Below are 230,686 nucleotides of genomic sequence, written 5' to 3'. Positions count from 1 at the left end.
TGGCGGGCACGACCAAGCTGTGGGAGACCCACGCCCGCTATCTGGTGAGCTCCTACCTGGAGTTCGCCCGCGAGTGGGGGCCCGATCTGATCGTTTCGGAACAGATGGAGCTGGCGGGCCAGCTCGTCGCGGGCGCGCTCGGCATTCCGTCGGTGCAGCACCGCTGGGGCGTCGACCCGCTGAGCGGCCCCTCGCGCACCTCGGCGCGCAACTTCCTGTACGGCACCGCCGAGCGGCTCGGCCTCGACGGCCTGCCCGACCCGACCCTGCTGCTCGACCCCTGCCCGCCCGCGCTGCACCACCCGAGCGCGGCGCCGGGCGCGCCGATCGGCTACGTCCCGTTCAACGGCACCGGCACCGTGCCCGACTGGCTGCACCGGCCGGCCGCCGACGGGGTGCGCCGGGTCGTGGTCTGCCTCGGCCGCCAGACCCTGGTGCTCAACGGCACCGGCCTGTACCGCTCGATCATCGCGGCCTTCGAGGGCCTGGAGGACGTCGAGGCCGTGGTGACGGCGGACGGCGCCTTCCACGAGGGCTTCGGTCAAGTCCCGTCCAATGTACGGGTGGTGGAGCCGGTCCCGTTGAACCTGTTCCTGCGCGACTGCGACGCCGTCATCCACCACGGCGGCGCGAACACGACGCTCACCTCGTGCGCGTTCGGGCTCCCCCAGGTGGTGCTGCCGCAGATCGTCGACCAGTTCGCCTCGGCCGAGCTGCTCGCGGCGGCCGGCGCCGCCCGGGTCCTCGGCGAGGCGGCCCCGCAGAACGACCCCGGCCAGGTGCGCGAGGCGATCCGGGACGTTCTGGAGGACCCGCGCTACCTCAAGTGTGCGCGGGAGTTGCGGGCCGACATGGCGGAGATGCCGAGTCCGGCGCGGGTGGTGGGGGATCTGGAGCGACTGGCTGCCGCCTGATCCGCCCCGCGGCCCTTTGGGCCCCTGCCACACCGGCAGGGGCCCTTACCCATGCGCCCCGGGGCCGCTCGCGAGGTTCCCCGCGCCCCTGACCCCGTTTTCGTCCTCGGACCGTGCGTGGCTGGTCGCGCAGTTCCCCGCGCCCCCAACCCCGTTTCCGTCCGCGGACCGTGCGTGGTTGCTCGCGCAGTTCCCCGCGCCCCCTGGCAGTACTGGTGCTGGCCAGTGCAGGCATACCTAGCCCGTCCGGCGATTGAGGACGAGCGCCGTTCAGGCGCGAACGGGGGTGCAGGGGGCGGAGCCCCCGCCCGGGGTCTGGGGCGGAACCCCGGGGCTCCGCCGGTGCAACCCGCCGCACGCGGAAGGGGCCCGCCGACCGGCATGGTCGACGGGCCCCTCCGGGGCCGGCATCCGTACGGACTAGCCGCGGCGCTTCTTGAGCGCGTCCCCGCCGAACTTGACGACGAGGCAGACGACGACGGTGACGGCGAGACCGATGATGAGGTGGCTCATGGTGTCCTCCAAAGGACGTGTATGGGTGGGGGGTTGGATGGTTCGGCGGAAACTCGTGCGGCGGGTCAGGCGTGCGCGGCGGTGCGCTGCGCGGCGAGGACCGCCCACAGCGCACCCGGGGTCGCGAAGGTCGCGGCCGTGAGCTTGTCCTCGGGGATCTCCACGTCGTACTGGTCCTCCAGGCGGACCAGGAGCTCGATGGTGGCCATCGAGTCGAGGCCGACGGCCTTGAGGTCGAGCGCGGGGTCCAGCGGAGCGGTGACCCGTGGCAGGACCGAGGTCAGCAGCTGTGCGAAGCCGGCGTCCCACGAGACGTCAGTGGTGGTCATGGCTGAATCTCCTTACAGGATTGCGGAGTTGATGGCTCGGGGAGCCGGTCATTTCTGATCGCGGCGCAGGCGCTGCTTGTCGGTCTTGCCGTTCGGGGTGAGGGGAAGCGCGTCGAGCAGGTGACAGGCGGCGGGGACCTTGGCGGCCTCCAGGCGTTCCGTCAGCTGCGCGAGCACCTCGTCGGCCGTCAGGTCGGTGACGGCGTACAGCGTGAGGTCGTGGCCCTCGGCCGGGGCCAGGGCGGCGGCGGCCGTGACGCCCTCGATGTCCAGGGCGGCCGTCTCGATCTCCAGGGTGCCCATGCGGACGCCCTTGCGCTTGAACAGGTCGTCGCGGCGGCCCTCGAAGTAGAGGTGCCCGTCGGCGTCGAGGTGTCCGTAGTCGCCGGTGTGCAGGGTGACCTCGCCGGTGACGGGGTCGGGGCGGAACCGCAGCGCGGTCTGCTCGGGGGACTGCCAGTAGCCGGTCATGATGTGCGGTCCGCGCACACAGATCTCGCCGACGGTGCCGGCCGGCAGGAGCCGTCCGTCGTCGTCCAGGATCAGCACCTCGGTGCCGTCGAGGGCGCGGCCGACCGAGCCGGGGCGCGCGATGTCGCCGTCCGGTTCGAGCACGGTGATGCGCTTGCACTCGGTGGTGCCGAACATCGGGGAGACCTGGGCGTGCGGGAAGGCGTCCCGCAGCTGGGCGATGACGGGGCCGGTCAGGGCAGCGCCGGTGTTGGTGAAGAGCCGTACCGGGGGCGCCTCGCGGCGGTCCCGCCGGGCCAGCGTGAGCAGCATCTCGCCGAGCGAGGGCACCAGCGGAACGACGGTGACCCGGTGCTCGTGCAGGGTGCCGAGCAGCCGTACGTGGCGGTCCGGCGAGGTGAGCAGGACCTGGGCGCCCGCGATGACGGACAGCAGGATCTGGTAGAGCCCGTAGTCGAAGGAGACCGGCACCGCCACCAGGACGACGTCGTCCTCGCGGTAGTTCAGCCGGGCCTGGATGGCGCGGGCCGCGAAGACGATCGGGGCGTGGGTGCTCACCACGGCCTTGGGCGCCGAGGTGGAGCCCGAGGTGTAGATGAGCAGGCCCAGGTCGTCCGGGCCGGCGCCCGGCTCGTCGGCGGCGGGCGCGGTGGCGTCGAACAGCTCCTGCGCCCCGCGGCGCACCTCGTCGAGCTCGAAGACCGGCCGGTCCGTCAGCTCCCGCAGGATCGCGGTGTCTTCGGCGCCCTGTCCGATCACGAGGACGGGGTCGCAGTCCGGCACCACGGTGTTCAGGTGGAACCGCTTCATGGCCGGATTGACCGGCACGAAGGCGATGCCACGGCGGAGCGCGCCGAACATCAGGGCGGTGAATTCGCGGGTGTTGCCGACGCGGACCAGTATCCGGTCCGCGTGTCCCACACCCTGGGCGGTGAGCCAGTCGGCGTACGCCCGTGACCAGGCGTCCAGTTCCGCGTAGGTCCACACGCCCGAGGCGTCGCGCACGGCGGGGGCGTCGGGCCGGGCGGCCACGGCCGCCGCGAGCAGTCCGTGGACGGTGTCGGTGCCGGTGTCCGCGGCAACCAGCGTCTGAGTCGTCATCCAGCAACCTCGTGGTCATCGGAACGGATGGTGGTCACCCGAGCGTGAGGGGGTGGCCTCGACCTCGGATCGAGCGTCGGTGGAAGCCGGCCCTGCGGGCCGGGGACCCAGCACCCTGCGGGTTGTGCGGTGTTCGGCTGCGGACCGTCCGTGGCCGGGCGCGCAGTTCGTCGCGCTCCTGGGGCGCCGCTGTGCGGCTCCCTCGGATTTCGCTGGATACATCACAACGCCCGCTCCTTGTGCGGAACTTGAGCCGCGCTGGAGCGGTCGGCCTGCCCGGGACTCAAGTCCGGTGCGAGGAGGCCGTCCCATGGTGTCGCCGGGCAGCAAGCCCCCATGGTGACGACCCCGCCGCGACGACGTCCGACGGGGAAGGAGGCAGCGCTAAATGAACGCGGATTCCCGGCAGACCGGCAGCCAGGGTGCGGACGGCTCGGCAGGTGAGCGGCCGCTGGACTTCGGTGTCTTCTTCTTCGCCGCCGTCGGCGACCAGGCACAGGAGACCTACCGCCTGATGCTCGACGCGGCCCGCCGCGCCGACGAGCTGGGCTTCGGTTTCGTATCGACGCCCGAGCGGCACTTCCACCGCTTCGGCGGCGCCTTCCCCAACCCGGCGGTGACTTCGGCCGCGATCGCCGCGGTGACGACCCGCATCCAGATCCGGGCGGGCAGCGTCGTGACGCCGCTGCACCCGGCGGCCCGCATCGTCGAGGACTTCGCGATGGTGGACGGCATCTCGGGCGGCCGGGTCGCGATCTCGGTGGGCTCCGGCTGGAACGTCAACGACTTCGTGATCGCGCCGGAGAAGTACGAGACCCGGCGCGAACAGATGATCAAGGATGTCGGTGACATCAGGACCGCGTGGCGCACCGGCCACTGGACCGGCCCCAACCCGCTGGGCGTCGAGACGACGCTGCCCGTCTACCCGCGCCCGGTGCAGGACGACCTGTCGGTGTGGGTGACCGCGTCGCGCAGCGAGGGCACCTTCCGCGAGGCGGGCCGGCTCGGCTGCAACATCCTGACCCATCTGGAGAACCAGGACGTCGAGTCGCTCTCCGACAAGATCGCCCTGTACCGCGGCGCCCGCGCCGAGGCGGGCTGGGAGGGGCCGGGGAAGATCACCGTCATGATGCACACCTATGTCGCCGACGACGCGGCCGAGGCCCGTGCGACCGGCGGCGGCAGTCTGCGCGACTACCTGCTCTCCGCGATCGACCTGGAGGCCCTCGCGGTCGAGGCCGGCGGCCGGATGAGCGGCAACAAGCAGGGCCGCGAGGTCCTGTCGGCGGCGAAGGCCCAGCGCAAGCTGGCCGAGCTCGGCGTCAACCGCTACCTGTCCGGCAACTCCCTGATCGGCTCCGTCGAGGAGTGCACCGAGACCGCCCGCCGGGTGCGCGCCGCCGGGGTAGACGAGATCGCCTGCCTGGTGGACTTCGTCGCCGACCCGGCGCTGGTGCTCGCCTCCCTGGAGCGCGTCGCCGCGGTGCGCCGGGAGGCCGCCCGTTCCGCCGAGCCGGTACTGGCCGCCTGACCGGCGGCAGCACCCCGCACCAGAGCTTCTCCCGTTACGCGACTCATTCGATCAGGAGGTTGTCCATGCCGACGATCCTCGCCGTCTCCGGCAGTCCGTCGCCGGTCTCCAGCACCCACCAGGTACTCGGCCTCGCGGCGGACCGGCTCGCCGGGCGCGGGCACCGGGTGGAGACGCTCGCCGTACGCACCCTGCCCGCGGCCGAACTCCTGGGGGCGGACCTGAGCCATCCCCAACTCGCCGCTGCGGCAGCCCAGTTCGAGCGGGCCGATGCCGTGGTGCTCGCCACTCCGGTGTACAAGGCGGGCTGCTCGGGGCTGCTCAAGGCCTTCCTCGACGCACTGCCGCAGTTCGCCCTGGCGGGCAAGGTCGTCCTGCCGCTGGCCACCGGCGGCTCGCTCGCCCATGTGCTGGCCCTCGACTACGGCCTTCGCCCGGTGCTGATGTCGATGAAACCGCGGGCCGTCTCGGAGAGCTTCTTCGTGCACGCGGGCGGCATCCGCAAGGGACCGTGCGGCTTCGCCGGCCTCGAACCGGACACCCAGGCACTGCTGCACGAGGCCACCGACCACTTCGCCGACCTGGTGGAGAGCCTCACCGAAGCCGCCGTCCCGGCCGTACGGCTGGCCCCCGCCGCCTGACCGGCGCTTCCCCGGGCTGCCCGATGCCGCCCGACATCCCCTATTCATCAGCCCATTCATCCGCCTGTTGATGTGTCGATCACGACGTAACCACGACAGAAGAGGACCCCATGAAGGCTCTGGTTCTGAGCGGCGGTACGGGAAGCCGACTGCGCCCGTTCAGCTACTCCATGCCCAAGCAGCTCATCCCGATCGCCAACAAGCCCGTCCTTGAGCGGGTGCTCGACAACATCCGCGACCTCGGTGTCACCGAGATCGGCATCATCGTCGGCAACCACGTCGAGGAGATAGCCGAGGCGATCGGCGACGGCTCCCGGCTCGGCGTCGAGATCACCTACATCCCGCAGGAGAGCCCGCAGGGGCTCGCCCAGTGCGTGCAGCTCGCCCAGGACTTCCTCGGCGACGACGACTTCGTGATGTACCTCGGCGACAACATGCTCCCCGAGGGCATCGCCGAGGCCGCCGCCGAGTTCCACGCGCTGCGCCCGGCCGCCCAGGTCCTGGTCGCCCAGGTCGAGGACCCGCGCGCCTTCGGCGTGGCCGAGGTCGACGCCACCGGGATCGTGGAGCGGCTCGTCGAGAAGCCCCCGGTGCCGCGCTCCAACCTGGCGCTCATCGGCGTCTACTTCTTCACCCCGGCCATCCACCAGGCCGTCGACTCGATCGTGCCGAGCGCGCGCGGCGAGCTGGAGATCACCGACGCCATCCAGTGGCTGGTGACCAACGGCTCGACCGTCCGGGCCCAGGAGTACCGCGGGTACTGGAAGGACACCGGCCGCGTCGAGGACGTCCTCGAATGCAACCAGATGCTGCTCGACGGCATCGAGCGCCGCGTGGACGGCGACGTGGACGACCAGAGCGTGCTGATCGGCGCGGTCGTCGTCGAGGCCGGCGCGAAGATCACCCGGTCCTTCGTGGAGGGCCCCGTCGTGATCGGCGCGGGCACCGTCCTGGAGGACAGCCACGTGGGACCGCACACGTCCATCGGCCGGGACTGCGTCCTGTCCGGCACCCATCTCGACTACTCGATCGCCCTCGACGGTGCGACGATCTCCGCGGTGCGGGGCCTGCACGGCTCCCTGCTCGGCAGGTCCGCGGCCGTCACGGGGATCGACCTGGCAAGCCGCCACCACCGCCTGGTGGTCGGCGACCACACCCGCGTGGAGGTCGCGGCATGACGAACACCGGCACCGACAAGAGCGGCACGGAGAAGAGCGCCTTGAACAAGATCCTGGTCACCGGCGGCGCGGGCTTCATCGGCTCGCACTACGTGCGCACGCTCCTCGCGGGCGGCTACGAGGGCTACGAGAACGCCGAGGTCACCGTCCTCGACAAGCTCACCTACGCGGGCAACCGGGAGAACCTGCCCGCCGAGCACCCCCGGCTGACCTTCGTCGAGGGCGACATCTGCGATCTGCCGCTGCTCCTGGAGCTGTTCCCGGGCCACGACGCGATCGTGCACTTCGCGGCCGAGTCCCACGTGGACCGTTCGCTCGAGTCGGCCGCCGAGTTCATCGCCACCAACGTGGGCGGCACCCAGAACGTGATGGAGGCCGCGCTGCGGGCCGGCGTCCAGCGCGTGGTGCACGTCTCCACCGACGAGGTGTACGGCTCCATCGACGAGGGCTCCTGGACCGAGGAGTGGCCGCTCCTGCCCAACTCCCCGTACGCCGCCTCGAAGGCGGGCTCGGACCTGATCACCCGCGCCTACTGGCGCACCCACGGCCTGAACGTGTCGGTCACCCGCTGCTCCAACAACTACGGGCCCTACCAGCACCCCGAGAAGCTGATACCGCGCTTCGTCACCAACCTCCTGGAGGGCGAGACGGTCCCGCTGTACGGCGAGGGCGCCAACATCCGCGAGTGGCTGCACGTCGACGACCACTGCCGCGCCATCCAGCTGGTCCTCACCAAGGGCCGCGCGGGCGAGATCTACAACGTGGGCGGCGGCAACGAGCAGACCAACCGCCAGATCACCGAGCGCCTCCTGGAACTGACCGGCAACGACTGGTCGAAGGTGGTCCGGGTCGCCGACCGCAAGGGCCACGACCTGCGCTACTCGCTCAGCGAGGCGAAGATCGCCAAGGAGCTCGGCTACGCGCCGCGCATCTCCTTCGAGGACGGCCTCGCCGAGACCGCCGCCTGGTACCGCGACAACCCGGGCTGGTGGAAGGCGGTCAAGCACGCGCCGCAGGAGGGCCAGAAGTGACACTGCTCAACGAGACGGCGCCCGCACCCCAGGTGCTGGTCGTGGGCGCCGGTCCGGTCGGGCTCAGCGCCGCCCACGAGCTGGCCCGGCACGGTGCCCGGGTCCGGCTCGTGGACGCGGCGGCCGGCCCTGCCACCACCAGCCGGGCGCTGGCCACCCACGCCCGCACCCTTGAGACGTACGACCAGATGGGCATCCTGGACGAGCTGCTCCCGCGCGGCCAGCGGGTGGAGCACTTCACGCTCCACCAGAACGGCCGCCGCCTGATCCGCTTCGACACCGACTACAGCCGGCTGCCCACCCGCTTCCCGTTCACCTTGATGGTCGACCAGGTCATCACCGAGGAGGTGCTGCGCACCGCGACGGCCCGCCGGGGCGTCGAGGTCGAATGGGGCGTGCGGCTCACGCAGTTCGAGGACCTGGGCTCCGACGGCGTGCGGGCCCATCTCGTCCACACCGACGGCACGACCGAGACCGTGACGGCCGACTGGCTGGTCGGCACGGACGGCGGCCACAGCACCATCCGCAAGCAGCTCGGCCTGAAGCTCGAAGGGGAATCGAGCGAGACCTGGCTGATCGCGGACGCCACCGTCCACTGCGACCTGCCGAAGGACAGCATCCACTGGATGCGCACCCCGACCGGCACCGTGATGATGGTGCCGTTCCCCGAGCCCGGCAAGTGGCGCCTGCTCGACACCGCGGAGACGTCCTACGGCGGCGACGACGCGATGGTGGCCCGGCGCTTCGCGGCGAAGATCACCACGGGTACGGGCAAGCCCGCCGTGGTCGAATCGCCTTCCTGGGTCTCGGTGTTCACCATCCAGCAGCGCATGATCGGCCAGATGCGCAACGGCCGGGTGCTGCTCGCGGGCGACGCGGCCCACGTCCACAGCCCGGCCTCCGGGCAGGGCATGAACACCGGTGTCCAGGATGCGGTCAACCTGTCCTGGAAGCTCGCGACGATCCTGCGCGGCGAGGCCCCGGACTCCCTCCTGGACAGCTACAGCGACGAACGGGTCCCGGTGGGCGCGGAGTTGCTGCGCACCACCAAGATGGCGACGATGCTGGTCCAGCTCAAGAGCCGCAGGGCGGCAGCCGCGCTGCGCGCCGCGTTCACGGTGCTGCGCTCGCTGCCCCCGGTCAAGGGCCGCATCCAGCGCAAGATCATGGGCGGCATGTCGGCGCTCGGCCTCGGCTACGCGGCAGGCCCCCTGGCACACCCGTCGGCGCCCTCACCGGGCGTACGCCCCGGCGAACGCGTGGCCCGCGTCACGGCGCCGGACCTCGTCACCAGCCCCGGCTGGCAGGAAGTCATCGCCGAACTACAGCGCCCAGAATGGCTGTTGCTCACCTTCGGCACGGCCCCCGAGGACCGTTACGGCCCCTCGGTCCGCGTCCGCACGGTCAACACCCCCGGCCCGGACGCCCTGTCCGACCCGGCCGGCCACCTGTCCACCGCCCTGGGTGCCCCCGCGGGCACCTGGCTCCTGATCCGCCCCGACGGCTACCTGGCCGCGAGGGGCACAGCGAAGGAGTCCCCGTCGACCGCACTGACCTTTCTGGGAATCCACCCCGCCGAATCACGCCAACTCGCCTGACAGAAAAGCCGATTGGGCCCGCTCCGGACGCTGTCCGGTGGCGGGCCCAACTGGTGCCGGGGGAAGAGTCGGCCCCTCCGGCGGGTGAGGAGCAGGGGGTCCGGGGGGCAGCGCCCCCCGGGTACCTAGGCCGCGTGCCGCGCACCCTCCGAACCCCTCCCGTAGAGGGAAAGGCACTGCGCATACGTGGGAAGCAACCCGAGTTCCAGGGCCTCCGCGACGGTAGGAGCCCCCGCGTCCTTCTCGGACAGTACGGGGTCCCCCGTGAGCCACCGCGACCACGGCAGCCCCAGCTCCGGGTCGAACGCCCGCAGATCGAGCTGCGTTCCCGGCACGTACTCCGTGGAGCAGAGATAGCTGATGCACGTGTCGTCGGTCAGCGCCACGAACCCGTGCGCGAGCCCCTCCGCCACGAACATCGCCCGCCCGTCCCGCGCGTCGAGCACCGTGGTCACGTGCTCGCCGAACGTGGGCGAGCCCACGCGCACGTCGACGACGACGTCGAGGAGCGCCCCGCGCACGCAGCTGACCAGCTTGGCCTGGCCCGGCGGGATGGCCACGCCGTGCAGCCCGCGCACCGTGTTGCGCGAGGAGGCCGAGTAGTTGACCTGGCGCGGCACGAACTCGTGGCCGGTCTCGGCGGCGAGCAGGTCGTAGCGGTATGACTCGTGGAAACTGCCGCGGGGGTCCGTCAGCAGCTTCGGCATGATGCGGTACGCGTCCGGTACGGCGGTCTCTTCGATCCTCATGGTGGCGGACGGTAGGCGCCCCGACTCAAGTTCCGGTAGCGCCGCATGACCACCTGTCCAGCGGTCCCCGAGCGCCACCCGCCACAGTGCCGCTCAAACCGCGCATACAGGAGGTAGCCACGGTGTCGGTGAACGACCGAAGAGCAGGCGGCAGGGGCGGCGGCGCCGGATCGGTGGTGGTGCTCGGCGCCACGGGTTTCGTGGGCCGGCACGTCTGCGAGGTGTTCGACGCGGCGGGCTGGCGGGTGACGGGAGTCGCCCGCAGCGTACGGGGGCCCGCGACTTCCTACGAGAGCACGGCACTTGACGTCGTGAGCGCCGAGCCGGACCGCATCGCGGCGCTGCTCGACGAGCGCGCCGCCGACGTGGTGGTGAACGCCGCGGGCGCGGTGTGGCAGGCCACCGAGGACGACATGACGCGCGCCAACGCCGAGCTGGTGGAGCGCCTGATCGCCGCGACCGCCCCGCTGGCCGTGCGGCCCCGGCTCATCCAGCTCGGCTCCGTGCACGAGTACGGCCCGGTGCCGCGCACCGGGATCACCGAGGACACCCCGACCGCACCGGTCACCCCGTACGGCCGCTCGAAACTCGCCGGGGCCCGCGCGCTCCTGGAGGCGACGGCAGCGGGCACGGCCGAGGGACTGGTGCTGCGCGTGTCGAACGTGTCGGGGCCCGGCACCCACCGGGCCAGCCTGCTCGGCATGGTGGCCCACCATCTCGCCACCTCCGCCCCCGAGCCACTGCGGCTCGCCCCGCTGCTCGCCCACCGCGACTTCGTGGACGTACGCGACGTGGCGGACGCGGCGCTCGCCGCGGCCCGTTCCGAGGCCGGCGGGACGGTGCTCAACATCGGTGGCGGGCAGGCGACTTCGGTCCGCAGTCTGGTACTGCGCCTGACCGAGCTCGCGGGCGCGGCAGCCGAGATCGTGGAGGCGCCGAGCGCGGGCGGCAGGCCGCCGGAGGCCGAGTGGCAGCGCATGGACATCGGGCGCGCCGAGCGGCTCCTGGGCTGGTCACCGCGGCGCAGCCTGGACGACTCGCTGCGCGATCTGCTCGCCCACGCACGCTCCGCCGTCGAGCGCGTACCGTCGCCCGGCGACCCGGGCACCGAGTCCACCGCGCATCGCGAGCCGTTGTCCAGTGCCCTTCAAGTCGTCCCCACAAGTATGGCCGTGTCGGATCACCGCTGAGGGCTTCGTGCCGAACTGACGATCATGGAGGCAGCCAAGATGAGTGACACCAAGGCACGGATTCTCGATTCTGTGCGGGAGTACCACCTGGAGAAGGAGCCGTCCCGCGAGTTCGTGCCGGGGGTCAGCGAGATCTGGCCGTCCGGCGCGGTTCTGGAGCCCGCGGACCGGGTGGCTCTGGTGGAGGCGGCGCTCGACATGCGGATAGCCGCCGGCACCAGCTCCCGCAAGTTCGAGTCCCGCTTCGCCCGCTACATGAAGCGGCGCAAGGCCCACCTGGTGAACTCCGGTTCCTCGGCCAACCTGCTCGCCATGTCGGCGCTCACCTCGCCGCACCTGGAGGACCGCCGCCTCAAGCCCGGCGACGAGGTCATCACGGTGGCCGCGGGCTTCCCCACCACCGTCAACCCGATCCTGCAGAACGGTCTCATCCCGGTCTTCGTGGACGTCGAGCTGAAGACGTACAACACGACCGCCGAGCGCATCAAGGCGGCCGTCGGCCCCAAGACGCGGGCCATCATGGTCGCGCACGCGCTCGGCAACCCGTTCGAGGTGGCCGAGGTCGCGCAGATCGCCGAGGAGAACGACCTCTTCCTCGTCGAGGACAACTGCGACGCAGTCGGCTCGCTCTACAACGGTCAACTCACCGGCACCTTCGGCGACTTGACGACGGTGAGCTTCTACCCCGCGCACCACCTGACGATGGGCGAGGGCGGCTGCGTACTGACGTCGAACCTGGCGCTCGCCCGCATCGTGGAGTCGCTGCGCGACTGGGGCCGGGACTGCTGGTGCGAGCCCGGCGAGAGCGACCGCTGCTTCAAGCGCTTCCAGTACCAGCTGGGCACCCTGCCGGCCGGCTACGACCACAAGTACATCTACTCGCACATCGGCTACAACCTGAAGGCCACCGACCTGCAGGCCGCGCTAGGCCTGACGCAGCTCGACAAGGTCGACGACTTCACCGCCGCCCGCCGCCACAACTGGCAGCGCCTGCGGGAGGGCCTGGAGGGCGTCCCGCACCTGATCCTGCCGGAGGCCACCCTCGGCAGCGAGCCCAGCTGGTTCGGTTTCGTCATCACCGTCGACCCCGACGCGCCGTTCAAGCGCAAGGAGTTGGTGAACTTCCTGGAGGAGCGGAAGATCGGCACCCGCAACCTGTTCGCCGGCAACCTGACCCGCCAGCCCGCCTACGTGGACGCCCCGCACCGGATCGTGGGCGATCTGACCAACTCCGACATCATCACCGAGCAGACCTTCTGGATCGGCGTCTACCCCGGTCTCACCGACGAGCACACCGACTTCATGACGGCCTCGATCCGGGACTTCGTCGCCGGCTGGTGACGGACTCAGACACCCCTCAACCCGAGCACCCCTGACGAGGAGAGAGCGTACATGTCGTCGACACTTGCGGAGCTGACTGAGCTTCAGCCGGTGGTCCAGCCCCGTGAGCCGGTGTCGGTCGCCGACCGGATCGCGGCGTCCGCGGCCACCACCGGCGGGCGCCTGACCACCGGGGAGTTCCACCACTGGTTCGCCGAGCGCAGGAAGGCGGGCCGCTTCCACATCGAGCGCATACCGTTCTCCAAGCTGCGCGGCTGGTCCTTCGAGCCGGACACCGGCAACCTGGTGCACTCCAGCGGCCGTTTCTTCAGCGTCGAAGGGCTGCACGTCACCACCGACGACGGCCCGCACAAGGAGTGGTACCAGCCCATCATCAAGCAGCCCGAGGTCGGCATCCTGGGCATCCTGGTGAAGGAGTTCGACGGCGTACTGCACTTCCTGATGCAGGCCAAGATGGAGCCGGGCAACCGCAACCTGCTCCAGCTCTCCCCCACCGTGCAGGCCACCCGCAGCAACTACACCAAGGTCCACCAGGGTACGGACGTGAAGTACATCGAGTACTTCACGGGCAGCGGGCGGGGCCGCATCCTCGCCGACGTACTCCAGTCCGAGCACGGCTCGTGGTTCTACCACAAGAGCAACCGCAACATGATCGTCGAGGTGGACGGCGCCGTCCCGCTCGACGAGGACTTCTGCTGGCTGACGTTGGGTCAGATCTCCGAACTCCTGCACCAGGACAACCTGGTGAACATGGACTCGCGCACCGTCCTGGCCTGTCTGCCCGCCTACAGTGCGGGCGGCGTCCGCGGGGACGAGTTCAGTCAGTCCCTGGCCCGCTCGCGCGACCCGCGCGCCGGCGCCCTGCTCACCGACGTCGACCTGCTGTCCTGGTTCACCTCCGAGCGTTCGCGCTACGACGTGCAGGCCGACCGGATACCGCTGGACGACGTGCCGGGCTGGACCCGCGACGAGGCGCGCATCGGCAAGGACGACGGCCGCTGGTTCAACGTGGTCGCGGTCGAGGTGCAGGCCGGCAACCGCGAGGTCACCAGCTGGACGCAGCCCCTGATCGAGCCGTGCAGCCGGGGCATCGCCGCCTTCCTCGCCCGCTCCTTCGACGGTGTGCTGCACGTCCTGGCCAACGCCAAGGTCGAGGGCGGCTTCCTCGACACGGTCGAGCTGGCCCCCACCGTGCAGTGCTCCCCGGACAACTTCGAGGGCCTCCAGGTCCGCCCGCCGTTCCTGGACCTCGTCCTGGACGCGGACCCCGAGCGCATCCGTTACGACGCCATCCACTCGGAGGAGGGCGGCCGGTTCCTCTACGCGGAGAACCGCTACCTGGTCATCGAGGCCGACGAGCAGGAGGCCCCCATCGAACCGCCCACCGGGTACCAGTGGGTGACGGTCAGTCAGCTGACGGCGCTGATCAAGCACGGCCACTACGTCAATGTGCAGGCCAGGACCCTCCTCGCCTGCCTCAACGCCATGGGACATCTGACGGATGACTGAACGACCCCTGCGCATCGCCGTCCTCGGCACCGCCGACATCGCCCGCCGTCGGGTGCTGCCCGCCATGGCGGCCGACCCGGACATCGAGCTGACCGCGGTGGCGAGCCGGGACGGCGGCCGCGCTCGGGAGGTCGCGGAGCAGTTCGGCTGCGCGGCAGTCGAGTCCTACGACGCGGTCCTCACGCGGGACGACGTGGACGCGGTGTACGTGCCCCTGCCCATCTCCCTGCACGCCGAGTGGGCGGGCCGGGCGCTGCGCGCGGGCAAGCACGTCCTGGCCGAGAAGCCGCTCACCGCCGACCGGCCGACCACCGAGGCACTGCTCGGCCTGGCGCGCGCCTCGGGCCTGGTCCTGATGGAGAACGTCATGTTCGTCCATCACCCCCAGCACTCGGTCGTACGGGAGCTGGTGACGAGCGGCGCGATCGGCCAACTCCGCGCGTTCAGCGCCGCGTTCGCGATCCCGGCGCTCCCGGCCGGGAACATCCGGCACCGCCCCGAGCTGGGCGGCGGCGCCCTGCTCGACGTCGGCTACTACCCGGTGCGGGCCGCCCTGTACTTCCTCGGCGCGGGCCTGGAGATCGTCGGAGCCGCCCTGGAGCACGGGGACGGCTCGGCGGTGGAGACCTCGGGCGCGGTGCTCGTGCGCTCGCCCTCCGGGGTGCTCGGGCAGCTGGCGTTCGGCATGGAGCACGCCTACCGCTCGGCGTACGAACTGTGGGGCAGCGAGGGACGGATCCGCGTCGAGCCGGCGTTCACCCCGCCCGCCGACCACAAGCCGGCGGTGTGGATCACGGACGCGCACGGGCCGCGCGAGCTGACCCTGGCCCCGCACGACCAAGTGGCCGCCACCGTGCGGGCGTTCGTCCGCGCGGTGCGTTCCGGCGCCGTCGAGTCGCCGGACGCCGGGGAGTGCCTGGAGCAGGCGAGCCTGCTCGACGCGGTCCGCGCGCGAGCTACACACGAGCGGCCCGCGCATACGGGCTCGACGCCTTCCGCGTCGCCTTCTGTTTCGCCTTCCGCCTCGACTTCTGTTTCGCCTCCGGATGAGGAAAGGACCGACCGTGACCGTGACTGAGCAGCCGCCGCCGGTGACCGCGGCCGTGCGCGTCGCCGAACTCCACGTCCTGCGCGAGCAGGCGAGGCTCGGCCCGAGCGAGAAGGCCACCGAGGCCCAGCGCGCCAAGGGCAAGCTGACCGCCCGCGAGCGCATCGACCTGCTCCTGGACCCGGGTTCCTTCCAGGAGGTGGAGCAGCTGCGCCGGCACCGGGCGACGGGCTTCGGCCTGGAGGCGAAGAAGCCGTACACGGACGGTGTGATCACCGGCTGGGGCACGGTCGAGGGCCGCACGGTCTTCGTCTACGCGCACGACTTCCGCATCTTCGGCGGCGCGCTGGGCGAGGCCCATGCCACGAAGATCCACAAGATCATGGACATGGCCATCGCGGCCGGTGCCCCGCTGGTCTCCCTCAACGACGGCGCCGGCGCCCGTATCCAGGAGGGCGTCTCGGCGCTCGCCGGCTACGGCGGCATCTTCCAGCGCAACACCCGGGCCTCGGGCGTGATCCCGCAGATCAGCGTCATGCTCGGCCCGTGCGCGGGCGGCGCCGCCTACAGCCCGGCACTCACCGACTTCGTGTTCATGGTCCGCGAGACCTCGCAGATGTTCATCACCGGTCCGGACGTGGTGCAGGCGGTCACCGGCGAGGAGATCACCCAGAACGGCCTCGGCGGCGCCGACGTGCACGCCGGGGTGTCGGGCGTCTCCCACTTCGTCCACGACGACGAGGAGACCTGCCTGGCGGAGGTGCGCTACCTCATCTCGCTCCTCCCCTCGAACAACCGGGAGATGCCCCCGCCGCTGCCCCCGGGCGATGATCCGGCGGACCGCCGCACCGACGTGCTGCTCGACCTGGTCCCGGCGGACGGCAACCGTCCGTACGACATGCGCAAGGTCCTGGAGGAGATCGTCGACCACGGCGACCTGCTCGAAGTCCACGAGCACTGGGCACGGAACATCATCTGCGCGCTCGCCCGGATCGACGGCCGCGTGGTGGGCATCCTGGCGAATCAGCCGCAGTTCCTCGCGGGTGTCCTGGACATCGAGGCGAGCGAGAAGGCGGCCCGCTTCGTCCAGCTCTGCGACGCCTTCAACATCCCGCTGCTGACCCTGGTCGACGTGCCGGGCTTCCTGCCGGGCGTCTCGCAGGAGCACGGCGGCATCATCCGTCACGGAGCGAAGCTCCTGTACGCGTACTGCAACGCGACGGTCCCGCGCATCTCGCTGATCCTGCGCAAGGCCTACGGCGGCGCGTACATCGTCATGGACTCCCAGTCCATCGGCGCCGACCTCACCTACGCGTGGCCCACCAACGAGATCGCGGTGATGGGAGCGGAGGGTGCGGCGAACGTCATCTTCCGCCGGGAGATAGCGAGTTCGGACAACCCGGAGGCGGTACGCGCCGAGAAGATCGCGGCCTACAAGTCGGAACTGATGCACCCCTACTACGCGGCCGAGCGGGGCCTGGTCGACGACGTGATCGACCCCGCCGAGACGAGGAAGGTCCTCGCAGCGGCCCTGGCGATGCTCCGCACCAAGCACGCCGACCTGCCGTCCCGCAAACATGGCAACCCCCCGCAGTGAGGAGCGAGCGTGCCGAACGATTCGACTGAACCCCTGTTCCGCGTACTGAAAGGCACCCCGACGGACGCCGAGCTTGCCGCCCTGACGGTGGTCCTCCTCTCCCTGTCCGCAGAACCCACCACCGCCCTGGCCCCCGTAATCCCCCTGGCCGCCTGGCGCCGTCAGCCCTACGCACCCCCGGTGAGCTGGCGCCGAGCGGCATAAGTCCCCCGCGGGGGCCGGGCACAGCCCCGGCCCCTCCAGGGGCGCGGGGAACGGCGCGACCAGCCACGCACGGCCTGCGGACAGAGACGGGTTTCAGAGGCGCGGGGAACTGCGCGACCAGCCACACACGACCCGCACCCAACAAGCAAACGGGCCCCGGCAGTTGGGGGGCAGGGCGCAGCCCAAGCCCCACCAGGAGCGCGAGGAACTGCGCGACCAGCCACACACGACCCGAGGCCGACGAACAAGGGGGCGGGGGGCGAAGCCCCGCTCAAAGGGGCCCGGGGCGCAGCCACGGCGGAGCGGGCGGGACGCTAGCGCCCAGCCCGAGCCGCCCGGGCAATAGCGACGACGGCCTTCTCAAGGGCGTACTCAGGATCATCCCCCCCACCCTTCACCCCCGCATCCGCCTCGGCCACGGCCCGCAGGGCCAAGGAAACCCCCTCCGGCGTCCACCCCCGCATCTGCTGCCGCACCCGGTCGATCTTCCACGGCGGCATCCCGAGCTCCCGCGCGAGATCCGCCGGCCGCCCACCCCGCGCGGAGGACAGCTTCCCGATCGCCCGCACGCCCTGCGCGAGCGCGCTGGTGATCAGCACCGGCGCGACCCCCGTCGACAGCGACCACCGCAGCGCCTCCAGCGCCTCCGCCGCCCGCCCCTCCACCGCCCGGTCCGCGACGGTGAAGCTGGACGCCTCGGCCCGCCCCGTGTAGTAGCGCCCGACGACCGCCTCGTCGATCGTGCCCTCCACGTCCGCGCAGAGCTGCGACACCGCCGACGCCAGCTCCCGCAGATCGCTGCCGATGGAGTCGACCAGCGCCTGGCACGCCTCGGGCGTGGCCGAACGCCCCAGCGCCCGGAACTCCTGCCGTACGAACGTGAGCCGCTCGGCCGGCTTCGTCGTCTTGGGGCACCCGACCTCCCGCGCCCCCGCCTTCCGGGCCGCGTCAAGAAGCCCCTTGCCCTTGGCGCCGCCGGCATGAAGGAGCACCAGGGTGATCTCTTCGGCGGGCGCGTCGAGATACGCCTTCACGTCCTTGACCGTGTCCGCCGACAGGTCCTGCGCGTTGCGCACGACCACCACCTTCCGCTCGGCGAAGAGCGAGGGGCTGGTCAGCTCGGCCAGCGTGCCGGGCTGCAACTGGTCGGAGGTCAGGTCACGCACATCGGTGTCGGAGTCGGCGGCCCGGGCGGCCGCCACCACCTGCTGCACGGCGCGGTCGAGCAGCAGGTCCTCCTGGCCCACGGCGAGCGTGACGGGGGCGAGCGGATCGTCGGTGGAATTCTTCCTGGTGGCCATCGCCGTCCAGCATCCCACGGGCCACTGACAGTGCCTGTCCGCCCGCTCCCCCACCGCGCCCCGCCCCGCCGGGCATGTCGGAGAATGGCCAGGTGAACGATGTGACCCGACACGTACTGGTACTCCCCGACCGCGACGCCGCCGAGGAGGTGGCCACCGAGCTGACCGACCTGTTCGGCCTCGCCGAGGAGCCTCAGCTGGTCCGCGACGCCCTGGCCGGCGAGGACGACGCCGAGGACGCCCAGTGGCTCGTGGTCGTGGAGGACCCGAGCGCCCGACTGGACCCGAAGGCCCTGGACGCGCTGGCCGCCGAACACGACGGCTGGCTCGAATCCCCCTGACCCGTACAACCCGCCCGCGCGACCCGCGCAGCACGGCGAGCTATGGGCTACGGGGTACGGGCTTCGCGCGGATCAGGCCGCCTTCGGCACGACCTGAATGTCGAGGTCGATCGAGATCGACGACCCGATCGCCGCGATACCCCGCGCCAGCATGGTCTGCCAGGTGAGCGTGAAGTCCTCGCGGTGCAGTTCGGTGCTGGCCCGGCAGGCGCCCCTGGTCTCGCCCCCGAGCCCCGTCCCCAGTCCCAGGTACTGCGTGTCCAGCGTCACCGTACGGCTCACACCGTGCAGCGTGAGCCCGCCGATGATCGCCCACCGGCTGCCGCCGCGATGCACGAAGCGGTCGCTGTAGAACTCCATCGTCGGATAGCTCCCGACGTCGAGGAAGTCTCCCGACCGCAGGTGGTCGTCGCGCATCCCGACCCCGGTGTCGATGGACGCGGTGTCGATGATGACGTGCATCGCCGACCCTTCCATGCGCTCACCGATCCGGATGGCCCCGGCGAACGTGTTGAACCTGCCGTGGATCCGGGCCAGGCCGATGTGGCTCGCGGTGAAGCCGATCTGGGAGTGCGTCGGGTCGAGTTCCCACTCGCCCGGCTCCGGCAGCGTGGGCGGGGCGGCGACCTGGAGCGTGATGTCGCCGAGCGCGGCGAGCCCGCTCGCGGGGACACTGGCGTTGCCGTGGAAGGGCGTGTACCCCTCGGCCGTGACGGCCAGCCGGTATTCGCCGGCCGGAACAGTCGTGACCACCGTGCCGAACGGGTCGGTCTCCCCCGCCACCACCTTGCGGCCCGAGGCGTCGGTGACCACGAACTCGGCCCGCTGGACGGGCTCGCTGACGGGGTCGAGCACCCGACAGCTGAGCACGCCCGCGGTCGGCGGGACCGAGAGGCCGGCCAGGGGCCCGGAACGAAGCGGAGAACTGGTCGAGCTCTTGCCGAACCAGCGGCTGAACACTGTGCACGCACCCCCGTGCGAAGAAGTATCTGCCAGGCCGCGCAGGGGGCAGACATCTTCGTCCGTCCTCGCCACAGCAGGACTGCGGCCCCTTGACGAAGACGCATTCGATCACTGTTGTGCCGTTCGAGGCAAACGCGGAGCCTGGGCACTACTGAGGCACCTGTCACCAGAGGCCCGAATTGGCCATTCCGCTTGTGCGCGCCGAGTCGGCCGTCTTCCGGCCGTTCCCCGCTCCGACCTGGCCCGGAGGTCCTAGGTCCGGCGCCCGAGGCGCCCGCGCCCCAACGCCCGCTACCGTGACGGGACATGACGACACATGAGCCGCCGCGCACTCGCGAACAGCGCAAGCACGACGTCCTGACCCGCCTCGAAAAGGACGAGGACGCCTGGGTCGCGACCGCCTCCACCTCTGGTGAGCCCCACCTCATGCCTCTCTCCTTCGTCTGGGAGCACGGCTCGCTCCTGATGTGCACCCGGCGCACCAACCCCACCCTGCGCAACCTGGAGTCCGGCGACCGCCCGGTACAGGTGACGCTGGGCCACACCAGGGACGTCGTCCACATCACCGGCACCGCGACAGTCGTCCCGGCCGCCGAACTCCCCACCGCTTCGGCGGACGCCTTCGCCGCCAAACTCGTCTGGGACCCACGCGACAGCGGCCCCTCCTACACCTACTTCCGTGTCGTCCCCCAGCGCGTCCAGGCCTGGCGCGAGGTCAACGAGATCCCCGACCGCGACCTGATGAGCGAGGGCACCTGGCTCGTCTGACCCATCGGCCGACCCATCAGCCGACCCCCACCGGGCGATTCACCAGGCGACCCACCGGCTGACCCGTCAACTGGGCTCCTGCGCACGCCCTTTCACGGCCCGCGCCCCCGAGGTACGGCCCGCAGCGAGTCGCCCTCCCCCGCGACGGCGATCGCCCCGTCCGTGTCCGTACGCAGCACCGCCGCTCCCCATGCCCGCAGTACGGCGACCGTGCCGGGCGCGGGGTGGCCGTACCGGTTGCCCCGGCCGACCGAGATCAGCGCCAGCCTCGGGCGTACGGCCCTGAGCAGCGCGGGCTCCTGATGCGCCGAACCGTGATGGGCGACCTTGAGGACGTCCACCCGCCCGAGCCTCGGGTTCTCCCGCAACAGGCCGCGCTGGGAAGGCGGTTCGAGATCGCCGGGCAGCAGCAGGGTCAGCCCGGCGCCGGTGTGCACGAGCAGGGTGACGCTAGCGTCATTCGGCCCGTCCGGCGCCGGTGCCGGGACCGACGGCGAGCCCGGCCTGCCCGGCAGCGGCGGTGGCGGTGGCGGTGGCGGTGGCCACAGCACCTCCCAGGACAGCCCGCCCAACGCCCGCCGCTCGCCGTACGCGGCGGTCACCACAGGCACCCCGCCCGCAGCGGCGGTGCGCCGTACGAACGCGGCCTGATCGGGCGGCTCCGAGAACCCCGTCGTCTCGATCACCCCCACGGACCGGCCCCGCAACACCCCGGCGAGACCCCCTACGTGATCGGCATGGAAGTGGGTGAGCAGGAGCAACGGCACGCGGTGCACGCCGAGTTCGCGCAGGCATCGGTCGACCGCCAGGGGCTCCGGTCCCGCGTCAACCACCACCGCAGCCCCCGCCCCGGCGGCCAGCACCGTGGCATCCCCCTGCCCCACGTCGCACATGGCGTACGACCAGTCCGGCGGCGGCCACCCGGTGACGAGCCTGGCCAGTGGGGCGGGCCGCACCACGGCGAGCAGCACGAGGACTGCGAGCGAGGCCGCCGCCCAAGGGTGCCGGAGCAGTCTGCGTGCCATGAGCACCGCCACACCGGTCACGATCGCCAGCAGCAGTCCCCCACGCCAGCCGCCCGGCCACCCCGACTGCGCCCCTGGCAACGCCGCGCCGGTACGGGCCACCGATGCGATCCACCCGGCGGGCCAACCCCCGCACCAGGCAAGGCACTTGGCGACAACCATCGACACCGGCGCGGCGGCCAGCGCGGCGAAGCCCGCGATCGTCGCCAGTGCCACCGCGGGCTCGGCCAGCAGATTGCAGGGCACCGCGACCAAGCTGACCCGCGCCGCGAACACGGCCACCACCGGCGCGCACACGGCCTGCGCCGCCCCCGCAGCGGCCAGCACCTCCGCGATCCGGCCCGGCACCCCGCGTCTGCGCAGCGCCTCGGCCCAGCCCGGCGCGATCGTGAGCAGCGCCCCGGTCGCGAGGACCGAGAGCAGAAAGCCATAGCTGCGGGCCAGTTCGGGCGCGTACAGCACCAGGAGCAGTACGCCGGCGGCCAGCGCCGGGATCAGTGATCTGCGCCGCCCCGTGCCGATGGCGAGCAGGGTGACCAGCCCGCAGGCCGCGGCTCGCAGCACGCTCGGCTCCGGCCGGCACACCACGACGAAGGCGAGCGTGAGCGCTCCGCCGAGCAAGGCGGTCGCCCGCAGGGAGATCCCGAGCCTCGGGGCGAGGCCGCCCCGCTCGGCCAGCAGGGCTCGCCCCGGCGCTCCGATCAACAGCGCCAGCATGATCGCCAGGTTGCTTCCGGAGACGGCCATGAGGTGCGTGAGGTCGGTCGCCTCGAAGGCGGCCTTCAGCTCGGGCGTCACCCGCGAGGTGTCACCGACGACCAGGCCGGGCAGCAGCGCCCGCGCATCCGGCGGGAGCCCCTCGGCCGCCGCACGCAGTCCGGATCTCAGATCACCGGCCAAGCGCTGCACGGCAGTTGGCGGCCCGATGATGCGGGGCGGTCCGTTCGGCGCCTTCAATACCGCGGCGATTCCCCCGTCACCCGGCGCGAGCCGCCCGGTCACCCGCACCCGGGTCGACGGCAACAGGCCTTGCCAGGTCGCGGGCGCGATCACCAGGACCGGCGTATGGACCAGCTCGGCCCTGCCGCCCGGCTCCAGAACCCGTTCGACGTCCGCGTCCACCGCGAACGACGCCCCGCCCCAGCCCGGCGAACGGGTCGCCCGTGGATCGGCCCGCACCACCAACTCCACGGTCGCCTGCCGGAACTCGGCCGCGAGCCGGGGCACCGGCCCCCGCCGCGCCTCGGCCGCATGCAGCCCCCCGGCCACAATCCCGGCCGCCACACACACCAGAACTCCGGCCACCGCACCCCGATACCTCCAGCCCCCTTGCCCACCTCGACCACCTCGGTCACCTTCACGGCCCGGACCACCTCGGCCAACTCGGGCACCTTTACGGCCTGGACCACCTCGACCACCTCGACCACCTCCTGTGCCTCGACTGCCTCGATCCAGCTCGCGTTGTGCCCCCGGGGCCGCCCCCAGATCTGCCGCCGTATCCATGTCGGCGTCCACGCCGTCGTCCGCGCCTGCGCCCAGGTCCGCATCCGCTCCGACGTCCACGCCGTCATCCGCGCCTGCGTCCGCACCCCTCCGCACCCAGGTCCGCCACGCCGCCGGAGCCACCAGCACCCCCGCCACTGCTAGGCACAGACCAGCCCCCCAACCGGCGCTCAGAGCGGACGAGTTGGCTGCCACAGCCGTTCCACTCCAGGCTCCGAGCGCGGGGCCGACCAGGCGCAGGTCCGTCGGTCCCTCCCGGAAGGGGTTGGCCGCGCCCAGACGGTGGCCGGCCTCGGCATGGACCTCCTGGCGGTTCACAACCGCACCAGCGGTTGCAGGTCGTCGAACCGTCGCTCGCCGATCCCATTGACCTCGCGCAGTTCATCGACGGAGCGGAAGCCTCCGTGCTGGGCGCGGTAGTCCACGATTTTCTGCGCGAGCACCGGCCCGACTCCGGGCAGCCCGTCCAACTGCTCCACCGAGGCCGAGTTGAGACTGACCGGCCCGCTCGGCCCGCTCCGTCCGCTCGGCCCGCCGGCAGAGCCACCGCCCCCAGCGACGCCCCCCGGCCCGGCGGGAGCCGCGCCGGGCACCCCGGCCAGCACTTGCTCGCCGTCCGTGAGCGGCCGCGCCCGGTTGAGGCCCGTCAGGTCCGCGCCCTCCCGCACCCCGCCCGCCACGGCCAGGGCATCGGCGACCCGGGATCCGTTGGGCAGGCGGTAGATCCCCGGCCGCCGTACTTTTCCGCCCACGTCCACCACGAGCACTCCCGTCGGCGACGGCACCGCGTTCGCCACCGGTCGCGGCATCGCATCCGCGCCGGCGCCGCCACCCCCGGCACCGTGCCCCGCCCGCTTCCCAGCAGCCGAAGCCGCAGACCCCGGCGGCGACGCCGACGGCTCAGGCCCGTCGACCAGTTCGGGCGCGCGTACGGACTGCGGCCGCCCGGCCCAGAAGTGGTGGACGGCGAAACCCGCCACGGCCACCAGGACCACGCACAGCGCGGCGAAGCTGCGCGGCGCGAGGCCGCACCTCGACTGGGCCCACAGCGGAAGCCGTTCCCGCACCGCCGACCAGAGCCGCTCGCGTACCCCCGGAGCAGCGGGGGCGGCGGAGGCCGTGTCCGGTGAGAGGACGGCCGGCGTCCCAGGCGGGGTCGAAGCGGCCTCGGGACCCGCGAACCAGTCGGGCAGGACGCGGTCGGGCGCGAGCGCCGACTCCCCGAGGGCGCGGCCCGTCGGGGCAGCCGGTTCGCGCGGCGGGGCCGCCGTGCCCGGCGGGGGTGGGAGGAAGAGCGCGTCCGCGCGTCTGCGCGCGGTCAGGACGGATACGTCGGCCTGCGCGGCGCGGCCTCGGCGGCCGTGCCCCGGGCGGGCCCGGCCGTCCGAGCCGGGGGCCCGGCCCGGTCCGCTCGTGGCGGTGCGTGGTGATCGAAGTGCCATGTCACGAGACGTTAGGCACCCGGACCGAAGCCCGCTGAGCACCCTCAATTTCCGTGGATAACAGCCCAGTTGTGGATAACTCCGCCACCCGTAAGAGGGAGTTGAGGGGACTGGTCCGGGTGGTTCGGGGGTCCGGGCCAGGCACCCCGAGCGGGCCCCGAGTCGGGCCAGGCACACCGAGCGGCACCCGGGCCGAGCCGAGTCGGCCCAGGCACACCGAGCGGGACCCGGGGCCGGTCCGGGCTGGGCGGGCCGGCCCGCGCGGGCCCGTTCAGCGTGGCGAGACGATGGCCCCCAGCAGCCCCGGCCCCGTATGCGCGCCGATCACCGCTCCGACTTCGCTCATGTGCAGGTCGACCAGGCCCGGCACCCGTGCCCGCAGCCGTTCGGCCAGGGCGGCGGCGCGGTCCGGGGCCGCGAGATGGTGCACGGCGATGTCGACCGGGCTGCTCCCCGCCCGCTCGACCACGATCTCCTCGAGCCGCGCGATGGCCTTCGAGGCGGTGCGTACCTTCTCCAGCATGTCGATCCGGCCGCCGTCGAGCTGGAGCAGCGGCTTGACCGCGAGGGCCGAGCCGAGCAGGGCCTGCGCGGCCCCGATCCGGCCGCCGCGCCGCAGATAGTCCAGGGTGTCGACGTAGAAGAAGGCGGAGGTCGCGCCGGCCCGCTTCTCCGCGGCGGCCACCGCCTCGTCAAGCGTGCCGCCCGCCTCGGCGGCCTCGGCCGCGGACAGCGCGCAGAAGCCGAGGGCCATCGCGACCATCCCGGTGTCGACCACGCGCACCGGCACCGGTGCGTCCTTGGCTGCCAGCACGGCGGCGTCGTACGTGCCGGAGAACTCGGCCGACAGATGCAGCGAGACGATCGCGGTCGCCCCTGCCCCGGCGACCTTGCGGTAGGCGGCCGCGAATACCTCGGGGCTGGGCCGGGAAGTGGTGACGGGGCGTCGTTTCTGCAGGGCGAGCGCAAGGGACCGGGCCGAGATCTCCGTGCCCTCCTCCAGCGCCTGGTCCCCCAGGACGACGGTCAGTGGCACTGCGGTGATGCTGTGCCGCTCCATCGTCTGCGGCGGCAGATAGGCCGTTGAATCGGTGACGATCGCGACATGGCGGGACATGACCGGGAGGTTACCCGCCGGGGCCGCCGCGCGGCAGTCCGGCCCTGTGGGAATGATCAGTTCGGGTCAGCCCCCCGCGTCCTGTTCCAGCCCCTTGACCTGGCGTTCGCCCGCTCAGCTCGTCGCTTCGGGGCGGGGCGCCTTCTGCCACGGGTAGGTCACCGGCGGTTCGGCCGCGCGTATCGCCTGCGGCGCCTGGGCGGGCGGTGCCGGGTGGTCCGAAACGTCGTCCCAGGAAGGGCGTTCACCCGTCGTCGGACCCTTGACCGACCAGTCCCGCAGGGCGCCCGACTCCATCTCGATCTGCTGGCTGAGCGAGGCGAGGTCGTCGTCGGCGAACTGCCGTGCCCGGTCCCGGGCCGCCCAGCGCAGCGAGTCCGCGGAGTGCGTGATCCGCTCGGTGCGCTCGCGGAGCTCCGGCATCCGGTCCGCGATCTTGCGCTTGTCCGGCTCGCGCTCCAGGCGCCTCAGCTCGGCGTCCAGCTCATGGCCGTGCCCGCTGAGCCGCTCGAACAGGGCGAGCGACTCCTTCAGGGACTCGTCCTCGGCCAGCCGCGCGTGCAGCGCCTCCTGGGTCGCCCGCATCGAGGTGCGCAGCGAGAGGCGCAGCTGGGCGAGCTGCCCCGCGACACCGGGCTGGCCCACGCTCTTGGCCTTGAGCGTGGTGTCCTCCACCGTCCGCCGGGCCTGCGTGACCGTACGCTCCACTCCGCGCTTGGCGGCGCCGACCACCTTGACCGTCACGTACACGCCGAGCGCCACGAAGGCGACGAACAGCAGCGCCATGATCAGGATCGCGGCTTCCATGAACGTCCCCTCGGTCGGTCGGCATCGTCCCCTCCACCGTAAACGGAACGGGCAGGCCGTGGGTTCCCTTGGAACCCCCAACCTGCCCGTAGGGGAAAGTCCCCAGTACCGCTGCGGCCCCTACGCGGGGACGATGTTCACCAGCTTCGGCGCGCGCACGATGACCTTGCGGATGCCCGCGCCGTCCAGCGCCGCGACGACGCCCTCGTCGGCCAGCGCCAGCTTCTCCAGCTCGTCGTCGGAGATGCCGGGCGGCACCTCCAGGCGGGCCTTGACCTTGCCCTTGATCTGGACGACACAGGTCACGGCCTCGTCCACGACGTACGCCGGGTCGGCGACGGGGAAGTCGCGGTGCACCACGGAGTCGGTGTGGCCCAGCTTGCGCCACAGCTCCTCGGCGATGTGCGGGGCCAGCGGGGCGATCAGCAGCACCAGTTGTTCGGCGACCGGTCGCGCCAGCGGGCCGCCCGCCTTGGTCAGGTGGTTGTTCAGCTCGGTGATCTTGGCGATGGCGGTGTTGAAGCGCAGCCCCGCCAGGTCGCCGCCGGCACCGTCGATCGCCTTGTGCAGGGCGCGCAGCGTCGCCTCGTCGGGCTCGGCGTCGGTGACGGTGACCTCGCCGGTCGCCTCGTCGACGATGTTGCGCCACAGCCGCTGCAGCAGGCGGTACTGGCCGACCACCGCACGGGTGTCCCAGGGCCGCGAGACGTCCAGCGGACCCATCGCCATCTCGTACAGGCGCAGGGTGTCGGCGCCGTACTCGGTGCAGATCTCGTCCGGAGTGACCGCGTTCTTCAGGGACTTGCCCATCTTGCCCAGCTCGCGCTTGACGGGCTCGCCCGCGTAGAAGAACTTCCCGTCGCGCTCCTCGACCTCGGCGGCCGGCACCGGGAAGCCGCGGCTGTCCCGGTAGACGTACGCCTGGATCATGCCCTGGTTGTACAGCTTGTGGAACGGCTCGGCCGAGGAGATGTGGCCCAGGTCGAACAGGACCTTGGACCAGAAGCGCGCGTACAGCAGGTGCAGCACGGCGTGCTCGGCGCCGCCGACGTACAGGTCCACGCCGCCGGTGGGCATGCCCTCGCGGGGGCCCATCCAGTACTGCTCGATGGCCGGGTCGACCAGCTTGTCGCTGTTGTGCGGGTCCAGGTAGCGCAGCTCGTACCAGCACGAACCGGCCCAGTTGGGCATGGTGTTGGTCTCGCGGCGGTACTTCTTGACGCCGTCGCCCAGGTCCAGCTCGACGTTGACCCAGTCCTCGTTGCGGGACAGCGGGGTCTCCGGCGAGGTGTCGGCGTCATCGGGCTCGAAGGTGCGCGGCGAGTAGTCGTCGACCTCCGGCAGCTCCAGGGGCAGCATCGACTCGGGCAGCGAATGCGCGATGCCGTCCTCGTCGTAGACGATCGGGAAGGGCTCGCCCCAGTAGCGCTGGCGGCTGAACAGCCAGTCGCGCAGCCGGAAGTTGACGGTGCCCTCGCCGATGCCGCGCCCGGTCAGCCAGTCGGTCATCTTCGCCTTGGCCTCGACGACGCCCAGGCCGTCCACCGAGATCTCGGCGTTGGCGGAGTTGACCAGCTTCGCCTCGTAGGAGGCGAACGCCTCGTCCCACGTCGAGGTGTCGGTGCCGCGGTCGTCGTCGGGCTGCACGACGCAGCGCATGGGCAGCTCGAAGGCGCGCGCGAAGGCGAAGTCACGGGTGTCGTGCGCCGGGACGGCCATGATCGCGCCGGTGCCGTAGCCCATCAGTACGTAGTCGGCGATGAAGACGGGAACCTTTTCGCCGCTGACCGGGTTGGTGGCGAACGCGCCGGTGAAGACGCCGGTCTTCTCCTTGGCGTCGGCCTGGCGCTCCACGTCCGACTTGGCCGCGGCGAACGCGCGGTACTTGGCGACGGCCTCGGCCGGGGAGGCGTGCCCCCCGGTCCACACGTCGTGGGTGCCCTCGGGCCATGCGGCCGGGACGATGGTGTCGACCAGCTCGTGCTCGGGTGCCAGGACCATGTAGGTCGCGCCGAACAGGGTGTCCTGACGGGTCGTGAAGACGGTGATCGCGTCGGTGTCGGTGACCTTGAAGTCGACGCGGGCACCCTCGGAGCGGCCGATCCAGTTGCGCTGCTGCAGCTTGATCGCGTCCGGCCAGTCCAGTGCGTCCAGGTCGTCGATCAGGCGGTCCGCGTAGGCGGTGATCCGCATGTTCCACTGGCGCAGCTTGGACTTGAAGACGGGGAAGTTGCCGCGCTCGGAGCGGCCGTCGGCGGTGACCTCCTCGTTGGCCAGGACGGTGCCCAGGCCGGGGCACCAGTTGACGGGCGCGTCGGAGGCGTACGCCAGTCGGTACTCGCCCAGGACGTCGGCGCGCTCGGCCTCGCTCAGCGCGGCCCAGTCACGGCCGCCGGGGACCTCGCGGCTGCCGTCCTCGAAGGCGGCGACCAGCTCGGCGATCGGGCGGGCCTTCCGCGCGTCGGTGTCGTACCAGGAGTTGAAGATCTGCAGGAAGATCCACTGGGTCCACTTGTAGTACTCCGGGTCGATCGTCGCGATCGACCGGCGCTTGTCGTGGCCCAGGCCCAGCCGGCGCAGCTGGCGCTTCATGTTGTCCATAGCGGCCTCGGTCGACACCCGGGGGTGCGTCCCGGTGGCGACCGCGTGCTGCTCGGCGGGCAGGCCGAAGGCGTCGAAGCCCAGCGTGTGCAGCACGTTGTGGCCGGTCATGCGCTGGTGGCGGGCATAGACGTCGGTGGCGATGTAGCCCAGCGGGTGGCCGACGTGCAGGCCCGCACCCGAGGGGTACGGGAACATGTCCATGATGAACTTCTTGGGCCGCGCGGCGACCGCCGGGTCACCGGCCAGGTCGCCCGTAGGGTTCGGCGCCGCGTAGGTGCCGTCGGCGTCCCAGAAGTCCTGCCAGCGTGCCTCGATGTCGGCGGCCATGGCCGCCGTGTAGCGGTGCGGCGCGGCCGTCTCTGCGGCGGCAGCGGTGTTCGTCTCGCTCATGTCCTCAAAGCTCCATCGATCGTCTCTGCCAGCGGTTACGAGCGTTCGTCCGTCGATCCGCCATCGAATCGCCAAACGAAAAAACCCCTCGCACAGGAGGGGGCGCCGCGCCGAGTCCGACCGGATCTCTTCATCGGTCGGGAGTGTTCAGCGCGGCTCGCTAAGCAGAAGGCGTACGGCACGCATGGCGTCAGGGTACCGCAGGCCCCGCAAGGGCCGCACGGAGTACCCGTGGGGGGTGCCCGTGGGGGGTGCCCGCAGATGCCCCCGGGGGGTGCCGAGGGCGAGGTTACTCCGCGTACCGCCCTCTTCTGGGGCAACCGCTCAAACCCCGTACCGGCTGGTATGGGGCGACCTAGCATGCCGCCACGGGACCGCTTTGCCGAACCATTCGGAGTCGCCCCACCATGAAACCTCGCAATCCGCTCAACCCGCTCCGTCCGCGCCAGAACCCGGCCCGGGGCCGTCCGGCCCGCAGAGGCGGGCTCTCCGCCGCCGCACTGGGCGTCGTCGCCCTGCTCATACCGCCGCTGGCCCTCCTCTCCTCGGGTGCTCTGCGCGCCGCCCTGGACTTCACCTCCGGCGTCCTGTCACTGGTCTCCCTGACCGCCTCCGTCGCCTGGGGCCTGCTGGCAACCGACCGGCTCTTCCTCACCCCGCGTGACCGCCTCATGGCGCAGGCCGTCCACCGCGCGACCGCCGTCGCCTCGATCGGATTCCTGCTGCTGCACGTCACCGTCAAGATCGCCCTCGGCCATGTCGGCCTGCTCGGCGCCGTGGTCCCGTTCGGGCTCGGCATGACCGGCGCGTCCGGCCTCATCGGCTTCGGTTCGCTCGCCGGGATGCTGATGGTCCTCACGGCCGCCACGGGCGCGATGCGCAGCGCCTTCGCCACCCCGGGCCGCGTCGCGGGCCGCTGGCGCGCGGTGCACATGCTGGCCTATCCGGCCTGGTGCTCGGCGCTGGTGCACGGCTTGTACGCGGGCCGTCCGCCGGCCGGCTGGGTGGTCGCGATGTACGCCCTGAGCCTGGCGGGAGTGGCGGGCGCGCTGGCCGTACGCGCGCTCCCCCGCCCGGTCAAGCGCCGCATCGCCGCCCGGCTGGCCGCCTTCAGGCCGCACCCGGAGGGCGAGCGGGCCGAACCCGCCGTACCGCCGCGGCCTTCGACACCGCCCTCCTTCGAGACGTACGAGGCCCCGCCCTACGCGCCGCCGCCCTACGAGCCCTTGGGCGCGCCCTCTTATGAGGCGCAGCCGACGCAGCCACTGGGGGGCGCTCAGCCCCCGCACGAACTCCTCGGGGAAACACGGCAGTTCGAGCAGCCGCGCGCCCTGTACGAGCCCCCGCACGAAGCGCTGCCCCGCTATCGTCCGGCCGCCGCGCAGGAGGTCCGCGGCGATGCGGGCACCGGCATCTCGGCCGCCTACCGCGCGGTCTCGCTGGCTCCTTCCGCCCCTCCTGCCGCCCGCTGGCCCGCGCCCGCGCCGCGCCCTCCCGAGCCGCTGCCCGCCCCCGCACCGTCCACGCCCTATCAGCCGCCGGCCGCCGGCGAGCCCTGGCATTCGCAGCCGGGCTCCTCCGGAGAACGCCCGTGACGGCGCCCGCAACTGGAGTACGACCATGAACACGCCTCTCCCCGATGTTCCCGAGGTCCGCGTCGTCGGCCTGCCCCATCTGACGGCGGGCTTCGACCTCGTCGAGCGCCTGGCCCTGCCGATGCACCTCAAGGTGCACGGGCCGCTGAAGCCGGTCGACGGCGAACGGCTGGCCAAGCTCGCCGACGACATCGCCCTCAACGGCCGTGGCGGCGCCGGTTTCCCCTTCGGCCGCAAACTGCGCGCGGTGGCCTCCGCGGCGATCCGGCGCGGGATACGCCCGGTCGTCGTCGTCAACGCGAGCGAGGGAGAGCCCGCCTGCCGCAAGGACACCGTCCTGGTGTGCCGGGCTCCCCATCTCGTTCTGGACGGCGCCCTGCTGGCCGCCGAGGCGCTCGGCGCCCGCACTCTGGTCATCGCCGTCACGCGCGATTCCACGGAGGCCTCCGTGCGCGCCGCCCTCGACGAGCGTGGCCTCGCCGACAAGCGAAGCTCCCCACTGCGCGCCCGCGTGGTCCACACCCCCGAGCGCATGGTGTCCGGGGAGGCCTCCGCCGTGATCCGGGCCGTGGACGGCGGGCCCGCCCTGCCGCCCGGCCGCCGCGAGCGGGCCGCCGAGTCGGGTGTGGGCGGCGCCCCGACGCTGCTCTCCAACGCCGAGACCTTCGCCCAGCTCGCGGTGGCCGCCCGGCTGGGCCCGCGCCGCTTCTGCAACACCGGTGAGCCGAGCGAGCCCGGCACCGTACTACTGACGCTGTCCGGGGCGGTCGCCCGCCCGATGGTCGTCGAGGTCCCCACCGGAGTGCCGCTGCGTTACGTTCTCCAGCTGGCCGGGGCGCCCTCGCTGCCCCAGGGCGTGCTGACCGGCGGCTATCACGGCAGCTGGCTGAACTCGGTGGCCGCCCACGACGCGGCCGTCTCGCGCGCCTCGCTCTCGGCGCTCGGCGGGGCCCTCGGCGCCGGCGCCATCCTGCCGATCGGCCCGGGCACCTGCGCGCTCGGCGAGGCGCTGCGGGTGGCCAACTGGCTGGCGGCGGAGACGGCGGGCCAGTGCGGCCCGTGCAGGCTGGGGCTCCCGGCCGCCGCCGGCGGGCTCGCCGACGTGCTGAACGGCGGCGGACCGGCCGCCCTGGAGGCGCTGCGCGAGGTGACGGGGGCGGTGAAGGGCCGCGGCGCCTGCAAGCATCCGGACGGCTCGGCCCGCTTCCTCGCCTCGACGCTGGCCGCGTTCACGGACGACCTCGCGGCGCATGTGCTCGGCGGGGGCTGCGGCCGGCCCACGGTCGGCGTGCTGCCGCTGCCCGCGGCGGGTTACCAGGAGGAGGGCGTGCCCAGCGGCGAGAAGGTGCTGGTCGACTGGACACTGTGCGAGGGCCACGGGCTCTGCGCGGACATCGTGCCGGAGCTGATCCGGCTCGGCCCCGACGGCTACCCCCTGGTCGCGGACGCCACCGTGCCGATGCATCTGCGGGGGCGCGCCCAACGGGCCGTGCGCCGCTGCCCGGCGCTCGCGCTCCGGATCGAGCAGGCCCCGGCCGCGCTCCCCCAGGTCAGCCGCAAGGCCCTGGGCAGCGGCCGGAGTTGACCGTTTCTGATCATTACGCCGTCCTGTAGGGGACGCGCGCACTCTGGAGGGGAGGCCCCCGAAAGGGGGCCCAACAAGAAGGCGGGCCATCCGATTCGGATGGCCCGCCTTCTTCACTGTGGAGCTAAGGAGAATTGAACTCCTGACCTCCTGCATGCCATGCAGGCGCTCTACCAACTGAGCTATAGCCCCTTGCTTGCTTTGTTGTCGTCCGGTTTCCCGCGCCGACATCGAGAACATTACACGGTCACCCCGGTGCTTCACCAAATCGGTTTCCGTTCTGTACGAAGAAGGGCGGTAACGTCCAGCTTCGTGACCGTGAAGGTTCTGGCCCACACCGCTGCCCGCCTCCCCTCCGCCCGCCGTCCCGTGCCGCTCGCGGCCGCCGTCTGCCTGTTGTCCTTCGCGCTGTTCTGGGCCGCTCAGCGGGCCGCCGGGGTCTCGATGATCGACCTGATGGTCTACCGGGCGGAGGGCCAGACCGTGCGGGCCGGCGCCGACCTCTACGCGATGCGCGCGACCCGGGCGCAGCTGCCCACCACCTACCCGCCGTTCGCGGCCCTGCTGTTCACCCCGCTCACCCTCATCGGTGTCCCCGAACTGCGGGCCCTGGCGACCGTCGCGAACCTGGGGCTGCTGCTCGCCCTGGCCCACCTGTCGCTGCGGCTCGCGGGCCGGCGGCAGCCCGGGGCCGCGCTGTGGATCGCGGCGCTCGCCGTCTGGTGCGAGCCGGTGTGGACCACACTGCGCTACGGCCAGATCAATCTGCTGCTCGCCGTCGCGGTGCTCTGGGACCTCACGCGCGAGCGGGGCAACCGCTGGGCGGGAACCGGCATCGGCCTCGCCGCGGCCCTGAAGCTCACACCCGCCCTGTTCGGGCTCTTCCTGCTGATCACCGCCGTCATCCGGAAGAGGAGCGGCACCGGGAACTCTCCGCTCACCGTCACCATCAGGGCCGCCGCGGTGTTCTGCGCGGCCACGGCGGCGGCCGCGGCGGCGCTCCCGTACGACTCGTGGCGCTTCTGGACGTCGATGGTGTTCGAGGCGGGCCGGGTCGGTCATGCCGAGGACACCGCCAACCAGTCGCTGCGCGGGGTGCTGGCCCGGCTGCTGCACACCGGCGATCCGGGCCTGTGGTGGACGGCGGCCGCGGCCGTCACGGCCGCGTCGGGCCTCGCCGTCGCAGTACGCGCCGAGTTGCGTGGAGAGCGGGCCTGGGCGGCGATGGCCTGCGCGGTGACGGCGCTCCTGGTGAGCCCCGTCTCCTGGTCGCACCACTGGGTGTGGTGCGTGCCCGTGGTGGTGCTGCTCGCGTCCGAGAGGTCGCGCTGGGCACTGCTCGGGGCCGTCTTCTGCACATACGCGCTGTGGTGGGTCCCGCATGGCACGAGCCGGCCCGAACTGGCCCAGAGCGGCGGCCAGATGGCGCTCTCGGCGCTTTATCCACTGGCCGGGACGGGCTTCCTCGTCCTGGCCGCGCTCAGGCCGTGGCGAAGGAGTAGAAGCGCTTCAGCGTGCAGTGCGCCTCCAGGAGACGGCCGTAGATCGGCTCTCCCTCGAGTTCACGGTAGGTCTCGATCGGGTCGCCCTTTATGATCAGCGCCCGGGCGCATTCCTCGCACCAGTACTGATAGTCGGTGTTGACCGGATCCATGTCCCTGACGATGGGCGTACCACTGCCGCACCAGTCGCATTTCCGCCTGTGTGCACCCATGTTCAGCTCCAGCTGTGGCCGCAGGCCGTGCACACGTAGGACACTCCGCCGTTGTCGCCGAGCATCTGGGCGATGTGCGCGGAGCCACAGGACGGGCAGCTCAGGGGGGCGCTGGAAGCCGAGGCTCGCGGCCCGCCGGACGGTTGCGGGAATTCCTCGCGACTCGCGGGCATCACGCACTCCCTCCCGTTCGGTCCGTCGTCCCCCTCCGGCCGTCCCGATTCTGCCATGCCCTCGCAAGAGGGTCAGTGCTGTCACCGTACGAGACCGGACAGGCCGCCCAGGACGGACAGGACTGTCGGTGCGAAGGAGCGTCCTCGCGGCGCGCGGGCGGACGCGCGCGCCCCGTGTCCGCCGGAGGGGGCGGCTCCGGCCGGACAACAAGAAGATCCCGCCCCCACGAGGGGACGGGATCCGATTGTGGAGCTAAGGAGAATTGAACTCCTGACCTCCTGCATGCCATGCAGGCGCTCTACCAACTGAGCTATAGCCCCGCTGTCCGGCTTGTTTCCGCTTCTTCGGCGGTCCCTCGCTGCGAACAAGAAGAACTTTAGCTTGTGACCTGCCGGAAAGTGAAATCCGCCCGTCACCGCCTCTGAACAGCGGTTAGTCGTCGTCGCCGAGGACGGGCTCGGGCAGCGTGCCGGCGTTGTGTTCCAGCAGGCGCCAGCCGCGCGCGCCCTCGCCGAGAACGGACCAGCAGCAGTTGGTGAGGCCGCCGAGGCCTTCCCAGTGGTGCGCCTCCAGGCCGAGCAGCCGGCCGATGGTGGTGCGGATGGTGCCGCCGTGGCTGACGACGACGAGGGTGCCGCCGTCCGGCAGCTTGTCGGCATGGCGCAGCACGACCGGGGCGGCCCGGTCGGCGACCTCGGTCTCCAGCTCGCCGCCGCCCCGGCGCACCGGCTCGCCGCGCTTCCACGCGGCGTACTGCTCGCCGTACTGGCCGACGATCTCCTCGTGCGTGAGCCCCTGCCAGGCGCCCGCGTACGTCTCGCGCAGGCCCGAGTCGTGCTCGACCGGCAGACCGGTCACGGCCGCCAGCTCGGCGGCGGTGGCGGCGGCCCGCTGAAGGTCGGACGCCACGATCGCGTCCGGCTTCAGCGCGGCCAGCAGGCGCGCCGCGCGCTGCGCCTGGCCGATGCCCGTCTCGGTCAGCTCGATGTCCGTGGAGCCCTGGAAGCGACGCTCCAGGTTCCAGGCCGTCTGGCCGTGCCTCCACAGGACTATCCGGCGGCCCCGGCCGCCCTTGGTGCCGTTCAGCTCAGCTCACCGTCCGTCTCGTCTGCGCCGGTCAGCGCGGCGTGCTCGGCCGCCTTGCCGCGGGTCTTCATGGCGTCGTCCGGGAGCGGCAGCTCGGGGCAGTCCTTCCACAGGCGCTCCAGGGCGTAGAAGACACGCTCCTCGCTGTGCTGGACGTGCACGACGATGTCGACGTAGTCGAGCAGGATCCAGCGGGCGTCGCGGTCGCCCTCACGGCGCACCGGCTTGGCACCGAGCTCCTTGTTGAGCCGCTCCTCGATCTCGTCGACGATCGACTTGACCTGGCGGTCGTTGGGCGCGGAGGCGAGCAGGAAGGCGTCGGTGATCGACAGCACGTCGCTGACGTCGTACGCGATGATGTCGTGCGCGAGCCGGTCGGCAGCCGCCTGAGCGGCGGCGGTGATGAGCTCGATGGAACGGTCCGTGGCGGTCACAAGCAGGCTTTCGTCGGCGGTCAGATCGGATCAGATCGGATTCCAGGATCTCACGGACCGCCGACAGCCCCGAAAGAATTGCTCCGGGCCCCTCACTCCGGGGCCTCGCAGCCCTTGCCGCGCCGCCCGCGCAGTCCTTGCCGCGGCGCCGCGCAGTGCCTGCTTCAGGGCCTCGCAGTGCCTACTTCGGGGCCTTGTAGTCCTTTCCGATGACGACCGACACGTCGGCGTTGGCGGCCGCGCCGCCCTGCTTGACCGCGCTGTCCGGCAGGCCGAGCGTCTTGGCGACCTCCACGGCGTTGGCCTTCTTCGCCTCGTCGCCGTACAGGACCTGCGAGGCGGCCTGCGTACCGGCGCTCCCGGCGTCGATGAAGGTGTAGCCGCCGTTGACGAGGGCGATCCGGGCGGATTCGGCGGCCTTGCTGTTGCCGCTGGCGTTCTTCAGGCCGACCCGCAGCGAGGAGCCCTGGTCGGCGCCGCCGCCGAGCTTGCCGCCCAGGACGTCCTTGACCACGCTGTCGGCGGCCTGCTGGCTCAGCGTGCCGTCGGGCTGCACCGGAAGGAGCGCCGTCTTGTAGGCGCCGATCTTGGCGTGCTCGGCGAGCTTGGCCAGGGAGGCGCCCAGGTCGCTCTCGGGCAGCGAGGGGTCGAGGATCTGGGCGAGCGTCTGGACGGTGATGGTGGCCGCCTTCGGATCGTCGGAGATCTTGCGCAGCACGCCGTACATCACCGTGCCGAACCGCTGGAGCTGCTTGGTCTCGGCCTCGCCGGGCCCGCGGTAGGTCGCGTAGGCGACGGCCATCTGCCCGGTGAGCGTCTGCTCGTCGCCCTTCTTCACCAGCGGGTCGCCACCCTGCTTGGCGCCGGGGACGTCGGTGTCCGTATTGATGTCGATGTTCCCGACGAGGTCGACCAGGTTCTCCAGGTACGGGGTGTCGAGCCGCCAGGTGCCGGTGATCTTGGCGCCGAGGAGGTTGGAGAGCGAATCGCGGGTGCCCTGCGAGCCGTCGGAGTCGACCGACTTGCCCAACGTGGTGCGGTTGCCGTCGTCGTCGGTGATGGCGAGCGCGTTGGGCAGCAGCACGGTGGTGCCCTGCTTGGTGGTCACGTTGTTGACGAGGAGCGCCGTGGAGGTGCCGCCCGCCTTGGTGTTGTGCAGATGGACGGCGATGACATCGCGCTTCTGCGCCCCGACCGGGGTCGCGCCGTCCTTCTTCGCGTCCGAGGACGACGAGAGGCCGGGCAGTTTTCCGGCGGACCACAGATAGCCGACGCCGCCCACCACGACCAGGACGAGCGCCACGACGAGCGCCACGACGCGCTTGCGGCCGCGGCGCTTGGCCTCCTCGCGGCGTTCGCTGCGGCTCTCGGTGAACTTCAGCCAGTCGATGACGTCCTCGGAGTCCTCGTCGGGCTCCTCGGTGAACGCGAACTCCTCGGCGCCGGCGCCGCGTTCGCCGCCCGCGCCCTGCCCCTCCCGCCGCTGCTGGGGCACCACGGGCGCGCCCTGCGGCTCCGGGTCCGCCGCCACGGGCTCCTGGACGGCGGGCTGCCGTGCGGTGCCGTAGTCCTGTCCGTAGCCCTGCTGCGGAAACTGCTGGGTCTCCGTGAACTGCTGGTGCTGCTGGGCCTGTTGGGCGTGCTGGGCTTGCTGGTCCGGCTGTGACTGCTGCGGCGGCTGGGGCGGCGGCTGCTGCGCGTACGGATCGTACGTCGGCTGCTGCGGAACGTAGGTCTGGTCGTACCCATAACCCGGCTGCTGTTGTTGCTGCTGGGGTTCCTGGGGCTGGGCGTACGGGTCGTACGCCTGCTGCTGCGGCGGGACCTGCTGGTACACCGGCCGGCCGTACTCGTCGTATCCGACCAGCTGCACCTGGGGGGCATACGGGTCGTACTGGCGGTCGTTCACCGGTGGCCTTCTCTCACTCGCCGACGTACAGGCGGTACAGCTGGACTCACTCGCCGCGGTACAGCTGGCGCTTGTCGATGTAGCGGACCACACCGTCCGGAACCAGATACCAGACGGGGTCGCCCTGCGCGACCCGTGCACGGCAGTCCGTCGAGGAGATCGCCAGGGCGGGCACCTCCACCAGCGAGACGCCACCCTCGGGCAGCCCGTCGTCCGTCAGGACGTGACCGGGCCTGGTCACGCCGATGAAGTGGGCCAGCGAGAACAGTTCCTCGGCGTCGCGCCAGGTGAGGATCTGGCCGAGCGCGTCGGCGCCGGTGATGAAGAAGAGGTCCGCGTCGCTGTTGCGCTCGCGCAGGTCCCGCAGGGTGTCGATGGTGTACGTCGCCCCGCCGCGGTCGATGTCGATGCGGCTGACCGAGAACTGGGGGTTGGACGCGGTGGCGATGACCGTCATCAGATAGCGGTCCTCGGCCGGGGAGACCAGCTTGTGGCTCTTCTGCCACGGCTGGCCGGTCGGCACGAACACGACCTCGTCCAGGTGGAACTGCGAGGCCACCTCACTGGCGGCCACGAGGTGTCCGTGATGGATCGGATCGAACGTTCCGCCCATCACGCCGATGCGACGCTTCACCGGACCGGTAGGCACTTCCTGCTCTCCCATGCGTGCAGAGCCTACTGGCCCGGCTTTTCGGCCCCGACTCAGCGGTCGCGGTTGAAGCGGGTGGTGATCCAGAGCAGGAGGAGCAGGGCGAACAGCGCGCCGCCGCCCGTCAACCAGGGCTGCAGGCTTTCGTGGTTGCCACCGTGCTCGGCGCCTTCGGCGAGCGAGACCAGGTTGGCGGCGGTGCTGTGGAGGCTCATCTTCGGCAGGACCTATCCGGGAGTCGGGGCGGAGACTTCGTCCACATCGTATGCGGGCGGTCCGGGCACGCTCACGCCGACTCAGTCGTTGTTGTTGTCGTCGCCGCCGTTCGAGCGGTATCCGCGCAGCAGGAACCAGGCCAGGAGGCCCGCTCCGACCATCGAGGCAAGCAGCAGGATCCGCAGCAGCGCGCCCGGCCCCTGGCCGGTCGCGGAGGCGAGAGCAGTGACGACGTCCGGCATAGCGTCCGGCATGGCAGGTCTCCTCGAAGTTATCCACAGGCCCCCGGGTCACGGTATCGCCACCGCCTAGTGTGGATGTCGTCAGGGGGACGAGCCGACGACTCGAACGACAGGGGGCACCCATGACCGAGGACATCAACGACAACGTGCCGAGCAGGCAGCGGCGCAGGTTCCCCGGGATCTCCTCCCGGGCCTACGAACACCCCGCGGACCGCTCGGCGCTGGTCGCGCTGCGCAAGCTGACCGGCTTCGACACCGTCTTCAGGGCACTGAGCGGGCTGCTGCCCGAGCGCAGCCTGAGACTCCTGTTCCTCTCGGACTCGGTGCGGGTGAGCGACGCCCAGTTCGCCCACCTCAACTCCATGCTGCGGGACGCCTGTTACATCCTGGACCTGGAGAAGGTCCCCCCGATGTACGTCACGCAGAACCCGCAGCCCAACGCGATGTGCATCGGCCTGGACGAGCCGATCATCGTGGTGACGACGGGCCTGGTCGAGCTGCTCGACGAGGAGGAGATGCGCGCGGTCGTCGGCCACGAGGTGGGCCACGCCCTCTCCGGCCACTCCGTCTACCGCACGATCCTGCTCTTCCTCACCAGCCTCGCCCTCAAGGTCGCCTGGATTCCTCTGGGCAACGTCGCGATCATGGCGATCGTGACCGCGCTGCGCGAGTGGTTCCGCAAGTCCGAGCTGTCAGCGGACCGGGCGGGGCTGCTGGTGGGCCAGGACCTGCACGCCTCGATGCGGGGGCTGATGAAGATAGCGGGCGGCAACCACCTGCACGAGATGAACGTGGACGCGTTCCTGGAGCAGGCCGAGGAGTACGAGTCCGGGGGTGACCTGCGGGACTCCGTGCTGAAGATCCTCAACGTGCTGCCCCGCTCCCACCCGTTCACCACGGTGCGTGCGGCCGAGCTGAAGAAGTGGGCGGAGACCCGCGACTACCAGCGGATCATGGACGGCCACTACCCGCGGCGCGACGAGGACAAGGACACCTCGGTGACCGACTCCTTCCGCGAGTCGGCGACGTCTTACGCGGACGCGGTCAAGAGCAGCAAGGACCCGCTGATGAAGCTGGTCGGCGACATCGCCGGCGGCACGGCGGACCTGGGCGGCAAGCTGCGGGACAGGTTCACGGGTACGGCGACGCGGCCCTCGTCGTCGTCCTCGTCCTCGTCAGCGGACAAGGAGGCCGGTCCGGACGACGGCCCGACGGACGGAAAGCCGGAGCAGAACGGCAACGGGAGCGGAAGCGGGAAGGACTGAGGGGGGAGACCAGGGTGGGGCCCTGCGACGGGCGACCCCGCCCCGCCGGCACCTAGGGAAAGTCGGCACCGAAGGGGCCGGTCGGGTGGCAGCCGGTGGCGGGTGACGGCTGGACACCTGTCGAAAACGGCTCGGCGCCGGTCAGGTGACAGCAAGTGCCTGGTGGCAGCAGGTGCCGGGTGCCCGCTCGACGCCGGTCGCGTGACAGGTAGGCCGGGTGCCCACTCGGGGCCCGGCGGACGACAGGCAAGCCGGGTGGTGCCCACTCGGGACCCGGCGGACGACAGGCAAGCCGGGTGCCCACTCGGGACCCGGCGGGCGACAGGCCGTGCCGGTGTCAGCCGGTGGGAGGGGACGGCTGGGCGCCGTTGGCCAGGGTGCCGCAGAGGGCCTCGGGGGCGGGGCCGGTCGCGTACGGGTCGGTGCCGGCCGGGCCCTGCGCGCTCGCCCGTTCCCCCGCCAGGAGCGGCCGCAGCCGGCTCGCCACGTCGGCCGAGCAGGCCTGGGGACCGGCCTCGGCGGTGCTGGCCTGGATCTCCGTACGGTTCAGCCGCAGGTCCTCGCGGTCGAGCCGGAAGTGCAGCTCGCGGCGGACGGTGAACAGCGAGGCGTCCTTGGCGTGCGGCCCGTTCCCGGCGGGGCGCAGGGCGTACACGAAGACGTAGTCGGTGGCGACGACGAGGGCGTCCGAGCCGGACTCGGCGTAGCTCATCGAGCCCTGGACCCGGATCCGGGGATCGGCGAGGGCCACCTTGGCCGGATCGAAGCGGACCAGCCAGCCCGTGGCGGAGTGCCGGCCGTCGTCGGCGGGGGTGGCCAGGCTCTGGTCGAACTGGGCCATCAGATCGGGGTCGAGCAGCACCCGGATCTGGCGGTCCGGGCCACCGGCGAGGACGTCGGGGTCCAGGGACGACTTGACCAGGTAGTCCTTGGCGATGGAGAGGGCGTTCATCACCTCCGCCTCGGAGAAGTGCGTGGTCCTGGAGGCCGACGGCAGGTTGATCCCGGAGCCGCCGGTGCGGAACTGGGCGGCGGGGCTGCGGGCGAAGAGCTGCTCGGCGTCCCCGCCCGGCACGGCGTCCTGCGGGGCCAGCGGGATCACGGTCATCCGCAGCGGCTCGGGGTGGCTGGTCGGGGGCGCCTGGTACGGGTGCCGGACGCCCATGTAGATGGCGGTACTGAAGGCTATGAGGAGCAGCAGCACCAACGCGACGGCGGGTTTGGAGGAGGCCCGCAAGGACCAGCTCGGGCGGGAGCGCACGGCCCGCGCGTGTTCCCGCATCCGCTCCTGTGCGGAGTACTCCTGAAGGCGGGCGGCTCGGACGAACGATTCGTCGAAGACGACGGACCGGTACTCGTCGTCGCCACCGCCGGGGAGACCCTCCGGTGTTTCCTCGGGTGGCTCTCCAAGCCCTGCCATACCTTCAGGGTAGGTCTCGTGGGGGAAAGGTAAACGCGCTGCTGCGCGACAACTTCCGACGAGTTCCGCCGCGCTGGTGCGGGGGTTGCTCAGGGGGCGCTCAGCGCCTGCTCGAAGCCGATGCGGCCGGGGCGCCGAAATCGGCCGAGGCGGAGGCGGCGGCCGACGCGGCGGCGGCCGAGGCGGGAGCCGGCGCGGCGGCGGAGGCGGTCGGCGACGGGTCCGTCAGGCCCTCCGTGCCGGGTGCCGAGCCGATCACCGGTGGGTGGCCCCCGATGGCGGCGGGCGGGGTCTGGGCGGGCGCCGCCGCGTTCGTCGGGTTGTCGACGTTGCTCGTGGCGGGGGGCGGCGGGGCCTTGTCCTCGTGGTCGGACGAGGCGCCCCGGTAGACGGCGGAGAAGGCGAGGGCGACCATGCCGATGCCCATGATCACGGCGAGCAGCCAGGCGATGGGGCGGTGCCAGCGGGCCCGGCCCCGGTAGGGGCGCAGGACGCCGCCGAACCGGCCGTAGGGGCCCGCCTCGGCGCCGCCGGACAGGCCGGGGCCGCCGAAGTCGTCCGGGTCCCGGCCGGGGCGGTAGGGGTCGTAGCCGTCGTCGTAGAGCTCGTCGTCGGGGGCTCCGGCGCCCGCGCGGGCGCGGGCCGCCTCCGCCTCGGCGCGGGCCTGGGCGGCGGCGAGCAGACGCTCGACGGCACTGGGCTCATGGATGGCGGCGGCTCGTACGAAGTCCTCGTCGAACACCACGGAGGCGAAGTCATCGTCCGCGCCCCCGCGGTCGTCGTCGGGCTCCCCGCCGTCCGGGAACGGCCTGCCCCCTACGTCGTCCGGCACGCGTTCAGCGTAGCCCCGGGCGGTCCGTTTGGGCAGCCGGTGACCGAACTCGCCCACCCGAACGGAGAGTTACGAATGGCTACCGAATGTGACCGTCGCCGGTCACGATGTACTTCGTCGAGGTCAGCTCCGGCAGACCCATGGGGCCACGGGCGTGCAGCTTCTGGGTGGAGATGCCGATCTCGGCGCCGAAGCCGAACTGGCCGCCGTCGGTGAACCGGGTGGAGGCATTGACGGCGACGGTCGTGGAGTCGACCAATTGGGTGAAGCGGCGGGCCGCCGCCTGCGAGGTGGTGACGATGGCCTCGGTGTGCCCGGAGGTCCACAGCCGGATGTGGGCGACGGCGGCGTCGAGGGAGTCGACGACCGCGGCGGCGATGTCGTACGAGAGGTACTCGGTCTCCCAGTCCTCGACGGTGGCCTCCACGACGGTGGCCTTGGAGCCGTCGGCGTAGGCCCGTACGCGCTCGTCGGCGTGGACGGTGACCCCGGCCTCGGCCAGGGCGTCCAGGGCGCGCGGCAGGAAGGCGTCGGCGATGTCCTGGTGGACGAGGAGGGTCTCGGCGGAGTTGCAGACCGAGGGGCGCTGCGCCTTGGAGTTGATCAGGATGTCGACGGCCATGTCGAGGTCTGCCTCGGCGTCGACGTAGACGTGGCAGTTGCCGGTGCCGGTCTCGATGACGGGGACGGTGGATTCCTCGACGACGGTGCGGATCAGGGAGGCGCCGCCGCGCGGGATCAGGACGTCCACCAGGCCACGGGCGCGCATCAACTCCCTTACGGAGTCGCGGGATTCGCCGGGTACGAGCTGGACCGCGTCGGCGGGCAGGCCCGCGCCGCCGACCGCGTCGCGCAGGACGCGGACCAGGGCGGTGTTGGAGGCGTAGGCGGAGGACGAGCCGCGCAGCAGGACCGCGTTGCCGGACTTGAGGCAGAGGACGGCGGCGTCCACGGTCACGTTGGGCCGGGCCTCGTAGATGATGCCGACGACGCCGAGCGGGACGCGGACCTGGCGCAGGTCGATGCCGTTGGGCAGGGTGGAGCCGCGCACGACCTCGCCGACGGGGTCGGGCAGGGCGGCCACGTCGCGCACGTCGGAGGCAATGGCCCGGATCCGGTCGGGGGTGAGGGTGAGCCGGTCGATGACGGTTTCGCTGGTGCCGGACTCGCGGGCCTTGGCGACGTCGACGGCGTTGGCCTCGACGATCTCGGCGGTCCGCACTTCGAGGGCGTCCGCGATCGCGAGCAGCGCCTCGTCCTTGACCGCGCGCGGAAGTGGCGCGATCTCGGCGGCCGCGGCGCGCGCCCGGTAGGCGGTCTGGGTGACCGGGGACATGCCGTCGTACGGGGAGGGCGAGGAGTGCGAAGCCATGTCCGCAGACTAATGGGCGGCGGGCGGTCGTTTCGCCCCGGTTCCATTCCCCGAGACGCTGCCGGGGAGCGGGGTCAGAAAGGGTGGACTCCCACGGGCGCGGCCGGCGGCGGCCCGTAGCCCTCGGCGAGCCGCTGGTGGTAGGTGCCGCGGTCGATGACTTCGAGGCCGACGATCTCCCAGGGCGGGAGTTTGGCGGTGGAGCGGTGTTCGCCCCACAGGCGCAGCGCGACGGCGGCCGCGTCGTGCAGGTCGCGGGCCTCCTCCCAGTAGCGGATCTCGGCGTGGTCGTTGGCGTAGCGGCTGGTCAGCAGGAACGGGTGGTCGTGGGCGAGCTGTTCGAGGCCGCGGCGGACCTCTTTCAGCGGCGCCTCGGCTCCCGAGACGCTGAGCGTGATGTGCCACAGCCTGGGGATGTCCCCGGGCTCCTCGACTGCCTCGCTCCGTTCGACGTCGGCCCCCGTCCCCACACTGGTCAGGGTCCGCTCAGCCGTCGTCCCTCGGGGCGCCGCCCCGGGGCGCGCTCGTCTCACCGGCGGCCTCCTGTGCTGCTGTGTGCGATGCGGTGCGGTACTGCGCGAATTGCCGGTCCGCGTGTACCCCGCTTCAAAGTTGACCAGCCCGAGGCCGGGCGCGGGGCGGTTTTCCTGAAGGTGTCTGTCTTATGGCTGGACTTTCAGCCGTTTCAGGGGTGCAGGACGACCAGATCGTCCCTGTGTACGACTTCGCGCTCGTAGCCAGGGCCGAGTTCGCGCGCGAGGTCACGGGTGGAGCGGCCGAGGAGCTGGGGGATCTCCTTGGCGTCGAAGTTGACGAGGCCACGGGCGATGGCGCGGCCCTGCGGGTCGCGCAGTTCGACGGGGTCGCCGGCGGCGAACTCGCCCTCGACGGCGGCGATTCCGGCGGGGAGCAGCGATTTGTGGCCCTCGACGACGGCGCGTACGGCTCCGTCGTCGAGGATCAGGGCGCCCTGGGGAGTGGAGGCGTGGGCCAGCCACAGCAGGCGGTCGGCGGAGCGGCGTCCGGTGCGGTGGAAGTGGGTGCCGGTGGCGCGTCCGGCGAGCGCGTCGGCGGCCTGGCTCGCGGAGGTGAGGACGACGGGGATGCCGGCGGCGGCCGCGATGCGGGCGGCCTCGACCTTGGTGACCATGCCGCCGGTGCCGACTCCGGCCTTGCCCGCGCTGCCGATCTGGACGTGGGCGATGTCGTCGGGGCCGTGGACCTCGTCTATGCGCGAGGTGCCGGGCTTGGCCGGGTCGCCGTCGTAGAGGCCGTCGACGTCGGAGAGCAGGACGAGCAGGTCGGCGCGGACGAGATGGGCCACGAGGGCGGCGAGGCGGTCGTTGTCGCCGAAGCGGATCTCGTCGGTGGCGACCGTGTCGTTCTCGTTGACGACGGGGAGCGCGCCCATGGCGAGGAGCTGGTCCAGGGTGCGGTAGGCGTTGCGGTAGTGGGCGCGGCGGCTGGTGTCGTCGGTCGTGAGCAGGACCTGTCCGACGCGTACGCCGTAGCGGGCGAAGGAGGCGGTGTAGCGGGCGACGAGGAGGCCCTGGCCGACGCTGGCGGCGGCCTGTTGGCGGGCGAGGTCCTTGGGGCGGCGGCGCAGGCCGAGTGGGGCGAGGCCGGCGGCGATGGCGCCGGAGGAGACCAGGACGATGTCCTTCTCGCCGCCGCCGCGCGCCTTGGCCAGGACGTCGACGAGTGCGTCGACCCGGTCCGCGTCGAGGCCGCCGGAGGCGGTGGTGAGGGAGGACGAACCGATCTTGACTACAATTCTGCGGGCCTGCGCCACCTGCTGCCTTGCCACTGTCACACGGTGAAATCTATGTCAGGACGGGCTGTGGGCGCTTGGAAGTTCCAATCGGCGGACAGCCTCACCGGGGCCGGTCAGAGGGCCTTTAAGCTCGAAAAAGTGTGAAAACTGGGGAAGTCGTGGGCCGATGGGGTGCTGAAGGCCACACATCCGTACCGTGCGGCTTTACACCGGCCAGGCAAATTTAGCGTCAGAAGTGAAACCTCAGGAGCTGGTACGCCCTCCCTCCTGATGACTGTTCGAACAACTCCATGGCGGACGCCCGGGGGACTCGGGGCGCATGGATGCAACAAGGAGTGTGCCGAATGCCGTCGTCACCATCTCGCCGACGTCTGCTGCAGGTCGCCGGGGGCGGCCTCGTGGCGGCGCCTCTCGCCTACGGCGGATGGCAGTGGCTGGCACCCCACGGCGGAGCGGGAGTCGACAGCCCTTCGACGGGGACGACGACGGGCAAGCCGGCCTCGGATTCGGCCAACCAGGCGTATCTGCACGTGATCGCGCACGCCGACGACAGCATCTACTTCATGAACCCGGATCTGGAGCAGTCGATACGCAGCGGCGCCCTTTCGGTGACGGTGTGCATGACGAGCGGTGAGTCGGACGGCCGGAACGCGCCCGGCAAGTCGCCGCAGTTCAAGTCGATGCAGACGGACCGGCCGGGCTTCGCGCGGGCGCGGATAAACGGGCTGCGGGCCGCCAACGCCCTGATGGCGACGGGCGACGACAACAGTCCGTGGTCGGTGGAACCGGTGGAGCTGCTGCCCGGCTTCCGTTCCGAGCTGCACTATCTGGAGGCCGCCCCGCACGTCCAGCTGATCTACATGGGCCTGTGCGAGGCGCGCTATGTGAGCGTGCCGCGTCCGGTGAGCATGCGGGGTCTGTGGCTGGGCGCGATCAAGGAGCTGCCGACGCTGCCCGGCAAGGGCAGCCCGGTGCGGATGCCGCGCGCCTACACGCGGGACCAGATCATCGACGCGCTCGCGGCGGCGATCGCGCGGGTCAACCCGACGGTGATAAGGACCCTGGACCCCACTCCCCTGCACGCGCCGCGCGAGACGGTGGCGATGATGAGCGCGCCGACGATACTGCGCGGTCTGAGCTATCTGGACCATCAGGACCACACCTCGTCGGCCCGGTTCATGCAGGCCGCCATGGAGCGTTACTGGGGTGCGGGCAAGGGGCGCCCGGCGTCGGTGTCCAACTACATCGGCTACCCGACGAACTACACGCCGCCGTCCCTGGACGCGGCGACCACCCGGCGCACCTCCCAGCTCCTGAACGCCTACGGCTGGGCGGACCACCGCGACTGCGGGGACGCGGCGGGCTGCGGCGACCTCAAGGTGGGGCCGAACGGGCTGAAGGGCGGCGGGGCCGGCTGGGCGCGCGGCACCCGCACCCGCGCCCCGGGCACCGTGCGCTGGCTGGCGCCGCTGAAGGACGGCCGGCTCGCGGCGTTCGCGGTGCTCAACGGCGCGGTGCGCTGCTGGGTGGAGCGGGAGGCCGGCAAGGGGCCGTGGACCGGCCCGTTCGACGCGGTGGGCAGCGCGGGCGGTCCGCTGGACCCGCAGGTGGAGGTCGTGCGGCTGCCTGACGGAACGCTTCAGCTGTTCGGTACGCGTACGGTGCTGCCCTTCAAGGGGCAGAAGCACCACAAGGAGCTGGTGTGCGTCGCGCAGACCGGCGTGGGCGCCGACGGGGTGCCCAAGTTCGGCGCGTGGACCTCGCTCGGCACCCCGGACACGGCCCCGGAGAAGTCCCTGGAGACGGGCTATCCGGCGACCGCGGTCTCCCCGGACGGCACCGTGCACGTGCTGGCCCGCAACTGGGCGGGCGACATCGCGATGCGCAGCGGCCGGGGCGGCAAGGCGTGGGGGCCGTGGCAGCTCCTTGACCACCCCGGGGGCAAGCAGCCCCCGCATCCGCTGGTGGTGGAGGGGATCGACGCGCTGGTCGACCCGTCGGGCCGGATCCATGTGGCGGCCCCGACCGACAAGACGGTGCTGCACTGGGTGTCCCCGGCCCCCGGCGAGCTGCCGAAGCTCTCGGCGCCGACGGGCCTGCCGCCGTCGGGCAGCGCGGTGAGCCTGGTGGCGGACGGCAAGGGCGGCGCGCTCGCCGTCTACCGGGGTGCCGGCACCGCGGTGGTGACCGTCGCCTCGCCCGACGCCGCCGCCGGCGCCCAGAACGCCGCGTGGAAGGTGGCCCGGCGCACCCCGGCGGGCGGCTACGGGCGGGTCTCGGCGTACCGCCTGAGCGGGAACGGGGCCCCGCTGGTGCTCGCGGCGAGGGACAACCAGGGCCAGGTGGTGCCGGCGTCGGACGGTTCGGCCCAGCAGGCGGCCTGGGAGACGCCGGGCGTGCAGTTCGTGGGGATACCGGGGATGGCGCAGGACTCGGCGGGCCGGGCCGTGCTGGCGGTGCTCGGCACGGACGGCCAGCTGTACGCCTCCCGCCAGGCCGCGCCCGGTGCCCGGTTCGGGGAGTGGGCGACGGCGGGTCAGCAGAGCGCGGGCAGCCGGGTCTAGCCGGCGTACGAGAAGGGGGCGGACACCGTTCGGTGTCCGCCCCTTCTCGCTGTGCGCGCCCGCTACTTGACCGGGACCTTCGGCTCGGCCGGGTCCGGCTCCCCCGCCTCCCGGTGGCCCGGCACCAGGATCCGACGGGATAGCACATAGGTGAACGGGATCGCCACCACGGCGGCGGCCAGCGGGGCGATCGTCTTGTTCATCCCGACCCAGTGCACCAGCGCGAACAGGCCGGCGCTCTGCACCACGAAGTTGGTGACGTTGGTGAGCGGGAAGAGCAGGAACTTCTTCCAGCTCGGCTTGGTGCGGTAGGTGAAGTAGGTGTTGAGGAAGAACGAGCCGACCATGCTGAGCAGGAAGGCGATGGTGTAGGCGACGAAGTACGGCAGCTTCGCCAGGTGCAGCAGCGGCCAGTAGAAGGCGTAGAAGGTGCAGGTGTTGACTCCGCCGACGAAGCCGAACCTGATCACCTGTCCGAGCTGACTGGGCATCAGACCACCCTGTGCTGCGGCTCGTTGCGGTACACCTCGCGGCGCTGGACGCCCTCGGGCTTGCCCGGGAAGCCGTGGGCCTCCTTGACCAGGAAGTGCGGGCGGCGCTTGGTCTCGTAGTAGATGCGGCCGATGTACTCGCCGATCAGGCCCAGCATCATCATCTGGACCCCGCCGAGCCCGACGATGATCGCGACGAGGGTGACATAGCCGGGGGTGCTCACGCCGTAGGCGATGGCGGCGACGGTGATCCACAGGGCGTAGGCCGCGCCGACGCCGGCGAGCAGGACGCCGAGCCAGATCGCCAGGCGCAGCGGCTTGTTGTTGAACGAGATGAGGCCGTCCATGCCGTAGTTCAGCAGCGCGCCGAACTTCCACTTGGTCTCGCCGGCCTCGCGCTGGGCGTTCTGGTAGTCGAAGGTGACGGTGTCGAAGCCGATCCAGGAGAACAGGCCCTTGGAGAAGCGGTTGTACTCGCCGAGGGAGAGGAGCGCGTCCACGGCGGGCCGCGACAGCATGCGGAAGTCGCCCACGCCGTCGGTGAGTTCGACGTCGACCCACTTGTTGACCGCGCGGTAGTAGACGCGGCTCAGGGCGGAGCGGACCTTCTTGTCGCCCTCGCGGGTGCGGCGGGCGATGATCTGGTCGTGGCCCAGCTGGTAGAGGTCCAGCATCCGCTCGATGAGCTCCGGCGGGTGCTGGAGGTCGGCGTCCATGATGACCACGGCGTCCCCGGTGGCCTCGCGCAGCCCGGCGAGCATGCCGGCCTCCTTGCCGAAGTTGCGGCTGAAGGAGACGTAACGGGTGGCGTCCGGGTGCCGGTCGGCCAGGGCCCGCAGGTGCAGGAGCGTTTTGTCCCGGCTGCCGTCGTCCACGTAGCAGATCTCGTACTCGATCGGGAGGGTGTCGAGCACGCTGCGGGTCTTGGCGTCGAATTGGTCGATGACCGCTTCTTCGTTGTAACAGGGGACGACGACCGACAGCTTCATCATCAGTGCTTTCCGTTGGCAGAAGACGGGGAGGAGGTGCGGGAGGACCTGGTGCGGGTGCGGACCGCGCCGCCGACCCCGACGGCGAGCAGGGCCACCAGGGCCAGTCCGCTCGCCAGGAGTCCGGGCTTGAGTCCGGGCGTCTGGAAGGAGCACGAGAGGCGGGAGCCGCCGTCACCGAGGTTCACGGCCATCAGCCCGCCCAGCGTACCGGGGGCGCGCGCCGGGCCGCCGTCGACCGAGCACTGCCAGCCGGTGGTGGCCGGAGTGGAGATGACGGCGGTGCCGGTGGTGCCCTTGGGGAAGGTGGCCGCGATCGTGTGACCGCCGGCCGTCACCTTCTGCGGGGCGGTGGCCTTGAGGTGGTCGACCGCGGCGTCGAGCTTGGCACGGCTGAGGCACCCGACGGGGAACTTCGGGGTGTCCTGGGCCTTGTGGGTGCCCAACGCGACGGTGAACTTGCCGCTCGCCGGAACGGTGCCGAGCGGCACCAGGGAGTTGCTGGTCATGTTGTAGCGGCCGTGCTGCGGGGTGGTGACGCCGAAGGCCTGGACGCTGCCCGCGTACCAGGGGGCGTACCAGTAGGCCTGGGTGCCGGGGGTGCAACTGGCGCTGAACGTCGTCCACTTGGAGCCGGTGACGTTGCCGGGCAGGTGCCAGTCGCCGTTCGGCCTGGAGGTCGGCGTCGGGCCGCCGGCGGGGGTGAGGGCGGGCACGTCGTAGACGGGGGTGCCCAACACCCGCTGCTGGCGGGCGAAGACGGACGCGTCGCGGCTCCTGGCGTCGCTCGCGTTGCCCGGGCGCAGGGTGACCACGGGCGGGGCGGCCACGGACTGCTGGGTGAAGCCGTTGCCGTTCTTGGCCCAGTCCAGATAGCTGCCGATGCCCATGATCGCGCGGCCGACCGGGTCGTTGAAGCTCAGCGTGTGGCGGCCCTGTATGTACCAGCCGGCGCCGAGCGTGTGCAGGGCGGCGGCGGTCTTCGCCGGAACGTAGCTGCTGTAGTACGAGCCGCCCTGGCCGCCGAGCAGCAGCGGGTCGTTGTTGGCGAACTCGTGCGGACCGGGGTCGCTGCGCACGGCCGGCCAGTCGTCGTGGGCCCGGATGGCGTCGTAGGCGGCCAGCGAGCTCGCGTCCAGGGTCCGCTTGGGCCGCCACCAGTCGCTGCCGTCGCGGATCACGGTGACCGAGAAGACGGTGTACGCGGTGGAGAGGAACACGGTGCAGGCGAGCGCTCCGGTGAGGGCGACGCGCACGGGGCGCTCGCCGCGGAAGCGGTGGAGCAGGAGCAGCAGGACCAGGACGAGCAGTCCGCCGCCGACGCTGAGGATCCAGGTGCCGCGCGAGACGTAGACGCTGCGGGAGGAGAGCGCCACGACGACGGCGGTGACCGCGGCGCCGTAGAGCAGCTCCTTGGGGCGCGGGCGGCGGGCCAGCGCCAGCCAGGAGACGATCACCAGCATCGCGGTCAGTGCGATGGAGGCGCGGTACGGGCTGCCGTTGGGCATGGCGAGGCCGTGCCAGAGCAGGATCGTCGGCGCCCAGATGTAGGAGAGGGCGACCAGGACGAGCAGCACGCACCAGGCGACGCGTTCCTTGCCGGGCACCCGGCCGATGAACGGGAACGCGAAGACCAGGAGCAGCGGGAGCAGGCCGACCGAGATCTGCGGCCCACCGCCGTGCAGCCCGCCGGGCAGCAGGTGCGCGAGGTAGTCGAAGGCACCGGGCGGGCCCTTGTAGGTGGCGTCCGGGGCCGGCTGGGAGAGCTTGCTGGCCTTGAGGCCGACGGTGAGGACGGGCGCCGCGAGCAGCACGCCGGTCGCGGTCATCGTGCCGGCCCGCACGAGTGCGTTCAGGCGCCGGCGGACCGGGGCGTCCTCCAGGATCAGGCGGACGAGGAAGACCAGGCCCATGCCGATGGTGGCCATCGCGGCGATGTAGAAGTTGCCGGCCCAGGCGGCGAAGACGAGCAGCGTGCCGAGGACCCAGTGGCGGCCGCGCAGGCACCAGTCGGAGGCGATGCCGAGCATCGGGAAGGCGGCCATGCCCCACATCCACATGGGGTCCGAGAAGCCGTCGGAGATCATCCAGGCGCTGACCGCGTAGCCGACCGAGAGCAGCCCGCGCAGCCAGGGCGAGCCGGGGCGCAGCCGGCCGAGGAAGACGGTCATCAGGAACGCGGCGAGGCCGACGCTCAGCAGGGTGACCAGGAAGACCGGTATCTCCACCTGGTCGCGGGGGAACAGCCCGACGATCCAGGAGAAGGGGTTCATGAGGTAGGTGAAGAAGTCCCCGAGGAAGGGGACGCCGAAGCCGCTGCCCCAGTTGAAGACGAGGTCCCCGGAGGTGTTCCCGTGCATGAGGTCCCACAGGTGCGCGTGGAACGGCACGAACTGGTTGCCGAGGTCGTTGACGGCCCGCGAGCGCGATCCGAACGGGTAGGTGCCGTGCACGGCCATCGCCAGGCAGTAGGCGCCCATGGAGATCACGGCAGAAAGCAGGGCGGCCACCGTCTGCGCTCCGAGGATCCTTCGGCGGGGCCGACTGCTCCGTTCGGTCGTCTCCGCCTGCTGCTCGGGTGAGGTTTTCAGCACCGTGCCTTCTCGTTCACTCGCTCTGTGTCTGCTTCGCCCGTGATGTCCCGCTGTGCGGGCCATGGACAGGGTCCGAGGAGAAGTATGACGTTCTCGACGGGGGTGCGCTGTTGGCGCCGCCTCCTCGGGAGATGACCCCGAGGATCCGTTGGTTGCCCGTTCCTCTTTCACAGTTGCGTAACGAGCGAGCCCGACAGGGCGGTGCGCCGGCCTCCCGAACAGGGCGTCCCGGCCCGCTCGCGGGTGCCGGGCGGGGGTGTGGACAACCGGTAGCGTTTGGACCGCATGCCCTTAGCACACATGGATTGAGGTGCCAATGCCTGACGTCTCCGTGATCGTCATCGTCTACAACGATGCCGATCGACTGCCGACGGCAGTCCAGTCCGTCCTGGACCAGACCCACAAGAGCGTCGAGGTTCTGATCGTCGACGACCGCAGCGAGGACCGCTCCTACGAGGTCGCCCAGGAGCTCCAGGCCGCGAACCCGGGACGGGTGCGGGCGTTCCGGCTGCCGGAGAACAGCGGCGGCTGCGGGGCACCGCGCAACCACGGCATCTCAGAGGCGCTGGGCACGTACGTGATATTCCTCGACAGCGACGACGTCCTGGAGCACAACGCCTGCCGGAACATGGTCGCCGCGGCCGAGCGCACCGGCGCCGACCTGGTCTCCGGCATGTGTGTGCGGGTCCACGTGGACAGCAGGCACGGCAAGACCGTCGACTGGTACCCGTGGATCTATTCCACGAGCCGCACGCTCGAATCGATCACCGAGCTGCCCGACCTCCTGGTCTTCGACACCCTCTCCACCAACAAGTGCTACCGGCGTGACTTCCTGCTCGACCAGGGCCTTTCCTTCCCGGTCGGCATCCATTACGAGGACCTGCTGTTCTCCGCGCAGGCCTATGTCGCGGCCCGGCGCATCGCGCTGATCCCGAACCGGGTCTACTCGTGGAACGTCGTGGAGAACTCCTCGGCGAAGTCGATCAGCAACCGGCGCCACGAGATCGCCAACTTCGTGCACCGCATGGAGATCCACCGCCGGGTAGACGAGCTGCTGGAGCAGAAGGGCTACGACCACCTCAAGTTCCGCAAGGACGTCAAGTTCCTCAAGCACGATCTCGTGCTCCATCTGCGTGATCTTCCGCTGCTCGACGACGACTACCGGCACGAGTTCGCGGAGCTCGCCAACAGCTACCTGGAGACGATCTCCCCGCGGGCCTACGCCGAGGTGCAGCCCATCCAGGCGATCTGTGCCTACCTCCTGGGCAAGGAGGACTGGAAGAACCTGATGCCGGCCGCCGACGCCCTCATCACCCCCGGCAAGCTGACCGTGCCGCTGGTGGAGAAGGACGGCCGGGTCTACTGGTGCGCCGAGCACCTGGACGACCCGGACGGGGCCCGCATCCTCGACGTCACGGCGGCCGGCTACCACACGCGTCCGCTGAACAAGCTGTCCCTCGGCAACCGCCTCACCTCGTACGCCGACGACGGCCGGGGCAAAGTGCGGCTGGGCGGTTCGGTCATCAACCCGCTGGGCCGCATCAAGGCCGGCGCCGAGCTGGGCGGCACCCTGGAGTTCCGGGCCCGCCGCACCAGCCTGCAGTCCTTCCACTTCCCGCTGACCTCGCTGACCCACGCGGGGCGCACGCTGGACTGGACGGCCGAGGCGGACATCGCCCGCAAGCTGCGCCCGCTGGGCATCATCGACGTGGTGTGGGACGTCTGGCTGAACCTGGACGTCGACGGCGACGCGGTCTCCACACGCGTCTCGGCCGGCAGCATCGACGTGAACTCCGGCCACCCCCTGCGCGTACGCCCCCGCCTGACCCGTCTGGTCTCCGACCGCATCGAGCCGTCGGTCTCCAAGAAGGGCAACCTGTCGTACGTCCTGACCGCGTCGGGCGCGGCGGCCGTCCGCACCCAGGGCCTGATCGAGGACGCGCTGCGGAGCAAGGCCGCCGGGGTCGCCAAGAAGGGTCTGCGCAAGGCCCGCCGGGTGAAGAAGGACCTCAACTCGGGCCGGACCAAGGTCCGGGTCTACCACGAGGTGCTCTCCAAGCTGCCGATCCGCAAGGGTCTGGTGGTCTTCGAGAGCCACCTGGGCAAGCAGTTCAGCGACAGTCCGAAGGCGATCTACGACGAGCTGCGCCGCCAGGGCGTCGACTGCGAGGCCGTCTGGTCCTACGAGGGCGCCAAGCCCACCGGCTTCCCCAAGGACGCCACGCTGGTCAGACGCTGGAGCTACCCCTATCTGCGGGCGCTGGCCCAGGCCGAGTTCTGGATCGACAACCAGGGCTTCCCCGCGACGCTGACCAAGCGGCCCGGCACCACCTACATCCAGACCTGGCACGGCAGCGCGCTCAAGCGGATGGGCTTCGACCTGCCGCAGATGAAGGTGCTCGGCCGTGCCGAGCGCGACCGCCTGCAAAGGGGCCTGGACCGCTTCGACCACTTCCTGATCCGCTCCGAGCACGATGTCCGCACCCTGGCCAGGGGCTTCAGGCTGCGCGACGACCGGCTGCTGCGCACCGGCTACCCGCGCAACGACGAGCTGGTCAGGGCGCGCGAGAAGGAGACCGGGTCCGGCTCCCGCGACCGCGGCCCCCTCGCCGCCGAGCTGAAGATCGACCCGGGCAGGAAGGTCCTGCTGTACGCGCCGACGTTCCGGGCCACGCCGCAGGGCGCGGTGCGCCGCTTCGAGCTGCCCTTCGACGTCGAGGCGTTCGCCGAGCGCTTCGGTGACGAGTACACGCTGCTGATCCGCTCGCACTACCTCAACCAGGTCGTGCTGCCGCCGTCGGTGCGCGGGCGGGTCATCGACGTGTCCCACGGCTACGACATCTCGCCGCTGCTCGTCCTCGCCGACGCGCTGATCACCGACTACTCGTCGCTGATGTTCGACTACACGCTCCTGGACCGGCCGATGGTCTTCTTCACGTACGACTACGAGGAGTACGCGGGGGAGACCCGGGGCACCTACTTCGACCTGCGCGAGAAGGCGCCGGGGCCGGTCGTGGGCACCGAGGCCGCGCTGTTCGCGGCGGTGGAGGAGCTCAAGTCGGCGGACGCCGATTACGCGGAGGCGCGGGAGCGCTTCGCGGCCGAGTTCGGCGAGTACGACCGGGGCACCGCCGCCCAGCAGATCGTCGCCAAGTTCTTCACCTCCGGGAGCGGCAAGTGACCGAGCAGACCGCCAAGGGCGGCGGCCGTGACATCTTCTTCGTCTCCAACGCCGTCAACGAGCTCGGCGGCGTGGCGACCTGGTCGCACCAGATGGCCCGGCTCTTCGCGGACCGAGGCGACCTGGTGCACCTGGTCGGCATCACCCCGCCCAACCACCCCTTCGAACCGGCCGGGGACCTGCCGTACGGCACGACGACGCTGTACGACACGCATCCGCCGTCGGTGCCCGGCCCGCACGGCATCAAGGGCAGGCTGAACCTGGCGGACCGCCGCCGTCGCGCCGCCCGCACCGCGGGCATGCACGAGCAGGCCGCCAAGCTCACCCGGATGTTCCGCCGGGCCCGGCCCGGCGCGGTCGTCATCGTCACGCAGGTGTGGGCGATGGAGTGGGTGGCGCTGGCCGACACGTCCTCGGTCACGGTCATCGGCATGACCCACGAGTCGTTCGAGACGTGCCGCAGGTCCTCCCGGTTCGGGCGGGTCAAGCGCTACTACAAGGACGTCGACCGGCTGCTCGCGCTGACCCGTGAGGACGCCGACCTGTGGGCCCAACAAAGGCTCGACAACGTCGACTTCATGCCCAACCCGCTGCCGTTCTTCCCCGCGGAGCCCTCGCCGCGCACCTCCAAGCACGTGGTGAGCATCGGCCGTCTCCACGAGGAGAAGGGCACCGATCTGCTCCTGGACGCCTGGTCCGAGGTGGCCCCGCGCCACCCCGGCTGGACGCTGCGGATCTACGGTTCGGGCTCCGACGAGGAGGCGCTGCGCCGCCAGTGCCGCGAGCTCGGCCTGGACGGCTCGGTGGAGTGGATGGGCCGCACCGACGACCCGGCCGGCGCCCTGCGGGACGGCGCGGTCTTCACGCTCGCCTCGCGCGGCGAGGGCTTCCCGCTCTCGCTCCTGGAGGCCATGGCGACCGGCGTGCCGTGCGTGGCCTTCGATGTCGCGCCCGGCATCCGCGAGATCATCCGGGACGGCGAGGACGGGCTGCTCGCGCCGCCCGGCAACACGCTGCTCTTCGCGCGCCGCCTGGAGTCCCTGCTCGGCGACCAGGAGCTGCGCGACCGGATGGGGGACGCGGCCCGCGAGAACATCCAGCGCTACCGGACGGACGAGATCGTCCGGCGCTGGGAGGAGCTCTTCGCGTTCCTGGAACGGTGATCAACGGCGCGCCAGAACCCGCGCGCCACCGGCGGAAGGCCCCGGCACACCGTGTGTGCCGGGGCCTTTCGCATCCGGCCGGACAGGGGTGTGGGCCGCACAGACTTCGCATACCGGAGCCCTTTGACACAGAGCCCCCGCAAGGCCTCCAATAAGTAGGAAAAGCAGTCGCGCCCCCTTCGAGGATGTGTGCCGATGGACCCCGTCGTTACCGTGATCGTCCCCGTGCACAACACCCTGCGGTACCTGGAACGCTGCTTCGGGTCCGTCGACGCCCAGACCATCGGGCAGCGCAGGCTCGAAGTGATCGCGGTGGACGACGGCTCGTCGGACGGCAGCGGCGACTGGCTCGACGCCTGGGCGCGCGAGCGCGACAACGTCCAGGTGCTCCACCAGGAGCCGTCGGGCGGCGCCGGAAAGCCCCGCAACGTGGGCATCGAGCGGGCCCGAGGCACCTATCTCTTCTTCCTGGACTCCGACGACTACCTCGGCACCGACGCGCTGCGGCGCATGGTCGCGATGGCCGACGAGGCGGGGTCCGACATCGTCTACGGCCGGATCGTGGGCGTGGGCCGGGACGCCCCGGTGGACCTGCGCACCACCAGCGCCGAGGTCGACCTGTACGACTCCCCCGTGTACTGGACGCTGGCCCCGTACAAGCTGTGGCGCCGCGCGCTGATCGAGGAGCACGGGCTGCGGTTCGCGGAGCACCGCCTCCTGAACGAGGACGTGGCGTTCGCCGTCCCCGCGGTGCTGCGCGCCCAGAAGATCTCGGTGGTCGCCGACCACGACTGCTACTACCTGGAGGGCCGCGGCGACGGCACCAACGCCAGCCGCCAGGACGTCGACTGGGCCGACCAGCTCGCCTTCGTCGGCGGCATCCTGCGCACGGTCGGCGAGCTGGTGCCGGCCGGCCGCGAGCGGGACAAGCTGATGGAGCGGCACTTCCACGGCGAGATCCTCGGCATGTTCGGCGAGCCCTACCTCGCCCGCGACGCGGCCGGCCGCGCGGAGATGGCGGCCGCGGCCAAGGCGCTGCTCGACGAGTGGACCACCGACCGGATCATGGCGGCGCTGCCGCCCCGGCTGCGGCTGCGGGCGCACTGCCTGCGCCACGGCCTGGTGGACGAGCTCACCGAGATCGTCCGCGCGGACACCGGGACCACGCCGGGCCCGGCGCACCTGGACGGCGAGCGGGTGTACGCCGCCTACCCCTACTTCCGGGACGCCGAGCGGGCGATCCCCGACTCCGCGTACGACCTCACCTCCCGGGTCCGGCTGGTCCAGCGGGTCGACTCCTACGCCTGGGAGGGGCCGGTGCTGCGGCTCGCGGGCTCGGCCCGGCTCAGCGAGATCGACCCGGCGGGCCACGGGGTGGGCGTGCTGCTGCGCCGCCAGGGCTACACGTACTGGGTGCCCGCCGAGACCGCCGACGACGGCACGTACACCCTCCGCGTCGACATCGGCCGGGCCGCCGACGGGGAGCCGCTGCCCGAGGGGCTGTGGACGATGCGGATCGTCGTCACGGCGGGCGGGATCGCCAAGGAGGCCTGGCTGGCGCGTCCGGCGGACCGCGCCTACGACGTGTCGCCCGAGCCGCGCGTCGTCGACCGGGGCGCGGCCGGGCCCTGCGCGGCCGGCCTGTTCCACTCGGCCGCGCACCAGCATCTGAACCTCGACATCGGGGACACCCGCAGGCTGCTCGCGGTCTCGGCCCGGGGCACCGTGACGCGGGGCCACTTCGGGCGGGTCGAGGCGACCGCCCGGGTGACCGTGCCGGGCTGGCCGGCCGGGCCGGGCGGGCCGGGCGAGGCCAGACTGCTCCTGGTCCGCGAGGACAGGACGCTGACCGCTCCGACCACCACCGAGGTCGACGCCGACGGCCGCATCGCGGCGCGGGCCGTCGCCGAGGGGGTGGAACCGGGCACCTGGGAGCTCCAACTCCGGCTCGTGGCGGGCGAGTTCAGCCGGGACGTGCCGGTGATCGAAGCCTCCGGCGAGCCGCTGCGCCTGACCGTGCCGGTGCCGCTGGTGCGCCAGGTGCGCCGCCGGGCGGCCCGCATGGTGCGCGGCCACTGACGCCTCCCCGCAACGAAAGGGCCCCGCCGTACGGCGGGGCCCTTCGCGTCGTGCGTACGCGGTCAGCCGTCGCGGTGGTGGCGCCAGCCGGCCCACGCCGAGGAGATCATGGAGCGCACGTCGTGGTGCGCCTTCCAGCCGAGCTCGGCGGCGATGCGGTCGGCGGAGGCGACCACGCGCGCCGGGTCGCCCGCGCGGCGCGGGTGCACCTCGGGGGCGATGCCCCGGCCGCTGATCTCGTTGATGAGGTCGACCATCTCGCGCACCGAAACGCCTTCGCCCCGGCCGATGTTGACGGTCAGGTCGTCGTACTCGCCGGCCCGCGCGGACTCGGCGAGCTTGCGGGCGGCGGCCAGGTGGGCGTCGGCGAGGTCCTCGACGTGGATGTAGTCGCGGACACAGGTGCCGTCGGGGGTCTCGTAGTCGTCGCCGAAGACGCGCGGCGGCTGCCCGTCCTCCAGCTTCTCGAAGACCATCGGCACGAGGTTGAAGACGCCGGTGTCGCCGAGCTCGGGGGCGGCCGCCCCCGCCACGTTGAAGTAGCGCAGGCAGCCGGTGGCGATGCCGTTCGCCTTTCCGGCGGCGCGCACCAGCCACTCGCCGGCCAGCTTGGTCTCGCCGTACGGGCTCATCGGCAGGCACGGGGTGTCCTCGGTGACGAGGTCGACGTCCGGCATGCCGTACACGGAGGCGGAGGAGGAGAACAGGAAGGTGCGCACGCCGGCCGCGGCGACCGCCTCCAGGAGCACGGTCAGGCCGAACACGTTCTCCCGGTAGTAGTGCAGCGGGATCTCCACGGACTCGCCGACCTGCTTCTTGCCCGCGAGGTGCACGACGCCGGTCACGGAGTGCTCGGCGAAGGTGCGGTCCAGGAGCTCGCGGTCCAGGACGGAGCCGACCACCAGCGGCACACCCTGCGGCAACCGGCCCGCGTCACCGGTGGAGAGGTCGTCGAGGACGACCACCCGCTCCCCCGCCGACGTCATGGCCCTCACGACATGGGAGCCGATGTATCCGGCGCCGCCAGTGATCAGAAAAGTCATCTGCGAGTCCACGTCCTCATCGTCGCCTTGATCGAGCCGTCCGGGCCAGTCTGCGCAGCTTCCCGCCGACCACCCCGAGGGCCCCTTGTACTCCGGGCGCGAGCCGCACCGCGAGCGATCCGCTCGCCGTCCGGTACGGCTGCACCAGCAAAACACCGTACCGGCTGGCGGGGACCGCCGTGCGCCGCAGCCCGGCGGCCGGGGCGCGGAGCGTGGTGTGCGCGCCGGGTCCCGCGCCGGTGTTCAGGCGGACCCGCAGGTCCCAGATCTGGGTGCCGCGGCCGCCCGCCGCGGCGAGGGCGGCCAGCGCCACGGGGACCTGACCGGTGAAGCCGTCGCCGCCCGGCCGCAGCGGGGCGGTCACGGTCAGGACGCTCTCGCCGCCGCCCCGGGGCACGAACTCGACGTCGGCGCTCGTGGGGGCCCCGGTGGCCGCGAGGCGCCCGTACAGCTCGTGCACGCGCAGCTTGAGGATGCCCCGGCGGCCGGCGAGCAGCGTCGCGTCGACGGTGACGGGCAGCCGGTCGGCGGGCAGCTCCGCAAGCCCTTCGAGCACCACGTCCGCGAGGTCGTCCGCCCACACCGGGTGGCCGTCGGCGCTCGCGTACGGCGGGATCAGGCGGGCCGGGTCGGCGGCGAGCTGGGAGAGCCGGTCCAGGTCGCGGGGGGCGTCCGCGGCAAGCACCACCCGGGCGAGCCAGCGGGCGGGGGCGGCGGCCGCGGCCAGTTCGCCGGGCGCGAAGCCGGCCAGGTAGGCGCGGGTGAGCCGCCACCACTGGTCCCGGTAGGCGGCGTCGCGTACGCGCAGCTCGCGCAGGTACAGGCACAGGTCGTAGTCGACGAACTTGGTGCGGCAGGCGACGGCGAGCGCCTTGCGGCCGGCCGCCCCGAAGGCCTCGACGGCCTGGGTGTGGGCGGCGATGCGGGCCCCCCAGTTGGCGACGTCCTTGCGGGCGAGCGAGATGGAGACCTGGGCGGCGGCGCGGCGCACGTGCCAGACGTAGACGAGCTCCGGCACGACGGCGACGCGGGGGGCCGCGGCGTACACGCGGGCCGTGAAGACGAAGTCCTCGTAGGTGAACCTGCCGTCGGGGAACCGGAGTTGATGGTCCGTCAGGAAGTCTCGGCGGTAGAGCTTGTTGACGCAGAGCGTGTCGTGGAGCAGGCGCGGCTCGGCCTCGGGCGACTCGTACACCGCCGCCTCGCGGTACAGGCCCGGCTGCCACGGGACGTCCCGCCCGTCGGGCAGCTCGCGGCGCACGGCCCGGCCGACGGTGACGTCGGTGCCGTGCTCGCGGGCCGCGTCGAGCAGGGCCGGTACGGCGCCGGGGGGCAGCACGTCGTCGCTGTCGAGGAACATGACGTACGGGGCGGTGGCGGCGGCGATCCCGTCGTTGCGGGGCGTGCCGCAGCCGCCGCTGTTGTCCGCGCGGCGCAGCACGCGCAGCCGGGGCTCGGTGGTGGCCAGCTGGTCCAGGACGGCGGCGGTGCCGTCGCTCGAACAGTCGTCGACGGCCACGACCTCGGTGACGGCCGGGCCCTGCGCGAGGGCGGACCGCACTGCGGCGCCGACCAGCTCGGCGTCGTTGTACGCGATGACGACGACGCTGACGCCCTGGGGGCGGTCCGGGGGGGCGGTGCTCTGGCTCACCCCAGAATCCTACGGGAGCCCCTCGGGGCCCCGCCCCAAGCCCCGGGGGGTCTTGCCCACCCGTGACCCGGGGCTGGTCGGCTCCGGCCCCCTGGGGCTCCGCCCCAGACCCCGTTCGCGCCTAAAGGGCGCTCGTCCTCAAACTCCCCCAAGGCCTTAAGGGCCAGGGGGGACCCCCATGACGGACTGAGGATGCCCATGCCACCGGCGCCGCCAGGGGCGCGGGGAACTGCGCGAGAAGCGACCACGGCCCGCAGACGAAGACGGGTTTAAGGGGCGCGGGGAACTGCGCGACAAGCGGGCACGGCCCGAGGCCGAAAACGGGGTTAGGGGCGCGGGGAACTGCGCAATCACCCCCACGGCCCGAGGCCGAAGACGTACCCCAGGGGCGCGGGGAACGGCGCAATCCCCCACGGCCCGAAGCCGAAGACGTACCCAGGGTGCGGGGTGCGACCGCCCGCCGGCGGCCCGCGGTCGCACCCCGCACCCCCGTGGAGCGGAACCCTAGAAGGGCCCGAACTCCTTGAACTCCTGCTCCGCCTCGTCCCGCTCCGCATCCCGGTCCCGGCGCCGCTGCGCGGCAGGCCGCGGGGCCTCCAGGCGGTGGTCCTCGCCACGGCGGCCCAGCATCTCCGCACCCGCCATCATCGTCGGCTCCCAGTCGAAGACGACCGCGTTCTCCTCGGGGCCGATGGCCACGCCGTCGCCCGTGCGGGCGCCGGCCTTCATCAGGGCGTCCTCGACGCCGAGGCGGTTGAGACGGTCCGCGAGGTAGCCGACGGCCTCGTCGTTGTTGAAGTCGGTCTGGCGGATCCAGCGCTCCGGCTTCTCGCCGCGTACCCGGTAGACCTCGTTCGCCTCGTCGAAGGTGACGGTGAAGCCGGCGTCGTCCACGGCCTTCGGCCGGATGACGATGCGGGTCGCCTCCTCCTTGGGCTTGGCGGCACGCGACTCCGCGACGATCCCGGCCAGCGCGAAGGACAGCTCCTTCAGACCCGTACGGGCGACGGCCGAGGCCTCGAAGACCTGGTAGCCGCGCTCCTCCAGCTCCGGGCGGATCATGTCCGCGAGGTCCTGGCCGTCCGGGATGTCGATCTTGTTGAGGACGACGATGCGGGGCCGGTCGTCGAGCCCGCCGTACTGCTTGAGCTCCTCCTCGATGATGTCGAGGTCGGAGACCGGGTCGCGGTCGGACTCCAGGGTCGCGGTGTCCAGCACGTGCACGAGCACCGAGCAGCGCTCGACGTGCCGCAGGAACTCAAGGCCCAGGCCCTTGCCCTGGCTGGCGCCGGGGATCAGGCCGGGGACGTCCGCGATGGTGTAGACGGTCGAACCGGCCGTCACCACGCCGAGGTTGGGGACCAGGGTCGTGAACGGGTAGTCCGCGATCTTCGGCTTGGCCGCCGAGAGCACCGAGATCAGCGAGGACTTGCCGGCGCTCGGGTAGCCCACCAGGGCCACGTCGGCGACGGTCTTGAGCTCCAGGACGATGTCCGCGGACTCGCCGGGCACGCCGAGCAGTGCGAAGCCGGGGGCCTTGCGGCGGGCGGAGGCGAGCGCCGCGTTGCCGAGGCCGCCGCGGCCGCCCTGGCCCGCGATGTAGGTGGTGCCCTCGCCGACCAGGTCGGCCAGCACGTTGCCCTGCTTGTCGAGGACGACGGTGCCGTCGGGCACGGGCAGGACCAGGTCCTGGCCGTCCTTGCCGGAGCGGTTGTCGCCGGCGCCGGGCTGGCCGTTGGTGGCCTTGCGGTGCGGCGAGTGGTGGTACTCGAGAAGCGTCGTCACGGACTGGTCGACGACCAGGGTGACGTCGCCGCCACGGCCGCCGTTGCCGCCGTCCGGGCCGCCGAGCGGCTTGAACTTCTCACGGTGGACGGAGGCGCAGCCGTGGCCTCCGTTACCCGCGGCGACGTGCAGCTCGACGCGGTCCACGAAGGTGGTCATGGGATGTGCCTCCTGAGGGCCCCCGGCCGGAGGCCGAGAGAAAGTACGGGAATGTCTATCTAGTAACACGCGAAAGGCGGACCCGCTTCCCGTGGGGGAAGTGAGGTCCGCCTCCGCTTGAAACCGCTCTACGGTCGCCTAAGTGATCAGGCGGCCGGAACGATGTTCACGACCTTGCGGCCACGGTGGGTGCCGAACTGCACCGCGCCGGGCAGCAGCGCGAACAGGGTGTCGTCGCCACCGCGACCGACGCCCGCACCCGGGTGGAAGTGGGTGCCGCGCTGGCGGACCAGGATCTCACCGGCGAGCACGGTCTGACCGCCGAAGCGCTTCACACCGAGCCGCTGAGCGTTGGAGTCGCGACCGTTCCGAGTGGACGATGCGCCCTTCTTGTGTGCCATGTCTCCTCAGTCCCTTACTTCGCAGCCGTGGGGATGCCGGTGACCTTGATCGCCGTGTACTGCTGGCGGTGGCCCTGGCGACGGCGGTAACCGGTCTTGTTCTTGTACCGAAGGATGTCGATCTTGGCACCCTTGTGGTGGTCCACGATCTCGGCGGTGACCTTGATGCCGTCAAGGACCCACGGGTCGCTGGTCACGGCGTCGCCGTCGACAACGAGCAGGGTCGAGAGCTCGACCGTGTCGCCAACCTTGGCAGTGGAAATCTTGTCAACCTCAACGATGTCGCCGACAGCAACCTTGTGCTGGCGACCACCGCTGCGCACGATGGCGTACACGCGGATCTCTCTCTCGCTCGATACGGAACCCTTGAAGCCAGCCATCCCGCAGAAAGCAGGGGGCCTCCCCCGGCGGACCGGGAGGTGAGGTGCTCAGGGGTAGGCGCGTATATAAACACGCCGAGGGTCAAGGCTACGGGGCCGGGCGTGGTGGGTCAAACCAGCGTCATTACCCGCACTCCTCGGCGACGAAACCGCGCAACCAGGCCCGGAAGTCCGGGCCGAGGTCCGCCCGCTCACTGGCCAGGCGCACGATGGCCCGCAGGTAGTCCGCCCGGTCGCCGGTGTCGTACCTGCGCCCCTTGAAGACGACGCCGTGCACGGTGTCGAGCCGGTTGAGCGCGTCGGTGAGCTGGATCTCGCCGCCGCGGCCCGGTCCGGTGCGGCGCAGCGCCTCGAAGACGGCCGGGTCCAGGACGTAGCGTCCGATCACCGCCAGGTTCGAGGGTGCGGCGGACCGCTCGGGCTTCTCCACCAGGCCCGTCACGCGGACGACATCGCTCTCCCCGGCCGGCTCGACGGCCGGCTCCACGGCCGCGCAGCCGTACAGGTGGATCTGCTCGGGCGCCACCTCCATCAGCGCGACGACACTGCCGCCGAGGCGCTCCTGGACCTCCACCATGCGCGCGAGCAGCGGGTCACGGGCGTCGATGAGGTCGTCGCCGAGCAGCACCGCGAAGGGCTCGTCCCCGACGTGCGGGGCCGCGCACAGGACCGCGTGGCCGAGGCCCCTGGGATCGCCCTGGCGTACGTAGTGGACGGTCGCCAGGTCGCTGGACTCGCGGACCTTGGCGAGCCGCTCCGCGTCGCCCTTGCGGGCCAGCGCGGACTCCAGCTCGTGGTTGCGGTCGAAGTGGTCCTCCAGGGCGCGCTTGTTGCGCCCGGTGATCATGAGGACGTCCGAGAGTCCCGCCGCGACCGCCTCCTCCACCACGTACTGGATCGCCGGTTTGTCGACCACCGGCAGCATCTCCTTGGGGGTGGCCTTGGTGGCCGGCAGGAAACGCGTGCCGAGCCCGGCGGCGGGGACGACGGCTTTGCTGATCGCACTCATGCGGGGGCGGACTCTCCTTCGTACGACGAAGCCCGCCCCCGGAGTTCCGGGAGCGGGCTTCTGGGCCGTGCGTCAGTCAACTACCGCCGGGTGTAAGCCACCTGTCGGAGGCCACCTCGCGGAGGCCGCCTCGCGGAGACCACCTGCCGGCCGCTGACCGTCGACCGCCGGTCGGTGACCGACGGTCGACGGTCATCAGCTGTTATCTGTCAGCCGTCAGCCGTCAGCTGTCGGTCGACGCCGAGACCGAGGACTGCTGCTGCTCGGCGGCCGCCGTCTTCTTCGTGGCGGCCTTCTTGGCGGTCGTCTTCTTCGCCGCGGTCTTCTTGGCCGCCGTCTTCTTCGGGGTGGCGGCCTTCTTCGCGGTGGCCTTCTTCGCCGTCTTGCGGGCCGCCTTCTTGGCCGGGGCGGCCTCCTCGGCGGACTCGGCGGGCTCGGTCGACTCCGTCGGCTCGGCCGCCGGTGCGGACACCACCACGACGACCGCCGCGTCCTCGGCACCCGACGGCGAACCGGCCGGGGCCGTGGCCTTGCGGGTCGCACGGCGACGGGCCCTCGGCGGGGCGGCGACGGGCGCCTCCTCGACGGCGGGCTCGGCGACCGGCTCGGCCACCGGCTCCTGCGCCTTGGGCTCCTCGGCCTTCGGCTCGGGCTCGGTGACGACCACCACCGGCTCGGCGGTGACCGAGGCCGGGGCGCCCGCCGGAGCGGTCGCCTTGCGGGTGGCCCGGCGACGGGTGCGGCCGCCGCGCGGCGCGTCGTCCTCGATGAACGAGGCGACGGTCACCGCGGCCGGAGCCCGCACGGCCTCCGGCTCCTCGGCCTGCGCGGCCGGGGTCTCGACGGCGGCCGCACGGGGCGCGCCGGCCGGGGCCGAGGCCTTGCGGGTGGCGCGGCGGCGGGACCTGCCGCCACGGGCCGCGGCCTCCGCCTCGGCGACGCTGCCGTACAGCTCCTCGTCGGGCACGAACTCGGGCTCGGCGAGCGCCACCGGCGCCGCGATCTCAGCGGCGACCTCGGCCTCGGACTCGACGTGCTCGGCGTCCACGGCGTCGTGCTCGTGGGTGTGCTGGTCGTGCTCGTGCTGGTCGTGCTCGGCACCGCCGCGGCCGCGCTTCTTCGCGCGCTTGCCCGCACCGGAACCGGCCGCGGCCGGCTGCTCCATGTGCACGATCACGCCGCGCCCGTTGCAGTGGACGCAGGTCTCCGAGAACGACTCCAACAGGCCCTGGCCGACCCGCTTGCGGGTCATCTGGACCAGGCCGAGCGAGGTGACCTCGGCCACCTGGTGCTTGGTGCGGTCGCGGCCCAGGCATTCGAGCAGCCGGCGCAGGACCAGGTCGCGGTTGGACTCCAGGACCATGTCGATGAAGTCGATGACGACGATGCCGCCCAGGTCGCGCAGCCGCAGCTGGCGCACGATCTCCTCGGCCGCTTCGAGGTTGTTCCTCGTCACGGTCTCTTCGAGGTTGCCGCCCTGGCCGGTGAACTTGCCGGTGTTGACGTCGACGACGATCATCGCCTCGGTCTTGTCGATCACCAGCGAGCCGCCGGACGGCAGCCAGACCTTGCGGTCCAGGGCCTTCGCCAGCTGCTCGTCGATCCGGTACGTCGCGAAGACGTCGACCTCGCTGGTCCAGCGCGAGAGCCGCTCGGTGAGGTCGGGCGCCACGTGCGCGACGTAGCCGTGGATGGTCTCCCACGCCTCGTCACCGCTGACGATGACCTTCGTGAAGTCCTCGTTGAAGATGTCGCGGACGACCCGGACGGTCATGTCCGGCTCGCCGTAGAGCAGCGACGGCGAGGACGTCGAGATCTGGTTGGCCTTCTTCTGGATGTCGGCCCACTGCGCCTGCAGGCGCTCGACGTCACGGCGCAGCTCGTCCTCGCTCGCGCCTTCGGCCGCGGTGCGCACGATGACGCCCGCGTCCTCGGGGACGATCTTCTTGAGGATGGTCTTCAGGCGCGCGCGCTCGGTGTCGGGCAGCTTGCGGCTGATGCCGGTCATCGAGCCCTCGGGCACGTAGACCAGGTAGCGGCCGGGCAGCGAGACCTGGCTGGTCAGGCGGGCGCCCTTGTGGCCGATGGGGTCCTTCGTCACCTGGACGAGCACCGACTGGCCGGACTTGAGGGCGGCTTCGATGCGGCGCGGGCCGTTGCCCATGCCGAGCGACTCGAAGTTGACCTCACCGGCGTACAGGACGGCGTTGCGGCCCTTGCCGATGTCGACGAACGCGGCCTCCATGGACGGCAGCACGTTCTGGACCTTGCCCAGGTAGACGTTGCCGACGTACGAGGTGGCCTGCTCCTTGTTGACGTAGTGCTCGACGAGCACGTTGTCTTCCAGGACGCCGATCTGGGTGCGCTCGCCGCTCTGGCGGACGACCATGACGCGCTCGACGGCCTCGCGGCGGGCCAGGAACTCGGCCTCGGTGATGATCGGGACGCGGCGGCGGCCCTGCTCGCGGCCCTCGCGGCGGCGCTGCTTCTTCGCCTCCAGACGCGTCGAGCCCTTGATGGACTGGACCTCGTCGGAGGAGGTGGAGCCGGAGGCGGCCTCGATGCGCTCGCGGGTCGTGCGGGGCTCGCGGACCTTGACGACGGTGCGCTCCGGGTCGTCGGAGCCCTGCTCGCCCTCGGGGCCCGCGTCGCCGGAGCGGCGACGGCGGCGGCGCCGGCGACGGCTGCTGCTGGTTCCGGCGGCGGACGGGGTGCCGTCCTCGTCTTCGTCGTCGTCTTCGGACTCGGACTCGGCGGGGGCGTCGTTGGTGTCGGCCTGGTCGGCCTGCTCGTACGTCTCCTCCGCGGCGTCCTCGGCCTCGGCGGACTCGCCACGGCGACGGCGGCGGCCGCCACGGCGGCGACGGCGCGAGGGGCGGTCGTCGTCGGAGTCGTCGGACTCCGCGTCGGCGTCGGCCTCGGCGGCCTCATCGATGTGCTCGTCGGCGGGCTCTTCGACGGCCTTGTCCTGGACGGGCTCGGCGCTCTCGCCACGGCGGCGGCGACGGCGCGAGCGGCCCTGCGGCTCGGCGGCGGCCGGCTCGGCGGCCTCGACGACGGTCTCCTCGGCCTCGGCGGGCTCGGGCTCCTCGACGCGGGAGGCGGCAGCGGCGGCCGCGGCCGTCTCCGGCGTCTGGAACATCGGCTCGGTGAAGACGGGGGCCTGGAACACGGCGACGGCGGGGCGCGTGGCGCGGCGGCGGGAGCGCCCGGTGGGCTCCTCCGTCTGCGCGGCGGGCTGCGGCTCGACCGGCGTGAACTGCGGGCTGGACGCGCGGCGGCGGCTCCGGCCCCGGGGGGCCTCGTCCTCGGCGGCGGGCGCCTGGGCCTTGGCGGGCTCCTCGGCGGCGGCCTGCGGCGCGGCGGCGGGTGCGGTGGCCTGGCGGGTGGCGCGGCGACGGGTGCGCGGGGCGGGGGCCTCGGCGACCGGGGCCTCGGCGGCGACCTCTTCGGTCTCCTCGGCTTCCTCGGCCTCGGCGGGCTCCTCGGCCTCGACGACCTCGGCGACGGCCGGGGCCGCGACGGTGGTCTGCGGCGCGGTGGCCTTGCGGGTGGCGCGGCGGCGGGTGCGCGGGGCGGGGGCCTCGGCGGCTTCCTCGGCGGCCTCGGGCACCTCGGCGACGGCGGCCGGAGCGGCCTCGACGATCTCCTCGGCGGCCTGCGGGGCGCCGGCCGGGGCCGTCGCCTTGCGGGTGGCGCGACGGCGGGTGCGCGGCGCGGGCGCCTCGGCGGTGTCGGCGGCCTCTTCGGCAGCGGGTGCCTCGGCCACCACGGGGGCGGCCTCGACGATCTCCTCGGCGGCCTGCGGGGCGCCGGCGGGGGCCGTCGCCTTGCGGGTCGCACGGCGACGGGCACGCGGCGCCGGAGCCTCGGCGGCCTCATCGGCAGCGGGTGCCTCGGGCGCGGCGGGGGTTTCGGTGCTCTCGTCGGCGGCCTGCGGGGCGCCGGCCGGGGCCGTCGCCTTGCGGGTCGCACGGCGGCGGGTGCGCGGCGCGGGCGTCTCTTCGGAGGCGGCCGGTGCGGCCGGCTCGGCGGCCTGGGCCGTGGTGCCGGCGGTCTCCGCCGTGTCGGCGGCCTCCGCGTTGGGTGCGCCCACCGGCGGACCGGCGGGTCGCGACGCCGCGCGGCGCCTGCGGCGCGGCGGCAGCGTGTCGCTGGGGCTGTTCTGTTCGTTGTCCCCGGTGGTGCCGGGTTCGTTCTGCTCAAGCATGCGGGCGTAGCTCCCGTCACGCTCCCGGGCGCCGCGCCTGTTCCGGTCCGGCGGCACGACCCGCGTGATGTGCGCGGGTGCCGCCGTCCGGGGCGCGGGCGCCGCACGGGAGCTGATATGTCTGGCTCGCCGGTTCCGTACGCGGTGTGCGTACGGCCTGGCGAAAGTCTTTTAGGTCAGTGCGCGGCCCGACCCAGGTGGCTCCCGAGTGCCAGGGCTGCGCTACGACGACCGCCCTTACGCGGCGGGACCTTCCGGCGCCGTCGCAGAGACGGTCCCGGCGGCCGTTTGTGGAGCGGCCGGGGCTGCCTCGCGGTCGGGCGCGAGCGGGTCGGTCACCGTGCCGGACTCCTCGTCGAAGAGCCCCTGCGCCAGCCTGGTCACCGCTGCGGGGACCGGCGGCGCCAGGTCGGCCACAGCTCGGAGACCGGACAGGACGTCGTCGGGTCGTACAGCAGGTGTCAGGTGCCGTACTACCAGCCGCAGTATCGCACAGGCGTCGTCGAGAGGCCTATCAGCCTGCGGAGGAAGCGCCTGGAGGTCGGCGACCGCACCTCTGGTGTCGAAGGTGCGCATGCCGTTCTTGGTCTTGCGCTGGACCTCGACACTCTCGGCGGCGAGGAACGTCGCGACGGCCTTTTCGGCGGCCTCGACGGTGACGCCTTCCAGGCGCAGCTCCCACACGGAGGCGGTCAGCCGGTCGGCGAGGCCCGAGGTGCGGACCTCGACGGCGTCGATGATGTCGAGCCCGGTGGGCAGCGACTCGTCGAGCAGGTCGCGCAGGGTCGCGGGGTCGCGCTGTGCGGTGAGCGCGATCTCCAGGTATTCGGCCTCGGAGCCGACGCCGGTGGGTGCGGCGTTCGCGTACGACACCTTGGGGTGCGGGGTGAAGCCCGCCGAGTAGGCCATGGGGACCTCGGCGCGCCGGAGGGCGCGCTCGAAGGCGCGCTGGAAGTCGCGGTGGCTGGTGAACCGGAGGCGGCCGCGCTTGGTGTAGCGCAGTCGGATGCGCTGCACCGCAGGTGCGGGCGGCGGGCCTTCGGGCTGTCGCTTGCCCAGTGGTTCTTCTCCTCGGTGCGGGGCGGGCGCGGTGAGCGCCGCCCACCGTCCTGTGGGGGTCCCTCCGGTCGCGGCCGGCTCGCCACCCGGCTCATCCCTCCGTTTCGCGGAGGGAGATCTCGGGGGCGGGCACCGCGCCGGAGGCAGTAGTTGTACTACCCAGAGTACGCGCCCGGTGCCCGGCCCGTTCCCGGGGCGGCCCGCCGACCAGCGCCCGCCAGGCCTCCTGCCGGGCCGTGCGTACGCTCTCGCGGGCCGAGGCGACGGCCTCGCGTGCGGCGCGCCCCGCGCCGCGGACGGCCTCGCCGACGGCGCGGCCCACGACGAGCGCGGCCCGCCCGGCCGGCCGCAGCACCGCGTCCCGCACCCAGTGTCCGGCCGGCGTGAGCAGTACGACGTACACCCGGCGCACCGGTCGCCCGACGAGGTTCCAGCCGAGCCACTTGAACCCCCGGCCGACCGCCCGGGACACGTACCCCGCGATCCGCCAGGCGTGCCCGACGGCCTGCCCGACCTCCCGCACCACCACGACCAGCGCCCGCCCGAGCGGCGTGAGCACGTGCCGGTACAGCCACACCACGGGTACCACGAGGAGCACCACGACCAGCGCGCCAAGCCCTCGCGCCACCGCGAGCAGGCCCGCGCCAACCGCCTTGCCCAGCAAGGCGGTTGCGTGGCCGAGCGGGGTGAGGACGTGTCGGTACAGCCAGGTGCCGGGCACGTGGAGGCCGTAGTGCAGGAGGGGTTGGAGGAGGCGGCGCCACAGTGTGGCCGGTGTCCAGACGAAGGCGGCCCACAGCACCCGGCCGAGGCCCGCGCCGAGCATCCTGAGGACCCATGCGAGGCCCCCGCCGAGCGTGTTGACGGCCCACGCGACGGCCCGCCCGAGCGGTGTCAGGACGGACCGGAACAGCCATCCGATGGGGGCTACGACCAGGGTCGCGGCGAGCCGTGCCACGCCCCGGCCGAGCGCGGCGATCCCGGCCCCGACCAGCGCTGCCAGCCAGGCAGTCGCGTGGCCGAGGGGCGTCAGTACGGACCGGTACGACCACCCGAACGGGATCACGACCAGCGCCCGCCACAGCGGCACGAGCACGGTCCGGCGCAGCGCCTTCGCGCCGGTGGCGAGCAGGTCCCACATCAGGCGGACGGGGACGACGAGCACCAGCACCACGATCCGTACCGGGATGCGGATCGCGACGGTGAGGCAGCCTTCGGGGCCCTGCGGGGCCGACCGGTTCTCCATACCGTCGGGGACGCGCGAAGGGCCCCGTGCCGTTGCGGCAGGGGGCCCTTCGTGATCAGGCGGTTATGCGCCGGGCGGGGCGGTCAGCTCTTCACCGTGAGCGGCAGCAGCTTCTTGCCCGTGGGGCCGATCTGGATGCTGGTGTCCATCTGGGGGCACACCCCGCAGTCGAAGCAGGGCGTCCAGCGGCAGTCCTCGACCTCGGTCTCGTCGAGCGAGTCCTGCCAGTCCTCCCAGAGCCAGTCCTTGTCGAGGCCCGAGTCGAGGTGGTCCCAGGGCAGGACTTCCTCGTAGGTGCGCTCGCGGGTGGTGTACCAGTCGACGTCCACGCCGAAGGCGGGCAGCGTCTTGTCGGCGCAGGCCATCCAGCGGTCGTAGGAGAAGTGCTCGCGCCAGCCGTCGAAGCGGCCGCCGTCCTCGTAGACGGCGCGGATGACGGCGCCGACACGGCGGTCGCCGCGCGAGAGCAGGCCCTCGACGATGCCGGGCTTGCCGTCGTGGTAGCGGAAGCCGATGGAGCGGCCGTACTTCTTGTCGCCGCGGATCTTGTCGCGGAGCTTGGTGAGCCGCGCGTCGGTGTCCTCGGCGCTGAGCTGCGGCGCCCACTGGAACGGGGTGTGCGGCTTGGGCACGAAGCCGCCGATGGAGACGGTGCAGCGGATGTCGTTCTGCCCGGAGACCTCGCGGCCCTTGGCGATGACGTTGACCGCCATGTCGCCGATCTGCAGGACGTCCTCGTCGGTCTCGGTGGGCAGGCCGCACATGAAGTACAGCTTCACCTGGCGCCAGCCGTTGCCGTACGCGGTCGCGACGGTACGGATGAGGTCCTCTTCGGAGACCATCTTGTTGATGACCTTGCGCATGCGCTCGGAGCCGCCCTCGGGGGCGAACGTGAGGCCCGAGCGGCGGCCGTTGCGGGTCAGTTCGTTGGCGAGGTCGACGTTGAAGGCGTCCACGCGGGTCGAGGGCAGCGAGAGGCCGATCTTGTCCTCGGTGTAGCGGTCCGCGAGGCCCTTGGCGATGTCACCGATCTCGCTGTGGTCCGCGGAGGACAGCGAGAGCAGGCCGACCTCCTCGAAGCCGGTCGCCTTGAGGCCCTTCTCCACCATTTCGCCGATGCCGGTGATGCTTCGCTCCCGCACGGGGCGCGTGATCATGCCGGCCTGGCAGAAGCGGCAGCCACGGGTGCAGCCGCGGAAGATCTCCACGGACATGCGCTCGTGGACGGTCTCGGCGAGCGGGACCAGGGGCTGCTTGGGGTAGGGCCACTCGTCGAGGTCCATGACGGTGTGCTTGGAGACCCGCCACGGCACGCCCGACCTGTTCGGCACGACCCGCGCGATGCGGCCGTCCGCCAGGTACTCGACGTCGTAGAAGGCGGGGACATAGACGCCGCCCGTCCGCGACAGGCGGAACAGGACCTCTTCGCGGCCGCCGGGGCACCCTTCGGCCTTCCAGCCGCGGATGATCTCGGTCATGTCGAGGACGGCCTGCTCGCCGTCTCCGATGACCGCGCAGTCGATGAAGTCCGCGATCGGCTCGGGGTTGAAGGCCGCGTGGCCGCCCGCGAGGACGATCGGGTCGTCGATCGTGCGGTCCTTGGACTCCAGCGGGATGCCCGCGAGGTCCAGGGCCGTGAGCATGTTGGTGTAGCCGAGCTCGGTGGAGAAGCTGAGGCCGAACACGTCGAAGGCGCGCAGCGGGCGGTGGGAGTCCACGGTGAACTGCGGCACCTGGTGCTCGCGCATGAGTTCTTCCATGTCCGGCCACACGCTGTACGTGCGCTCGGCGAGGACGCCCTCGCGCTCGTTCAGTACCTCGTAGAGGATCATGACGCCCTGGTTGGGCAGCCCGACCTCGTACGCGTCCGGGTACATGAGCGCCCAGCGGACGTCACACTCGTCCCAGGCCTTGACGGTGGAGTTGAGCTCACCGCCGACGTACTGGATCGGCTTCTGCACATGCGGGAGCAGCGCTTCGAGCTGTGGGAAGACGGACTCGGCAGACATCTCGACCTTCGTGGGCTGGCAGGGGGCGACTCTCTAGCGTAACGCGAGCCGCGCCGCCCCCTCGCACGACGATCGAGGGGGCGGCTCGCGCGACGGTCACGAGGCGGCCGTCAGGCGCCTGCGGAGCTTCGCCCCGGACGCGCGCGCCCACACGGCGGGCAGTTCGCGCTCGCGCCGCGCCGCCGCCGCCTCCTCGCGGCCGTACAGGAGCCCCCAGGTGAACGCGGACTCGCCGGCCGCGTGGGCCTGGGCGGCCAGGATCCGCAGCTGGTCGCGGGCGACGACGCTGTCCTGGTGGTCGCCGAGCCGGCTCTGTACGGCCTTGATCCGTTTGGCGAACTTCTTGGCGGGCCTGCCGAGCGCGGGGGTCGCGGCCTCGGCGGAGTACCGGGCGCGCTTGGCGGCCTTGCGGGCCTCGTGCAGGGCGAGGTCGCGCTGGTGGCCGGAGGCGAGGCCGAGGGCGCTGTGGATGCGGCCGTCGAGGCGCCGGTAGTCCTTGAGCAGGGCTTTGGGCAGCACGTCGGCGGCGGGCCGGGCGGCCGCGGGGCGCAGGGGCGGGTCGGCGAGGAGGGCGTCGAGGGTGGCGAGCAGGGCGAGGTAGCGCTCGCCGTCGAGAACGGCGACGGTCCGGTGCCGGGCGCCGGTGTGGCGGGCCGTGCTCCAGATCCGCAGCCGGGCGCGGACCGGGCCGAGCAGCAGGGTGCCGGGCACGGCCTTGAGGTGGGAGCGCAGGCGGGCGGTGAGGACTTCCCGGTCGCGGTCGACGCCGAGTTCGCCCGCGAGCCATTTGAGTTCCTCGCCGACGGGGTCGGTGACGGCCCGGTCGAGCACTTTGGCGTACGACTTGAACGCGCTGCGCAGCCGGCGGGTGGCGACCCTCATCTGGTGGACGGCGTCGGGCAGTTCGCGGCGTACGGCCGGGTCGTGGGCGACGAGGGAGTCGCGCTGGGCGCGCAGGTAGGCGAGCACCTCGGCGCCGGCGGTGCCGTCGGCGGGCCGGGCGTCCTTGCCGGCGCCGTCCTCGCGCGGGAGCGTCTCGCGCAGCGCGCGGGCGACCTTGGAGGTGCTCGGCGAGGGCCGGATGCCCGCCTTGCGCAGTGCCTTCTCCACACCGTCCAGGATGCTCTCGTCGTGGACGCCGTCGGCGAGCTCGACCTCGATCTCGGTCCAGGCGGTGCTGGAGGCGCCCTCGACGAGGCCCTGGGCGCGGACGGTGTCGACGCTGAGCTCGGCGAGCGGGGTGTCGTCGTCGGCCAGCAGATGACAGACCTCGCGGGACGACAACAGCCTTACGACGGGGACGAGTTGGCGATCGCGGACGCGCGAGCGCAGCAGGGCCGAGAGCGTCGGCGGCAGGTCGTCGGAGAGCGGGGCGCGCAGCTCGTCGCGGATGCCCTTGGCGACGGGGAACTTCAGGTGCCAGCCGGCGTCGGCGCCGCCCGTCCTGCGGCGCAGGGTGAGGGAGTCGGCGTCCAGGCGCAGGTCCTGGGTGTCGTAGTAGACGGCGTCGAGGTCGACGGCGCCCCGCGCGACGACGGCGGCGATACCGGGGACTCTGGTCAGGTCGGGGAGACGGGCCGGGTTCCCGTCCGGGGTGGGGAACTCGAATTTCCGCTCGATCTCGCGCTTCGTGTCCGCCATGTTCCGACCCTAGACGCGATCGGCGCCCTGCGGCAGGGCGCCGGACCGGCCAAGCTTCGCCGGTCCGGCGCCCTCGTCCGCTATGCCGCTATGCCGTTATCGGCCGCTGGACCCGGATCGACTGGAGCAGCCCTATGGCGACCCACACCGCGAACATGGACGACCCTCCGTAGGAGACGAAGGGCAGCGGGATGCCGGCGACGGGCATGATGCCGAGCGTCATGCCGATGTTCTCGAAGGACTGGAAGGCGAACCAGGCGATGATGCCGGCGGCGACGATGGTGCCGTACAGCTCGGTCGTCTCACGGGCGATGCGGCAGGCCCGCCACAGGATGACCCCGATGAGCACGATGATCAGGCCCGCGCCGACGAAGCCCAGTTCCTCTCCGGCGACCGTGAAGACGAAGTCCGTCTGCTGTTCGGGCACGAACTGGCCGGTGGTCTGGGAGCCCTTGAAGAGCCCGGTGCCGGTCAGGCCGCCGGAGCCGATCGCGATCCTGGCCTGCCCGGTGTTGTAGCCGACGCCGGCCGGGTCGAGGTTGGGGTTGGCGAAGGCCGCGAAACGGTTGATCTGGTACTTGTCCAGTATCCCGAGGGCGGCGACGAGGACCGCGCCGACCACTCCCGCGCCGAGCAGCCCGAAGATCCAGCGGTTGGAGGCCCCGGAGGACAGCAGCACGCCGAGGATGATCACCACGATGACCATGGTGGAGCCGAGGTCGGGCATCAGCATGATGCAGCCGATCGGGATCATCGCGAGGCCGAGGGCCTTCATCACCGTGCGGTGGTCGGGGTGCGGCTGGTCGCCCGCGTCGACGCGGGCGGCGAGCAGCATCGCCATGCACAGGATGATCGCGATCTTCGCGAACTCGGAGGGCTGGAGGGAGAATCCGCCGCCGAGCACGATCCAGGAGTGCGCGCCGTTGACGGTGGCGCCGAGCGGCGAGAGCACCGCGAGCAGCAGCAGGATGGAGAGCCCGTACAGGATGGGGACCGCGCCGCGCAGGGTGCGGTGGCCGAGCCAGATGGTGCCGATCATCAGGCAGAGCCCGATGCCGGCGTTCATGGCGTGCCGGATCAGGAAGTAGTACGGGTCGCCCTGGTTGATGCTGGTGCGGTTGCGGGTGGCGGACCACACCAGGAGCGAGCCGATGCAGCAGAGCGCGAGGGCCGCGAGCAGCAGCGGCCAGTCGAGCCGGCGCACCACCGAGTCGCGTGCGGTCAGTTTGGCGAAGGCTCCGCGCTCCTTGGGGGCGTAGCGCGGGACGGAGAAACCTGCCATGGCGCTAGTCCCTCCGTGGGTTGCGGTTGTCGACGTTGGTGGCCGGGTCGTTGGGCTGCGGCTGGCCGTTGGGCTGGGGCTGCCCGTCGGGCTGCTGCTTGCCCTTGGTCTTGCCGGCGTCCGGGTCGTAGGCGGCGATCGTCGGCGCGTCGATGGAGCCGTCGGGCTGGATCTTGGGCAGGGACTGCTCGGGCTCGGGGAGCAGGGCGCGCTTGAGGTCCTGGTGGCCGGCGTCGTCGACGCCGTACATCGCCTCGTAGATCTTGCGCACGGCCTCACCGGAGGCGCCGGAACCCGTACCGGCCTGGGCGATCGTCATGACGACCGTGTAGTCCTTGGAGTACGTGGCGAGCCAGGAGGTGGTCTGCTTGCCGTAGACCTCGGCGGTGCCGGTCTTGGCGTGCAGCTCGATCTTGTCCTGCGGCCAGCCCTGGAACTTCCAGGCGGCGGTGCCGCTGGTGACGACGCCCGCGAGCGCCTTGTTGAAGCCGTCGAGGGTGGCCTGGGTGACCGGCAGCTTGCCGTTGACCTTCGGCTTGATCTCCTGGACGGACTTGCCGTCGGCGCTGATGATCGCCTTGCCGATGGTCGGGGCGTGCATGGTGCCGCCGTTGGCGATCGCCCCGTAGATCATGGCCTCCTGGATCGGCGTGACGAGGGTGTCGCCCTGGCCGATGGAGTAGTTGATCGAGTCGCCCTCGCGCATCTTGTTGCCTTCGAGGCAGTTCTCGTACGCGATCTTCTCGACGTAGGTGCCGTCCTTCTTGCCGGTCTTGCACCAGCTGTCCTTCATGGAAGTGAAGAGGTTCTCCTTCCACTGCCGGTCCGGGACGCGGCCGGTGACCTCGTTGGGCAGGTCCACGCCGGTGACCTTGCCGAGGCCGAACTGGTGGGCCGCCTTGTAGAAGTAGTCCTTGGGCTGGCCCTTCTTCGGGTTGATCCCGCCGTCCTTCTTCCACTCGTTGTCGGCGAGCCCGTAGAAGACGGTGTCGCAGGAGACCTCGAGGGCCCGGCCGAGCGAGATGGGGCCGAAGCTCTCACCCTCGAAGTTCTTGAAGACCTGTCCGCCCACCGAGTAGGAGCTGGTGCAGGGGTAGCCACCGTCCCACTTGTAGCCGGCCTCGACGGCGGCGGCCGTGGAGACCACCTTGAAGGTCGAGCCGGGTGCGGCCTGACCCTGTATGGCGCGGTTCAGCAACGGGTAGTCGCTGTCCTTGCCGGTGAGCGCCTGGTAGTCCTTGGCGGAGATGCCGCCGACCCAGACGTTCGGGTCGTAGTTCGGCGCCGACGCCATGGCGACGACGCGGCCGGTCTTGGCCTCCATGACGACGACCGCGCCGGAGTCCGCCTTGTAGTTCTCGTTGGTGATCTTGTCGAACTGCTGGCGGGCGGCCTTCATCGCGTAGTCGAGCTCGTACTCGGCGACCGCCTGCACGCGTGCGTCTATCGACGTGACGACGTTCGCGCCGGGCTGGGCCTTGTCGCTCTGCGCCTGCCCGATGACGCGGCCGAGGTTGTCGACCTCGTACCGGGTGATGCCGGCCTTGCCGCGCAGCTGCTTGTCGTAGGTGCGCTCAAGGCCCGAGCGGCCGACCTGGTCGGAGCGCAGGTAGGGCGAGTCGGTGTCCTTGGCCTTGGTGATCTCGTCGTCGGTGACGGGCGAGAGGTAGCCGAGCACCTGGGCGGTGTTGGCCTTGCCGGGCGCGGGGTAGCGGCGCACGGCGGTGGGGTCGGCGGTGATGCCCGGGAAGTCCTCGGAGCGCTCGCGGATCTGCAGGGCCTGCTGGGTGGTGGCCTTGTCGGTCACCGGGATCGGCTGGTACGGCGAGCCGTTCCAGCAGGGCTTGGGGGTCTTGGCGTCGCAGAGCCTGACCTTGTCCATGACGTCCTGCGGCTTCATGCCGAGCACGGCCGCGAGCCGGGTCAGGACGGCCTTGCCCTTGTCGGGCATCTTCGACAGGTCGGTGCGCGAGGCGGAGACCACCAGGCGGGTCTCGTTGTCGGCGAGCGGAACGCCTCGGGCGTCCAGGATCGAGCCGCGCACGGCGGGCTGGACGACCTGCTGGACGTGGTTGTTCTTGGCCTCGTCCTCGTACTCCTGGCCGTTGCGGATCTGCAGGTACCACAGGCGGCCGCCCAGCGTGAGCAGCAGCGAGAAGACCAGGATCTGGATGATGACGAGCCGGATCTGCACCCGGGGGGTGCGGCCGGTCTCGGGAATGTTGCTCATGCCTTGACGACCCCCTGGTTCACAGACGCTTGACGCCCTTGATGCGACCGGCGCGGGCCGCTCTGTTCCTGGCGGCCTTGATCCGCAGGCCGCCGCGCTGGCCGCCGACGCGCAGGCCGGTACCGCCGGCGAGCCAGCCGGAGGTGATGTTGCTCTTGGGGCTGCCGTTGCCCGTGGTCTCGCCGAGCGGATCGTTCTCGGCCCGCCGGGCGATCGCCATGATCAGCGGCACCGTGAACGGCGCGAGCAGCAGGTCGTAGACGGCGGCCGTGAACAGCAGGCTGGGCAGGCCGACATGGCGGGCCGCGGTGTCCCCCACCAGGGCGCCGACGGTGGCGTAGAGCAGCGTCGAGCCGATGGCCGCGCCGACCACCACCAGCATCGGCCCGGCCGCGGTGCGCAGCCGCCCGTGGTCGGGCTTGGCGAGCCCCGCGAGGTAGCCGATCACGCACAGGACGAGGGCGTAGCGCCCGGCGGCGTGGTCGGCGGGCGGGGCGAGGTCGGTGAGCAGACCGGCGCCGAATCCGACGAAGGCACCGCCGAGGTGGCCGTAGACCAGGGCCAGGCCGAGCACGGTCAGGAGCACCAAGTCCGGTACGGCACCGGGCAGTTGGAGGCGGGCGAGGACGCTCACCTGGATGACGAGGGCGATGACGACCAGGGCGGCGGAGAGGATGACCCTGTTGACACGCATCTGGATCAGCTCCTACTGCTCGCCGTCGGCGTTGGCGTTGCCTTGGCCGTTCGGATCACCGTTGTTGGGATTCGGATTGGCGTTCCCGTTCGGAGGGTTGGCCTGGCCGGCCGGGGGGTTGGCCTGGCCGGCGGGCTGGTTCGGCTTCGCGTTCGGGTCGGGGTTGCCGTCGGCGTTGGCGTTCGCGTTCTGGTTGGCGATCTCGGTGTTGCCCTGGCCGTTCGGCGTCGGGTTCCCGGACGGGGTGGCCGTGACGGTGACCGTCGGGATCGGGGTCGGCTTGGGCTTGGCGGGCAGCACCTGGTCGCGCGGGTCGGTGCGCGGGGCCTGGACGACGACGCCGACGATGTCGAGCTTGGTGAAGCCGACGTAGGGACGTACGTAGATGGTGCGCGTGAGGTCGCCGCCCGAGGGGTCGACCTTGACGACCTCGCCGACGGGGACGCCGGGCACGAAGGGCTTGTCGGCCTGCGAGCCGAAGGTCACCAGACGGTCGCCGGGGTTGACCTTGGCCTTGCCGTTGAGGAGCTGGACGGACAGCGGCCGGTCGCCGTGACCGGTGGCGAAGCCCAGCTCGTCGCTGCTCTCCATGCGGGTGCCGACGGTGAAGTCGGGGTCGTTGGCGAGCAGCACGGTCGAGGTGGAGGGGCCGACGGTGGTGACCCGGCCGACCAGGCCGTCGCCGTTGAGCACCGTCATGTCGCGCTTGATGCCGTCGTTGGACCCGGCGTCGATGGTGACCGTCCAGGAGAAGCCCTGGGCCGCTCCTATGGCGACGACCTGGGCGGCCTTGATGCCGTACTGGCCCTCGCCGGCGGTCTTCAGCATCGCGTCGAGCTGGTTCAGGCGGCTGCGGTTGCGGGAGTCGCTGCCGAGCTTCTGCTTGAGCGCCTCGTTCTCGGCCTGCAGGGTGGAGATCCTGTCGTGGCGCTTGCCGGAGTCGCGCACCGCGCCGATCGCGTTGCCGACCGGGTCGACCGCGGCCGCGACCCCGTTCTCCACCGGTCCGAAGACGGCCGCGGCGGCCTGCCGGGCGCCGTCCACCGGTGAATTCGCCCCTCCTCTGATGTCCACCGTGATCAGTGCGAACGCTACGGCGATCAGCAGCACCAGAAGCAGCCGGCTCTCTCGTGTGTCCCTCACGTGCGGCGGCCGTGCCTTCCTCGTAGGAATGTGGGTGATCTACAAGATCTCTTCGATCTGTATATCAACGATCCGCCGTACGGGTTGGCAGTGACCCATACGGCGGACAGCAGGCCCCGAGGGGCTATCGGCGGGGCTGTGCGTCGAGCACCTGCTGGAGTGCTTCGAACTCCTCCACGCACTTGCCGGAGCCCAGGGCGACCGAGTCCAGCGGGTCCTCGGCGATGTGGATCGGCATGCCCGTCTCGCGGCGCAGCCGCTCGTCCAGGCCGCGCAGCAGGGCGCCGCCGCCGGTCAGCACGATGCCGCGGTCCATGATGTCGCCGGAGAGTTCCGGCGGGCACTTGTCGAGGGTGGTCTTCACGGCGTCGACGATCGCGTTGACGGGTTCCTCGATCGCCTTGCGCACCTCGGCGGCGGAGATCACGACGGTCTTCGGCAGGCCGGAGACGAGGTCGCGGCCGCGGATCTCGGTGTGCTCGTCCTTGTCGAGGTCGTAGGCGGAACCGATCGTGATCTTGATCTGCTCCGCGGTCCGCTCACCGAGGAGGAGCGAGTACTCCTTCTTGATGTGCTGGATGATCGCGTTGTCGAGCTCGTCGCCCGCGACCCGGATCGACTGGGCCGTGACGATTCCGCCGAGCGAGATCACGGCGACCTCGGTGGTGCCGCCACCGATGTCGACGACCATGTTGCCGGTGGCCTCGTGCACCGGCAGACCCGAGCCGATGGCCGCGGCCATGGGCTCCTCGATGATGTGCACCTGGCGGGCGCCCGCCTGGGTGGAGGCCTCGATGACGGCGCGGCGCTCGACTCCCGTGATGCCCGAGGGCACACAGACCACGACGCGCGGGCGGGCCAGATACCGGCGCTTGTGGATCTTCAGAATGAAGTAGCGGAGCATCCGCTCGGTGATTTCGAAGTCGGCGATCACGCCGTCCTTCAGCGGCCGTACGGCAACGATGTTGCCCGGCGTACGGCCGATCATCTTCTTGGCTTCCGCGCCGACCGCCAGGATGCCGCCGGTGTTGGTGTTGATGGCGACGACGGACGGCTCGTTCAGGACGATTCCGCGGCCCCTGACGTACACCAGCGTGTTGGCGGTCCCGAGGTCGACAGCCATGTCACGGCCGATGAACGACATTTTGTTGCTCCCCATGAGGATGCGTCCGGCCTTCCCTAATCGAGCGTTGACGGCTTCTCAGGTCGGCGAGGTGGGTGCGTTGAGCGTGAGGGCCCATCGTAGTCCGGCCTGCACGGACACGGCGCGGTGGTCCACCTCAGTATTGGTGACGTCGTGTCGGGGCGATGCGTTCCCGAAGTCACCGCGCATATGCCCAGGGACGACCGAAATTCCTTCGGTCGCCCCAGGTCGTGAGCGCTATATGGCTGACATTGCGTCAGTAAACGGGTCAGCTGCGGCCCGGGAAGAAAATCTTCAGTTCTCGCTCCGCGGACTCCTCGGAGTCCGAGGCGTGGATGAGGTTTTCCCGGACGATGGTGCCGAAGTCGCCACGGATGGACCCCGGGGCCGCCGCGATCGGGTCGGTGGGACCCGCCAACTGGCGTACACCCTCGATGACGCGCTCACCCTCGACGACCAGGGCGACGACCGGACCCGAGGACATGAACTCCACGAGCGGCTCGTAGAAGGGCTTGCCCTTGTGCTCGCCGTAGTGCTGCTCCAGGGTGTCCTGATCCAGGGTGCGCAGCTCAAGGGCGGTGATCTGCCAGCCGGCCTTGCGCTCGATGCGGCCGATGATCTCCCCGACCAGCGAGCGGCGGACGGCGTCCGGCTTGAGGAGGACGAGGGTGCGCTGCGTCATGGTGTGCGGCTCCTTGGCAAACGTGTGCGGTCCGCCGAGATTACCGGGTGTAGCCGAAGGCCCGACACCCGGTCCCGCCACCGCCTCCTAGGCCTGCGCCTGGGCCTCGGCCTGGGCCGCGAATCTCGCCTTCGCCTCGTCGATCTTGCGGCCGTAGTGGACCGAGGCCCACCACAGGGCGGCGAACAGCGCGCCCATGAAGAACATCAGCGGGACGGCGAAACCGCTCGCGATCAGGGCGATCTGGAGGGCCCAGCCGAGCTCGACGCCGCCGCGCCGGCCGAGCATCCCGCACAGCAGCACCGAGAGCAGCATGCCGATGCCGCACACCGTCCACACGGTGGTGGTGGCGAGGCCGGGGTCCTTCATCGCGACGAGGCCCGCGAAGGCGATCACGAAGAATTCACCGATCAGGGTGGACGCGCAGAGCGTACGCATCGGGTCAGCCCCTCTTCAGCAGCAGCCGGGCGTCGCCGACCGTGAACACGGAGCCGGTGACGAGGACGCCCGCGCCCGCGTACTCGTCCTCCTCCTCGGCCAGGGTGATGGCGGCCTCGATGGCGTCGTCCAGACGGGGCTCGACCACGACCCGCTCGTCGCCGAACACCTCGACGGCGAGCGCCGCCAGCTCGTCCACGTCCATGGAGCGCATCGACGCGTTCGCGGTGACCACGACCTCGGCGAAGACCGGCTCGAACGCTTCGAGCAGCCCCTTGACGTCCTTGTCGGCGCTGGCGGCGACCACGCCGATCAGGCGCGAGGAGCCGAACGCCTCGGTCAGGCCGTCGGCGGTGGCCCGCGCGCCCGCCGGGTTGTGCGCGGCGTCCAGGACGACGGTCGGCGAGCGGCGCACGACTTCCAGGCGGCCCGGCGTCACGACGGAGGCGAACGCCTTGCGGACGGTGTCGATGTCGAGCGGGCCCGGCTGCTGCGAGCCGACGCCGAAGAACGCCTCGACCGCGGCGAGGGCCACCGCCGCGTTGTGCGCCTGGTGGGCGCCGTACAGCGGCAGGAAGATCTCCTCGTACTCGCCGCCGAGGCCGCGCAGCGTCAGGAGCTGGCCGCCGACGGCGACCTCGCGGCCCACGATGCCGAACTCCATGCCCTCGCGGGCCACCGTCGCGTCCGTCTCGACGGCCTTCTTGAGCATGACCTGCGCCGCGTCCACCGGCTGCTGGGCCAGGATCACGGTCGCGTCCTGCTTGATGATCCCGGACTTCTCCGTGGCGATCTCGGCGGTCGTGTTGCCCAGGCGGTCGGTGTGGTCGAGGTCGATGGGGGTGACGACGGCGACGCCGGCGTCGATGACGTTCGTCGCGTCCCAGGTGCCGCCCATGCCGACCTCGACGACCGCCACGTCCACCGGGGCGTCCGCGAAGGCCGCGTAGGCCATGCCGGTGAGGACCTCGAAGAAGGAGAGCCGGAACTCCTCCCGGGCGTCGACCATCTCGACGTACGGCTTGATGTCCTCGTACGTCTCGATGAAGCGCTCGGCGGGAATCGGCAGGCCGTCCAGGCTGATCCGCTCGGTGATCGACTGGACGTGCGGCGAGGTGTAGCGCCCGGTGCGCAGCTCGAAGGCGCCGAGCAGGGCCTCGATCATGCGGGCGGTGGAGGTCTTGCCGTTGGTCCCGGTGATGTGGATCGTCGGGTAGGCGCGCTGCGGCTCCCCGAGGACGTCCATCAGGGCGGCGATCCGGGTGACGGAAGGCTCCAGCTTGGTCTCGCCCCAGCGGCCCGCGAGCTCGGTCTCGACCGCGCGCAGCGCCGCGTCCACCTCGGGGTCGGCCGGGCGGCCCGGCACGGCTTCGCCCTGGGGCTGTACGCCGTGGGTGCGCAGGGTGCGGCTGCCGGCCTCGATCACCGCCAGGTCGGGGTCTCGTTCGGTCTCGGCTTCGACGATTCCGTCGAAGTCATCGGCTTCACTGCGGTCGGGCTGCTCGGTCACGGGACCAGTCTACGGAGGGGTACCGACAGGACCTTGGACCCGCCCCTTTCGGGACGTTCGGCCCCCGGGTCCCCGGGGCCGTCCGGGCAAACTTGGCGATCATGGACATAGGGATCGACCTCGGCACCGCCAACACGCTTCTGTACGCCAGGGGGCAGGGCATCGTGCTCAACGAGCCGTCCGTGGTGGCGATGAAGGAGGGCGGCCGCACGGCCCTCGCCGTCGGCACGGAGGCCAAGGAGACCATCGGCCGGACCCCCGGTTCGATCACCGCGATCCGGCCGCTGCGGGACGGCGTGATCAGCGACTACGAGGCGGCGGAGGAGATGATCCGCCACTTCGTGAAGAAGGCCGTGCCGGGCCGCCGACCGCGCACCCGCATGGTGGTGTGCGTGCCGAGCGGGGTGACCCCGGTGGAGCGGCGCGCGATCGTGCACGCCGCTCAGCGCTCCGGCGCCAAGGCCGTGCACCTCATCGAGGAACCCATGGCGGCGGCGATCGGGGCCGGGCTTCCGGTCGCGGAGCCGCGCGGCTCGATGGTGGTGGACATCGGCGGCGGCACCACCGAGGTCGCCGTGATCTCGCTCGGCGGCATCGTGACCTCGCAGTCCCTGCGGGTGGGCGGCGACCGCCTGGACACCGCGATCACGGACTATGTGCGCAAGGAGCACTCGCTGCTCATAGGCGAGCGCACCGCCGAGGACGTCAAGTGCGCGATCGGGTCGGCGTGGCCGGTGCCGGGCAACGAGGAGCTGGAGGAGCGGGCCTTCACGATCCGGGGCCGCGAGAAGGTGGGCGGCCTGCCCAAGACGCTGTCGCTCACCGCGCGCGAGGTGCGGGCCGCCCTCGACGAGCCCGTGGAGTCGATCATCGCGGCGGTGAAGGTCACCCTGGAGGAGTGCCCGCCGGAGCTGTCCGGCGATGTGATGGAGCACGGCATCGTCCTGACCGGCGGCGGCGCCCTGCTGCCCGGCCTCGACCTGCGGATGGCGTCGGCGACCGGCATCCCCGTGTTCGTGGCGGACGACCCGCTGGACTGCGTGGCGCTCGGCTCGGGCAAGTGCGTGGAGGACTTCGACCAGTTGCAGAAGCTGCTCGTCGGCACGTAGGCGCCGGGCGGGCGCGGGCGGCGGAGCCCGGGCCACCGGGGCCGTGGCCGGGCCCGGTCAGCCGACCGCGCCCGCCGGAAGCGTCGCCCGCACCTCGTACGTGGTGTCGGTACGGGTCGTCGCGAGCGAGCCGCCCATGCTCTCCACCCGCTCCCGCATCGAGAAGGTCCCCGTCCCCGTGGAGACCGGGGCCTTCACCGGGGCCGAGCGCGGCAGCGGGTTCTGCACGGTGACCACCAGGTCGCCCGCGGCGAGCCGGATGGTCACCGCGACCGGTTCGCCCCGCGCGTGCTTGACCGAGTTGGTCAGGCACTCCTGGACCACCCGGTAGACGGCGGCCTGCCGCAGCGGGGACAGCCGGTGCGCGGCCTCCTCTATGTCGAGGCCGACCGGCGTGCCCGCGCTCCGGCTCTCCTCCGCCAGCGCGTGCAGCCCGTCGATGCCGGGCGTGGCGGTGCGTTCGTCCGCGCGCCGCACGATGATCTCGTTCAGCATGAGGTGGGCGTGGCGCGCGGTGTCGGCGAGTTCCTCGAAGTCCTTGTGGTGCGGCTCGTTCCTGGCCCGCATCGCGAGCACCTCGGAACGCACCGCGAGCATCGTCAGCTCCCGGCCCACCATGTCGTGCACGTCCCGGGCCACCGACACCCGCTCGGCCTGCACGGCCTGCAGGGCCGCGGTCTCGGCCCGCTGGGCCTCCAACTCGTGGACGAGGTCGTGGCGGTAGGCCGAGATGCCGACGCCGGAGGCGAGCACACCCACCGGCACCACGATCGCCAGGAACGAACTGAGCGTCTCGCCCCGGGTGTCGGGCCAGCCCGGCAGGTTGAACAGGACGTACGCCACCGCGATGTACCCGATGGTGGCGAGGACCCCCGCGCGCCGGCCCCGGAACCGGCCGATCGAGTACAGCGCGAACTGGACCAGGTTCAGCTGGTGCAGCCAGCCCAGGAAGAACAGCGAGACCAGGTACGGCAGCCACGGCCAGCGGCGCCGGAAGAACAGGGTGGCCGCGCCCAGGGCGAGAACGGGCGGGGCGGTGTAACTGTTGAGGGAGTTGTCGGCCTTGGCGAGGCCGGGCACGTCCAGGACCATCAGGCCGAAGCAGCTCAGCGCTATCAGCGCGTCCAGGGCGCGCTCCTCGCCCACCCAGCGCGTGCTCACGGCACGCGCCGCCGCCAGCGCGCGCTGCGGCGCGGAGGGGGAGGGCGGGGTGTGCATGCCCTCCATCATCCAAGGTCTTTGGGCCCGAACGCCTAAGCCGAACGGCCCAAATTTAGTGATATGTCGCACGTGGATCCGGTCCCTTCGGCCCTCCCCCGCCGACCGCCCGGATCCCTAGCGTGGTTCCCATGCCTGCCCCCTCCCCCCGCCGTCCGGCGCGCGGCACCGGTCTCCTCCTGCTGGTCGGCGGGCTGCTCGGCACCCTCGCCTCCGGGGTCCTGACGGCGGACCGCATCCACACCCTGGAGAACCCGGCCTTCTCCCCCGGCTGCGACATCAACGCGGTGCTCAGCTGCGGCGACGTGATGGACACGTGGCAGGGCAATCTGCTCGGGTTCCCCAACATGCTGCTCGGCGTGGGCGCGTTCGCCGCGCTCGCGGCACTCGGGCTCGCCCTGGTCGCGGGCGCTGAGTTCCCCCGGTGGCTGTGGCTCGGCGTCTGGGCCGGCGTCACGGCGGGCTTCGCCTTCACGGTCTGGCTGATGGGCCAGTGCCTCTACGTCATCGGGGCGCTGTGCCCGTGGTGCCTGCTGGTGTGGGCGGTGATGATCCCGCTGTTCTGGTACGTCACCCGGCAGGTCGCCCGGCCCCGCTCCTGGGTGCGCCGGGTGGTCCCGCACTGGCTGGTGCCGCTGGCGATGTACGCGGTCGTGGCGGCGCTGGTGTGGGCGGAGTTCGGCGACCGGCTGTTCTGAACGCGAAGACGAGGAAGGCCCCCGGGACCGGGTCCCGGGGGCCTTCCTCGTCTTCGTACGGCGTCCGGATCAGGCCTGGGGCAGGCCGGCGATCTGGTTGCTGATGCGCTCGATGTCGGCCTCGGCCTTGGCGAGCCGGGTGCGGATCTTGTCGACCACGTTGTCCGGGGCCTTCGCGAGGAAGGCCTCGTTGCCGAGCTTCTTGTTGGCGTCCGCCTTCTCCTTCTCGGCCGCCCCGAGGTCCTTGGTCAGGCGCTTGCGCTCGGCCTCGACGTCGATGGTGCCGGACAGGTCGAGCGCGACCGTGGCGCCCGCGACGGGCAGCGAGGCGGTGGCGTGGAAGCCCTCGCCGGCCGGCTGGAGCCGCAGCAGCTGACGGATGGCCGCCTCGTGCGGGGCCAGCGCGGTGCCGGTCAGGGTGAGCTCGGCCGGGACCTTCTGGCCGGGCTGGAGACCCTGGTCGGAACGGAAGCGGCGGACCTCGGTGACGACCTGCTGGACCAGCTCGATCTCGCGCTCGGCGGCCTCGTCGCGGAAGCCGCTGTCGCGCGGCCAGTCGGCGATCACGAGGGACTCGCCGCCGGTCAGCGTCGTCCACAGGGTGTCGGTGACGAACGGGACGACCGGGTGCAGGACCCGCAGCATCACGTCGAGCACCTCGCCGAGGACCCGGCCCGAGACCTTCGCCTGCTCGCCGCCCGCGAAGAACGTCGTCTTCGACAGCTCGACGTACCAGTCGAAGACCTCGTCCCACGCGAAGTGGTAGAGCGCCTCGCTGAGCTTCGCGAACTGGTAGTCCTCGTAGTACGCGTCGACCTCGGCCACGGTCTTGTTCAGCCGCGACAGGATCCAGCGGTCGGTCGCCGACAGCTGCTCCACGGGCGGGAGTTCGCCCTCGACGGTCGCGCCGTTCATCAGGGCGAAGCGCGTCGCGTTCCAGATCTTGTTGGCGAAGTTGCGGGACGCCTGGACCCAGTCCTCGCCGATCGGCACGTCCGCGCCGGGGTTGGCGCCCTTGGCGAGGGTGAAACGGACCGCGTCCGAACCGTAGTTGTCCATCCAGTCCAGCGGGTCGACCGCGTTCGGGTTGGACTTCGACATCTTCTTGCCGAACTCGTCACGCACCAGACCGGTCAACGCGACCGTCTTGAACGGGACTTCGCCGTCCATCGCGTACAGGCCGAACATCATCATCCGGGCGACCCAGAAGAAGATGATGTCGTGGCCGGTGAGCAGGACGTCGGTCGAGTAGAACTTCTCCAGGTCGGCGGTCTTCTCCGGCCAGCCCAGTGTGGAGAACGGCCACAGGCCGGACGAGAACCAGGTGTCCAGGACGTCGGGGTCCTGGTGCCAGCCCTCGCCGGTGGGCACCTCGTCGTCCGGCCCGACGCAGACGACCTGGCCCTCGGGGCCGTACCAGATCGGGATGCGGTGGCCCCACCACAGCTGGCGCGAGATGCACCAGTCGTGCATGTTGTCGACCCAGTCGAAGTACCGCTTCGACATGTCCTCGGGGTGGATCTTGACCCGGCCGTCGCGGACCGCGTCACCGGCGGCCTGCGCGAGCGGGCCGACCTTGACCCACCACTGCATCGACAGGCGCGGCTCGACGGTGGTCTTGCAGCGCGAGCAGTGGCCGACCGAGTGCATGTAGGGGCGCTTCTCGGCGACGATGCGGCCCTGCTCCTTGAGCGCGCCGACGATCGCCGAACGCGCCTCGTACCGGTCCAGGCCCTGGAACGGACCCGGGACCGTGATGACCCCGCGCTCGTCCATGACCGTGATCGATTCGAGGTCGTGCCGCTGCCCGATGGCGAAGTCGTTCGGGTCGTGCGCCGGGGTCACCTTGACGCAGCCGGTGCCGAACTCGGGGTCGACGTGGGCGTCCGCGACGACCGGGATGGAGCGGTCGGTGAGCGGCAGCTTGATGAGCTTGCCCACCAGGTGCTGGTAGCGCTCGTCGTCGGGGTGGACGGCGATCGCGGTGTCACCGAGCATCGTCTCGGCGCGCGTGGTGGCGACGACCAGGGTGTCGTCCCCCTCGCCGTACTTCAGCGAGACGAGCTCGCCCGGGTCCTCCTGGTACTCCACCTCGATGTCCGAGATGGCGGTCAGACAGCGCGGGCACCAGTTGATGATGCGCTCGGCCCGGTAGATCAGCTCGTCGTCGTACAGGTTCTTGAAGATCGTCTGGACGGCCTTGGACAGGCCCTCGTCCATGGTGAACCGCTCACGCGACCAGTCCAGGCCCGCACCCAGCCGCTTGAGCTGGCCGAGGATGCGGCCGCCGTACTCGCCCTTCCACTGCCAGACGCGCTCGGTGAACGCCTCCCGGCCGAGGTCCTGACGGGACTTGCCCTCCTCGGCGAGCTGCTGCTCGACCTTGTTCTGCGTGGCGATGCCGGCGTGGTCCATGCCGGGCAGCCACAGCGTCTCGTAGCCCTGCATCCGCTTGCGGCGGGTGAGCGCGTCCATGAGCGTGACCTGGAAGGCGTGCCCCAGGTGCAGCGCGCCCGTGACGTTCGGCGGCGGGATGACGATGGTGTACGGGTCCTTGTCGGACCCCGAGTCGGCGGTGAAGTAACCGCGCTCTACCCAGCGCTCGTACAGCTTCCCCTCTACCTCGGCCGGCGCGTACTGGGTCGGCAGTTCGGTGGTGGGCGCTGGATTCTGCTGCTGAGTGTTCTCGGTCACCGGGCCAGTTTAGGGGTGTCACCGGCCCGCACCGAAACGGGAATCTTTCGTAACGGTGGGCCCCCCGCCGCACCGCGTCAGCGGCTGTTCGGTCAGGATGTCGGGATCGGATAAGCATTTCCTAGGGGGAACCCAGCAATGAGCTACAACCAGCCGGGCCCGTACGGTGGCCAGCCGCAGCAGCCCGGCCCCTACGGTCAGCAGCCTCCGCAGCAGCCGTACGGGCAGCCCGGTCAGCCGCAGCCGGGTCAGCCGCAGCCCGGCTACGGCTATCCGCAGCAGGCGCCCCAGGGCGTGCCGCCGCAGCAGCCTCCGTACGGGCAGCAGCCTCCGCAGCAGCCCTACGGGTACCCGCAGCAGCAGCCGTACGGCCAGCCGCCCCAGCAGCCCCCGTACGGCCAGCAGCCCCCCTACGGCGGACCGATGCAGCCGCCCCCGGCCGCTCCGAAGAAGAAGACCGGGCTGATCGTCACGGCGGTCGTGGTGGCGCTCGCGGTCGTCGGCGGCGGCGCGTGGTTCCTCACCAAGGGCGGCAGCGACTCGGGCGGCCTCAAGAACGACGGGCCCCACAAGCTGTCGACCCCGGCGAGCCTGCTGTCGAAGTACCAGATCCAGGGGCAGGGGACCGAGAAGAAGACGAGCGGTGACGAGGCGAAGCGGCTGAGCGACTCGGGCCTCACCGACTCCACCCAGATCTCCGGGCTCTACTCGACGATGGACCTGCTCAAGATCGACCCCAAGGTCCCCGCCGACATCGCCAAGGCCCAGACCGCGGAGAACTTCAACTACTTCGGCCTGTACGGCGCCGTGAAGGACCCGGCCAGCACGATCGACGCCACCTTCGCCAACATGAAGTCCAAGCTGGCCGACAAGGAACAGAACCCGAACGGTTCCAAGTTCGTGGGCGACGCCAAGTCGGTCTCCCCCGCCGGACTCGACGGCGCGCTGATGAAGTGCCAGGAAGCCGAGTCCACGAACATCCTCACCAAGGCCGTGCAGCACACGTTCATGTGCATCTGGGCGGACTACAGCACGGTGGGCGTGGTCGAGCCGACCGCCGGCACCAAGACGTACACGATGGACCAGTCGGCGAAGATCGCTGCCGACGTCCGCAAGGAGTCCCGCGTCAAGAAGTAGCCCGACGCGACCCAAAGGGGCGCCCGGTCAAGGAAGTTGACCGGGCGCCCCTTCGCGTTGCGGGGTGAGCGCTACGCGCTCTTCTCGTGCCGCCCGTCGTTCTTCACGATGCGGGGCTCGCGCGGGACCAGCGTCGGGTTGACGTTGTTGCGGACCACGTCGGCGGTGATGACGACACGGGCGACGTCCTTGCGGGACGGCACCTCGTACATCACCGACTGGAGGACCTCCTCCATGATGGCGCGCAGGCCGCGCGCGCCGGTGCCGCGCAGGATGGCCTGGTCGGCGATGGCCTCCAGGGCCGGACGGTCGAAGTCGAGCTCCACGCCGTCGAGTTCGAACAGGCGCTGGTACTGCTTGACGAGCGCGTTGCGCGGCTCGACCAGGATCTGCAGGAGCGCTTCGCGGTCGAGGTTGTGGACCGAGGTCAGCACGGGCAGACGGCCGATGAACTCGGGGATCATCCCGAACTTCACCAGGTCCTCCGGCATGACCTCCTGGAACTGGTCGCTGGCCTCGATCTCCCGCTTGGAGCGGATCGTCGCGCCGAAGCCGATGCCCTTGGCGCCGGCCCGGGACTCGATGATCTTCTCCAGGCCCGCGAAGGCACCGCCCACGATGAACAGCACGTTCGTCGTGTCGATCTGGATGAACTCCTGGTGCGGGTGCTTGCGTCCGCCCTGCGGCGGGACGGAGGCGGTGGTGCCCTCCAGGATCTTGAGCAGGGCCTGCTGCACGCCCTCGCCGCTCACATCGCGGGTGATCGACGGGTTCTCGCTCTTGCGGGCGACCTTGTCGATCTCGTCGATGTAGATGATCCCGGTCTCGGCCTTCTTGACGTCGTAGTCCGCGGCCTGGATCAGCTTGAGGAGGATGTTCTCGACGTCCTCGCCGACGTATCCGGCCTCGGTGAGGGCGGTCGCGTCCGCGATCGCGAAGGGGACGTTGAGCATGCGCGCCAGGGTCTGCGCGAGCAGCGTCTTGCCGGAGCCGGTGGGGCCGAGCAGCAGGATGTTGGACTTGGCGAGCTCGATCGCGTCGTCGCGGCCCGTGCCGCCGCCGTTCTCGCCGGCCTGGACGCGCTTGTAGTGGTTGTAGACCGCCACCGAGAGGGCCTTCTTCGCGGGCTCCTGCCCGACGACGTACCCCTCGAGGAACTCGTAGATCTCGCGCGGCTTGGGAAGTTCCTCCCACCGCACCTCGGAGGACTCGGCGAGCTCCTCCTCGATGATCTCGTTGCAGAGGTCGATGCACTCGTCGCAGATGTACACCCCGGGGCCTGCGATGAGCTTCTTCACCTGCTTCTGGCTCTTTCCGCAGAACGAGCACTTGAGCAGGTCGCCGCCGTCACCGATGCGTGCCACGAGGTGCTTCCCCTTCGCCTGGGAGACGCCATGTGCGCCGCCTCCTGGTGCCTACTGCGTTTTCCGGGGGGACACCCCCAGACCCCCTACCGACGGTACCTTGCCGAGCCCCTCGTTCGGGCCCCCCTTGGCGCGGTTCACTTCCACGTGGACCGCGCCAAGGTCGCCGAAGCGGGTCAGGCCGCCGCGGAGGTGGTCGTCTTGCGGGTCGAAACGATCTGGTCGACCAGGCCGTAGGACAGCGCGTCCTCGGCCGTGAGGATCTTGTCGCGCTCGATGTCGTCGCGGATCTTCTCGATCGGCGTCGTCGAGTGCTTGGCCAGCATCTCCTCCAGCTGCGAACGCATCCGGAGGATCTCGTTGGCCGCGATCTCCAGGTCGGAGAGCTGCTCGCGGCCGGTGCCGCCCGAGGGCTGGTGGATCAGGACGCGGGCGTTCGGCAGCGCCATGCGCTTGCCCGGCGTACCGGCGGCGAGCAGGACGGCGGCGGCGGAGGCCGCCTGGCCCATGCAGACCGTCTGGATGTCGGGCTTCACGAACTGCATCGTGTCGTAGATCGCCGTGAGGGCGGTGAAGGAACCGCCCGGGCTGTTGATGTAGATGGAGATGTCGCGGTCCGGGTCCATCGACTCCAGGCACAGGAGCTGCGCCATCACGTCGTTGGCGGACGCGTCGTCGATCTGCACGCCGAGGAAGATCACGCGCTCCTCGAAGAGCTTCGCGTACGGGTCGTACTCGCGCACGCCCTGCGAGGTGCGCTCGACGAAGCGCGGGACGATGTAGCGGTTGTCGACCTGGGGGCCGGTGTAGAGGCCGCTCGCGTTGGCCGAGGGGCCGGAGAAGTTGCTCATGGGGGTGTTCACCATCCTGGTGGCGTTCAGTGGGCGGGGGAAGCGGTGCGGGTCGGGGGATCAGACCCCGGTGCCGCCGCCACCCGGAACGCCCGAGGCGGCGGAGATGATCTCGTCGATGAGGCCGTAGTCCTTGGCCTCCTCCGCCGTGTACCAGCGGTCGCGGTCGCCGTCGCGGATGATCGTCTCGACGGTCTGGCCGGAGTGCGCGGCAGTGATCTCCGCCATGCGCTTCTTCGTACGGATCAGGTACTCGGCCTGGATCTTGATGTCGGAGGCGGTGCCACCGATGCCGGCGGAGCCCTGGTGCATCAGGATGTCGGTGTTGGGGAGCGCGAAGCGCTTGCCCGCGGCGCCACCGGTCAGCAGGAACTGACCCATCGAGGCGGCCATGCCCATGCCGATGGTGACCACGTCGTTCTGGATGTACTGCATGGTGTCGTAGACCGCCATGCCGGCCGTCACCGAGCCACCGGGGCTGTTGATGTAGAGGTAGATGTCCTTGTCCTGGTCGGCTGCGGCCAGGAGGAGCATCTGGGCGGTGATCTTGTTGGCGATCTCGTCGTCGACCTGCTGGCCGAGGAAGATGATGCGGTCATTGAGCAGTCGGCTGTAGACCTGGTCGCCGAGGCCACCACCGAGGGACGGCTCACCGGCGGCGTAAGGCATCAGATTCGTCACGTATCCACCTGCTCGTCTCTGACGGCTTCGGCCGTCTCATCGTCTTCGTTCCGAGGGCGCGGACTCCGGCTCGCCAGACTCCACCACCCTCGTATTCATGGACCCTAACGCGCAGGTGGGACAACGCCATCCCGCTTCCCGAACTGTTCGCTCGGAGCGCAAGGTGGTTGAAGCGGAATCCGGTACGGGGAAGGGCCCGTACGCGGCTGCGTACGGGCCCTCCTCAGAGACGGACGGAGGCTCAGGCCTCGGTCTTCTCCTCGGCCTCGGCGGCGGCCTCGGTGGTCTCGGCGGTCTCGTCCTCGGTCTCGTCCTCCAGGTCGACGACCTCACCGTTGGTGTCGGTGACCTTGGCGGCCTCGACGACGACGGCGAGCGCCTTGCCGCGGGCGACCTCGCCGACGAGCATCGGCACCTGGCCACCCTCGACGACGGCCTGGGCGAACTGGTCGGGGGACATGCCGGAGGACTGCGCGCGCCGCATGAGGTGCTCGGTGAGCTCCTCCTGGTTGACGTTCAGCTTCTCCTTGTTGACGAGCTCGTCCAGGATGAACTGCGTCTTGATGCCCTTGACCGCCTGCTCCTCGGTCTCGGCGGTGAACTCTTCCTCGGTCTTGCCCTGGATCTCCAGGTACTTGGCGAGGTCGATGCCCATCTGGCCGAGCTGGTGGTGCTCGAGGTTGTGCTTGCGGGTCTGGATCTCGTCCGCGAGGAGCTTCTCGGGGATCGGGACCTCGGCCAGCTTCAGGAGCTCGTCGAGGACGCGCTCCTGGGCCTGGGTGGCCTGGTCGTACTGCTTCATGTTCTCGAGGCGCTTGCGGCTGTCGGCCTTGAGCTCGTCCAGGGTGTCGAACTCCGACGCGAGCTGCGCGAAGTCGTCGTCCAGGGCGGGCAGTTCACGGGCGGCGACCTGGGTGACCTTGACGGTGACCTCGGCCTCCTTGCCCTCGGCCGAGCCGCCCTTGAGCTCGGAGGTGAAGGTGGCCTCGCCACCGGCCTCCAGGCCCTTGACGGCCTCGTCGATGCCCTCGAGGAGCTCGCCGGAACCGATGGTGTACGAGACACCCTCGGCCACGCCGTCCTCCAGGACCTCGCCGTCGACCTTGGCCTGCAGGTCGATCGTCACGACGTCGCCGTCCTCGGCGGCACGCTCGACCGGGGAGGTCGAGGCGAAGCGCTCGCGGAGCTGCTCCACGGACTTCTCGACGTCCTCGTCGCTGACCTCGACGGCGTCGACGGTGACCTCGATGCCGGAGTAGTCCGGGATCTCGATGGTCGGGCGGATGTCGACCTCGGCGGTGAAGTTCAGCGTTTCGCCGTCCTTCAGCTCGGTGATGTCGACCTCGGGCTGACCCAGCGGGTTCAGCTCCGCCTCGTTGATCGCCTCGGTGTAGAACTTCGGAAGCGCGTCATTGACGGCCTCTTCGAGCACGGCGCCACGACCGAACCGCTGGTCAATCACTCGGGCCGGGATCTTGCCCTTACGGAAGCCCTTGACCGTGACCTGCTGGTTGATCTTCTTGTACGCCGCGTCGAGGCTGTCCTTGAGCTCCTCGAAGGGCACCTCGACAGTGAGCCGAACCCGAGTCGGGTTCAGGGTCTCCACGGCGCTCTTCACGGTTCGGTCTCCTTGTGGCTGACTTCTTGGGAGTTCTGCCGGAGACCGAGCGGTCCCCGACGGATGGGGCCCGGTACATCATTCATCAGACACACGGGCACGCAGCTTGCATAGTAACCGCAAGCGGGATGCCACCCACAATGTGATCTTGTGCGCGGAGATCGAACGCCGGTGACGGCGGACATCGAGCGCCGGTGGCGCTGGTCGGGGTGGCGGGATTTGAACCCACGGCCTTCCGCTCCCAAAGCGGACGCGCTACCAAGCTGCGCCACACCCCGTCGGTGCGAGACGTAGGGTACATGCCCGCGATGACTGCGTCGGCCGCTTTGTTCGGGGTGCTTGTCCGGGGCACGCCACCGGGCACCGATCCGCGCGCCCCCGCTCCGCTCCGCCCCGGCGCCGGTGGCCGGGATCCATCGCCCGGGCCCGGCCCGCGCGCCGGCCCGGGGGGCGCGGTGTGCGCGGCCGGGGTGCGACCCGCTACGATGCTCTACGTGCCGGGGTCGCGCTGATGCGATGACCTGCGGTGCGGTGCTTGCGGGCGTAGCTCAATGGTAGAGCCCTAGTCTTCCAAACTAGCTACGCGGGTTCGATTCCCGTCGCCCGCTCTCGAAGGTCCGAAGGGCCTCCACCGGTTTCCGGCGGAGGCCCTTCGGCGTGTTCAGAACTTGATCTGGTTGATCGTGTCCGCTATCGAGTTCAGGAAGCGCTGGATCGAGGGGGCCATGCCCGTCGAGGCCAGGAAGAAGCCGAACAATATCGCGACGATGGCTGGGCCGGCTTTGATGGAGCCGCCGCGGATGAGCACCACGAGGACGACCGCCAACAGCACCACGGCTGACAGTGAAATGGCCACAACTGATCACACACCCTTGGTCGGTCCGCCTTGCCGGCCCGGGAGCATGCCGCGCACACCCCCGCGAGGTCTATCGTGCCACCAACACCCCTGTGGTTGTTCCCGGGTGACGGATCGCCAAGGTAAGGATCCGGCCAACCGGCGGGGAGTTGACGTGACGTTTGGTCATCCACGGTGCCAACTGCCGTGTCCGTGACGTGAGTTCGGCGTGAATCGGCCACCGGATCCCCGTCGGCGCGGCCGGGCGGCGGCACGCCCGGTCACCTCAGGGCCGCGCGGGCCGGCAGGGCCGTCGCGGCCAGGGCCAGGACCAGGATGCCGCCCGCGAACGATCCGTACAGGAGCGGCGGTATGTAAGGGGCTCCGCCGGTCAGGCCGTTCACCATCGGCACGAGGGTGGCCAGGGCGATGGCGCTGCCGATGACGAGGCCGGCGGCGACCACCAGGAGGGCCTCCCAGCGGATCATCTTGAGGACCTGGCGGCGGGTGGTGCCGATGAGGCGCAGGGTGCCGAGTTCACGGCGGCGGTCGAAGACCGTCATCACCAGGGTGTTGACGGCGGCGACGGCCGCGAAGCCGCCGAGCACCGCGGCCATGACGGTGTTGGCCCAGGCGTTGACCTCGCGGTCCGTACTCTGCGCGGTGGCGTAGCCGGCGGCGTCGGTGACGTGCCCGAGTGCGGCGAGGGAGGCGGTCGCGGCGGGGGTGGCCCGGGTGAGCACGGTGGTGGGGTTCGGTGCGGTCACGTGGGAAGCCAAGTCGGCCTGCGGGAGCGTGACTTGGGCCAGGCCGAGGCCCCGGTCGTACGTGGCCACGATCTTCGGGGCGGCCGGGGTGCCGTCGGGGAGCCGCAGCGGGAGGCGGTCGCCTGTGCGGATGTGCGCGGCGGTGGCGAGGGAGGCGTCGACGGCGGCCGTGCCCGGGGTGAGTGCGGTCAGGGATCCGGTGCGCACGCCCAGGTCCTGGACCTCGGCCAGGTCGGCGCCGGTGCCGGTGACGCCCTGGGTGGACGCCGCGTGGGGCGTGTAGCCGGAGCCGGCGTTCGGGATGAGGACGGAAGTGCGGGTGAGGCCGACCGCCGTCCGGACGCCGGGGGCGGCGGCGGCGCGGGCGACCGCGTCGGAGGGCAGTCCGGCGGGGTCGGTGACCACCCGGTCCGCGGTGATGCCCGCCCGCTGCTGGTCCTCGATCGCCCGCTCCTCGCTGGTGTGCAGGAAGACCAGGACGGACGAGAAGGCCATCGCGAGGACGATGGGGGTGATCGCGGAGGCCAACCGGCGTGCGTTGGTGCGGGCGTTGGCGGCGGCCAGCGAGCCGGCCGCGCCCGCCGCGCGCAGCGGGATGCCGAGGACGGCGGCGCAGGCGCGGGCCACCAGCGGGCCGAGCAGGGCGACGGCGACCATGAACAGCATGACGACGCCGAGGGCCGCGTTGGCGGCGTCCTCGCCGGTCTCGGAGGCGGCGAGCCCGGCGAACGCGCAGCCGCCGGCGAGCGCGCCGGCGCCCATGGCCGTACGGATCCAGCCGGGGCGCAGGCGTTCGGCGGCGGATTCGGCGAGCGCCTGGCCGGGCTTGATCTTCGAGGGGCGGCGGGCCGCGGCCGCGCCCGCGCACAGGGCGGTCACCACGGTGGCCGCGACGGCGACGAGCAGCGGCAGCGGGGTGACCGCGAGGTCCACGGTGGCGGGGATCGCGCCCTTGTCGCGGAGCTGGCCGAACCACCAGGTGGCGAGCGCGACGCCGGGCAGGCAGCCGAGCACTCCGGCGAGCGGGGCGACGAGCAGGGCCTCGGTGGCGATGGTGCGGCGGATCTGACGCGGGGTGGCGCCGATCGCGCGCAGCAGGGCGTACTCGCGGCGGCGCTGGCTCACGGAGAGGGCGACCGTGCCGGCGGCGGTGAACACCGCGACCATCGCGGCGATGCCGCCGAAGGAGCCGCCGAGGCCGGTGAGCACCTCCTTGGCCTGGGCGAGGCCGCGGTCCTCGACCGTGGCCCGCTCGTCTCCGGTACGCACCTGGGCCCGGTCCCCGAGGACGTGCCGCACCTGGGCGGCCAGGGTGTCGGTGGAGGTGCCGGGCCTGGGCAGCACGACGATGGCGTCGACCTTGCCGGGGTGGCCGCCGAGGGCGCGGGCGTCGGCGTCGTTCAGCCAGATGTCGTGGCCGCCGGGGGCGCCGGCGGTACCGGAGACCCTGAACTCCCGTTGGCCGCCGGGGGTGTCGAGGGTGATCCGCTCCCCCACCGTGCCGCTCGTGACGACCGCCTCGCCCGGGCGGGGCGCGGTGCCGGAGTCGGGCTTCGTACCGGTGAAGGCGGTGGAGGCCCAGTTGTGGGCGGTGACGGGGGCGTCCTTGCCGGTACGCACCGGCAGGGAGAGGTCGGCGATGGCCGTCGCCGCACCGGGGGCCGAAGCGGCCTTCGCCACAAGGGAGTTGTCGAGGCGGGCCCGGTCCGGAAGGGCGAGGGACTCCACGTCGCGGTCCTCTCCGGAGCCGACCGTGTAGCGCAGGCTCTGGTCGGCGGCGGCCACGACGGGGGCGCCGGCGTAGCGCTGGGGCGGGACGGAGGCGGTGATGCCCGTGGCGAGCAGGAGGCCGCAGGCGGAGACGATCATCGCGGCCATGAGAAGTGCGACGAAGGTCCCGGCGAAGGAGGAGGGTCTGAAGCGGAGGGCTGCGCGGGCGAGGCGGTTGGGGGCGTGCATGGGGGCTCCTGCGGAGTGCGGGGGGGGTGTCGGATGGCCTCGGTGTCGCCGGTGTCGCCGGTGTCGCCGGTGCGGGCGGGGCTGGCTGGCTGGCTGGCTGCGACTGGGGCGGGCGTGGGTGGCTGGTCGGGCCCAGACCCTCCTTCGGGTGCGGGCCGTGCGGGGCTGGTCGCGCAGTTCCCCGCGCCCCCAACACCGTTTTCGGCCGTCCACCGTGCGGGGCTGGTCGCGCAGTTCCTCGCGCCCCTGGTGGTACTCGCGAACGGGGTCCGGGGCGGAGCCGCGGGGTCAGGCCGCTGCGGGCTCCGCGTGGCCCCGGCGGGCCGTCAGCGTCGTCATCCGCGCCGCGATCCGCGCGGCCGACGTCGCCGGGAGGGCGTCCGCGATGGAGCCGTCGGCCAGGAAGAGGACCTGGTCGGCGTGGGCGGCCGCCGTGGGGTCGTGGGTGACCATCACCACCGTCGCGCCAAGGGCGTCCACCGCGTTGCGGAGCAGCGACAGAACCTCGGCGGCCGTCGTCGTGTCCAGCGCTCCCGTCGGCTCGTCCGCGAAGATCACGTCGGGGCTCGTGACCAGCGCCCGGGCGATCGCCACGCGTTGCTGCTGGCCGCCGGAGAGCTCGCCGGGGCGGCGGTCGCCCTTGCCGTCCAGGCCGACCTGGGCGAGGAGTTGGGCCGCGCGGCGCCGGTCGGGCCGGTCCCCGGCGAGCCGCATCGGCAGCACGACGTTCTGCTCGACCGTGAGGGAGGGCAGCAGGTTGAAGGCCTGGAAGACGAAGCCGAGGCGGGAGCGGCGCAGTTCGGTGAGCTTGTTCTCGCTCATGCCGGTGATCTCGGTACCGCCGAGGCGGACCGAGCCGTCGGTGGGCCGGTCGAGGCCCGCCGCGCACTGCAGGAACGTCGACTTGCCGGAGCCGGACGGGCCCATCACCGCGGTGAAGCTGCCGCGCGGCAGGGTCAGGTCGATGCCGCGCAGCGCGTGCACGGTGGCGGCGCCCCGGCCGTACTGCCGCCTGACACCGCGCAGTTCGACGGCCCAGTCGTGGCCGGGCGCCGCGTCCGCGGTCGTCCGGCGTGTGTTCTTGGCCCGTCGCAGTGCCATGGCCCCTGCCCTCCGCTCGTCGTGTCCGGCGCGCTCGCGCCGACACCTCGAACCTACGGAGCGGGGCGGCACGCGGGCCATGGCGGCCGCCGGTGGATCAAGGGTGGGGCTGCCCCCACCCTCGGGCCCACCCCCGGCCCGCGCCCCGCGCCGCGAGACGGCTACGCGTCCCGCCTGATGAGCAACAGCGCCCGGTCGTCGTTGACGTCCTTGGCGACCGCCTCGATCAGGTGCCAGGCGGCTCCGCCGAAGCCCGTCGAGACATAGCGGTCGGCCTCGCCGGTCAGGCGGTCGATGCCCTCGCCGATGTCCCGCTCCGAGGTCTCCACGAGCCCGTCCGTGAAGAGCATGAGGACGTCACCGGGGGCCAGCGCCCCCTTGGCGGGGTGGAATTCGGCACCGTCGTAGACGCCGAGCAGGGGCCCTTCGGCGGCCTGTTCCTGCCAGCGGCCGGAGCCGGCGTGGAGCTGGAGGGCCGGGGGGTGGCCGGCCGAGAGGAGCTCGTAGTCGCCGGAGTCGAGGTCGAGGACGAGGTGGATCGCGGTGGCGAAGCCCTCGTCCCAGTCCTGCCGCAGCAGATACCCGTTGGCCGCGGGCAGGAAGGCGTGCGGGGGCAGCGAACCGAGGAGCCCGCCGAAGGCGCCGGAGAGCAGCAGGGCGCGCGACCCCGCGTCCATGCCCTTGCCGGACACGTCGGTGAGCACGATCTCCAGGGTGCGGCCGCCGCCGGTGCGGGCGGCGACCACGAAGTCGCCGGAGAAGGACTGGCCGCCCGCGGGCCGCAGGGCCATCTCGCGGTGCCAGCCCTTGGGCAGCTGCGGAAGCGCGCTCTGGACGCGGATGCGTTCGCGCAGGTCGAAGAGCATGGTGCCGCCGCGCCGCCAGGGCACCCCGACGCGGGCCCGGAACTGGGCGATGAGCAGCCCGAAGAGCCCGCACGCGGCGACCACGAGGACGGTGCCCGGGGTGACCCGCGAGGGCCCGGCGGTGTACGGGCCGAGCCGTACCGATTCCACGATCAGCGCGGTCGCGGCGGCCGCGTACAGGCCGAGCAGGTTGGCGGGCCGCAGCAGGAGCCCGCCCGCGACGATCGGCAGGACCAGGGCGGAGGGGGCGCACCAGAGGGGTGCGAGGAGGGTGGCGCAGGTGATGGCGGGGACGGTGAGGAGCAGGGCGGCCAGGGCGATCCAGTCGGAGCCGTCGCCACGGAAGTAGTCGACGCCGGATCTGCGCACCGCGTTGCGGACCCGGTGCAGCGCCTTGCGCCACCGGGCGGTGAACGAGTCCGCTCTCATCGCACGTGCCATTGCCGAGGACCCTATCCAGCCGGTGGGGCCGCGTGCAGGTGACCCCCGGCGCCCGGGGCGGGCGCCCCGGTGGAAATCCGGTCGCTCGCACGGCGTACTCCCTGCTAGTCATGCACCCATGACGATGGAGTTGCGGGTTCTGCACCCGGCCGAGTGGGACGAGTGGTACAGGGCCGTGATGGTGGCCTTCGGCGGGATCCCCGACGCCCCCGAGGAGCTGGCCGGGTGGCGCGAGCTGATCGACCCCGAGCGGACGATCGCCGCTTGGGACGGCTCGCTGTGCGTGGCCGGCACCAGTACCTTCCCGTTCCGTCTGAGCGTGCCGGGCGGGGCCGTGGTTCCCGCCGCGGGCGTGACGGCCGTCGGCGTCATGGGCACCCACCGCCGCCGCGGCATTCTCACGTCGATGATGCGGCGCCAGCTCGACGGGCTGCGTGAGCGGGGCGAGGCGCTCGCCGTCCTGACCGCATCCGAGCCCGCGATCTACGGGCGGTTCGGGTACGGGATCGGCTCGATGGCGCTGTCGGCCGAGATCGACACGGCCCGGGTCCGCATCGATCTTCCGCCGGGTGCCGAGGAGGTGGCTCTGCGGTACGTGAAGGTGGACGAGTCGCTGGCCCGCTGCGAGGAGCTGTACGCGCGCCTGGTGCCGCGCCGCCCGGGCATGCTGGCCCGCGTGCCGGGCTGGGACCGGTTCAACGTCATCGACCCGGAGTCCTTCCGGGACGGCGGCTCGCCGTTGCAGTGCGTCCTCGCCGAGCGCGACGGGGAGCTGGTCGGGTACGCCCGCTACCGGGTCGCCGTCGAGGCGGAGCCGACGGGCGCGAAGGGCACGGTGCGGCTGAAGGACCTGGAGGCCGAGGACCCGGCGGTGGCCGCGACGCTGTGGCGCTATCTGTTCGAGATCGACCTGACGAGCACGCTGAAGGTGAAGTCCCGGCCGGTCGACGATCCCTTCCAGCACCTGGTGTCCGATGTGCGCCGCTGCGGGATCCGGCTGCGGGACTCCCTGCACGTACGCCTGGTCGAGGTGGGCGCGGCCCTGGAGGCGCGGACGTACGCGACGCCCGTGGATGTGGTCCTGGAGGTCGAGGACGCGTTCTGTCCGTGGAACGCGGGCCGCTGGCGGCTGACCGGTGACGCCAAGGGGGCGACCTGTGTACGCACCGAGGACCCGGCCGAACTCGCCCTGTCCGTAAGGGAGTTGGGGGCCGCCTACCTCGGCGGGGTCACGCTCGCCTCACTGGCGGGGGCGGGGCGGGTGCGTGAGCTGCGGCCGGGCGCGCTCGCCGGGGCGTCGACGGCCTTCGGCAGCGAGCTCGCGCCGTGGCTGCCTCACGGCTTCTGACAGCCGGGGCACCAGAACAGATTGCGGGCGGCGAGGCCGGCGGTGCGGATCTCGCTCCCGCACAGGTGGCAGGGCATGTTCGCCCGGCGGTAGACGTACACCTCGCCGCCGTGGTCGTCCACGCGCGGCGGGCGGCCCATGGCCTCGGGGGTGTGCTCGGGGCGGACTGTGTCGATCCGGTTGAGCCGGACGCCCTCGCGCATCAGCTCCACCAGGTCGGCCCAGATGGCGTCCCACTCGGCGCGGGTCAGGTCCTTGCCGAGCCGGTAGGGGTCGATGCCGTGCCGGAAGAGGACCTCGGCGCGGTAGACGTTGCCGACGCCCGCGATCACCTTCTGGTCCATGAGCAGGGCGGCGATCGTGGTGCGGCTCTTAGAGATCCGCTGCCAGGCCTTGTCGCCGGTGTCGTCGGACCGCAGCGGGTCGGGTCCGAGCCGGTCGTGTATCGCCTGCTTCTCGCCGTCGGTGATCAGCGCGCAGGTCGTCGGCCCGCGCAGGTCCGCGTAGGCGGTGTCGCTCAGGAGCCGCAGCCGTACGGTGTCGGTGGCCGGCGGGGCCGGGGTGTCGCCGAAGCCGTACTTGCCGAACAGGCCGAGGTGGATGTGCACCCAGCCCGAGGGCCCGAAGCCGAGGAAGAGGTGCTTCCCGTGGGCCTCGGCGTCTTCCAGGACCTGGCCGTCGACCAGGGCCGCGCCGTCCGAGAACTTGCCCTGCGGGCTGGACGCGCGCAGCGGCCGGCCGCCGAACCTCAGGTCGTGGTCGGCGGCCAGGCGGTGGATGGTGTGGCCCTCGGGCATGGGCCGGGCTCAGCCCTGCTGCGGGTGGTGGGCCGGGATCTCGGGGAGCTTGCCGGTGGTCTCGTACTCGGTGAGCATCTCGATGCGGCGGGTGTGACGCGCCTCACCCGAGTACGGGGTGGCGAGGAAGATCTCGACGAACTTGGTCGCCTCCTCCTCGGTGTGCATCCGGCCGCCGATGGAGATGACGTTGGCGTCGTTGTGCTCGCGCCCCAGGGCCGCGGTCTGCTCGCTCCAGGCCAGTGCGGCGCGGACGCCCTTGACCTTGTTGGCGGCGATCTGCTCGCCGTTGCCGGAGCCGCCGATCACGATGCCGAGGGCGTCCGGGTCGCCGGCCGTCTTCTCGGCGGCCCGCAGGCAGAACGGCGGGTAGTCGTCCTGGGCGTCGTAGATGTGCGGACCGCAGTCCACGGGCTCGTGCCCGTGGGCGGTGAGCCACTCGACGAGGTGGTTCTTGAGTTCGAAGCCGGCATGGTCGGAGCCGAGGTACACGCGCATGTACCGAGTGTGGCATGCGCGGGGCAGGGCAGGGCTTAGCGGGGTGAGGACTTTGGTCCCCGCACTTGGTCCCGTCTAACGATCCGGATTCAGGCCTTCCGTCCCGAAGCGGACCAGGTTTGAATACCCGGGCTCGTAACCCGAGTGCTCCGAAGACTTAAGGAAGCGTCTATGACCTCGCAGCCGTCCCTTGCGAAGGAAGACCGCCTGCCCGGTGAACCCGGTGATCCGCAGGTGCCCGACAGCGGCCTCAAGGCTGGTCTGAAGAACCGCCATCTCTCCATGATCGCCATCGGTGGCGTGATCGGCGCCGGCCTGTTCGTGGGCTCCGGCTCCGGCATCGCCGCCGCAGGACCCGCCATCCTGCTCTCGTACGCACTCGTCGGCGTGATGGTCGTCTTCGTGATGCGGATGCTGGGCGAGATGGCCGCCGCCCGCCCGTCGTCGGGCTCGTTCTCGGCGTACGCGGACCGCGCGCTCGGCCGCTGGGCCGGGTTCTCGATCGGCTGGCTCTACTGGTTCTTCTGGGTCGTGGTGCTCGCGGTCGAGGGAACGGCCGGCGCGAAGATCCTGCACGACTGGGTGCCGGGGGTCCCGCAGTGGGGCTGGGCGCTCATAGTGATGCTGGTCCTGACCGCCACCAACCTGGCCTCGGTCTCCTCGTACGGCGAGTTCGAGTTCTGGTTCGCCGGGATCAAGGTCGTCGCGATCGGCGGCTTCGTGATCATCGGCCTTCTCGCGGTGTTCGGCGTGCTGCCGGGCTCGGACAACCCCGGCGCGGGCTTCGCGCACCTCACGGACGCGGGCGGGTTCTTCCCCAAGGGCTACGGCGCGATCCTGACCGGTGTCCTGATGGTCGTGTTCTCCTTCATGGGCTCCGAGATCGTCACCCTGGCCGCCGGCGAGTCCGAGGACCCGCGGCGCGCGGTGACCAAGGCCACCAACAGCGTGATCTGGCGGATCGCGGTCTTCTACCTCGGTTCGATCTTCGTGGTCCTCACCCTCCTGAAGTGGAGCGACCCCTCGATCGTCGCCGACGGCTCGTACGTCGCGGCCCTGAAGACGATCGGCATCCCGCACGCCGACCAGATCATGAACGTGATCGTTCTGACGGCGGTGCTCTCCTGCCTCAACTCCGGCCTCTACACGGCCTCCCGGATGGCGTTCTCGCTCGGTGAGCGCGGTGACGCGCCGAAGTCCTTCGCCCGCACCAACAAGCGGGGCGTGCCGCAGGTCGCGATCCTGTCCTCGGTCGTCTTCGGCTTCGTAGCCGTCTTCTTCAACTACAAGTGGCCGGACACCGTCTTCGCGTTCCTCCTCAACTCCTCCGGCGCGGTCGCCCTGTTCGTGTGGCTGGTGATCTGCTTCACCCAGCTGCGGATGCGCGGGATCATCCTGCGCGAGCAGCCGGAGAAGCTGACGGTGAAGATGTGGGGCTTCCCCTATCTCACCTGGCTGACGATCGGGATGATCTCCTTCGTCCTCGTCTACATGCTGTTCGACAAGTCCGGCCGCGAGCAGGTGCTGCTCTCGCTGCTCGTCGCGGCGCTCGTCATCGTGGTCGCCGTCGTCAAGCAGCAGGTACTCGCCCGCCGCGCCCCCGCGCCGAGCGGCGTGAAGGAAGAGGTCGCCGCGCCGTAGGCGCATGCCTGGAGTGCTGAGACGGAAGAGGGCCCGGCGGATGCCGGGCCCTCTTCCGTTCCGTGCGTGCCGGGCATCAGCCCTTGCGGCCGAGCAGCTTCCACGCGGTCGGCAGGAGGCCCATCGCCAGGGCGGCCTTCAGGGCGTCGCCGATCAGGAAGGGGGTGAGGCCGGCGGCGACCGCGGCGGTCAGGGACATGCCGGTCGAGGCGGCGAGGTAGGGCACGCCCACCGCGTAGATGATCGCCGAGCCGAGCGCCATCATGCCCGCCGTGCGCAACACCGAGCGGTCGGCCCCGCGCCGGGCGAGCGCGCCCACGACGGTGGAGGCGAGCAGCATGCCGAGGACGTAGCCGAAGGAGGCGCCACCCGCGCCCGAGGTGCCGTCCGCGAACCACGGCATCCCGGCCATGCCGACCAGGGCGTAGAGCGCGAGCGAGAGGAAGCCGCGGCCGGCGCCGAGGCCCGCGCCGACGAGCAGGGCCGCGAAGGTCTGGCCGGTGACCGGAACGGGCGAGCCGGGGACGGGCACGGCGATCTGGGCGGCGATCCCGGTCAGCGCGGCGCCGCCGACGACGAGCGCGATGTCCCGGATGCGGGTGGTGGCGCCTCCCCGCTCGAGCGAGGCCGAGAGCTTGGGGGAGGGCAGCAGGTCGGCGAGAACCGATCCGGTGCGGGGGGCGGCGGACGCAGTGCTCATCGGAACTCCGGCAGGTGTTGGGGCAGCGGGACGTGCTGGGGACACGGTGACGTTAGCCCACTGAATCTCGCTGGATCACCAGCAGCCGCCCACAAAGCGGGTGTTGGAGCCTTGGTGGGGTCCGGACAAACGACGGGATTCATGCACCGCCCGGCGTGACCCTCGTCACTGCGGTGTTCGTCTCGGGTATCCCTTTTGCGCCCAGGGTCATGACTCGGCGAGACTGTAGGTTCCCCATAAACCGAAAGTTACGAGCGCCATGCACGAGTCTCCGCCCGCCGAACCCCTCTCGCACGGCCTCAAACAGCGCCATCTGACCATGCTCGGCCTCGGCGGGGTGATCGGCGCGGGGCTCTTCGTGGGGTCGGGCGCCGGTATCGCGGTGGCGGGTCCCGGCATCGTCGTCTCGTATCTGATCGCGGGCGCCATCGCGATGCTGGTGATGCGGATGCTCGGTGAGATGTCGGCGGCGATGCCCGCCTCGGGCTCGTTCTCGGTGCACGCCGAGCGGGCGCTCGGCCGCTGGGCCGGGTTCAGCGTGGGCTGGCTGTACTGGTTCCTGCTCGTCGTCGTGCTCGCCGTGGAGGCGACCGGCGCCGCGAAGATCGCGAACGGCTGGGCGCCGGGGGTCCCGCAGTGGGCCTGGGTGCTGATCTTCATGGTGGTGTTCACCGGCGCCAACCTGGCCGCGGTCAAGAACTTCGGCGAGTTCGAGTTCTGGTTCGCCGCCCTGAAGATCTTCGCGATCGTGGCGTTCCTGGCGCTCGGGCTGCTCGCGGTCTTCGGCGTGCTGCCGGACACCTCGGCGGTGGGCCTCGCGAACCTGACCGGGCAGGGCGGCTTCCTGCCCGCCGGGTGGAGCGGGGTGGTCTCCGGGGTGCTCGCGGTGATCTTCGCGTTCGGCGGCCTGGAGGTCGTCACGATCGCCGCCGCCGAGTCCGACGACCCGGTGCGGGCGGTCGGGCGCGCGGTGCGCAGCGCGGTGTGGCGCATCCTCTTCTTCTACGTGGGCTCGATGCTGGTCATCGTGACGCTCCTTCCGTGGACGTCGATGAAGCCGGGCCAGAGCCCGTACGTGGCGGTCCTCGACTCGATCGGCATCCCGTCGGCGGGCCAGGTCATGAACATCGTGGTGTTCGTGGCGCTGCTCTCCGCCCTGAACGCCAATCTGTACGGCTCCTCGCGCATGATCTTCTCGCTCGCCGAGCGGGGCGAGGCGCCGAAGGGCCTGCTGAAGGTGTCGGGCGGCGGGGTGCCGCGCCGGGCGGTGCTCGCCTCGGTGGCCTTCGGGTTCGTCTCGGTGCTGCTCAATCTGAAGTGGCCGGACTCGGTGTTCCTCTACATGCTCAACGCGGTGGGCGCGGTGCTCCTGTTCGTGTGGGCCCTGATCGCCCTCTCCCAGCTGCGGCTGCGCCGCCGCATCGAGCGCGAGGCCCCCGAGACGCTGACCCTGAGGATGTGGGCCTTCCCCTATCTCACCTGGGCCGCGCTCGCCGCGATGGCCGCGGTGCTCGTCCTGATGCTGTTCGACGCCACGGCCCGGCCGCAGGTGCTGTGGTCGGCGGGGGCGACGGCCGTGGTGCTCCTGGTGGCAGGGGTACGGGAGTGGCGCACGCGGCGCGTGTGAAATTCAGGTAAACAACACGCACGTGTCTCTTCACGCTGTGTGAGTCGAGTGTCCGCATAGCGGTCGGGTGTTCCCTCTGAGCGGGGCCGCCCTAAGACTGTGGGCTCCGTGCCGCCGACCCGGTGGATCAGCTACTGAACAGGGCATGCCCATGTCTCGGACAACCGCGCCCGCGCCGGACGACAGCCGGCCGAAGACCGACTCGCCGCTCACGCACGGCCTCAAGCAGCGCCATCTCTCGATGATCGCCCTCGGCGGGGTCATCGGCGCCGGGCTCTTCGTCGGGTCCGGCACGGCGATCGCCGCGGCCGGCCCCTCGATCGTCCTCGCCTACGCGATATCCGGCGCCCTGGTCATGCTCGTCATGCGCATGCTGGGCGAGATGTCGGCCGCCAACCCCGCGTCCGGCTCCTTCTCGGTGCACGCCGAGCGGGCGATCGGCCCCTGGGCCGGGTTCACCGCGGGCTGGGCCTTCTGGTTCCTGCTGTGCGTGGCCGTGGGCCTTGAGGGCATCGGCGCCGCGGGCATCGTGCACGGCTGGCTGCCGGGCGTCCCGGAGTGGGCTCTGGTCGCCGTGTTCATGCTGCTGTTCTGCGGCACCAACCTGGCGGCCGTGAAGAACTTCGGCGAGTTCGAGTTCTGGTTCGCCGCGCTGAAGATCTTCGCGATCGTGGCGTTCCTGGTCATCGGCGTACTGGCGATCATCGGCGTGCTGCCCGACACCAGCACCCCGGGCCTGACCAACCTCACCGGCCAGGGCGGCTTCATGCCCAACGGCAGCGAGGGCCTCATCGTCGGACTGCTCGCCTCCGTCTTCGCGTACGGCGGCCTGGAGACGGTCACCATCGCGGCGGCCGAGTCCGAACACCCCGTCCAGGGCGTCGCGAAGGCCGTCCGCACCGCGATGTGGCGGATCGCGGTCTTCTACGTCGGCTCGATGGCGGTCGTCGTGACGCTGCTGCCGTGGACCACCAAGGACATCGCCACCAAGGGCCCCTACGTCGCGACCCTGGACCACCTCGGCATCCCCGGGGCGAGCCGGATCATGAACGTGGTCATCCTCGTCGCGCTGCTCTCCGCGATGAACGCGAACATCTACGGCGCGTCCCGCATGGCCGGCTCGCTGGTCTCGCGCGGCCAGGGCCCCAAGGTGCTCGGCAAGATCTCGGGCGGGGTGCCGCGCGTCGCGGTCCTCACGTCCTCGGCCTTCGGCTTCGTGTGCGTGCTGCTGAGCTACTGGCGCCCGGACGACATCTTCCAGTGGCTCCTGAACACCATCGGCGCGATCATCCTGGTCGTCTGGTTCTTCATCGCCGCCTCGCAGTTGATGCTGCGCCGCCGCATCGAGCGGGAGGCACCGGAGAAGCTCGTCGTGAAGATGTGGCTGTACCCGTGGCTCACCTGGGTCGCGCTGGTCGGCATGGCGGTGGTCTTCGTCCTGATGGCCCGCGAGGACGCGACGAGGGTCCAGCTCTACTACACGGGCGGGCTCACCCTGGTGCTCGCGGTCATCGGCTACATCCGCCAGCGGACCTCGGCGAGGACCCCGCTCGACGCCTGACCGCACATCCCCTTCCCGCTCCCAACAACCCTGCGTCCCTTGGCCCTAGGCCCGGGGACGCAGGGCTTTTCACTGAGGTCACCCTTAGCTGCACAGGCCTATTGCTGCTGGTAGCGTGCACTTGCACATCAATTGCAATAAGCATTTGCAGTGAGCAGTCGGAGGGCTCGGACATGGCCATTTACACGCTTCCTGAACTTCCGTACGACTACGCGGCGCTCGAACCCGTCATCAGCCCGGAGATCATCGAGCTGCACCACGACAAGCACCACGCGGCGTACGTGAAGGGCGCGAACGACACTCTGGAGCAGCTCGCGGAGGCGCGCGACAAGGACTCCTGGGGCTCGATCAACGGCCTGGAGAAGAACCTCGCGTTCCACCTCTCCGGCCACATCCTGCACTCGATCTACTGGCACAACATGACGGGCGACGGCGGCGGCGAGCCCCTGGACAAGGACGGCACCGGCGAGCTGGCCGACGCCATCGCCGAGTCCTTCGGCTCCTTCGCCAAGTTCAAGGCCCAGCTGACCAAGGCCTCGGCGACGACGCAGGGTTCGGGCTGGGGCGTCCTCGCCTACGAGCCGGTCAGCGGCCGCCTCGTGGTCGAGCAGATCTACGACCACCAGGGCAACGTGGGCCAGGGCTCGACCCCGATCCTGGTCTTCGACGCCTGGGAGCACGCCTTCTACCTCCAGTACCGGAACCAGAAGGTGGACTTCATCGAGGCGATGTGGCGGGTCGTCAACTGGCAGGACGTGGCGAAGCGCTACGCCGCCGCCAAGCAGGCCGGCAACAACCTGCTCCTGGCCCCGTAGTCCAACTGCCCCGAAGTGAAGCCCACTTGAGGCACCCCCCGACGTCCTGCTCGTGATCGTCTTCTCAACCTTCACCCGCAGGCGGAATGACCGGCCGGCCCCCGCGAGGACATGACTCGCGGGGGCCGGTCGCGTACGGGCCCGGGGCCAGGCCGGGCGGCACCCCCAGCCCGTCCGGCGATTGAGGACGAGCGCTCTCAAGGCGCGAACCGGGGTTCGGGGCGGAGCCCCGGGGCGGTCAGAGGTTGCTGAAGTCGGGGCCCTTGCTGCGGCTGCGCTTGAGCTCGTAGAAGCCGGGGGTGGCGGCGACGAGCAGGGTGCCGTCCCACAGCTTGGCCGCGGCCTCGCCCTGGGGGGTGGGGGTGACGACGGGGCCGAAGAAGGCGATCTGCTCGCCGTCGGCGCCCGGCACCGCGATGACGGGGGTGCCGACGTCCTGGCCGACCTTCTCGATGCCCTCCTTGTGGGAGGCGCGCAGCTGGACGTCGTAGGTGTCCTGGTCCGCGTAGTCGATGAGGTCGGCCGGCAGGTCCACGTCCTTGAGGGCCGCCGCGATGGACTCGCGGGTCACGCCGCCGCCCTCGTTGTGGATGCGGGTGCCGAGCGCGGTGTACAGCTTGCCGACGACCTCGTCGCCGTGCAGCTCGCCGGCCGCGACCACCACGCGGACCGGGCCCCAGGCCTTGCCGCCGGGCCGCATGTTCTCGGCGTACTCCTCGGGCAGCTCGTCCAGGCGGTCCTCGTTGAGCACCGCGAGGCTCATCACGTGCCAGCGCACCTCGACGTCGCGGACCTTCTCGACCTCCAGCATCCAGCGCGAGGTCATCCAGGCCCAGGGGCACAGGGGGTCGAACCAGAAGTCGACGGGGGTCTTGGCGGAGTCGGACATGTCTCTCCTCGGGCAACAGCGTGCGACATCGGACAACGTCGAAAAACAAGCGTCTGTACCGGCGAACACCGAAGGCGGCCGAAAGCATTCCGCCGCGCACCCGATTTCGCCGATCTCCTTCCCGCTCGGCCGCCGCTCCGGCGACATGGGAGGATCGAGCCGTTCGAACGAGACACGAAGGAGTGCCCGTGCCCGGTGAGAATCTGTCCCGCGACGAGGCCCGTGAGCGGGCCGAGCTGCTGTCCGTCGAGGGCTACGACGTCTCTCTCGACCTGCGGTCCGCGGTCGGGGAGGCCCCGGGCGGGCCCCGCACGTTCCGGTCCCTGACCACGATCCGCTTCCGCTCGGCCCGCCCGGGCGCCTCGACCTTCGCCGACCTCATCGCCCCGTCGGTGACCTCGGTGACCCTGAACGGCCGCGCGCTGGACGTGGCCGAGGTCTTCGACGGCAGCCGGATCGCCCTGGACGACCTGGCCGCCGACAACGTGCTCGTCGTCGACGCGCAGTGCGCGTACAGCAGGACCGGCGAGGGCATGCACCGCTTCGTCGACCCGGAGGACGGCGAGGTCTACCTCTACACGCAGTACGAGCCGGCCGACTCGCGCCGGGTGTTCGCCAACTTCGAGCAGCCCGACCTCAAGGCCCGCTTCGTCTTCGAGGCCCAGGCCCCCGAGGGCTGGACGGTGTGGTCCAACGGCGCCGGCGGCCAGGAGGCGGACGGGGTGTGGCGGTTCGCCGCGACCGAGCCGATCTCGACGTACATCACCTGTGTGGTCGCGGGCCCGTACCACCACGTCACCGACTCCTACACGCGCGTCTTCGACGACGGCCGCACCCTGGAAATCCCGCTCGGCGCGATGTGCCGCAAGGGGCTCGCCAAGCACTTCGATGCCGACGACGTCTTCCTGGTCACCAAGCAGGGCCTGGACTTCTTCCACGACAACTTCGACTTCCCCTACCCGTTCGGGAAGTACGACCAGGCGTTCGTGCCGGAGTACAACCTGGGCGCGATGGAGAACCCGGGCATGGTGACCTTCCGCGAGGAGTTCATCTACCGCGGCAAGGTGACCCAGGCAGCCTACGAGCGCCGGGCCAACGTCATCCTGCACGAGATGGCCCACATGTGGTTCGGCGACCTGGTCACCATGGTGTGGTGGGACGACCTGTGGCTGAAGGAGTCCTTCGCCGACTTCATGGGCTCGTTCTCGCAGGCCGAGGCGACCCGCTTCACCAACAGCTGGGTGACGTTCGCCAACAACCGCAAGGCGTGGGCCTACCGGGCCGACCAGCTGCCGTCCACACACCCGGTCACGGCCGACATCCGCGACCTGGAGGACGCCAAGCTCAACTTCGACGGGATCACGTACGCCAAGGGCGCCTCGGTGCTCAAGCAACTGGTCGCCTACGTCGGCCGGGACGCCTTCCTCGAAGGGGCCCGGCGCTACTTCAAGCGGCACGCCTACGGCAACACCCGCCTCGGTGATCTGCTCTCGGTCCTCGAAGAGGTCTCCGGCCGCGACCTGGCGACCTGGTCTCGCTCCTGGCTGCAGACCGCCGGGGTCAACTCCCTCACGCCGGTGGCCACTTACGACGCCGGTGACCGCATCACCGAGCTCGCCGTGCTCCAGGAGGCCGCCCCGTCCCACCCGGAGCTGCGCCCGCACCGGGTAGCGGTGGGCCTGTACCGCGCCGAGGCGGGCGCCCTGGTGCGCTACGCCCGCGCCGAGGTCGACGTCGAGGGCCCGCGGACCGTGGTGGGCGAGCTCGCCGGGTCCGAACGGCCCGACCTCATCCTGGTCAACGACGACGACCTGACGTACTGCAAGATCCGCTTCGACGAGGGCTCGCTCGCCACCCTGCGCGCCCACCTCGGCGACATCAGCGACCCGCTGGCGCGCGCCCTGTGCTGGTCGGCGCTGTGGAACCTGACGCGGGACGCGCTGATGCCCGCCCGCGACTTCGTCGCGCTCGTCCTCGCGCACGCGGGCCGCGAGTCCGACATCGGCGTGCTCCAGATGCTGCACGCCTGGGCCCGGTCGGCGGTCACGCACTACGCGGCCCCGGACTGGCGCGAGGAGGGCGGCCGGCTGCTCGCCGAGGGCGCACTGCGCGAGCTGCGGCTCGCCGAGCCGGGCAGCGAGCACCAGCTGACCTGGGCCCGCTTCTTCGCGGCGACGGCCGCCACCGACTCCGACTTCCAGCTGCTCCAGGGGCTGCTCGCCGGCACGGCGAAGATCGACGGCCTCGACGTGGAACAGGAGCTGCGCTGGGCGCTGCTGGAACCGCTGGCAGCGCACGGCGTCGTCGACGAGAGCGTCATCGACGCGGAGCTGGCCCGCGACGACACCGCCTCCGGCAAGCGCCACCAGGTGCGCTGCCTGGCGGCGCGCCCGTCCGAGGCCGTCAAGGCGCAGGCCTGGGCGCAGGTCGTGGAGTCGGACGCGCTGTCCAACGCCCTGGTGGAGGCCACCATTTCGGGCTTCGGCCAGCCCTCGCAGCGCGCGCTGACCGCCCCGTACGCGGCGAAGTACTTCGCGGCGATCGAGCGGGTGTGGGCCGAGCGTTCGATCCAGATCGGCATGGACGTGGTCAGGGGCCTGTTCCCCGGGCTCCAGGACGACGAGGCCACGCTCGCCGCCACGGACGCGTGGCTGGCCGCGCACGAGGGCGCGGCCCCCGCGCTGCGCCGCCTGGTGCTGGAGGCCCGCGACGACCTGGCCCGCACCCTGCGCGGCCAGGCCTGCGACGCGACGGCCGCGGCCCGGTAGCACGGCGGATGCCGGGGCGGAGAGCTTCTCCGCCCCGGCATCCGGGCACCCGGACGGTCAGCCGACGATGCTGAGGCGTCCGTCGTAGCCGCCGAAGCCGCTCGTCACCTTGTGGTAGTCCGTGAACCCGTCACCGAAGCCACGGCCGAGGGTGAGCGTGCCGTCCTTCTCGTACGCCACGAGGTCGGCCTTGCCGTCGCCCGTCACGTCGCCGAACATCAGGCGCCCGTCGTAACCGCCGAAGCCCGTCGTGATCTTGTGGTAGTCCGTGAACCCGTCGCCGAAGCTGCGGCCCATCGTGATGGACCCGTCCTTCTCGTAGATCAGCAGGTCCGCGATGCCGTCACCGGTCACGTCCGCGAACGACAGACGGCCGTCGTAGCCGCCGAAACCGGTCGTGATCGTGTGGTAGTCCGTGAAGCCGTCACCGAAGCTGCGCCCCAGGGTGATCGAGCCGTCCTTCTCGTACACCAGCAGGTCGGCCTTGCCGTCGCCCGTCACATCGGCGAACTTCAACCGGCCGTCGTAACCGCCGTAGCCGGACGCGATCTTGTGGTAATCCGTGAACCCGTCACCGAAGCCGCGGCCCATCGTGATGGACCCGTCCTTCTCGTAGATCAGCAGGTCCGCGATGCCGTCACCGGTCACGTCCGCGAACGACAGACGGCCGTCGTAGCCGCCGAAACCGGTCGTGATCTTGTGATAGCCGGTGAAGCCGTCGCCGAAGCCACGGCCCAGGGTGATCGTGCCGTCCTTCTCGTACACCGCGAGGTCCGCCAGACCGTCACCGGTCAGGTCATGGGTCGGGGTCGCCGGGTACGGGTCCGCCTTGTCCGTCGCGAGGCCGGTGCCGGGGCTGCAGGTCCAGGCGCCCGCGCCCTGCTTCTTGAGGAGGAGTTCGGCTATCAGGATCTGCTGCTTCTTGGTGGCGTGATGGGGGTAGTCCGCGTACGCCTGGCCACCCAGCTCGATCCAGTTGTCCTCGGATATCTGAAGACCGCCGTAGTGGCCGTTGGGGTTGACGGCCTGCCAGTTGTTGCTGGATTCGCAGGCGGCGACCTTGTCCCAGGTCTCCACCGATGCCGCGGCGGCGGGGCCGGCCGTGCCGAGCGCCGCGATCACTGCGGCCGCGGCGGTCAGGGCGAGGGCCAGGGGTTTCTTACGGGTGAACCGCATCGGAGGCTCCAAATGGGCACGAGGGAAGGCGAGTTCAAGGAATCGGCGTGAGCCGCAGGCACGAGGCGCCCGAGCCGGTGTTCGCGCTCGGGCGCCTCGGAGGGTGCGGTGGTCAGCCGACGATGTTGAGGCGTCCGTCGTAGCCGCCGAAGCCGGTCGTGATCTTGTGGTAGTCGGTGAAGCCGTCACCGAAGCCACGGCCGAGGGTGAGCGTGCCGTCCTTCTCGTACGCCACGAGGTCGGCCTTGCCGTCGCCCGTCACGTCGCCGAACATCAGCCGGCCGTCGTAGCCGCCGAAGCCCGTCGTGATCTTGTGGTAGTCCGTGAAGCCGTCGCCGAAGCTCCGGCCGAGCGTGATGGACCCGTCCTTCTCGTACACCAGCAGGTCGGCCTTGCCGTCACCGGTCACGTCGGCGAACGACAGACGGCCGTCGTAACCGCCGAAGCCGGTCGTGATCGTGTGGTAGTCCGTGAACCCGTCACCGAAGCTCCGGCCGAGCGTGATCGAGCCGTCCTTCTCGTACACCAGCAGGTCGGCCTTGCCGTCGCCGGTGACGTCCGCGAACTTCAGTCGGCCGTCGTAACCGCCGTAGCCGGACGCGATCTTGTGGTAATCGGTGAAGCCGTTGCCGAAGCCGCGGCCCATCGTGATGGTGCCGTCCTTCTCGTAGATCAGGAGGTCCGCGATCCCGTCACCGGTCACATCGGCGAACGACAGTCGGCCGTCGTAGCCGCCGAAGCCGGTCGTGATCGTGTGGTAGTCCGTGAACCCGTCGCCGAAGCCGCGGCCCATCGTGATGGTGCCGTCCTTCTCGTACACGGCGAGGTCCGCCATGCCGTCACCGGTCAGGTCACGGGTGCCGCCGGCGGCGTCGGTGATGTTCTCGTAACGGCGCGGCTGGAAGCCGGACTTGCCGAAGTACGGGTAGGTGACGGTGCGGTGGACCGCGCCGGTGCCGTGGCCCGCCTCCTCGAAGGCGTCGTACGCGGTGTGGCCCGCGTCCGCCCAGCCGTTGAAGATGACGACGTGGCCGTCGTTGCCCGCCGCCGGGTTGAGCAGGATGTCGCCCGGCTTGAGGTCGTCCTTGCCTATGGAGGACGTGAAGTTCATCAGGGTGGGAGTGGTCTCACCCCAGTTGTTGGACGCGGACGTGGCGAGGTTCCAGGCCATGGAGACGAAGCCGGAGCAGTCCGTGCGGTACTTGTTCCCGTACGAGGTGAGGTAGCTGGTCTGGCTGTAGGGAACCGCCGCGTCCGTCCAGGTCTTGGCTCTGGTGATGACCTCGGAGCGGGAGATCTGGCCGCCCACGCCGGAGGTGGCCGCGAGCGCTCTGGACTGCGGGGCGGTGAGCGCGAGGCCCTTCTGCGCGGCAGCGGCGTCGAGTTGCGCCTTCGTGGCGGTGGTCGGGTTGGGCACGGTCGGGCTGAACGGCGTGACGGTGCCGATCGGCGACCCGGACGGCTTGACCGCGGGAGTCTTCGTGGTCTTCACGGGAGCGTGGTCCGCCGCGTGGGCCGGGGCGGACACGGCGAGGACCACCGACGCCACCGAAGCGGCGAACAGGGCGGTACGGGTGGCGAAGCCACTTCGTGGTGAACGGGACATGCGTATCTCCGGTGTCGGGATGTTTGTTTCCGGGCAGGCCGAGGCGGCCGCCGGAGCAGAGCGGGAACAGCGGGAAGAGCGGGAAGAATGGGGAAGGCTGGCGAGCGGCCGGGTGTTTCCAACGGCGCCGAGGGGCGCGGGCGGCCGGGGCTCCCGTCAGTCGATCAGCGCGGCGGCCTCATGGCCCTGGGCGTTGATGGCGCCGCGCGCCCGGACCAGCAGGTCGCGTACCTGCGCGAGTGCCCGGGGTTCGTCGGGGGCGTCGATGAAGAGGTAGACGTCCAGCCCTTCGGGGGTGGGTCGGGCCCGGATGTGCTCCAGGCCGGTGGCGGCGACCGCGTGGGTCCACAACAGGTCCTCGATCAGCACGGCGACGCCCGCACCGCTCGGAGGGCCACCACGGGTGAGCCGGGTGAGGATGACGTGCACCGGTCGGGTTCTAGCCGAGCGCGGCGCCGGGCGCGGAGGCCGGGACGGCGTCCCAGCCGATCGCGTTCCCGGGCGCGGAGGCCGGAGCGACATCCCAGCCGATCGCGTTCCCGGGCGCGGAGGCCGGAGCCACATCCCAGCCGATCGCGTTCCCGCCGTCCGTCGGGGCGGCCAGTGCGTACGTGGTCGCTCCCGCGGTCAGCAGGGCGGTGAGCCCGGCGACGGCGGCGAGGCGGACGGCGATGGACATGGATCCTCCGGGGGTGCGGGACGTACGGGCGGGCGGAGTGCGGACGACGTGTGAAGTGCCGCTGCGGCAGCCTCAGTTGGGGCAGCCGCACCGGCGGGGCGTCGCTGACGTTCCGTCCGGTGATTCACATCCTGCTGACCAGCGGGGACCGGCGGAAGGGCCGGCGGATGGCACCAAGCGGTCTGGCAGGTTCGCGCCACTCGGAGCGCCGCTTCGGACCCGACGGACCGTCACATTAGAATTGACCTTCACCAGTACTTCACGAAATGGCTTCCACCCGGGGGGGTTGACGCATGCTCGAGACATTGGGGTTGAATCGTCTTACGGAATCGGTCTACCGAGAGTTGCTGTCCGGCACGCCAGGGGGTGTGGCCGACTTGGGAGCGCGGCTCGGGCTCACCGAGAGCGAGGTCAGATCGAGCCTGGACACCCTGGTCGACCTCGACCTCGCGAGATCGTCCCGGGACGAGCCGGGGGCGCTGCGCGCGGTCAGTCCCGAGGTGGGCCTGGAGGTGATACTCCGCCGCCAGGAGCACGAACTACAGCGCCGCCAGCGGGAGTTGGCCGTGAGCAAGGCCGCCGTGGCGGTCGCGCTCTCCGAATACGCCGACCTGCGCCCCAACACCGAGACGGCGGGCGCGGAGCGCCTGGTGGGGCTCGACGCCATCCACTCCCGGCTCGAACTCCTGGCAAGGGACCTCGGCGAGGAGTGCCTGGCGATCATGCCGGGCGGGGCCCAGTCGCGGGCCAGCCTGGATGCCTCGCGCCCCTTGGACGAGGCCGCCCTGCGGCGCGGGGTGAGGATTCTGAGCCTCTATCAGGACAGCGCCGCGAACGACGCGGCCACCCATGCCTACGCACAGTGGATGACCGAACTCGGCGGCCAGGTCCGCACGTCGCCGGTCCTGCCGCCCCGGCTGATCGTCTTCGACCGCAGGGTCGCGGTCGTTCCCATCGACCCGGACAACTCCCGGCTCGGCGCCCTGTGCACCAGGACGCCCGGCATCGTGAGCTCGCTGGTGTCCCTGTTCGAGCAGACGTGGCAGACCGCGGTGCCCTTCGGCGCCGACCGCGCCCCGCACGCGCGCGCGGACGACCGCGGCACCAGCCCGGTCGAGCGCGAGCTGCTCAAGCTGCTCGCGTCCGGGATGACCGACGAGGCGGCCGGGAAGCGCCTCGGGATCTCCCTGCGGACCGTGCGGCGGCAGATGGCCGCGCTGATGGAGCGGCTCCAGGCGTCCAGCCGGTTCGAGGCGGGTCTGAAGGCGGCCCAGCGGGGGTGGCTCTGAGCCCGGGGAGCGGGGCCCCCTGATCGGCACTCGAACGCCCGTACTTTAGGACGGGGTTGTCCGGATTTGTCGACGGGCTTGTAACAGCGGTTAGTGGGCGCTCCGGGTGCGGAAAACCCTGCGGCATGAACCACAACACCCCGCTCTCCCCCCGCCCCCTGAGCCACCTCACCGATGTGCAGCGGCGGGTGCTCTCCGCCAACCAGCTGCGCGCGCACGGGGTTTCGGCCGCGCGCACCGCCGCCCAGTGCCGGCCCGGCGGCCCCTGGCAGCTGCTGCTTCCGGGGGTGTACGTGCTGCACCCGGGTCCGGCCACCAGCGAGGAGCGGCTGCACGCCGCGCTGCTGTACGCGGGGTGGCCGGCCGCCGGGCGCGCCAAGGCCATCCCGGCGCAGGGCCAGGCCCACAGCGAGCCGCCGGGGGCCGTCGTCACCGGCCTCGCGGCGCTCGCGCTGCACCGGTTCTCCGCCGCTCCCCCGCTGCTCTCGCTCGACCGGATCGACGTCCTGGTGCCGCGCACCCGGCGGCTGCGCTCCACGGGCTTCGTCCAGCTGGTGCGCGCGGTGGTGATGCCGGGTGCGGAGATGATCGCGGGGGTGCCGGTGGCGCCGGTGCCGCGCGCGCTCGCCGACGCGGTCGCGGTCCTCGACGACGCCGAGTCCGTACGCCGCCTGCTCACCGAGGCGGTGCGCTGCGGCCACACCGAACCGGCCGCGATCGTGCGGGAGTTGACGCAGGCGCGGCTGCTGACCCGGGCCCATGTGGTGGACGCGGTGGACGCGCTGCTCGCCGAGGGGCGCTCGATCGCCGAGGAGCGGCTGTACGCGATGGTGCGCGGGTTCGGCCTGCCGGACCCGCTGTGGAACGTGGATCTGCGGCTGCCGGGCGGCCCGCACCTGGGCGGCCTCGACGCGTACTGGCCGGAGCAGGCGGTGGCGGTGGAGCTGGACACCCGGGCGGCGCGGCAGGACGACGACGCGCTCTTCTCGGAGTGCGCGCGCAAGCGCGAGGCCCTGGAGCGGCTCGGGATCACGGTCGTGCACATCACCCCGAAGAAGCTCCGCGAGTCCCTGGAACAGCAGGCGGCCGTGGTGCGGACGGCGCTGATGGCGTCCACCGAGCGCGAGCCGGCCGCGTATGTGGTGGTCCTCCCCCGCTGACGCCGGCCGTGGACGGCGGGCCTTCAGGAGGGGAACGGCCCGCCGCCCGCGACCGGAAGGAGCGGCTCAGCCGGTGGCCGGTGCCGCCTTGCCGACGGCGGGGCGGGTGCGCCACAACTCGATTCCCACGTCGACGAGTTCGACCCGGTCCAGGTCGGCCACCGCGTCCAGCGGATGCCAGGCGGCCAGGTCGGTGGAGCCGTTGGTCTCGTGGCGCAGCTCGCCTCCGGTGATCCGGCCCTCGTACACGATGCGCAGGCCCTGGAAGTCGGCGAACCGGCCGAGCTTGCGCGGATAGCGCCGGTTGATGGAGTCGATGCCGAGCAGCCGGACCGGTTCGACCGCGTAGCCGGTCTCCTCGTCGAGTTCGCGCACCACGGTGTCGAGGGGGTCCTCGCCGTGGTCCATGCCGCCGCCCGGCAGCGTCCACCGCCTGGTGCCGTCCCGGGCCACCCAGCGGGCCAGGAGCAGCTCCTGGACGCCTTGGGTTTCCCGTACGCATACGGCGTAGGCCGCCACCCGCAACTCCGTGTTCATTTGGTGAGATTACGGGTCGGCGCGCGCGGGCGCCGCCCCCTGGGGAGAACCGGACCCGATCGGCCTGGCGGATCCGACGCGATGGCGGGAAAGCGCCATGTGCACATCACGTAACGGTCAACTCTCCACAAACAACAGTCATATACGCAATGCTCAGCGGTCATCCGGTACCGAATTTCGAACCGTTCACGATTCCGGACCTTTACCCACTTCACAGGGATGCTGAATGACCACTGAATCCCCGCGCCCCATACCCGGGGCGAGACGCACGGCCCGAATAGCGGCGGCGGCCGGCCTGGTGGCCGCGCTCGTCACGGCGGGCGCAGCCCCGGCCTTCGCCACCACCGGCGGCAACGGCCCGACGACCGCGCCCCCGGTCAAGACCGCTCCGGCCAAGACCGCCGACGACAAGCTCGGCAAGGCCGACGAGCAGCGTCTCGCCGAGGCGCAGGCCAAGGGCGAGAAGAGCGTCACCGTCATGGTGGCGACCGCCCCGGGTGCCACGTCCGACGTCACCGAGCAGCTGCACGCGGTCGCGGGGGCGACCGTGGGCAAGCAGGACGACAAGCTCGGATACGTCCGCGCGACCCTGCCGACGGCCAAGGCCGAGGCCGCCCTGAAGGCCGCCGCGAAGCTGCCCTCGGTGCACGGCATCGACCTCAAGCAGGACATCCAGCTGGACGACCCGACCCCGTCGGGCGACACCTCGAAGTCCGCCAAGCAGCTGCGCACCTCGGGCAGTTACCCGGCGCCGGGCAAGGACACGCCCGCGAAGAACCCGTACAACCCGAACTTCGAGACGGGTGCGGTCGACTTCGTGAAGCAGCACCCGCAGGCGGACGGCCGCGGGGTCACCATCGGCATCCTGGACTCCGGCGTCGACCTCGGCCACCCGGCGCTCCAGAAGACCACCACCGGCGAGCGCAAGATCGTCGACTGGGTCACCTCGACCGACCCGGTGCAGGACAACGACGGCACCTGGCTGCGCGCCAACACCGCCGTCTCCGGACCGACGTTCACGGCCGGCGGCAAGACGTGGAAGGCCCCGGCGGGCTCCTACGACTTCTCCACCTTCGCCGAGAAGGTCACCAAGGGCGGCGACGCGGCCGGTGACCTGAACCGGGACGGCGACACCACCGACAGCTGGGGCGTGCTCTACGACCCGGCCGCCGGCACGGTCCGGGTGGACCTGAACAACAACAACGACTTCTCGGACGACGCTCCGCTGAAGCCGTACAAGGACGGCTACCAGGTCGGCTACTTCGGTACCGACAACCCGGCGACCGACGTCGTCGAGCGGGTGCCGTTCACCGTGGAGATCCGCAAGAACGTCGTCTACGACGCGGCCGGACACACCTCGGACTACGTCAACATCGGCGTCATCGAGTCCGAGCACGGCACCCACGTCGCGGGCATCACCTCCGCGAACGGCCTGTTCGGCGGCAAGATGAGCGGTGCCGCGCCCGGCGCGAAGATCGTCTCCTCGCGCGCCTGCAACTGGGACGGCGGCTGCACCAACATCGCGCTGACCGAGGGCATGATCGACCTCGTCACCAACCGCCACGTCGACATCGTGAACATGTCGATCGGCGGTCTGCCGGCGCTCAACGACGGCAACAACGCGCGCGCCGAGCTCTACAAGCGCCTCATCGACACCTACGGCGTCCAGCTGGTCATCTCGGCCGGCAACGACGGCCCGGGCGTCAACACCATCGGTGACCCCGGCCTCGCCGACCACGTCATCTCCGTCGGCGCGAGCATCTCCAAGGAGACCTGGGCCGCCAACTACGGCTCCGGCGTCTCCACGGACTACCAGATGATGCCGTTCTCCTCGCGCGGCCCGCGTGAGGACGGCGGCTTCACGCCGACCCTCAGCGCCCCGGGCGCGGCCATCAACTCCACCCAGACCTGGCTGCCCGGCAGCCCGGTCAAGGAGTCGGGCTACGACCTGCCGGCCGGCTACTCGATGCTCCAGGGCACCTCGATGGCCTCCCCGCAGGCCGCCGGCGCCTCGGCGCTGCTGATCTCGGCCGCCAAGCAGCAGGGCATCGACCTGCCGCCGGCCGACCTGCGCACCGCGCTGACCTCGACGGCCAAGCACATCAAGGGCACCCAGTCCTACGCCGAGGGTGCCGGTCTCATCAACATCGTGGGCGCCTGGGACGCGATCAAGGAGACCGCGAAGAAGCACGCTCCCGCGCACGAGTACACGGTCACCGCGCCGGTCTCCAGCGCGCTCGGCTTCGCCCTCAAGACCCCGAACGTCGGCACCGGCATCTACGACCGCGAGAGCGGTCTGAAGGCCGGGCAGAAGAAGACGTACGACGTCACGGTCACCCGCACCACGGGCCCCGACAAGAACGTCAAGCACAAGCTGTCGCTGAAGAACGACGACGGCACGTTCAAGGTGCTCGGTGACAAGGAGGTGGGCCTGCCGCTCGGCAAGCCCGTCACCGTCAAGGTGCAGGCGCAGCCGAAGTCCGGCGGCGTGCACAGCGCGATCCTCCAGGTCGACGACCCGAAGACGGTCGGCGTGGACCAGCAGGTCATGGCCACCGTCGTCGTCGCCAGCCCGATCGCGGGCCCCGGCTACACCTTCTCGGCGTCCTCGACGGTCCAGCGCAACTCGACCAAGTCGTACTTCGTGAACGTCCCGGCGGGCGCGCAGAACCTGGAAGTCCGCATGAGCGCGCTGCGCTCGGGCAGCCAGACCCGCTTCATCTCGATCCACCCCTACGGTGTGGCGGTGGACCCGACGGGCACGCCGAACTGCTACCCGAACTACGACAACCCGGCCAACACCTGCCGCCCCGACCTGCGTTCGTACGCGAACCCGCAGGCCGGCGTCTGGGAGATCGAGGTCGAGGCCCGTCGTACGTCGCCGTACCTGGACAACTCCTTCAAGCTGGACGCCTCGGTGCTCGGCGTCTCCTTCGACCCGGCCACTCAGACGGTGCCCGAGGCGAAGGTCGGCACCCCGGCCCCCGTGCAGTGGAAGGTGACCAACAACTTCGCGGCCCTGGAGGGCAAGCTGCGGGGCGGCTCGCTCGGCTCCGCGAAGGTCGCCACTCCCACCATCAAGACCGGTGAGACGCAGACCAGCACGGTCACCATCGGTGCGGGCGTCGAGCACCTGGACGTCTCCATCGGCGGCACCTCGGACGCGGGCGCCGACCTCGACCTGTACGTCCTGGACGCGAGCGGCAAGGCGGTCGCCCAGTCCACGACGAGCAGCGCCAACGAGTCGGTCACCGTGGTCAAGCCGGCCGCGGGCACGTACACGATCCAGGTCGCGGGCTACGCGGTCCCGTCCGGCTCGACGACGTACGCCTACAAGGACGTGTACTTCGCGCCCTCGCTCGGCACCGTCAAGGTCGACGACACCAAGACCGTCAAGCTGGCGGGCGGCGCCTCCGCGCAGGTGGCGGCGGACGTCGTCGTGGCGGGCGCGGCTCCCGAGGGACGTCAGTTCTTCGGCACCGTGCAGCTCGTGAACGAGCGCGGCACCGCGGCGGGCACCGGCAGCGTGCTCATCGGGAAGGTCACTCAGTAGCACTCCGTGCGAACGACGGCGGGGCGGGCGCTCATCACGAGCACCCGCCCCGCCTTTTCCTGTCCGCCGTGCGCGTCTTCCTGTCGCCGTACGCGTCGGCTCAGTGCTTCAGCGAGCTCAGGTCGTAGGCGTAGGTGCCGACCGCCTGGGCGATGACGTCGATGTTGAGGTCGAAGTACTTCTTGTCGATGTTCTTCAACGTGTCGCCCGCGGCATGGTAGTTGGGGTCGAAGGCCTCCCCGGCCTTCCCGCCCCACTTCCTGGCCTGCTCGGGCGTCTTGATCTCCTCGGCGCCGGTGTAGGTGCCGCCGGCCGGGATGCCGACCGCGATGAAGGGGCCGTAGTCGGAGCGGCCGTCGAAGTCGTAGCCCTCGTGCTGGACGTGCCGCTTGTCGAGGTAGCCGTTGATCAGAGCCTCGATCTCCGCCGAACCCGCCGGGCCGGGGCCCGCTCCCTTCCTGTCGGAGTCGTCGCCGTCGTAGACGAGCTGGGCGGCGTTGGGCGAGGCGATCATGTCGAAGTTCAGATAGAGCTTGATCTGCTTCTGCTGCTCGGCGGTGAGGTTCTTCACGTAGTGCTCGGAGCCGAGCAGGCCGAGCTCCTCGCCGGACCACCAGGAGAACCGCACCTTGTTGGGGAGCCGCTTGGGGTGGTTCCGGGTCTGCTTGGTCTCCTTGGCGAGCTTGAGGGCGACTTCGAGCAGGCCGGCCGAGCCGGAGCCGTTGTCGTTGATGCCGGGCCCGGCGGGCACCGAGTCGAGGTGGCTGCCGAGCGCGACCACGCTGTCGGGGTCGCCGGTGCGGGTCTCGGCGATCACATTGCGGGTCTTCTTGGCGATGTTCTCGGTGGCCACGTCCAGGGTGACCTCGACCGGGCCCTTGGCGAGCCGCCCGGCGAGCGCCTCCCCGTCGGCCAGGCCGATCCCGGCGGCCGGGATGTGGGCGTTGTCCGGCGATTCGACGGTGCCCTGCACCGGCTCGGTCCCGGAGTGGTTGTAGACGATGATGCCGGCCGCGCCCGCCTTCGCGGCGACGGCCTCCTTCTCCTGGAAGGTGCAGCTGCCGCGCTTCACCAGAGCGATCTTCCCGGTGAAGGTGTCCGAGGCGTAGTCGTCGAGCGAGCAGCCCGGGGTGTCGTCGACGCGGGCCGCCCTCAGCTGGGCGGTGAGGCCTCCGGCCGGGGTCGACTTGCTGAACTTGTAGGCGGCGGTGGGCAGTTGGCGTCCGCCCACGGTCAGCTTCTGGCGCAGGGTCTTCGACTCGTAGAACGTGAAGTCCTGGTACGAGACGTCGTAGCCGGCCCGCTTCAGCTGCCCGTACACATAGGCGGCCGAGGCGTCGTAGCCGGGGGTGCCCGCGGCCCGGTTGCCGCCGTTGGCGTCGGCGATCTTCTGGAAGGCCTCCAGGTGACGGTAGGCGCTCTCCCCGGACGCCTCCTCGACCAGCTTCCCGGCCAGCTTCCTGGCCAGGCGCTGGTCGTGCTGGCCGTGCTGGTCGTGCGCCCCCCGGGCGACGGCGGGCGTCGCCAGGGACAGGAGCACCGGGGCGGCCGCGAGGGCGGCTATGGTCCGGCTGCGACGGGATACGGGCACGGGAAATCCTCCGGAATGCGGTGCGGTGTCGCCGATGATCGACCGGCTTGCCAGGACCGTAGCCAGCAAAAACGGCTCCACCGGGCATTTCGGGGCGGATGCAACACGGATGCCATGGACTTGTCACAAGTGGGCAGGTGTCCCACACCCCGGACAATGGATTGGACAAGTCCGCCGGGCGCCGACGCATCATGGATGTGCCGGAGTCGTAAAGAGACCACGTGAGCTGCACGTGAGCACCAAAGGAGTCACCGTGAGGGTCGGAATCGTCGGAGCCACCGGGCAGGTCGGCTCAGTCATGCGCAAGATCCTCGTCGAGCGGGACTTCCCGGTCGACGAGCTGCGCCTGTTCGCCTCCGCGCGCTCCGCCGGCACGGTCCTGGACGGCGTGACGGTCGAGGACGCCTCCACCGCCGACTACTCGGGCCTGGACATCGTGCTGTTCTCGGCGGGCGGCGCCACCTCGCGCGCCCTGGCCGAGAAGGTGGCCTCGCAGGGCCCCGTCGTGATCGACAACTCCTCCGCCTGGCGTGGTCACCCCGAGGTCCCCCTCGTGGTCTCCGAGGTCAACCCGCACGCGGTCAAGGACCGGCCCAAGGGCATCATCGCCAACCCGAACTGCACCACGATGGCCGCGATGCCGGTGCTGCGCCCGCTGCACGACGAGGCCGGCCTCACCGCGCTGGTCGCCACCACCTACCAGGCCGTCTCCGGCTCGGGCCTGGCGGGCGTGGCCGAGCTGCACACCCAGGCGCAGAAGGTCGTCGCCGAGGCCGACCGGCTGACCTTCGACGGCGACGCGGTCGAGTTCCCCGAGCCCGCCGTCTACAAGCGGCCCATCGCCTTCAACGTGCTCCCGCTCGCGGGCAGCATCGTCGACGACGGCTCCTTCGAGACGGACGAGGAGCAGAAGCTCCGCAACGAGTCCCGCAAGATCCTGGAGATCCCGGAGCTGAAGGTGTCCGGCACCTGTGTCCGCGTGCCGGTCTTCTCCGGCCACTCGCTCCAGGTCAACGCCCGCTTCGAGCGCCCGATCAGCGTGGAGCGCGCGTACGAGCTCCTCAAGGACGCCCCCGGCGTCGAGCTCTCCGAGATCCCGACGCCGCTGCAGGCGGCGGGCAAGGACGCGTCGTACGTGGGCCGCATCCGCAACGACGAGACCGTCGAGAACGGTCTCGCGCTCTTCCTCTCCAACGACAACCTCCGCAAGGGCGCCGCGCTGAACGCGGTCCAGATCGCGGAGCTGGTGGCGGCCGAGCTGAAGGGTTAGCCCCTCCATCACACGGCCTCCGCCGGTCTCCAGGGTCCGGCGGAGGCCGTGTGATCAGAGGGCCAGGTGACGCCGTAGTGCGACGTCGATCTCGGCCAAGCGCTGTCGGGGAACCATGCCGACCCGCTGCAGGATCCGCTCAGGAGCGACCGCGCGCACCTGCTCGCACTGGGCTTTGGAATCCTTGGGCAGCCGTGTCTCGTCGGCGCTCAGAAATACCTGGAACGTGAGCACCCGGTTGGTGTTCGAGGTCAGCGGGACCACGGTTACCACGCCCCGGCCGTTGCGCTCGACCGACTGGTTGGCGCCGTCGTTGGAGACCACGACGGCCGGCCTGATCTTGCTCGCCTCACTGCCGCGCGCCGGTTCGAGGTCGACCATGAAGATGTCACCACGTCTCATCGACGATCCCGTCCCCCGTCGTGCGCTCCCAGAGCGCCGCCTCGCCGCTCGCGTCCCATTCCTCGAAGGCCTCGGTGTACTCCGCCTCCAGCTGTGCGGCGCGCAGGAGCTCGATGGCGGCGTGTATCACGGCGGACCGCGAGTCGGCCTCGGTCCTCGTGGCGTACTCGTCGACGAAAGCGACATCCTCCTGCGGAAGGCTCACACTGATCTTCATACCCGCAATGCTACCCAGGGGCGGCCCGCTATGCCACCGCATGCATCCGCCACCGCATGGAAGGATGACCGGAAACGTCACTTAGCAAGGAGATGACCGGGTGCCTGGCACGAATCTGACCCGCGAAGAGGCGCAGCGGCGGGCGGCCCTGCTCACCGTCGACTCGTACGAGATCGAGCTCGACCTGAGCGGCGCACAGGAGGGCGGCACCTACCGGTCCGCGACCACCGTGCGCTTCGATGCTGCCGAGGCCGGGGCGGAGACCTTCATCGATCTGGTCGCGCCGACCGTGCGCGAGGTCGTCCTGAACGGGACCGCGCTGGACGCGGCCGCCGTGTTCAACGACAGCCGGATCGCCCTTTCGGGCCTTGAGGCGGGCCCCAACGAGCTGCGGGTCGTCGCCGACTGCGCCTACACCAACTCCGGTGAGGGCCTGCACCGCTTCGTGGACCCGGTGGACCAACAGGCCTACCTGTACACGCAGTTCGAGGTGCCGGACGCGCGCCGCGTCTTCGCCTCCTTCGAGCAGCCCGACCTGAAGGCGACCTTCCAGTTCACCGTGAAGGCGCCGAGCGGCTGGACGGTCGTCTCCAACTCGCCGTCGCCCGAGCCCAAGGACGACGTCTGGGTCTTCGAGCCGACGCCGCGCATCTCCACGTACATCACCGCGCTCATCGTGGGCCCGTACCACTCGGTGCACTCCTCCTACGAGGGCCCGGACGGGCAGTCGGTGCCGCTGGGCATCTACTGCCGTCCCTCGCTCGCCGAGTTCCTCGACGCGGACGACATCTTCGCGGTGACCCGGCAGGGCTTCGACTGGTTCCAGGAGAAGTTCGACTACGCCTACCCGTTCGCCAAGTACGACCAGCTCTTCGTGCCGGAGTTCAACGCGGGCGCGATGGAGAACGCGGGCGCGGTCACCATCCGCGACCAGTACGTGTTCCGCTCGAAGGTGACGGACGCCGCCTACGAGATGCGCGCCGAGACCATCCTGCACGAGCTCGCCCACATGTGGTTCGGCGACCTGGTCACGATGGAGTGGTGGAACGACCTGTGGCTGAACGAGTCGTTCGCCACCTACACCTCGATCGCCTGCCAGGCGTACGCCGAGGGATCGCGCTGGCCGCACGCGTGGACCACGTTCGCCAACTCGATGAAGACCTGGGCCTACCGCCAGGACCAGCTTCCCTCGACGCACCCGATCATGGCCGACATCCGCGACCTGGACGACGTCCTGGTCAACTTCGACGGCATCACGTACGCCAAGGGCGCCTCGGTGCTCAAGCAGCTCGTCGCCTATGTCGGCATCGACGAGTTCTTCCAGGGCGTGCAGGCCTACTTCAAGGCGCACGCCTTCGGCAACACCCGCCTGCCCGACCTGCTCGGCGCGCTGGAGAAGACCAGCGGGCGTGACCTGAAGACGTGGTCCCGGGCCTGGCTGGAAACGGCCGGCATCAACGTCCTGCGCCCCGAGATCGTGACGGACGAGGCGGGGGCCATCACCTCGTTCACCGTCCTCCAGGAGGCCCCGGCCCTGCCGGCCGGCGCCAAGGGAGAGCCGACGCTGCGCCCCCACCGCATCGCCATCGGCTTCTACGACCTGGACGGCGCGGGCAAGCTGGTCCGTACGAACCGGATCGAGCTGGACATCGAGGCCGCGGCCCGCACCGAGGTCGAGCTGCCCGCCGGTACCCGCCGCCCGGCGGTCGTGCTGCTCAACGACGACGACCTCTCCTACGCGAAGGTCCGCCTGGACGAGGAGTCCCTGCGGGTCGTCACCGAGCACCTCGGCGACTTCGCCGAGTCCCTGCCGCGCGCCCTGTCGTGGGCCTCGGCGTGGGACATGACCCGCGACGGCGAGCTGGCCACGCGCGACTACCTGGCGCTGGTCCTCTCGGGCATCACCAAGGAGTCCGACATCGGTGTGGTGCAGTCCCTGCACCGCCAGGTGAAGCTGGCCATCGACCTGTACGCGGCGCCCGAGTGGCGCGACACGGGCCTGACCCAGTGGACGGACGCGACGCTCGCGCACCTGCGCACCGCCGAGCCGGGCAGCGACCACCAGCTGGCCTGGGCCCGCGCCTTCGCGGCGACGGCCCGTACGCCTCAGCAACTCGACCTGCTCCAGGCGCTGTTGACGGGCGCGGAGGTCATCGAGGGCCTGGCCGTGGACACCGAGCTGCGCTGGGCGTTCGTGCAGCGCCTCGCGGCGACCGGCGTCTTCGACGAGGTGGAGATCGCGGCGGAGCTCGAACTCGACAAGACGGCCGCGGGCGAGCGCCACGCGGCGACCGCGAAGGCCGCGCGCCCGACGCCGGAGGCCAAGGCCGAGGCGTGGGCGTCGGTCGTGGAGGCGGACACGCTCCCGAACGCGGTGCAGGAGGCGGTCATCGGCGGCTTCGTCCAGACCGACCAGCGCGAGCTGCTCGCCCCCTACTCCGAGAAGTTCTTCTCGGCGGTCAAGGGCGTGTGGGAGTCCCGCTCCCACGAGATCGCCCAGCAGATCGCGGTGGGCCTGTACCCCGCGCTCCTGGTCTCCCAGGAGACCCTGGACGCCACGGACGCCTGGCTCGCCTCGGCCGAGCCGAACGCGTCGCTGCGCCGCCTGATCTCGGAGTCCCGAGCGGGCGTCGAGCGAGCCCTGCGGGCCCGGGCGGCGGACGCGGAGGCCTCGGCGTAGCCGTTCGCCCAACGGGGGCGCCTCCTTCGGGGGCGCCCCCGGCCTTCGCAGGACGACGCGAAACGCCTTGACGGCGAACGGCCACGCGACCGTTCCCGTGCGGGACTCCGAGAATTCGGACGGCCCGGCGGTGCTCTTCCGCGCCGAGTCGTTCAGGGCGTTCGTCGACGCGCTCAAGGCGCGCGCTCTCCGACGGAAATGAGGACCGCCCGGCGGACGGGCGTCTGAGCGCAACCGTTCCGCCGGGCGGGAGTCAGGACGGGCTACCGGGGGTCAGCCGGTCAACTCCGTGTAGCGGCGGCGGAGTTCGGCGGCGCCGTCCGCCGTGAGGGCGCCGTGCAGGCGCATCCGGGCCACCCCGCCGTCCGGGAACGCGTCGAGGCGGACGTGCGTCGCCACCGCCTGCGCGGGGAGGCGGAAGCGGTGCAGCGTGTCGGGCTGCAGCCGCGTACGCGGGATGATCTCGAACCACTCGCCCGACTCGCCGTTGCGGCCGCTCAGCGCGATCCACCCCGCCGAGTTCCCCTTCAGGTACGCCGTGTCGATCTCGACCGCCCTGATCGCCCCCTGTGCGACCAGCCGGAAGCGCACCCAGTCGTTGGTGTCGCGGACGCGGCGGCGGCGGTTCTCCCAGCCGTCGTCCATCTTGCGGGAGGTGCCGGGCAGGATGATCTGCGTCGGCGAGGAGTAGAACTTGTCCGAAGCATCCTCGTACGAACCGCCGTTGACGACCGCCACGAGGTCGATCGTGCCGAGCGTGTCGAGCCACTCCGGGTCCGGTACGACCTCGCCGTGCACGCGCAGGCGGGCGACGCCGCCGTCGGGGTGCTGGCAGAGCCGGACGTGGGTGTAGCGGCGGCCGGTGGTGATCTCGAAGCCGTTCTCGGCGTGGCCGCGCACCGGCGTCGGGGCGATGATCTCGTCCCACTTCACGTCGTCCGCGAGGAGCTGTTCGGGGCTGGGCGAGCCCTCGACTGCCGTTGCCTGTACGGAGATTCGCTGCGGGTAGTTGCCGCGGAAGTGCGCCGTGTCGACGACGATCCCCTTGATCACACCGGGTGCGCCGAGCCGGACGAGGGCCCAGTCGTGGTCCTCGGGCGCGGGGAAGACGTGGTCGGCGTCCGCGCCGCGACGGCGACGGGTCTCCCAGCCGTCCATGATCTTGCCCTTGTGCCCGAAGTGCTCCGGGTCGAACACGGCCCGCTCGCGGACGAGGAGGTTCTCGCGCTCGGCGAAGAACTCGTCGTTGGCGGCGATGACTCCCGCGCCGAGCCGGCGGTCCGCGAGATCGACGAGCTCGGTGAAGTCGAAGTCACCGGACCGGTAGTCGGCGTACGGGTCGCCGCCGCCGTAGGGCGCGGCGTCGTTGGCGTGCGGGTCCGCTGCGGATGCGTGGTCTGCGGTGTGCTCGGTGGCGGAAGTCATGCTCCGACTTTCGCCCGCGCTCCAGCTTCACGTCCATCGAAAGTTTTCGTACGGTCTATTCAGCCGAGCTGAACGAATGTGGCAACTAGCTGCCACTTCGCGGAGTCCGCCCGTTCCGCTGCCAGACTCCCGGCATGACCACGACTTCACAAGAGATCACCGCGGCCGCCGCGGGCACCTGGACGCTCGGCGACCTGAGCGTCAACCGGATCGGCTTCGGCACGATGCGGCTGCCGCAGCGGGGGGCCGCACTGCGCGCGGATGCCGTGCCGCGCGATCGCGAGGAGGCGATCGCCGTGCTGCGCAAGGCGGTTGAGCTCGGCGTGAACCACCTCGACACCGCCGCGTTCTACTTCTCCCCGCTGCGCGGCGCGAACGAGCTGATCAACCGGGCGCTCGCCCCGTACGCGGACGACCTCGTGATCACCACCAAGGTCGGGCCCACGCGGGTCCCCTCGGGCGAGTGGGGCGAGCACGCGAGGACGGCCCGGGCGCTGCGCGGGCAGGTCGAGGAGAACCTGCGCCAGCTCGGCCGCGACCACCTGGACGTGGTGAACCTGCGCGTCACCGGCACCGATTCGATCGCCGAGCGCTTCGGCGCGCTCGCCGAGCTGCGCGAGGCCGGGCTACTCCGGCACCTGGGCCTGTCGAACGTGGGCCCCGCCCAGCTGGCGGAGGCGCTGGCCATCGCGCCCGTCGTCTGCGTGCAGAACCCGTACGGGATCGGCGCGCCCGCCGGGCAGGAGGAGATGCTGCGGCTGTGCGGCGAACGGGGCCTCGCGTTCGTGCCGTTCTACGCGATCGCCGGGGCCGGGCGTGAGCGGGGTGCGAGCGGCGCGGAGAGCGAGGAGGTGCTGGCCGTGGCGCGGGAGCGCGGCGTGAGCGCGGCGCAGGTCCGGCTCGCGTGGACCCTGGGACGCGGCCCGCACGTACTGGCCATCCCCGGCACCGGCGACCTCGGCCACCTCGTCGACAACGTGGCGGCGGGCGCGCTGCGGCTGACCGACTCGGAACTCACCCGCTTGAACGCCCTGCACAACGCGGCCACCTGACGAGGAGCCCCCGAGGGCCGCACCTCCCGGGACACCCGATTCCCAACCCCCTCAAGGGGCGCGGGGAACCGCGCGACCAGCCTCGGGCGGGCCCGCACCGAGAGCCCCCCACCCCCAGCGGAGCGTTCACGCGGGGCCCGCGACGTCCCGCAGCGCGCCCAGCACGCGGGCCAGAGCCGGGCCGTCCTCCGCGCCCCGCCGCACCGCCGCCACCACGTGCCGCCGGGGCTGATCCGCGCTGAGTATCCGCGTGACGACGCCCACGCGACGGTCGGCCACGGCCATCCTGGGCACGAGGGCGACCCCCATCCCGGCCTCCACCATGGCCAGGATCGCGGTCCAGCCGGCCGCGCTGTGGGCCTGCTCGGGGACGAATCCGGCCGCCTCGCAGGCCGCCGTGGTGATCTCCGACCAGGGCCCGCTGCCGCCGAAGATCCACGGCTCGTGCGCCAGGTCGGCGAGCCTGAGGCCCGGTTCGGCGGCGAGCGGGTGCCCGGCGGGCAGCGCCACATCGAGGGGGTCGGTGAGCAGGGGCAGGATCGCGAACTTGGGGTCGCGGGCGCTCGGCGCGTGGGCGGCGAGCGACAGCGCGAGGTCCACCGCCCCGGCCGAGAGCAGTTCGAACGCCTCGGCCGCCTCCGCCTCCCGCACCCGTACCTCAAGGGCGGGGTGGCTGCGGCGCAGCCGGCGTACGGCCGGTACGACGAGGGCGGGCACGGCGGTGGAGAACGCCCCGACCCGCACCTCGCCCGCCTCACCCTGGAGGTAGCCCGCCAACTCGGCGTCCGCGCGCTCCAGTTGGGCGAAGACCGCCTCGGCGTGGCGCAGGACGAGATGGGCGGCGTCGGTGAGGCGGACCCGTCGGCCGTGCGCTTCGAGGAGCGTCACGCCGAGCTGCTTGGCGAGGTTGGACAGCTGCTGCGAGACCGCCGATGGCGTCATCAGGAGCACCTCGGCGGTCGCGGTCACGGTGCCCTGCTCGCGCAGGGTCCGCAGGATGTGCAGCTTCTTGATGTCCCACTCGCTCATGGGACGCAACATACCGGCGCCTTCCGGGGGCGGCTCACCTGCGGGATCCCAGGACGACCCCGCCGAGGATGAGCGCCATGCACACCAGCTGCGCCGGGCCCATGGCCTCGCCGAGCAGCGGATAGGAGAGCAGGGCGACGCAGACCGGCTGGAGGTAGTAGACGACTCCGGCGCGGGCGGCGCCGATCAGCGAGATCGCCTTGTTCCAGGCGAAGAACGCGACGGCGGAGGAGAGCACACCGACGTAGAGGAGCGGCCCGACGGTGGCGGGCCGGGCGTCGAAGCCGCCCTGCACCGCGAGGCTGACGCCGTACACCGGGGCGAGCATCAGCGCGCCGAGCACGAAGGTGGTCAACAGGAAGGCGAGCGGGCCGAGTTCGGCCGGGCGGCGGCGAAGGAGCACGCTGTACGAGGCGAAGCTGAGGGCGGCCGCGACCATCCAGAGGTCGCCGGGGGCGAGGTCGAGGCTGAGCGAGCCCTTGCTGACCAGGAGCAGCACCCCGGCCACGGCGACGAGCAGTCCGATGGTGCGCCGGGCGCCGAGGCGGCCGCCGGTGAGGCGCTCGTGGACGGCCATCAGCACGGGCGAGGCGGCCATGATCATGCCCATGTTGCCGGCCGACGTGGAGGTGCCGGCCTGGTTGACGAGGGTGTTGTACACGGTGATGCCGAGCAGCGAGGCCACCGTCAGATAGCCCGAGTTCGCCCGGATCAGGGCCCGTTGGCGCCAGGTCTCGCGGATCGCGAAGGGGGCGACGGCGGCGATCGCGATCAGCCAGCGCCAGAACGCGGCCTGGACGGGCGGCACCGACTCGTGCAGCCCTCGGGCGGCGACGAAGCTCCCGGACCAGACGACCGTCGCGACGGCCGCGAGGGCGAGGCCGAGCCCGGAGGCCTGCCCCACCCTCTTGGCCGCGGTGGCGCGCGGTGTGCTGCGGACTCGGTCCAGGACGGTCACGATGACTCCGTTTCGGGGCGATGGGGGGCGGTCGCGCCCGCCGCGGCGCTTGAGGTGCCCCTACCGTCGCACCGGAGTAACAGTTACGTCCATCGAAAGTTCTGCGGCATTACCTTCAGTAGAACTGAACGGTACGATCTCCTCGACGGGCTTCTTCGGGCCCGTGCCGATCTGTCCGGCGAGGGTGGCGCCGAAGGCGATCGCCATGCCGAGGAGCTGTACGGGAGCGAGCGCCTGGCCGAGTGCCGCCCAGCCGATGACCGCGGCGGTGAGCGGCGAGAGCGGGCCGAGGAAGGTGGCGGAGGTCGCGGTCATCCGGCCGATGCCACGGAACCAGAGCCAGTAGGCGACGGCCGTGTTCACCAGGGCGAGGTAGAGGTATCCGGCGATGTTCCGGCCGTCGAGGGCGGGCGGCGCGCCCTCCACGAAGAGGGCGACCGGAGCGATGAGCAGCCCGCCGGCGGTGAGCTGCCAGCCGGTCAGGACCAGCGGCCCCGCCCCCTCGGGCCGTCCCCAGCGCTTGGTGAACACGGTCCCGGCGGACATCGACGCCGAGGAGCCGAGCGCGGCGACCACCCCGATCGCGTCGAAGGATCCGGCCGCCTTGAGGACGACGAGGCTGACCCCGAGGGCGGCGGCGATGCCGGTGAGCAGGGTGCGCAGGGTGGGCTTCTCGCCGAGGAACAGGGCGGCGAGCCCCGCCACCCACAGCGGCCCGACCGACCCGATCACCGCGGCCATGCCGCCGGGAAGCCGGTAGGCGGAGAGGAAGAGCAGCGGGAAGAACGCCCCGATGTTGAGCGCGCCCAGGACCACCGACCTCCACCACCAGTCCCCTCTCGGCAGGCGCCGGGTCAGGGCGAGCAGCGCGAGGCCGGCGGGCAGCGCGCGCATCATGCCGGTGAACAACGGCCGGTCGGCGGGCAGGAACTGGGTGGTGACGAAGTAGGTGGAGCCCCAGGAGACGGGCGCGAGCGCGGTGAGGGCGACGGTGGTGAGGCGGTTCCGGTTCATGGCTGACTCCCGGTGGGTGAAGTGAGGACGGGGGCGGCTCAGCGGGCGGCGACGACCGGCACCGGGGACGCGGCCCGCACGGCGGTGACCGGCACGGCGGGGGCGACCCGCACGGCCCCGGCGGGCAGCACCCGCTCAAGGCGCACCACGACCACGGCGGCCGTCAGGGACGTCCCTACGAGCAGGGCCCAGGGAAGGCGGCCGTCAACCGTCATCAGCGCGGTGAACAGCGACGGCGCGACGGCGGCGGACAGCGACCAGGACAGCTGGTAGGCCGCGAGGTAGCGGCCCCGCAGCGCCTCGGGCGCGGCGGCCACCGACAGCGCACCGGCCGAGGGGCTGTGGACGAGTTCGCCCAGCGTGTACAGGGCGACGATGACCATCAGGGCCCCGCCGAGCACGATCCCCGAGCCGGGCCGGAAGGTACCGAGCAGGATCTGGGCGGCGAAGGCGGCGGCGAACAGGAGCGAGCCGAGCGCCGCGGAGCGGGTGCGCCGGGCGCCGCGCGCCCGGACCCGGGCGGCGATGACGACCCCGCCCGCCGCGCACATCACGGTGTTCAGCGTGAACGCGGTGCCGGTGATGGCCTGCGGCCCGCGCAGCCAGGTGGTGAGGTACAGCGGGAAGAGGACCGAGAGGGCCGAATAGCCCAGCGCGTTGAGGAAGTTGGCGGCGGTGAGGCCGAGGAAGGGCCGGTCGGCGAAGACCTGCCGGTAGCCGGCGGACGGCTTGGCCGCGTCGGCCGTCGGCACCTGCCGCTCGGCCCGCACGCCCCGCATCAGCAGGGCCGCGAGGGCGAAACTGGCCGCGTTCAGCCAGGCCGCCGCCGTGAACCCGGCGTCCCCCGCGAGGCCGACGACGAGTGAGGCGAGCAGCGAGCCGGCGCCGAGCCCGCCGTTGCGCAGGGCGCGCGAGGAGGCCTGGAGGCGGTCCCGGTCGGCGCCCTGGGCGACCTCGCCGATCAGGGACTGCTGTACGGCGGGGAAGGCCCGGTCGCCGAAGGCGGTGGCGAGCGCGACGGCCGCGAAGGCGGGCAGGGAGTGGGCGAACGGGTAGAGCAGGAAGCCCGTGCCCCGCACCCCGTAGAGCAGCAGCTGCACGCGCTGCGCCCCGTACCGGTCGACCGCCGCCCCCGCGAGCGGCAGCGCGCCGAGCCCGAGCAGTCCGACGACGGTGAGCACGAGGCCGACGGTGGCGAAGGCGAGCCCGGTGACGTGGTGGAAGAAGACGAGGCTGAACGGCACGTACATCCCGGAGCCGGTCGCGTCGACCGCCATCGCGACGAGCATGCGGCGCTCCCCGGCTATGCGGGGGGTGCGGGTACGGCGGCGGGTGCGGAACGTACGCATGGGGGCTCCCGGGCGGGACGGTGGCGGTGGCTGGCGTCGACCGACTGCTCAACTGCTCGACGGAAAGTAGCTTACCTCTAAGCTACTTATCGTCAAGCAACTTTCTTGCGCCCGACCGACCTTGCTCGGATACTGGCTCCCATGACGACGGCAAAGACGACTTCCGCGACTTCTCCGGCTTCCCCGGGCTCTCCGGCTCCGGACGCTGTCGACGCGATCACCGCGCAGTGGGCGGAGGTCCGTCCCGACCTCGAGACGGTGCCGATGGCGGTGTACGGGCGGATCTACCGGATCGCGCGCGCGATGGGCGACCGGATGGACAAGGAGTACGCGCGATTCGGGATCGGGCGCGGCGAGTTCGACGTCATCGCGACGCTGCGGCGCTCGGGCGAGCCGTACACGCTCTCACCGCGTCAGCTCTCGGCGACGCTGATGCTGACGACGGGGGGGATGACGGGGCGCCTGGACAAGCTGGAGAAGGCGGGCCTGCTGCTGCGCAGCCCGGACCCGGCGGATCGGCGGGGGCTCCGGGTGAGTCTCACGGAGAAGGGGCTGCGGTTGGTGGACGAGTCCGTGGCGGCGGGGCTTGCGGCGCAGACGGAGGTTCTGTTTTCCGCGCTGGATCCGGCGGAGACGGCTCAACTCTCGGCGCTGCTGAGGAAGTTGCTGGCGGCGCACTGAGGCGGTGGGTGGGCTTCCGGGGGCTTCGCCCCCGGGCCCCCTTTCTTTCGGCTGCGGACCGTAGGGGCCGTTCACGCGGTTCCCCGCGCCCCCAACTACTTGGTGCCGGCCCGCACCGGGGCATTTCAGCCCGTCCGGCGTCTGAGGCCCCAGGGGCCGGGACGCGGGCATCCCGGGGTCGGGGGTGGAGGGCCGAGCGCCCCCCATCCCCCGCACGCCCGGCGAGGGCTACGCCTTGTTGGGCTTTCGGGACTTGTCCAGGACCATGACCAGGCCCGCGATGATCGCGAACAGCGCGAGCGGCGCGACCACGAACAGACCGATCGTGTCGATCACGCTCAGACCGGACCCCGGATCGTCACCGTCATCGCGCGTGAGCGCAAGCGCCGGGGACGACATGAGCAGCATCATCAGCGTCGTACCGGCTGCTACGGCGCCGGCGCGCAGGGCGTTCTTCTTGTCCACGGTGCAAAGTTAGCGAACGCCTAGGAGGGGCGCGCGCCCGGGGGTGCCGTACGGGGGCCTCCGCCCTCGTCCCCGCCCCGGAACACCCGCATCAGGGCGTGCAGCCGAGGCGACGCCGTGATCGCCTCCAGGGTCAGGGGCTGGGCGTCGGGCCCGGCCACCGGCAGGCGCCAGTTGGGGTACTGGTCCCACGTCCCCGGCAGGTTCTGCGGTCTGCGGTCGCCCACCGCGTCCGGCAGCCACACCCCGACGAGATGCGCGGGCGTACGAAGGAGGAAGCGGTAGACCGCGCGGATCTCGGCCTCCTCGTCGCCGGGGGCGTCCGGGAGCAGACCCAGGCGTTCGAGGTAGCCGAGCCACTCGGACACCTCCGCGCGGGCGGCGCGCTGTTCCGTCGCGAGCGGGCTGGTGAGCAGGCCGAGGCGGTGCCGGAGCTGGACGTGTTCGCCGGTGAGGCGGGCCGCGGTGGACGGCAGGTCGTGGGTGGTGGCGGTGGCCACACAGCCGGGCCGCCAGGATTCGGGGGCCAGGGGCCGGCCCGTACCGGCCCAGTCGCGCTCGAACCAGAGCACGGACGTGCCGAGCACGCCCCGCTCGGCGAGCGCCTCGCGCACGCCGGGTTCGACCGTGCCGAGGTCCTCCCCTATGACGACGGCGCCCGCGCGGTGCGCCTCCAGGGCGAGGACGGCGAGCATCGCCTCGGCGTCGTAGTGGACGTAGGTGCCGGCCGTGGGCGGAAGCCCCTCGGGCACCCACCAGAGCCGGAACAGGCCCATCACGTGGTCGATGCGCAGGGCGCCCGCGTGCCGCAGCAGGTTCCGGAGCAGGCCCCGGTAGGGGGCGTAGCCCGAGGCGGCGAGGACGTCGGGGCGCCAGGGCGGCAGGCCCCAGTCCTGGCCGAGCGCGTTGAAGGCGTCCGGGGGCGCGCCGATGGACATGCCGGGCGCGAAGGCGTCCTGCTGGGCCCAGGCGTCGGCGCCCTCGGGGTGCGCGCCGACCGCGAGGTCGTGGACGAGGCCGAGCGGCATGCCCGCCTCCCGCGCGGCGCGCTGGGCCGCGGCGAGCTGGGCGTCGGTGAGCCAGGCGAGCCAGGAGTGGAAGTGGACGCGGTCGATGAGTTCGCGCCGGGCCCGGCCGGTCGCGGCGGAGCGGGGATCGCGCAGCCCCTCGGGCCAGCGCCGCCAGTGCGGCCCGTACCGCTCGGCGAGCGCGCACCAGGTGGCGTGGTCTTCGAGGGCCTGGCCCTGCTCGGCGAGGAAGTCGCAGTACGCGGCCCGGCGGCCCGGCCCGAGCGGCACCCGGTGCAGGACGTCGAGGGCCTCGCGCTTGAGCTCCCACACGGCGTCCCGGTCGATCAACTCGCCCTTGGTGAGGACCCGTTGGCGCAGGGCGGCGGCGCGTTCGGTCAGCTCGTCGAGCCGGGCGCGGTCGGTGGCGTAGGCGTACTCGGGGATGTCCTCGACGCGCAGGTGGACGGGGTCCGGGAAGCGGCGCGAGGACGGCCGGTAGGGGGACGGATCGGTCGGGGTGCCGGGCACCGCCGCGTGCAGCGGGTTGACCTGCACGAATCCCGAGCCCAGGGTGCGGCCCGACCAGGAGGCGAGCTCGGCGAGGTCGCCGAGGTCCCCCATGCCCCAGGAGCGGCTCGACAGGAGGGAGTAGAGCTGGACGAGGAAGCCGTGGGTGCGGCCCGAGGGCTGCGGCACGGCGCGCGGCGCGACGACGAGCGTCGCGGTCGCGGTGCGGCCGTCCCGGTGGCGTACGTCCAACTGATGTACGCCGAGCGGGAGTTGGTCGACCGGGGTGCCGGTCACCGTCAGCCCGTCGGGGAGGCCAGGGACCGGCCCGTCGCCCCAGCGCACCAGGGTGGGGGGCAGCAGGCGGTTCGCCTCGGCGGCCTCGGCATCGGCCAGGGCCCGGCGGAGCGCGGACGGGGTCGACGCGTCCACGCCGAGCGCGGCGAGGACGGCGACCACCGTGGCGTCCGGCACGTCGACGGTGATGCCCGCCGACGGGGAGTAGGACGTGGCCACGCCGTGCCGGGCGGCGAGCCGGGCCAGGGTCATGGCCTCAGAACCCCGCGGCAGCGGCGACCGGCGTCGGCTCGCTGGTGAGCGGGGGCTCGGCCATGGGGGGCTCGCTGATGAGGGGCTCGGCGTCGGCCATCGGGGGCTCGCTGGTCAGCGGCTGCTCGGGGGCGGGGGCGACCACGGGGGCCTCCAGTTTCGGTGGACGGCAGGAACAGGGATGCCCTACCCAGAGGACGGCCCGCCAGACGTACCGCCGCGCACAAGCTCGTACCGAGTCCATCTCATCAGGCATATCAGACACATCGGCCACCCGCGTTGACACCTTCGGCAGACGGGTGATGGGCTCGTCGCTCACACCACGTCAACGGGCGGTCACGCCGTGTCATGTGAGGGGCGGGCCGTGCACGTCGGTCGCGGAAGGACGGTGACGGCGCTCGCGGCCGCTCTGGTCGGCGGGCTGATCGGTTCGGCGCCCGGGGCGCTCGCCGCCCCCGGGCCCGCCCACACCGCCCTGGATCCGGCCCTGGACGCGGGTCCGCTGCCCGAGGTGTGGCCCCGGCCGCAGTCGATGAGACCCACGGGCGCCCCGGTCGCGGTCGGCGGCGAGGCGGTGCTGCTCGCGGGCCCGGGCGCCGATCCGTACGCCGTCCACGCCGTCGAGGACCTCCTGCGGGCGGCCGGGGTGCGTACCGCGCACCGCCAACTGCCGGGCAGCGGGCCGGTGTTCCGGATCGGCGGGGCCGGGGCGGCGGACGCGTTGCGGGCGCTGCGGGCGCCCGCGCGGGGCGATCTGCCGCCCGGCGGCTACCGGATCGGGGTGGGCCGGGTCGACGGGCGGGACACGGTGGCGCTCGACGGGGCCGGCGAGGACGGCCTGTTCCACGCCGCACAGACCCTGCGCCAGCTGGTCGGCAGGGACGCGCGGGGACAGCGGCGGATCCCGGGCGTCGCGGTGCGCGACTGGCCGGGCACCGCCGTGCGAGGCATCGCGGAAGGGTTCTACGGACCCGCCTGGAACCTCCAACAGCGCCTGGACCAGCTGGACTTCATGGGCCGCACCAAGCAGAACCGCTATCTGTACGCGCCGGGCGACGACCCCTACCGCCAGGCCCGCTGGCGCGAGCCCTACCCCGCCGGGCAGCGGGACGCCTTCCGGGCGCTGGCCGAGCGGGCGGCCCGCAACCATGTGACGGTGGCCTGGGCGGTGGCGCCCGGGCCGGGGATGTGCCTGTCGTCGGACGCGGATGTGGGGCGCCTGAACCGCAAGTTCGACGCGATGTGGGCGCTGGGGGTGCGGGCGTTCCAGTTGCAGTTCCCGGACGTCTCCTACAGCGAGTGGCCTTGCGGCGCGGACGCGGAAACGTTCGGCTCGGGCCCTGGGGCCGCCGCCGCCGCGCACGCCCGGGTGGCCAACGCGGTCGCGGCCCACCTCGCCTCGGCGCACCCCGGCTCCGAGCCGCTCTCGCTCCTCCCGGCCGAGTACTACCAGGACGGTACGACCGACTACCGGGTCGCCCTCGCGAACGCCCTCGCCCCGGGCGTCCAGGTCGCCTGGACCGGGGTCGGGGTCGTGCCGAAGACCATCACCGGGGCCCAACTGGCGCTCACCCGGGCCGCGTTCGGCCATCCGCTCCTGACCATGGACAACTATCCGGTCAACGACTACGCGCCGGGCCGGGTCTTCCTCGGCCCGTACACCGGCCGCGAGCCGGCCGTCGCGGAGGGCTCGGCGGCGCTGCTCGCCAGTGCGATGCGGCAGCCCGCCGCGTCCCGCGTCCCGCTGTTCACGGCGGCCGACTACGCCTGGAATCCGCGCGCCTACCGGCCGCAGCGGTCCTGGCGGGCCGCCGTCGACGATCTGGCGGGCGGCGATCCGGGGGTGCGCGAGGCGCTGGGGGCGGTGGCGGGCAACGACGCCTCGTCGGTGCTCGGGGGCCCCGAGTCGGCGTACCTGCGGCCGTTCGTGGCCGCCTTCTGGACGGCGCGCCCCGGCCCGGACGCGGTGGCGCGCGATCGTGCGGCCGGGGAGCTGCGGGCCGCGTTCACGGTGCTGCGGCAGGCTCGGCAGCGGCTCGCCCAGCAGGAGGTGGGGGCCGAACTGGCGCCCTGGCTGGACCAGTTGGCGCGGTACGGGCGGGCCGGTGAGCTCGCCGTCGATGTGCTGAGGGCCCAGTCGGCGGGCGACGGCGCGGCGGCCTGGCGGGCCTCCCTCGCGCTGGCCCCGCTGCGGGACGAGATCAAGGACGCCCCGGTCACCGTCGGCGAGGGAATCCTGGACGCGTTCCTGGACCGGGCGGGCCGGGCGGCCGACGCCTGGACCGGCGCGGACCATCCGCCGGCCGGCGTCACCAGGTCGCCGGACGCCCACACGGTCGCGTTCGACGCCGCCCGCCCGGTCCTGGCCCTGACCGTCCTGGCCGAGCCCGGCACCACGGGCGAGGTCCAGGCGCACGTCCCGGGCGAGGACTGGCACACCCTGGGCCCGCTCGACGCCTCCGGGTGGACCCAGCTCGCGGCGCGCGGGGTACGGGCGGACGCGGTACGGGTCCACGGCGGCGCCTCCGGCGTGCGGCGTCTGGTGCCCTGGTACGCGGACGAGCCCCGGGCCCATCTCGCGCTCGGCGGCACCCCGGTGGACGCCGAGATCGGCGGGGCGGCCCGGCGCGTCACCGCCTCGGTCGCGGCGATGGGGCCGGCGGCGGTGCGGGGCGCGCTGACCGCGAAGGCGCCCCGGGGCATCGCGGTGCGCCTGCCCCGGGACACGGCGGTGGCCCGTGGGACCAGTGCGGACGTGCCGGTCGAGGTGAGGGTGGCCCGGGGCACGCCCGCGGGCACCTACCGGGTGCCGCTGTTCTTCGCGGGCCGGGAGGCCACCCTGACCGTGCGGGCCTTCCCGCGTACCGGCGGGCCCGATCTGATCGCGGGGGCGAAGGCGACCTCGTCCGGGGACGCGGACGCCGCCTCCCCGGCGCGGGCCGCGGCCGACGGCGACCCGGCGAGCCGCTGGACCGCGCCGCCGGGGGACGGCGCCTGGTGGCAGGCCGAGCTCGCGGGTCCCGCACGGGTCGGCAAGGTGGTGCTCCAGTGGCGGGGCGCCGGTGCCGGGCACTATGCGGTGCGGGTGTCGTCCGACGGGCGTAGCTGGCGTACGGCGGCGACGGTAGTGGGCGGCCGGGGCGGGCGTGAGGCGGTGCCGCTGGACGCGCCGGACGCTCGTTTCATCCGGGTCCAGGTGGGGGGACGGCCGTCCGGCGCGGACTGTTCGCTGTGGTCGGTGGAGGCGTACGCCGTCGGGGGCTGAGCCCCGGGACGACGGGGTCCCGGGGACGACAGGCCCCGGGAACGACAGGGCCCGGATCGCTTCAGGCGGAGATGCCGTCGATCCGGGCCAGGGCGTCATCGGCGCCGAAGGGTTGGAGGTAGGGCAGCCAGCGCGGGTCGCGGTGGCCCGTGCCGATGATCCGCCAGGCGAGGCCGGTGGGCGGGGCGGGCTGGTGGCGAAGGCGCCAGCCCAGCTCCAGGAGGTGGCGGTCCGCCTTGACGTGGTTGCAGCGCCGGCAGGCGGCGACGACGTTCTCCCAGGCGTGCTGGCCGCCACGGCTGCGCGGGATGACGTGGTCGACGCTGGTTGCGACGCCACCGCAGTACATGCAGCGGCCACCGTCCCGGGCGAACAGGGCACGGCGGGTCAGTGGAACGGGCCCCCGGTAGGGGACCCGCACGAACCTCTTGAGCCGGACGACACTGGGCGCGGCCACGGCCCGGGTCGCACTGTGCAGGAAGGCGCCGGACTCCTCGAGGCTGACGGCCTTGTTTTCGAGGACGAGGACGAGCGCGCGGCGGAGCGGTACGACGCCGAGGGGCTCGTACGACGCGTTGAGGACCAGGACGTGCGGCACGGGTGCCTCCTATTACGCCGGCGGCGCGTGGCTCGCGCCGGGACGATCTGCTCTCCAGTCTCTCCTCATGCCTGGTCGAAGCGCCACCACGTCCGGGTAACGGGCTCGAAGTGTTTTCGACCACACACCCTTCTTTCCCAGGCCGCAGGGCCCTCTCCCCCGAACACGTCAACGGAGCACAGCTCTTGCCCCGTTAGTGTGGTGGGTCTGCCATCGCCTTCGCCGGCACCGCAACGCTGGAGGTTCCTGCCGTGAACTGGTCCGCCGTCCTGGCCGACGGATCGCCGCCGCCCACACCCGCGACGCTCGAGGACGCCCAGAAGTCGGCCACCGAGGCCGCCGGGTGGGTGGAGCAGAACTGGTCGACGTGGCTGTACGTCGGATTCCGCATCCTCCTGATCATCGTCATCGCCTCGGTCCTGCGGGTCCTGGTGCGCCGGGCCCTGACCAAGCTCATAGAGCGGATGAACCGCAGCGCCCAGGCGGTCGAGGGCACCGCGCTCGGCGGCCTGCTCGTGAACGCCGAGCGGCGCCGCCAGCGCTCGGAGGCCATCGGCTCGGTCCTGCGCTCGGTGGCGTCCTTCCTCATCATGGGCACGGCCGCCCTGATGGTCCTCGGCGTCCTGAACATCGATCTGGCCCCGCTGCTCGCCTCGGCGGGCGTGGCGGGCGTGGCGATCGGTTTCGGCGCCCGCAACCTGGTCACGGACTTCCTGTCCGGCGTGTTCATGATCCTTGAGGACCAGTACGGCGTCGGCGACTCGATCGACGCGGGGGTGGCCTCCGGCGAGGTGATCGAGGTCGGCCTGCGCGTGACGAAGCTGCGGGGCGCGGACGGCGAGATCTGGTACGTCCGCAACGGTGAGATCAAGCGCATCGGCAACCTGTCCCAGGGCTGGGCGACGGCCGGGGTCGACGTGCGGGTCCGCGCCAGCGAGGACCTGGAGCGGCTGCGTGCGGTGATCAACGAGGCGACGGAGTCCATGGCGAAGGAAGAGCCGTGGAACGAGCGCCTGTGGGGCCCGGTGGAGATCCTCGGCCTCGACGAGGTGCTGCTCGACTCGATGGTGGTCCGCGTCTCGGCGAAGACCATGCCGGGCAAGGCGCTGAGCGTGGAGCGCGAGCTGCGCTGGCGGATCAAGATCGCCCTGGACGCGGCGGGCATCCGCATCGTCGGCGGCCTGCCGCTGGCGGAGGAGCCGGCCGCGACCGACCCCTCGGCCTCGGTCGCCGCCCCCTCCGCCCTGAACAACCCGACCTCCCCGCAGTCCCTGGCCACGGCCCCGATCCCGAACCCGAACCCGAATCTGTCGAAGTAGCCGCGGCGGCACGAGCGCGCCCGAGGGGGTTCCCCTCGGGCGCGCCGCTGTTCGGGGCCGAGGGCTGAACTACTCTCGCGCGCATGCCCGGACACGACGACTCCCTCGCGGTCACCCGCGACGCCTACGACGCCGCCGCCCCCGCCTACGCGCGGCTGTTCCGCGACTCACTGCGTGACAGCCCGCTTGACCGGGCCATGTTGGGCGTCTTCGCCGAGGCGGTCCGTGCGGGCGGGGGCCGGCGGGTCGCGGACCTGGGGTGCGGGCCGGGGCATGTCACCGCCCATCTGGAAGGGCTGGGGCTCGCGGCCTTCGGTGTCGACGCCTCCCCCGCGATGGTCGAGCTGGCTCAACAGGCCTACCCGGGGCTCCAGTTCGGCGTGGGGTCGATGACCGCCCTGGAGATCGCCGACGGCTCACTGGACGGCATCCTCTCCCGCTGGTCCGTCATCCACACGCCGCCCAGTGAACTCCCGCCCATCGCAAGGGAGTTCAGCCGCGTCCTGACGTCCGGCGGCCACCTCCTGATCGGCTTCTCGGCGAGCGACGACGCGTCCTGCCCGACGCAGGTCTTCGACCACGCGGTCGCGCCCGCCTACCGCTGGTGGCCCGACCACCTCTCCGCCCTGCTGCGCGCTTCCGGCCTCACCGAGGCGGCCCGCCTGGTCCGCGAGCCCCTGCCCACCGACCGGCGCCAGTTCAAGGAAGTCCACCTGCTGGCCCGCAAGGCCTAGGACCCGCGCGCAGATAACGCTTTGGTAGCCGCCCCGGCCCGGCCCATTGACGTGCCGATGACGTGCGCCCTACGTTCCTCACAACCAACAGGAAACTTTCCTAACAGTGCAGTGGGAAAGCGGGCGCCCGAAGGGCAGGTGGATCCGTCGTGGCCGGTACTACCCCGGGGACTCCGCGCGTACTCCGCGCCATGAACGACCGGGCCGCGCTCGATCTGCTCCTGGAGCACGGGCCGCTCTCACGGACCCGGATCGGCAAGCTCACCGGGCTCTCCAAGCCCACCGCCTCCCAGCTCCTCGCGCGCCTGGAGGCGGCCGGGCTGGTCGTCGCCACCGGCACGACCGAGGGACGGCCCGGGCCCAACGCCCAGCTGTACGCCGTCAACGCGACCGCCGCCCACGTGGCGGGAGTCGACGTCACGCCCGAGCGGATCCGCGCCGCCGTCGCCGATGTGGCGGGCGGCGTCGTCGGGGAGTTCGAGGTGGCGACCCCCGGGCGGCGCGCCGAGTCGGTGGTGCGGCAGGTCACCGGCGCGCTGGACGGCGCCGCCAAGGCGGCCGGGCTCGTCCGGGCCGATCTGCACCGGGTCGTGATCGGCACCCCGGGCGCCTTCGACCCCGGCACCGGACGGCTGCGCTACGCCTCCCACCTGCCGGGCTGGCACTCCCCCACCCTGCTCGACGAACTCGCCGGGGCCCTGCCGATGCCCGTCGAGTACGAGAACGACGTCAACCTCGCCGCCATCGCCGAGCAGCGCCTGGGCGCGGCCCGCGGACTCGAGGACTTCGTGCTGCTGTGGAACGAGGGCGGGCTCGGTGCCGCGCTCGTGATCGGCGGCCGGCTGCACCGCGGCTTCACCGGGGGCGCGGGCGAGGTCGGCTTCCTGCCGGTGCCGGGCGCCCCGCTCGTACGCCATGTCACCAAGGCCAACTCGGGCGGCTTCCAGGAGCTGGCCGGCGGCCAGGCGCTGCCCCGGCTCGCCCGGGAGCTCGGCGTCACCGACGTCCCCGGCGGAAACACGAACGACGTGGCCACCGCCCTGATCGCGCGCGGCGCGGAAGCCCAGGACGGCCCCGAGCGCCGGCTCCTCCAGGCCTTCGCCACCGGGCTCGCGACCGGCCTCGCCTCCCTCGTCGCCGTGCTCGACCCCGAGCTCGTCGTGCTCTCCGGCGGGCTGCTCGCCGCCGGGGGCGAGCCGCTGCGCGAGCTCGTCCAGACCGAGCTGGGCGAGCTGGCGGCCTCCCGGCCCCGGCTCGTCATCGGCGAGGTGACCCAACTGCCCGTGCTGCGCGGCGCGTTGGAGGCCGCGCTCGCCACCACGCGTGACGAGGTCTTCGACACCTCGCGCTGACCCACCCCCGCCCCGCCCGCCATCTCGCGCCGAACCGCCCCCGCCCCGCGCCGAAACCATCCCCGCCCCTCCACCGCCCTCCCCGGGAGACACCGCCATGCCCGCATTCCGCCGGAAGTCGGCCGCCGTACTGGCCGCGACCGCCTCGATAGCCCTGTTCGCCTCCGCCTGTACGGGCCAGAGCAACACCAGCGCCAAGGACGACGCGTCCAAGGACACGACGATCACCTTCTGGCACGGCTGGAGCGCGCCCAACGAGGTCAAGGCCATCCAGGCCGAGGTGGACGCCTTCCAGAGCGCCCACCCCAACATCCACGTGAAGGTCGTCGGCAACATCAACGACGACAAGATCAACCAGGCGCTGCGCGCGGGCGGCTCCAACGCCCCGGACGTGGTGTCGTCGTTCACCACGAACAACGTCGGCAAGTTCTGCTCGTCCAACGCCTTCGTCGACCTCGCCCCGTTCCTGAAGAAGGACGGCATCGACCCGGCGAAGACGTTCCCCAAGACCATGAACGAGTACACCCAGTTCCAGGGCAAGCGCTGCTCGCTGCCGCTGCTCGGCGACTCCTACGCGCTCTACTACAACAAGGACGCCTTCAAGGCGGCCGGGATCGACGCCCCGCCCACCACCTGGTCGGAGTTCGAGGCGGACGCCAAGGCGCTGACCAAGCCCAAGGGCGACTCCTACGAGCAGCTCGGCTTCATGCCGAACTACCACGCCTACGAGACGACGACCGAGCACTACCTGGCGCAGTGGTCGCCGACGTACTTCGACGCGAGCGGCAAGTCGAACATCGTCAAGGACCCGGCCTTCGAGAAGGGCCTCGCCTTCCAGAAGCAGCTCGTCGACGGCCTCGGCGGCTTCGCCAAGCTGGAGAAGTACCGCACCGCCTTCGGCGAGGAGTACGGCGACAAGAACCCGTTCAACACCGGCCAGGTCGCCATGGCGATGGACGGCGAGTGGCGCCTGGGCATGGCCCTGGACAGCAAGCCGAAGTTCGACATCGGGGTGGCGCCGCTGCCCGTTCCGGACGACCAGAGGGCCACGCACGGCAAGGGCTATCTGACCGGCACCATCGCGGGCATCGCGGCGACCTCGAAGAAGCAGAACGCGGCCTGGGAGCTGGTGAAGTTCCTGACCACCGACACGGACGCGGTGGTGAACTTCGCCAACGCCATCCACAACGTGCCCTCGACCTTCGAGGCCCTCAAGTCGCCCAAGCTGCAGGCCGACCCGCGCTTCAGGACCTTCCTGGACATCGCCCAGAACCCGAACTCCACCACCTCTCCTGCCTCCGTCAACGGCGGCCAGTACCTGGTGTCGCTGCAGAACCTCGGCTACGACGTCGAGAGCGGCAAGCAGACCGACATCAAGGCCGGTCTCGCCAAGACCGCCCAGGAGATCGACGCCGCGATCGCGCAGGCGAAGTAGCCCGCGATGAGCACCACGTACACACTGCGCTCCAAGCACCGCCGCTCGGCGCTGCGGACCCTGGCGTTCCTGTCGCCCTGGCTGATCGGCTTCTGCGTCTTCTTCGCCTATCCGCTGATCTCCACGGTCTACTTCTCCTTCACCCACTACGACGGCTTCGGCGCGGCCACCTTCGACGGCCTGAAGAACTGGTCGTACGTGTTCGGCGACTACCCGCTGTTCTGGCCGGCCCTGCGCAACACCCTGTGGCTGGTGGTCGTGATGGTCGCCTGCCGGGTGGTGTTCGGGCTCGGCGTCGGCATGCTGATCACCAAGATCAAGACTGGTGTCGGCGTCTTCCGCACGCTGTTCTACCTGCCCTACCTCGCCCCGCCGGTCGCGGCCACGCTCGGTTTCGTCTTCCTGCTCAACCCCGGTACCGGGCCGGTCAACTCGCTCCTGGGCGACCTGGGCATCCCGGCCCCGGACTGGTTCACCGACCCGTCCTGGTCCAAGCCCGCGCTCACCCTCCTCGCGGTGTGGGGCGTCGGGGACCTGATGGTCATCTTCATGGCCGCGCTGCTCGACGTGCCCAAGGAGCAGTACGAGGCCGCCGAGCTGGACGGCGCCTCGCCCTGGCAGCGGTTCCGCTACGTCACCCTGCCGAACATCTCGCCCATCGTGATGTTCGCCGTGGTCACCGGGGTCATCCAGGCGATGCAGAGCTACACCCAGCCGCTGGTGGCGGGCAAGGTCGCCTCCGGCATCGTCGGCAACTCGGGCCAGCAGTTCGAGCCCGGCTACCCCGACAAGTCCACGCTGACCCTGCCCCAGCTCGTCTACAACCTGGGCTTCCAGCGCTTCGACTACGGCTCGGCGTGCGTGGTCGCCCTTGTCCTGTTCGCCCTCTCCATGGTCTTCACGGCGCTCCTCATGAAGCGCCGCGGCGGACTGATCCAGGCAGGTGAGTGATGTGACGTACGCCCTGGAGGCCCCCGAGACCGAGGCCGTCACCCCGGCGGCCAGAACGGCCCGCCGCAAGGCCGTGCTGCAGTGGATCGCGGTGCACTCGCTCGGCGTCGCGGCCGCGCTGTTCTTCGTGCTGCCCTTCGTCTTCCTGCTGCTCACCTCGCTGATGGACGACCAGCAGACCCTGACCCGGGACCTGATCCCGCACCACTGGGCGTGGTCCAACTACCGCAAGGTGTTCGACACTCCGGGCTTCTTGACCTGGTGGAAGAACACCCTGCTGTATGCCGGACTCGGCACCGTGCTCAGTGTCGTGTCGTCGGTGCCGGTGGCCTACGCGCTCGCCAAGTTCCGCTTCCGCGGCCGCAACCTGTCGCTGATGCTGGTCATCTCGATGATGATGCTGCCGCCCCAGGTGATCATCATCCCGATGTACCTGTTCTGGGCGAAGCAGCTGGACATGGCCGGCACGCTGTGGCCGCTGATCATCCCGCTGGCGTTCGGCGACGCGTTCACCATCTTCCTGCTGCGGCAGTTCCTGATGACCATCCCCAACGAGTACCTGGACGCCGCGAAGGTCGACGGGTGCGGGGAGTTCAGAACGCTGATCAAGGTGGTGCTGCCGATGGCCCGCCCGGGCATCGCCGCCGTCGCGCTCTTCCAGTTCTTCTACGCCTGGAACGACTACTTCGGGCCGCAGATCTACGCGTCCGACACGCCGGCGTCCTGGACGCTGAGCTACGGCCTGGAGTCCTTCAAGGGCGCGCACCATACCGACTGGAACCTGACCATGGCCGCGACCGTTCTGGTCATGGCCCCCGTGATCCTCGTCTTCTTCTTCGCACAGAAGGCTTTCGTCGAGGGCGTCACACTGACCGGAGTGAAGGGCTAACCAACAATGAAGCTCGCAGTAGTGGGGGGCGGCTCGACCTACACCCCCGAACTCATCGACGGTTTCGCCCGGTTGAGGGACACGCTGCCCATCAGTGAGCTCGTCCTCGTCGACCCGGCCGCCGACCGCCTGGACCTGGTGGGCGGCCTCGCCCGGCGCATCTTCGCCAAGCAGGGGCACCCCGGGAGGATCGTCACCACCTCCGACCTGGACGCGGGCGTCGAGGGCGCGGACGCGGTGCTGCTCCAGCTGCGCGTGGGCGGCCAGGCGGCCCGCCAGCAGGACGAGACCTGGCCGCTGGAATGCGGCTGCGTGGGCCAGGAGACCACCGGCGCGGGCGGCCTCGCCAAGGCGCTGCGGACCGTGCCGGTGGTGCTCGACATCGCCGAGCGCGTCCGGCGCACCAACCCGGACGCCTGGATCGTCGACTTCACCAACCCGGTGGGCATCGTGACCCGCGCCCTGCTCCAGGCCGGGCACAAGGCGGTCGGCCTGTGCAACGTGGCCATCGGCCTCCAGCGCAAGTTCGCGGCGCTGCTCCAAGTGACGCCCGGAGAGGTCCACTTGGACCACGTCGGCCTCAACCACCTGACGTGGGAGCTGGGGGTGCGCCTGGGCGGGCCCGAGGGCGAGAACGTGCTGCCGGGGCTCCTCGCCGAGCACGGCGAGGCCATCGCCGACGACCTGCGCCTGCCCCGCCAGGTGCTCGACCGGCTCGGCGTCGTGCCGTCGTACTACCTGCGGTACTTCTACGCGCACGACGAGGTGGTGCGCGAGCTCGGCACCAAGCCGTCCCGGGCGGCCGAAGTCGCCGAGATGGAGCGGCAGTTGCTGGCGATGTACGGCGACCCGAAGCTCGACGAGAAGCCGGAGCTGCTCGCCAAGCGCGGCGGCGCCTTCTACTCGGAGGCCGCCGTCGACCTCGCGGCCTCGCTGCTCGGCAACGGGGGCAGCCCCGTGCAGGTCGTGAACACGTACAACAACGGCACGCTGCCCTTCCTCGCGGACGACGCCGTCATCGAAGTGCCGGCCCGGGTGGACGCCGCCGGCGCGGTGCCGCTGGCGGTGCCCGAACTCGACCCGCTGTACGCCGGGTTGATCGCCCACGTCACCGCCTACGAGGACCTCGCGCTCGAAGCCGCCCTGCGCGGCGGGCGCGACCGGGTGTTCCGGGCGCTGCTCGCGCACCCGCTGGTCGGGCAGTACGACTACGCCGACGGGCTCACCGACCGGCTGATCGCGCACAACCGGGAGCACCTTTCGTGGGCATGAGTGTGCTGGCGATCGACGCCGGCAACAGCAAGACCGACGTGGCACTGATCGACGCGGACGGCACGGTCCTCGGCACGGCCAGGGGCGGCGGCTTCCGGCCGCCGGTGGTCGGCGTCGAGGTGGCCCTGCGCATGCTGGCCACCACGGTGGAGGAGGCCCACCTCGCCTCCCGCGTCCCGGGGCCGCTGCGGGTCGCACACGTCTCGGCGTGCCTGGCCAACGCCGATCTGCCCGTCGAGGAGCGGGAGTTGGCGGCGGCCCTGGAGGGGCGCGGCTGGGGGGACTCGGTGCGGGTGTACAACGACACCTTCGCGATACTGCGCGCCGGGCTGCCCAGTGGCGCCGAGCCGCGCGGTGTCGCGGTGGTGTGCGGCGCGGGCATCAACTGCGTCGGCATGACCCCGGACGGGCGCACCGCCCGCTTCCCCGCGATCGGGAAGATCTCCGGCGACTGGGGCGGGGGCGGCGGGCTGGCCGAGGAGGCGCTGTTCTTCGCGGCGCGCGCCGAGGACGGCCGGGGCGCCCCGACCGCGCTCGCGGCCGCGCTGCCCGCCCACTTCGGGCTCTCCTCGATGTACGAGCTGATCGAGGCGCTGCACCTGGGGATGCTCCCGGCCGCGCGCCGCCATGAGCTCAGCCCGGTGCTCTTCGAGGTCGCGGCGGGCGGGGACGCGGTGGCGCGCTCGCTCGTCGAGCGGCAGGCCGAGGAGATCGTGGCCCTGGCCACGGTCGCCCTGGCCCGGCTCGACCTGCTCGACGTCCCGGCGCCGGTACTGCTCGGCGGCAGCGTGCTCGCGGCCCGCCACCCCCAACTCGACGACCGAGTGCACGAGTTGCTGGCCGCCAGGGCGCCCAAGGCGGAGCCGCTCGTGGTGACCACCTCGCCGGTGCTCGGCGCGGCACTGCTCGGCCTCGACCAGCTGTCGGCGCCCGCCGACACGTACACGCGGCTGCGCGCCCAGTACGCCTAGGCCGGACGGGCGGGGCCCCTGGGGAACCGTCGGGGTCGCCACCGCGTATACATGGTGGGGATGTGGCGAGGGGCGGGGGCCCCGGACACCACCCAGGGGCGGGAGCGGCAGGTAACAAGATCCAGACAACCCTGGATGGTTGTCGGTCCCTGCGGCCATACTGCCTACGCAGCGACCGAGGGGGAGGTCAGGTGGCGAATCCGCCGAACGTGCGCGAACCGGAGACGCGGGAGCCCGCGGCCCGGCCCGTGCCGCAGCCGCGGCCCGGCCCGCACCGGGCCTGGGCCGAGACGCGGGAGCGGCTGCGCGCCGCCGCGACGACCGAGCCAGGCCGCCTGTGGATCATGGGTGCGGTGGTGGCCGTCCTCGTCGTGGCCTTCGGCGGGATCACCGCGTGGCAGGTCTCGGACCGCTCGGCCGCGGCGAGCGACGTGGTGAGCCGCAGCCAGCCGCTGAGCGCGGACGCCGCCTCCATCTACCGCTCGCTCGCCGACGCCGACACGGCCGCCGCGAGCGGCTTCCTGGCGGGCGGCCAGGAGCCGCTGGACGTGCGCAAGCGGTACGACACGGACATCTCGACCGCCTCCCGCCTCCTGGTCAAGGCGGCGGCGAACACCACGGGCTCCGCCGAGTCGGCCCAGCAGATAGCCACCCTGAACGAGCAACTCCCGCTCTACAACGGCCTGGTCGAGCAGGCCCGCGCGAACAACCGGCAGGGCTTCCCGGTGGGCGGCGCCTATCTGCGCTTCGCCAACCAGAAGATGAGCACCAGCCTGCTGCCCGCCGCCCAGAAGCTGTACGAGGCCGAGACGGGCCGTCTCTACGACGACTACGACCAGGCCGACACCTGGCCGTACGCGGCGATCGCGCTCGGCCTGGTGGCGCTCGGCGGGCTCGTCTGGGTCCAGCGCCGCAACTACCTGCGCACCAACCGGGTGTTCAACCACGGACTGCTCGCCGCGACGGCGGCCTCCACGGTGGTGCTGCTCTGGCTGGTGGTGGGGCACGCGGTGGCCTCCTCGGACCTCGCGACCTCGCGGGCGCACGGCCAGGAGTCCCTGAAGGTCCTCAACGACGCCCGGATCAGCTCCCTCCAGGCCCGCGCCAACGAGAACCTGACGCTGGTGGCCCGGGGCGCGGTGCTCACCCCGGACGGCAAGGACCTGTACGAGGCGGAGTTCACCAAGGAGATGGCGTCCCTGACCGACCGGCTCGACGCCGCCAGGAGCCTCGCGGACGACACGGCGGGCAAGGCCCCCGTCGTGAACGCCGTCGGCGACATGAACGAATGGAAGAAGCGCCACACGGCGGCCCGCACGACGGACGACAAGGGCGACTACGACGGCGCGCTGACCCAGGTCCTCGGCGCGAAGGGCTCCACCGGCGAGTGCTTCGACCAGGTGGACAAGGAGCTCGACTCGGCGATCGCCCACGAGCAGCGCCAGTTCACCACGGCCGCGTCCGACGGGCACGGCGCCCTGGCGGGGCTCCCGCTGGGCGCGGCGCTCCTCGCGGTGCTCGCGGCGGCGGGCGCCGGCGTCGGCATCAGCCGCAGGCTCGCGGAGTACAGGTGAGCGGCATGGACAGCGGCGACGGACGCGCGAGCGGCGGCGCATCGGCGAGAGGGGTCGCGATGAGCGGCGCGAACGGCTCGACGGATCCGGCACTTCCCGCCGCCCCCGGCACCGGCACACCGGGCCGGGCCCCGCGTGCCGGGCGGCGCGGGGCCGGGCGGCTGCGCGGCTGGGGCGGGGTGGCCGGGATGGCCCTCGCGCTCGCGGTCGCGGCCGGCGCGCTCGTCCCGCTGACCCGGCACGGCGGCGAGGCGGCGGCGGACGTGGCGGGCCCGGGGATCGCCCGGGCCGTGCAGGCCAAGGCCGACGACTGCAAGGACCCGGAGGCGAGCCTGCCCCCGTCGTCGGCGGACGGGCCGAACATCGACGCCATCAAGCAGCGCGGCAAGCTGATCGCGGGCGTCGACCAGAACAGCTTCCGCTGGGGCTACCGCAATCCCGCGACACGCACCCTCGAAGGCTTCGACATCGACCTGGTGAAGGCGATCGCGAAGAACATCCTGGGGGACGAGAACGCGGTGATCTACCGTGCCATCCCCACCAGCCAGCGCATCCCCGCGCTCCAGAACGGCACGGTGGACGTGGTGGTGCGCACGATGACCGTCAACTGCGCCCGCATCAAGCAGGCCTCGTTCTCCACCGCGTACTTCGAGGCGGGCCAGCAGGTGCTGGCCCCCAAGACCTCCGCCATCACCGGCTTCGACGACTCCCTCAAGGGCAAGCGGGTCTGTGTGGCGGCGGGCTCCACCGCCTTCGACGCCCTCAAGGCCGACGCGCACGGCGCCGACTACCAGGACTTCACGGTCCCCAACCAGCTCGACTGCCTGGTCCGCCTCCAGCAGAACCTGGTGGACGCGGTCGTCACCGACAACGCGCTCGCCGCGGGCCAGGCCGCCCAGGACCCGGCGGTGCAGCTGAAGGGCAGCCCGTTCACCTCCGAGCACTACGGCGTCGCCGTCAAGCTCGGCAACACCGATCTGGTGCGGCGGATCAACCAGGTCCTGGTGGACTACCGCAACGGCGGGGCCAACAGCCCCTGGATGACGGCGTACCGCCAGTGGCTCGCCGCGGACCTGCCCGGCATATCGGGCCCGCCCGCACCCAAGTACCGGACGGGATGAGCCAGTTGACGGCCCAGTCCAACCAACGAGCGGAGAGGTGATCGATGGGCGCGGGATCCTCCCCCAGCTCCACCGGGGGACCCCCGGAGCCGGTCATGGACCGGGACGAGGTCGACCGTGCCCTGGCACGCCTCGTCGCCGAGCACGAGGCCGTGGAGACCTCGCTGCTCGCCCTCCAGGACCATGCCGGGCGCCGGCTCCTGGAAGGCGCGGACCTGACCGGCGTCACCAAGGAGCGCTGGGCGGCCACCGAGCAGTCGATCTCGCTGCTGTGGGCGTACTTCGACGCGTACTCGGCTGCCCTCGAAGCCACCCGTGAGCTGCGCTCCCGGCGCCGCTGGCCCGGCCGCGAGGACCTGGTGGAACTGACCGAGCGGCTGCGCGGCGAGTCCGTGACGCTCTCGGGCGCCGCCCTGCACAGCGCCCCGACGATGGCCGGCGGCCCGGCCAGGCTGACCGAACGCTTCACGCTCGCCGAGCTGGTCAACCGGATGAACGAGCTGTACGCGCGCTCGCTCGACCTGGTCGTGGCCGCCGACGCGGTGTGGTCGGCGCTGCCCGCGCGGATAGACCTGCTCGCCGCCGAGCTGCACCGCACCCGGGGCCTCGCGCACTCGGTGGGCGTACGGCCCGGCGAGCACCCCTCCGGCGACGACCTGGAGTCGATCACCGCCGAACTGACCGAGCTGCGCGCTCAGGTGATCTCCGACCCGCTGGCGTTCTGGGTGCCCGCGCCGGGCAGCTCCGCGCCAGGCGGCGGCCGCCCCGACACCGGCCGCTACGACCGGGCGGCCCGCGCCCTGGAGGACGTACGCCGGGAGATCGAGGCTGTTCTGACGGTCCGTCAGGATGCCGAGCAGCGCCTGGTGCGGCTGCGGGACGTGCTGTCCCGGGCGGACCGCACCCTGGCCGAGGCCCGCTCGGCGCGCGGCGAGGTCCTCGCGAAGATCGCGGCCAGCGAGGTGCCCGCCGTGAGCGGCCCCTCCATCGCGCTCCAGGAACAGCTGGCCGCCGCCGCCGAGTACCGCAGGCACTCCCAGTGGCACCGCCTCTCGCCGCTCCTCGAATCCCTGGAACGGGAGGCCGAGGACGAACTGCTGCGCGCCCGCGAGTCGTTGACGGCGGTCACCGCGCCGCTCGCGGTCCGCGCGGAGCTGCGCGGCAGGCTGGACGCCTACAAGGCGAAGGTCGCCCGGCACGGCATGGCCGAGGACCCGTTCCTGATCGAGCGGTACGACGCGGCGCGCCGGATGCTGTGGTCCGCGCCCTGCGATCTGCGCGTCGCCGAAGAGGCGGTGCTGCGTTACCAGCGGGCGGCCGCGGACGCCCTGGCCCCGAGAGACTCCGGGCCCGTCGACCAGAGGGGGGAATCATGAGCGAGAACACCCAGTGCCAGCGCCCCGGTTGCGCGGGTTCGTACGAGGACATGGGCGGCGGCGAGCTGTACTGCGACACCTGCGGGCTCGCCCCGGTCGTGTCGCCGACGGGCATGGTGTCCTCACCGCCGACCGGGATCACCGGCGGCGGCCACCGCTCGGCCTCGCAGTCCTCGCGCTCCTCCTCGCGCGCCTCGGCCCGCTCCTCGCGGTCCTCCACCTCGCGGCGCTCGGTCTCCGGACGCCTGTCCTCGCTGAGCGGCGCGGCCACCTCGCGGTCGGTGTCGGTGCGCAGCTCGGGCGCGGCGGCGAGCTCCTCGGCGCGCAGCCGCCTCGGCGCGGGCCTGGTGTCGGTGCCGGGGGTGCCCCGGCCCGATCCGCGCTCGGCGGTGATGGAGCGCCCGGAGGTGCCCGAGCGCAAGCGGTTCTGCTCGCGCTCGGACTGCGGTGCGCAGGTGGGCCGTTCGCGCGGGGACCGCCCCGGGCGCACCGAGGGCTTCTGCACCAAGTGCGGCCACCCGTACTCCTTCGTGCCGAAGCTGGCGACCGGCGACATCGTGCGCGGCCAGTACGAGGTGATGGGCTGCCTGGCGCACGGCGGTCTCGGCTGGGTCTACCTCGCCGTGGACCGCGCGGTCTCCGACCGCTGGGTGGTCCTCAAGGGCCTGCTGGACACCGGCGACCAGGACGCGATGGCGGCGGCGATCTCCGAGCGGCGCTTCCTCGCCGAGATCGAGCACTCCAACATCGTGCGGATCTACAACTTCGTGGAGCACCTCGACCAGCGGACCGGCTCGCTCGACGGCTACATCGTCATGGAGTACGTCGGCGGCAAGTCGCTCAAGGAGATCGCCAACGAGCGGCGCGACGCCATCGGCAAGCGCGATCCGCTGCCGGTGGAGCAGGCCTGCGCGTACGGCATCGAGGCCCTGGAGGCGCTCGGCCACCTGCACAGCCGCAACCTGCTGTACTGCGACTTCAAGGTGGACAACGCGATACAGACCGAGGACCAGCTGAAGCTGATCGACATGGGCGCGGTGCGCCGCATGGACGACGACGAGTCGGCGATCTACGGCACGGTCGGCTACCAGGCCCCCGAGGTCGCCGAGGCCGGCCCCTCGGTCGCCTCCGACCTGTACACCGTGGCCCGCACCCTGGCGGTGCTCACCTTCGACTTCCAGGGCTACACCAACGTCTACGCGGACAGCCTGCCCGACCCCGACAACATCGACGTGTTCCGCCAGTACGAGTCGTTCTACCGGTTCCTGGTGCGGGCCACCGACCCGGACCCGGCGCGCCGGTTCGCCTCCGCCCAGGAGATGGCGGAGCAGCTGACGGGTGTCCTGCGCGAGGTCGTGGCGCTCCAGACGGGCCGTCCAAGGCCCGCCCTCTCGACCCTTTTCGGCACCGAACTGCGCGTCACCGACACGAAGTTGTTCGCCGCGCAGAGCGGTGACGTCTCGCGGCTCGGGGCCCGGCAGGCGCCGGTCGGCAGACGCGCCCGCAAGGCGCTCGCGTCGGCGGCGGTACCGGCCGCGGCCCTCGCCTCCGTCCCGGCGGGCGCCCCCGCGCTGCCCGCCCTCGCGCCCCACACCCCGGGCCTGCCCCACCCGGTGACGCAGGGCGCCGTCCCGGTGCAGCGCGCCGAGGGCACGACCGGCGGTGGCCGGCCCGGCGCGCCCCTGCTCACCCCGCTCGACCCGCGCGGCACCTCGCTCGCGCTGCCGGTGCCGCACGTGGACCCGGGGGACCCCAACGCGGGGTTCCTCGCGGGCCTGATGGCGGCCGCGCCCGCCGAGCTGATCACCGCGCTGCGCTCGGCCCCGGCCGACTCCATCGAGCGCAGGCTGCGCGAGCTGCGGGCCCTGCTCGACATGGACGAGCGGGTCTCCGCGGGCCGGGCCCTCGACGCCCTGGAGGCCGACCACCCGGACGACTGGCGGGTCGTCTGGTACCGGGGCCTCGCCTCGCTCGCGGCCGGCGACAACGAGAACGCGGCGCTGTCCTTCGACGCGGTCTACGACGCGTTCCCGGGCGAGCCCGCGCCCAAGCTCGCCCTCGGGGTGTGTGCGGAGGTGCTCGGGCAGCTCGACAACGCGGCCGAGTACTACCGCCTGGTGTGGACCACCGACCCCAGCTATGTGAGCGCCGCGTTCGGCCTGGCCCGGGTGCAGCTCGCCGCCGGGGACCGCACCAGCGCCGTACGCACCCTGGAGTCGGTGCCCGAGGCCTCCATCCACTACACGGCGGCCCGGGTCGCGGCGGTGCGGGCCCGGCTGCGCAGCCGGGCCCCGCGGGACCCTCTGATCGGGGACCTGCTGGCGGCCGCGGCCCAGGTCGAGGCGCTCGACGCGTTCGGCCTGGACCCGGTGCGACGTGAACAGCTGGCGACCGAGGTCCTGGGCACCGCCCTGGACTGGGTACTGTCGGGGAGCACCGGCGCCGGGCAGGGCAGGACCGTACTGCTCGGCAGCGACGTGGACGAGCGGGGCCTGCGCTTCGGTCTGGAACGTTCGTACCGGGTGCTCGCCCGGCTCGCACAGCGTGGCGAGGAAAGGATCGACCTGGTGGAACGGGCCAACCGATTCCGCCCCCGGACCTGGGTGTGACGATGTCGCAGACGCATCAGCTCGCCGCCTGCCCCGGCTGCGAAGAGCCGCTGGAGACGGGCGACCTGTTCTGCGGGGCCTGCGGGTACGACCTGTCGGCCGTGCCCGAGCCGCCGCCGGACCATCCGACCATCGAGATGGCGTCCCCTGTGGCCGCGGCCCCGCAGCAGCCCCAACTCCCGTATCCCGTACGCACGGACGAGCCGTACGCGGCGCCGCGCGAGCCGCATGCGGAGCCGGGCGGGGCCGTGGACGAGTACCCGCTGCCCGCGCCCGACCCGCGCGCCGCCGAGCCCGACCCGGACACCCATGTGGCCCGGCCCCCGGCGCCCGGCGCCAAGGTGTGCGTGGCCTGCCGCGCCGGGCGGGTCGACGACGACGGGTACTGCGAGAACTGCGGGCACGCCCAGCCGCGTGAGCGCGACCACATGGAGCAGGAGCTCGGGGCGGTGTCCGCGGTCAGCGACCGGGGGCTGCGCCACCACCGCAACGAGGACTCCTTCGCGCTGTCCTCGACGGCCCTGCCCGACGGTTCGCCCGCCGTCGTGGCCGTCGTGTGCGACGGGGTGTCGTCGGCGACCCGTCCCGACGAGGCGTCCGCCGCCGCGGCCGCCGCCGCCAACGAGTCGCTGCTCGCCTCGCTGCCGCAGGGCACCCACCCCCAGCAGGCGATGCACGACGCGATCCTGGCCGCCGCCGAGGCCGTCAACTCCCTTGCCCAGGAGCCGGGTCGGGCCCTCCAGCACGATCAGCACCGCCATCAGAACGCCCCGGCCTGCACCCTGGTGGGGGCCATCTCGGCGGGCGGTCTGCTCGTGGTGGGCTGGGTCGGCGACAGCCGCGCGTACTGGGTGCCCGACGACCGCGCGACCGCGCCGGCCCGGCTCACCGAGGACGACTCGTGGGCCGCGCAGATGGTCGCGGCCCAGCTGATGAGCGAGGCCGACGCCTACGCGGACGAGCGGGCCCACGCCATCACCGGCTGGCTGGGCGCGGACGCCTACGAACTCGACCCGCACACCGCCTCGTTCAAGCCGGACCGCTCCGGTGTGGTGGTGGTCTGCACGGACGGCCTGTGGAACTACGCGGAGGGCGCCGAGGAGATGGCCCGGATCATTCCTCCGGACGCCGCCGAACGGCCGCTGCACAGCGCGCAGGTGCTCGTCGGGCACGCCCTGGACGGCGGGGGCCACGACAACGTAACAGTGGCCGTGCTGCCGTTCGCGGTGGAGCGGCAAGGGGCAGGATCCGCCTACAACTAGGCCCGCGTCCCCATTGCGCCGCTATCGCGCTGCTTGTTCGACTTCCTTCACCTCAGGTCCATGGAGCCTCAAGGAGCCTTTTCCGATGGCCAACTTCTCCAAGTCCAACGTGCCGCAGTTCTCCGTCGAGGTGTACCAGAACGAGTTCCTGCCGGAGGGCGGACGCGAGGTCAACGCGATCGTCACGGTGGCCTCCACCGGCGGCGGCACCCTGGGCGGCGCCCCCTTCACGGCGGCTTCGGCCGCGCCCTCCTCCATACCGGGCCGGGCACCCGGCGCCGCCGTGGTGATCATGGTGGACTGCTCGGGTTCGATGGACTATCCGCCGACCAAGATGCGCAACGCCCGCGACGCCACGGCCGCCGCGATCGACACCCTGCGCGACGGCGTCGCCTTCGCGGTCGTCGGCGGTACGCACATCGCCCGCGAGGTCTACCCGGGCAACGGCCGCCTCGCCACCGCCGACCACCAGACCCGCGCGCAGGCCAAGGAGGCGCTGCGCAAGCTGAGCGCGGGCGGCGGCACCGCCATCGGCACCTGGCTGCGGCTCGCCGACCGGCTGCTGGCCGCCGCGGACGTGCCCATCCGGCACGGCATCCTGCTGACCGACGGGCGCAACGAGCACGAGTCGCCCGAGGACCTGCGTTCGGCCCTCGATGCCTGTGCCGGGCGGTTCACCTGTGACGCCCGTGGCGTGGGGACCGACTGGGAGGTCAAGGAGGTCACCTCGATCTCCTCCGCCCTGCTCGGCACCGCCGACATCGTCGCGGATCCGGCCAACCTGGCCGGTGACTTCACGCAGATGATGGAGAACGCGATGGGCAAGGAGGTCGCGGACGTCGCGCTCCGGCTGTGGACCCCGGTCGGCGTGGAGATCAAGTTCGTCAAGCAAGTGGCGCCCACCGTCGAGGAGTTGACGGACCGTCGGACCGAGGCGGGGCCGCGCGCCGGGGACTATCCGACCGGCTCCTGGGGGGACGAGTCACGCGACTACCACGTGTGCGTCCAGGTGCCCCGGGCCAACGTCGGCCAGGAGATGCTGGCGGCCCGGGTCTCGCTGATCGTGCCCGACCGCGACGGCGGGACGCCGCAGCTGCTCTCGCAGGGCCTGGTGCGGGCGGTGTGGACCGACGACATGGCGGCCTCCACGTCCATCAACCCGCAGGTCGCGCACTACACGGGCCAGGCCGAACTGGCACAGGTCATCCAACAGGGCCTGGATGCCCGCAAGTCGGGCGATGTGGACGGGGCGACCGCGAAACTGGGCCGGGCGGTGCAGCTGGCCGCCGCCTCGGGCAACGCCGATACCGCGAAACTGCTCGCGAAGGTGGTGGACGTCGTCGACGAGGCGACGGGTACTGTGCGACTGAAGGCGAAGGTCGCGGAAGCGGACGAGATGACCCTCGAAACGCGCTCCACCAAGACCGTTCGCGTCAAGAAGTAACAAGAAGCGAACAAAAAGTGACTACGCCCGAGAAGCGCGTGGTTACGCCCGAAAAGCTCTGAGAAGTACCGAGAAGTACCGAGAAGTACCGACAGCACCCAGAACCACCGAAACGCCGCGGCCCACGGGGCCGGATGATGAGAGGGGGAAGCGACTCCATGCCGACCTGCCCGAACGGACATCAGTCGGGTTCCGACGACTGGTGCGAGATCTGCGGCCATCGCATGGGCGCCGTGCCGCCGCCTCCCCCGCCTCCGCCGGCGTACGGCTACCCGGGTCCCGGGGATCCGGGCGCCACCGCCCAGGCCGAGCTCTGCCCGCAGTGCCGCACCCCGCGTGAGGCGGGGGCGCCGTTCTGCGAGGAGTGCCGCTGGAACTTCCTCACCAACACGGCGACCTCGTACACCCCGCTGGCCCCGCAGCAGCCGATGCCCCAGCAGGGCCCCGGCCCCGCGCAGGGCCCGGGCCCGCATCTGCCGCCCCCCTTCCAGCAGGGGCCGCCGCCCGTGCCGCGCGACCCGTACGAGTACCAGAGCTCGCGGCCCTCGCAGGTGAACCGGCCGGCCGAACCGCTGGCCGCCGAGCCCTCGCAGCGCTCCGGGCAGCAGCTCCCGCCGAACCCGTTCCAGCAGCAGCCGCCGCCGGGGCCCTTCAACGGGGGCCAGGGCGGTCCGCCTCCGCCGCCGTTCAACGGGGGCCAAGGTGGTCCTCCTCCCCCGCCGCCGTTCAACGGGGGCCAGGGCGGTCCTCCCCCGCCGCCGCCCGCGTTCCAGCACCAGGCTCCGCCGGTGCCGCCGCAGGTCCAGCAGCCGCAGCCCGCTCCCGCGCGGGACGACGACTGGACGCTGCCGCCGCCGTCCCAGCCCGTGCCGGACTCGGGCCGCCGGTCCGCGCCCGACCGCGGCGACGACTGGCCGCAGCCCACCCCGCAGCCCGGACCGCCGTCGGTCCCGCAGCCGCCCCAGGAGCGGGGCGCCGACGACTGGCCGCAGCTCGCGCCGCCGCCCGCGCCGCAAGCACAGGCCGCGCCCCAGCCCGCTCCGCCGTCCGCTCCCGAGCGCGACGACGACTGGCCGCAGCCCGTCACACCGCCCGCGCCGGCCGGCTGGTCCATCACCATCGGGCCGGACCGGGACTACTTCCTCGCGATGATGCAGCGCAGCGGCCCGGAGGCGGCGGGTCTCAACCTGCCCGCGTACTCCCCCGAGCAGCAGCGCCCGCTGTCCGGCAACCAGATCACCATCGGCCGTCGGCGCCACTCCACCGGTGAGGCTCCCGACATCGACCTGTCGGTGCCGCCGGAGGACCCGGGCGTCTCGCACCAGCACGCGGTGCTCGTGCAGCAGCCGGACGGCACCTGGGCGGTCGTCGACCAGAACTCGACGAACGGCACCACGGTCAACGGCGCGAGCGAGCCGATCCAGCCCTACGTGCCGGTGCCGCTCCAGGACGGCGACCGGGTGCACGTGGGCGCCTGGACGACGATCACGGTGCGCCGGGGCTGAACGGCCGCTCCCGCAGGGGCCAGGTGTAGGGCCCCTGCGGATCGTCCAGCCACGCCCACTGGGCCCCGGCGTCCACCGTCACCCCGAACCGCTCGCGCGGTGGGCGCTGCTCGCGGCGCCACAGCGCGTGCGCCTCGTATGGGTCGAGGCTGCCCGCGGTCAGTTCGAGCAGGAAGCGGAACAGCTCGTTCGTGACGCTCTCACGCGGAAGGCCGCCGGTGTACGGGGTGCCGCGCGGCTGTGCCCCCGTACCGCGCAGGGGCACGAAGTAGGCCGGGGTGTGCAGGAAGCGCCCCTCGGCGCGGCCCGGGCCCGCCACCCTCAGCCGGATGAGGCCGGTGGCCAGCGGGGCCAGGATCAGCGCGCCGGTGCCGCACTGGTCCGGCCACTCCTGCGGCACCGAGCCCACCGTGCAGGTCGCCACGACCTTGTCGAAGGGCGCCCGCGCCGGAACTCCGCGCGCCCCGTCCCCCGTGATCACCGCGGGGTGGTAGCCGGCCGCGTCCAGGTGCAGCCGCGCGGATTCGGTGATCTCCGGGTCCAGGTCGACGGTGGTCACGTTCGCCTCGCCGAGCCGGTGGCACAGCAGCGCCGCGTTGTACCCGGTGCCCGCGCCGACCTCCAGGACCCGGTCGCCGTCGCGCAGGTCGAGCGCCTCCAGCATGCGTGCCATCAGGGAGGGCTGGCTGCTGGAGGAGACGAGGTCGCCGTCGCGCATCCGGGTCCCCAGCGGCGCGTCCGCGTACGCCCCGGCGAGCCAGCGTTCGCGCCGGTCCGCGTCGGGGTCCTCGCCCCACAGCCGGACATGGCCGCCCGGTCCCGCCTCGTAGTAGTACGGCACGAAGAGGTGGCGCGGCACGTCCTCGAACGCGGCCCGCAGGGCCGGGTCGGCGAGCGCCCCGCCCGCCGCGATCTGCCGTACCAGGGCCCGCCTCAGTGCCAGGTCCGCGCTCATACGTCCACTGTGCTGTGCCGGGGCCCGGGAGGCGAGTGGTCGTACGCCCCCGGTCGCGGCGCCCACGCGGCGAGTGGTCCTACGCCGCCGGTCCTCGGTCACCGGGTCTGAGACCATGGAAGCGTGCCGCATTTCCCGGGGGACGGCCCCTGGACCCCGGACGTCGTCCGGGGGCGGGCCCGACTGGCATTGCGAGGGTGTTCAACGTGACCGAGATTCCGCGCGGCACGCTCCAGGAGCAGACCTTCTACGAGCAGGTCGGCGGCGAGCAGACCTTCCGGCGGCTCGTCCACCTCTTCTACCGGGGCGTCGCCGAGGACCCGCTGCTGCGGCCGATGTACCCCGAGGAGGACCTGGGCCCCGCCGAGGAGCGGCTCGCCCTGTTCCTGATGCAGTACTGGGGCGGCCCGCGCACCTACAGCGACGGCCGGGGCCACCCGCGCCTGCGGATGCGGCACGCGCCGTTCACGGTCGACCGGGCCGCGCACGACGCCTGGCTGCGCCACATGCGCACGGCCGTCGACGAGCTCGGCCTGTCCCCCGAGCACGAGCAGACGCTCTGGAAATACCTGACGTACGCGGCCGCCTCGATGGTCAACTCCGAGGGCTGAGCCGCCCCGCCGCCCCCCGCCCTGCCCGAAAGCACCTTCGATAACTGCCCCTACGACCGGAATTCGGTCGTCCGTGGTCGCATTCCGATCACGATCGGGCAAGAACGGCAGGCAAGCGGTTTCCATGGCGCCAAACCCTCTGAAAGCATCTGGACACATTTCGGGGGGATGGCTCAAAAGCCAAGGGGGGCCGTGTGCCGGGTTTCGTCTTTCTGCGCGTCCGCGCACACCGCTTGCTGCTCATGGCGGCGCTGCTCGCCGTGCTGCTCACGACCTCGGTGCTGGCCGCGCTGACCGCGTTCTCCGGGTCGGTCTCGGACGCGGCGCTGCGCCACACCCTGGCCACCCGCTCGGCGGCGCCCGCCGCCCTTGCCGTCAAGTCCGAGACCAAGCCGGACCAGCGGCGGGCGGCGACGGACGCGGTACGCACCGGAGCCCGAGCGACCTTCGACCAACTCCCGATCACCACACGGGAGTTCACCCAGTCCGGACCCTACGCCCTGCCGCGCTCCCTGCAGTCGCCGGACGCCCGGGCCGGCGATCCCGACCTCACCCTGTTCGCCTCGATGGACCGCTCACGGGTGCGCCTCACCGCGGGTGGCTGGCCGGCCGCCGGCGCCTCGGGCGAGATCCAGGTGGCCCTGCCCGAGTCCGCGGCCGGGCGCCTCGGTCTGCGCCCCGGCGCCACGCTCGCCCTCGCCGACCGGCTCGGCGGCCCGGGTCTGACCGTCCGCATCACCGGCATCTACCGGGCCGTTGACGTCTCCGACGCGTACTGGCGTCTCGACGACCTGGGCGGCCGGGGCATGCGCAAGCTCGACTTCACCACCTACGGCCCGCTGCTCACCGACGACTCGGTGTTCGCCGGCGGCCGGGTCAGCGCGGGCCAGAGCGCGTGGCTGGCCTCCGCCGACTTCTCCGGCATCGACGTCGGCCGGATCCCGGCGCTGCGCACCGCGTCCACCGACGGCCCCAAGTCCCTGATGAAACAAGCGGTGTTCGGGGGCAGCGCGACCGCGGTGACCTCGCTGCCCGAGATCCTCGACCGGGCCGACCGCTCCCTGCTCGTCTCCCGCTCCACCCTCCTGATCGTGGCGCTCCAGCTGGTCCTGCTCGCCGGGTACGCGCTGCTCCTGGTGGCCCGGCTGCTGAGCAGCGAGCGGTCCGGCGAGACCGAACTCCTGCGGGCCCGTGGCGGATCGCGCCGCCAGATCACCTGGCTCGCGGCCGCCGAGGCGCTGCTGCTCGCGGTGCCGGCCGCGCTCGTCGCCCCGCTGCTCGCGGGCCCGCTGACCCGGCTGCTCGCCGGACAGGGCGCGCTGGCCCGCGCCGGGCTGCACCTGGACACCTCGCCGACCGCCACGGTGTGGCTCGTCGCCGTCCTGGTCGCCCTCGGCTGCGCGGCCGCGGTGGTGGCCCCCGCACTCTCGGGGGGCCCGCTGCGCCGCGCCGGCCGGGACGGCGCGCTGCCCGCGCCGGTCCGCGCGGGCGCCGACATCGGGCTCCTGGTGATCGCGGGCGTCGCCTACTGGCAGCTCGACCGGCAGACCTCGGCCGCCGGCTCCGGGGGCGGCGCGATCAACACCGACGCCTCGGGCGGGCTCGGCATCGATCCGCTGCTCGTGGCGGCGCCCGCGCTCGCGCTGCTCGCCGGGACCGTCCTCGTCCTGCGTCTGATGCCCCCGGCCGCGCGCCTCGCGGAGCGACGCGCGGCGGGCGGGCGCGGCCTTCCGGCGGCGCTCGCGGGATGGCATTTCAGCCGGCGCCCGCTGCGCGGCGCGGGCCCGGTGCTGCTGCTCGTCCTCGCGGTCGCGATGGGCCTGCTCACGCTCGGCCAGTCGGCGACCTGGAACCGTTCGCAGAGCGACCAGGCCGACTTCCGCGCGGGCACCGACATCCGTGTCCTCGGCTCCACCACCAGCCCCGTCGGGCAGGCCGGGTCCTACGACGCCGTCCCCGGCGTGCGCACGGTCGCCCCCGCCGCCCGCACCTCGATGTCGATGAGCGCCGGGCGTTCGGGCACCGTACTGGCCCTGGACACCCGGCACGCCGACGGCTTCCTGCTGCGCGAGGACCTCGCGGGCCGCTCCGGCAAGGACGTGCTCGCCTCCCTCACGCCGAAGCAGGACGGCCCGGCCGGCGCCGCGCTGCCCCAGGACACCGAGCGGCTCGCCGTCACCGTGCGGCTCACCGGCGCGACGGCGGACGCGCAGCCCGGCACGGTGACGGCCACCCTGGAGGACCGCTACGGCCTGCGGTACCGGTTCGGCTTCGGGACGCTGCCCGCGGACGGCCGCCCGCACGACCTGACCCTCGATCTGGCCGCCGCCGCGGGCAAGCCGACGGGCCGCCCCGCCGGGCCGCTGCTCCTGACCGGCCTCGACGTGGTCCGCGACCTGTCCGACACCCGGGCGCCGCAGCAGGCCATCGCCCTGGACGGGCTGCGCGCCACCGGCCCCGACGGCAGGGTGACCGCGCTCGCGGTGCCGAAGGCCGGGCAGTGGACGGCGGACAGCAAGGACGTCTCGGGCGAGCTGAACTGGCAGACGGGCCTCACGTCCGCCACCCGCACCCTCACGCTCACCGCGCCCCGCTCCGCCGAGCCCACGCCGACCGCCGTCGCCGACGACCGGTTCCTGGACTCCAGCGGCAGCAAGGTCGGCGCGACCATCGACGTGCCGCTCGCCGGCCAGAGCGTCAAGGTGAAGATCGTCGGCCGGCTGAAGCAGCTTCCGACGACCGGCAGCGGAGCCATCGGCCCCGGCGGCACGGCCACGAACGCGAACGGCACCGACGGCGGCGGCCTGCTGCTCGATCTGCGGGCCGTCAACCGGGTCCTCCAGGACAAGGGCGACAGCCTGGCCGCCACCGAGTGGTGGCTGGCCACCGAGCCTGGCCGCTCGGCCGAGGCGACCGCCGTGCTCAAGGACCGCCCAGACACCGACCCCGCGCAGATCGTGTCCCGCGCCGAGATCGCCAAGGAGCTCGGCGGCGACCCGCTGGGCGCGGGCCCGCAGTCCGCGCTCGCGGCCGCGTCGATCGTGGCGGCGGCGCTCGCTGCGGTGGGCTTCTCGGTGAGCGCGACCGGGTCGCTGCGCGAGCGGGGCCAGGAGTTCGGCGTGCTGCGCGCGCTCGGCACCCCGCGCCGCCAGCTCGCCCGGCTCATCGCGGCCGAGCAGGGCGTCCTGATCGGGATCGCGCTGCTGGCCGGGCTCGGCCTCGGCGAAGTACTGACCAGAGCGGTGGTCCCGCTGATCGTCCTGACCGACCAGGCCGCCCAGCCGGTGCCCACGGTCCTGGTCGAGCTGCCGGCCGGGCGGGTGGCACTGCTGCTCGCCGGGGTCGCCGCGGTGCCGGTCCTGATCGTCGCGGCGATCGCGCTGCGCCGCACCGATCCCGCCGTCACACTCCGCAGCCAAGGGGGCAACTGACATGACCGGCAAGGCAGTCGCACCCTGGGTGCGCACCCGGCTGCGGACCGCGCCGGGCGCCGCGGCCGCGCTCGCCCTCCTGGTCCTGGTGACCGCGTGGCTGGCCGCCGCCTACCCGCGCGGTGTCGACACGTACGAGGACGAGGGCCTGCGCCGCACCGTGGCGTCGGCCGCGCCGGGCCGCACGGCCCTGCAGTTCGCGGCGGGCTCGCCCGGGCTCGCCCTGCCCGACGAGCAGCGGGCCACGATGGTCGGCCCCAAGCAGATGAAGCAGCGCTTCGACGCGGTCGTGAAGAACGTGCCCGCCCCGCTCACCAGCGACCTCTCCCAGTCGGCGTACGGGCTGCGCACGACCCGGCAGCTGGGTTCCGACGAGCCCTTCCTCGCGCGGCCCGACCACCGGCCGCCGCGGTTCACCGTGGCCACCCCCTCGGACCTCGCGTCCCACGTACGCCTGGTGTCCGGCAGGCTGCCCGCCGGACAGGCCGACCAGAAGTCGGCCGGGGCCGAGGTGGCCGTCACCGCCGCCACCGCCAAGGCCATCAACATCAAGGCCGGCTCGGTGCTGCACGTCGACGGCCTGGGCCGTCCACAGCTGGCCCTGACGGTGACCGGCATCGTGGAACCGCTGCTCCCGGAGGCCGGCTACTGGTCGGTCCTGCCGGTGCTGCGCACCCCGCAGCTGCTGCCCGCCAACGGCGACCCGGATCCGCCGATGTACTGGCACGGCGGTCTGCTGCTGGCCCCGGGCGCCGCCCCGGCCCTGCTCGCGACCGACAGCAAGCCCGAGATGTACGTCCAACTCGCCCCGGACACACAGCATGTGAATGCCCGTCAGTTCGACGACCTGAAGTCGGCGGTCGCGGCCCTGCAGAACGGTCCCGCGCTCTCCAGGCTGCGCACGGTCTTCGCCGTCTCGGCGACCTCCTACACCGAGCTCGACCGGGTGCTGCTCTCCTACCAGACCGTGCGTGACTCGATCAGCCCGGTGGTGGCGGTGGCCGGCTTCGGCACCGCGACGGTCGCCGCCGTGGTGCTCCTGATGGCGGGCGGTCTCGCCGCGTCCCGCCGCACCGCCGAACTCGCCCTGATGCGGGCCCGCGGCGGCGCGCTGCGCCAGATCTCCGGACGGCTGTTCGCGGAGAGCGCGGTCGTGGTCGTACCGGCCGCCGCCCTCGGCCTGCTGCTCGCCGTACTGGCCGTGCCCGGGGGCCGGTTCGCCCCCGCGCTCGCGGCGGCGGCCGTCGTCGCGGCGCTCGGCTGTCTGGCCCTGCCGGTGCGCGCGGCCCTGATCCACCGCACGGTCCGCTCGGCCGTCGAACGCACCGACCTGGTACGGGAGAAGCCCACCGCGCGGCGCACGGTGGCCGAGCTGACGCTGCTCGTGCTCGCGGTGGGCGCGGTGTTCGCGCTGCGCCGCCGGGGCACCACGGGCGGCTCCACCGACTCGCTGCTCAGCGCGGCCCCGGTGCTCGTCGGGGTGATCGCGGCGCTCGTCCTGATCCGGCTCTATCCGCTGCCGCTGCGCTGGGCGGCCCGCCCGGCGGCCCGGCTGCGCAGCACGGTCGGCTTCCTGTCCCTGGCCCGCGCCGGACGCGCCTCGGGCGGCGGCGCGCTGCCGCTGCTCGCCCTGCTCACGGCGCTGACCACGGCCGCGTTCGGCGGCTCGGTCCTGGCCGGCTCCGACGACGCGCGCGACCGTGCGGCGCTGTACGCGACGGGCACCGACGCCCGGATCGACAGCGACCTGCCGCTGCCCGGGGACCTGCCCGGGCGGGTGTCGAAGGTGGCGGGCGTCGAGGGTGTGTCGCCGGTCCACATCGAGTACTCGGTGCCGCTGCCCGACGGCGGCGACAAGACCGCCGTCGCCGGCGTGGACCCCGCCTCCTACGCGCGGCTGACCTCGGGCACCGCGCTCGGCATCGACGCCGGCCGGCTCAAGGCGCCGCCGGGCGCACCCGGCAAGGCCGTGCTGCCCGCCATCGCCTCGCCCCCGGTCGCCCAGCGCCTCGGCAAGGAGCCGGTCAAGCTGCGCGTCGCGGGCTACGACCTGACGGTCCGGGTGATCGCCACCCAGGACGGCTCGGCTGCCGTACCGGGGAGCGACTACCTTCTGCTCGACACGGCGGGCCTCGGCGCGAAGGACCCGACGGCGCTGCTCGTCGGCGGGTCCTCGCTCGACGCGAAGGCGTTGCGCAAGGCCGCCGACGGCGGGCACGCGAGCGTGCGGCTGCGCTCCGAGGCGCGCCAGGAGTACGCGGACTCGCCGCTCCAGATCGGCGCCGGGCACATCTACACGGCGGCCGTCGCCGCGGGCGCGGGCCTGGCCGTCCTCGCCCTGCTGCTCTCGCTCCTGCGCGGCGCCCCCGAACGCTCCGCGCTGCTCGCCCGGCTGCGCACCATGGGCCTGACGCGCCGTCAGGGACGGGTGCTGCTGGTCCTGGAGGCGCTGCCGCCGGCCCTCCTGGCGGGCGCGGGCGGCGCGCTGACCGGCTGGGCCTCGATCGCGCTGCTCGCACCGGGCATCGACCTGGCCGGCCTGGCCCTGGCCACCACCAGCGGCCTGGCTCCCGTCGGCGCCGAACTGCGCGCCGACCCGCTGTCGCTGCTGCTGCCCGCCGTGTGCGTGGTACTGCTCGCGGCGGGCGTGGCGGCGGCGCAGGCCTGGTGGAGCGGGCGCCGCGGAACCATCACCGAACTCAGGGCAGGAGACGCTCGATGACCACATCGCTCGAAGACCTGGAGCGCCGGGCCACCGCCCACCGCGACCGGCCCGCCTACGGGCACGACGCGCTGATCGCCTGCGACCGGCTCGTCCGGGTCTTCACCACCGACGGCGTCGAGGTGCAGGCCCTCCAGGGGCTCGATCTCCTGGTCACCGAGGGCGAGTTGATGGCTCTGGTCGGCGCGTCGGGCAGCGGCAAGTCGACGCTGATGAACATCCTGGCGGGCCTGGACGTCCCGACGGCCGGGGCGGCCAGGGTGGCGGGCCGCGACCTGCTGGCGATGGACTCCCGGGCCCGGCTCGGCTACCGCCGTGACGTGGTGGGTTTCGTCTGGCAGCAGACCGCCCGCAACCTGCTGCCGTATCTGACGGCCATTCAGAACGTGGCGCTGCCCATGCAGTTGGGGAGCCGGCTCACCAAGCAGAAGAAGGCCGAGCGGGCCGACTCGCTGCTCACCCTGCTGGAGGTCGCGCACTTCCGCGACCGCAGGCCGCACCAGATGTCGGGCGGCGAGCAGCAGCGCGTCGCGATCGCGGTGGCCCTCGCCAACAACCCGTCCGTGCTGCTGGCCGACGAGCCGACGGGCGAGCTGGACTCGGCGACCGGCGAGCAGATCTTCGCGGCGTTCCGCAAGGCCAACGAGGAACTCGGCACCACGATCGTGATCGTCACCCACGACCAGGCGGTGGCGAGCGAGGTCCGCCGCACGGTGGCCATCCGGGACGGCCGCACCTCGACGGAGGTGCTGCGCCGCACGCAGGTGGACGCGGCGACCGGCGAGGAGTCCCTGGTGGCCCGCGAGTACGCGATGCTCGACCGGGCGGGACGCCTCCAGCTGCCCGCCGAGTACACCCGCGCGCTCGGCATGGAGCACCGGGTGGCGCTGGAGCTGGAGACCGACCACATCCAGATCTGGCCGGACGAGCAGTAGGGGCGCCGCCCTGGGCGGTCAGCGGGGCGGGGGTGGGGCCTCAGGCGGGGGTGACGCTCAGGCCGCCGGCGCCCGCCCGGCGCAGCGCGATGGATCCGTAGGGCGTCCGCAGTCGCAGCCACGGGCCGGAGGCGAAGAGCACCACCGGTTCCGGCACCGAGGGCGCGCCCGCCGCGGCGAGGGCGCGTACGGGACGCAGGAAGCCGAGCGACTGGGCCGCGTGCACGGCGCGCAGCGGCAGTTCGGTGGAGCCGAGGGTGCGGGACCAGATCTCGCGCCCGATCCGCTCACGCTCGGCCCGGGTGCGCAGTTCCTCGGGCAACGCCTCGTCCCGGGAGCGGAATTCGGCGACGGCGGCCGTGACCGCGCCCCGCATCCGCTCCGGTTCCGGCAGGCCGGACACCGGCTGCCAGCCGCCGCGCGGCGGCAGGACCCCGGCCCACGGGGGGCCGGTGACGGCGGCCGGGACGCCGGCCGTCGCCGCCGGCTCGTCGAGCGATTCGAGGAGTTCACCGGCGGAGACGGTCACGTCCAGGGCGAGGGAGGGGTCGCCGAGGCGGGCCGTGCGAATCGCGAGCACCTCGAAGGACGGCGGCCGGCCGAAGACGGCCAGCGCCCCGCCGCCCGCCTGGAGGCGGACGGCGGCGGCCCGGTCGTAGTGGATCAGGCGGCCGAGGAAGGCGGCGAGATCCGCCACCTCCCTCGCATCGTCGAACCGCAGCACGGCGTTCATGCCGCGGCCCGCTCCTGTCCCTCGGCGCGGGCGTCGTCGTCCAGGTACTCGCGCAGGAAGGCCTTCTCCTCGGCGGTGATCCGCCGCGGCCGCCCCTCCGCCAGGTCGTAGGGCACGACGACGGTGGACGCCGTGACGTACACGAGGCCCCCGTCGCCGGGCTCCTTGATCTCGTAGGAGATGGTCAGCGACGCCGCGCCCATCTTCGTCACCCACGACTCGATGATGACCGGCTCGTGCCGGTGCACCAGGGGCCGCTTGTAGTCGATCTCGTGCCGGGCCACGACGGACCCGCCCTGGAACGACGGCGACCCGTCGCCCGGCGCGAGCCGGAACATGAAGTCGATGCGGGCTTCCTCCAAGTACCGGACGAAGACCGCGTTGTTGACGTGCCCGAAGGCATCCATGTCCGACCAGCGCAGCGGGCAGCGGTAGATATGACGGGCCACTGGCAATCAGCCCCGGGTCAGCTTCTTGTACGTGGCGCGGTGCGGGCGGGCCGCGTCCGCGCCCAGGCGCTCGACCTTGTTCTTCTCGTACGACTCGAAGTTGCCCTCGAACCAGTACCACTTGGACTCGCCCTCGTAGGCGAGGATGTGGGTGGCCACCCGGTCGAGGAACCAGCGGTCGTGGGAGATCACGACGGCGGCACCGGGGAACTCCAGGAGCGCGTTCTCCAGCGAGGAGAGCGTCTCGACGTCGAGGTCGTTGGTGGGCTCGTCGAGGAGCAGCAGGTTGCCGCCCTCCTTGAGCGTGAGCGCCAGGTTGAGGCGGTTGCGCTCACCACCGGAGAGGACCCCGGCCGGCTTCTGCTGGTCCGGGCCCTTGAAGCCGAAGGCGCTGACGTAGGCGCGGGACGGCATCTCGACCTGGCCGACGTTGATGTAGTCGAGCTCGTCGGAGACGACGGCCCACAGCGTCTTCTTGGGGTCGATGTTGGCGCGGCTCTGGTCGACGTAGCTGATCTTGACCGTGTCGCCGATCTTGATGGAGCCGGCGTCCGGCGTCTCCAGGCCCTGGAGCATCTTGAAGAGCGTGGTCTTGCCGGCACCGTTGGGGCCGATGATGCCGACGATGCCGTTGCGCGGCAGCGTGAAGCTCAGGTCGTCGATCAGGACCTTGTCGCCGAAGGCCTTCGAGAGGTTCTCGACCTCGACGACGATGGAGCCCAGACGCGGGCCCGGCGGGATCTGGATCTCCTCGAAGTCCAGCTTCCGCATCTTGTCGGCTTCGGCGGCCATCTCCTCGTAGCGGGCCAGACGCGCCTTGGACTTGGTCTGACGCCCCTTGGCGTTGGACCGCACCCACTCCAGCTCTTCCTTGAGGCGCTTGGCGCGCTTCTCGTCCTTGCGGCCCTCGACCTTCAGGCGGGTCGCCTTCTTGTCCAGGTACGTGGAGTAGTTGCCCTCGTAGGGCAGCGCGCGGCCGCGGTCGAGCTCGAGGATCCACTCGGCGACGTTGTTCAGGAAGTACCGGTCGTGGGTCACGGCCACCACGGCGCCCGCGTACTTCGAGAGGTGCTGCTCCAGCCAGTTCACCGACTCGGCGTCGAGGTGGTTGGTGGGCTCGTCGAGGAGGAGCAGGTCCGGGGCCTCGATGAGCAGCTTGCAGAGCGCGACGCGGCGCTTCTCGCCACCGGACAGGGTGGTGACCGGCCAGTCGCCGGGGGGGCAGCCGAGCGCGTCCATGGCCTGCTCGAGCTGGGCGTCCAGGTCCCACGCGTTGGCGTGGTCCAGGTCCTCCTGGAGCTTGCCCATCTCTTCGAGCAGCGCGTCCGAGTAGTCGGTCGCCATGAGCTCGGCGACCTCGTTGAACCGCTTCAGCTTGCCCATGATCTCGGCGGCGCCGTCCTGGACGTTCTCCAGAACGGTCTTGGACTCGTCGAGCTGGGGCTCCTGCATGAGGATGCCGACGGTGAACCCGGGCGACAGGAAGGCGTCACCGTTGGAGGGCTGCTCGAGCCCCGCCATGATCTTCAGAACGGTGGACTTACCAGCACCGTTCGGGCCAACCACACCGATCTTCGCGCCGGGCAGGAAGTTCAAGGTGACGTCATCAAGAATCACCTTGTCGCCGTGCGCCTTACGCGTCTTGCGCATGGTGTAGATGTACTCAGCCAAGAGAAACCGTCCGGCAGATCGATGTGTGGGCAGATACACCCCATCTTGCCTGACGGCCACCCCCCGGGGGAAACGGGTATGGGCGGGGGCCCATGACCTGGGCGTTCGGGGTGGGGTTGGGTAGCCGTGCTGTTACGGGGTGTTGCCGGGGGCGGGATTCTTCCGCGCGGCAACGACGACGGCCCCGGTACGCGCATCGCGTACCGGGGCCGTCTTGGTCAGCTCAGTGGGAGCTCACCGGTGTGCCGGGGCTGCTGGTCAGTGACCCGCGGTCTTCTTCTTGCGGAGGAAGAAGACGGCGCCGCCGCCGAGCAGCACCAGGACGACCGCCGCGCCGGCGATCAGCGGGGTGGAGCTGGAGCTACCGGTCTCGGCGAGGTTGGTGCCGCCGTTGGTCCCGGTCGAGCTGCCGCCGGTCGAGGTGCCACCGGCCGAGGCGGGGCTGGGCTTCGAGGACGGGGTGGGCGTCGCGGTACCGGTCGTCTTGCAGTCGAGCACGCCGGAGAAGTGCTGGCCGGCGAGGTCGAAGGAGTACGTGGAGTCCTCGGCGAGCGGCAGGAACAGCGAGGTGGTGGCACCCGCGGGCGCCTTGCCGAGCTTCTTGCCGAGCACGACCACGTCGAACGGCTTGTCGCCCTTGTTGGTGACCGCGATGTCGAGGCCGCCCTTGGCGCAGTCGTTCTTGACGGTCACGGCCGGGGCGGTGCCCCACTTGGCCACGGCGACCGCGGTCACCGGCACGTCGCTGGTGCTGGCAAGGATGAACGTCTGGCTCTTGATCTTGCCGTCGCTGATGAAGGCCCGGCCGACCGGAACCTTGGTCTGCGCGCTCGCGGTCACCTTGACGGCGCCGTCCGGGGTGCCCTTGGGCACCTTGAAGTAGACCTGGGTGCCGTCGACGGCGGAGGTGATGACCTTGCCGTTCTTGTCGGTGAGCTGCACACCGGCCGGGGCGCCCGGCGCGAGGGCCAGGGTGGCCTTGTTGGCGTTGGTGTGGACCGTGAGCGGCCCGACCTCGCCACCGGAAAGCCCGGAGACCGCGTCCTTGTCGAAGCCCAGCGAAGCCTTCGGCTCCGGCTTGTTCTCCGCCTTGGCGAGCAGGTACTTGGTCAGCTCCGCCGCCGCGGCGTCCTGAGGCACGGCCTCGACGTCGTCGGAGAGGTGCCAGATCGCGGCCTGGGTGGCAGCGGCAGCCGTGTCCTTGGTGAGGTCCTTGCCGCCGATTGCCTGAGACAGCTGGTCCGGCGTCACCTTCGGGTAGGAGTGGTCGAGGATCCAGTTGATCTTACCGGCGGCCTCGGCCTTGTTCGCGAGGGAGGACTCCGCCCAGGTCACTTCCTTGTAGCTGGCGTTGTCCACGGTCTCGTGGTTCAGGTCGATGCAGTACGTCTGGATGACGCCCGCGTTGTCGACCTTGAGCTCGAACAGTCCACCGACGGGCGCAGTCTTCTCGCCGTGGTTATTGACGTCGATCTTGGCCCCCACCGTGACGGAGGCGCTCTTCAGCGTGGCATGCACACCCGAGGACGAGGCGGCGGGCTTGTCGTCCGCGAAGGACGTGCCCGCGCCGGCTATCGCACCGGCCGCGACGAGTCCCGTGACGGCTGTGGCGGTGGCGAGGCGCAGAGCACCCCGCTTGCGGGCGGAAGGCCCGTGAACGGCTGAAAACACAGAATTCCCCTTCGGGCGAGGCTCTTTCGCATGTGGTGCGCGTGCACGAGAGGTGCGCGTGGGGGAAGTGCCTCGCCGGCAGACTCAAGTGCCCCGTGAGTACGCCGGAATCCTAGGGATGCGGAAGTCGACGATCCGCAGGGATGACATCCGATAACCATTCCGATTCGCAATCGTTATCCCGGAACACGTGTGCCATCTGGGCTTATCGACAAATCCCCTGGACAGAAAGGGAGTTTCGGGACACCGGCCGGTCCGGCTCACACTCCCTCTCGGCTTCCCCTTCCCCGTGTTCCTCCCTCAAGTCCCCCTGCCTAGAAGGGCGTCGGAGGAACCGTCTCGGCCGCGGATGTGGCCGATTCCCATACCACCGCCGGAATGTCCTTGGCCGAAAGCGCGTCGCTGTCCGGCGCCCGGCGCGCATCCTCCCCCTGCGGGCCGGCCCGTTCGACCGGGCGCGCCTCGCCCTTGAACACGCGGCGGAACGCACTGGTCCCGCGCGAGATGTCGTGCCCGACCGCCACCGCGTCGACGTCCGCCGAGAACCGGCGCGGGCCGTCCTTGCGGTCCTCGTCCCGCACCTTCAACCGGCCGTGCACCACGACCGGTTCGCCGATCGCGACCGAGCCCGTCAGATTCATGCCGAGCGCCCGCGCCGCCCACACCGTGTAGAAGCTGGTGGCCCCGTCGGCCCAGGACTGCTTCTCGCGGTCGAAGCGGCGCGCGGTCACCGCCAGCCGGAACCGCGCCACCCCGCCCGTCGCCGTCTCCCGCCACTCCACCTGGGTGGCCACGTTGCCGACCAGCGTCACCATCGTCTCGTTCACTGCCCTCAACCCCCGTGCTGTTCCCGCCCGATGCCCGTACGGCCCGTGGGGGCAGAAAGAACCCCGCCCGGTCCAGCCGTCGATCGAACCCTTGCGCTGTCGATCTCCATGCTGGACCGGACGGGGAGAATGTGCCGGAGCCTGTGGACTACCCCCGGGTTGTGGAAAACCCGCTCACCCGGCCGGGCGCCCCCAAGGCCGAGCCGAGCCGAGCCCGCGCCCCCTGAGCCCGTGCGACCCGCTCACCGTTCACCCGCTCACCCCTCACCCCGCTCCCGCCAACCCGCCCCCCACCACCGCCGCGTACTGCTCCCGCACCTCCCGGTACCGCAGCAGTTCGGCGGCCACCGGGTCCAGGACCTTGGCCCGGCCGCAGGCCGCCGCGGCCTCGCGGAGGCGGCGTTCGGCCTCCTGCCCGTAGCGCCGCCCGGGGCCGCGCGCCGCGACCGCGCACGCCCACTCGATCAGCGGGCCGCCGACGATCCCGCCCAGCATCACGAGCGCGGGGACGATCAGGCCCGGTGTCAGCACCCCCACGATCTGCCCGAGCAGCCAGAGCCCGCCCACGACCTGAATGCCCGTCATGACCATCTGGGCCAGCACGGCGGCCGGCCACCAGCGCGGCCGGGGCGAGGTGCCGCGCTCCAACTCCTCGCGCACCGCGAGTTCGTCCAGCGCCTCGGGAAGCCCGTCGGCCCCTCGTACCGCCGCCTCGCGAACCGCCTGCGCCCAGGGCGCGGGCAGCCCGGCCGCGGCCTCGTCGGCCACCGTGCGGACCGCCTGCTCGACCCGCTGGCGGGCGGTGACCTGCTCCTCGATCTGGGCGTCGGAGCGGGGCCGCCGCACGGCCGGGACGCGGATCCGGTCGTACCAGCGCCACAGCCGCAGCCAGGGAGTCCCGCACGCGCGCTGGGCGCCCAGCCGCCACTCGCGTTCGGCGGCCTCCCCCGCGGCCGAGGCGCCGACCGCCTCGCCCAGCCGGTCCGCGAAGTCCCTGCGGGCCCGCTCGCCGAGCCCGGGCCGGCCGTCCGCCACGTACAGCGGGCGCAGTTCGGTGGCGGCCGCGTCCACGTCGGCGGCCAGTCGGCGGCCGGCTGCGCCGCGCTCCTGCACGAACATGCCGAGCTGCTCGCGGAGTTCGCCCACGCCCTGGCCGGTCAGCGCGGACAGGGAGAGCACAGAGGCGCCGGGCTCGCCGTGCTCGCCGAGCGCCATGCCGTCCTCGTCGAGCAGCCGGCGCAGATCGTCGAGCACCTGGTCGGCGGCCTCGCCGGGCAGCCGGTCCACCTGGTTGAGCACCACGAAGCTGACCTCGGCGTGCCCGGCGAGGGGCCGCAGATAGCGCTCGTGGAGCACCGCGTCGGCGTACTTCTCGGGGTCCACGACCCACACGATCGCGTCGACAAGGGCGAGCACGCGATCGGCCGCGTGCCGGTGCGAGACGACCGCCGAGTCGAGGTCGGGGAGGTCGACGAGGACCAGGCCCTCCAGGTCGACGCCCGCGTTGTCGAGCGGGCGGCGGCGCAGCCGGCCGGGGATGCCGAGCCGGTCGAGCAGGCCCGCCGCGCCGTCGGTCCAGCTGCACGCGATGGGCGCCCCGGTGGTCGGGCGGCGCAGCCCGGTGTCCGAGATCTGGCTTCCGGCAAGGGCGTTGAAGAGGGTGGACTTGCCGCTTCCGGTGGCGCCCGCGACGGCGACGACGGTGTGCCTCGCGGACAGGCGCTGGCGCGCGGACGCCTCGTCGAGCACCCGCCCGGCCTCGGCGAGCGCCCCCGAGTCGAGCCGGGTGCGGGAGAGGCCGACCAGTTCGCGCAGCGCGTCCAGGCGGCCGCGGACCTCGCCGACGTACGGCCCGCCGATGGGCTCGAACAGGGCGTCCTGCGGCTCCTCCCCCTCTTCGAGGGGGGACGTCATCTCGCCGGGCTCGGCGGCGCGCCGCGCGATCAGCCCGTCGGCCCAGCGGTCGTCGACCTCCTGCGTCATGCCGCTTTCCTCTCCTTCTGCACTACGGACAGTGCGGCGATCAGCCCGGCCTGCGGCTCGGGCGTCACCTCCAGTGCGTCCAGCGGTGCGATCCGCCGTTCGCGTTCGGCGCCGAGCACCTGGTCGATGTACGTGGCGACGAGTTCGCCGCCCTTGTCCCGCAGCCGCAGCGCACCCTGCGCGCCGATCCGCTCGGCGAGCCGCTCGCCCGCCCGGCGGGCCCGGCGTCCGCCGAGCAGGGCGGCGGCGAGCAGCGCCGCCACGGTCTCGGGGTCGGGCGCGAGCGAGCGTTCCATCTCGCGCACCTCCTCCTCGGCCAGCTCTTCGAGCACCCGGCGCCAGCGCCGTACGGCGAGCCCGATGCGGTCTTCCGGGTCCACCTGGCGTACGTCGGCGGCGAACCGCCCCGCCGCCGGTTCGCGCGCCCACGCGTCCCTGACCCGCTCGTCGGCGGCGGCCGCCGCGCACCGCAGCAGTTCGGCGAGGCTGTCCACGAGCGCGTCGAGGAGCTCGGCGGAGTTGGCGCCGCCGGGGTGGGCGCGCCAGCGGGTGAGCGCGTCCCCGGCGAGCACCTCGCCGGCCCGCAGACGACGCCGGACCCGTTCGCCCTCCTTGGCGTACGCGTCCTCGACCGCGCCGGTGAGGCGTACGGCCGCCGCGTACTGGGCCGCGACAGCCGAAGCGAGCTCCGGCATCCGCGCGTTGAGCGACTCGATCGCGCCGGACGCGGTCCGGGCGACGGCCTGCTGGCGGGCGGCCGGGTCCTGGCTGCGGTGGGTGAGCCAGGTCCGCAGCGCGGCCACCGCGGTGGAGGGCAGCAGCCCGTGCGAGGCCCCGGCCGACTCGGGCAGTTCGGGCACGGTGAACCGCGGCACCTCCCCGAGCCCGGCCCGGGTGAGCAACGCCCCGTACTGCCGGGACACTTCGCCGAGCACCTGGTGCGGCACCCGGTCGAGCACGGTCACGAGGGTGGCGTCGTACTCCTTCGCGGTGCGCAGCAGGTGCCAGGGCACGGCATCCGCGTACCGGGAGGCGGTGGTCACCATGACCCAGACGTCGGCGGCGCAGATGAGTTCGGCGGCCAGGATGCGGTTGCTGACGACCAGTGAGTCGATGTCCGGGGCGTCGAGGAGCGCGAGCCCGCGCGGCAGCGTGGCGGCGGTCTCCACGCGTACGGCTCCCTCGTCGTCCTGCCCGGGCGGGCCGTCGCGCTCGGCGTCCTCGTGCTGCTGCGGCAGCCACACGCGGGTGAGTTCGGGCAGCACGCGCGGCCCGGAGAACCACTCCCGGTCGTCGGGGTGGCACACGAGCACGGGCGTCCGCGTGGTGGGCCGCAGCACCCCCGCCTCGCTGACCCTGCGTCCCACAAGGGAGTTGACGAGCGTGGACTTGCCGGCGCCGGTCGAACCGCCGATGACCGCGAGCAGGGGGGCTTCGGGATCTCGCAGCCGGGGCAGCAGATAATCGTCGAGTTGTGCGAGCAGCTCACTGCGCGTCTGCCGGGCGCGCGGCGCACCCGGCAGGGGCAGTGGGAGACGCACGGCGGCGACACTGTCGCGCAGGGCGGAGAGTGCGTCGATGAGCTGAGGCCGTACGTCCATGGTCACCACATGCGAAGAATGCCCAATTTTGACGGCTTTTTGAAGCGTATGGCTACTTCCGCGCGCGTCCATAGGCCACCAAGACGCGCCGAACGGACAGATGGGACACGCGGGACGAGTGGGACGCAGGCATAACGAGTGCACAACACCCTGCGCCGCGAGCGTCAAAAGCGCTGCACGATTCGCACCTGCCTGCGATTATCGGTTCGCTTCACCGAACCTCCACATCGTGCCACGCAGGTGAAGCAACCGGGACGAGGTGACAGGAGCCCTATCCTTGTCCCCGGCAAGGTCATCGGCCCGGGACCCGTCCCGGACCCTCGCCCTCGCCGGCCCGGGGCTCCAGGCCACCGAGGCCCCATCCGGCCCCCGTAGCTCAGTGGATAGAGCAGGCGCCTTCTAAGCGCTTGGCCGCAGGTTCGAGTCCTGCCGGGGGCGCCACTGACGTCACGTCAGATGGACCGCATTTTGCCTGGTCAGACTATGTCTGACCCTCGCGTATTCCCAGCGTACGCCTGCTCGCCGACCGGCACCGGAGTCCGGCTGACACCGGCTGAAACTGACGTTCTACGGGTGTCCGTCCCCCATGCGTCCCCCAGTTCTCAGGGCCCAAATACATCCAAACGGCTACGCGTGGCAACGCCGAAGGGCGGTGCGGGACCCCATCCACAGGGGTCCCGCACCGCCCTTCTCGCATCGCCGCTAGTTGGCCTTGCTGACGTACCTGACGTCGTAGATCTGCTTCAGGTAGTTGTCCCGCTGGCCGGCGATGCACCGCGCATAGATGGCCAGGAGCACGGGCACGCTGTTCCCCGCCCACTCGGCGACCTGGGCCGGGGGTATGCCCTTGTTGAGCCACGCAGTGAGGCAGGTGTGGCGGCAGTCATACACGCGCTTGCCCGCCGGCGACTCGTACTCGTGGGGCTGGAGAACCTCCGCTCGGGCCTTGTCCCAAACCCGCCGAAAGACCGAGCCAGCCAGCCTGCCGCCGAACTCTCCGGGGAAGAGGAGGTCTGTCGGCTTGAGCTTGTACTTGCTGATGACCTCGCGGAGGAAGACGACGAGGTCAGGGTGGATCGGCACGGTCCGGGTGTCGCCCTCCGCCCGCCCCTTCAGGTCACGGTCGTCGTGGGGCTCTCCGCTGTCGGTCCATTGACTGCCGACCTCCGGCCGGGCGCTGTGGACGATGAACTCGCCCCACCCCTCTTCCGGCAGCGTGGCGTCGCTCACGTGAAGTGCGACCGCTTCCTCGGGGCGGAGGCCGGCGTAACAGAGCGTCGCGAAGAAGGCCCGATAGAGAGGCCCTCTGCGCAGGGGGCGCGTGCCGATCCATTCCAGGAGGGCGGTGACCTGCTCAGCGTTCAGCAGAGAGCGCTTGTCGATGGCCTGAGCCACCTTGGGGGCGCCCCCTCCACTGCCTTTGCCCTTGGGCAGGGGGTTCTGCCGGAGGGTGCCGTGACGGACGGCGTACTCCATCACCAGGTTCATGATCCGGCGGTTTCGGGACACAGAGCTGGCCGCCGCGCCAGTACCGTCCAGCAGTGTCCCGAGAGCGGAGACGACCAAGTCGACGCGGTCCGACTGCTCCCACGCCGCCATTGACAGCGTATTGCGCTGCACCCAGTCAAGGATGACGCGCACTTCGTCGGGCACCGCCTCCTCCGGGTTCGTCCGGCGTTTGGTGTTGAAGGCCCACTCTCGCAGCGCCATCCGCACCTTGACCTGATCGAACTGCTTCGGGGGCGTCCGGAGCAACGCAATGGTTGCTGGCGTCATCGCCTTGGCCACGTTCTTCCGCTGGTTGGCGGAGAAGTGCGGCCAGGACTTGTCGACGAACTCGACTGCGAAGTCATACCAGTTGGTATCCGCAGCCTTGCTGGAGTACGAGATCGGCATGCCCGTCTCGGTGCTGAAGGGCTCACCACGCTTGACTGCGGTCAACAGGTCAGAGCGTCGGGCATCCGCGAGCGCCTTGGTCGGGTAGGTCTTGCTGTGCTTCTTGGTGCCGACCTTCCAGACCACCTTGTAGGTGTACCCGTTCGCTCGCGTTCGGCGCTCGATGTTGTAGATCCGTACGTCAAACGTGCCATCAATCAAGTTGCGTCCTCACAATCAGTAAGCCAGTTTTCGAAATCACCACGCCGTATCCGAAGGGAGCCGTTGGGGAGTCGGATGCAACGCGGCCCTCTCCCCTTCTGCCGCCAGTCGTAGAAGGTGGATCGAGCTATTCCCAGCTCGTCACACACGTCATCGACCGTGAGCTTTGTCCCGGACTTCACCACTGCCGTCATGCAGGCACCCCGCAGGCACGGGAGGCATGGGGCGGCATCGCTTCAGGGCGAAAAACGGCACGGGGTATCGCGGATCGACACATGGAAGGGGTTCCTTGCGGGGAACGAGGAGCGACAGGGGTTCAGCAGCACCTCGCGCGATGTACGCCAGGACGTCCGCCTGCCGGCGGCACGCGCTGCCTACGGCAAGGAGCCGTAGCAGAGCGGCCTCGCGCCTCCTCTCACCAACGCGAAGCTGCCTGCGTCCGCGACGGCTCCACCGCCAAGCGCAGCCGAAAAGCGAACACCTCAATGGTCGCGATGATCGCCGGTTTGGCTAACCGGCGATCATCGGCTATGTTCCCCGGCGCATCACGAGCTCGACGCCTCCTGGCCCTGCCCGTCCGCGGGTGGGATTAGGTACGAGCGCAGGTCACCGGAAACGCCGTCCGAAGCGAGGGTTAGCAGGCCGTCTACGGTGAGCCGATCGAGGCTAGCCACGGCGCGGCGCTCAGGAATCCCGAGGGCCTGTGCCACGCGCCTAGTTGTGACACCGGGATGCCGCCCCACGTACGCGAGGACAACACGGTCGCTGCGGTAGGCACGCTGCAAGAGGTCTTCGCCGAACAGGCCGGCCGCACAGACGCAGACACAGAGGCCCGTGGAGACTGCCAGGTAATCACCGGCGGTTCGCCCAACCCATGCATTCAGGCCACCGAGGACAAAGAGCACGGGTGCGGTGAATCGAGCAGATCGGATAGCGGAATCAGACAGACAGACCTCCAAATCAGAGCCCTATCAGGGAGCCGAATCGCCAGAGGCGTGAGTTCCGATTACTTGCGGAAGCCTGAGCGAAGTCGAGCGGCACCGACTGGCAGGGTATTTTGCGGGACGCTGTACGTTGACATAGCCCTCACGCATCTATCCAGTCTTTCGGCTCTCTTTCCTGTCTGCCGTCGGCGAATCGGCCACGACGGCAGACAGCGACTACCAGTTGCCCTCGGAGGGCGGCCGGCCACGCCGAGGACGCGAGGACTGACCCGGTTCTGATCTGCGCCGCGCAGGCACCCCTTAGCCCACCGCGGTCCAATGCCAGGGCCGACGTCCTTCCCGTCCCCTCACGCAGCTGATCCGGTACTGAGCCTGATCCAGCGCCTCAGGGTTTTGGTCTGCAGTCTGCAAACTGAAGGTCACTAGCCGCAGTTCGCGGATGCCTCGCAAGATCGGGTACCCCGCCCAGTCCCGTACGTCATAGCCGTATTGCTCGCTGTAGTCGGCGTACTGGGCGGCGGACAGGGTGCCGAAGGTGTCGAAGGCCACCGCCGTCGAGGTCAAATCCCACTCGGGCGGACCCATCGACGTCCGCTCAAAGTCCAGAAGCAGGGCGCCTTCATCCGTCACTGCGCAGTTGCCGCCCCATGCGTCTCCGTGGATCACGGAGTGCGTCAGTCCTGGCGGGAGCTGGGACCACTGCTCCTTTAGTTCGTTGAGCCGCCCCGCGAGCCACGTCCTATCGCCGTCGGTCACGCAGCGCGCAGCGCCGATTCGCTCGGCGATGCGCACGAAGGGCTGCAGCTGTCCGATGGCGAACGTCGGCCTAGGCAGTTTGTGCATCCGCCGAAGCAGCGGCGCCAGTTCAGCTTCTGTGCCCTGCCGATGTGGGGGAAGGAGTTCCCAGAACGTCGCCGCGCGGCCGCAAGCGTGGACGGGCTGGTCTTTCGATGTCGGGCGCACGGCGGGTACGTTGTTCTCGGCGAGCCACCGCGCCACGGCTACCTCGCGGGCGGCGACCTCGTCCTGGCCCACTCGGGAGATGCGCACGACCTCGTCGTTGGCGAGCTTCCACAGGTCGTTCTCGGCGAGGCGGATGGGCTCGGCACCGTCAGCGGATAGGCCGGCAACCGCGGCCACTTCTTTGAGGACGGCGAGGGACTCCTCGGTGGGCGTCGTGGTCATGCCTCGACCGTAGCGGCGATCCTGCTCCGGAGTTCATCCACGTCGGGCCTGCGTGCGTGCCGGGCGGATGCGCTTGCCAGGTCGTTCATGTCGGTGACGGCGCGTTTTGACCGGAGCTTGCCGACCTCGTCCAGGGCCCGGTTCGCGATGGCCACGGCACGCTGGGGGTCGCCCGTGATCATCGTCAGCGTGGCCAGCTTAGTGCCGGACAAGGCGCGCGAGCGCACGTAGGCATCCGTATGGCCGTCGATGGCCGTCTGAAGTCGAGAGGTTGCCAACTCAGGCGAGTTTCCCGGCATGAGCGCGATGTCGAAGGCAGCGTGGCCGGTGTCGCCGTGGTGCTGCGCGTTGTCGTAGTAGGCCATCCACGGCACGTCTTCGCCCTCGCGGGCTCGCCCAAAGACCTTGTCCGATTGATCAATCGCCGCCAGAGCTTCGTCCGGGTTCCGCATTTTCGCCCACGCTCGCGCCCTCGCGTTATGCAGCATGGACTGCTCACGCGGTGTGAGGCGATCTGAGCGCAGAAGGCCGCTCTCCGCGTGTGTGAGGCCCTCGTCCGGTCGCCCGCACCAAATCTCATGACGAGCTTGCCAGTTGAGGGCGGAAGCCCGTAAGTGCCAGTTGTTGCCCTGCTCGGCGCACCAGGTGCCGAACCGCAGCAGTTCGGTCGCGTCGTCGTGTGCGTAGGCATCGAAGGCGCTCGCGCCCATCACGACGGAGAGGCGACCAACGGCGGTATAGAGGGAGTCCTTCAGGTTGGGCGGGTATTTCGTGGCGAGTAGACCCTTGGCCCAGATGAACAGGCCCATGGAGGAACTGCCGACGATTCCACCTCCTCCGTAGAGGTTGTCCCACCCGGCAAGGGTATCCGCCGCTGCCAGGACCTGACGGATGTCCTCGGGCCGGACCGCCTTGGGGAGTGCGTTTGGTCCGGACGACGGGAGCAGGTCGACGAATGCGGTCGGGGCGAGGGCGGCTACTCCACCCAGGGAGAAGAAGGCGCGGCGCTCCATAGCTGACTGGCTCCGTTCCGAAAGCGCGGGCTGATTGAGTCCCAGCATGCGCCCCATCCGGACACCGTTGGCGCCAGGATCGGCTTCGCCAGCGACTTTGTCCGCATAGGCAGCTTCCCGGGCCGCCTCCTCCTCAACGAGGCGCCACAGCCTCGTGAGCGCTCCTCCGGCCTCCACAGCGTCGTCCAAGAGGCTCGCCAGCGCCCCGTCGCACTCCCGCTCGCACTTCTCGATGCGCTCGATCATCGTGGCGCTGAGGTGCACCTCAGCGCCGACCTGGCGCGTCGACATCCCACGCGTGGTACGCCAGTTGCGTAGTTCCTTGCCCCACCATGCGCGCACGGACGCCGTCTCATCCAGGGGCTTGGGCTTCTGTGCCATAGCTTCTCCTCGGGCGCCCGGATGCGGACAGCACTGCCATCCTTCGATTGTCCGCATGCCGGGTCTCGTTCACAGGCTTATTCCGAGACTGGTTACGCGTAACTGCCGTCGTGCGTGCCTGCGTTGGCGAGCCACCAGCCGGTGCGTCCATGGCTCAAACATGACGGCCCGGCGCCCACAGCGGGGCCGGGCCGCGCAGCCACGAGCGCACCGTCACCTGAGCAGGGGCGACGTCGTGGAGCCGATGCAGGTGGTGAACGTCGTCCACGCCTCCGGGGAGAATCCGGTGTGCGGACCGTCAGGGCGCTTGGAATCCCTGACCAGTGTGCGCTGAGGCGTCCGGGCTACCTCCACGCACTCATTATCGGGTGAGGCGCTGTAACTGCTCTTGAACCATGTGATTTCCTGGGGCTGATCGGCCACGAATTCTTTCCTCGCTACTTCTGATCTTGCAGGTGCCTCTTGCGGGCCTCGGCGATCAACTCTGCCGAAGAATCGGGATCTAGCGCCTCTTCACTAAGAAAGGCGCGAGCACGCTCATAGGCTGCTCGCGACCCTTCTTCTTCCAAGAAGAGGGAACCTACTGCGTTTTCGATGAAGATGACGTCGAGGGACGGGTCCGGTCCGCCGTACACGATGAAGCTAGTGAGCGTTGCGCTGTAGGCGCCAGAGCCGAACGGGAGGACCTGGATGGTGATGGTCGGCTCTGCGCGCCGGTCCAGCAGCAGGTCAAGCTGCTCGACCATGACTTCAGGGCCCCCGACATTGCGCCGGAGCACACTCTCGTCCAGCACGCAGTGATAGGTCGGCGGCGTCGCGCGCGCAAGGATCTGTTGGCGCTGCATTCGCATTTCCAGGAATTCCGTCACCTCGTCCGGCGTGAGGGCGTTGCCTGGCGTAGCTTTGATGGCGGCGGCGTAGCGTCTCGTCTGCAGAAGGCCCGGCACGACACCATTAGAAAGGTGCCAGATCGATTTCGCTTCATTCTCAAGTGGCAGCAGAACCCTCATGGGGTCGGAGAGTTTTCCCGCGTAGGGAACCCACCACCCGTCTGTGACTTTGCTGTTCTGCGCCAATTCGATCAGCTCTGCCGTTTCCTCCGGCGAGGCTCTGTACACCTCACAGAGCTGCTTAACTTGATTCCATCGCACATTCCCCTTGGCCTGCTCGTAGCGGCTGACCGTCGCCTTCGATACGCCCGCCCGTTTGCCAGCCTGCTCGGCCGAGAGACCGGACCCCCTCCTCAGCGCGAGCAGGCGAAAGCCGAGTTGGCGACGCCGGGCTGTCGGGCCCGACTCGATCTCGCCGCTCAAGGCGGTGATCTTCGACGCGTTCGTCATGCTGGCGGCTCCCCTTAGACGAGTGCGGCCAGTGTCCTGTCTGGCGCGTAGCGACCACAAGGGACGTTACACGGCGGAACAGAGGCCGGGTTACGCGCGAGAAAGCAGCCGGAAGGCTCATGCGGACACTTCCGCCGCGAGCGTTACATAGAGAGCGTTCCCGAGCCCATACTCCAACTCGAATGACCCGCAGCGCAGTTGAGCAAGCGCGTCACGCGGTCCGCTTCAGCTTGACGCGTGACCACCCCCAGCGACGCCGCCTCACCCGCGCCCCGACGCCAAGCGCCCCACGCACGTCACGAGGGAGATTGCCGATGAGCCCAGCCACGACTGCGCTTCTCAGCGCCGCTGCCGACCTGCGCCTGGCCTCAACCCCCGGCTTTGCCGCGACCTTCCCGCCGTGCCCCTCGCGAGTGGGCGAGATGCGGCGCCGCACGGCCAGCCGACTCCGGGAGTGGAGGATCCCTCAGCGAGACGCCGAGGACATCACCCTCGCGGTGTCGGAACTCGTCACGAACTCCGTAGTTCATGGGGACGGAGCTGTCTGCTTCGTCCTTCGGCAAGTTGCTGGCGAGGTCCGGGTCGAGGTCACCGATAGCAACCCGCTGCCGGCCCAGGTGAAGAACGCGGATCCGGATGACATCTCGGGCCGTGGGATGTTCCTGGCTGCGGTCTTCGCGCAGCGTATCGAGGTCAGCGACGACGGCTATACGACCACCGCGGCCTTCCCCCTCTCGGGGCATCAGTGATGAGGGTCCTTACCACCTGGAAAGCGACCCCACCCCGAGGAGCGTCGGGCAGTAGCATCCAGGTCTCCCAGCTACGCGAGCACGGCACACCGGAATCCGGTGTCGTTGTCCTTCATCGAGGCGGCGGCTGCGTTCTGCAGGGACGGAGCCGCGCGCTCGAACGGGGATGTGAAGGCGGAGCCCTTCAGGTGATACCGACCGTTGTCGGGCTCCTCCTCAGTGGAGCACCACTCCCACACATTGCCACACAGGTCGAAGACTCCGAACGGGCTCACACCGGACTGGTAGCGGGAGACGGAGGTCGTCGCGTCGATGCCGGCCTCGGCCGTGTTCGCCTTCGCGGCGGTCGGTTCGCTGCCCCAGGGGTAGACACGCCCCCGAGGCCCGCGGGCCGCCTTCTCCCACTGCCGAGCAGTGGGCAGGGACTTACCGGCCCAGCGGGCATACGCGGTCGCGTCATGCCAGGTGACCCACACCACCGGGTGGGTGGCCAGAGTGATGGGACAGCGGCCCTCTGGCCAGTGCTGTGGAGGCCGATGGTTCGTGGCCAGCACGAACCTCCCGTAGTCCTCGTTCGTCGTCGGGTAGACGTCGATGAGGAACGACTCCAGCCACACCGAGCGGTTGTCAGGGCCGGAGAGGTAGATGCCTTCTTCGACGAGCGCCATGACCTTTCCATCGACCGGGTGCCGGCGAGTGCTCGGTTCCCTGCGCAGCAGTTCCTCGGCCCGTTCGTCATGCTCGGCAGCGGCTCGTTCGGTCGACAGCGCAGCGAACCGTTGCTGGACGTCAGGCGGGGCCTGGGCGAGGAGCGTGTCCAGGGCGGCCTGGTTGTCGAGCTCAAGCTCGATGGTCTCCCCGCGTCGCCTCCACCGTGTCATCTGGCGGGTGTTCACGCCGACCATGTCGGCGAAGTCCTTCTGCTTCTTGCGCATGGCCAATCGCAGCAACTCGGCCTCTCGGCCGGTCCACCTGGTCACCCCCGCCATGGTCTCGCCTTACAGGGTCTCGCCGGGGATCGACAGGTACGCCTCCTGCAGTTGTCGCAGGACGGGGTGGTCCACAGGAAACTCGGAGTTGTCGATCGCAGCCAGCGGCCGAACACCGATCGAGGTGTTTGTGGCGAAGGCAGCTGCCATCCCCTTCGCCTGGTCCAAGGTGACAGCGGCGCTGCGATGTTCGGCCTGCTGCTGTTGCAGCAGGGCCATGGTGACGCCGGGGAGGACGGAGGCATTGGGCCAGACGACGGTGCCGTCTTGGTCGATGAAGGCCACGTTCCAGGTGCCGCCCTCGGAGACGCAGCCGTCACGACCGACGAAGAGGGCATCGTCGAAGCCCTCGTGCTGGGCCGCGCCTCGGGCGTGCAGGGCTCCAAACAAGCCGACATGCTTCACCTCGGGGAGGTCGCGCTCGTACACCAGACTCTGAGCACGCAGGGGCGCGGGAGGCAGCGCGCCGGCGCCGCGGACGGACACGAGGACGTGGGGCTCGTTGGCGTCGGCCGGATGCCCCATCTCGACCTTGGGATCGTAGATCGAGACGCGCACGACGCACGGCAGGGTCTGTCCCTCCAGGGCCTGGCGGACGTACTCGCGCACGCGGTCGGTGTCCAGGGCCGCATGCCACACGATCCTGCAGTCCCGCACAAGGCGTTCCAAGTGCAGTGCCAGGCCACGGATGGTGCCGTCTGTGTCCACGCGCATGGACGTGAAGTGCCCGACGTTCGTGAGCGCCAGGGGGAGCAGGTCGTCTACGGATACGGGCTTGCCATCGAGAGTCGCCATGGCGCCCAGCATGTCAGGGCCGCCTGCTCGTGCGGCACCCCAAATGGGGTTACTGACGAGTCAACGTCGGTTGAAAGTCCTTCCCACGCCCTTACGGAGCGGTGTTCGCTGGTCACTGCGCAGTCACGTCAAGTGATCAGTGGCGTGACTGGTGCCGCATGCCGCGATCAGCCGCATCGTCCACCTGGGAGGACCCGATGTGCCCTGCACCAGTCGTGGCAAGAGCCGGTTGGCCGGATGTGAAGAGGGGTTGTGTTATGCGTCTGCCATTGCTGTCCCATCGAGATGCCGGCCAGCGCGTCGCGCCGAGCAGGCCGGGTGGAGTCGTTGTGCAGCGAGTCCCGCAGCGCAACCCAACGGTCGCCGCGGCAGAGACGGTGGCGCTCGTGCTGGACGAGGCGTCGCCGCTGCCGGAGAGCGCCAGCGACGTGGAGGAACTCGCGCGGCGCCTTCGCGGTCACATCAGCCAACTCGGGCTGTTCGTACCGGCCGGAGCGCCAGCCCTGCGCAGCGCGCAGCAGCTCGCCTCGGAGGGTGTGCCCGACGGTTACATGCCCAGCCGTGTGCATCTCGTCCGGCTGGCTGAGGCAACCCAGGCGCTCGTTGCGGCCGTGAGGGTCGTGTCAGCGAATCCGACGGGCCGACGGTGCTGGTGGAAGCCGCCGGTCAACACCCTTCGCGGGGTGGTCCTTGCGGTCGCCCTGGTCGTCTTGGTGGTGGCCGCTTTGGTGCCACGGACATGACCACGGACGGAGTGATCGTCACCGCACTGGTCCTCGTACCGATGGCCTGGCTGGTTCTTCGGGGCCAGCGCACCTCCCCTCCTTGCGCTGCCAGCGAGGAGTCGCCGCCGGCGCAGGACACACCTTCTCCGCCTCGGTGACACCAGAGCCTCACGTCCCTACCGTTCCCGGCCGCCACCGCGGCCCTGAAGCCATCCCCGGATCCTCGGGGCCTATGGAGATCCACACGATGAATCGACTTCCGCGCATCGAGCAGTACGGCCTGATCGGCGATACGCAGACGAGCGCCCACGTCTGCGACGACGGTTCGATCGACTGGCTGTGCCTGCCTCGGTTTGACTCGCCGGCTGTGCTGGCCGGCCTGCTCGGCACGCAGAAGCACGGCTCCTGGCAGCTCGCCCCCGCTCCGTCGCCCGGCCGGTCTGCCGAGGAAGTGGTCACCGAGCGCCGGTACCGAGGTGACTCGCTCGTTCTGGAGTCGGTCTGGCGCACCCCGACGGGGGCGGTCCGGGTCCTCGACTTCATGCCGCCCCGCGACGGGGCGCCGCAGGTGATCCGGATGGTCGAGGGTGTGACCGGCGAGGTACAGATGGTCTCGGCCCTGCGCCCGCGGCCCGGGTACGGCAGCGTCAGCCCTTGGATTCACGAGGTCGGTGGGCGCATGGTCGCGGAGGCCGGAGCGGACGCGTTGTGGCTGGACACCTGTGTCCAGCAGGTGGAGAAGGACGGCGTCGTCGTCAGTGCCTTCGCGGTCGCCGCTGGGCAGAGCGTGGCGTTCGTGCTCAGCTGGTGCCCGTCCCATGCCGCAGCCCCAGATGTTCCCGACCCGGAGGCCGCGCTCGCCGAGACGCTCGCCTTCTGGCAGGACTGGACACAGGCGTGCGCCTACGACGGGCCCTACCGCGAGCCCGTAATCCGTTCGTTGATCGCGCTGAAGGCGATGACCTACGGGCCGAGCGGCGGGATCGTTGCGGCGCCGACGACGTCGTTACCCGAGGAGATCGGCGGTGGCCGGAACTGGGACTACCGGTTCACCTGGCTGCGCGACGCCTCCACGACGCTGGCCGCGTTGCTGGGCACCGGGTATCGGCAGGAGGCGCGGGCGTGGCGTCGCTGGCTGTTGCGGGCCGTGGCCGGCGATCCGGAGAACCTGCAGATCATGTACGGGATCATGGGGGAACGTGATCTGCGCGAGCGGGAGCTGCCGTGGCTTCCCGGGTACGAGGGATCGTCCCCGGTGCGGGTCGGGAACGGGGCGGCGGACCAGCTCCAGCTCGATGTGTACGGCGAGGTGATCGAGACCCTGTACCTCGCGCATCAAAGTGGGGTCGCGCACTGCGCGGACACCGCGGTCCTGCACCAGCGGCTCGTCGAGCACCTGGTCCAGCGCTGGCAGGAGCCCGACGAGGGGATCTGGGAGATCCGCGGGGCCCGTCGGCACTTTGTGCATTCCAAGGTCATGGCCTGGGTGGCTATCGACCGCACCATCCGCCTGATCGAGGCCGGCGCTCTGGCCATGGAGCTGGGGCCCCTGGTCGAGCTGCGCGAGACGATCCACCACGAGGTGTGCACCAAGGGCTTCGATCCGGTGCGCAATACCTTCACGCAGTCCTACGGGTCGGCGGCCCTGGACGCGGCCACCCTGCTCATCCCCAGCACGGGCTTCCTGCCGCCTGATGACCCGCGCGTCATCGGCACCGTGGACGCGGTGCGCCGGGAGCTGGGCACGCCGGACGGGCTCGTGCGCCGGTACCCGACGATCGGTGACCGCGCCGGGGTCGACGGCCTGAAGGGTGATGAAGGCGCCTTCGTGCTCTGCTCGTTCTGGTTGGTCGATGCCCTGGCCCTGACCGGCCGCCTTGACGAGGCCACCAACCTGTTCGAACGCCTTCTCATGCTGCGCAACGACCTCGGGCTCCTGGCCGAGGAGTACGACCCCGCGCTCGGGCGCCAGCTCGGCAACTTCCCGCAGGCGTTCAGCCACATGGGCCTGATTCAGAGCGCCCGGCTCCTGCGCCGGCTCGTGGCACAGCGCGCCGCGGCCCCTGGCGCGGCTGCTGCTCCTGCCCTCCGGCCTCCCTCGCGCAGGTCGCAACCGGCCTGCCCGGACCGGACGTCGCAGCACGCCTAGCCCACCCCCCACCGACGAGGATGTTCATGTCTGACAGCGCCTTCCCGCCACGGCCGGCAGCGACCGGTCACCGCAGACGGCGGGCCGTCCCCCAGATCGACTCCTTCACCTTGGGTCGTGTTCGTCGCGCCGTGATGCTGCCGCTCCTGCTCCTTGCGGCGCTGGCGGGTGGTGCCGTGATCGCCTGGCTGACGGCAGCGGTGTCTCCCGGGTGGCTTCTGGTCTGCACGTTCTGCGGATTGGCCGCCATCGCCGGAGTGGCGGCACGCGTCGCGCGCACGGCAGCCGGCGCCATTCAGGCGGCCGTGGAGGAGCGGCAGGCATCCGAGCAGGCCGTGCTCGCCGGGAACGCGGCAGCCTCGGAGCAGCAGTGGACGGCAGAGCTGGCCGCCCTCGCCGGGGACGCGGCGGCTGTGGAGAAGTCGGTGCTGTGGTCGGCGGACGAGCTGTGCCGGGGGGCCCGGCCCCCGCTGCCCGAAAGGCGGATGCCTGCGCCGGCCGCAGCGACGGCGGAGATCGGCAAGGCGCTCGGAGCGCTCCAGGTGCAGGCCGTCACGGCGCTGATCCGTGTGCACGACGAATCCCAGTCAGTCGTCCTCCTCCAGGTCTTGCGGCGCCTGGCCCAGCGGGAACACGCCCTGGTCGGCAAGGCCCTGGAGGCACTGAACCAGCTGGAAAGACTGACGGACGACCCGGAGCTGCTGGACAAGATCTTCCGGATCGATCACCTCGTGACCCGGATGCGTCGGCAAGTCGAGAGCACAGCCGTACTCGGCGGGCAGTCCCTGCGCAGCACCCGTCAGCCGGTGTCGGTCACGATCACGCTGCGCGGTGCAGTATCGGAGGTGGTCCAGTACCCGCGGGTCGTGGTCGCGGCAGGTTCGGTGGGCGTGCAGCTGGGCCTTCCGGGACATGTGGGCCCGGACCTGTCCCACCTCCTGGCCGAACTGATCGAGAACGCGTGCGAGTCCTCCGATCCCGTGACGAAGGTGATGGTGCGCGCGGAGCGGGTGCCCAACGGACTCGTCGTCGAGGTCGAAGACCGGGCCATCCCCATGTCTCCTCAGGCCCGCGCACAGATGAACCGCCTGCTCAAAGCCCCCGACGAGGTCGACGTCAGTGCTCAGGTGCGTGCGGGGCAACTCGGGCTGCTCGTCGCCGCGAAGATCGCCCAGTCGCACAACCTGTCCGTGCACCTCCAGGAGAACGCCATGGGAGGCACCACTGCGCAGGTGGTCATCCCGAAGCGGCTCCTCGTGGCAATCGAGCCCGCGGGAACCGTGAGCCCCCGCCGCGACGTCCGCCCCGCCGGTCCGCCCCCAGGACAGACCGGTGCGGCGCTGGCCCCGTCTACAAATCCGGGCGGACGTCCGACCGCCACGACAACGCCTTCGGCCGAAAGCGCCGGGCACGCCGCTCCTGCCACCGCTCTGCCACGGCGAACACGCCAGCCCGGCTCGGCTCGTCCGCCGGTCGAGCGGGAGAACGTTCCCGCGGCTGCGCCGAGACCGGGACTGGCAGGCGCCTTCCGCCGCGGTGTACAGGCCGGCGGAGACCCCGCCATCCTCCTCGACCCAGACGGGCCCACTCGCCCCTGACGCCCGCACTTCCCCTCATCTCCCCAACGGCCCAGACAGGGCCGCCGGCCTTCCCCCTCTGGAGCGAAATCCCATGAGCAGCCACGCCGAGATGGACACCCTGACCGAGGACACATCCGCACCGCACGCGGAGAGGACGGCCAGCGGCATGCGCGGAGACATGCACTGGCTGCTGAGGCACTTCGTCGCCGAGGTCGCCGGTGTCACGCACGCCGTCCTGCTGTCACGGGACGGGCTGCGGCTGCTGGACAGCGAGGTCGACAAGGACTGGGCGGACAAGCTGTCGGCCGGCATCAGCGGAATCGCCTCCATCGCGAACAACTTCACCGGCCCGAGCAAGCAGAAGCGGCCGGCCAGCCAGGTCATCATCGAACGAGACGACTGCCTCATCTTCGTCCAGAGCGCCGGAGGCAGCACCGCCTTCGACAACCACCCCGGCGGCAAAACGGTGACGGAGACCGTCCTGGGCGTGGTCACCACCACGGATGCGGACGCGGGCAACGTCGGCTTCGAAATCGGGCGCCTGGTGCAGAAGTTCGCCACCTACATGCAGATCCCGGTCCGCGACCGCTCGGACGACGAGGCCCGGTGAGCGCCCACGATCGCGCGGACGAAGACGCCACGTTCGTGCGGACCTACACGCTGACGCGCGGGCGCACCCGGCCGCGACACCTGCTGGCCCTGGACACCGTGCTGAGCGTCGGCTCTGGGCGGCCCGGTCCGCGCCAGGCCGAGGAGTGCGAGCAGATCCTCGCCCTGTGCCAGGAGCACCAGCGTTCGGTCACCGAGCTGGCCGGACAGCTCGCTCGCCCCGTCACCGCCGTCAAGATCCTCGTCTCGGACCTCCTGGACGCCGAGGCCCTGGTCATCTCCGTGACCTCCGCCTACGGCGCCGATGATCCGGACGCGGAGGAACGCCCCACCACCGATCTACTGACCGCCCTCGCCGTGGGCCTGAAGAGGAAGTTCCCCGATGCCATCCCCTACCGCCAGGCCGGATGATCCCCACGCCGGGCTGCGGCCCACGCCGCCCGCGCACGCTGGTACACCGACCGTGCTGAAGATCATGATCGCCGGGGGCTTCGGCGTGGGCAAGACCACCGCCGTGGCCGCGGTCAGCGACATCACGCCGCTGAGCACCGAGGAGTACCTGACCGAGGCGAGCACGGACGTGGACAGCCTCGAAGGCATCGAGGGCAAGGAAACCACCACGGTCGCCTTCGACTTCGGCCGGACCAGCCTGCCCGACGGGCCCGTTCCCCTGGAGCTGTTCCTGTTCGGCACGCCCGGCCAGGATCGGTTCGGCGACCTCTGGTACGACCTCTCCCGCGGGGCCGTCGGCGCGGTCGTGCTGGTCGACACCCGCCGTCTCGAAAGCAGCTTCGCCCCCGTCGACTTCTTCGAGGACATCCAACTTCCCTTCGCCATCGCGGTGAACGAGTTCGACGGAGCCGAGCGCCACGATCCCGAAGTAGTACGCGACGCCCTCGGGCTGCACTCGTCGGTGCCGGTTCTCACCTGTGACGCCCGTGATCGGAACCACGTCGCCGGTCTTCTGCTCGCGCTCGTCGGCCACGCCGCACGGAACACCCCGGCAGATCCCATCTCCGCCCCATCCACCATCACCCTTCAGGACGCCTGATGTCGTACCAGCCCCACACGCCCCGCCTTCTGCCCCCGCCCGCTCCGCCCGCGCTGCCGTTACGGCAACGGGTGCTGCACCAGGGTCCTCAGGAGCTGGTGCCGCCCGACAGCGCCACACCGCCGGAACGGCAGGTCCAGGAGCCGAGCGAGCTGGCCCAGCGGTACGAACTGCTAAGGACGCTGGGCGTGCCCACCACGGCCAGCGAGGACTGCGACGCGCTCGCCACCGACATGGCCGAGAAGGCCGGGTTCCTGTACGGGTTCGTCAACCTGTTCCTGGAGGAGCAGACCTTCGTCGGGCTGCACCAGCCGCCGGCGGACAGCGGGTACGTCATCGTCGGCCGCACCATGCGTCGCGACCACGGCTGGTGCCCCGAGGTCGTGTCCCGCAAGAAGGCGCTGCCGCTGCCCGATGTGCACGCTTCTCCTCGCTTCAGCGGCAATCACGTGGTCGACGCGGTCGGCATCTGCGCGTACTTCGGCGCTCCGCTCATCCACGTCAGCGGCATCGTGCTGGGCACGGTGTGCGTGATCGACCCCGAAAAGCGATCCCTGAAGGATGCGCGCCGGATCCAGGGCATCGTCATCGGCTCCGGTGCCCAGGTGATGGACGGCTTTACCCGCTCGTCGTTGCGCTAGCCGTTCGGCCCGCACCACCCGAGAGCGCGCGAGAACCGGCCGCTCCACCGAGTGACCTTCGCCCACGCAGAGGGAGACGTCCATGCCCGCCCTGTCCATCACGCCGCCACCGGCACTGCGCCCCTACCTCGGCGCCCGCCACGAACTGCTGTGGGCCGAGGCGGACATGTTCGCTGCCGAACAGGTCACGCCCCGCATCGATCGCATGGAGGATGCACCCGGCCGGGTGGAGCGCAAGCTCGCCGAACTGATGGCAGCGCGGGGCTGGTTCGGCGTCACCATCCCGGCAGCCCTGGGTGGGCTCGGCGCCGGGCACGTGGCGCGCACCGTCCTGGTTCACCGCACCGCCTGCGTTTCCGCATCCGTCGCGGCCATCTTGCAGGCGACGCTGATCCCCGTCGGAGCCGTCCTCAACTTCGCCACCGACGAGCAGAAACAACGGTGGCTACCAGGAGTCGCCGACGGCTCGCGCCTGTTGTCGATCGCGGTGACGGAACCGGACGCCGGCGGGCACATCGGCGGCATCGAAACCACCGCCACCCGCACCGGCAACGAATGGGTACTCACCGGCAGCAAGAGCCACGTCGGCAACAGCCACCTCGCCGCCGCCCACCTCGTCGTCGCCCGCACCGCCGAGGCCGGGACGAGCACCTCAACCGCGCTGACCGCGTTCATGGTCGAGTCCGACCGCCCCGGCCTCACCCTTGGCGATCACCGCGGCGGCCTGGGCTTGCACGGCTTCTCCGCCGGCCGCCTCGAACTCGACCAGGTCCGCATTCCCCAGGACAACGTGCTCGGCGGTCTCGGCCAGGGCCTGGATGTGGCGCAGAGCAGCAGCATCCTCTATGGCCGCCCCAACCTGGCCGCCGTCAGCCTCGGTATCCACGAGGCCGTCGTGACCGCCACGACCGAGCGCCTCAAGACCCGGCCCCGCTACCGCAGGACCCTGTCCGAGTTGCCGGTCCTTCGCGACCGCGTCGGTGGCATGGAATCCCGCCTGCGCGCCGCACGCATCCTCGCCTACCAGGCCGTGCACCTCCTCGACGAGGGCGTGTCCTGCGATGCGGAACTGATCAACAGCAAGTACCTCGGCCACCGGTGGGCCATGCAGACCACCCAGGACGCCATGGAGCTACACGGCGCGCATGCCCTGGACGGCAACTACCTCCTCCAGCGCCTGTGGCGGGACATCCAGCACACCTACCCGCCGGCCGGAACCGGAGAAGTCCAGCGAATACGCCTCGCAGACGCCGCCTTCGGCGAAGACCGTACCCAGTGGTCCCAAACCCTCACGCACGCCTCCCCATGGGAACAAAAAGGCCCGAACGCCGCATAAGCCCTGAATTCGAGCGCTGCCGTGCACGCGAACCGGTGCCCCCGTAGGGCGGCAACTGCTCTTCCTACTGCTCTCGATCGAACATCCGGAGTTCACATGTCCCGCCCCGCAGCGCTCTTCGCCCCGCCTGCCACGCTCCAGGAAACAGCAGACGCCGCCCAGGATCTGGACCGCGTATTACGTGCCGCTGGACTCGGCGACCTGCGCTCTCGTCTCGTCCAGGAGGAGGGAGAGCAAGCGCACATCAGTCTGAACGACATCGACGCGGGCACCGCGACCGAGCTGTCCCGCCTGATCCAAAAGTCGATGCGGCGCGCCTACAAGGCCGCTTCCGCGTTGCGGGACGCCCTGCGGGCGCATGGCCTGAGCGACGCCCTCGAACCGAGGGTGCACAACGCAGCCATCCAGCTCGGAGAACTCTCCATCTCCGACGCAGACCGGCTCGCCGTGGCCCTGGGCGCTCCTCCCCAGCCGGACCTGCCGGACGTCCCCGACTGGCCCGACGCGGCACAGGTATACGACCGCCTCGACCGCGTGCTCACCAAGGCCACCCGCGGCGGATTCGTGGACATGCGCCAGCTGGCGTACTGCGAGCGGTGCGATCAGGAACCCGCCATCGCCCTCGGAACAGTCCAGGTGAACACCGCCCGGCGACTCGCAACGGCCCTCCAGTTCGGAGCCTGACCATGACCGCCCCCGCCCCGACTCCGTCCCTCACCCCATCCGAACAGCGCCTGGCCCAACTACTCGTGGACGGCCTGGCCGCCCCGGAGATCGCCTCCGCCACCGGGCTTGCACTGGGCACAGTCACAAAAGCACTGACCACCCTGCGCTTGAAACTGCACTGCCCCCAGAGATCACCGCTGGCCGTGCTCGTCCATCGCCTGCTCAACACCGGCCTCGCAACCGCTCCGACGCCGAAACAGCCCGCACCGGCACTGAGCCCTGAGCAGATGCGTCTGCTCACCGCCGTGGCCGAGCACCGCCTGCCCCGCGACATCGCCTTCGCCGCCCGCCTCGCCCCGGCCGACCTGTCCGGCGCCCTCGACCAGCTCCTCCTCGACGTCGGCGCACAGGACAGCCGCGAGCTGGTGGTGCTGGCGTACAGCTGGCAGATCCTGCCGGTCTCACGAGGCGCTCACGCCACACGAAGCGGAGCGCGCCAGTGACCCGGTCCGAAATTCACACGGTCAGCGAAGACCGCTCCCTTCCCGTCCCGTTCACGCCGACGCGAGCGTCCGACATCTACACGATGCGCACGCTGGAGACCGCAGCCGAGCGCGACGAAGCCGCAGCTCTCGTCCAAGACCGACAGAACTGGCTCGCCTTGCGCAGCCTGCCCCTCCCTGCCGGCGCCGACATCCCCGCGCAGTTCCGCAAGACGCAGACCGGCTCCGCCGGGCTGTTCGAGGACGGGAAGCTGCTGGCCTGCCTGATACCCGAACAGACCCCGGATCTCGGCTGGGGCCAGGGGCCGTGCCTCTTCCTCCGCAGCTTCTACACGCTGCCCAGCCACCCGGACGACGTCACCCGGCTGATCACCTTGTGGGCTTCCGACTTCGCAGCCCGCCACGATCTGCTCCACGTACGAGCAGAAGTGCCCACCCGCCAACTGCCCGATCCCGCCCCGGTCGCCCAGCTCCTCAACCGCTTCATCGACATGGGCTGGGTCCTGTACGGCCCCGGGCGCGGACAGGCCGATGAGGTCGCCCGCCTCGAACTGCACGCCGAGCACCGCCCCCGGCTCGGCGCGCTGATCAACTGCCGGGTTCATCTTCCTCAGCTGACCCAGAGAGATCGGAGCACCGCGTGACAACCGACGAACCTCAGCGGGCCGACCTCGCCCGCGAGCTGATCGCGCGTGCCGCGGAATCTGCCGCGCACCGCGCCAAGCGCGTACGCGACCAGCTCGACGCCGTCCAGCTAGGGCGCGGCAGGCACACCGAGCACGCCAATACCGCCGTGCTGCGCCGGATCCTCGCCGAGCACGACTGGCCCGGCCACCGACTCGTCGGCCCCGATGCTGCCCGTGCCGCGTGGACGATCGCCCTGCACAGTGACGACGACCCCGCCTTTCAACGCGCCGCCGCCACCCTGCTGAAGCGCGCGGTCCAGGACGGCGACGCGCCGGTCCAGCACTGGGCACACCTGCACGACCGAGCCCTCGTCAACCACGGACACGACCAGGAGTACGGCACCCAACACCGTCTGGGCGCCAACAGCATCGAGCTATGCCCGCTGCGCGCACCGGAGTCCGTCGACGCCCGCCGGACCACAGCCGGTCTGCCGCCGCTCGCCGTCGCACTGGAAGCGGTGCGCCGCCGGTACATGTCCGTCGACTGCACCGACGAGGCCCCGACCGACGTTCTGGCGAGGGTCGCGTGAATGAGCCAACGCCCACCTTCACCCACAGCCGGCCATCCGGCCGCAACTCCGCTCTACGAAGGGATCGCTTACCGATGAAGCTCACCACCGCCGTGCTCACCGCCGGCGCTGCCGTCTCCCTCACCACCGCCGTGGCCGGAGTAGCCCGGCTCCGGCAGGACGCGCGGCACCAGGCCGAGCGGAACGAGGCGGTCGTCGCGCGCAACCAGCTCGCCTGGCTGGAGCAGATGTCCACCAACCCCGACCTCGCCAAGCTCTGGGCGCCCGAGGACATGGGCGTCGACGAGTACATGCAGCTGCTCAAGGCCAACCAGCTCATCTGCTCGCTCAGCCTCCGCGACCGGCTCGGCTTCGTCCGCGACGGGCACCTCCCGTTCTTCGCCTCGATGGTGATGAGCAGCGACGTCTGCCGCCGCTACTGGTCCCGGTTCGGCGACCTCCGGGCCCGGGAGGCCGAGGGTGACGAGCGGGCCGAGCACTTCACCCGCGTGCTGGACCAGGCCGCGAAGAACAACTCGCAAGCGCAGCCCGCAGCAGCCTGACGGGCAGGACCTCGACTCCCGGACGCGACCGCGCGGGCGGCTTCGGCCACCCGCCACCGTCCGGCAGCAGACCCCGGGGCCCAACCGGTCCCCGGCATCCCGCACCACCGACTCCCAGGAGGCAGACATGACCGCCATCCAGGCCGAGAGGCCGACCGCTCCGGCGCAGGCGAACGTCGCGGAGACCGATGCCGACCCGTTCGGGCTCGACATCACCTTCATCGAGGGCACGCCGGCGGCCGAGACGGTGCTGATGTGCAGCACGGGCGACACCTGCGGCAGCTCCTGCCCCAGCGCCTGCACCACCTCGTAAGCCGGATCACCCCGGCAGCGCGGGCCGGACGGGGCCTCCCCCGTCCGGCCCGCCCCGGCCACCAAGCAGAAGAAGAGGAGAGCCCTTGATGACACGGCACCGGCCCAGTCTGTACAAGGGAGCGGGGCAGGCGATGCTGCGCGCCGCGGTGCACACGACCGAGCCCACCATGCCGCCCTGGCCGACGTCCACGACGACCGGGGACGAGTGGCGGGCGTGGCTGAGCACGGTATGGAGCGACCCCGCCTTCCGCCGCACCGTGTCGCAGGCGAGTGAGCATCTGGCAGACCAGATACAGGCCATCATCGACGGCCGGACGCCGAAGGTACGGAGGATGCGCCGGGCGGCGCTGTCCACCGCCCGCTACGCGATCCGTTACGCCCACCGCTCCACCCCGTACGGGCTGTTCGCCGGCGTCGCTCCACTCCACTTCGGACAGACCACCTCCGTTCGCATCGGCGACGAGCACCAGACCGTGACCCGCCCCGAGCCGGTCGGGCTCGAGGAGATGCTCAGCGCCTGGGAGAGCAACGCCGCGCGCATGAACGACGCCGAGGTCTGCGTCAACACCCAGATCCAACAGCGCGACCAGCACATCCACGTACCCTCCGAGGGCGACGCCGAGTACCGCCTCGCTCTCAGCCCCGCGCTGCGTCTCGTACTCGACCTGGCCCGATCGCCGATTGGGTACCGCCAGTTGTCCGACAAGCTGGCTGCGGAGTTCCCCACCGTGAGCAGCACCGCGCGCGAGCGGCTGCTCGGTGAACTGCTGCGGGTGAGGGTGCTGCGTTCCTCGCTGCGCGCGCCTGCCACCACCGCTGACGCCACCGACGTCCTACCGCCTGCGGCGCGCGCCAAGGCAGCCGGGTTGCGGACAGCGTGCGACGTGCGGCTGGACGCCGACGTACGGGTGCCCGCGCAGGTTCTGACCGAGGCGGAGACCGCGGCGACCGTCCTGGCGCGCCTGGTCACCCACCCGACCGGGACGCCGACCTGGCGGCGGTGGATCGAGCAGTTCGCCGAGCGCTACGGCGAGAACACGACAGTGCCGGTGGAATTGGTGACGGACCCTGATCGAGGGATGGGCTTCCCGGCGGGATTCGTCACGGCGAGCGAACCGCCTCGGCCGATGTCCCGACGCGACCGCCTGCTGCTGGAGCTTGCCGGCGCAGCTGCCGCCGAAGGCAGCCGCACCGTCGCGGTGACGGGGGCGATGATCGAGGGACTGGAGGCAGCGGCCGGCGACAAGGCCCGCGAGCTGGCACCCCACCTCGAACTAGCCGCGCAGGTCCAGGCCGCCTCGATTCCGGCGCTTGACCGGGGCGACTTCCGGCTGCGCGTGCTGACCGTCTCCCGCTCGGCTGGATCGATGACCGGCCGGTTCTGGCACCTGTTCCCCGGCTCCGGGGCGGCCTACACGGACCTACCGACCGTCGATGCGGAGGCGGAACTCGTGCAGCTCAGCTTCCATGCCGGGCGAGTGCCCGCAGACCTGCTCACCCGCGCGCCCCAGGTCCTGCCGCGCGTCGTCAGCGTCGGCGAGTTCCGCCGCCCTGCCCCGCACGTCCTCTTCCCCCGCGACCTCGCGGTGTCCGTCACCGGGGGCCGCCCCCGGCTGGTGGAGTCCGCGACGGGCAAGCCGCTGGAGCTGCTGGCCCCTACCGCCATCAACTTTCTGTGGAACAACTACACCCCGCCGATGGCACGCTTCCTCGGCGAGATCAGCCGGGCCGCCTCACCGCAGGTGACCTGGTTCGACTGGGGTGCCGCCTGGACCCTGCCCTTCACTCCAGCCCTCACCTACCGGCGCACCATCCTGACCGCCGCCCGGTGGAAGATCCGCAGCGGCACCCTGCCCGCACGCACCGCACCACTCCAGCAGTGGGCGGACCAACTCCACGCCTGGCGTGCTCGGTTCCGGGTTCCGGAGCGGGTCCTGCTCGCCGAAGACGACCAGCAGCTGCCCCTCGACCTCACCCGCGACGTCGACCTGGACCTCCTGCGTGCGCACCTGGACGCCAGCCCCTTCGGCATCGCTACCCTGCACGAGGCACCCCCGCCGGACACCGACGGGTGGATCGGCGACCGCGCCCACAGCATCGTCGTCCCCCTGGCCAGGCGCTCATGACCACGACGACGGTGCCCCGTACGCAGGACCTGTCTGAAGGCGCCCTGGGGATGGCCCTGCTCGACATCGAGCGCCGGGACCTATCCACCGCCCGCCACCACCTCACCCAAGCCACCGCCCGGGGAGTGAGCACCGGCCGCAACGCCAGCCTCTTCCACGGCGCCCCTGCCCTGGAGTTCGTCCTGACCCGCGCGCACGGGGCCGGTGACGACGTCCGCGCGGCCGTCGACCGCGTCGTGGACGCCCGGCTCACCGCCGCCCGCCGCCGGGAGGCGGCCGGCACACTGCCTCACCTCGCCGAATGGGACCTCATCCGCGGGCTGACCGGACTCGCCGCGCTGCTGCTGGACCGGCGCCCGATCGCGCCCCGGCTGCCCGACGTGCTCACCTGCCTGGTCGCGCTCGCCCACCCCGTACGCAGCAACGGCCGGTTGCTGCCCGGGTGGTGGTCGGCGGTCGGCCCGGACGGGAAGGACATGGCCGGCGGGCACGGCAACAACGGCATGGCCCACGGCATCGCGGGGCCCCTGGCGGTGCTCTCCCTCGCCCTGCGCTGCGGAGTCCGCGTCCCCGGCCACGAGGAAGCCGTCGGCACGTTCGCGACCTGGCTGGAGCGGCACGGTGCCCACTACTGGTCCATCGCAGCCCACCTGGACGCCGCCCAGCCGCCCGCGGCTGAACCGGCCCGCCAGTCCTGGTGCTACGGCCAGCCCGGCATCGCCCGCGCCCAGCAGCTCGCCGCGCTCGCTCTCGGCGACTCCGACCGCCGCCGGGTGGCCGAGGACAGCGTCGAGGCCCTCCTGACCGATCCGCTGCGGCTAGCCCGCATCTCCGACTCGACCCTGTGCCACGGGTGGGCCGGGCTGCTGGTGCTCACCCGCGCGGTCGCCGCCGACAGCGTGGCACCCGCACGCTTCACCCCGATCATCCAGGACCTCCACCGGCGGCTGGCCGCCGACTGGGAGCGCCTGCCCAAACCCGGCTTCATGGAAGGCCGCGCCGGAGCCCAACTCGCCCTGAACACAACCGACGTCGCCGGCTGGACCCGCGTCCTTCTGCTCACCTGACCCTCGCCCCGCCGCCTCGCAAGGAGTTTTCTGCCCATGTCCTTCGACGACGAGAACCTGCCACTTCCCCCGAACACGTTCTGGTGGCACGCCTCCGTGGCCTTCCCCGCCCCACATGCGGACGCCGCACAGGCTCTGGCGACCGCGCTGGCCGGGCACCGCTTCCACTTCCTGCGCAAGGACGCCGGCGTGCGCTTGCGCACTGAACAGCCCGTCGGCGGCCTGCTGGACCAGCTCGTCGTCGATCGCGTGGTTACCGGCTGGACGGGCGGGGTCTACGAGCCGGAGACCTGTGCCTTCGGCGGTCCCGAAGGCATGGCGGTCGCGCACGACGTGTTCTGCGCCGACAGCCCGGCCGCACTCGCCGAGACTGGTACCCCCAGTACTCGCGAGCGCAGCGTGATGCTGCTGTCCGCCATGATCCGCGAGGCCGGGCTCGACCCGTTCGAAGCCGGAGACGTCTACGCCCAATGGGCCGCCCTGCGGCACCCCGTCACCGCGCCCCAGGGGCCCGCGCTGAAACAAGCCGTCTCCGCGATGCGACGGCTGATGAACGCCGACGCCGCCCGACGCCCGGACGCGGAAGCGGGTTGGGGCGAGAGGGTCGCGGCGTTCGAGGATGCCGGCCGACGCCTGCGCCGGCTCGCCGCCGACGGCCGACTGATACGGGGAATCCGGGGCGTCATCGCCCATCACGCGATCTTCGCGTTCAACCGCGCGGGCGTGCCTGCCGACGTGCAGGCCGCCACCGCGTGGCTCGGTCGTCGCGTCGCCTTCTCCACCGGAGAAGGCGCTGACGTGTCTACCCGCAAATCCGCCTCGGCGGACCCTAGCCTCCCTCGAATGGAGACCACCGTGACACCCGAAACCGACCCCGCCCAGCTGCGCGAAGCCCTCGCCCAGCGGCTCGTCGACAGCGGACACCTGCGCAGCAAGGCGGCCATCGACGCCTTCCGCACCACCGACCGGCACGCCTTCCTGCCCGGCGTCGACCTGGAGAGCGCGTACAAGGAGGACGCGGTCCCGATCAAGCACGACGAGCACGGGGAGATGATCTCCTGCATCTCCGCGCCGTCCATCGTCGCCACCCAGCTCGAACAACTCGGCGCGCAGCCCGGCCACAAGGTCCTGGAGGCGGGTGCCGCCACCGGCTTTAACGCCGCCCTCCTCGGGAAGATCGTCTTCCCCGGCGGGCAGGTGTGGACCCTCGACGTCGACCAAGACCTCGTCGCCGGCGCGGGCCAGCACCTCGCCGAGGCCGGCGTCGACAACGCCACCGCGGTGATGGCCGACGGCGCGGCCGGGCTGCCCGAGCACGCCCCATACGACCGGATCATCTTCACCGTCGGCGCCGGCGACGTCCCCGTGAAGATCCTCGACCAGCTCGCCCCCGGCGGGCGCCTGGTCCTGCCGATGCGGATCCGCGGCAGCATCTCCCGGAGCTTCGCCTTCGAACGCGACGGGGACACGTGGAAGACCGTCTCCTGCGAGATGGCCACCTTCATCCCGCTGCGCAAGGGCGTCTGCGACGACGTCTACACCCTCGTGCCGATGGCCGGCGACGGCAACGTGCGCCTGGAGACGTTCAGCGAGCAGGATGTCGACCGCGACGCCCTGTGTACCGTCCTCGACCAGCAGCAGACCAAGCTCTACACCGGGGTGAAGTTCCGCCAGGGCTCGGCCTGGGAGTGGCTGTACCTGTACCTCGCCTGCGTGCTGCCCAACGGCCTCTCCCGCCTGCCGGGCCAGCGCACCGGCTTCACCCCGCACTTCGGCTGGGGCTCCATGGCCGCCCTGGACGGCGGATCCCTCGCGTACCTGACCATCCGTGAGGGCGAGGACGAGAAGGGCCGGTACTGGGAGGTCGGCGTCATCGGCCACGGCTCGGGCGGCGCCGCCCTCGCGGAGCGCGTCGTGGACGAGATCCGCGCCTGGGACTCGAGTGGCGGCAACGACGCCCCCGAACCGGGCTTTCGGATGGCCGTCGCCGACTCGCGCGACCGGCTGACGGCCCACGATCCGCGCTTCGTCGTCGATAAGCCCTACAGCCGACTCGCCATCGACTGGGCGCGCAAGGGCTAGCCGATGATCCCCGCGATAGCCAGCCGCATTCCCCTGGTCCGCCGCACCAAGGCACCCGCGCTCCCGTTGGAGGAGCGCATCAACCACATCACCGGGCTGACCGTCGCACCCGCGGGTGCGAGCCACCACGATCTGGTGGCCCGCGCCTGCGGGGTCCTCAACTACGCCGCGCTCATCACCTCCGACATCGGGCTGGCCAACGAGGCGGAGGCTCTGTGCTGGCGTCAGCACCAGGTCTTCGCCGACGCCGGGCGCCTCAGCGGACAGATCGCCATCATGTCGCTGATGCCGCTGGTCAACCTCTCCCGGCTGCAGACCCGCGCAGGCGAAGGCGAGCGCGCCTACAGCCTGTTGCAGACCCTTAGCGACGCGGCCCGTCACCGGGCCAAGGCCGACATCGACGGCTGCACCGTCGACCTCTCGGCCCTGACCGATGCGGACGAAGATCACCGCACGGTGTGCCAGGAGCTGTACGTCTCCGTGCTCGTGGATGGTGCCCGCGCCCTCGCCTGCAACGGACGCTGGACCGAGGCCGCCGACGCGATGGCCCGGCACCGCGGCATCGGCAACCGCCTCCTCGACGGCCGCCAGATCAAGATCATGGCCCTGATGGAGCAGGACCTGGACCAGCAGGCCCGCGACCTGATCGACACCACCCAGCCAACCGAGCCCTGGGAGAGCGTCGTCGCCGGCCTCCTGCGTGCCCACTGCCACCCCGGCGCGGCACCGGTTTCCGACCTCGACCAAGCTCAGCGGGCGGTCGCCTCGTTCCTGGCCGCCCCCGGGCCCGCTCCGTACGCCGTGTTCCAGACCCGCACGGGCCTGGCAGCCCTGGACCTCGACGCCGGCGGGCCGCCCACCAGCGCACTCGCCTCGGCGCTCGCCGAGGCTGCCCGCCTCGACGCCTACGCCGCCCGGGAGGTACTGGGCCACCCCGTTGCCGTTGCCGCCTTGGGCGACCGGGCGACAGACGAACTGAAGACGGTGGTCACCGCAGCCGGGCTGGGATCCGGCGTCCTGTCCATTGACCACCGCGAGTCCCTGACGGGCGCAGTCGCGCAGGCGGAGACACAGCTGGAGGCGCTGCTGCGGTCCCAACCGGCCCCCAGGCCGGGGTGAAAGCCCGCCGGGGCCGCCACCCGTCGGCCGCGGTTTGGCGTTGTCGGCGATTCGGCCAACCTCTGCCCGCAGCCGCCCCAAGCCGGACCAGGGATCGGGCATCGGCGGAGGCCGCAGTTGCAGGAGATACCGCGTCTCCCAGCACGACCGAATGCCGTGTGTTCGATATCGCGTCCGCGTCGTTAGACCTCACGACTCAGCCGCAGCGACCGTCCTAGGGGGAACGATGACCTCGGCCATTACGCAGGATCAGCCGCCGCAACCGGAGAAGGGAACCACGCCGGACACCGAACCGCAGGACCTCGGTGTTCGAGAAGAGGAATACCTTTACCGCGACGAATCAAGACTGCAGGCCGGCTCCCTGCTGACCTCCCGCACCATGGCCCGACGCCTGCCCGCGCTCGTGCGGCGCTCGCTGCACATGGCCTGGCGCGTGGACCGCAGCGCGACCATCGGGCTCCTGGCGTGCCAGATCGCAACCGGCGTCCTCGCCGCCCTGGGCCTCCTGGCCGTCACCGGCACGATCAATGCCCTGATCGCCTCGGGCGACATCACCGAACGGCTGTGGGACGCCGCCCCGCAGCTGGCCGTCATCGCCGCCGCCGCGGGCCTTCGCGCGCTGCTGGGCATCACCGTGGTCTGGCTGACCGGCCGACTGCGTCCGGTCCTGGGCCGGGCCGCGGAAGTGACGATGATCGAGGCCGCGCTTGGCGCGGAACTGGCCGCCAACAACAAGCCCGGCTACAACGACGCCTACGACATCGCCGATCGTGGCGCGCAGGTCACCCCCGACCTCGTCGAAGAGGCGCAGGACGTCCTTGCGGCGACCGCCACCCTCGCCGCCGGCGCCACCGTCCTGACCGTCCTGCACCCCGTGCTTCTCCCCCTGCTCTTCCTCGCCTGCCTGCCGCAGGCTGCCGCGTACGTGCGCTCCGCTCGCGTGATCTACCTCGCCGGTCTGGAGACCTCCGGCCGGCGCCGGATGCTCGGCAAACTGCGGTGGCACATGGCCTACCAGGAGTCCAGCGAGGAGATGCGCGCCTGCCTTGCCGGTCCCTTCCTGATCGGCCGGTACCGCCGGTTGGCCGCCTCGGTCAACGCCGCCGAGCGCAAGGCCGCGAACACCGGCGCCTGGATGGGACTCGCCGGTGCCATGACGGGCGGGGTCGCCTCGGCCGCGGTGTGGGCGGCGCTGCTGTGGCTCCTGGCCTCCGGACGCATGAGCGTTGCGGCCGGCGGCGGCGCCGTCTTCGCCCTCCAGACCGCCACCGGCTCGGTGCGCGGCATCATCACCGGTGGCGCCCGCCTGGTCCGCACCGGCTGGTACGTCCAGGACTGGCAGAACTTCCTCGACAACGCCCACGGACAGGCCATGGCCGACTCCCGTGGCACCGCACCCGTGACCGCGGCCCCGGAACGCTTCGAAGTCCGTGACGTGACCTACCGCTACGACGGTGCCCCAAAGGACAGCCTGCGCGAAGTGTCCCTGCATGTGCGGCGGGGCGAGATCGTGGCGCTGGTCGGGGAGAACGGCTCCGGCAAGACGACCCTCTCCCGCCTGCTGTGTGGACTGCTGCTGCCCACCGCAGGCGAGGTGGCCTGGGATCACGCCTCCACCACGGACCTGGACCCCTGGAAATCGTGGGAGCACGTCGCGCTCGTACCGCAGAAGTTCACGTACCTGCCGCTGGCGATGCGCGACAACATCACCTTCGGGCAGGGCGACACCAGCGACGCGGCCCTGCTGGCCGCGTGCGAGGCATCGGGCGCCGCAGAGATGCTTCCCGGCCTTCGCTCAGGTCTCGACACCTTGTTGACCAGCGAGTGGTTCGGCGGACAGCAGCTCTCAGGAGGACAGTGGCAGCGCCTTGTTCTCACCCGGGCGTTCCACCGGCAGGCGTCACTGCTGGTGATGGACGAGCCCACGGCCGCTCTCGACGCCCGCGCCGAGCACCGGATCTTCGCCGGCCTGCGCGAACTCGCGAAGGACCGAGCCGTCCTGCTGATCACCCACCGGCTCACGAACGTGGCCGTCGCCGACCGCATCGTGGTGTTGGACGAAGGCCGGATCGTTCAAGAGGGCACCTACGCCGAACTCACGCAACAGCCAGGGCTGTTCCAGTCTCTCTGGGATCTGCAGCGTCGAATGAGCGGTGACTCTTCCTGAACGCTCCCCTGCACACCCGCCCAGCCACCGTCTCGGAAGGCAGAGAACGTGCCCTCTCCCGATCAAGATCCAGCCGCACCCCGCCATGCGTCCCCTGCAACAGGGGTCGGACGCCCCGACACCTGCCTCGTAGTGATCCGCGGGAACTCGGCGTCGGGCAAGTCGAGCGTGGCCCAGGGCCTGCGAGATCACTACGGCCGCGGCGTCGCCGTCGTCGGGCAGGACGTGATCCGCCGGAACGTGCTACGTGAGCACGACACCCCGGGCGCCACCAACATCGCGCTGCTCGGCAGGATCGTGCGTCACGCCCTGGACGCCGGCTTCCACGTCGTCCTCGAAGGCATCCTGTACGCCGATCGCTACAGCCACATGATCACGTCGCTGGTGCGGGACCACCGCGGCGTCTCCAGCTGCTACTACCTGGACGTGCCGCTGAAAACGACCCTGGCCCGCCACGCATCAAAGGCGGATGCCGCCTATCTGGAGCAGGTCACCGACGACCACCTCACTTCCTGGTACCGGGAGCTGGATCTGCTGCCCGGCGATCTGGAGACCGTGATCCCCGCCGACAGCACTCTGCAAGACACCGTCGCCCGGATCGTGCGTGAGACCGATCCGGCTGCCGCCCCACCACCGCAGTACAAGCCGTCACAGGGAGACGCAATGACCCCTCTGGTGCTGATGTCCGATCCGCAGGTCGCGGCGATCCCGGTGCGCGAGTGCGGCGAACCGCTCGTCGATGTACGCGATCACGACTTCCGGGTCGACCCCCGTAAGCAAGACCCGCTGGGCGCATTCGCTCACGTTCGTGAAGGCGTCCTCGCCCGGCTGAAGCACGCCCGCTCGCTCCTGCCCGCCGGCACAGACCTGCTGTTCGTCGAGGGCTACCGGCCGCTCTCTCTCCAGCAGCGCTACTTCAGTGAGTACCGCGACGAGCTGAAAGCAGCCCACCCCGGCTGGACACCTGAGCAGCTGCACCAGGGTGCCAGCCGGTACGTGTCGCCGCCGGAGATTGCGCCGCACTCCGCAGGCGCGGCCGTGGACGTGACCCTCGTCGACCAGGACGGTCACGAACTCGACCTCGGCACCCGAGTCAACGCCTCCCCGGAGGAGAGCGACGGTGCCTGCTTCACGCATGCCGCAAACCTCAGCGCACAAGCGCGCCATCACCGAGCTCTGCTGCTCAACGCTATGGAGAGCGCGGGCTTCACGAACTACGGGACCGAGTTCTGGCACTTCTCGGCGCAGGACCGGTACGACGCGTTGATGCGCCGAGAGCCGCACGCCCGGTACGGACCGATCGAACTGCCCTAGCGCACCGTCGCGCTCTCCACTTCCCCAACACCCGCTCCGAACATCAGGATCGCGGCCACCAGGAGGCAATCGTGCCCGCTGAGGACACCAACACCCGGGCCTGGCAGATCTATGGCCAGCGACAGCTCGCTCGCGCCTACACCCCGCCCATCCCCGACCAGCTCGGCTGGACGCCCTGGAAAGGGATCGGGCCGGGAGCAGAGGTCCTGGGTGACGTCGCCGGTCGCCGCGTTCTCGATATCGGGTCCGGAGCCGGCCATCACGCCGTCTACCTAGCCCAAGCCCACCAAGCGCGCGTCACGGGCATCGAGCTGTCCCCGACGCAGCACGAGCGTGCAGTCAGTTCCCACGCAGGCGTAGACGGGGTGGAGTTCGTCCACGCAGATGTCGCCGAGTACCTGGCGCGAGCCGAACCGTTCGACGCCGCGTACGCGGTGGGGACACTCGCCTTCATCGATCCGCACCGATCGCTGTCCGCGCTGCGCGATGGCCTCTGTCCCGGCGCCCCTCTGATCCTCTCTCTCCTGCACACGGACCTGCACGGTCACGGTCCGTCCACCGAGGTGGCGTCGCGCGAGCAGATGATCCTGCTGCGCGGCGATCCGCCGCTGCCGACCCAGATGTGGGTCCTGGCACCGCAGCTGTGGGAGGACCTGCTCGTCGAGAATGGCTTCCGCGTCGACGCCATCGATCTGTTCCCGCACCCCGACGAGGACGCCACCGTAATCCAGCAACTCATCTGCGCCCGGCGCCTCCCCGACCAGCCGGTACGCATCTCCAGCCGCCCCCGCAGCACCCGAGCGCCAGCCGCCCACGCGGCTGTCGGCGTCGGAGCGATTTTGCTCAGCGAGCAGAGCGTCCTGCTGGGCCGACACCGCCGCGGCACCCTCGAACTGCCCGGCGGCAGCGTGGAAGCCACGGGGGAGTCCTTCGAGGACGCGGTCGTTCGAGAACTCGCTGAAGAGACCGGCCTGGTTGCCCGGACCGGAGACGTTGAACTGCTGGGCACCCTCGTCGATCACGTCGAAGGCGTCCTGCGGGTCACCGTCGGTGCGCTCGTCCACGCCTGGCAAGGCCAGCCGGCCACGCAGCCGGAGGAGAGCGTCGGCGACTGGGCGTGGTACCCGCTCGATCAGCTTCCCGACGGCCTGTTCGTGTGCAGCGCCCAGATCCTCACCTCCTGGCGGCCCGATCTCCCGATCGATCACCCCCCGGCGCACTTCACTGCGTTCGCCGCTCCCAAGTAGGCGCCGCCTGCGCGACAGCCGCCACCGCCGCCTTCCCGCGGCACCACGTCCGTGCCACAGCCGGTAGCAACACCACTCCCCACAAAGCTGGAGTCCTTCATGCCGCAACTATCTGTACACCGGCCCATACCTGCGGCCAGCACCGTCGGCTCCGACCGACTGCGCGACCTGGAACAGGCGGCCCTGCGCCACGGGTTCCCCGTCGAGGACGTGCTGCTGATCGCCGTCAACCTGTTTGGCATCACCTCCGAGCACGACCGTCACCGAGCCCGGGTCAACCTCCGCCTCGTACGCCGCCCAGATATCGAGTGGCAGATCATCGTCCCGCTGAACCAACCGGCCAGTCCGTTCCGGCTCCGCGGCGACGAGCTGACGCTGAACGGTTCAGTGGTCGCGCACGTCGAGCGCATCGACGCCGACGAGGCCGTCGGCGGGTACTTCCGCAACCACGGCCGGGCGGCGACCCTCAACCCCAACGCCCGCAGCCGGTGCGTCGGGTGCGGCTGGTGCCCGAACACCCTGGAGGCCGCAGCCGACCCGAGGATGCAGGAGGACCAGGGGCTCGCTGCCCTGCTGCGGGCCCTCCGCGAGCAGCACCCCCGACGCAACCTGGCCGAGCTGAAGGAGGTCACCGTCTCCACCGGCTGCTTCGAGCGTGAGGGCGCGGCCGTCGCACACCTGACCGCCCTGCGACCCGCCCTGGAGCGGGCCGGCGTCACGGCCCGGATCGGCTTCCTCACCTCCGTGCTGCGCAGCAACGAGGCGTTCGAGACCATCGCGTCGCAGGTGTCGCCGTTCGTGCTCCGGCTGACGACCGAACACTTCACCCGGCGCGAGGCACTGATGAAGGCGACCAAGGCCGATCTCCGGACGGAGCAGATGCCGGACCTTCTGTCCCGAGCGCGCAAGTCGGGGCTGGACACCTCGTACACCTACATCGTCGGTCTTGACCCCATGGATGACCTTGAGCGCGGGGTGAACGAACTGGCGGGTGAAGTCACCGCGTTCCCGAACATCCAGGTCTTCCAGGCGCACAACCTGATCATGCAGGGGATGCGGACTCCGGGCGCAGAGAGCCTGGAGTTCTACCTGAAGGCGCGCACGGTGATCGAGCGAGCCATGACGACGACCGGACTGCGGCCGGTGGGCTGGGAGTGCTATCGGCCGTTGTGGTACTTCACCTTCGCAGGAGAGGCCCTGGTCGATGACCCTCGCTGACGCGGTCATTGAGCGGGTGCGGGTCGAGCGCCTCGACGAGAGCGTGGCGGGCAGGAAGGCGGGCGACAGCCGGCACGCGGTAGTGGTCGAGGCCCGCGGCGTGAGCGGGGTGTTTGCCCCGATCGACGAGCTGCCCGCCGCGCTCATAGCGACACGGCTCGGCCAGAGCGCGCTGCGGCACCCGGTAACCGACCACACGGGCCTGGTACATGGGCTCTTGGCCCAGCTCGGTCCGCACGCTGCGGGGCTCGGCCGGTGGGCGGTCGGGGCGCTGGACTGCGCGGTGTGGGACTTGCACGGCCGCCTCGCGGACCTCCCGGTCGCGGCCCTCCTCACCGACCGGCCCGCACCGCGGGTTCCGGTCTACGCCTCGTGGCTCTCACTGGACCTGTCTGCCGACTCTGCCGCCGAGTCCGTCAAGGCGACCGCCGGCGAGGGGTACGCCTTCACTAAGTGGGGCCTACGCGGCGGTGCCGATTCCGCCGAGATGGTGGTGCTGACCGAACGCGCGGCGACATGGGCGGGGCACAGCGTGGCGGTGGACGCCCTGGGCACCTGGGGACACCTGCGGACCATGGAAATATCGCCGCTCCTCACACCACAGACGGTGCGCTGGGTGGAAGACCCCCTCCCGCGCACCGACCAAGCCGCGTACCAATACCTGAAGCAATACGCGCGAGGTCTTCGGATCGCTTTCGGCGAGCGGCTGCACCACGCGGAGGACGCCAGGGCCCTGCTGGAGCACTGCCGCCCGGAGGCGTTCACGTTCGACGCAGTGTGGTGCGGAGGGATCACCGAAGCGCGCACCTGGCTGGGGGCCGCTCACGACGCGAACGTTCCTGTACACCTGCACGGCCGGGCGTTCCTGCCCGCCGTACATCTGGCAGCCGCCTTCCCAGACAAGGCGAGCGCGGTGGAATACCAGGTCGTATGGGAGCCCCGCAGGCAGCAGGCGCTGCACGGCACGCTCCGGCCGGACGGTGGCCATGTCTCGCTTCCTGACCGGCCTGGCCTCGGAATGGGGGTGCGTCGGTAATGCCCCGACACGAGGGCGAGTTAGCGGTCCACGGCCGACTGGAAGGCCGCGAAGGGACGATGCTGCTCGTCGTGGACACGCCGCTCACCGGGCACGACACGTTCCTATCCACAACCCTTCGCCTTGACCAACCAGTACACCTGCCCGAACTCCCCGTCCGGATCCTCACGTTCGACGATGTCACCGTCCTCGCGCCCCTCCTGCCCGTAGCCCTTCAGGGGCAGGCTGGCGAGGAGTGGAGCGGCACCCTGCTGATTCCGCACGGCGCCCGCCCGCCGGCAATCCCCGAGGACCTCGCCCAGGCGGCTGCCGAAGCCGGCGTCGACACCGGTCGCTGGTCGCCAGCTGAGGCCCGGCACCTGCTGACCTTCCTCGCCGAAGCCGGGTCCGCATCCGTGCGCGCCGAGCGTATCGCCATGATCATCACGACTTTGGGAAGCCGTCCGTGAACGCGGCGCCGGTGCGACTGGTGAGCCTCGATGTCGGGTACACCCTGGGCGAGCCGTCCGGGACGACGCTGACGCAGCGCCTGGTGGAGCTGTCCCCCCGCCCGGCGCGGGAGGCGAAGCAGGTCGCCCAGCGGATCCTGCACGCCCTGGACCCGAGCACCGATACGACGGGGCCGCAGACGGTGTGCGCCGCCCTGGGCATCTCGCCGTCCGCCTTCCCACACGACCACCGTCCGCCCGCCTTCTCCCTGTGGCCCGGCGCGGTGAAGGCGGTGGCGCGGATCGCCCGGGTCGTGCCGGTGGTCACCCTGTCGAACGTGAGCCACTGGGACGAACGGGAGACCGACGTCGCCGCCCTTCTCGCCCCCCACCTGCGGGCCCATCACCCCTCCTGGCGCATCGGGTTCGCCAAACCGGACCCGCGCGCCGTGGAGACTGTTGCCCGGCTGCACGACCGGGATCCCGCGGAGGTGCTGCACGTCGGCGACAGCCTCGACTGCGACGTGCGCGGCGCCCTCGCCGCCGGAGCCCAGGCTCTGTGGATCACCCCGCGCCCGCCGTCAACCGAAGCCCTCCGGCTGCTGGCCGAGCACCCCGGCCGGGTCACGGTCGTACCGGACCTCGCCCGCGCGGTGCAGCACATCGAACAGACCCTTTCCTCGTCCACCCCTTCCACCAGGAGCGCCACCCCGTGAGCCAGTTCGACACCACCGCCCCGTTCTACGCCGCCTACCGGCCCGGCATCCCGAAGGAGGCCGTCGAGCTGCTCGCCCGGCGGGTGGCCGGCCAGGAGCATCGTGCTTTGCTCGACCTCGGGTCCGGCACCGGGCAGGTCCCCCTCGCCCTGGCCGAGACGATGACGGAGCTCGACGTCGTCGAGCAGGACGCAGGGATGCTCGCCGAGGCGGACAAGGCACTGGCCGGGCTGCCGGTCACCGTCCGCCTGCACAACACCCCGGCCGAGCAGTTCACCCCGCCCGCCTCCTACCGGGCCGACCTGGTCACGGTCTGCCGCGCGTTCCACTGGATGGACCAGGACGTGGTGCTGTCGCGCCTGGAGGGCATGACCGCGCCGGACGCGACCGTCGCGGTCATGGGCGACGGCAGCCTGTGGACCGCGCGCACCGCGTGGACCGACGCCCTGCGCGACCTGATCCAGGAGTACCTGGGCCAGGAGCGGCGGGCCGGGGCGGGCAAGACGTACGCGGCGCACAACCGGCCGTACCGCGAGATCCTCGCCGAGTCCGCCTTCGGCCAGGTCGAGGAGCACACGATCGCCGTCGAGCGGGAGTGGACCACCGACATGGTGATCGGCTACCTGTACTCGACCTCCTTCGCCGCCCGGCCGCTGTTCGGCGAGCGGGTCGAGGACTTCGAGCGCCGTGCCAGGGCTCTGCTCGACGAACACACCGCCGTCGGCGGTCTGACCGAGCACGCCTCCTTCCAAGTCGTCCTCGGCCGGCGCGGCTGACCCGCTCCCCCCTTCTTCGCCGGGGCGGCCCCTCTTCCTGCCCCGGCCTCTGTCCCGTCCTTCCGGAAGGAGAACCACCATGCCCCGACGCGAGATATGGAGCGCTGACGAGCAGCGCCGGTTCGTCGACGACGGTGTCCTCATACGCCGCGGCCTGGTCCACGGCGCCGTCCTGTCCCGGGCCCGTGACCTCGTCGGCGACTGGCTCGCCGGGGCGTACGACCCGTCGCGGCTCACCGCCTACACCGAACGCAGCTTCGCCCCCGAGCTGGAAGAGCACCCCGACCTCCTCGCCCTCTATCACCGCAGTGGCCTGTTGGAGCTGGCCGAGGACCTGCTGCGGCCCTCATGGATCGCCCCGGTCACCCGGGCGCAGATCCAGATCCGGCTGCCGCACGGCGCCGAGCAGCCGGTGAAGCGGATGCACGTCGACGGCGTCTCCTGCCCCCACCTGGAACCGTCCGACCTGCGCACGTTCAGCTTCATCATCGGCGTCGTGCTGGACGGCAGCGCCACCGCGGACGCTGGCGCTCTGCACTACGTGCCCGGCGGGCACCACCGGATGGCCCGCTATTTCGCCAACGACTGGACCCTGGGGCAGCCAGCCCAGACCCCCGACGACATCGACGCCCAGGACGGCACCGCCTTCATCGCCGAGCCCGGCGACGTGATCGTGATGCACCACCTCGTCCCGCACCGGGTCGGCATCAACACCAGCGGCACCCCGAGGGTGATGGCGTACTTCCGTATCCAACACGCCCAGCACCCCGACCTCGCCCTGGCCGCCCTGTCGAACCCGTGGCTGGAGTACCCGGCGCTCGCCGACCTCGCCCGCCTCGGCACCGCGTGAAGGGGCGGAGCATCGTGGACGTCCTCGCCCCCGAGCAGTTCCCCGACGCCGCCCGGCTCCTGGCCGCCGGGCAGGTGGTCGCCGTGCCCACCCCGCGCTGGTACATGCTCTGTGCCCGCGCTGCCGACCCGGCCGCCACGGACGCGGTCTTCCGCGCCAAGCAGCGCCCCACCGACAAGCCGCTGCTGCTCCTGCTCGACTCCCCGGCCACGGCCGAGGACCTGTTCGACCTGAGCGTTGACGCCCGTCTGCTGGCCGGCGCCCTGTGGCCGGGGGACCTCGCGCTGCGCCTTCCGTGGAAACCGGACGCGAAGGCCGTCTCGGCGGTCGGCTCCCCGGCGCTCGCCGGATGCCCTGACGGGATCCTGGGCCGCCTCGTCGCCCTGGCCGGCGAACCGCTCGCCGCCGCTGTATGCAGCATCTCCACCCCCGCCGCCGACGAGAAGGACCACCCGGCGCTCACTGCCACCCAGGTCGCCGCCTTCGAACGGACCACGAAGGCCGGGATCGCCGCGGTCGTCGACGGCGGGATCTGCCCGCACGGCCGGCACATGACCATCGTCGACTGCCCCGCGGACACCGCCGCCCGCCTGGAGCGGGAGGGAACCGTCCATGCCCGCGCCGTCGAAGCCGCCCTCTCCACGTCGGGAGGGCCTCATGTGGGCTGACCTCGCCCGCCGCACGAACCGCCTCGTGCCCGACGCGTCGGTGGCCGCCGTCGCCGACGCGCTCGACTACCTCTGCCTCGCCCAGCTCTACCTGCGCGACAACCCGCTCCTGGCCCGACCTCTGACCCCGGCCGACATCAAACCCCGGCCGGCCGGGCACTGGGGGGTGTGCCCGCCCGTCAACCGGATGCTCGCCGCCCTGGGCCCTCTCCAGGCGGCCGTCCCCGACGGCTACGACCTGCACGTGCTGCACGGCGCCGGGCACGCCGGGCCCTCCGCCCTCGCCCACGCCTACCTCACCGGCCGGCTCGGCAACGCCCGCCCCGGCCTATCCCCAGGCGAGGCCGGACTTCGCGAACTCGTCTCCGGCTTCCCCCGGGCCGACATCGGCGGGGAGATCACCCCGATGATCCCCGGCCACCTGTACACCGGAGGCCAGCTCGGGCCCGCCCTCGCGATCGGACAGGGCACCGTCCTCGACGCGCCCCACCGGCTGTCGGTGGTCCTGATCGGCGACGGGGAGTGCGAGACCGGGACGACCGCCGCGTCCTGGCTCGCCACCCGCGCCCTGCACGGTACGGGCGACCACGGCACCGTCCTTCCCGTCGTCCTGCTCAACGGACTGCGCATGGGCGGGCCGAGCGTGCTGTCCACCCTGAGCCGCGCCGAACTCACCGCATACTTCACCGGACTTGGCCACCGGCCCGTCTACAGCGACGGCCTCGGCACCGGCCAGCTCCGCCAGGCGCTGGCCGAAGCCCTCGGCGCCGCCCGGCCCCTGGGCATCCCGGGCACCTCCAGTGTCCTGGTGCTCACCCTGGACAAGGGCCACGGCGCCCCCGCCCGCCTCGTCGGCACCCCGGCGGTCCACAAGACGCCACTGCGCGACCCCGCCGGCGCCGAGTTCGAGGTGCTCGCCGAATGGCTGGCCTCCTACCAGCCCGCTCAGCTCCTCACCCCCGGTGGCCGGCCCCGGCCGCACCTGCTGCCCGCGCTCCCGCAGCCTCGGCCCGGGCCCGCCGTCCTCCCGGCGCCGCGCGGCTGCGTCGCCGCCGCCGCCCAGGTAGCCGCCCACGCCGCCGGGCGCCCGTTTGCGCAGGTGGTCCCCGAGGTTCTGCGGGCCCGCGCCGAGCAGGGACCGTTCCGCGTGTTCAGCCCCGACGAGCTGGCCTCCAACCGCCTCGACCTCGCCGACGACGAGGGTTGCCCGGCGCCGTGGGCGGTGGAAGTCCTCAGCGAGGAGCTGTGCCACGCCTGGGCCCAGGGCTACACCGAGACCGGTCGGCACGCCCTCGTCGCCACCTACGAGGCGTTCGCGCCGATCACGCTCAGCCTCATCCAGCAGCAGCTCAAGCACCGCTCCGTGCGCCGGCACGCCGGGCTCGCCCCGCTGCCCAGCCTGGTCTACCTCCTGACCAGCCTCGGCTGGCACAACACCCTCACCCACCAAAACCCCAGCCTCACCACGGCACTTCTGGCCAGCGGCGACCCCACCCTTCACGTCCTCACCCCCGCCGACCCCGCGCGCGCCGCCGCCGCCCTCACCTTCGCCCTGCGCAAGCTCGACCGGTGCACGATCGTCGTCGCCGGCAAGCACACGCACCTCCAGCACCCGTTGGAGACCGTCGACGAGGAGCTGCGGCACGGGATCGCGATCTGGCCCCACCTGACCCACCCCGGAACCGGCGAGCCCGACCTGATCCTCGCCTCCGCCGGCGACCTGCCTGCCGAGGCCCTGACCACCCTCGCCCGACGGCTGCACGCCGATCGCCCCGGCCTGCGCCTGCGGTACGTCCACGTCCACGACCTCACGGCCCTCGCCGAGGACGGCACCCGCCCCCTCGCCCTCGCCCCGGACGCGTTCGCCCGCCACTTCGGCACCCGGGCGCCGATCGTCCTGGCCACCAGCGGACACCCCGCTGACCTCCACGCCCTCCTCGGCCGCCGCCACCCCGGCCCCCGGCTCACCGTCCTCGGCTACCGCGACCCCGGCCGCCCCGTCTCGCAGGAACACCTCCGCGAACTCTGCGGCCTCGACGACGCCGGCCTGTGGAAGCTCGCCACCGCCCTCACCGACACCCCGAAGGAGATACCGGCATGAGCAACCGGCTCCCGCCCGCCGCCCCTGACGCCGGCACCGTCGACGCCTTCGACCGCGACGGGTACGCGATCATCCGCGACGCGATCACCCCGGACCTGCGCGACCGGCTCCTGACCGCCGCCGAGAAACTGCTGGCCAGCGACATCACCCAGGGCCGCGACCGCGGAGGCGACGGCAAGGACGGCTTCCGCGGATGCCTCAACCTCGATCCCGCCTTCCTCCCGCTCCTCGCCAACCCGGCGGTCCTGCCCACCGTCGTCCAACTCCTCAGCCCCAACATCCACCTGCTCTCCGCCCACCTCATCGCCCTGCCCAGCGGCCCGCCCCGCACCATCCGCATCCCCGAACGCCACGGCTGGCACCGCGACATGTACGGCGTCACAGCCGACCTCGGCTTCCCGAACACCCCTCGGATGGCGATCAAGGCCGCCCTCTACCTCACCCCTGTCACCCCCGACTGCGGGCTGACCATGTTCCTCCCCGGCAGCCACCACCTCACCGAAGAACCCGCCGTCCCCGCCGGCGCCATCGACCCGCCCGGCGCCATCACCCCCGACATCACCGGCACCGACGCAGTCCTCTTCGAGAACCGGACCTGGCACACCGGAGGCATCAACCTCTCCGGCCGGCCCCGCATCGCCCTAATGCTCCAGTACGGATACCGCTGGCTCCACCCGGTCGACGACCCGGCCGTGGAGCTACGAGCCGACCCCGCTCTCACCGATGTAGAACGGCAGCTCCTAGGCATGCCTGATCGGCACCCGGACGGATCCCTCGCCAAGGGCAGCGGAGCTGCGCCCATGCACTCGTGGTGGCAATCCGGACGCTTCCGGTAGAGCAGAGGCAACACCATCGAACCCATCGGCGGGCCGACAGAGGCTAGACGCCCGGCGCCGCGCAGACGGCCGTCTCATCCTCATCGACGTGGCAGCAGCAGTTCACCGTCGCCCGCACCAAGCGCGACTCTGCCTATCAGCAGACCCCCTAAGGAGCGATCGCGGGCAGGTGTTCGGCCATCGCGAGCAGGGTCCGATCCGCGTAAGCGGGGCCCACGAGCTGAACACCGATCGGGAGGCCGTCGGCGGTGCGGCCGAGTGGCGTGACCAGGCTGGGCAGCCCGACATGGCTGGTGAGGTTGGCCCAGCCGGTCTGCTCGAAAAAGTTCCGGTCGGCGCCGTCGACCGTGAGGGTACGACTGCCGGCCGGGATCGCCGCGGTGGGAGCAGCAGGAGTGATGAGGACGTCGTACGGGCCGTCGGTGAAGAACCGGTGCCACGTCTGCTGCAGCCGGAGGCGTTCTTCGTTGGCGCGGAGCCAGGCGCGGTGGGTCTGCGTGCGGTGGCGCAGGATGGCGGCGCGTGGGCTCGCGTCGTCCGGGTCCAGGTCTCGGGCGGCGGCGAGTTCGGCCGCGCCGGCATCGTCGTTGGAGGTGGCCGTCGCGGTGGCGTGGAGCAGTTGCTCGAACAGGCGGAGGGAGTCGGTGAAAGCGACAGGCCCCGCGGTGCGGTGGACAGTGGTGCCCGCGGAAGCGAGCGTCCCTTCCAGCGCAGCGAGAGCCTCAGTCGTCTCCCGGTCGACGGGACAGCTCGGATCCCCTGCCCACACCGCCACGCGAAGTTGGCCGAGCGGGCGTTGCGTCACGGGCAGGGTGACGCCCCAAGGACTGTTCTCGCCGGGCGACGGAGTCGTCAGTGCGGCAAGGAGGAGGTCGAGGTCGCGGGGGTGGCGAGCGAGGGGTCCAGGGGTGACCATGTCGCTGCTGGTGATCCATCCCGGCGGCCGGGGGATGTGGCCGCGGGCCGGGACGAGTCCGTGGGTGGGGCGCAGGCCGTAGACGCCGCAGTAGTGGGCGGGCAAACGCAGGGAGCCGGCGAGGTCGCTGCCGAGTTCAGCGGGAGTCAGATGGGCGGCGACTGCGGCGGCGGGGCCTCCGGAGGAGCCACCGGTGGTGCGCTTGTGGTCGTGCGGGTTGAGGGTGGGTCCGAACAGGGCGTTGTCGGTGTGCAGGTCCTGGCAGTACGCCGGAAGGTTGGTCTTGCCCATGATGACGGCGCCTTGGTGGCGGAGCCGGGCGACCGCGTCAGCGTCGTGTGCGGGGATGTGGGCGGCGAGGTCTTCGGCGCCGCTAGTGGTACGCAGACCGGCGGTCTCGAAGCTGTCCTTGATCGTAAGGGGAAGGCCGTCGAGGGTGCCGGTGCTCTCGTTGTGGGCGCGACGTTCGTCGGCCGCGTGTGCAGCGGCTCGGGCCGCGCTGTCGTCCCGGGTGACGACGGCATTGATCCGACTGGCATCTATCTGGGCAAGGTGGAGGTCGAGCAGCTCGCGGCTGGAGATCTCGCCTCGGTCCAGGGCCTGGAGCTGGACGTGGGCGGGCTGGTGCGTGAGGTTGTTCGTCATGCGGAGACTCGCTCAGGGTGGGGGGCTCGTGCGGGCTGGCGGGGCAGGTGACGCGCGACGTCGAGGAGAGCGTCGATGTCTTCCATGGGCCGGGTGGTCTGGCGTCCGGAGTCGGCGAACTCAGTGAGCTGGTCGGGGTCCGGGCGAGCGCCAGCGGCCCGAGCGGCGATCCCTGCGAGTATCTGGTCCGCCGTGACGGCCGCGGACAGCTCCTGTCCGTGGAGTCCTCGAGCCCTGTGCCAGGCTTCGCTGGCCTCGCGGGTGGACGTGTCGAGGTACTGACGGATCACGAAGCGGCCGTCCCGGATCTCGACGGCTCGGCGGTAGAGCCGAACCGAGATGCGGCGGAAACGACGCCGCTGTGAGGGCTCGACCCTGTCGATCGGCAGCTCGATTTCCGGGGCCTCGCTGTAGAAGGCGAGCCACAGGGGGCGCAGGCCGTAGTAGCTGCGGTACTGCTTGATCCGGTACAGGACGCTCTGGCCTTGGTCGCTGAGCGTCGGTATGAGCCAGCCGATCAGCGTGAGCATGGCGCCGACATCGCCGCAGGTCCAGGCGAAGCTTTCCCAATCCGCGAGGGAGGTGTCGAAGGCGCCGGCGATCACATTGCCGATGCGGACGGCGCTGTACCCGAGAGTGACGATCGCGCCGAGGGCGATGATGCGCAGGCCGACTCGGACCGACCCTCGGGTGCTGCGCCGGGCCAGGCGCCAGCAGGCGCGGGCCAGGAAGATCTCGCCGACGGTATAGGCCGTCACGTACAGGGTGAGGTACGCGGCGTACCAGCCGTCGTGTGCGTAGTAGAGCGTGAAGTCGATCGGATGCGGGGCGCTCGGCGTGAGCAGGGCGAACAGCACCAGCAGCGCGGCGATCACCGACAGGCCGGCGCCGAGCCATCGGCGGCTCCTGCGCCGGGCGACCTCGGGTGGGGAACCCCAGTAGGTGAGGACCACCTGTTGGCAGGCCAGGAGGGCAACCACGCAGCCCTGCGCAAGCGGCACGGACAGGTTGACGGTGCCGAGCACACGATCGAGGTAGTTCCACATCGGCGTGATGGAGAACAGGAACGACAGCCCTGACAGCAGGAAGACAGCGGCGAGCGCGGCCGAGGCGGGGTCGCGGCGTCGTGTGGTCACGTCTCGCAGGAGGCAGAGGAAGCCGAGCGTCGCGACGACGAGGCTGATGGGGTGGAGCAGATCCTTCACGGCCGGGCCTCCCGTCGGCGCAGCAGGGTGTGCGTGACGCGGTCCTGCACATCGTCGCCGGAGGACTCGTCGCTGCGCAGCCACCGGTCGATGATCTGGCGCTGGAGAAGTGAGGCGAGCTGTTCGGTGTCCCGCTCTTCGTCCTCGTCGTACTTGGTGCGGCCCAGCATCATCTGCACGGTGCCCGAGCCCACGTTGGTGAAGATCGTCTCTGAGAGTGCCGAGGCTGGACGGCTCTCGTGGTGGCCGAGCAGTAGATGGCAGAACTCGTGGGCGATGGTGTGGTCTTGATGCAGAGGGCTGGTCCGGGGGTCGTAGCCCACGTGAAACGCACTCTCTGTGACGGCGCAGGCTCCGCAGATGGAGGGAGCCAGCTCGCGGGGCTCTAGGATTACCCGCCGTCCCGTCCGGCGTGAGATCTCGTTGCTGAGATCGCGGATGTTGGTGACGGGCGGGAGCTTCAGCTCGGCCAAGAGGTCAGGCCGGCGCAGCCTACGTGCAGACCACATTGCGTTTCCTTGATCATTTACTGAACTGCTGCCTTTTTACGCGCCAGTTGGGGGCGGCAAACCCTCGGATTTCCTTACGCTTTCAACGACCCCCAGGACGGCATCCTTTCCGTCCGCAGAGACGTCGGATAGGCGAAGGAGAACGTTCTTGATCTTCGCGTCCCTGAGCAGTACGAGCAACTCAAGCTCCTGCACTGTCTTTTCAGCGACTGCATCATCGAACCAATAGGCGGGATCCACGCCGAAAAACCCTGCGAGCGCTTCGAGGTGACGCTTCGTCGGGTTGTCGCGTTGGCCCGTCCGTAGCAGCCACAGGTACTGCGCCGACAGCTTGCCCAGCCCGCGCTCCTCCATGAGTTCAGCCACTTCAGCGTTACTGAAGGGGCCGCGGCCGGGCGGGTGCACCGTGTCGAATAGGCGGTTGAGGCGATCCATGAGCCCCTTAGGGGTCATCTGACCTTCGGTCGATTCTTGCATGATCCTTTTCTGGGTGGGCTTCGTCGTCACTTCAACCACCCTACCCCGCCATAAACACCAGTTGACGGCTTGATCCCGCGTATGGAAAGTTCTTCTTCACCAGCACGTATCCGTGTGGCGCGTACCGCCCGTTTAGGTCGGCCTGTCCGTTTCTATCGGCAGGAGTACGCCGGGCGACGTGGCGCAAGCCACATTTGCTCCGCGACATACATCACGTCTGGTAAACCGTATTTGATCTTCGAGCTGGGAAAGCGGAGGCGATCGTGGAAGCACCCCATTCACATCGCGTTTCCGCGGCGGAAAATATCAGACACCCGCCCCATTTTGGACACTCCTACACGATCTCGAAATTCGAGGCATCCGCGGCAACGGTGCGCCTCGATGCGAGGGAATGCCCTACCAGACCCAGTGGGGCCGACTGCGGCACATGAACCCTTGGTCACTCTCTGCAACCAGTACAGAGTTTAAGAACCAAGTCTGGATCTTGACGCGGGCCCGTGCGTATGTTCGTCGTCCCCGGGCAGCCCGCCTGCGGCCACGAATGTGAGGAGAGCACGAGCACGGACCGGACCACGAAGGTCCAAACACAGCGACGGCGCCCGAGGAGCTAGCTCCCGGACGCCGAACGCTAAGCGGCATACCCGCCCCGGCAAGGGCGGCGACTGCCCACCATCACCACGCTGAGTCCTTCCGACGGGCGCACCAGCGTGGCAACACTGCAAAGGGGAGTATCGCATGTCTCCTGCCCTGCGCAAAAGGCCCTTCCGCCTGGCCTGCGCGGCAGCCACCTCCTTCTCGGCGCCTCAGCGCCCCGAGTCGGACCGCCCCACTTCGGCCCCGGCGAGCCGCCGGACACGCCCGTGCGTCGGGAGCGGCCGATGACCAGCGAAGCCCGTGAATGGGTGTGGGAGCACAGCTCCAGCCGAGGGGCCGCACGCCTGGTCCTGCTGTCGCTCGCGGACCGGGCGACCGACGAGCAGTGCATCTCCTACGCCTCGCTGTCCACCCTGGCTAAGCGCACCCGCGCCTCGGTCTCCACGGTGCGCGAAGCTGTCGAGCGCCTGCTCCTGGCCGGAGAACTGGAACAGCTCGACGACCTCGTCGGCCCGCAACGCTGCACCGTCTACCGCATCCCTCTCGCCGCCGAAGCGCTCGCCCAGGCCCAGCGAGAGCAGCAGCAGGAGGAGGACGGCGAAGCGATGGCGGCAGACGCGCACGATGGCCCCGTCAAGCTCCGGCTCTCGGCTTTGCGGCGCTACGGAATCCGTCCACGTGAGGTGCCGAAATCGCAGGCGGACTGCCGGAAACCGGCAGTACCGGAGACCGGCAGGTCAAGGCGGAAACCGGCACAGCGGCGTACCGGCCACCGGCACAGCGATGTACCGGCTACCGGCACACAGAACCGTAGTGAACCTGATTTGAACCGGAAGTACAGCAGTAGTGGTGCGGCCGTCATCTCGGCTGCCGAGTGGCAGGTCGACCCCGCCACCCACACCTGGACCCGCCAGCAGGGACACCTGGAACGCCTCGGCGAGGAGGGCCTGCGCGCCGCCGACGCGAAGTGGCGCGCCCATCGCGCCGCCCTGAAGCCGAGGCCGGCGGAAGCCTGGGCTGTCGACTGGCGCTCCTGGGTCGCCCGGGAACACGCCCCCAGCCGTCCGAACCTCTACGCCGTGCCCGGCAAGAACGCCGCCGCATCGGCGGGCATGACGCGGACGGAGGCTCACACCGCCGCCCTGCTCGCTGCACTCGACGAGCCGACCGGAACGGAGGGCTGACCGTGGACCGCCGCGAAATCGCCGCCCTGCTGGCCTACATCGGCCGACTCGACCCCCGCACCATTCGCACCGACCAGGGCGAGGCCCGCGATCAGCTCGCCCAGTGGCACGAACTGCTCGGCGACGTGCCGATGGCCACCCCGCACGGCTGGGACATCCGCGTCGCGGCCCGCCAGCACATCCGCACCTCGCCGTACCCGATCCAACCCGCAGACGTGGCGCAGCCCTGGGAGAAGTACCGGCGTGACCGCTTGGCGCGGCACTCCGACCCCACGCCGTCCGCCGACCCGGACGACCAAGCCGCCTGGGCCGAGGAACTGGCCGCCACCCGTCGCGCAGTCGCTGGCGGAACCGTGCAGCCCGCGCAGGCCCGAGCCATCACCAGCGGCCAGGAGGAGATCAACCCGCGGTTGCAGGCCCGGCTGGACCAAATCGGGTCCTGCATACCGCCCGCTGCCCGAGCGGCCCTCGCCCCCTATCGGCCCGCCCGCGCAGCCCGAGAAGCTGCGGTCGCGCAAGGGTTGCCCGACGCCCTGAGTGTGCGGTGCGAGTGGTGCCTGGCCCAGCCCGGCGAGCCATGCCGTCGCAGGCGGATCGGCCCCGACAACGGCGTACGCGGCACCACCCCGCGCGCCACGCCGCATCACTGCCGCCAAGACCTCGCCACAGCCCAGCAGGCGCAGCCCACCGGACAGACCCAGCAGCCCGCCCCCGCCTGACCGGTGCTCCGGCGCGTGCACCCCGTCTGCTGCACGGCCAACCCGACACCACCGTCCCGCACCGGCTGCGGCGCATGCCCGCGCGCCGCAGCCGGCACCCGACGCCCCGCCGAGCCCGCCCCGCCGCTCGGCGCGGCAGCACATCGGAGACCCATCTTGCGCCACATCACCACCCACGACGCACCGGCCACTGGCCTGCGCGGCATCGGAGACACGAGCTGGCACACCCGCAGCGCGTGCCATGGCATGGACGTCGAGGACGCCGCGGCTGTGTTCTTCCCCGGTCCCCGGGACCACGAGGAGATCGCGGAGGCGAAGGAGCTGTGCGGCTGGTGCCCCGTACGCCGCGAGTGCCTGGACTTCGCACTGGAGAACGTCCTCAAGGAGGGCGTGTGGGGTGGACTGACCGAAGCCGAGCGGCGTCCGCTGCACGAGAACCTGCACCAGCGCTTGGACTACCGGCGCGTGACCGCCTTCTTCCAGGGGCGCGATGTGCACCTGACCGAGACCGAGCGGCAGGTCGTCATCGACCACGCCTACGTCCGGGGCTGGCGGCCCGACCGGCTCGCTGGCGCCTTGAAGATCAGCCACAAGCACGCCCGCGACCTGCTCCGCGGTGCGGCCAACAAGGTCCTCGACCGCGACCGCAACTACGGCGTGCCCCGTTCCAGGAAGAAGCGGACGAAGACCTCCAAGGGCAAGGGCACCCCCACGCCCACGGCCCCCGGCACCCAGCCCCCCGCAAGCCGCCCGGCAGCGTCCGCCCCGGTGAGCGCCCTTCTCGGAAAGGCAGCATGACCCACCCCGTACTCGCCTTCGGTGCCACCTCGGACCTCTCTCTCCTCCTGATCGCCGTCGTGCCCACCGTCCTCGCGCTCGTGCTGGCCGCCTGGACCGTACGGCGCCGGGGAGCCCAGACGAACGAGCGTCTCGGCGGACCTGCGGTCAAGGTCGCCGCCGTGGCCGCCGTGGCCTGCACCGCCTACAGCGCGGACACCAGCTGGCGGTTCGCCGCCGACTACCTCGACATGGCTGGCACCGCCGAGCGCGCCGGGATGTTCGCTGCCGCTGAGCTCTCCCTGTTCGCGATGGCGCTGATGGCTCGGCAGAATCTGGCCGTCCAGGGTGCCCCCGGTCTGCCGGGCGCGCTGGTCTGGGTGATCACGGCGGTGCAAGTGATCCCCGCCTACGCCGAAAGCGGCCCGGTCGGCGGCACGGTCCGCGCCTTCGTGGGGCCGGTCATGGCGGCGATGCAGTGGCACGTGGCCATGGGGATCGAACTGCGGCTGCGCACCCCCGGCGCGGCGTCGCGCGGGCTGGTCGCTGTGCTGGGCCGAGAGGTGCGTGAACGGCTGCTGTCCCGCCTGGGCATCGCCGCGCGCGACCGCGACTCCGCGCAGATCACCCGGGACCGGGCCACCTCCCGCGCGGTCACTCTCGCCGCCCGTCTCGCGGAGCAGACTCCTGAGCAGCAGCGAAGCCGTCGTGGCCGACGGCTGACCCGGCGTCTGTCGAAGGCCGTGGGCAGGGCCTCGGTCGGCACCGATCCTCTCCAGCGGGCACAGCTGCTCGACCAGCTCGCCGCCCGGCGACACGCTCTCGCACTCGCCACGGTGCCGCTTCCCTCTCCGTGGTCCTCGGTGAGCGGCGACACATCGGCGGCCACGGTCCTCCCGCAGCCGATGCCCAGTAAAGCGACGGTCCCCGCCCCCGGTCCCGACGGTCTCGACGAGTCGGTCCCGGACCGAGGACCGGGAAATGTGCCGGGACCGGTCCCCAGCCAGGCAGCTCCGATGGAGGAGGTCGGCTCCGGGACCGAAGGCGGCGAAACGGGAACGCTCGCGGCGTCCGGCCTTCGTGAAGACGGTGCCGTCTCGGGGACCGGTCCCCGAGATCGAGAAGCTGCCGAGCTGGACACGGAAGCTACGCAGACCGACGACACAGCGCCCGAAGCAGCAGCTCGGAGTGCGGATTGCCATCGGGGATCGGCCCCCGTGAAGTCCGGGACCGAGAGCGCCGAGGACCGCGGACCGACCACCCCCGAGTCCGGGACCGAAACCACCCAGGACCGCGGACCGACCACCCCCGAGTCCGGGACCGAAACCACCCAGGACCGCGGACCGACCACCCCCGAGTCCGGGACCGAAACCACCCAGGACCGC

General features: G+C 71.4%; 189 protein-coding genes, 5 tRNA genes and 1 pseudogene (1 of these 195 running past the window's edge). 97 read left to right on the top strand and 98 right to left on the bottom strand.

Annotated elements, in window-relative coordinates; all coding sequences use genetic code 11:
- Positions 1-914, top strand: partial view of a nucleotide disphospho-sugar-binding domain-containing protein gene (locus tag ACFYZA_RS08465; RefSeq protein WP_388488527.1) — the 3' portion only. It extends 253 nt beyond the left edge of the window; 914 of the gene's 1,167 nt are visible here — the last part of the coding sequence; the start codon falls outside the window, past its left edge; the stop codon is at positions 912-914.
- 578 nt (positions 915-1,492) lie between these two features.
- On the opposite strand, the gene ACFYZA_RS08460 is transcribed toward ACFYZA_RS08465, so the two are convergent.
- Both ACFYZA_RS08460 and ACFYZA_RS08455 read right to left on the bottom strand, forming a co-directional pair.
- Positions 1,493-1,756, bottom strand: coding sequence for a phosphopantetheine-binding protein (locus tag ACFYZA_RS08460; protein ID WP_382594830.1), 264 nt, complete (start codon positions 1,754-1,756; stop codon positions 1,493-1,495).
- Between the two features lie 48 nt (positions 1,757-1,804).
- A complete protein-coding gene (locus tag ACFYZA_RS08455; RefSeq protein ID WP_388488524.1) occupies positions 1,805-3,328 on the bottom strand; it encodes a class I adenylate-forming enzyme family protein in 1,524 nt (507 codons plus the stop codon).
- Between the two features lie 388 nt (positions 3,329-3,716).
- Here ACFYZA_RS08455 and ACFYZA_RS08450 point away from each other — a divergent pair, with 388 nt between their 5' ends.
- The 5 genes from ACFYZA_RS08450 (at position 3,717) to ACFYZA_RS08430 (ending at position 9,307) form a co-directional block, all read left to right on the top strand.
- On the top strand, positions 3,717-4,859 hold the full coding sequence (locus tag ACFYZA_RS08450) for a MupA/Atu3671 family FMN-dependent luciferase-like monooxygenase (protein ID WP_382594836.1): 1,143 nt from the start codon (positions 3,717-3,719) through the stop codon (positions 4,857-4,859).
- Positions 4,860-4,924: 65 nt separating this feature from the next.
- The gene (gene ssuE / locus ACFYZA_RS08445; protein ID WP_382594839.1) at positions 4,925-5,500 is read left to right on the top strand and encodes an NADPH-dependent FMN reductase; all 576 of its coding nucleotides are present in this window, start codon (positions 4,925-4,927) and stop codon (positions 5,498-5,500) included.
- 110 nt (positions 5,501-5,610) lie between these two features.
- Entirely contained in the window at positions 5,611-6,678 is a 1,068-nt protein-coding gene (locus ACFYZA_RS08440; RefSeq protein WP_382594842.1) for a glucose-1-phosphate thymidylyltransferase, read from the top strand.
- A complete protein-coding gene (gene rfbB, locus ACFYZA_RS08435; protein ID WP_388488520.1) occupies positions 6,675-7,709 on the top strand; it encodes a dTDP-glucose 4,6-dehydratase in 1,035 nt (344 codons plus the stop codon). The genes ACFYZA_RS08440 and rfbB overlap by 4 nt, the downstream gene beginning before the upstream one ends.
- Entirely contained in the window at positions 7,706-9,307 is a 1,602-nt protein-coding gene (locus tag ACFYZA_RS08430; protein ID WP_388488518.1) for an FAD-dependent oxidoreductase, read from the top strand. Before rfbB ends, ACFYZA_RS08430 begins: the two co-directional genes overlap by 4 nt.
- A 125-nt stretch (positions 9,308-9,432) precedes the next feature.
- Here ACFYZA_RS08430 and ACFYZA_RS08425 read toward each other — a convergent pair whose 3' ends face one another.
- On the bottom strand, positions 9,433-10,056 hold the full coding sequence (locus ACFYZA_RS08425) for a dTDP-4-dehydrorhamnose 3,5-epimerase family protein (protein WP_382594851.1): 624 nt from the start codon (positions 10,054-10,056) through the stop codon (positions 9,433-9,435).
- 128 nt (positions 10,057-10,184) lie between these two features.
- Here ACFYZA_RS08425 and ACFYZA_RS08420 point away from each other — a divergent pair, with 128 nt between their 5' ends.
- Genes ACFYZA_RS08420 through ACFYZA_RS08395 form a run of 6 tightly spaced genes read left to right on the top strand, consistent with a single transcriptional unit; the run spans position 10,185 to position 16,945 of the window.
- Positions 10,185-11,246, top strand: coding sequence for an NAD-dependent epimerase/dehydratase family protein (locus tag ACFYZA_RS08420; protein ID WP_382594854.1), 1,062 nt, complete (start codon positions 10,185-10,187; stop codon positions 11,244-11,246).
- A gap of 39 nt (positions 11,247-11,285) precedes the next feature.
- Positions 11,286-12,587, top strand: a complete 1,302-nt coding sequence (gene rfbH / locus ACFYZA_RS08415) for a lipopolysaccharide biosynthesis protein RfbH (protein ID WP_161250886.1) — start codon at positions 11,286-11,288, stop codon at positions 12,585-12,587.
- 51 nt (positions 12,588-12,638) lie between these two features.
- Complete coding sequence (locus ACFYZA_RS08410) at positions 12,639-14,096, top strand: NDP-hexose 2,3-dehydratase family protein (protein ID WP_388488515.1); 1,458 nt, start codon at positions 12,639-12,641, stop codon at positions 14,094-14,096.
- Entirely contained in the window at positions 14,089-15,174 is a 1,086-nt protein-coding gene (locus ACFYZA_RS08405; protein WP_388488513.1) for a Gfo/Idh/MocA family protein, read from the top strand. The genes ACFYZA_RS08410 and ACFYZA_RS08405 overlap by 8 nt, the downstream gene beginning before the upstream one ends.
- A complete protein-coding gene (locus tag ACFYZA_RS08400; protein ID WP_388489398.1) occupies positions 15,167-16,741 on the top strand; it encodes an acyl-CoA carboxylase subunit beta in 1,575 nt (524 codons plus the stop codon). The genes ACFYZA_RS08405 and ACFYZA_RS08400 overlap by 8 nt, the downstream gene beginning before the upstream one ends.
- A 9-nt stretch (positions 16,742-16,750) precedes the next feature.
- Positions 16,751-16,945, top strand: coding sequence for an acyl-CoA carboxylase subunit epsilon (locus tag ACFYZA_RS08395; protein WP_382594866.1), 195 nt, complete (start codon positions 16,751-16,753; stop codon positions 16,943-16,945).
- 314 nt (positions 16,946-17,259) lie between these two features.
- On the opposite strand, the gene holA is transcribed toward ACFYZA_RS08395, so the two are convergent.
- Positions 17,260-18,246 (bottom strand): DNA polymerase III subunit delta, encoded by a 987-nt coding sequence (gene holA / locus ACFYZA_RS08390; protein WP_388488510.1) that lies wholly within the window; start codon positions 18,244-18,246, stop codon positions 17,260-17,262.
- Between the two features lie 92 nt (positions 18,247-18,338).
- Between holA and ACFYZA_RS08385 the strand changes: the two genes are divergently transcribed.
- On the top strand, positions 18,339-18,587 hold the full coding sequence (locus ACFYZA_RS08385) for a hypothetical protein (protein WP_382594872.1): 249 nt from the start codon (positions 18,339-18,341) through the stop codon (positions 18,585-18,587).
- Between the two features lie 72 nt (positions 18,588-18,659).
- Here the strand turns inward: ACFYZA_RS08385 and ACFYZA_RS08380 are convergent, their stop codons facing one another.
- Positions 18,660-19,547 (bottom strand): YceI family protein, encoded by an 888-nt coding sequence (locus ACFYZA_RS08380; RefSeq protein ID WP_388488508.1) that lies wholly within the window; start codon positions 19,545-19,547, stop codon positions 18,660-18,662.
- Between the two features lie 309 nt (positions 19,548-19,856).
- Here ACFYZA_RS08380 and ACFYZA_RS08375 point away from each other — a divergent pair, with 309 nt between their 5' ends.
- A complete protein-coding gene (locus ACFYZA_RS08375; protein WP_388488505.1) occupies positions 19,857-20,318 on the top strand; it encodes a pyridoxamine 5'-phosphate oxidase family protein in 462 nt (153 codons plus the stop codon).
- Positions 20,319-20,410: 92 nt separating this feature from the next.
- On the opposite strand, the gene ACFYZA_RS08370 is transcribed toward ACFYZA_RS08375, so the two are convergent.
- Positions 20,411-22,648 (bottom strand): ComEC/Rec2 family competence protein, encoded by a 2,238-nt coding sequence (locus tag ACFYZA_RS08370; protein WP_388488503.1) that lies wholly within the window; start codon positions 22,646-22,648, stop codon positions 20,411-20,413.
- Positions 22,649-22,672: 24 nt separating this feature from the next.
- Between ACFYZA_RS08370 and ACFYZA_RS08365 the strand changes: the two genes are divergently transcribed.
- Entirely contained in the window at positions 22,673-22,990 is a 318-nt protein-coding gene (locus ACFYZA_RS08365) for a hypothetical protein (RefSeq protein WP_388488502.1), read from the top strand.
- Between the two features lie 170 nt (positions 22,991-23,160).
- Here the strand turns inward: ACFYZA_RS08365 and ACFYZA_RS08360 are convergent, their stop codons facing one another.
- From ACFYZA_RS08360 to leuS, 4 genes are all read right to left on the bottom strand, one after another.
- Positions 23,161-24,288 carry a helix-hairpin-helix domain-containing protein gene (locus tag ACFYZA_RS08360; RefSeq protein ID WP_388488500.1) on the bottom strand — a complete coding sequence of 376 codons (1,128 nt, stop codon included), beginning with the start codon at positions 24,286-24,288 and terminating at the stop codon, positions 23,161-23,163.
- Positions 24,289-24,559: 271 nt separating this feature from the next.
- A complete protein-coding gene (locus ACFYZA_RS08355; protein ID WP_382594888.1) occupies positions 24,560-25,405 on the bottom strand; it encodes a DegV family protein in 846 nt (281 codons plus the stop codon).
- A gap of 114 nt (positions 25,406-25,519) precedes the next feature.
- A complete protein-coding gene (locus ACFYZA_RS08350; protein WP_388488498.1) occupies positions 25,520-26,212 on the bottom strand; it encodes a hypothetical protein in 693 nt (230 codons plus the stop codon).
- Positions 26,213-26,332: 120 nt separating this feature from the next.
- Positions 26,333-29,206 (bottom strand): leucine--tRNA ligase, encoded by a 2,874-nt coding sequence (gene leuS, locus ACFYZA_RS08345; protein WP_388488495.1) that lies wholly within the window; start codon positions 29,204-29,206, stop codon positions 26,333-26,335.
- Positions 29,207-29,613: 407 nt separating this feature from the next.
- Between leuS and ACFYZA_RS08340 the strand changes: the two genes are divergently transcribed.
- A complete protein-coding gene (locus tag ACFYZA_RS08340) occupies positions 29,614-30,801 on the top strand; it encodes a hypothetical protein (RefSeq protein WP_388488493.1) in 1,188 nt (395 codons plus the stop codon).
- A 25-nt stretch (positions 30,802-30,826) separates the two neighbouring features.
- Positions 30,827-32,386, top strand: a complete 1,560-nt coding sequence (locus tag ACFYZA_RS08335; protein ID WP_388488491.1) for a ferredoxin — start codon at positions 30,827-30,829, stop codon at positions 32,384-32,386.
- Positions 32,387-32,505: 119 nt separating this feature from the next.
- Here the strand turns inward: ACFYZA_RS08335 and ACFYZA_RS08330 are convergent.
- Positions 32,506-32,578, bottom strand: a tRNA-Ala gene (locus ACFYZA_RS08330).
- A 120-nt stretch (positions 32,579-32,698) separates the two neighbouring features.
- Here ACFYZA_RS08330 and ACFYZA_RS08325 point away from each other — a divergent pair.
- Positions 32,699-33,973, top strand: a pseudogene (locus ACFYZA_RS08325) (glycosyltransferase 87 family protein); the annotation flags it as partial.
- On the opposite strand, the gene ACFYZA_RS08320 reads toward ACFYZA_RS08325, so the two are convergent.
- The 8 genes from ACFYZA_RS08320 to ACFYZA_RS08285 form a co-directional block, all read right to left on the bottom strand.
- Complete coding sequence (locus tag ACFYZA_RS08320) at positions 33,867-34,100, bottom strand: hypothetical protein (RefSeq protein ID WP_053726163.1); 234 nt, start codon at positions 34,098-34,100, stop codon at positions 33,867-33,869. The pseudogene ACFYZA_RS08325 and the gene ACFYZA_RS08320 sit on opposite strands and share 107 nt — an antisense overlap.
- 421 nt (positions 34,101-34,521) lie before the next feature.
- A tRNA-Ala gene (locus tag ACFYZA_RS08315) sits at positions 34,522-34,594 on the bottom strand.
- A 112-nt stretch (positions 34,595-34,706) separates the two neighbouring features.
- Entirely contained in the window at positions 34,707-35,360 is a 654-nt protein-coding gene (locus ACFYZA_RS08310) for a histidine phosphatase family protein (protein ID WP_382594951.1), read from the bottom strand.
- Complete coding sequence (rsfS, locus tag ACFYZA_RS08305) at positions 35,357-35,794, bottom strand: ribosome silencing factor (protein ID WP_100578254.1); 438 nt, start codon at positions 35,792-35,794, stop codon at positions 35,357-35,359. The genes ACFYZA_RS08310 and rsfS overlap by 4 nt, the downstream gene beginning before the upstream one ends.
- 181 nt (positions 35,795-35,975) lie before the next feature.
- Entirely contained in the window at positions 35,976-37,703 is a 1,728-nt protein-coding gene (locus ACFYZA_RS08300) for an LCP family protein (RefSeq protein ID WP_388488487.1), read from the bottom strand.
- A gap of 46 nt (positions 37,704-37,749) precedes the next feature.
- Positions 37,750-38,367, bottom strand: a complete 618-nt coding sequence (gene nadD, locus ACFYZA_RS08295; RefSeq protein WP_100578252.1) for a nicotinate-nucleotide adenylyltransferase — start codon at positions 38,365-38,367, stop codon at positions 37,750-37,752.
- A 38-nt stretch (positions 38,368-38,405) separates the two neighbouring features.
- Entirely contained in the window at positions 38,406-38,567 is a 162-nt protein-coding gene (locus ACFYZA_RS08290; protein WP_167153229.1) for a hypothetical protein, read from the bottom strand.
- Positions 38,568-38,648: 81 nt separating this feature from the next.
- Positions 38,649-38,822, bottom strand: a complete 174-nt coding sequence (locus ACFYZA_RS08285; RefSeq protein ID WP_388489448.1) for a hypothetical protein — start codon at positions 38,820-38,822, stop codon at positions 38,649-38,651.
- A gap of 110 nt (positions 38,823-38,932) precedes the next feature.
- Between ACFYZA_RS08285 and ACFYZA_RS08280 the strand changes: the two genes are divergently transcribed.
- Positions 38,933-40,075 (top strand): M48 family metallopeptidase, encoded by a 1,143-nt coding sequence (locus ACFYZA_RS08280; RefSeq protein ID WP_388488485.1) that lies wholly within the window; start codon positions 38,933-38,935, stop codon positions 40,073-40,075.
- Positions 40,076-40,412: 337 nt separating this feature from the next.
- Here ACFYZA_RS08280 and ACFYZA_RS08275 read toward each other — a convergent pair whose 3' ends face one another.
- The 5 genes from ACFYZA_RS08275 to proB all read right to left on the bottom strand — a co-directional run bounded on the left by ACFYZA_RS08275 (position 40,413) and on the right by proB (position 45,512).
- The gene (locus ACFYZA_RS08275; RefSeq protein WP_382594910.1) at positions 40,413-41,495 is read right to left on the bottom strand and encodes a hypothetical protein; all 1,083 of its coding nucleotides are present in this window, start codon (positions 41,493-41,495) and stop codon (positions 40,413-40,415) included.
- A gap of 100 nt (positions 41,496-41,595) precedes the next feature.
- Entirely contained in the window at positions 41,596-42,327 is a 732-nt protein-coding gene (locus ACFYZA_RS08270) for a hypothetical protein (protein ID WP_382594913.1), read from the bottom strand.
- 79 nt (positions 42,328-42,406) lie between these two features.
- Complete coding sequence (locus ACFYZA_RS08265; protein ID WP_388488484.1) at positions 42,407-43,699, bottom strand: glutamate-5-semialdehyde dehydrogenase; 1,293 nt, start codon at positions 43,697-43,699, stop codon at positions 42,407-42,409.
- Between the two features lie 74 nt (positions 43,700-43,773).
- Positions 43,774-44,232, bottom strand: a complete 459-nt coding sequence (locus ACFYZA_RS08260; RefSeq protein ID WP_100578249.1) for a hypothetical protein — start codon at positions 44,230-44,232, stop codon at positions 43,774-43,776.
- Positions 44,233-44,384: 152 nt separating this feature from the next.
- Entirely contained in the window at positions 44,385-45,512 is a 1,128-nt protein-coding gene (gene proB, locus ACFYZA_RS08255; RefSeq protein ID WP_388488483.1) for a glutamate 5-kinase, read from the bottom strand.
- Positions 45,513-45,817: 305 nt separating this feature from the next.
- On the opposite strand from proB, the gene ACFYZA_RS08250 reads away from it, so the two are divergent.
- Positions 45,818-48,037 (top strand): PIG-L family deacetylase, encoded by a 2,220-nt coding sequence (locus ACFYZA_RS08250; RefSeq protein ID WP_382594924.1) that lies wholly within the window; start codon positions 45,818-45,820, stop codon positions 48,035-48,037.
- 62 nt (positions 48,038-48,099) lie between these two features.
- Here the strand turns inward: ACFYZA_RS08250 and ACFYZA_RS08245 are convergent, their stop codons facing one another.
- The 3 genes from ACFYZA_RS08245 to ACFYZA_RS08235 are packed head-to-tail and all read right to left on the bottom strand — an operon-like array spanning position 48,100 to position 52,111.
- Positions 48,100-48,528, bottom strand: a complete 429-nt coding sequence (locus tag ACFYZA_RS08245) for a GtrA family protein (protein WP_382594927.1) — start codon at positions 48,526-48,528, stop codon at positions 48,100-48,102.
- Entirely contained in the window at positions 48,528-49,517 is a 990-nt protein-coding gene (locus ACFYZA_RS08240; protein ID WP_382594954.1) for a glycosyltransferase family 2 protein, read from the bottom strand. The genes ACFYZA_RS08245 and ACFYZA_RS08240 overlap by 1 nt, the downstream gene beginning before the upstream one ends.
- A gap of 2 nt (positions 49,518-49,519) precedes the next feature.
- Positions 49,520-52,111, bottom strand: a complete 2,592-nt coding sequence (locus ACFYZA_RS08235; RefSeq protein ID WP_388488482.1) for a YfhO family protein — start codon at positions 52,109-52,111, stop codon at positions 49,520-49,522.
- A 316-nt stretch (positions 52,112-52,427) separates the two neighbouring features.
- Between ACFYZA_RS08235 and ACFYZA_RS08230 the strand changes: the two genes are divergently transcribed.
- The 3 genes from ACFYZA_RS08230 (at position 52,428) to ACFYZA_RS08220 (ending at position 58,534) form a co-directional block, all read left to right on the top strand.
- Positions 52,428-55,292 carry a CDP-glycerol glycerophosphotransferase family protein gene (locus tag ACFYZA_RS08230; RefSeq protein ID WP_388488480.1) on the top strand — a complete coding sequence of 955 codons (2,865 nt, stop codon included), beginning with the start codon at positions 52,428-52,430 and terminating at the stop codon, positions 55,290-55,292.
- Complete coding sequence (locus tag ACFYZA_RS08225; protein ID WP_382594936.1) at positions 55,289-56,455, top strand: glycosyltransferase; 1,167 nt, start codon at positions 55,289-55,291, stop codon at positions 56,453-56,455. The genes ACFYZA_RS08230 and ACFYZA_RS08225 overlap by 4 nt, the downstream gene beginning before the upstream one ends.
- A 195-nt stretch (positions 56,456-56,650) precedes the next feature.
- Positions 56,651-58,534, top strand: coding sequence for a glycosyltransferase family 2 protein (locus ACFYZA_RS08220; protein WP_388488479.1), 1,884 nt, complete (start codon positions 56,651-56,653; stop codon positions 58,532-58,534).
- A 62-nt stretch (positions 58,535-58,596) separates the two neighbouring features.
- On the opposite strand, the gene galE is transcribed toward ACFYZA_RS08220, so the two are convergent.
- The 19 genes from galE to ACFYZA_RS08125 all read right to left on the bottom strand — a co-directional run bounded on the left by galE (position 58,597) and on the right by ACFYZA_RS08125 (position 84,250).
- On the bottom strand, positions 58,597-59,577 hold the full coding sequence (galE, locus tag ACFYZA_RS08215; RefSeq protein WP_382594942.1) for a UDP-glucose 4-epimerase GalE: 981 nt from the start codon (positions 59,575-59,577) through the stop codon (positions 58,597-58,599).
- Positions 59,578-59,593: 16 nt separating this feature from the next.
- The gene (locus ACFYZA_RS08210) at positions 59,594-61,228 is read right to left on the bottom strand and encodes a glycosyltransferase family 2 protein (RefSeq protein WP_388488477.1); all 1,635 of its coding nucleotides are present in this window, start codon (positions 61,226-61,228) and stop codon (positions 59,594-59,596) included.
- A gap of 504 nt (positions 61,229-61,732) precedes the next feature.
- Positions 61,733-63,172: a GTPase ObgE gene (obgE, locus tag ACFYZA_RS08205; protein ID WP_382588570.1), complete on the bottom strand. Its 1,440-nt coding sequence runs from the start codon at positions 63,170-63,172 to the stop codon at positions 61,733-61,735.
- 146 nt (positions 63,173-63,318) lie between these two features.
- Complete coding sequence (gene rpmA, locus ACFYZA_RS08200; RefSeq protein WP_100578238.1) at positions 63,319-63,573, bottom strand: 50S ribosomal protein L27; 255 nt, start codon at positions 63,571-63,573, stop codon at positions 63,319-63,321.
- Between the two features lie 14 nt (positions 63,574-63,587).
- Positions 63,588-63,908: a 50S ribosomal protein L21 gene (rplU, locus tag ACFYZA_RS08195; RefSeq protein WP_010062939.1), complete on the bottom strand. Its 321-nt coding sequence runs from the start codon at positions 63,906-63,908 to the stop codon at positions 63,588-63,590.
- 169 nt (positions 63,909-64,077) lie between these two features.
- The gene (gene galU, locus ACFYZA_RS08190) at positions 64,078-64,962 is read right to left on the bottom strand and encodes a UTP--glucose-1-phosphate uridylyltransferase GalU (protein ID WP_388488475.1); all 885 of its coding nucleotides are present in this window, start codon (positions 64,960-64,962) and stop codon (positions 64,078-64,080) included.
- A 223-nt stretch (positions 64,963-65,185) separates the two neighbouring features.
- On the bottom strand, positions 65,186-69,172 hold the full coding sequence (locus ACFYZA_RS08185) for an Rne/Rng family ribonuclease (RefSeq protein ID WP_388488472.1): 3,987 nt from the start codon (positions 69,170-69,172) through the stop codon (positions 65,186-65,188).
- A 237-nt stretch (positions 69,173-69,409) separates the two neighbouring features.
- Positions 69,410-70,189 carry a TIGR03936 family radical SAM-associated protein gene (locus ACFYZA_RS08180; protein WP_388488469.1) on the bottom strand — a complete coding sequence of 260 codons (780 nt, stop codon included), beginning with the start codon at positions 70,187-70,189 and terminating at the stop codon, positions 69,410-69,412.
- Between the two features lie 133 nt (positions 70,190-70,322).
- The gene (locus tag ACFYZA_RS08175) at positions 70,323-71,477 is read right to left on the bottom strand and encodes a hypothetical protein (protein WP_388488466.1); all 1,155 of its coding nucleotides are present in this window, start codon (positions 71,475-71,477) and stop codon (positions 70,323-70,325) included.
- 83 nt (positions 71,478-71,560) lie between these two features.
- Positions 71,561-73,486: a TIGR03960 family B12-binding radical SAM protein gene (locus tag ACFYZA_RS08170; protein WP_382588559.1), complete on the bottom strand. Its 1,926-nt coding sequence runs from the start codon at positions 73,484-73,486 to the stop codon at positions 71,561-71,563.
- Between the two features lie 96 nt (positions 73,487-73,582).
- Positions 73,583-75,127, bottom strand: coding sequence for a CHAD domain-containing protein (locus tag ACFYZA_RS08165; RefSeq protein WP_388488463.1), 1,545 nt, complete (start codon positions 75,125-75,127; stop codon positions 73,583-73,585).
- Positions 75,128-75,215: 88 nt separating this feature from the next.
- Positions 75,216-76,409, bottom strand: coding sequence for a rod shape-determining protein RodA (rodA, locus tag ACFYZA_RS08160; protein WP_382588556.1), 1,194 nt, complete (start codon positions 76,407-76,409; stop codon positions 75,216-75,218).
- Positions 76,410-76,413: 4 nt separating this feature from the next.
- A complete protein-coding gene (gene mrdA / locus ACFYZA_RS08155; RefSeq protein WP_388488459.1) occupies positions 76,414-78,639 on the bottom strand; it encodes a penicillin-binding protein 2 in 2,226 nt (741 codons plus the stop codon).
- A 19-nt stretch (positions 78,640-78,658) separates the two neighbouring features.
- Complete coding sequence (mreD, locus tag ACFYZA_RS08150) at positions 78,659-79,333, bottom strand: rod shape-determining protein MreD (protein ID WP_382588552.1); 675 nt, start codon at positions 79,331-79,333, stop codon at positions 78,659-78,661.
- A gap of 12 nt (positions 79,334-79,345) precedes the next feature.
- The gene (gene mreC, locus ACFYZA_RS08145; protein ID WP_382588550.1) at positions 79,346-80,476 is read right to left on the bottom strand and encodes a rod shape-determining protein MreC; all 1,131 of its coding nucleotides are present in this window, start codon (positions 80,474-80,476) and stop codon (positions 79,346-79,348) included.
- A 124-nt stretch (positions 80,477-80,600) separates the two neighbouring features.
- Entirely contained in the window at positions 80,601-81,620 is a 1,020-nt protein-coding gene (locus ACFYZA_RS08140) for a rod shape-determining protein (RefSeq protein ID WP_053727412.1), read from the bottom strand.
- Between the two features lie 268 nt (positions 81,621-81,888).
- On the bottom strand, positions 81,889-82,302 hold the full coding sequence (gene ndk / locus ACFYZA_RS08135) for a nucleoside-diphosphate kinase (RefSeq protein WP_382588548.1): 414 nt from the start codon (positions 82,300-82,302) through the stop codon (positions 81,889-81,891).
- Between the two features lie 87 nt (positions 82,303-82,389).
- Positions 82,390-82,740 carry a DUF4233 domain-containing protein gene (locus ACFYZA_RS08130; protein ID WP_382588546.1) on the bottom strand — a complete coding sequence of 117 codons (351 nt, stop codon included), beginning with the start codon at positions 82,738-82,740 and terminating at the stop codon, positions 82,390-82,392.
- A gap of 4 nt (positions 82,741-82,744) precedes the next feature.
- Complete coding sequence (locus tag ACFYZA_RS08125) at positions 82,745-84,250, bottom strand: bifunctional folylpolyglutamate synthase/dihydrofolate synthase (protein ID WP_388488454.1); 1,506 nt, start codon at positions 84,248-84,250, stop codon at positions 82,745-82,747.
- 101 nt (positions 84,251-84,351) lie between these two features.
- Between ACFYZA_RS08125 and ACFYZA_RS08120 the strand changes: the two genes are divergently transcribed.
- Positions 84,352-85,359, top strand: a complete 1,008-nt coding sequence (locus ACFYZA_RS08120) for a rod shape-determining protein (protein WP_382588542.1) — start codon at positions 84,352-84,354, stop codon at positions 85,357-85,359.
- A gap of 57 nt (positions 85,360-85,416) precedes the next feature.
- Here the strand turns inward: ACFYZA_RS08120 and ACFYZA_RS08115 are convergent, their stop codons facing one another.
- A complete protein-coding gene (locus ACFYZA_RS08115; RefSeq protein ID WP_382588540.1) occupies positions 85,417-86,577 on the bottom strand; it encodes a sensor histidine kinase in 1,161 nt (386 codons plus the stop codon).
- A gap of 131 nt (positions 86,578-86,708) precedes the next feature.
- Here ACFYZA_RS08115 and ACFYZA_RS08110 point away from each other — a divergent pair, with 131 nt between their 5' ends.
- Positions 86,709-87,275: a vitamin K epoxide reductase family protein gene (locus ACFYZA_RS08110; protein ID WP_382588538.1), complete on the top strand. Its 567-nt coding sequence runs from the start codon at positions 86,709-86,711 to the stop codon at positions 87,273-87,275.
- Positions 87,276-87,344: 69 nt separating this feature from the next.
- Here the strand turns inward: ACFYZA_RS08110 and ACFYZA_RS08105 are convergent, their stop codons facing one another.
- A complete protein-coding gene (locus ACFYZA_RS08105) occupies positions 87,345-89,969 on the bottom strand; it encodes a valine--tRNA ligase (protein ID WP_388488449.1) in 2,625 nt (874 codons plus the stop codon).
- A 138-nt stretch (positions 89,970-90,107) separates the two neighbouring features.
- On the opposite strand from ACFYZA_RS08105, the gene ACFYZA_RS08100 reads away from it, so the two are divergent.
- Complete coding sequence (locus tag ACFYZA_RS08100; protein WP_382588534.1) at positions 90,108-91,106, top strand: hypothetical protein; 999 nt, start codon at positions 90,108-90,110, stop codon at positions 91,104-91,106.
- A 71-nt stretch (positions 91,107-91,177) separates the two neighbouring features.
- On the opposite strand, the gene clpX is transcribed toward ACFYZA_RS08100, so the two are convergent.
- The 5 genes from clpX to ACFYZA_RS08075 all read right to left on the bottom strand — a co-directional run bounded on the left by clpX (position 91,178) and on the right by ACFYZA_RS08075 (position 95,898).
- Complete coding sequence (clpX, locus tag ACFYZA_RS08095) at positions 91,178-92,470, bottom strand: ATP-dependent Clp protease ATP-binding subunit ClpX (protein WP_161254410.1); 1,293 nt, start codon at positions 92,468-92,470, stop codon at positions 91,178-91,180.
- A 176-nt stretch (positions 92,471-92,646) separates the two neighbouring features.
- Positions 92,647-93,336: an ATP-dependent Clp protease proteolytic subunit gene (locus ACFYZA_RS08090; RefSeq protein ID WP_114036844.1), complete on the bottom strand. Its 690-nt coding sequence runs from the start codon at positions 93,334-93,336 to the stop codon at positions 92,647-92,649.
- 45 nt (positions 93,337-93,381) lie between these two features.
- Positions 93,382-93,990 (bottom strand): ATP-dependent Clp protease proteolytic subunit, encoded by a 609-nt coding sequence (locus ACFYZA_RS08085; protein WP_100579696.1) that lies wholly within the window; start codon positions 93,988-93,990, stop codon positions 93,382-93,384.
- A 253-nt stretch (positions 93,991-94,243) separates the two neighbouring features.
- Positions 94,244-95,620 carry a trigger factor gene (tig, locus tag ACFYZA_RS08080; protein ID WP_388488446.1) on the bottom strand — a complete coding sequence of 459 codons (1,377 nt, stop codon included), beginning with the start codon at positions 95,618-95,620 and terminating at the stop codon, positions 94,244-94,246.
- A gap of 201 nt (positions 95,621-95,821) precedes the next feature.
- A tRNA-Pro gene (locus tag ACFYZA_RS08075) sits at positions 95,822-95,898 on the bottom strand.
- A 259-nt stretch (positions 95,899-96,157) separates the two neighbouring features.
- On the opposite strand from ACFYZA_RS08075, the gene ACFYZA_RS08070 reads away from it, so the two are divergent.
- A tRNA-Gly gene (locus tag ACFYZA_RS08070) sits at positions 96,158-96,228 on the top strand.
- A gap of 53 nt (positions 96,229-96,281) precedes the next feature.
- Here the strand turns inward: ACFYZA_RS08070 and ACFYZA_RS08065 are convergent.
- From ACFYZA_RS08065 to ACFYZA_RS08050, 4 genes are all read right to left on the bottom strand, one after another.
- On the bottom strand, positions 96,282-96,476 hold the full coding sequence (locus ACFYZA_RS08065; protein ID WP_100579694.1) for a hypothetical protein: 195 nt from the start codon (positions 96,474-96,476) through the stop codon (positions 96,282-96,284).
- A gap of 260 nt (positions 96,477-96,736) precedes the next feature.
- A complete protein-coding gene (locus ACFYZA_RS08060) occupies positions 96,737-99,181 on the bottom strand; it encodes an ABC transporter permease (protein WP_388488443.1) in 2,445 nt (814 codons plus the stop codon).
- A gap of 288 nt (positions 99,182-99,469) precedes the next feature.
- Positions 99,470-100,282 carry an ABC transporter ATP-binding protein gene (locus ACFYZA_RS08055; protein ID WP_382588527.1) on the bottom strand — a complete coding sequence of 271 codons (813 nt, stop codon included), beginning with the start codon at positions 100,280-100,282 and terminating at the stop codon, positions 99,470-99,472.
- A 161-nt stretch (positions 100,283-100,443) separates the two neighbouring features.
- Positions 100,444-101,589, bottom strand: coding sequence for a PP2C family protein-serine/threonine phosphatase (locus ACFYZA_RS08050; protein ID WP_388488439.1), 1,146 nt, complete (start codon positions 101,587-101,589; stop codon positions 100,444-100,446).
- A gap of 118 nt (positions 101,590-101,707) precedes the next feature.
- On the opposite strand from ACFYZA_RS08050, the gene ACFYZA_RS08045 reads away from it, so the two are divergent.
- The gene (locus tag ACFYZA_RS08045; RefSeq protein WP_382588523.1) at positions 101,708-102,937 is read left to right on the top strand and encodes a GNAT family N-acetyltransferase; all 1,230 of its coding nucleotides are present in this window, start codon (positions 101,708-101,710) and stop codon (positions 102,935-102,937) included.
- On the opposite strand, the gene ACFYZA_RS08040 is transcribed toward ACFYZA_RS08045, so the two are convergent.
- Entirely contained in the window at positions 102,925-103,734 is an 810-nt protein-coding gene (locus ACFYZA_RS08040) for an Fpg/Nei family DNA glycosylase (RefSeq protein ID WP_382588521.1), read from the bottom strand. The two genes, ACFYZA_RS08045 and ACFYZA_RS08040, sit on opposite strands and share 13 nt — an antisense overlap.
- 9 nt (positions 103,735-103,743) lie before the next feature.
- Positions 103,744-104,232, bottom strand: coding sequence for a ribose-5-phosphate isomerase (locus tag ACFYZA_RS08035; protein WP_382588519.1), 489 nt, complete (start codon positions 104,230-104,232; stop codon positions 103,744-103,746).
- A 171-nt stretch (positions 104,233-104,403) separates the two neighbouring features.
- Here ACFYZA_RS08035 and ACFYZA_RS08030 point away from each other — a divergent pair, with 171 nt between their 5' ends.
- Entirely contained in the window at positions 104,404-105,873 is a 1,470-nt protein-coding gene (locus ACFYZA_RS08030) for an amino acid permease (protein ID WP_382588517.1), read from the top strand.
- Positions 105,874-105,949: 76 nt separating this feature from the next.
- Here ACFYZA_RS08030 and ACFYZA_RS08025 read toward each other — a convergent pair whose 3' ends face one another.
- Positions 105,950-106,573: a biotin transporter BioY gene (locus tag ACFYZA_RS08025; RefSeq protein WP_382588515.1), complete on the bottom strand. Its 624-nt coding sequence runs from the start codon at positions 106,571-106,573 to the stop codon at positions 105,950-105,952.
- Between the two features lie 259 nt (positions 106,574-106,832).
- Here ACFYZA_RS08025 and ACFYZA_RS08020 point away from each other — a divergent pair, with 259 nt between their 5' ends.
- The 3 genes from ACFYZA_RS08020 to ACFYZA_RS08010 all read left to right on the top strand — a co-directional run bounded on the left by ACFYZA_RS08020 (position 106,833) and on the right by ACFYZA_RS08010 (position 110,576).
- The gene (locus ACFYZA_RS08020; protein ID WP_388488434.1) at positions 106,833-108,200 is read left to right on the top strand and encodes an amino acid permease; all 1,368 of its coding nucleotides are present in this window, start codon (positions 106,833-106,835) and stop codon (positions 108,198-108,200) included.
- 151 nt (positions 108,201-108,351) lie between these two features.
- Positions 108,352-109,761 carry an amino acid permease gene (locus ACFYZA_RS08015; RefSeq protein WP_382588511.1) on the top strand — a complete coding sequence of 470 codons (1,410 nt, stop codon included), beginning with the start codon at positions 108,352-108,354 and terminating at the stop codon, positions 109,759-109,761.
- Between the two features lie 173 nt (positions 109,762-109,934).
- Entirely contained in the window at positions 109,935-110,576 is a 642-nt protein-coding gene (locus ACFYZA_RS08010; RefSeq protein ID WP_382588501.1) for a superoxide dismutase, read from the top strand.
- A gap of 238 nt (positions 110,577-110,814) precedes the next feature.
- On the opposite strand, the gene ACFYZA_RS08005 is transcribed toward ACFYZA_RS08010, so the two are convergent.
- Positions 110,815-111,465, bottom strand: a complete 651-nt coding sequence (locus ACFYZA_RS08005) for a DsbA family protein (RefSeq protein ID WP_382588497.1) — start codon at positions 111,463-111,465, stop codon at positions 110,815-110,817.
- Between the two features lie 188 nt (positions 111,466-111,653).
- On the opposite strand from ACFYZA_RS08005, the gene pepN (ACFYZA_RS08000) reads away from it, so the two are divergent.
- Positions 111,654-114,233 (top strand): aminopeptidase N, encoded by a 2,580-nt coding sequence (gene pepN, locus ACFYZA_RS08000; protein WP_382588495.1) that lies wholly within the window; start codon positions 111,654-111,656, stop codon positions 114,231-114,233.
- 57 nt (positions 114,234-114,290) lie between these two features.
- On the opposite strand, the gene ACFYZA_RS07995 is transcribed toward pepN (ACFYZA_RS08000), so the two are convergent.
- From ACFYZA_RS07995 to ACFYZA_RS07980, 4 genes are all read right to left on the bottom strand, one after another.
- Positions 114,291-115,409 carry a transglycosylase family protein gene (locus tag ACFYZA_RS07995; protein WP_388488430.1) on the bottom strand — a complete coding sequence of 373 codons (1,119 nt, stop codon included), beginning with the start codon at positions 115,407-115,409 and terminating at the stop codon, positions 114,291-114,293.
- A gap of 112 nt (positions 115,410-115,521) precedes the next feature.
- Positions 115,522-117,015, bottom strand: coding sequence for an FG-GAP-like repeat-containing protein (locus ACFYZA_RS07990; protein WP_388488427.1), 1,494 nt, complete (start codon positions 117,013-117,015; stop codon positions 115,522-115,524).
- Positions 117,016-117,171: 156 nt separating this feature from the next.
- The gene (locus ACFYZA_RS07985) at positions 117,172-117,444 is read right to left on the bottom strand and encodes a hypothetical protein (RefSeq protein WP_382588489.1); all 273 of its coding nucleotides are present in this window, start codon (positions 117,442-117,444) and stop codon (positions 117,172-117,174) included.
- 10 nt (positions 117,445-117,454) lie between these two features.
- A complete protein-coding gene (locus ACFYZA_RS07980; protein ID WP_388488424.1) occupies positions 117,455-117,694 on the bottom strand; it encodes a hypothetical protein in 240 nt (79 codons plus the stop codon).
- A 293-nt stretch (positions 117,695-117,987) separates the two neighbouring features.
- Between ACFYZA_RS07980 and ACFYZA_RS07975 the strand changes: the two genes are divergently transcribed.
- Together ACFYZA_RS07975 and ACFYZA_RS07970 are read left to right on the top strand one after the other, a co-directional pair.
- Positions 117,988-118,983, top strand: coding sequence for a LuxR C-terminal-related transcriptional regulator (locus tag ACFYZA_RS07975; protein WP_388488421.1), 996 nt, complete (start codon positions 117,988-117,990; stop codon positions 118,981-118,983).
- A 125-nt stretch (positions 118,984-119,108) separates the two neighbouring features.
- Positions 119,109-120,143, top strand: coding sequence for a hypothetical protein (locus ACFYZA_RS07970; RefSeq protein WP_382588483.1), 1,035 nt, complete (start codon positions 119,109-119,111; stop codon positions 120,141-120,143).
- 66 nt (positions 120,144-120,209) lie between these two features.
- Here ACFYZA_RS07970 and ACFYZA_RS07965 read toward each other — a convergent pair whose 3' ends face one another.
- Complete coding sequence (locus tag ACFYZA_RS07965; RefSeq protein WP_382588481.1) at positions 120,210-120,680, bottom strand: NUDIX hydrolase; 471 nt, start codon at positions 120,678-120,680, stop codon at positions 120,210-120,212.
- A gap of 226 nt (positions 120,681-120,906) precedes the next feature.
- On the opposite strand from ACFYZA_RS07965, the gene ACFYZA_RS07960 reads away from it, so the two are divergent.
- The gene (locus ACFYZA_RS07960) at positions 120,907-124,233 is read left to right on the top strand and encodes a S8 family serine peptidase (protein WP_388488419.1); all 3,327 of its coding nucleotides are present in this window, start codon (positions 120,907-120,909) and stop codon (positions 124,231-124,233) included.
- A 100-nt stretch (positions 124,234-124,333) separates the two neighbouring features.
- Here ACFYZA_RS07960 and ACFYZA_RS07955 read toward each other — a convergent pair whose 3' ends face one another.
- A complete protein-coding gene (locus tag ACFYZA_RS07955) occupies positions 124,334-125,824 on the bottom strand; it encodes a M28 family metallopeptidase (protein WP_388488417.1) in 1,491 nt (496 codons plus the stop codon).
- Between the two features lie 253 nt (positions 125,825-126,077).
- Here ACFYZA_RS07955 and ACFYZA_RS07950 point away from each other — a divergent pair, with 253 nt between their 5' ends.
- The gene (locus tag ACFYZA_RS07950) at positions 126,078-127,094 is read left to right on the top strand and encodes an aspartate-semialdehyde dehydrogenase (RefSeq protein WP_382588475.1); all 1,017 of its coding nucleotides are present in this window, start codon (positions 126,078-126,080) and stop codon (positions 127,092-127,094) included.
- 54 nt (positions 127,095-127,148) lie between these two features.
- Here the strand turns inward: ACFYZA_RS07950 and ACFYZA_RS07945 are convergent, their stop codons facing one another.
- Positions 127,149-127,496 (bottom strand): type II toxin-antitoxin system PemK/MazF family toxin, encoded by a 348-nt coding sequence (locus tag ACFYZA_RS07945; RefSeq protein ID WP_388488413.1) that lies wholly within the window; start codon positions 127,494-127,496, stop codon positions 127,149-127,151.
- Positions 127,483-127,713, bottom strand: a complete 231-nt coding sequence (locus tag ACFYZA_RS07940; protein WP_382588471.1) for a ribbon-helix-helix domain-containing protein — start codon at positions 127,711-127,713, stop codon at positions 127,483-127,485. Before ACFYZA_RS07940 ends, ACFYZA_RS07945 begins: the two co-directional genes overlap by 14 nt.
- Before the next feature lie 100 nt (positions 127,714-127,813).
- Between ACFYZA_RS07940 and pepN (ACFYZA_RS07935) the strand changes: the two genes are divergently transcribed.
- A complete protein-coding gene (pepN, locus tag ACFYZA_RS07935; protein WP_388488410.1) occupies positions 127,814-130,393 on the top strand; it encodes an aminopeptidase N in 2,580 nt (859 codons plus the stop codon).
- 67 nt (positions 130,394-130,460) lie between these two features.
- Positions 130,461-130,595 carry a DUF397 domain-containing protein gene (locus ACFYZA_RS07930; RefSeq protein ID WP_388488408.1) on the top strand — a complete coding sequence of 45 codons (135 nt, stop codon included), beginning with the start codon at positions 130,461-130,463 and terminating at the stop codon, positions 130,593-130,595.
- A gap of 71 nt (positions 130,596-130,666) precedes the next feature.
- Here ACFYZA_RS07930 and alc read toward each other — a convergent pair whose 3' ends face one another.
- Complete coding sequence (alc, locus tag ACFYZA_RS07925) at positions 130,667-131,818, bottom strand: allantoicase (protein WP_388488405.1); 1,152 nt, start codon at positions 131,816-131,818, stop codon at positions 130,667-130,669.
- 134 nt (positions 131,819-131,952) lie between these two features.
- Between alc and ACFYZA_RS07920 the strand changes: the two genes are divergently transcribed.
- The gene (locus tag ACFYZA_RS07920; RefSeq protein ID WP_388488403.1) at positions 131,953-132,870 is read left to right on the top strand and encodes an aldo/keto reductase; all 918 of its coding nucleotides are present in this window, start codon (positions 131,953-131,955) and stop codon (positions 132,868-132,870) included.
- Positions 132,871-132,996: 126 nt separating this feature from the next.
- Here ACFYZA_RS07920 and ACFYZA_RS07915 read toward each other — a convergent pair whose 3' ends face one another.
- The 4 genes from ACFYZA_RS07915 to ACFYZA_RS07900 all read right to left on the bottom strand — a co-directional run bounded on the left by ACFYZA_RS07915 (position 132,997) and on the right by ACFYZA_RS07900 (position 137,220).
- Positions 132,997-133,899 (bottom strand): LysR family transcriptional regulator, encoded by a 903-nt coding sequence (locus ACFYZA_RS07915; RefSeq protein ID WP_382588461.1) that lies wholly within the window; start codon positions 133,897-133,899, stop codon positions 132,997-132,999.
- A 34-nt stretch (positions 133,900-133,933) separates the two neighbouring features.
- Positions 133,934-134,848, bottom strand: a complete 915-nt coding sequence (locus tag ACFYZA_RS07910) for a DMT family transporter (RefSeq protein WP_388489387.1) — start codon at positions 134,846-134,848, stop codon at positions 133,934-133,936.
- A gap of 69 nt (positions 134,849-134,917) precedes the next feature.
- Complete coding sequence (locus ACFYZA_RS07905; protein WP_388488401.1) at positions 134,918-135,871, bottom strand: EamA family transporter; 954 nt, start codon at positions 135,869-135,871, stop codon at positions 134,918-134,920.
- Between the two features lie 38 nt (positions 135,872-135,909).
- The gene (locus ACFYZA_RS07900) at positions 135,910-137,220 is read right to left on the bottom strand and encodes an MFS transporter (protein ID WP_388488399.1); all 1,311 of its coding nucleotides are present in this window, start codon (positions 137,218-137,220) and stop codon (positions 135,910-135,912) included.
- A gap of 141 nt (positions 137,221-137,361) precedes the next feature.
- On the opposite strand from ACFYZA_RS07900, the gene ACFYZA_RS07895 reads away from it, so the two are divergent.
- Positions 137,362-137,901: a MarR family winged helix-turn-helix transcriptional regulator gene (locus ACFYZA_RS07895; RefSeq protein WP_388488397.1), complete on the top strand. Its 540-nt coding sequence runs from the start codon at positions 137,362-137,364 to the stop codon at positions 137,899-137,901.
- 228 nt (positions 137,902-138,129) lie between these two features.
- On the opposite strand, the gene ACFYZA_RS07890 is transcribed toward ACFYZA_RS07895, so the two are convergent.
- Genes ACFYZA_RS07890 through ACFYZA_RS07880 form a run of 3 tightly spaced genes read right to left on the bottom strand, consistent with a single transcriptional unit; the run spans position 138,130 to position 140,577 of the window.
- Complete coding sequence (locus tag ACFYZA_RS07890; RefSeq protein WP_382588451.1) at positions 138,130-138,366, bottom strand: hypothetical protein; 237 nt, start codon at positions 138,364-138,366, stop codon at positions 138,130-138,132.
- 20 nt (positions 138,367-138,386) lie between these two features.
- Positions 138,387-140,432: a 4-alpha-glucanotransferase gene (malQ, locus tag ACFYZA_RS07885; RefSeq protein ID WP_388488394.1), complete on the bottom strand. Its 2,046-nt coding sequence runs from the start codon at positions 140,430-140,432 to the stop codon at positions 138,387-138,389.
- A 4-nt stretch (positions 140,433-140,436) separates the two neighbouring features.
- Complete coding sequence (locus ACFYZA_RS07880; RefSeq protein ID WP_382588585.1) at positions 140,437-140,577, bottom strand: hypothetical protein; 141 nt, start codon at positions 140,575-140,577, stop codon at positions 140,437-140,439.
- A 219-nt stretch (positions 140,578-140,796) separates the two neighbouring features.
- On the opposite strand from ACFYZA_RS07880, the gene ACFYZA_RS07875 reads away from it, so the two are divergent.
- Entirely contained in the window at positions 140,797-143,697 is a 2,901-nt protein-coding gene (locus ACFYZA_RS07875; protein ID WP_388488391.1) for a beta-N-acetylglucosaminidase domain-containing protein, read from the top strand.
- Positions 143,698-143,758: 61 nt separating this feature from the next.
- On the opposite strand, the gene ACFYZA_RS07870 is transcribed toward ACFYZA_RS07875, so the two are convergent.
- Positions 143,759-144,295, bottom strand: coding sequence for an HNH endonuclease (locus ACFYZA_RS07870; protein ID WP_100579663.1), 537 nt, complete (start codon positions 144,293-144,295; stop codon positions 143,759-143,761).
- Between the two features lie 251 nt (positions 144,296-144,546).
- On the opposite strand from ACFYZA_RS07870, the gene ACFYZA_RS07865 reads away from it, so the two are divergent.
- The 15 genes from ACFYZA_RS07865 (at position 144,547) to ACFYZA_RS07795 (ending at position 164,109) form a co-directional block, all read left to right on the top strand.
- Complete coding sequence (locus ACFYZA_RS07865) at positions 144,547-145,614, top strand: mechanosensitive ion channel family protein (RefSeq protein WP_388488388.1); 1,068 nt, start codon at positions 144,547-144,549, stop codon at positions 145,612-145,614.
- An 83-nt stretch (positions 145,615-145,697) separates the two neighbouring features.
- Positions 145,698-146,348 (top strand): class I SAM-dependent methyltransferase, encoded by a 651-nt coding sequence (locus ACFYZA_RS07860; RefSeq protein WP_388488387.1) that lies wholly within the window; start codon positions 145,698-145,700, stop codon positions 146,346-146,348.
- 149 nt (positions 146,349-146,497) lie between these two features.
- Complete coding sequence (locus ACFYZA_RS07855; protein WP_382588436.1) at positions 146,498-147,700, top strand: ROK family protein; 1,203 nt, start codon at positions 146,498-146,500, stop codon at positions 147,698-147,700.
- Positions 147,701-147,797: 97 nt separating this feature from the next.
- Complete coding sequence (locus ACFYZA_RS07850) at positions 147,798-149,135, top strand: ABC transporter substrate-binding protein (RefSeq protein ID WP_388488384.1); 1,338 nt, start codon at positions 147,798-147,800, stop codon at positions 149,133-149,135.
- A gap of 6 nt (positions 149,136-149,141) precedes the next feature.
- Complete coding sequence (locus ACFYZA_RS07845; RefSeq protein ID WP_388488382.1) at positions 149,142-150,086, top strand: carbohydrate ABC transporter permease; 945 nt, start codon at positions 149,142-149,144, stop codon at positions 150,084-150,086.
- A gap of 1 nt (position 150,087) precedes the next feature.
- Positions 150,088-150,975, top strand: a complete 888-nt coding sequence (locus ACFYZA_RS07840) for a carbohydrate ABC transporter permease (RefSeq protein WP_382588582.1) — start codon at positions 150,088-150,090, stop codon at positions 150,973-150,975.
- Between the two features lie 6 nt (positions 150,976-150,981).
- Positions 150,982-152,247, top strand: a complete 1,266-nt coding sequence (locus tag ACFYZA_RS07835) for a 6-phospho-beta-glucosidase (RefSeq protein WP_388488380.1) — start codon at positions 150,982-150,984, stop codon at positions 152,245-152,247.
- Entirely contained in the window at positions 152,244-153,218 is a 975-nt protein-coding gene (locus tag ACFYZA_RS07830) for an N-acetylglucosamine kinase (RefSeq protein ID WP_388488378.1), read from the top strand. Before ACFYZA_RS07835 ends, ACFYZA_RS07830 begins: the two co-directional genes overlap by 4 nt.
- 191 nt (positions 153,219-153,409) lie before the next feature.
- Positions 153,410-154,792: a hypothetical protein gene (locus tag ACFYZA_RS07825; RefSeq protein WP_388488375.1), complete on the top strand. Its 1,383-nt coding sequence runs from the start codon at positions 153,410-153,412 to the stop codon at positions 154,790-154,792.
- Between the two features lie 188 nt (positions 154,793-154,980).
- Positions 154,981-155,913 carry a glutamate ABC transporter substrate-binding protein gene (locus tag ACFYZA_RS07820; protein ID WP_382588580.1) on the top strand — a complete coding sequence of 311 codons (933 nt, stop codon included), beginning with the start codon at positions 154,981-154,983 and terminating at the stop codon, positions 155,911-155,913.
- A 95-nt stretch (positions 155,914-156,008) separates the two neighbouring features.
- On the top strand, positions 156,009-157,289 hold the full coding sequence (locus tag ACFYZA_RS07815) for a hypothetical protein (RefSeq protein ID WP_382588425.1): 1,281 nt from the start codon (positions 156,009-156,011) through the stop codon (positions 157,287-157,289).
- The gene (locus ACFYZA_RS07810; protein ID WP_388488372.1) at positions 157,286-159,898 is read left to right on the top strand and encodes a tetratricopeptide repeat protein; all 2,613 of its coding nucleotides are present in this window, start codon (positions 157,286-157,288) and stop codon (positions 159,896-159,898) included. Before ACFYZA_RS07815 ends, ACFYZA_RS07810 begins: the two co-directional genes overlap by 4 nt.
- Positions 159,895-161,160 (top strand): protein phosphatase 2C domain-containing protein, encoded by a 1,266-nt coding sequence (locus ACFYZA_RS07805; RefSeq protein ID WP_388488369.1) that lies wholly within the window; start codon positions 159,895-159,897, stop codon positions 161,158-161,160. The genes ACFYZA_RS07810 and ACFYZA_RS07805 overlap by 4 nt, the downstream gene beginning before the upstream one ends.
- Before the next feature lie 85 nt (positions 161,161-161,245).
- Positions 161,246-162,604 (top strand): VWA domain-containing protein, encoded by a 1,359-nt coding sequence (locus ACFYZA_RS07800; RefSeq protein ID WP_382588419.1) that lies wholly within the window; start codon positions 161,246-161,248, stop codon positions 162,602-162,604.
- 158 nt (positions 162,605-162,762) lie between these two features.
- The gene (locus ACFYZA_RS07795; protein WP_388488366.1) at positions 162,763-164,109 is read left to right on the top strand and encodes an FHA domain-containing protein; all 1,347 of its coding nucleotides are present in this window, start codon (positions 162,763-162,765) and stop codon (positions 164,107-164,109) included.
- Here the strand turns inward: ACFYZA_RS07795 and ACFYZA_RS07790 are convergent.
- Positions 164,090-165,064: a methyltransferase domain-containing protein gene (locus ACFYZA_RS07790; protein WP_382588415.1), complete on the bottom strand. Its 975-nt coding sequence runs from the start codon at positions 165,062-165,064 to the stop codon at positions 164,090-164,092. The genes ACFYZA_RS07795 and ACFYZA_RS07790 overlap by 20 nt on opposite strands.
- A gap of 206 nt (positions 165,065-165,270) precedes the next feature.
- On the opposite strand from ACFYZA_RS07790, the gene ACFYZA_RS07785 reads away from it, so the two are divergent.
- From ACFYZA_RS07785 to ACFYZA_RS07770, 4 genes are all read left to right on the top strand, one after another.
- Positions 165,271-165,675 (top strand): globin, encoded by a 405-nt coding sequence (locus ACFYZA_RS07785; RefSeq protein WP_382588413.1) that lies wholly within the window; start codon positions 165,271-165,273, stop codon positions 165,673-165,675.
- A 242-nt stretch (positions 165,676-165,917) separates the two neighbouring features.
- Positions 165,918-169,106, top strand: a complete 3,189-nt coding sequence (locus tag ACFYZA_RS07780; protein ID WP_388489384.1) for an FtsX-like permease family protein — start codon at positions 165,918-165,920, stop codon at positions 169,104-169,106.
- 1 nt (position 169,107) lies between these two features.
- The gene (locus tag ACFYZA_RS07775) at positions 169,108-171,828 is read left to right on the top strand and encodes an FtsX-like permease family protein (RefSeq protein ID WP_388488364.1); all 2,721 of its coding nucleotides are present in this window, start codon (positions 169,108-169,110) and stop codon (positions 171,826-171,828) included.
- On the top strand, positions 171,825-172,763 hold the full coding sequence (locus ACFYZA_RS07770) for an ABC transporter ATP-binding protein (protein WP_388488362.1): 939 nt from the start codon (positions 171,825-171,827) through the stop codon (positions 172,761-172,763). Before ACFYZA_RS07775 ends, ACFYZA_RS07770 begins: the two co-directional genes overlap by 4 nt.
- A gap of 40 nt (positions 172,764-172,803) precedes the next feature.
- Here the strand turns inward: ACFYZA_RS07770 and ACFYZA_RS07765 are convergent, their stop codons facing one another.
- From ACFYZA_RS07765 to ACFYZA_RS07735, 7 genes are all read right to left on the bottom strand, one after another.
- Positions 172,804-173,496 carry a hypothetical protein gene (locus tag ACFYZA_RS07765; protein ID WP_388488361.1) on the bottom strand — a complete coding sequence of 231 codons (693 nt, stop codon included), beginning with the start codon at positions 173,494-173,496 and terminating at the stop codon, positions 172,804-172,806.
- Positions 173,493-173,945: an acyl-CoA thioesterase gene (locus ACFYZA_RS07760; protein ID WP_388489381.1), complete on the bottom strand. Its 453-nt coding sequence runs from the start codon at positions 173,943-173,945 to the stop codon at positions 173,493-173,495. The genes ACFYZA_RS07765 and ACFYZA_RS07760 overlap by 4 nt, the downstream gene beginning before the upstream one ends.
- A 6-nt stretch (positions 173,946-173,951) precedes the next feature.
- Positions 173,952-175,616 carry an energy-dependent translational throttle protein EttA gene (gene ettA / locus ACFYZA_RS07755; RefSeq protein WP_382588403.1) on the bottom strand — a complete coding sequence of 555 codons (1,665 nt, stop codon included), beginning with the start codon at positions 175,614-175,616 and terminating at the stop codon, positions 173,952-173,954.
- 258 nt (positions 175,617-175,874) lie between these two features.
- Positions 175,875-177,287 carry a Cys-Gln thioester bond-forming surface protein gene (locus ACFYZA_RS07750; RefSeq protein ID WP_388488359.1) on the bottom strand — a complete coding sequence of 471 codons (1,413 nt, stop codon included), beginning with the start codon at positions 177,285-177,287 and terminating at the stop codon, positions 175,875-175,877.
- A 314-nt stretch (positions 177,288-177,601) separates the two neighbouring features.
- Complete coding sequence (locus tag ACFYZA_RS07745) at positions 177,602-178,114, bottom strand: single-stranded DNA-binding protein (RefSeq protein WP_388488356.1); 513 nt, start codon at positions 178,112-178,114, stop codon at positions 177,602-177,604.
- Between the two features lie 264 nt (positions 178,115-178,378).
- On the bottom strand, positions 178,379-180,097 hold the full coding sequence (locus ACFYZA_RS07740; protein WP_382588397.1) for a GTPase: 1,719 nt from the start codon (positions 180,095-180,097) through the stop codon (positions 178,379-178,381).
- On the bottom strand, positions 180,094-181,698 hold the full coding sequence (locus ACFYZA_RS07735) for a dynamin family protein (protein ID WP_382588395.1): 1,605 nt from the start codon (positions 181,696-181,698) through the stop codon (positions 180,094-180,096). The genes ACFYZA_RS07740 and ACFYZA_RS07735 overlap by 4 nt, the downstream gene beginning before the upstream one ends.
- A gap of 365 nt (positions 181,699-182,063) precedes the next feature.
- On the opposite strand from ACFYZA_RS07735, the gene ACFYZA_RS07730 reads away from it, so the two are divergent.
- Positions 182,064-182,139: transfer RNA gene (locus tag ACFYZA_RS07730), tRNA-Arg, on the top strand.
- 261 nt (positions 182,140-182,400) lie between these two features.
- On the opposite strand, the gene ACFYZA_RS07725 is transcribed toward ACFYZA_RS07730, so the two are convergent.
- The 6 genes from ACFYZA_RS07725 to ACFYZA_RS07700 form a co-directional block, all read right to left on the bottom strand.
- Positions 182,401-183,795 (bottom strand): tyrosine-type recombinase/integrase, encoded by a 1,395-nt coding sequence (locus ACFYZA_RS07725; RefSeq protein ID WP_388488352.1) that lies wholly within the window; start codon positions 183,793-183,795, stop codon positions 182,401-182,403.
- Positions 183,792-183,989: a helix-turn-helix transcriptional regulator gene (locus tag ACFYZA_RS07720; protein WP_388488351.1), complete on the bottom strand. Its 198-nt coding sequence runs from the start codon at positions 183,987-183,989 to the stop codon at positions 183,792-183,794. Before ACFYZA_RS07720 ends, ACFYZA_RS07725 begins: the two co-directional genes overlap by 4 nt.
- 1,050 nt (positions 183,990-185,039) lie before the next feature.
- Positions 185,040-185,924, bottom strand: coding sequence for a phosphotransferase enzyme family protein (locus ACFYZA_RS07715; RefSeq protein WP_388488348.1), 885 nt, complete (start codon positions 185,922-185,924; stop codon positions 185,040-185,042).
- Positions 185,921-187,318 carry a helix-turn-helix domain-containing protein gene (locus ACFYZA_RS07710; protein ID WP_388488346.1) on the bottom strand — a complete coding sequence of 466 codons (1,398 nt, stop codon included), beginning with the start codon at positions 187,316-187,318 and terminating at the stop codon, positions 185,921-185,923. The genes ACFYZA_RS07715 and ACFYZA_RS07710 overlap by 4 nt, the downstream gene beginning before the upstream one ends.
- A 213-nt stretch (positions 187,319-187,531) precedes the next feature.
- Complete coding sequence (locus ACFYZA_RS07705) at positions 187,532-187,741, bottom strand: DUF397 domain-containing protein (RefSeq protein ID WP_388488344.1); 210 nt, start codon at positions 187,739-187,741, stop codon at positions 187,532-187,534.
- Positions 187,742-187,755: 14 nt separating this feature from the next.
- Positions 187,756-188,658: a helix-turn-helix domain-containing protein gene (locus ACFYZA_RS07700; protein ID WP_388488341.1), complete on the bottom strand. Its 903-nt coding sequence runs from the start codon at positions 188,656-188,658 to the stop codon at positions 187,756-187,758.
- Positions 188,659-188,972: 314 nt separating this feature from the next.
- Between ACFYZA_RS07700 and ACFYZA_RS07695 the strand changes: the two genes are divergently transcribed.
- On the top strand, positions 188,973-189,407 hold the full coding sequence (locus ACFYZA_RS07695) for an ATP-binding protein (protein WP_388488339.1): 435 nt from the start codon (positions 188,973-188,975) through the stop codon (positions 189,405-189,407).
- Between the two features lie 71 nt (positions 189,408-189,478).
- On the opposite strand, the gene ACFYZA_RS07690 is transcribed toward ACFYZA_RS07695, so the two are convergent.
- The gene (locus tag ACFYZA_RS07690; protein WP_388488337.1) at positions 189,479-190,396 is read right to left on the bottom strand and encodes a formylglycine-generating enzyme family protein; all 918 of its coding nucleotides are present in this window, start codon (positions 190,394-190,396) and stop codon (positions 189,479-189,481) included.
- Between the two features lie 9 nt (positions 190,397-190,405).
- Positions 190,406-191,191, bottom strand: a complete 786-nt coding sequence (locus ACFYZA_RS07685) for an aminotransferase class IV family protein (protein WP_388488334.1) — start codon at positions 191,189-191,191, stop codon at positions 190,406-190,408.
- Positions 191,192-191,448: 257 nt separating this feature from the next.
- Between ACFYZA_RS07685 and ACFYZA_RS07680 the strand changes: the two genes are divergently transcribed.
- The 30 genes from ACFYZA_RS07680 to ACFYZA_RS07535 all read left to right on the top strand — a co-directional run bounded on the left by ACFYZA_RS07680 (position 191,449) and on the right by ACFYZA_RS07535 (position 222,275).
- Positions 191,449-191,934, top strand: a complete 486-nt coding sequence (locus ACFYZA_RS07680) for a DUF6415 family natural product biosynthesis protein (protein ID WP_388488332.1) — start codon at positions 191,449-191,451, stop codon at positions 191,932-191,934.
- Positions 191,935-192,163: 229 nt separating this feature from the next.
- Entirely contained in the window at positions 192,164-194,065 is a 1,902-nt protein-coding gene (locus tag ACFYZA_RS07675; RefSeq protein WP_388488330.1) for a glycoside hydrolase family 15 protein, read from the top strand.
- A gap of 26 nt (positions 194,066-194,091) precedes the next feature.
- Positions 194,092-195,663: an ATP-binding protein gene (locus ACFYZA_RS07670; protein WP_388488327.1), complete on the top strand. Its 1,572-nt coding sequence runs from the start codon at positions 194,092-194,094 to the stop codon at positions 195,661-195,663.
- A gap of 73 nt (positions 195,664-195,736) precedes the next feature.
- On the top strand, positions 195,737-196,255 hold the full coding sequence (locus ACFYZA_RS07665) for a roadblock/LC7 domain-containing protein (RefSeq protein ID WP_388488325.1): 519 nt from the start codon (positions 195,737-195,739) through the stop codon (positions 196,253-196,255).
- Complete coding sequence (locus ACFYZA_RS07660) at positions 196,252-196,665, top strand: DUF742 domain-containing protein (protein WP_388488323.1); 414 nt, start codon at positions 196,252-196,254, stop codon at positions 196,663-196,665. Before ACFYZA_RS07665 ends, ACFYZA_RS07660 begins: the two co-directional genes overlap by 4 nt.
- Positions 196,666-196,729: 64 nt before the next feature.
- Positions 196,730-197,305 (top strand): ATP/GTP-binding protein, encoded by a 576-nt coding sequence (locus tag ACFYZA_RS07655; protein WP_388489378.1) that lies wholly within the window; start codon positions 196,730-196,732, stop codon positions 197,303-197,305.
- Positions 197,302-197,946: a GAF domain-containing protein gene (locus tag ACFYZA_RS07650; RefSeq protein WP_388489376.1), complete on the top strand. Its 645-nt coding sequence runs from the start codon at positions 197,302-197,304 to the stop codon at positions 197,944-197,946. The genes ACFYZA_RS07655 and ACFYZA_RS07650 overlap by 4 nt, the downstream gene beginning before the upstream one ends.
- 82 nt (positions 197,947-198,028) lie before the next feature.
- Positions 198,029-199,282: an acyl-CoA dehydrogenase family protein gene (locus tag ACFYZA_RS07645; protein ID WP_388488321.1), complete on the top strand. Its 1,254-nt coding sequence runs from the start codon at positions 198,029-198,031 to the stop codon at positions 199,280-199,282.
- A 96-nt stretch (positions 199,283-199,378) separates the two neighbouring features.
- The gene (locus tag ACFYZA_RS07640; RefSeq protein ID WP_388488319.1) at positions 199,379-199,966 is read left to right on the top strand and encodes a hypothetical protein; all 588 of its coding nucleotides are present in this window, start codon (positions 199,379-199,381) and stop codon (positions 199,964-199,966) included.
- A 2-nt stretch (positions 199,967-199,968) separates the two neighbouring features.
- Positions 199,969-200,451, top strand: a complete 483-nt coding sequence (locus ACFYZA_RS07635; RefSeq protein ID WP_388488317.1) for a DNA-binding protein — start codon at positions 199,969-199,971, stop codon at positions 200,449-200,451.
- Complete coding sequence (locus tag ACFYZA_RS07630; protein ID WP_388488315.1) at positions 200,448-201,095, top strand: hypothetical protein; 648 nt, start codon at positions 200,448-200,450, stop codon at positions 201,093-201,095. The genes ACFYZA_RS07635 and ACFYZA_RS07630 overlap by 4 nt, the downstream gene beginning before the upstream one ends.
- On the top strand, positions 201,092-201,667 hold the full coding sequence (locus ACFYZA_RS07625; protein WP_388488313.1) for a DUF6624 domain-containing protein: 576 nt from the start codon (positions 201,092-201,094) through the stop codon (positions 201,665-201,667). The genes ACFYZA_RS07630 and ACFYZA_RS07625 overlap by 4 nt, the downstream gene beginning before the upstream one ends.
- Positions 201,668-201,741: 74 nt before the next feature.
- A complete protein-coding gene (locus ACFYZA_RS07620; RefSeq protein WP_388488311.1) occupies positions 201,742-202,209 on the top strand; it encodes a DUF6082 family protein in 468 nt (155 codons plus the stop codon).
- A gap of 127 nt (positions 202,210-202,336) precedes the next feature.
- Positions 202,337-202,522, top strand: coding sequence for an FxLD family lanthipeptide (locus ACFYZA_RS07615; RefSeq protein WP_388488308.1), 186 nt, complete (start codon positions 202,337-202,339; stop codon positions 202,520-202,522).
- Between the two features lie 88 nt (positions 202,523-202,610).
- A complete protein-coding gene (locus ACFYZA_RS07610; protein WP_388488306.1) occupies positions 202,611-204,650 on the top strand; it encodes a lantibiotic dehydratase family protein in 2,040 nt (679 codons plus the stop codon).
- Entirely contained in the window at positions 204,647-205,717 is a 1,071-nt protein-coding gene (locus ACFYZA_RS07605) for a lanthionine synthetase LanC family protein (RefSeq protein WP_388488303.1), read from the top strand. The genes ACFYZA_RS07610 and ACFYZA_RS07605 overlap by 4 nt, the downstream gene beginning before the upstream one ends.
- A 36-nt stretch (positions 205,718-205,753) precedes the next feature.
- Positions 205,754-207,799 carry a methyltransferase, FxLD system gene (gene fxlM, locus ACFYZA_RS07600; RefSeq protein WP_388488301.1) on the top strand — a complete coding sequence of 682 codons (2,046 nt, stop codon included), beginning with the start codon at positions 205,754-205,756 and terminating at the stop codon, positions 207,797-207,799.
- A gap of 3 nt (positions 207,800-207,802) precedes the next feature.
- Positions 207,803-208,918: a hypothetical protein gene (locus ACFYZA_RS07595; RefSeq protein WP_388488298.1), complete on the top strand. Its 1,116-nt coding sequence runs from the start codon at positions 207,803-207,805 to the stop codon at positions 208,916-208,918.
- Positions 208,919-209,144: 226 nt separating this feature from the next.
- Positions 209,145-211,085, top strand: a complete 1,941-nt coding sequence (locus ACFYZA_RS07590; protein WP_388488295.1) for an ATP-binding cassette domain-containing protein — start codon at positions 209,145-209,147, stop codon at positions 211,083-211,085.
- A gap of 132 nt (positions 211,086-211,217) precedes the next feature.
- Positions 211,218-212,399, top strand: coding sequence for a M15 family metallopeptidase (locus ACFYZA_RS07585; RefSeq protein WP_388488293.1), 1,182 nt, complete (start codon positions 211,218-211,220; stop codon positions 212,397-212,399).
- 71 nt (positions 212,400-212,470) lie between these two features.
- The gene (locus ACFYZA_RS07580) at positions 212,471-213,646 is read left to right on the top strand and encodes an NUDIX domain-containing protein (protein WP_388488291.1); all 1,176 of its coding nucleotides are present in this window, start codon (positions 212,471-212,473) and stop codon (positions 213,644-213,646) included.
- A gap of 99 nt (positions 213,647-213,745) precedes the next feature.
- A complete protein-coding gene (locus ACFYZA_RS07575) occupies positions 213,746-214,864 on the top strand; it encodes a hypothetical protein (RefSeq protein ID WP_388488290.1) in 1,119 nt (372 codons plus the stop codon).
- Positions 214,851-215,900, top strand: a complete 1,050-nt coding sequence (locus ACFYZA_RS07570) for an enolase C-terminal domain-like protein (RefSeq protein WP_388488288.1) — start codon at positions 214,851-214,853, stop codon at positions 215,898-215,900. Before ACFYZA_RS07575 ends, ACFYZA_RS07570 begins: the two co-directional genes overlap by 14 nt.
- Positions 215,901-215,959: 59 nt before the next feature.
- On the top strand, positions 215,960-216,349 hold the full coding sequence (locus tag ACFYZA_RS07565) for a hypothetical protein (protein ID WP_388488285.1): 390 nt from the start codon (positions 215,960-215,962) through the stop codon (positions 216,347-216,349).
- Positions 216,346-217,044, top strand: a complete 699-nt coding sequence (locus tag ACFYZA_RS07560) for an HAD family hydrolase (protein WP_388488283.1) — start codon at positions 216,346-216,348, stop codon at positions 217,042-217,044. The genes ACFYZA_RS07565 and ACFYZA_RS07560 overlap by 4 nt, the downstream gene beginning before the upstream one ends.
- Positions 217,041-217,820 (top strand): class I SAM-dependent methyltransferase, encoded by a 780-nt coding sequence (locus ACFYZA_RS07555; protein WP_388488280.1) that lies wholly within the window; start codon positions 217,041-217,043, stop codon positions 217,818-217,820. Before ACFYZA_RS07560 ends, ACFYZA_RS07555 begins: the two co-directional genes overlap by 4 nt.
- Before the next feature lie 79 nt (positions 217,821-217,899).
- Positions 217,900-218,670, top strand: coding sequence for a phytanoyl-CoA dioxygenase family protein (locus ACFYZA_RS07550; protein WP_388488278.1), 771 nt, complete (start codon positions 217,900-217,902; stop codon positions 218,668-218,670).
- A gap of 14 nt (positions 218,671-218,684) precedes the next feature.
- Positions 218,685-219,338 carry an L-threonylcarbamoyladenylate synthase gene (locus tag ACFYZA_RS07545; RefSeq protein WP_388488276.1) on the top strand — a complete coding sequence of 218 codons (654 nt, stop codon included), beginning with the start codon at positions 218,685-218,687 and terminating at the stop codon, positions 219,336-219,338.
- A complete protein-coding gene (locus ACFYZA_RS07540; protein WP_388488274.1) occupies positions 219,328-221,439 on the top strand; it encodes a phosphoketolase in 2,112 nt (703 codons plus the stop codon). Before ACFYZA_RS07545 ends, ACFYZA_RS07540 begins: the two co-directional genes overlap by 11 nt.
- Positions 221,436-222,275 carry a phytanoyl-CoA dioxygenase family protein gene (locus tag ACFYZA_RS07535; RefSeq protein WP_388488271.1) on the top strand — a complete coding sequence of 280 codons (840 nt, stop codon included), beginning with the start codon at positions 221,436-221,438 and terminating at the stop codon, positions 222,273-222,275. Before ACFYZA_RS07540 ends, ACFYZA_RS07535 begins: the two co-directional genes overlap by 4 nt.
- A 148-nt stretch (positions 222,276-222,423) precedes the next feature.
- Here ACFYZA_RS07535 and ACFYZA_RS07530 read toward each other — a convergent pair whose 3' ends face one another.
- From ACFYZA_RS07530 to ACFYZA_RS07515, 4 genes are all read right to left on the bottom strand, one after another.
- Complete coding sequence (locus tag ACFYZA_RS07530; RefSeq protein ID WP_388488268.1) at positions 222,424-223,836, bottom strand: amidase family protein; 1,413 nt, start codon at positions 223,834-223,836, stop codon at positions 222,424-222,426.
- Positions 223,833-225,041, bottom strand: a complete 1,209-nt coding sequence (locus tag ACFYZA_RS07525) for an MAB_1171c family putative transporter (RefSeq protein WP_388488266.1) — start codon at positions 225,039-225,041, stop codon at positions 223,833-223,835. The genes ACFYZA_RS07530 and ACFYZA_RS07525 overlap by 4 nt, the downstream gene beginning before the upstream one ends.
- Positions 225,038-225,364: a secondary metabolite protein gene (locus ACFYZA_RS07520; RefSeq protein ID WP_388488265.1), complete on the bottom strand. Its 327-nt coding sequence runs from the start codon at positions 225,362-225,364 to the stop codon at positions 225,038-225,040. The genes ACFYZA_RS07525 and ACFYZA_RS07520 overlap by 4 nt, the downstream gene beginning before the upstream one ends.
- 222 nt (positions 225,365-225,586) lie before the next feature.
- Positions 225,587-226,057 carry an XRE family transcriptional regulator gene (locus tag ACFYZA_RS07515; RefSeq protein ID WP_388488263.1) on the bottom strand — a complete coding sequence of 157 codons (471 nt, stop codon included), beginning with the start codon at positions 226,055-226,057 and terminating at the stop codon, positions 225,587-225,589.
- An 848-nt stretch (positions 226,058-226,905) separates the two neighbouring features.
- On the opposite strand from ACFYZA_RS07515, the gene ACFYZA_RS07510 reads away from it, so the two are divergent.
- From ACFYZA_RS07510 to ACFYZA_RS07495, 4 genes are all read left to right on the top strand, one after another.
- A complete protein-coding gene (locus ACFYZA_RS07510; protein ID WP_388488260.1) occupies positions 226,906-227,805 on the top strand; it encodes a helix-turn-helix domain-containing protein in 900 nt (299 codons plus the stop codon).
- 2 nt (positions 227,806-227,807) lie between these two features.
- Positions 227,808-228,524, top strand: a complete 717-nt coding sequence (locus ACFYZA_RS07505) for a hypothetical protein (protein WP_388488257.1) — start codon at positions 227,808-227,810, stop codon at positions 228,522-228,524.
- 156 nt (positions 228,525-228,680) lie between these two features.
- A complete protein-coding gene (locus ACFYZA_RS07500; protein ID WP_388488255.1) occupies positions 228,681-229,322 on the top strand; it encodes a WhiB family transcriptional regulator in 642 nt (213 codons plus the stop codon).
- Positions 229,319-230,686: hypothetical protein (locus tag ACFYZA_RS07495; protein ID WP_388488253.1), on the top strand; the 1,368-nt coding region annotated here is incomplete at its 3' end. The genes ACFYZA_RS07500 and ACFYZA_RS07495, both read left to right, overlap by 4 nt.

The sequence above is a fragment of the Streptomyces sp. NPDC001828 genome, assembly GCF_042892175.1.
Classification (GTDB): domain Bacteria; phylum Actinomycetota; class Actinomycetes; order Streptomycetales; family Streptomycetaceae; genus Streptomyces.
The sequence above is the reverse complement of the archived record's forward strand: the minus strand, read 5'-3'. Positions and strand labels throughout refer to the sequence as shown.

What these genes read in the sequence shown, in the direction of transcription:
- ACFYZA_RS07635 (WP_388488317.1), top strand. Translation starts at nt 199,969, where the DNA reads ATGACCGCCCCCGCCCCGACTCCGTCCCTCACCCCATCCGAACAGCGC.
- ACFYZA_RS07835 (WP_388488380.1), top strand. Translation starts at nt 150,982, where the DNA reads ATGAAGCTCGCAGTAGTGGGGGGCGGCTCGACCTACACCCCCGAACTC.
- galU (WP_388488475.1), bottom strand. Translation starts at nt 64,962, where the DNA reads ATGAGTGCGATCAGCAAAGCCGTCGTCCCCGCCGCCGGGCTCGGCACG.
- ACFYZA_RS07775 (WP_388488364.1), top strand. Translation starts at nt 169,108, where the DNA reads ATGACCGGCAAGGCAGTCGCACCCTGGGTGCGCACCCGGCTGCGGACC.
- ACFYZA_RS07540 (WP_388488274.1), top strand. Translation starts at nt 219,328, where the DNA reads ATGTGGGCTGACCTCGCCCGCCGCACGAACCGCCTCGTGCCCGACGCG.
- ACFYZA_RS08320 (WP_053726163.1), bottom strand. Translation starts at nt 34,100, where the DNA reads ATGGGTGCACACAGGCGGAAATGCGACTGGTGCGGCAGTGGTACGCCC.
- ACFYZA_RS07940 (WP_382588471.1), bottom strand. Translation starts at nt 127,713, where the DNA reads ATGAAGATCAGTGTGAGCCTTCCGCAGGAGGATGTCGCTTTCGTCGAC.
- ACFYZA_RS07670 (WP_388488327.1), top strand. Translation starts at nt 194,092, where the DNA reads ATGTCTGACAGCGCCTTCCCGCCACGGCCGGCAGCGACCGGTCACCGC.
- ACFYZA_RS07575 (WP_388488290.1), top strand. Translation starts at nt 213,746, where the DNA reads ATGCCGCAACTATCTGTACACCGGCCCATACCTGCGGCCAGCACCGTC.
- ACFYZA_RS08440 (WP_382594842.1), top strand. Translation starts at nt 5,611, where the DNA reads ATGAAGGCTCTGGTTCTGAGCGGCGGTACGGGAAGCCGACTGCGCCCG.
- nadD (WP_100578252.1), bottom strand. Translation starts at nt 38,367, where the DNA reads ATGGGAGAGCAGGAAGTGCCTACCGGTCCGGTGAAGCGTCGCATCGGC.
- ACFYZA_RS07595 (WP_388488298.1), top strand. Translation starts at nt 207,803, where the DNA reads ATGATCCCCGCGATAGCCAGCCGCATTCCCCTGGTCCGCCGCACCAAG.
- ACFYZA_RS07510 (WP_388488260.1), top strand. Translation starts at nt 226,906, where the DNA reads ATGACCAGCGAAGCCCGTGAATGGGTGTGGGAGCACAGCTCCAGCCGA.
- ACFYZA_RS07965 (WP_382588481.1), bottom strand. Translation starts at nt 120,680, where the DNA reads ATGAACACGGAGTTGCGGGTGGCGGCCTACGCCGTATGCGTACGGGAA.
- ACFYZA_RS08425 (WP_382594851.1), bottom strand. Translation starts at nt 10,056, where the DNA reads ATGAGGATCGAAGAGACCGCCGTACCGGACGCGTACCGCATCATGCCG.
- ACFYZA_RS08335 (WP_388488491.1), top strand. Translation starts at nt 30,827, where the DNA reads ATGAACACGCCTCTCCCCGATGTTCCCGAGGTCCGCGTCGTCGGCCTG.
- mrdA (WP_388488459.1), bottom strand. Translation starts at nt 78,639, where the DNA reads ATGAGCAACATTCCCGAGACCGGCCGCACCCCCCGGGTGCAGATCCGG.
- ACFYZA_RS08015 (WP_382588511.1), top strand. Translation starts at nt 108,352, where the DNA reads ATGTCTCGGACAACCGCGCCCGCGCCGGACGACAGCCGGCCGAAGACC.
- ACFYZA_RS08030 (WP_382588517.1), top strand. Translation starts at nt 104,404, where the DNA reads ATGACCTCGCAGCCGTCCCTTGCGAAGGAAGACCGCCTGCCCGGTGAA.
- ACFYZA_RS07900 (WP_388488399.1), bottom strand. Translation starts at nt 137,220, where the DNA reads ATGCGTACGTTCCGCACCCGCCGCCGTACCCGCACCCCCCGCATAGCC.
- ACFYZA_RS07815 (WP_382588425.1), top strand. Translation starts at nt 156,009, where the DNA reads ATGGACCGGGACGAGGTCGACCGTGCCCTGGCACGCCTCGTCGCCGAG.
- ACFYZA_RS08405 (WP_388488513.1), top strand. Translation starts at nt 14,089, where the DNA reads ATGACTGAACGACCCCTGCGCATCGCCGTCCTCGGCACCGCCGACATC.
- ACFYZA_RS07980 (WP_388488424.1), bottom strand. Translation starts at nt 117,694, where the DNA reads ATGTCCATCGCCGTCCGCCTCGCCGCCGTCGCCGGGCTCACCGCCCTG.
- ACFYZA_RS08090 (WP_114036844.1), bottom strand. Translation starts at nt 93,336, where the DNA reads ATGGTGAACACCCCCATGAGCAACTTCTCCGGCCCCTCGGCCAACGCG.
- ACFYZA_RS07780 (WP_388489384.1), top strand. Translation starts at nt 165,918, where the DNA reads ATGGCGGCGCTGCTCGCCGTGCTGCTCACGACCTCGGTGCTGGCCGCG.
- ACFYZA_RS08280 (WP_388488485.1), top strand. Translation starts at nt 38,933, where the DNA reads ATGACCGAGGACATCAACGACAACGTGCCGAGCAGGCAGCGGCGCAGG.
- rfbH (WP_161250886.1), top strand. Translation starts at nt 11,286, where the DNA reads ATGAGTGACACCAAGGCACGGATTCTCGATTCTGTGCGGGAGTACCAC.
- ACFYZA_RS08130 (WP_382588546.1), bottom strand. Translation starts at nt 82,740, where the DNA reads ATGCGTACGCTCTGCGCGTCCACCCTGATCGGTGAATTCTTCGTGATC.
- ACFYZA_RS07590 (WP_388488295.1), top strand. Translation starts at nt 209,145, where the DNA reads ATGACCTCGGCCATTACGCAGGATCAGCCGCCGCAACCGGAGAAGGGA.
- ACFYZA_RS07565 (WP_388488285.1), top strand. Translation starts at nt 215,960, where the DNA reads ATGCTGCTCGTCGTGGACACGCCGCTCACCGGGCACGACACGTTCCTA.
- ACFYZA_RS08110 (WP_382588538.1), top strand. Translation starts at nt 86,709, where the DNA reads ATGCCTGCCCCCTCCCCCCGCCGTCCGGCGCGCGGCACCGGTCTCCTC.
- ACFYZA_RS07645 (WP_388488321.1), top strand. Translation starts at nt 198,029, where the DNA reads ATGCCCGCCCTGTCCATCACGCCGCCACCGGCACTGCGCCCCTACCTC.
- galE (WP_382594942.1), bottom strand. Translation starts at nt 59,577, where the DNA reads ATGACTTTTCTGATCACTGGCGGCGCCGGATACATCGGCTCCCATGTC.
- rfbB (WP_388488520.1), top strand. Translation starts at nt 6,675, where the DNA reads ATGACGAACACCGGCACCGACAAGAGCGGCACGGAGAAGAGCGCCTTG.
- ACFYZA_RS07710 (WP_388488346.1), bottom strand. Translation starts at nt 187,318, where the DNA reads ATGGCACAGAAGCCCAAGCCCCTGGATGAGACGGCGTCCGTGCGCGCA.
- mreD (WP_382588552.1), bottom strand. Translation starts at nt 79,333, where the DNA reads ATGCGTGTCAACAGGGTCATCCTCTCCGCCGCCCTGGTCGTCATCGCC.
- ACFYZA_RS07675 (WP_388488330.1), top strand. Translation starts at nt 192,164, where the DNA reads ATGAATCGACTTCCGCGCATCGAGCAGTACGGCCTGATCGGCGATACG.
- ACFYZA_RS08175 (WP_388488466.1), bottom strand. Translation starts at nt 71,477, where the DNA reads ATGGAGAACCGGTCGGCCCCGCAGGGCCCCGAAGGCTGCCTCACCGTC.
- ACFYZA_RS08040 (WP_382588521.1), bottom strand. Translation starts at nt 103,734, where the DNA reads ATGCCCGAGGGCCACACCATCCACCGCCTGGCCGCCGACCACGACCTG.
- ACFYZA_RS07800 (WP_382588419.1), top strand. Translation starts at nt 161,246, where the DNA reads ATGGCCAACTTCTCCAAGTCCAACGTGCCGCAGTTCTCCGTCGAGGTG.
- ACFYZA_RS07820 (WP_382588580.1), top strand. Translation starts at nt 154,981, where the DNA reads ATGGCCCTCGCGCTCGCGGTCGCGGCCGGCGCGCTCGTCCCGCTGACC.
- ACFYZA_RS08350 (WP_388488498.1), bottom strand. Translation starts at nt 26,212, where the DNA reads ATGGAAGCCGCGATCCTGATCATGGCGCTGCTGTTCGTCGCCTTCGTG.
- ACFYZA_RS07860 (WP_388488387.1), top strand. Translation starts at nt 145,698, where the DNA reads ATGCCCGGACACGACGACTCCCTCGCGGTCACCCGCGACGCCTACGAC.
- ACFYZA_RS07845 (WP_388488382.1), top strand. Translation starts at nt 149,142, where the DNA reads ATGAGCACCACGTACACACTGCGCTCCAAGCACCGCCGCTCGGCGCTG.
- ACFYZA_RS08375 (WP_388488505.1), top strand. Translation starts at nt 19,857, where the DNA reads ATGACGACACATGAGCCGCCGCGCACTCGCGAACAGCGCAAGCACGAC.
- ACFYZA_RS07570 (WP_388488288.1), top strand. Translation starts at nt 214,851, where the DNA reads ATGACCCTCGCTGACGCGGTCATTGAGCGGGTGCGGGTCGAGCGCCTC.
- ACFYZA_RS07790 (WP_382588415.1), bottom strand. Translation starts at nt 165,064, where the DNA reads ATGAGCGCGGACCTGGCACTGAGGCGGGCCCTGGTACGGCAGATCGCG.
- ACFYZA_RS07740 (WP_382588397.1), bottom strand. Translation starts at nt 180,097, where the DNA reads ATGACGCAGGAGGTCGACGACCGCTGGGCCGACGGGCTGATCGCGCGG.
- ACFYZA_RS07765 (WP_388488361.1), bottom strand. Translation starts at nt 173,496, where the DNA reads ATGAACGCCGTGCTGCGGTTCGACGATGCGAGGGAGGTGGCGGATCTC.
- ACFYZA_RS07550 (WP_388488278.1), top strand. Translation starts at nt 217,900, where the DNA reads ATGCCCCGACGCGAGATATGGAGCGCTGACGAGCAGCGCCGGTTCGTC.
- rodA (WP_382588556.1), bottom strand. Translation starts at nt 76,409, where the DNA reads ATGGCAGGTTTCTCCGTCCCGCGCTACGCCCCCAAGGAGCGCGGAGCC.
- ACFYZA_RS07715 (WP_388488348.1), bottom strand. Translation starts at nt 185,924, where the DNA reads ATGACCACGACGCCCACCGAGGAGTCCCTCGCCGTCCTCAAAGAAGTG.
- ACFYZA_RS07975 (WP_388488421.1), top strand. Translation starts at nt 117,988, where the DNA reads ATGCTCGAGACATTGGGGTTGAATCGTCTTACGGAATCGGTCTACCGA.
- ACFYZA_RS07720 (WP_388488351.1), bottom strand. Translation starts at nt 183,989, where the DNA reads ATGACGGCAGTGGTGAAGTCCGGGACAAAGCTCACGGTCGATGACGTG.
- ACFYZA_RS07895 (WP_388488397.1), top strand. Translation starts at nt 137,362, where the DNA reads ATGACGACGGCAAAGACGACTTCCGCGACTTCTCCGGCTTCCCCGGGC.
- ACFYZA_RS07620 (WP_388488311.1), top strand. Translation starts at nt 201,742, where the DNA reads ATGAAGCTCACCACCGCCGTGCTCACCGCCGGCGCTGCCGTCTCCCTC.
- ACFYZA_RS08100 (WP_382588534.1), top strand. Translation starts at nt 90,108, where the DNA reads ATGAGCTACAACCAGCCGGGCCCGTACGGTGGCCAGCCGCAGCAGCCC.
- malQ (WP_388488394.1), bottom strand. Translation starts at nt 140,432, where the DNA reads ATGACCCTGGCCCGGCTCGCCGCCCGGCACGGCGTGGCCACGTCCTAC.
- ACFYZA_RS08165 (WP_388488463.1), bottom strand. Translation starts at nt 75,127, where the DNA reads ATGGCGGACACGAAGCGCGAGATCGAGCGGAAATTCGAGTTCCCCACC.
- ACFYZA_RS07655 (WP_388489378.1), top strand. Translation starts at nt 196,730, where the DNA reads ATGATCGCCGGGGGCTTCGGCGTGGGCAAGACCACCGCCGTGGCCGCG.
- ACFYZA_RS07830 (WP_388488378.1), top strand. Translation starts at nt 152,244, where the DNA reads ATGAGTGTGCTGGCGATCGACGCCGGCAACAGCAAGACCGACGTGGCA.
- ACFYZA_RS08265 (WP_388488484.1), bottom strand. Translation starts at nt 43,699, where the DNA reads ATGGCTTCGCACTCCTCGCCCTCCCCGTACGACGGCATGTCCCCGGTC.
- leuS (WP_388488495.1), bottom strand. Translation starts at nt 29,206, where the DNA reads ATGAGCGAGACGAACACCGCTGCCGCCGCAGAGACGGCCGCGCCGCAC.
- ACFYZA_RS07605 (WP_388488303.1), top strand. Translation starts at nt 204,647, where the DNA reads ATGACCACGACGACGGTGCCCCGTACGCAGGACCTGTCTGAAGGCGCC.
- ACFYZA_RS08285 (WP_388489448.1), bottom strand. Translation starts at nt 38,822, where the DNA reads ATGCCGGACGCTATGCCGGACGTCGTCACTGCTCTCGCCTCCGCGACC.
- ACFYZA_RS07920 (WP_388488403.1), top strand. Translation starts at nt 131,953, where the DNA reads ATGACCACGACTTCACAAGAGATCACCGCGGCCGCCGCGGGCACCTGG.
- ACFYZA_RS07850 (WP_388488384.1), top strand. Translation starts at nt 147,798, where the DNA reads ATGCCCGCATTCCGCCGGAAGTCGGCCGCCGTACTGGCCGCGACCGCC.
- ACFYZA_RS08025 (WP_382588515.1), bottom strand. Translation starts at nt 106,573, where the DNA reads ATGAGCACTGCGTCCGCCGCCCCCCGCACCGGATCGGTTCTCGCCGAC.
- alc (WP_388488405.1), bottom strand. Translation starts at nt 131,818, where the DNA reads ATGACTTCCGCCACCGAGCACACCGCAGACCACGCATCCGCAGCGGAC.
- holA (WP_388488510.1), bottom strand. Translation starts at nt 18,246, where the DNA reads ATGGCCACCAGGAAGAATTCCACCGACGATCCGCTCGCCCCCGTCACG.
- ACFYZA_RS08460 (WP_382594830.1), bottom strand. Translation starts at nt 1,756, where the DNA reads ATGACCACCACTGACGTCTCGTGGGACGCCGGCTTCGCACAGCTGCTG.
- ACFYZA_RS08170 (WP_382588559.1), bottom strand. Translation starts at nt 73,486, where the DNA reads ATGTCTGCCGAGTCCGTCTTCCCACAGCTCGAAGCGCTGCTCCCGCAT.
- ACFYZA_RS08060 (WP_388488443.1), bottom strand. Translation starts at nt 99,181, where the DNA reads ATGCACGCCCCCAACCGCCTCGCCCGCGCAGCCCTCCGCTTCAGACCC.
- ACFYZA_RS08230 (WP_388488480.1), top strand. Translation starts at nt 52,428, where the DNA reads ATGCCTGACGTCTCCGTGATCGTCATCGTCTACAACGATGCCGATCGA.
- ACFYZA_RS08245 (WP_382594927.1), bottom strand. Translation starts at nt 48,528, where the DNA reads ATGCCCAGTCAGCTCGGACAGGTGATCAGGTTCGGCTTCGTCGGCGGA.
- ACFYZA_RS07685 (WP_388488334.1), bottom strand. Translation starts at nt 191,191, where the DNA reads ATGGCGACTCTCGATGGCAAGCCCGTATCCGTAGACGACCTGCTCCCC.
- ACFYZA_RS07700 (WP_388488341.1), bottom strand. Translation starts at nt 188,658, where the DNA reads ATGACGAACGCGTCGAAGATCACCGCCTTGAGCGGCGAGATCGAGTCG.
- ACFYZA_RS08290 (WP_167153229.1), bottom strand. Translation starts at nt 38,567, where the DNA reads ATGAGCCTCCACAGCACCGCCGCCAACCTGGTCTCGCTCGCCGAAGGC.
- ACFYZA_RS07530 (WP_388488268.1), bottom strand. Translation starts at nt 223,836, where the DNA reads ATGACGAACAACCTCACGCACCAGCCCGCCCACGTCCAGCTCCAGGCC.
- ACFYZA_RS07945 (WP_388488413.1), bottom strand. Translation starts at nt 127,496, where the DNA reads ATGAGACGTGGTGACATCTTCATGGTCGACCTCGAACCGGCGCGCGGC.
- ACFYZA_RS08455 (WP_388488524.1), bottom strand. Translation starts at nt 3,328, where the DNA reads ATGACGACTCAGACGCTGGTTGCCGCGGACACCGGCACCGACACCGTC.
- ACFYZA_RS07610 (WP_388488306.1), top strand. Translation starts at nt 202,611, where the DNA reads ATGACACGGCACCGGCCCAGTCTGTACAAGGGAGCGGGGCAGGCGATG.
- rpmA (WP_100578238.1), bottom strand. Translation starts at nt 63,573, where the DNA reads ATGGCACACAAGAAGGGCGCATCGTCCACTCGGAACGGTCGCGACTCC.
- ACFYZA_RS07615 (WP_388488308.1), top strand. Translation starts at nt 202,337, where the DNA reads ATGACCGCCATCCAGGCCGAGAGGCCGACCGCTCCGGCGCAGGCGAAC.
- ACFYZA_RS08355 (WP_382594888.1), bottom strand. Translation starts at nt 25,405, where the DNA reads ATGTCCCGCCATGTCGCGATCGTCACCGATTCAACGGCCTATCTGCCG.
- ssuE (WP_382594839.1), top strand. Translation starts at nt 4,925, where the DNA reads ATGCCGACGATCCTCGCCGTCTCCGGCAGTCCGTCGCCGGTCTCCAGC.
- ndk (WP_382588548.1), bottom strand. Translation starts at nt 82,302, where the DNA reads ATGACGCAGCGCACCCTCGTCCTCCTCAAGCCGGACGCCGTCCGCCGC.
- ACFYZA_RS07665 (WP_388488325.1), top strand. Translation starts at nt 195,737, where the DNA reads ATGAGCAGCCACGCCGAGATGGACACCCTGACCGAGGACACATCCGCA.
- ACFYZA_RS07915 (WP_382588461.1), bottom strand. Translation starts at nt 133,899, where the DNA reads ATGAGCGAGTGGGACATCAAGAAGCTGCACATCCTGCGGACCCTGCGC.
- ACFYZA_RS07795 (WP_388488366.1), top strand. Translation starts at nt 162,763, where the DNA reads ATGCCGACCTGCCCGAACGGACATCAGTCGGGTTCCGACGACTGGTGC.
- ACFYZA_RS08120 (WP_382588542.1), top strand. Translation starts at nt 84,352, where the DNA reads ATGGACATAGGGATCGACCTCGGCACCGCCAACACGCTTCTGTACGCC.
- ACFYZA_RS07770 (WP_388488362.1), top strand. Translation starts at nt 171,825, where the DNA reads ATGACCACATCGCTCGAAGACCTGGAGCGCCGGGCCACCGCCCACCGC.
- ACFYZA_RS08085 (WP_100579696.1), bottom strand. Translation starts at nt 93,990, where the DNA reads ATGCCTTACGCCGCCGGTGAGCCGTCCCTCGGTGGTGGCCTCGGCGAC.
- ACFYZA_RS08055 (WP_382588527.1), bottom strand. Translation starts at nt 100,282, where the DNA reads ATGGCACTGCGACGGGCCAAGAACACACGCCGGACGACCGCGGACGCG.
- obgE (WP_382588570.1), bottom strand. Translation starts at nt 63,172, where the DNA reads ATGACCACCTTCGTGGACCGCGTCGAGCTGCACGTCGCCGCGGGTAAC.
- ACFYZA_RS08140 (WP_053727412.1), bottom strand. Translation starts at nt 81,620, where the DNA reads ATGTCGTTCATCGGCCGTGACATGGCTGTCGACCTCGGGACCGCCAAC.
- ACFYZA_RS07535 (WP_388488271.1), top strand. Translation starts at nt 221,436, where the DNA reads ATGAGCAACCGGCTCCCGCCCGCCGCCCCTGACGCCGGCACCGTCGAC.
- ACFYZA_RS08010 (WP_382588501.1), top strand. Translation starts at nt 109,935, where the DNA reads ATGGCCATTTACACGCTTCCTGAACTTCCGTACGACTACGCGGCGCTC.
- fxlM (WP_388488301.1), top strand. Translation starts at nt 205,754, where the DNA reads ATGTCCTTCGACGACGAGAACCTGCCACTTCCCCCGAACACGTTCTGG.
- ACFYZA_RS08115 (WP_382588540.1), bottom strand. Translation starts at nt 86,577, where the DNA reads ATGCACACCCCGCCCTCCCCCTCCGCGCCGCAGCGCGCGCTGGCGGCG.
- ACFYZA_RS08250 (WP_382594924.1), top strand. Translation starts at nt 45,818, where the DNA reads ATGCCGTCGTCACCATCTCGCCGACGTCTGCTGCAGGTCGCCGGGGGC.
- ACFYZA_RS08050 (WP_388488439.1), bottom strand. Translation starts at nt 101,589, where the DNA reads ATGGCACGTGCGATGAGAGCGGACTCGTTCACCGCCCGGTGGCGCAAG.
- ACFYZA_RS08045 (WP_382588523.1), top strand. Translation starts at nt 101,708, where the DNA reads ATGACGATGGAGTTGCGGGTTCTGCACCCGGCCGAGTGGGACGAGTGG.
- ACFYZA_RS08340 (WP_388488493.1), top strand. Translation starts at nt 29,614, where the DNA reads ATGAAACCTCGCAATCCGCTCAACCCGCTCCGTCCGCGCCAGAACCCG.
- ACFYZA_RS07810 (WP_388488372.1), top strand. Translation starts at nt 157,286, where the DNA reads ATGAGCGAGAACACCCAGTGCCAGCGCCCCGGTTGCGCGGGTTCGTAC.
- ACFYZA_RS08240 (WP_382594954.1), bottom strand. Translation starts at nt 49,517, where the DNA reads ATGAAGCTGTCGGTCGTCGTCCCCTGTTACAACGAAGAAGCGGTCATC.
- ACFYZA_RS07695 (WP_388488339.1), top strand. Translation starts at nt 188,973, where the DNA reads ATGAGCCCAGCCACGACTGCGCTTCTCAGCGCCGCTGCCGACCTGCGC.
- ACFYZA_RS07905 (WP_388488401.1), bottom strand. Translation starts at nt 135,871, where the DNA reads ATGAACCGGAACCGCCTCACCACCGTCGCCCTCACCGCGCTCGCGCCC.
- ACFYZA_RS08275 (WP_382594910.1), bottom strand. Translation starts at nt 41,495, where the DNA reads ATGGCAGGGCTTGGAGAGCCACCCGAGGAAACACCGGAGGGTCTCCCC.
- ACFYZA_RS07735 (WP_382588395.1), bottom strand. Translation starts at nt 181,698, where the DNA reads ATGGACGTACGGCCTCAGCTCATCGACGCACTCTCCGCCCTGCGCGAC.
- ACFYZA_RS07995 (WP_388488430.1), bottom strand. Translation starts at nt 115,409, where the DNA reads ATGCGGTTCACCCGTAAGAAACCCCTGGCCCTCGCCCTGACCGCCGCG.
- ACFYZA_RS08185 (WP_388488472.1), bottom strand. Translation starts at nt 69,172, where the DNA reads ATGCTTGAGCAGAACGAACCCGGCACCACCGGGGACAACGAACAGAAC.
- ACFYZA_RS07970 (WP_382588483.1), top strand. Translation starts at nt 119,109, where the DNA reads ATGAACCACAACACCCCGCTCTCCCCCCGCCCCCTGAGCCACCTCACC.
- ACFYZA_RS08450 (WP_382594836.1), top strand. Translation starts at nt 3,717, where the DNA reads ATGAACGCGGATTCCCGGCAGACCGGCAGCCAGGGTGCGGACGGCTCG.
- ACFYZA_RS07690 (WP_388488337.1), bottom strand. Translation starts at nt 190,396, where the DNA reads ATGGCGGGGGTGACCAGGTGGACCGGCCGAGAGGCCGAGTTGCTGCGA.
- ACFYZA_RS07640 (WP_388488319.1), top strand. Translation starts at nt 199,379, where the DNA reads ATGTCCCGCCCCGCAGCGCTCTTCGCCCCGCCTGCCACGCTCCAGGAA.
- ACFYZA_RS08035 (WP_382588519.1), bottom strand. Translation starts at nt 104,232, where the DNA reads ATGCGCGTGTACCTCGGCTCCGACCATGCCGGCTTCGAACTCAAGAAC.
- ACFYZA_RS07960 (WP_388488419.1), top strand. Translation starts at nt 120,907, where the DNA reads ATGACCACTGAATCCCCGCGCCCCATACCCGGGGCGAGACGCACGGCC.
- ACFYZA_RS08410 (WP_388488515.1), top strand. Translation starts at nt 12,639, where the DNA reads ATGTCGTCGACACTTGCGGAGCTGACTGAGCTTCAGCCGGTGGTCCAG.
- ACFYZA_RS08020 (WP_388488434.1), top strand. Translation starts at nt 106,833, where the DNA reads ATGCACGAGTCTCCGCCCGCCGAACCCCTCTCGCACGGCCTCAAACAG.
- ACFYZA_RS08360 (WP_388488500.1), bottom strand. Translation starts at nt 24,288, where the DNA reads ATGGCACTTCGATCACCACGCACCGCCACGAGCGGACCGGGCCGGGCC.
- ACFYZA_RS07680 (WP_388488332.1), top strand. Translation starts at nt 191,449, where the DNA reads ATGCGTCTGCCATTGCTGTCCCATCGAGATGCCGGCCAGCGCGTCGCG.
- ACFYZA_RS08220 (WP_388488479.1), top strand. Translation starts at nt 56,651, where the DNA reads ATGGACCCCGTCGTTACCGTGATCGTCCCCGTGCACAACACCCTGCGG.
- ACFYZA_RS08005 (WP_382588497.1), bottom strand. Translation starts at nt 111,465, where the DNA reads ATGTCCGACTCCGCCAAGACCCCCGTCGACTTCTGGTTCGACCCCCTG.
- ACFYZA_RS07990 (WP_388488427.1), bottom strand. Translation starts at nt 117,015, where the DNA reads ATGTCCCGTTCACCACGAAGTGGCTTCGCCACCCGTACCGCCCTGTTC.